This is a genomic window from Planotetraspora phitsanulokensis, assembly GCF_016863295.1.
Taxonomy (GTDB): Bacteria; Actinomycetota; Actinomycetes; order Streptosporangiales; family Streptosporangiaceae; genus Planotetraspora; species Planotetraspora phitsanulokensis.
In genome coordinates, this window is record NZ_BOOP01000004.1 from 283284 (window position 1) to 481100 (window position 197817).

At 70.5% G+C, this 197817-nt stretch carries 169 protein-coding genes and 1 pseudogene (1 of these 170 cut by a window edge); 83 read left to right on the forward strand and 87 right to left on the reverse strand.

Annotated elements, in window-relative coordinates; all coding sequences use genetic code 11:
- The 3 genes in view from Pph01_RS06985 to Pph01_RS06995 are tightly spaced (at most 2 nt apart) and all read right to left on the reverse strand, a layout consistent with a single transcriptional unit that may run on beyond the window.
- A protein-coding gene (locus Pph01_RS06985) for an ABC transporter ATP-binding protein (protein ID WP_204072125.1) crosses the window boundary here: on the reverse strand, positions 1-1503 show its 5' portion. 330 nt of this gene lie to the left of the window's left edge; 1503 of the gene's 1833 nt are visible here — the first part of the coding sequence; its start codon is at positions 1501-1503; the stop codon falls past the left edge of the window.
- A complete protein-coding gene (locus Pph01_RS06990) occupies positions 1500-3257 on the reverse strand; it encodes an ABC transporter ATP-binding protein (RefSeq protein ID WP_204072126.1) in 1758 nt (585 codons plus the stop codon). Before Pph01_RS06990 ends, Pph01_RS06985 begins: the two co-directional genes overlap by 4 nt.
- A 2-nt stretch (positions 3258-3259) precedes the next feature.
- Positions 3260-5227 (reverse strand): elongation factor G, encoded by a 1968-nt coding sequence (locus Pph01_RS06995; RefSeq protein ID WP_204072127.1) that lies wholly within the window; start codon positions 5225-5227, stop codon positions 3260-3262.
- A gap of 310 nt (positions 5228-5537) precedes the next feature.
- Between Pph01_RS06995 and Pph01_RS07000 the strand changes: the two genes are divergently transcribed.
- Together Pph01_RS07000 and Pph01_RS07005 are read left to right on the forward strand one after the other, a co-directional pair.
- Positions 5538-6365, forward strand: coding sequence for a methionyl-tRNA formyltransferase (locus Pph01_RS07000; RefSeq protein WP_204072128.1), 828 nt, complete (start codon positions 5538-5540; stop codon positions 6363-6365).
- A gap of 56 nt (positions 6366-6421) precedes the next feature.
- On the forward strand, positions 6422-7126 hold the full coding sequence (locus Pph01_RS07005) for an HAD hydrolase-like protein (protein WP_204072129.1): 705 nt from the start codon (positions 6422-6424) through the stop codon (positions 7124-7126).
- Here the strand turns inward: Pph01_RS07005 and Pph01_RS07010 are convergent.
- The gene (locus Pph01_RS07010; protein ID WP_204072130.1) at positions 7093-7674 is read right to left on the reverse strand and encodes a nuclear transport factor 2 family protein; all 582 of its coding nucleotides are present in this window, start codon (positions 7672-7674) and stop codon (positions 7093-7095) included. The genes Pph01_RS07005 and Pph01_RS07010 overlap by 34 nt on opposite strands.
- Positions 7675-7829: 155 nt before the next feature.
- Here Pph01_RS07010 and Pph01_RS07015 point away from each other — a divergent pair, with 155 nt between their 5' ends.
- Both Pph01_RS07015 and Pph01_RS07020 read left to right on the forward strand, forming a co-directional pair.
- Complete coding sequence (locus Pph01_RS07015; RefSeq protein WP_204072131.1) at positions 7830-8171, forward strand: hypothetical protein; 342 nt, start codon at positions 7830-7832, stop codon at positions 8169-8171.
- 263 nt (positions 8172-8434) lie between these two features.
- On the forward strand, positions 8435-9046 hold the full coding sequence (locus Pph01_RS07020; RefSeq protein WP_204072132.1) for a DUF6199 family natural product biosynthesis protein: 612 nt from the start codon (positions 8435-8437) through the stop codon (positions 9044-9046).
- A gap of 19 nt (positions 9047-9065) precedes the next feature.
- Here the strand turns inward: Pph01_RS07020 and Pph01_RS07025 are convergent, their stop codons facing one another.
- Complete coding sequence (locus Pph01_RS07025; RefSeq protein ID WP_239116491.1) at positions 9066-9740, reverse strand: maleylpyruvate isomerase N-terminal domain-containing protein; 675 nt, start codon at positions 9738-9740, stop codon at positions 9066-9068.
- Positions 9741-9791: 51 nt separating this feature from the next.
- Positions 9792-11012, reverse strand: a complete 1221-nt coding sequence (locus Pph01_RS07030) for a beta-ketoacyl-[acyl-carrier-protein] synthase family protein (protein ID WP_239116492.1) — start codon at positions 11010-11012, stop codon at positions 9792-9794.
- A 329-nt stretch (positions 11013-11341) separates the two neighbouring features.
- On the opposite strand from Pph01_RS07030, the gene Pph01_RS07035 reads away from it, so the two are divergent.
- Positions 11342-11812, forward strand: a complete 471-nt coding sequence (locus tag Pph01_RS07035) for a hypothetical protein (RefSeq protein ID WP_204072133.1) — start codon at positions 11342-11344, stop codon at positions 11810-11812.
- A gap of 251 nt (positions 11813-12063) precedes the next feature.
- Here Pph01_RS07035 and Pph01_RS07040 read toward each other — a convergent pair whose 3' ends face one another.
- The 5 genes from Pph01_RS07040 to boxC all read right to left on the reverse strand — a co-directional run bounded on the left by Pph01_RS07040 (position 12064) and on the right by boxC (position 18091).
- Entirely contained in the window at positions 12064-12255 is a 192-nt protein-coding gene (locus tag Pph01_RS07040; protein WP_204072134.1) for a hypothetical protein, read from the reverse strand.
- Positions 12256-12414: 159 nt separating this feature from the next.
- A complete protein-coding gene (locus Pph01_RS07045; RefSeq protein ID WP_204072135.1) occupies positions 12415-13284 on the reverse strand; it encodes an amidohydrolase family protein in 870 nt (289 codons plus the stop codon).
- A 43-nt stretch (positions 13285-13327) separates the two neighbouring features.
- Positions 13328-14911 carry a benzoate-CoA ligase family protein gene (locus tag Pph01_RS07050; RefSeq protein ID WP_204072136.1) on the reverse strand — a complete coding sequence of 528 codons (1584 nt, stop codon included), beginning with the start codon at positions 14909-14911 and terminating at the stop codon, positions 13328-13330.
- Between the two features lie 16 nt (positions 14912-14927).
- A complete protein-coding gene (boxB, locus tag Pph01_RS07055; protein ID WP_239116493.1) occupies positions 14928-16355 on the reverse strand; it encodes a benzoyl-CoA 2,3-epoxidase subunit BoxB in 1428 nt (475 codons plus the stop codon).
- Entirely contained in the window at positions 16352-18091 is a 1740-nt protein-coding gene (boxC, locus tag Pph01_RS07060; RefSeq protein ID WP_204072137.1) for a 2,3-epoxybenzoyl-CoA dihydrolase, read from the reverse strand. Before boxC ends, boxB begins: the two co-directional genes overlap by 4 nt.
- 159 nt (positions 18092-18250) lie before the next feature.
- On the opposite strand from boxC, the gene Pph01_RS07065 reads away from it, so the two are divergent.
- Positions 18251-19192, forward strand: coding sequence for a PaaX family transcriptional regulator (locus Pph01_RS07065; protein WP_239116494.1), 942 nt, complete (start codon positions 18251-18253; stop codon positions 19190-19192).
- Positions 19193-19235: 43 nt separating this feature from the next.
- Here the strand turns inward: Pph01_RS07065 and Pph01_RS07070 are convergent, their stop codons facing one another.
- Positions 19236-21464, reverse strand: coding sequence for a discoidin domain-containing protein (locus Pph01_RS07070; protein WP_204072139.1), 2229 nt, complete (start codon positions 21462-21464; stop codon positions 19236-19238).
- Between the two features lie 341 nt (positions 21465-21805).
- Here Pph01_RS07070 and Pph01_RS07075 point away from each other — a divergent pair, with 341 nt between their 5' ends.
- The 7 genes from Pph01_RS07075 (at position 21806) to Pph01_RS07105 (ending at position 29412) form a co-directional block, all read left to right on the forward strand.
- Positions 21806-22816 carry a LacI family DNA-binding transcriptional regulator gene (locus Pph01_RS07075; protein WP_204072140.1) on the forward strand — a complete coding sequence of 337 codons (1011 nt, stop codon included), beginning with the start codon at positions 21806-21808 and terminating at the stop codon, positions 22814-22816.
- A gap of 80 nt (positions 22817-22896) precedes the next feature.
- Positions 22897-24201 carry an alpha-L-fucosidase gene (locus tag Pph01_RS07080; RefSeq protein WP_204072141.1) on the forward strand — a complete coding sequence of 435 codons (1305 nt, stop codon included), beginning with the start codon at positions 22897-22899 and terminating at the stop codon, positions 24199-24201.
- A complete protein-coding gene (locus tag Pph01_RS07085) occupies positions 24198-25490 on the forward strand; it encodes an ABC transporter substrate-binding protein (protein WP_204072142.1) in 1293 nt (430 codons plus the stop codon). The genes Pph01_RS07080 and Pph01_RS07085 overlap by 4 nt, the downstream gene beginning before the upstream one ends.
- A 3-nt stretch (positions 25491-25493) precedes the next feature.
- The gene (locus Pph01_RS07090; RefSeq protein ID WP_204072143.1) at positions 25494-26438 is read left to right on the forward strand and encodes a carbohydrate ABC transporter permease; all 945 of its coding nucleotides are present in this window, start codon (positions 25494-25496) and stop codon (positions 26436-26438) included.
- Positions 26435-27265 carry a carbohydrate ABC transporter permease gene (locus tag Pph01_RS07095; protein WP_204072144.1) on the forward strand — a complete coding sequence of 277 codons (831 nt, stop codon included), beginning with the start codon at positions 26435-26437 and terminating at the stop codon, positions 27263-27265. Before Pph01_RS07090 ends, Pph01_RS07095 begins: the two co-directional genes overlap by 4 nt.
- The gene (locus Pph01_RS07100; RefSeq protein WP_204072145.1) at positions 27262-28587 is read left to right on the forward strand and encodes a glycoside hydrolase family 36 protein; all 1326 of its coding nucleotides are present in this window, start codon (positions 27262-27264) and stop codon (positions 28585-28587) included. The genes Pph01_RS07095 and Pph01_RS07100 overlap by 4 nt, the downstream gene beginning before the upstream one ends.
- Before the next feature lie 195 nt (positions 28588-28782).
- Complete coding sequence (locus tag Pph01_RS07105; protein ID WP_204072146.1) at positions 28783-29412, forward strand: class I SAM-dependent methyltransferase; 630 nt, start codon at positions 28783-28785, stop codon at positions 29410-29412.
- On the opposite strand, the gene Pph01_RS07110 is transcribed toward Pph01_RS07105, so the two are convergent.
- The gene (locus Pph01_RS07110) at positions 29393-29515 is read right to left on the reverse strand and encodes a ribosomal protein bL36 (RefSeq protein ID WP_204072147.1); all 123 of its coding nucleotides are present in this window, start codon (positions 29513-29515) and stop codon (positions 29393-29395) included. The genes Pph01_RS07105 and Pph01_RS07110 overlap by 20 nt on opposite strands.
- A gap of 261 nt (positions 29516-29776) precedes the next feature.
- Here Pph01_RS07110 and Pph01_RS07115 point away from each other — a divergent pair, with 261 nt between their 5' ends.
- Positions 29777-30922 (forward strand): methyltransferase domain-containing protein, encoded by a 1146-nt coding sequence (locus Pph01_RS07115; RefSeq protein ID WP_204072148.1) that lies wholly within the window; start codon positions 29777-29779, stop codon positions 30920-30922.
- 9 nt (positions 30923-30931) lie between these two features.
- On the opposite strand, the gene Pph01_RS07120 is transcribed toward Pph01_RS07115, so the two are convergent.
- Together Pph01_RS07120 and Pph01_RS07125 are read right to left on the reverse strand one after the other, a co-directional pair.
- Complete coding sequence (locus Pph01_RS07120) at positions 30932-31426, reverse strand: quercetin 2,3-dioxygenase (protein ID WP_204072149.1); 495 nt, start codon at positions 31424-31426, stop codon at positions 30932-30934.
- Positions 31416-31826 carry a VOC family protein gene (locus Pph01_RS07125; protein ID WP_204072150.1) on the reverse strand — a complete coding sequence of 137 codons (411 nt, stop codon included), beginning with the start codon at positions 31824-31826 and terminating at the stop codon, positions 31416-31418. The genes Pph01_RS07120 and Pph01_RS07125 overlap by 11 nt, the downstream gene beginning before the upstream one ends.
- 66 nt (positions 31827-31892) lie before the next feature.
- Here Pph01_RS07125 and Pph01_RS07130 point away from each other — a divergent pair, with 66 nt between their 5' ends.
- Positions 31893-32537: a TetR/AcrR family transcriptional regulator gene (locus Pph01_RS07130; protein ID WP_204072151.1), complete on the forward strand. Its 645-nt coding sequence runs from the start codon at positions 31893-31895 to the stop codon at positions 32535-32537.
- Positions 32538-32654: 117 nt separating this feature from the next.
- Here the strand turns inward: Pph01_RS07130 and Pph01_RS07135 are convergent, their stop codons facing one another.
- The 3 genes from Pph01_RS07135 to Pph01_RS07145 form a co-directional block, all read right to left on the reverse strand.
- Entirely contained in the window at positions 32655-33506 is an 852-nt protein-coding gene (locus Pph01_RS07135; protein ID WP_204072152.1) for a carbohydrate ABC transporter permease, read from the reverse strand.
- Between the two features lie 2 nt (positions 33507-33508).
- Positions 33509-34381, reverse strand: a complete 873-nt coding sequence (locus tag Pph01_RS07140) for a carbohydrate ABC transporter permease (RefSeq protein ID WP_204072153.1) — start codon at positions 34379-34381, stop codon at positions 33509-33511.
- A 70-nt stretch (positions 34382-34451) separates the two neighbouring features.
- The gene (locus Pph01_RS07145; protein WP_204072154.1) at positions 34452-35735 is read right to left on the reverse strand and encodes an ABC transporter substrate-binding protein; all 1284 of its coding nucleotides are present in this window, start codon (positions 35733-35735) and stop codon (positions 34452-34454) included.
- Positions 35736-36012: 277 nt separating this feature from the next.
- Between Pph01_RS07145 and Pph01_RS07150 the strand changes: the two genes are divergently transcribed.
- From Pph01_RS07150 to Pph01_RS07170, 5 genes are all read left to right on the forward strand, one after another.
- Positions 36013-37038, forward strand: a complete 1026-nt coding sequence (locus Pph01_RS07150; RefSeq protein WP_204072155.1) for a LacI family DNA-binding transcriptional regulator — start codon at positions 36013-36015, stop codon at positions 37036-37038.
- A gap of 74 nt (positions 37039-37112) precedes the next feature.
- Complete coding sequence (locus tag Pph01_RS07155; protein ID WP_239116495.1) at positions 37113-38351, forward strand: glycoside hydrolase 5 family protein; 1239 nt, start codon at positions 37113-37115, stop codon at positions 38349-38351.
- Between the two features lie 93 nt (positions 38352-38444).
- Positions 38445-40889, forward strand: a complete 2445-nt coding sequence (locus Pph01_RS07160; protein ID WP_204072156.1) for an endo-beta-N-acetylglucosaminidase — start codon at positions 38445-38447, stop codon at positions 40887-40889.
- 68 nt (positions 40890-40957) lie between these two features.
- Entirely contained in the window at positions 40958-45154 is a 4197-nt protein-coding gene (locus Pph01_RS07165; RefSeq protein WP_204072157.1) for a glycoside hydrolase family 38 N-terminal domain-containing protein, read from the forward strand.
- Positions 45151-46032 (forward strand): DUF7158 domain-containing protein, encoded by an 882-nt coding sequence (locus Pph01_RS07170; protein ID WP_204072158.1) that lies wholly within the window; start codon positions 45151-45153, stop codon positions 46030-46032. The genes Pph01_RS07165 and Pph01_RS07170 overlap by 4 nt, the downstream gene beginning before the upstream one ends.
- Positions 46033-46138: 106 nt before the next feature.
- On the opposite strand, the gene Pph01_RS07175 is transcribed toward Pph01_RS07170, so the two are convergent.
- Both Pph01_RS07175 and Pph01_RS07180 read right to left on the reverse strand, forming a co-directional pair.
- The gene (locus Pph01_RS07175) at positions 46139-47050 is read right to left on the reverse strand and encodes a hypothetical protein (RefSeq protein ID WP_204072159.1); all 912 of its coding nucleotides are present in this window, start codon (positions 47048-47050) and stop codon (positions 46139-46141) included.
- Between the two features lie 79 nt (positions 47051-47129).
- Positions 47130-47753 carry a TetR/AcrR family transcriptional regulator gene (locus Pph01_RS07180; protein WP_204072160.1) on the reverse strand — a complete coding sequence of 208 codons (624 nt, stop codon included), beginning with the start codon at positions 47751-47753 and terminating at the stop codon, positions 47130-47132.
- A gap of 100 nt (positions 47754-47853) precedes the next feature.
- Here Pph01_RS07180 and Pph01_RS07185 point away from each other — a divergent pair, with 100 nt between their 5' ends.
- Positions 47854-48609, forward strand: a complete 756-nt coding sequence (locus tag Pph01_RS07185) for an SDR family NAD(P)-dependent oxidoreductase (protein ID WP_204072161.1) — start codon at positions 47854-47856, stop codon at positions 48607-48609.
- Positions 48610-48741: 132 nt separating this feature from the next.
- Here the strand turns inward: Pph01_RS07185 and Pph01_RS07190 are convergent, their stop codons facing one another.
- Positions 48742-49995, reverse strand: a complete 1254-nt coding sequence (locus Pph01_RS07190; protein WP_204072162.1) for an MFS transporter — start codon at positions 49993-49995, stop codon at positions 48742-48744.
- An 86-nt stretch (positions 49996-50081) separates the two neighbouring features.
- On the opposite strand from Pph01_RS07190, the gene Pph01_RS07195 reads away from it, so the two are divergent.
- Positions 50082-51020 (forward strand): GlxA family transcriptional regulator, encoded by a 939-nt coding sequence (locus Pph01_RS07195; protein ID WP_204072163.1) that lies wholly within the window; start codon positions 50082-50084, stop codon positions 51018-51020.
- Between the two features lie 59 nt (positions 51021-51079).
- Here the strand turns inward: Pph01_RS07195 and Pph01_RS07200 are convergent, their stop codons facing one another.
- The 4 genes from Pph01_RS07200 to Pph01_RS07215 all read right to left on the reverse strand — a co-directional run bounded on the left by Pph01_RS07200 (position 51080) and on the right by Pph01_RS07215 (position 53963).
- A complete protein-coding gene (locus Pph01_RS07200) occupies positions 51080-51913 on the reverse strand; it encodes a helix-turn-helix transcriptional regulator (RefSeq protein ID WP_204072164.1) in 834 nt (277 codons plus the stop codon).
- A gap of 65 nt (positions 51914-51978) precedes the next feature.
- Positions 51979-52815 carry an alpha/beta hydrolase gene (locus tag Pph01_RS07205; RefSeq protein ID WP_204072165.1) on the reverse strand — a complete coding sequence of 279 codons (837 nt, stop codon included), beginning with the start codon at positions 52813-52815 and terminating at the stop codon, positions 51979-51981.
- A 148-nt stretch (positions 52816-52963) separates the two neighbouring features.
- Positions 52964-53536, reverse strand: coding sequence for a nucleosidase (locus tag Pph01_RS07210; RefSeq protein WP_204072166.1), 573 nt, complete (start codon positions 53534-53536; stop codon positions 52964-52966).
- Positions 53537-53630: 94 nt separating this feature from the next.
- Positions 53631-53963: a tetratricopeptide repeat protein gene (locus Pph01_RS07215; protein ID WP_204072308.1), complete on the reverse strand. Its 333-nt coding sequence runs from the start codon at positions 53961-53963 to the stop codon at positions 53631-53633.
- A 359-nt stretch (positions 53964-54322) separates the two neighbouring features.
- Between Pph01_RS07215 and Pph01_RS07220 the strand changes: the two genes are divergently transcribed.
- Complete coding sequence (locus Pph01_RS07220; RefSeq protein WP_204072167.1) at positions 54323-55093, forward strand: SDR family NAD(P)-dependent oxidoreductase; 771 nt, start codon at positions 54323-54325, stop codon at positions 55091-55093.
- A 26-nt stretch (positions 55094-55119) separates the two neighbouring features.
- Here Pph01_RS07220 and Pph01_RS07225 read toward each other — a convergent pair whose 3' ends face one another.
- A complete protein-coding gene (locus Pph01_RS07225) occupies positions 55120-55929 on the reverse strand; it encodes an ion transporter (RefSeq protein ID WP_204072168.1) in 810 nt (269 codons plus the stop codon).
- Positions 55930-56054: 125 nt separating this feature from the next.
- Complete coding sequence (locus Pph01_RS07230; RefSeq protein WP_204072169.1) at positions 56055-57140, reverse strand: mandelate racemase/muconate lactonizing enzyme family protein; 1086 nt, start codon at positions 57138-57140, stop codon at positions 56055-56057.
- A gap of 196 nt (positions 57141-57336) precedes the next feature.
- On the opposite strand from Pph01_RS07230, the gene Pph01_RS07235 reads away from it, so the two are divergent.
- The gene (locus Pph01_RS07235; protein WP_204072170.1) at positions 57337-58005 is read left to right on the forward strand and encodes a GntR family transcriptional regulator; all 669 of its coding nucleotides are present in this window, start codon (positions 57337-57339) and stop codon (positions 58003-58005) included.
- A gap of 8 nt (positions 58006-58013) precedes the next feature.
- Here the strand turns inward: Pph01_RS07235 and Pph01_RS07240 are convergent, their stop codons facing one another.
- The 4 genes from Pph01_RS07240 to Pph01_RS43260 all read right to left on the reverse strand — a co-directional run bounded on the left by Pph01_RS07240 (position 58014) and on the right by Pph01_RS43260 (position 59563).
- Positions 58014-58358, reverse strand: a complete 345-nt coding sequence (locus Pph01_RS07240; protein ID WP_204072171.1) for a hypothetical protein — start codon at positions 58356-58358, stop codon at positions 58014-58016.
- A 137-nt stretch (positions 58359-58495) separates the two neighbouring features.
- A complete protein-coding gene (locus Pph01_RS07245) occupies positions 58496-58957 on the reverse strand; it encodes an SRPBCC family protein (RefSeq protein WP_204072172.1) in 462 nt (153 codons plus the stop codon).
- A 215-nt stretch (positions 58958-59172) separates the two neighbouring features.
- Positions 59173-59358: a hypothetical protein gene (locus tag Pph01_RS07250; RefSeq protein WP_204072173.1), complete on the reverse strand. Its 186-nt coding sequence runs from the start codon at positions 59356-59358 to the stop codon at positions 59173-59175.
- Positions 59359-59431: 73 nt separating this feature from the next.
- On the reverse strand, positions 59432-59563 hold the full coding sequence (locus Pph01_RS43260) for a hypothetical protein (RefSeq protein WP_275412802.1): 132 nt from the start codon (positions 59561-59563) through the stop codon (positions 59432-59434).
- Positions 59564-59687: 124 nt separating this feature from the next.
- On the opposite strand from Pph01_RS43260, the gene Pph01_RS07255 reads away from it, so the two are divergent.
- The gene (locus Pph01_RS07255; protein ID WP_239116496.1) at positions 59688-60188 is read left to right on the forward strand and encodes a MarR family winged helix-turn-helix transcriptional regulator; all 501 of its coding nucleotides are present in this window, start codon (positions 59688-59690) and stop codon (positions 60186-60188) included.
- 47 nt (positions 60189-60235) lie between these two features.
- On the opposite strand, the gene Pph01_RS07260 is transcribed toward Pph01_RS07255, so the two are convergent.
- Genes Pph01_RS07260 through Pph01_RS07275 form a run of 4 tightly spaced genes read right to left on the reverse strand, consistent with a single transcriptional unit; the run spans position 60236 to position 65529 of the window.
- On the reverse strand, positions 60236-61123 hold the full coding sequence (locus tag Pph01_RS07260) for a carbohydrate ABC transporter permease (RefSeq protein WP_204072175.1): 888 nt from the start codon (positions 61121-61123) through the stop codon (positions 60236-60238).
- Positions 61123-62079, reverse strand: coding sequence for a carbohydrate ABC transporter permease (locus Pph01_RS07265; RefSeq protein WP_239116497.1), 957 nt, complete (start codon positions 62077-62079; stop codon positions 61123-61125). The genes Pph01_RS07260 and Pph01_RS07265 overlap by 1 nt, the downstream gene beginning before the upstream one ends.
- A 13-nt stretch (positions 62080-62092) precedes the next feature.
- Complete coding sequence (locus Pph01_RS07270; protein WP_204072176.1) at positions 62093-63400, reverse strand: ABC transporter substrate-binding protein; 1308 nt, start codon at positions 63398-63400, stop codon at positions 62093-62095.
- 29 nt (positions 63401-63429) lie between these two features.
- The gene (locus tag Pph01_RS07275; protein ID WP_204072177.1) at positions 63430-65529 is read right to left on the reverse strand and encodes an alpha-galactosidase; all 2100 of its coding nucleotides are present in this window, start codon (positions 65527-65529) and stop codon (positions 63430-63432) included.
- 112 nt (positions 65530-65641) lie between these two features.
- On the opposite strand from Pph01_RS07275, the gene Pph01_RS07280 reads away from it, so the two are divergent.
- From Pph01_RS07280 to Pph01_RS07295, 4 genes are all read left to right on the forward strand, one after another.
- On the forward strand, positions 65642-66808 hold the full coding sequence (locus tag Pph01_RS07280) for an ROK family transcriptional regulator (RefSeq protein WP_204072178.1): 1167 nt from the start codon (positions 65642-65644) through the stop codon (positions 66806-66808).
- A gap of 71 nt (positions 66809-66879) precedes the next feature.
- Positions 66880-68820, forward strand: coding sequence for an alpha-galactosidase D (locus tag Pph01_RS07285; RefSeq protein WP_204072179.1), 1941 nt, complete (start codon positions 66880-66882; stop codon positions 68818-68820).
- Between the two features lie 84 nt (positions 68821-68904).
- Positions 68905-71346, forward strand: coding sequence for a glycosyl hydrolase family 95 catalytic domain-containing protein (locus tag Pph01_RS07290; protein WP_204072180.1), 2442 nt, complete (start codon positions 68905-68907; stop codon positions 71344-71346).
- A complete protein-coding gene (locus tag Pph01_RS07295; protein ID WP_204072181.1) occupies positions 71343-72314 on the forward strand; it encodes an acetylxylan esterase in 972 nt (323 codons plus the stop codon). Before Pph01_RS07290 ends, Pph01_RS07295 begins: the two co-directional genes overlap by 4 nt.
- Here the strand turns inward: Pph01_RS07295 and Pph01_RS07300 are convergent.
- Positions 72311-73126 (reverse strand): GNAT family N-acetyltransferase, encoded by an 816-nt coding sequence (locus Pph01_RS07300; RefSeq protein ID WP_204072182.1) that lies wholly within the window; start codon positions 73124-73126, stop codon positions 72311-72313. The genes Pph01_RS07295 and Pph01_RS07300 overlap by 4 nt on opposite strands.
- Before the next feature lie 218 nt (positions 73127-73344).
- Between Pph01_RS07300 and Pph01_RS07305 the strand changes: the two genes are divergently transcribed.
- A complete protein-coding gene (locus Pph01_RS07305) occupies positions 73345-73947 on the forward strand; it encodes a phosphatase PAP2 family protein (RefSeq protein ID WP_204072183.1) in 603 nt (200 codons plus the stop codon).
- A 43-nt stretch (positions 73948-73990) separates the two neighbouring features.
- Here Pph01_RS07305 and Pph01_RS07310 read toward each other — a convergent pair whose 3' ends face one another.
- The 4 genes from Pph01_RS07310 to Pph01_RS07325 all read right to left on the reverse strand — a co-directional run bounded on the left by Pph01_RS07310 (position 73991) and on the right by Pph01_RS07325 (position 78197).
- Positions 73991-75853 carry an FtsX-like permease family protein gene (locus Pph01_RS07310; protein ID WP_204072184.1) on the reverse strand — a complete coding sequence of 621 codons (1863 nt, stop codon included), beginning with the start codon at positions 75851-75853 and terminating at the stop codon, positions 73991-73993.
- A 5-nt stretch (positions 75854-75858) separates the two neighbouring features.
- Entirely contained in the window at positions 75859-76587 is a 729-nt protein-coding gene (locus Pph01_RS07315; RefSeq protein ID WP_204072310.1) for an ABC transporter ATP-binding protein, read from the reverse strand.
- A 14-nt stretch (positions 76588-76601) separates the two neighbouring features.
- Complete coding sequence (locus tag Pph01_RS07320) at positions 76602-77129, reverse strand: PadR family transcriptional regulator (protein ID WP_204072185.1); 528 nt, start codon at positions 77127-77129, stop codon at positions 76602-76604.
- Positions 77130-77279: 150 nt separating this feature from the next.
- Entirely contained in the window at positions 77280-78197 is a 918-nt protein-coding gene (locus Pph01_RS07325; protein WP_204072186.1) for a helix-turn-helix transcriptional regulator, read from the reverse strand.
- Between the two features lie 130 nt (positions 78198-78327).
- Here Pph01_RS07325 and Pph01_RS07330 point away from each other — a divergent pair, with 130 nt between their 5' ends.
- From Pph01_RS07330 to Pph01_RS07350, 5 genes are all read left to right on the forward strand, one after another.
- Positions 78328-79029 (forward strand): SDR family NAD(P)-dependent oxidoreductase, encoded by a 702-nt coding sequence (locus Pph01_RS07330; protein ID WP_204072187.1) that lies wholly within the window; start codon positions 78328-78330, stop codon positions 79027-79029.
- Positions 79030-79196: 167 nt separating this feature from the next.
- The gene (locus Pph01_RS07335) at positions 79197-79604 is read left to right on the forward strand and encodes a GntR family transcriptional regulator (RefSeq protein ID WP_203954316.1); all 408 of its coding nucleotides are present in this window, start codon (positions 79197-79199) and stop codon (positions 79602-79604) included.
- Positions 79601-80485, forward strand: a complete 885-nt coding sequence (locus Pph01_RS07340; protein ID WP_204072188.1) for an ABC transporter ATP-binding protein — start codon at positions 79601-79603, stop codon at positions 80483-80485. The genes Pph01_RS07335 and Pph01_RS07340 overlap by 4 nt, the downstream gene beginning before the upstream one ends.
- A complete protein-coding gene (locus tag Pph01_RS07345; RefSeq protein WP_204072189.1) occupies positions 80482-81459 on the forward strand; it encodes an ABC-2 membrane transporter-related protein in 978 nt (325 codons plus the stop codon). Before Pph01_RS07340 ends, Pph01_RS07345 begins: the two co-directional genes overlap by 4 nt.
- Positions 81460-81673: 214 nt before the next feature.
- A complete protein-coding gene (locus Pph01_RS07350) occupies positions 81674-82438 on the forward strand; it encodes an alpha/beta hydrolase family protein (RefSeq protein WP_204072190.1) in 765 nt (254 codons plus the stop codon).
- 84 nt (positions 82439-82522) lie between these two features.
- Here the strand turns inward: Pph01_RS07350 and Pph01_RS07355 are convergent, their stop codons facing one another.
- Both Pph01_RS07355 and Pph01_RS07360 read right to left on the reverse strand, forming a co-directional pair.
- Positions 82523-83080 carry a GNAT family N-acetyltransferase gene (locus Pph01_RS07355; RefSeq protein ID WP_204072191.1) on the reverse strand — a complete coding sequence of 186 codons (558 nt, stop codon included), beginning with the start codon at positions 83078-83080 and terminating at the stop codon, positions 82523-82525.
- 16 nt (positions 83081-83096) lie between these two features.
- Positions 83097-84047 (reverse strand): methyltransferase domain-containing protein, encoded by a 951-nt coding sequence (locus tag Pph01_RS07360; RefSeq protein WP_239116498.1) that lies wholly within the window; start codon positions 84045-84047, stop codon positions 83097-83099.
- Positions 84048-84249: 202 nt separating this feature from the next.
- On the opposite strand from Pph01_RS07360, the gene Pph01_RS07365 reads away from it, so the two are divergent.
- The 7 genes from Pph01_RS07365 to Pph01_RS07395 all read left to right on the forward strand — a co-directional run bounded on the left by Pph01_RS07365 (position 84250) and on the right by Pph01_RS07395 (position 90342).
- A complete protein-coding gene (locus Pph01_RS07365) occupies positions 84250-84840 on the forward strand; it encodes a hypothetical protein (RefSeq protein WP_204072192.1) in 591 nt (196 codons plus the stop codon).
- 4 nt (positions 84841-84844) lie between these two features.
- On the forward strand, positions 84845-86713 hold the full coding sequence (locus Pph01_RS07370) for a sensor histidine kinase (RefSeq protein WP_204072193.1): 1869 nt from the start codon (positions 84845-84847) through the stop codon (positions 86711-86713).
- Positions 86710-87330: a response regulator transcription factor gene (locus tag Pph01_RS07375; protein WP_204072194.1), complete on the forward strand. Its 621-nt coding sequence runs from the start codon at positions 86710-86712 to the stop codon at positions 87328-87330. Before Pph01_RS07370 ends, Pph01_RS07375 begins: the two co-directional genes overlap by 4 nt.
- Before the next feature lie 171 nt (positions 87331-87501).
- Positions 87502-88002 carry a methylated-DNA--[protein]-cysteine S-methyltransferase gene (locus Pph01_RS07380; RefSeq protein ID WP_204072195.1) on the forward strand — a complete coding sequence of 167 codons (501 nt, stop codon included), beginning with the start codon at positions 87502-87504 and terminating at the stop codon, positions 88000-88002.
- A gap of 49 nt (positions 88003-88051) precedes the next feature.
- Positions 88052-88546, forward strand: coding sequence for an RNA polymerase sigma factor (locus Pph01_RS07385; protein WP_204072196.1), 495 nt, complete (start codon positions 88052-88054; stop codon positions 88544-88546).
- Positions 88543-89163 carry a methylated-DNA--[protein]-cysteine S-methyltransferase gene (locus Pph01_RS07390; RefSeq protein ID WP_204072197.1) on the forward strand — a complete coding sequence of 207 codons (621 nt, stop codon included), beginning with the start codon at positions 88543-88545 and terminating at the stop codon, positions 89161-89163. The genes Pph01_RS07385 and Pph01_RS07390 overlap by 4 nt, the downstream gene beginning before the upstream one ends.
- Before the next feature lie 141 nt (positions 89164-89304).
- Entirely contained in the window at positions 89305-90342 is a 1038-nt protein-coding gene (locus Pph01_RS07395; RefSeq protein ID WP_204072198.1) for an LLM class oxidoreductase, read from the forward strand.
- 94 nt (positions 90343-90436) lie between these two features.
- Here Pph01_RS07395 and Pph01_RS07400 read toward each other — a convergent pair whose 3' ends face one another.
- From Pph01_RS07400 to Pph01_RS07415, 4 genes are all read right to left on the reverse strand, one after another.
- Positions 90437-91102: a class I SAM-dependent methyltransferase gene (locus Pph01_RS07400; RefSeq protein ID WP_204072199.1), complete on the reverse strand. Its 666-nt coding sequence runs from the start codon at positions 91100-91102 to the stop codon at positions 90437-90439.
- A gap of 106 nt (positions 91103-91208) precedes the next feature.
- Positions 91209-91730, reverse strand: coding sequence for a YetF domain-containing protein (locus Pph01_RS07405; RefSeq protein ID WP_204072200.1), 522 nt, complete (start codon positions 91728-91730; stop codon positions 91209-91211).
- 171 nt (positions 91731-91901) lie between these two features.
- Positions 91902-92876: a zinc-binding alcohol dehydrogenase family protein gene (locus tag Pph01_RS07410; protein WP_204072201.1), complete on the reverse strand. Its 975-nt coding sequence runs from the start codon at positions 92874-92876 to the stop codon at positions 91902-91904.
- Between the two features lie 83 nt (positions 92877-92959).
- Positions 92960-93475 (reverse strand): CGNR zinc finger domain-containing protein, encoded by a 516-nt coding sequence (locus Pph01_RS07415; protein ID WP_239116499.1) that lies wholly within the window; start codon positions 93473-93475, stop codon positions 92960-92962.
- Positions 93476-93563: 88 nt separating this feature from the next.
- Between Pph01_RS07415 and Pph01_RS07420 the strand changes: the two genes are divergently transcribed.
- Positions 93564-94433: an alpha/beta fold hydrolase gene (locus Pph01_RS07420; protein ID WP_204072203.1), complete on the forward strand. Its 870-nt coding sequence runs from the start codon at positions 93564-93566 to the stop codon at positions 94431-94433.
- Here the strand turns inward: Pph01_RS07420 and Pph01_RS07425 are convergent.
- The 10 genes from Pph01_RS07425 to Pph01_RS07470 all read right to left on the reverse strand — a co-directional run bounded on the left by Pph01_RS07425 (position 94396) and on the right by Pph01_RS07470 (position 105424).
- Positions 94396-95091, reverse strand: a complete 696-nt coding sequence (locus Pph01_RS07425) for a DUF998 domain-containing protein (protein WP_204072204.1) — start codon at positions 95089-95091, stop codon at positions 94396-94398. The two genes, Pph01_RS07420 and Pph01_RS07425, sit on opposite strands and share 38 nt — an antisense overlap.
- Positions 95088-95645: an SRPBCC domain-containing protein gene (locus Pph01_RS07430; protein ID WP_204072205.1), complete on the reverse strand. Its 558-nt coding sequence runs from the start codon at positions 95643-95645 to the stop codon at positions 95088-95090. Before Pph01_RS07430 ends, Pph01_RS07425 begins: the two co-directional genes overlap by 4 nt.
- A gap of 2 nt (positions 95646-95647) precedes the next feature.
- The gene (locus Pph01_RS07435) at positions 95648-95962 is read right to left on the reverse strand and encodes an ArsR/SmtB family transcription factor (protein WP_239116500.1); all 315 of its coding nucleotides are present in this window, start codon (positions 95960-95962) and stop codon (positions 95648-95650) included.
- Between the two features lie 471 nt (positions 95963-96433).
- On the reverse strand, positions 96434-97525 hold the full coding sequence (locus Pph01_RS07440; RefSeq protein ID WP_204072207.1) for a Gfo/Idh/MocA family protein: 1092 nt from the start codon (positions 97523-97525) through the stop codon (positions 96434-96436).
- Positions 97522-98382, reverse strand: a complete 861-nt coding sequence (locus Pph01_RS07445) for a sugar phosphate isomerase/epimerase family protein (protein ID WP_204072312.1) — start codon at positions 98380-98382, stop codon at positions 97522-97524. Before Pph01_RS07445 ends, Pph01_RS07440 begins: the two co-directional genes overlap by 4 nt.
- Before the next feature lie 26 nt (positions 98383-98408).
- On the reverse strand, positions 98409-101411 hold the full coding sequence (locus Pph01_RS07450; RefSeq protein ID WP_204072208.1) for a glycoside hydrolase family 2 TIM barrel-domain containing protein: 3003 nt from the start codon (positions 101409-101411) through the stop codon (positions 98409-98411).
- A complete protein-coding gene (locus Pph01_RS07455; RefSeq protein WP_204072209.1) occupies positions 101404-102231 on the reverse strand; it encodes a carbohydrate ABC transporter permease in 828 nt (275 codons plus the stop codon). The genes Pph01_RS07450 and Pph01_RS07455 overlap by 8 nt, the downstream gene beginning before the upstream one ends.
- On the reverse strand, positions 102231-103202 hold the full coding sequence (locus Pph01_RS07460; protein ID WP_204072210.1) for a carbohydrate ABC transporter permease: 972 nt from the start codon (positions 103200-103202) through the stop codon (positions 102231-102233). Before Pph01_RS07460 ends, Pph01_RS07455 begins: the two co-directional genes overlap by 1 nt.
- Before the next feature lies 1 nt (position 103203).
- Complete coding sequence (locus Pph01_RS07465) at positions 103204-104475, reverse strand: ABC transporter substrate-binding protein (RefSeq protein ID WP_204072211.1); 1272 nt, start codon at positions 104473-104475, stop codon at positions 103204-103206.
- 1 nt (position 104476) lies between these two features.
- Complete coding sequence (locus Pph01_RS07470) at positions 104477-105424, reverse strand: carbohydrate kinase family protein (RefSeq protein ID WP_204072212.1); 948 nt, start codon at positions 105422-105424, stop codon at positions 104477-104479.
- Between the two features lie 165 nt (positions 105425-105589).
- On the opposite strand from Pph01_RS07470, the gene Pph01_RS07475 reads away from it, so the two are divergent.
- From Pph01_RS07475 to Pph01_RS07495, 5 genes are all read left to right on the forward strand, one after another.
- Positions 105590-106342, forward strand: coding sequence for a DeoR/GlpR family DNA-binding transcription regulator (locus tag Pph01_RS07475; protein WP_204072213.1), 753 nt, complete (start codon positions 105590-105592; stop codon positions 106340-106342).
- The gene (locus Pph01_RS07480; protein ID WP_204072214.1) at positions 106339-107679 is read left to right on the forward strand and encodes a 6-phospho-beta-glucosidase; all 1341 of its coding nucleotides are present in this window, start codon (positions 106339-106341) and stop codon (positions 107677-107679) included. Before Pph01_RS07475 ends, Pph01_RS07480 begins: the two co-directional genes overlap by 4 nt.
- Positions 107680-107685: 6 nt before the next feature.
- Positions 107686-110787, forward strand: a complete 3102-nt coding sequence (locus tag Pph01_RS07485; protein ID WP_204072215.1) for an alpha-mannosidase — start codon at positions 107686-107688, stop codon at positions 110785-110787.
- 169 nt (positions 110788-110956) lie between these two features.
- A complete protein-coding gene (locus Pph01_RS07490) occupies positions 110957-112129 on the forward strand; it encodes a UDP-N-acetylglucosamine--N-acetylmuramyl-(pentapeptide) pyrophosphoryl-undecaprenol N-acetylglucosamine transferase (protein WP_204072216.1) in 1173 nt (390 codons plus the stop codon).
- Positions 112130-112407: 278 nt separating this feature from the next.
- Positions 112408-113454, forward strand: coding sequence for a TerC family protein (locus Pph01_RS07495; protein ID WP_204072217.1), 1047 nt, complete (start codon positions 112408-112410; stop codon positions 113452-113454).
- A 73-nt stretch (positions 113455-113527) separates the two neighbouring features.
- On the opposite strand, the gene Pph01_RS07500 is transcribed toward Pph01_RS07495, so the two are convergent.
- The 4 genes from Pph01_RS07500 to Pph01_RS07515 form a co-directional block, all read right to left on the reverse strand.
- Positions 113528-114172: a response regulator gene (locus Pph01_RS07500; RefSeq protein ID WP_204072218.1), complete on the reverse strand. Its 645-nt coding sequence runs from the start codon at positions 114170-114172 to the stop codon at positions 113528-113530.
- Positions 114163-115335: a sensor histidine kinase gene (locus tag Pph01_RS07505; RefSeq protein ID WP_204072219.1), complete on the reverse strand. Its 1173-nt coding sequence runs from the start codon at positions 115333-115335 to the stop codon at positions 114163-114165. Before Pph01_RS07505 ends, Pph01_RS07500 begins: the two co-directional genes overlap by 10 nt.
- Before the next feature lie 75 nt (positions 115336-115410).
- Positions 115411-116049 carry a DedA family protein gene (locus tag Pph01_RS07510; protein ID WP_204072220.1) on the reverse strand — a complete coding sequence of 213 codons (639 nt, stop codon included), beginning with the start codon at positions 116047-116049 and terminating at the stop codon, positions 115411-115413.
- A gap of 201 nt (positions 116050-116250) precedes the next feature.
- Complete coding sequence (locus Pph01_RS07515) at positions 116251-116838, reverse strand: helix-turn-helix domain-containing protein (protein WP_204072221.1); 588 nt, start codon at positions 116836-116838, stop codon at positions 116251-116253.
- 99 nt (positions 116839-116937) lie between these two features.
- On the opposite strand from Pph01_RS07515, the gene Pph01_RS07520 reads away from it, so the two are divergent.
- The 3 genes from Pph01_RS07520 to Pph01_RS07530 all read left to right on the forward strand — a co-directional run bounded on the left by Pph01_RS07520 (position 116938) and on the right by Pph01_RS07530 (position 118942).
- Positions 116938-117570 carry a class I SAM-dependent methyltransferase gene (locus Pph01_RS07520; RefSeq protein WP_204072222.1) on the forward strand — a complete coding sequence of 211 codons (633 nt, stop codon included), beginning with the start codon at positions 116938-116940 and terminating at the stop codon, positions 117568-117570.
- Between the two features lie 167 nt (positions 117571-117737).
- A complete protein-coding gene (locus tag Pph01_RS07525) occupies positions 117738-117968 on the forward strand; it encodes a hypothetical protein (RefSeq protein WP_204072223.1) in 231 nt (76 codons plus the stop codon).
- Complete coding sequence (locus tag Pph01_RS07530; RefSeq protein ID WP_204072224.1) at positions 117965-118942, forward strand: LLM class F420-dependent oxidoreductase; 978 nt, start codon at positions 117965-117967, stop codon at positions 118940-118942. The genes Pph01_RS07525 and Pph01_RS07530 overlap by 4 nt, the downstream gene beginning before the upstream one ends.
- Positions 118943-119000: 58 nt before the next feature.
- Here the strand turns inward: Pph01_RS07530 and Pph01_RS07535 are convergent, their stop codons facing one another.
- On the reverse strand, positions 119001-119666 hold the full coding sequence (locus Pph01_RS07535; RefSeq protein WP_204072225.1) for a hypothetical protein: 666 nt from the start codon (positions 119664-119666) through the stop codon (positions 119001-119003).
- Positions 119667-119900: 234 nt separating this feature from the next.
- Positions 119901-121334, reverse strand: coding sequence for an MFS transporter (locus tag Pph01_RS07540; protein WP_204072226.1), 1434 nt, complete (start codon positions 121332-121334; stop codon positions 119901-119903).
- A 283-nt stretch (positions 121335-121617) separates the two neighbouring features.
- Between Pph01_RS07540 and Pph01_RS07545 the strand changes: the two genes are divergently transcribed.
- The 4 genes from Pph01_RS07545 (at position 121618) to Pph01_RS07560 (ending at position 126318) form a co-directional block, all read left to right on the forward strand.
- The gene (locus Pph01_RS07545; protein WP_204072227.1) at positions 121618-122271 is read left to right on the forward strand and encodes a TetR/AcrR family transcriptional regulator; all 654 of its coding nucleotides are present in this window, start codon (positions 121618-121620) and stop codon (positions 122269-122271) included.
- 571 nt (positions 122272-122842) lie between these two features.
- The gene (locus Pph01_RS07550) at positions 122843-123475 is read left to right on the forward strand and encodes an NAD(P)-dependent oxidoreductase (RefSeq protein ID WP_204072228.1); all 633 of its coding nucleotides are present in this window, start codon (positions 122843-122845) and stop codon (positions 123473-123475) included.
- A gap of 185 nt (positions 123476-123660) precedes the next feature.
- Positions 123661-125838, forward strand: a complete 2178-nt coding sequence (locus tag Pph01_RS07555) for an MMPL family transporter (RefSeq protein WP_204072229.1) — start codon at positions 123661-123663, stop codon at positions 125836-125838.
- Positions 125839-125976: 138 nt separating this feature from the next.
- A complete protein-coding gene (locus Pph01_RS07560; RefSeq protein WP_204072230.1) occupies positions 125977-126318 on the forward strand; it encodes a hypothetical protein in 342 nt (113 codons plus the stop codon).
- Positions 126319-126336: 18 nt separating this feature from the next.
- Here the strand turns inward: Pph01_RS07560 and Pph01_RS07565 are convergent, their stop codons facing one another.
- Entirely contained in the window at positions 126337-127254 is a 918-nt protein-coding gene (locus tag Pph01_RS07565; protein WP_204072231.1) for an AraC family transcriptional regulator, read from the reverse strand.
- A gap of 157 nt (positions 127255-127411) precedes the next feature.
- Here Pph01_RS07565 and Pph01_RS07570 point away from each other — a divergent pair, with 157 nt between their 5' ends.
- Positions 127412-128494, forward strand: a complete 1083-nt coding sequence (locus Pph01_RS07570; RefSeq protein ID WP_204072232.1) for an aldo/keto reductase — start codon at positions 127412-127414, stop codon at positions 128492-128494.
- On the opposite strand, the gene Pph01_RS07575 is transcribed toward Pph01_RS07570, so the two are convergent.
- Entirely contained in the window at positions 128488-128994 is a 507-nt protein-coding gene (locus Pph01_RS07575; protein WP_204072233.1) for a winged helix-turn-helix transcriptional regulator, read from the reverse strand. The two genes, Pph01_RS07570 and Pph01_RS07575, sit on opposite strands and share 7 nt — an antisense overlap.
- Positions 128995-129051: 57 nt before the next feature.
- On the opposite strand from Pph01_RS07575, the gene Pph01_RS07580 reads away from it, so the two are divergent.
- Complete coding sequence (locus Pph01_RS07580; protein WP_204072234.1) at positions 129052-130524, forward strand: MFS transporter; 1473 nt, start codon at positions 129052-129054, stop codon at positions 130522-130524.
- Positions 130521-131693 (forward strand): acetyl-CoA C-acyltransferase, encoded by a 1173-nt coding sequence (locus Pph01_RS07585; protein WP_204072235.1) that lies wholly within the window; start codon positions 130521-130523, stop codon positions 131691-131693. Before Pph01_RS07580 ends, Pph01_RS07585 begins: the two co-directional genes overlap by 4 nt.
- A 17-nt stretch (positions 131694-131710) precedes the next feature.
- Here the strand turns inward: Pph01_RS07585 and ggt are convergent, their stop codons facing one another.
- Positions 131711-133588 carry a gamma-glutamyltransferase gene (gene ggt, locus Pph01_RS07590; protein WP_204072236.1) on the reverse strand — a complete coding sequence of 626 codons (1878 nt, stop codon included), beginning with the start codon at positions 133586-133588 and terminating at the stop codon, positions 131711-131713.
- A 76-nt stretch (positions 133589-133664) separates the two neighbouring features.
- Positions 133665-135614: an NAD(P)-binding protein gene (locus Pph01_RS07595; RefSeq protein ID WP_204072237.1), complete on the reverse strand. Its 1950-nt coding sequence runs from the start codon at positions 135612-135614 to the stop codon at positions 133665-133667.
- A gap of 56 nt (positions 135615-135670) precedes the next feature.
- Between Pph01_RS07595 and Pph01_RS07600 the strand changes: the two genes are divergently transcribed.
- The 5 genes from Pph01_RS07600 to Pph01_RS07620 all read left to right on the forward strand — a co-directional run bounded on the left by Pph01_RS07600 (position 135671) and on the right by Pph01_RS07620 (position 142135).
- A complete protein-coding gene (locus Pph01_RS07600) occupies positions 135671-136333 on the forward strand; it encodes a TetR/AcrR family transcriptional regulator (RefSeq protein ID WP_204072238.1) in 663 nt (220 codons plus the stop codon).
- A 347-nt stretch (positions 136334-136680) separates the two neighbouring features.
- Positions 136681-138594, forward strand: coding sequence for an NAD(P)-binding protein (locus tag Pph01_RS07605; RefSeq protein WP_204072239.1), 1914 nt, complete (start codon positions 136681-136683; stop codon positions 138592-138594).
- A 139-nt stretch (positions 138595-138733) separates the two neighbouring features.
- On the forward strand, positions 138734-139426 hold the full coding sequence (locus tag Pph01_RS07610) for a hypothetical protein (protein ID WP_204072240.1): 693 nt from the start codon (positions 138734-138736) through the stop codon (positions 139424-139426).
- Positions 139427-139466: 40 nt separating this feature from the next.
- Positions 139467-141455 carry a sensor histidine kinase gene (locus tag Pph01_RS07615; protein ID WP_204072241.1) on the forward strand — a complete coding sequence of 663 codons (1989 nt, stop codon included), beginning with the start codon at positions 139467-139469 and terminating at the stop codon, positions 141453-141455.
- Entirely contained in the window at positions 141452-142135 is a 684-nt protein-coding gene (locus tag Pph01_RS07620; protein ID WP_204072242.1) for a response regulator, read from the forward strand. Before Pph01_RS07615 ends, Pph01_RS07620 begins: the two co-directional genes overlap by 4 nt.
- 45 nt (positions 142136-142180) lie before the next feature.
- Here the strand turns inward: Pph01_RS07620 and Pph01_RS07625 are convergent, their stop codons facing one another.
- Positions 142181-143698 carry a glycoside hydrolase family 31 protein gene (locus tag Pph01_RS07625; protein ID WP_204072243.1) on the reverse strand — a complete coding sequence of 506 codons (1518 nt, stop codon included), beginning with the start codon at positions 143696-143698 and terminating at the stop codon, positions 142181-142183.
- A 159-nt stretch (positions 143699-143857) separates the two neighbouring features.
- On the opposite strand from Pph01_RS07625, the gene Pph01_RS07630 reads away from it, so the two are divergent.
- Genes Pph01_RS07630 through Pph01_RS07645 form a run of 4 tightly spaced genes read left to right on the forward strand, consistent with a single transcriptional unit; the run spans position 143858 to position 147863 of the window.
- Positions 143858-144691: a DeoR/GlpR family DNA-binding transcription regulator gene (locus tag Pph01_RS07630; RefSeq protein WP_204072244.1), complete on the forward strand. Its 834-nt coding sequence runs from the start codon at positions 143858-143860 to the stop codon at positions 144689-144691.
- Positions 144691-145623, forward strand: coding sequence for a carbohydrate ABC transporter permease (locus tag Pph01_RS07635; protein ID WP_204072245.1), 933 nt, complete (start codon positions 144691-144693; stop codon positions 145621-145623). Before Pph01_RS07630 ends, Pph01_RS07635 begins: the two co-directional genes overlap by 1 nt.
- 8 nt (positions 145624-145631) lie before the next feature.
- Complete coding sequence (locus Pph01_RS07640) at positions 145632-146507, forward strand: carbohydrate ABC transporter permease (RefSeq protein ID WP_204072246.1); 876 nt, start codon at positions 145632-145634, stop codon at positions 146505-146507.
- A 15-nt stretch (positions 146508-146522) separates the two neighbouring features.
- Positions 146523-147863: an ABC transporter substrate-binding protein gene (locus Pph01_RS07645; protein ID WP_204072247.1), complete on the forward strand. Its 1341-nt coding sequence runs from the start codon at positions 146523-146525 to the stop codon at positions 147861-147863.
- A 58-nt stretch (positions 147864-147921) separates the two neighbouring features.
- Here Pph01_RS07645 and Pph01_RS07650 read toward each other — a convergent pair whose 3' ends face one another.
- Positions 147922-148746, reverse strand: a complete 825-nt coding sequence (locus Pph01_RS07650; RefSeq protein WP_204072248.1) for a hypothetical protein — start codon at positions 148744-148746, stop codon at positions 147922-147924.
- 46 nt (positions 148747-148792) lie between these two features.
- Positions 148793-149524, reverse strand: coding sequence for an SDR family NAD(P)-dependent oxidoreductase (locus tag Pph01_RS07655; protein ID WP_204072249.1), 732 nt, complete (start codon positions 149522-149524; stop codon positions 148793-148795).
- 178 nt (positions 149525-149702) lie between these two features.
- Here Pph01_RS07655 and Pph01_RS07660 point away from each other — a divergent pair, with 178 nt between their 5' ends.
- A complete protein-coding gene (locus Pph01_RS07660; RefSeq protein WP_204072250.1) occupies positions 149703-150566 on the forward strand; it encodes an AraC family transcriptional regulator in 864 nt (287 codons plus the stop codon).
- A gap of 39 nt (positions 150567-150605) precedes the next feature.
- On the opposite strand, the gene Pph01_RS07665 is transcribed toward Pph01_RS07660, so the two are convergent.
- Genes Pph01_RS07665 through Pph01_RS07685 form a run of 5 tightly spaced genes read right to left on the reverse strand, consistent with a single transcriptional unit; the run spans position 150606 to position 158384 of the window.
- A complete protein-coding gene (locus Pph01_RS07665; RefSeq protein WP_204072251.1) occupies positions 150606-152747 on the reverse strand; it encodes an alpha-galactosidase in 2142 nt (713 codons plus the stop codon).
- A 7-nt stretch (positions 152748-152754) separates the two neighbouring features.
- On the reverse strand, positions 152755-153618 hold the full coding sequence (locus Pph01_RS07670) for a carbohydrate ABC transporter permease (protein WP_204072252.1): 864 nt from the start codon (positions 153616-153618) through the stop codon (positions 152755-152757).
- On the reverse strand, positions 153611-154540 hold the full coding sequence (locus Pph01_RS07675; protein ID WP_204072253.1) for a carbohydrate ABC transporter permease: 930 nt from the start codon (positions 154538-154540) through the stop codon (positions 153611-153613). The genes Pph01_RS07670 and Pph01_RS07675 overlap by 8 nt, the downstream gene beginning before the upstream one ends.
- The gene (locus tag Pph01_RS07680) at positions 154537-155796 is read right to left on the reverse strand and encodes an ABC transporter substrate-binding protein (protein WP_204072254.1); all 1260 of its coding nucleotides are present in this window, start codon (positions 155794-155796) and stop codon (positions 154537-154539) included. The genes Pph01_RS07675 and Pph01_RS07680 overlap by 4 nt, the downstream gene beginning before the upstream one ends.
- Before the next feature lie 53 nt (positions 155797-155849).
- Complete coding sequence (locus Pph01_RS07685; RefSeq protein WP_204072255.1) at positions 155850-158384, reverse strand: glycoside hydrolase family 97 catalytic domain-containing protein; 2535 nt, start codon at positions 158382-158384, stop codon at positions 155850-155852.
- A gap of 858 nt (positions 158385-159242) precedes the next feature.
- Between Pph01_RS07685 and Pph01_RS07690 the strand changes: the two genes are divergently transcribed.
- Together Pph01_RS07690 and Pph01_RS07695 are read left to right on the forward strand one after the other, a co-directional pair.
- Positions 159243-159587, forward strand: coding sequence for a hypothetical protein (locus Pph01_RS07690; RefSeq protein WP_204072256.1), 345 nt, complete (start codon positions 159243-159245; stop codon positions 159585-159587).
- Positions 159588-160413: 826 nt separating this feature from the next.
- The gene (locus tag Pph01_RS07695) at positions 160414-160815 is read left to right on the forward strand and encodes a hypothetical protein (protein WP_204072257.1); all 402 of its coding nucleotides are present in this window, start codon (positions 160414-160416) and stop codon (positions 160813-160815) included.
- Between the two features lie 124 nt (positions 160816-160939).
- Here the strand turns inward: Pph01_RS07695 and Pph01_RS07700 are convergent, their stop codons facing one another.
- The 8 genes from Pph01_RS07700 to Pph01_RS07735 all read right to left on the reverse strand — a co-directional run bounded on the left by Pph01_RS07700 (position 160940) and on the right by Pph01_RS07735 (position 174064).
- Positions 160940-163210, reverse strand: a complete 2271-nt coding sequence (locus Pph01_RS07700) for a hypothetical protein (RefSeq protein WP_204072258.1) — start codon at positions 163208-163210, stop codon at positions 160940-160942.
- A gap of 109 nt (positions 163211-163319) precedes the next feature.
- A complete protein-coding gene (locus tag Pph01_RS07705; protein ID WP_204072259.1) occupies positions 163320-164990 on the reverse strand; it encodes an MFS transporter in 1671 nt (556 codons plus the stop codon).
- 38 nt (positions 164991-165028) lie between these two features.
- Entirely contained in the window at positions 165029-166012 is a 984-nt protein-coding gene (locus Pph01_RS07710) for a phosphotriesterase family protein (protein WP_204072260.1), read from the reverse strand.
- A complete protein-coding gene (locus tag Pph01_RS07715) occupies positions 166009-167520 on the reverse strand; it encodes a long-chain-fatty-acid--CoA ligase (protein ID WP_204072261.1) in 1512 nt (503 codons plus the stop codon). The genes Pph01_RS07710 and Pph01_RS07715 overlap by 4 nt, the downstream gene beginning before the upstream one ends.
- A 186-nt stretch (positions 167521-167706) precedes the next feature.
- Entirely contained in the window at positions 167707-168687 is a 981-nt protein-coding gene (locus Pph01_RS07720) for a hypothetical protein (RefSeq protein ID WP_239116501.1), read from the reverse strand.
- Positions 168684-171122, reverse strand: a complete 2439-nt coding sequence (locus tag Pph01_RS07725) for an AAA family ATPase (RefSeq protein ID WP_204072262.1) — start codon at positions 171120-171122, stop codon at positions 168684-168686. Before Pph01_RS07725 ends, Pph01_RS07720 begins: the two co-directional genes overlap by 4 nt.
- Positions 171122-172276 (reverse strand): exonuclease SbcCD subunit D, encoded by a 1155-nt coding sequence (locus tag Pph01_RS07730; RefSeq protein WP_204072263.1) that lies wholly within the window; start codon positions 172274-172276, stop codon positions 171122-171124. Before Pph01_RS07730 ends, Pph01_RS07725 begins: the two co-directional genes overlap by 1 nt.
- Positions 172277-172285: 9 nt before the next feature.
- Positions 172286-174064 (reverse strand): ATP-binding protein, encoded by a 1779-nt coding sequence (locus Pph01_RS07735; RefSeq protein WP_204072314.1) that lies wholly within the window; start codon positions 174062-174064, stop codon positions 172286-172288.
- Between the two features lie 260 nt (positions 174065-174324).
- Between Pph01_RS07735 and Pph01_RS07740 the strand changes: the two genes are divergently transcribed.
- On the forward strand, positions 174325-175305 hold the full coding sequence (locus tag Pph01_RS07740) for an acetylxylan esterase (RefSeq protein ID WP_204072264.1): 981 nt from the start codon (positions 174325-174327) through the stop codon (positions 175303-175305).
- A 126-nt stretch (positions 175306-175431) separates the two neighbouring features.
- Here the strand turns inward: Pph01_RS07740 and Pph01_RS07745 are convergent, their stop codons facing one another.
- Positions 175432-178680 (reverse strand): amidase family protein, encoded by a 3249-nt coding sequence (locus Pph01_RS07745; protein WP_204072265.1) that lies wholly within the window; start codon positions 178678-178680, stop codon positions 175432-175434.
- A gap of 212 nt (positions 178681-178892) precedes the next feature.
- Between Pph01_RS07745 and Pph01_RS07750 the strand changes: the two genes are divergently transcribed.
- Both Pph01_RS07750 and Pph01_RS07755 read left to right on the forward strand, forming a co-directional pair.
- Entirely contained in the window at positions 178893-179474 is a 582-nt protein-coding gene (locus Pph01_RS07750) for a TetR/AcrR family transcriptional regulator (RefSeq protein WP_204072266.1), read from the forward strand.
- 262 nt (positions 179475-179736) lie between these two features.
- Positions 179737-180696 (forward strand): SDR family NAD(P)-dependent oxidoreductase, encoded by a 960-nt coding sequence (locus tag Pph01_RS07755; protein WP_204072267.1) that lies wholly within the window; start codon positions 179737-179739, stop codon positions 180694-180696.
- 13 nt (positions 180697-180709) lie between these two features.
- On the opposite strand, the gene Pph01_RS07760 is transcribed toward Pph01_RS07755, so the two are convergent.
- Entirely contained in the window at positions 180710-181822 is a 1113-nt protein-coding gene (locus Pph01_RS07760; protein ID WP_204072268.1) for a hypothetical protein, read from the reverse strand.
- A 251-nt stretch (positions 181823-182073) separates the two neighbouring features.
- Between Pph01_RS07760 and Pph01_RS07765 the strand changes: the two genes are divergently transcribed.
- From Pph01_RS07765 to Pph01_RS43265, 6 genes are read left to right on the forward strand one after another with little or no spacing between them, the layout of a single operon-like run.
- Positions 182074-183420: a purine-cytosine permease family protein gene (locus Pph01_RS07765; protein ID WP_204072269.1), complete on the forward strand. Its 1347-nt coding sequence runs from the start codon at positions 182074-182076 to the stop codon at positions 183418-183420.
- Positions 183421-183431: 11 nt separating this feature from the next.
- Positions 183432-184988 carry a hydantoinase/oxoprolinase N-terminal domain-containing protein gene (locus Pph01_RS07770; protein ID WP_204072270.1) on the forward strand — a complete coding sequence of 519 codons (1557 nt, stop codon included), beginning with the start codon at positions 183432-183434 and terminating at the stop codon, positions 184986-184988.
- Positions 184981-186069 carry an S-methyl thiohydantoin desulfurase family protein gene (locus tag Pph01_RS07775; RefSeq protein WP_239116502.1) on the forward strand — a complete coding sequence of 363 codons (1089 nt, stop codon included), beginning with the start codon at positions 184981-184983 and terminating at the stop codon, positions 186067-186069. Before Pph01_RS07770 ends, Pph01_RS07775 begins: the two co-directional genes overlap by 8 nt.
- Positions 186066-187169 carry an S-methyl thiohydantoin desulfurase family protein gene (locus Pph01_RS07780; protein WP_204072271.1) on the forward strand — a complete coding sequence of 368 codons (1104 nt, stop codon included), beginning with the start codon at positions 186066-186068 and terminating at the stop codon, positions 187167-187169. Before Pph01_RS07775 ends, Pph01_RS07780 begins: the two co-directional genes overlap by 4 nt.
- A gap of 4 nt (positions 187170-187173) precedes the next feature.
- Entirely contained in the window at positions 187174-188337 is a 1164-nt protein-coding gene (locus tag Pph01_RS07785; RefSeq protein WP_204072272.1) for a DUF917 domain-containing protein, read from the forward strand.
- Positions 188334-189884, forward strand: a complete 1551-nt coding sequence (locus tag Pph01_RS43265) for a helix-turn-helix domain-containing protein (RefSeq protein ID WP_204072273.1) — start codon at positions 188334-188336, stop codon at positions 189882-189884. The genes Pph01_RS07785 and Pph01_RS43265 overlap by 4 nt, the downstream gene beginning before the upstream one ends.
- A 63-nt stretch (positions 189885-189947) precedes the next feature.
- Here Pph01_RS43265 and Pph01_RS07795 read toward each other — a convergent pair whose 3' ends face one another.
- Positions 189948-191030, reverse strand: coding sequence for a protein kinase family protein (locus tag Pph01_RS07795; RefSeq protein WP_239116503.1), 1083 nt, complete (start codon positions 191028-191030; stop codon positions 189948-189950).
- 45 nt (positions 191031-191075) lie between these two features.
- Positions 191076-192155, reverse strand: coding sequence for a winged helix DNA-binding domain-containing protein (locus Pph01_RS07800; RefSeq protein ID WP_204072274.1), 1080 nt, complete (start codon positions 192153-192155; stop codon positions 191076-191078).
- A 5-nt stretch (positions 192156-192160) separates the two neighbouring features.
- On the opposite strand from Pph01_RS07800, the pseudogene Pph01_RS43650 reads away from it, so the two are divergent.
- Positions 192161-192610: pseudogene (locus tag Pph01_RS43650) on the forward strand (P-loop nucleotide/nucleoside kinase family protein); the annotation flags it as partial.
- Positions 192611-193038: 428 nt separating this feature from the next.
- Here Pph01_RS43650 and Pph01_RS07810 read toward each other — a convergent pair.
- Positions 193039-193983: an acyl-ACP desaturase gene (locus Pph01_RS07810; protein WP_204072275.1), complete on the reverse strand. Its 945-nt coding sequence runs from the start codon at positions 193981-193983 to the stop codon at positions 193039-193041.
- 222 nt (positions 193984-194205) lie between these two features.
- Here Pph01_RS07810 and Pph01_RS07815 point away from each other — a divergent pair, with 222 nt between their 5' ends.
- The 3 genes from Pph01_RS07815 to Pph01_RS07825 all read left to right on the forward strand — a co-directional run bounded on the left by Pph01_RS07815 (position 194206) and on the right by Pph01_RS07825 (position 196979).
- On the forward strand, positions 194206-195171 hold the full coding sequence (locus tag Pph01_RS07815) for a serine hydrolase domain-containing protein (protein ID WP_204072276.1): 966 nt from the start codon (positions 194206-194208) through the stop codon (positions 195169-195171).
- Positions 195172-195289: 118 nt separating this feature from the next.
- The gene (locus Pph01_RS07820) at positions 195290-195679 is read left to right on the forward strand and encodes an ACT domain-containing protein (protein WP_204072277.1); all 390 of its coding nucleotides are present in this window, start codon (positions 195290-195292) and stop codon (positions 195677-195679) included.
- 55 nt (positions 195680-195734) lie between these two features.
- Positions 195735-196979, forward strand: coding sequence for an aminoglycoside phosphotransferase family protein (locus Pph01_RS07825; RefSeq protein ID WP_204072278.1), 1245 nt, complete (start codon positions 195735-195737; stop codon positions 196977-196979).
- Positions 196980-197817 lie beyond the last annotated feature (838 nt).

Below are 197817 nucleotides of genomic sequence, written 5' to 3' on the forward strand. Positions count from 1 at the left end.
GGCGGTCGCCCGCTGCGCCTGGCCTCCGGACAGCCGGACGCCACGGGGGCCGACGATCGTGTCCAGGCCGTCCGCCATCTCGGCCAGACCCTCCTCGAACGCCGCCGACTCCAGCGCGCGGGCGAGGTCGGCGTCGTCTCCGGACCGGCCGAGGAGCAGGTTCTCCCGGAGCGATTCCGAGAACAGCCGCGGGACCTGGCTCGCGTACGCCGCTCGGCCCGGCACCAGGAACGTCCCCGGGTCGGCGACGAGCCGGCCGTTCCAGAAGACGGCGCCCTCGTCGGCCCGCGCGAGGCCGAGCAGCGCCCGCACCAGAGTCGTCTTGCCCGATCCGACGGCTCCGGTGACGACGGTGAACGACCCCCGGCGGATCAGCAGGTCGATCCCGTGCACGCCGCGGCCGCTCCCGTCGTGGCGGACGCTCAGCCCGCGTGCCTCGACGACCTCGAGCGGGTCGCCGTGGTCCGGCACGGACCCCGGCGGAGAGAGCGGTTCCCGGTGGAACCAGACGCCGCTGTTCCTGGACAGGTGGCCGGCGTCTTCGTGGGGCGCCATCAGCCGCGTGAGCCGCTCCGTCGACACCGCGGCCTGCGGGAGCCGGAAGAGCACCCGGCCGACGATGCGCGGCAACGCCGTGAGCCAGCCGACGTAGCTGGTGAACAGCGCGAGGTCGCCCACCGTGAAGTCGCCCCGGCGCATCGCGGGTGCGGCGAGCAGCAGGACGAGACCGGTGCTGATCTCGACGGTCGCGCTCGTCGAGGTCTCGAGCAGGTCGGACGCGAGCCGGTCCTTCACGGCGGCGTCCCGCCTTTCCCTGTTGTGCTCGCGCAGTCGCTCGAGCACCGCGTCCTCGGCGCCCGCGGTCTTGATCGCCAGTACGCCGGCGAAGGTCTCGCCGATGTACGCCGTGACGGCCGCGCCGAGTCCCCGGGCACGGCTGTGAAGCCGCCGGACCACCTCGCTCATCAGCCGGCTCAGCACGCCCACCACGATCATGGGCACGACCAGCACCAGGGTGATGACGGGATCGACCGTCGCCATGATCGCCAGTGCGGCTCCGCTGAAGAGGAACGTCCCGGCGAGCGGCACGCTTTCGTCGACGAGCTCGACCAGGTCGCTCACGTCGTCCCGGAGGCGCGCGACGGACTCGCCCGGCGAGTGCGGCTGCCGCCCCGCGGCGGGTCCAGGCGCCGTCAGGAGCGAGCGCAGGACGTTGGCCCGCAGGAGGGTCGCCATGGCGTCCCACCAGTAGCCTCCGTACAGGTTCGCGACGTACATGATCAGACCGCGGACGACCTCGACGCCCACGAACGCCGCGCACAACCAGAGGATCTGGTCCAGGCCCGCCACGCGCTGCCCGCCGATCCGATCGAAGATCTGCTGCAGCAACAGCCCGCTCCCGAGCGGAATGACACTGACCGGCAGCCACAGCAGGCCGCCCACGAGATAGCGGCGCAGGTCGTTGCGCACGAGGCGGGCGACCACCAGCGACACGGGCTTCATCGGCTCACTCCCGCCATGTCCAGCATGCGGGCGAACCTGCTCGTCGGGTCCGCCGCGAGGTTCTCGCGGCGGCCGTACTCGACGACCCTTCCGCCGTCGATGACGGCGATCTTGTCAACGCGGGACAGTGAGGAGAGCCGGTGCGCGATGAGCACGCCGGTACGGCCCCTCAGGAGCCGGTCGACGCTCCGCTCGATCCGCCGCTCGGTGGCCGGGTCCAAGCGGCTGGACGCCTCGTCCATCACGACGAGCCCGGGATCGGCGAGGAACGCCCGGGCGAGCGCGAGCAACTGCGCCTCACCGGCCGAGACGCCGGTTCCCGAGACGCCCCCGAGCACGGTGTCGAGTCCGTCGGGCAGGGACGCCAGCCAGTCGCCGAGACCGACGTCGACGAGAACGTCGCGCAGCACGGAATCGTCGGGTGGCGGGCGGAAAAGCGTCAGGTTGTCCCGGACGCCGGCCGCGAAGACCTGCACGTCCTGCGTGACGGCGCAGATCCTGCTGCGGACCGAGGAGGGGTCGGCGTCGCGCAGGTCGACCCCGCCGACCCGAACGGCTCCCTCGGTCGGGTCGTAGAGCCGCAGCACCAGCCGCGCGACACTGGTCTTGCCGCTGCCCGTACGGCCCACCAAGCCGAGCGTCTCCCCCGGCGCCAGGCTGAGGGTCACGTCCGACAACACCTGTTCGCCGTCGTCGGGGTACGCGAAGCCGACACCTTCGAGGGACAGCTCCAGCGGCCCGGTGACCGGCAGCGGCCGGGGGTCCGCGGGCGCGGGCAGCGTGCGCCGCTCGGCGAGCAGGTCGCCGATGCGCGTCACGCCGGCCAGGGCCGCCTGGTACTGCCTCAGCTGGTCGATCAGCCGCTCGAAAGGCGCGCGGACCATCAACGTGTACTGGAACAGCAGCACGGCGGTGCCGACCGTGATGGCCCCGGATCGCTGGGCCCACGCGGCGAGGCCGAGCGCGATCGCCGTGCCGGCCGCGAACGCCACCCATGTGCCGGCGAGGAGGCCGACCCCGATCTGACCGCTCCGGTAGTTCGCCCGGTACCAGGCGGAACTGCCCTGGTAGAGGCGGTACACGGCGTGCTCGCCCGCGCCGTTGGCCCGGATGTCCTCCGCGCCGGCCAGCCGTTCCTCGAGGCCGCCGAACAAGGCCGCGCCGGCCGCGCGCGCCCGGGCCGCGGAGGGTACGGCCAGCCGCTGCGCCCGGGCCATGGCGTAGCCGGTCAGCACGCAGTAGACCAGCAGGAAGCCGCCGATGCGCGGATCGACGGCGGACACGATGACGAGCACGCCTGCGAGCAGCAGGACTCCGGCGACGACGTCCAGCAGGAAGGCGACCACGAACTCGGCGACGGCGACCACGTCCCCGTCGACCCGCTCGATCATCTCGCCGGGCGTGCGCCTGCCGTGGTAGGCCATGTCGAGGCCGAGGGCGTGCCCCGCCAGCGTCTCCCGCAGACGGTTCGTGCCGTCCCAGGCGAGCCGGCTCGCGAGCCAGGCGGTGAGCATCCGGGCGAGCTGCCCGGCGAGCGCGAGCGCGAGGTAGCCCGCGGCGATCAGCACGAGATGACGGGTGCTCGCCCCGCCGATCGCGTCGTCGACGAAGTGGCCGGTGAGGGGAGGCGCGAGCAGCGGCAGCACCGTCGTGGCGACGACGGACACGGCGAGGGCGGCGGCCCCGCGAGGCCCCGGGCGAAGGTGGCGCAGGACGGAACTCCGGGTCGTCGCCCGGTGGGTGGGAATCGTCATGGCTAGACCCGCCGCCTGATGTGCAGCAGGTATTCCTCGCGGCTGAGCGGGTTGTTGTCCGTCCTCCGCCGGACCGGGGCCGGGCCGCGGACCGGTGCGTAGTGGTCGAAGACGGACTCCATCACCCCCTCCCCGTGGGTGAGCCCACGTAGCCGCCGGTGCAGGTCGTGCACCCGGCCGGCCGGGATGTCCCCGTCGAGCGTGCACATCGGGCCCCGCGTCTCCGTCACCCGCGGCACGGCGCGCGACCGGGCCAGGGCGGGAGCGATCGCGCCGACCGTGTCGGCCGGGACCTCGAGGTGGAAGCGGTGGATCGGCTCGCACACGACGGTGCCGGCCTGCTTCAGGGCGCTCATGAGCACCAGCGGGGTCAGCAGGCGGAAGTCCCTGGCGGTGGTCTCCGGGGAGACGTAGCCGGACTGCGTCAGCGTCACCGCGCAGTCGACGACCTGCCATCCGTGCAGTCCCTGGCGCAACGTGTCCCGCACCGTCTTCTCGAGCGCCGTACGGAACTCCTCGACGGCCTTGTACACGTACAGCGGGACCGACTCGAGCTTGACGTCCAGCCCGAACCGCACGCCGGAGCCCGGAGCGGCCGGGTCGACGCGCAGCCCGACGGTGGCGAGGAACGGGTTGGACGCCCTGCCGACGACCTCGACGGACGTGCCGGTGCCCACCGGCCGCTCGACGCAGATCATGGTCGTCTCGCGGAAGTCGACGTCGACGGCGTAGTCGGCCGCCAGCGTCTGCTGGATGACCTCCTTCTGCACCTCTCCGTAGAGGGACAGGAACAGCTCCTGCCTGGTGTCGTCCTGCCGCAGGTTGATCAGCGGATCCTGCTCGGCGAGCTGCGCGAGCGCGGTGTGCAGCGCCTCCTTCTCTCCGGAGCGGCGCGGGACGACGGCCGTCTCCAGAGTGGGCGGCGCGAAATGGTGGTCCAGCGTGGCCGTACTCGGCACGCCGATCGCGTCACCGATCCGGACGTCGGCGAGACCCCACAGCTGCCCGATCTGCCCGGCGGCGACCGACCCGCGGGGCACGGCGGACCCGTGGTCGAAGACGCGGATCGCGGTGACCTTCCGCTCGTCGTCGCGCAGACGCAGCCGGTCGCGTGTCCGGAGGGTTCCGGAGAACATGCGAACGTAGGCGATCTTCTCTCCGGCCGGACCCCGCTCGACCTTGAACACCGTGCCGGAGACGGGACCGCGGGCGTCGCCCTCCCCGGCGGGAAGCAGTTCGGTGAGCCCGGAGATCAGCGCGTCCACCCCGGCGCCCGTGATCGCCGAGCCGAAGAACACCGGGTGCACCAGCGCCCGCCCAGTCTGCGCCACGAGTTCGGCGCGGAGCATGCCGTACGGGACCGGGGCCGCCTCGCCGACGTACGCGGCAAGGATCGCGTCGTCGTTCCCGGCGAGGACGTCGGCCAGCGCCGTGGTGAAGGCGCCGTCGGCCGGGCCGTACTCGGTGAAGCCGGCGTCGCGCGTGCCGAGGCCGTACGCCGACCCCATCGAGACGACGGACGGCGTCAGCGTCTCGGCGATGACGCGCAGGACGTGCGCGTCCCGCGCGCCCCCGCGGTCGATCTTGTTGACGAAGATCAGGGTGGGGATGCGCAGCCGCCGCAGCGTCCGCATCAGCACGCGGGTCTGCGCCTGCACGCCCTCGACGGCGGAGATCACCAGCACGGCGCCGTCGAGCACGTTCAGGACGCGTTCGACCTCGGCGATGAAATCCGGGTGACCCGGCGTGTCGATCAGGTTGACCGTGACGTCCCCGATGACGAAGGAGACCACGGCGGACTTGATCGTGATTCCGCGCTGCCGTTCCAGCGCGAGGGAATCGGTCTGGGTGTTGCCGTCATCGACGCTGCCGATCTCGTCGATGACACCGGCGGCATGCAGCAGCCGCTCGGTGAGGCTGGTCTTACCAGCGTCTACATGCGCCAAAATCCCCAAGTTCAGCGTTCTCACGTAGCGTCATGTCCTTTGGATAGGTGGAGTTCGCCTGCTGAATGGACATGCACGCTGCGCGCATTTCGCCTCCTTGGTTGATCGGCTGTCACGGTGAGTACAACAGACGGCGGTCTTCGGGGACAAACGATTTTGTTCCGCGGCGTGTCCGGCATCGACGCGCAGGTCGCCTCCGGTCGTCGAGGACCACCTCCGCCTCGAACCCGGGCGGCGAGGTGAGGTGCGTCTCAGCGGTTGCGGACGACCCGTCGAGCAGTGAGTGCTGTGACAGACTTTGCGTGTGAATGCACCAAAACTCCGCATTGTTGCGATGCATGCATATTTGCCGGGTTATCGCCTTGTCGCCGACTGGGCGGAACGACACGGCCACGAGATCGTCCTGGTGGTGACGCCGCCGACCGGCGCCAACCAGCGCTACGACAAGAATGCGACGCCGTTCGTCCTCGATCTCCCGCGGGACGCCAACGTCCTCGTCACCGGGCAACTGCGCACGATCGCCGCCCCGGTGATCGACTCCCTGCAACCCGACCTGGTGATTTCCGCCGCGTTCCCCCGCCTGATCCCCGCCGAGATCCTCGGCGTCCCCAAGTACGGAGCGTTCAACCTGCACCCGTCGCCGCTGCCCGCCGGGCGCGGGCCCAACCCGGGACGCCTGATCTACGAAGGCGCCACCACGGTCGGGGCCGCCCTCCACCGGACCGAGCGGGACTTCGACACCGGCGCCGTCCTGAGCCGCCGCGAGCGCCCTCTGCCGGACGACCTCGACGGCCCGGCGCTGGGGCGGCTGTGGACCGAGATGCTGGCCGAATGCCTCGAGGAGGGCGCGGCCCGCGCCGTCGCCGGCGATCCCGGCATCCCGCAGGACCCCTCGAAGGCGTCGGAGGCGCCCTTCTACACCGACGCCGAGCGCCTGATCGACCTCACGGAACCGGTCGCCACGATCCGCCGCAGGGTCGCCGCGCTGAACGTCACCGCACCGCAGGCGCGGATCCGCCTCGACGGCAGTGAGGAGACGGTCGTGAACGCGTACGGCGTCCCCGCCGACCGGCCCTCCTCCCCCGGCACCGTGCTGGAGCGGCATCCGGACGGCTGGACGGTGCAGGCCGGCGACCGGCCGCTCCGTATCCTCACCGCGTAGGCCGGGCCACCGCCCGGCACTCGATGCACGACGACCGAAGGAGCGGACGGCCGCAGATGGCACCTTCCCGGCACTGCCTTTTCGACCTCGACGGCACACTGACGGACCCCGAAACCGGAATCGTCCGGTCCATGCGGCACGGACTTTCCGCGGTGGGGGTGTACGACGTGGACCACGCGACCCTCCGCTCCCTCATCGGCCCCCCGCTGTGGGACGGGTTCACCAGGCTGGGAGTGCGGGACGTCGACGCCGCGGTGGCGGCCTACCGGGAACGGTATGCCGACATCGGGATGTACGAGAACGAGGTCATCCCCGGCATCCCCGCCGTCCTTGAGGCCCTCGTGGCGGACGGCTGGACGTTGGCCGTCGCGACGTCCAAGCCGGCGGTCTTCGCCGAGAAGATCGTGGAACACTTTGGGCTCGGGGGCTTCTTCACCTACGTGGCCGGGGCGACCCTCGACGGGTCCCGGCGGTACAAGGCCGATGTCATCCGCCATGCGCTCGACGTGCTCGGCGCCCCGCCCGAGGCGACCGTCATGGTCGGCGACCGCCGTGAGGACGTCGCGGGCGCCGCGGAGTGCCAGGTGCGGACCGTCGCCGTCCGCTGGGGGTTCGGCCAGCCGGGTGAGTTCACCGCACCGGAGGTCATCTCGGTCGTCGACACACCCGCGGACCTCCTCGCCGTCCTCAGGGAGACGGCCCGCACGCCGTCCGCCCGTGTCGCGGATCAGCCCTCTGCCCAGGCGAACACCGAGCGGTAGAGCTCCTCGACCGCACCGGGTGCGTCGTCGCCGTAGAGATCGTCGGCGACGCCGTACCCGAGCCGGTCGAACAGGTACGCCAGGACGCGGTAGCTGGGGCGGTACGCGGTGAAGGCGGCCGGATCGAGGTCGAGCCGCGTGCCCGGGAGCGCGGGAACGAGCACGTCCCGCTCGTAGACGGCGTCCAGCGACACGATGCCCCAGGAACCGGAGCGGCGCGCGGCCCGGTAGAGGAGCCGTGCGAACGCGGTCAGATCCGCCTGGACCCCGTCGACGTCGGTGCGCGTCTCGATCGCGGCGGGCATCTCGATGACGGCGCGGTCCCCGTGCTGCCGGACCACCGGAGGGCAGAGCCGATGGGTGAACTTGAGACCCCGGCCGCTCATCTCCCGTGATCCGGACACGAATTCCGGTCCGCTGCCCGTGAACCAGCTCAGGCGCACGGTCGAGTCCGGATGGAAGCACGCGTTCATGCGGTCCCACCACCCGCGGTCGCGTGCCTGGCGCTCGTGCAGGACCAGCTGAGTGAGCTCTGCGACGTCGTTCATGGGTCCCCCTCCATCCGGATGCCGTACCCACCGCCCTCCCGGATCAGCCACCGCCGCCGGGCGCCGCAGGGTTTCATTGACATGCGCCGGTGCGCGTCCTCAACGGCGGCCCGGTGCGGCAGACCTGTGTGCCCACCTGTGAAGGGAATCAGCGGATGACCCAGCCCGGAGACTTCGGCGCCACCGGATCGCTGGCCCGAGTGCTGGCGGACGTGACCGCGGAACGCGTGGCGCAGGACGCCATATGGGGTGTGCAGGAGCTTCCCGACGGCACCGGGCCGCAGGGCCTGCCCGAGGCCGACCGGGCCAGGCAGGCGGTGGAGGACGCGGCGGCCCGCGGCCTGCCGACCTGGCGGGACATCCTGTACGAGGAGGTCATGGAGGCGTTCGCCGAGGACGATCCCGAACGACTGCGCGCCGAGCTGATCCAGGTCGCCGCGGTCGCGGTCAAGTGGGTGCAGGCACTGGATCAGCGTGTCCGGCCGGTCAGTCCCTAGGACCCGAACCCGACCCGCTTCAGCCACCAGTCGAGGAGGTCGGCGTCGCCGAGGATCTCGACACCATCCTCCCAGCCGTCTCGATGCGGGGTCGACACTGTAGGCGAACGCGCGAGGTCAAGGCGGAGAACCACGTCGCGGGCGCCGGTCCCCGTACTGATGCACCACCCACGGACCTGCCGGATCAGCCCACCGCTGCCACGCACCGTCCGCCCCTGCCTGCTCCGTGACCGGAACCGGACGGCCGGAGGTAGTGTCCGATCATGCAGCCGAAGATCGTGGCTTATGTCCCCCCTGGCGGCTTTCCGGGGGGGGACTTCGATACCGGGGTGCTGGTAGCAGCAGGAGCAACCCTCGGAGTCGCCATGTTGCTGGCCGCCCTGATCGACCCGAAGAAGAACTGGTGGTCGTTCACCGCGTGGCGCTACCGCAATCCGGACGCCGTTGAGCCGAGCGATGCCGCCTACTCCGCCGCACGGATGAGCTGGGTGGCAAGCGCGCTGGTGGTCTTCGCTCTGACCGGTGGTCTGGCGGCCTTCGTTCACCACCAGGAAGCCGATCAGCGCCGAATCACTCATCCGTCTCCCTCACCGTCGGCCCCGGAAGACACCGGTGCCGACATGCTGAAGGCCAACATCATCACGGAGAAAATCCTGCAGCTGAGTTTCAAGGAGGCCCGGAAACCGCGCACGGTCGCCGGACAGGTGGCCGCCTCAGTCGAGCCCGGCGCCACGGTGACGTTCCCCGCCGATCCCGACTTCGTTTCTCTTACGCTGGCCGACGGGAAGACCTTCTGCCTGAACCTGCCACCTGACGCACCAGCCAGGGCACCCCGCCCGTACGACCCCATCGTGTCGGTGCCGGGCTCCTGCTGAGCCCACCGGCCGAAGGCCGTCAGAGCGCGGAGATCGAGGCGGGCGCCCGCTCCGCGCGGCTGAGCGCGCGCACCACGCCGGTCGCGCCGTGCCGTCGCATCGCGATCCGCGCCAGCAGGTCGACGACGGTCTCGACGGCCTCGCCGGGCAGCGCGGGTGTGGGCACCCCCACGCTGTAGGCCAGGTCGTCGGAGTGGATGACGATCTCCAGCAGCCGGCTCGTCACGAAGTCGTCCAGAGTGAGCGACCAGGGTCCCCAGGTCGGACGCCGTACCGGCCGCGAAGGCGCGGCCGGCAGCGTGGTCCGCAGGTCCCGTACGGCGGCGCCGGCCCGGTCCGCCAGCGCAGCGGGGCCTCCGGTGGCGTCCTTCTCACCGCCCGTTCTGATGTTCACGTTGAACGGGTCGTCGAGGTCGGATCCGATCCAGCTCGCGCGCGCGTAATAGTCGTGGATCGGGATGGTCTCCTCGATGGGGACGGGCTCGCCCAGCACCTTCGGCAGGGCGAAGATCTGCCCCGCCAGATGGCCGGCGAGCCCGTGGACGCTGAGCTTGGGCAGGGCACTCGGCTCCCGCCAGGCGGCGGCCACCTCCGGGGCGGCGAGCAGCTTCGCCGCCGATTCGGCCGCCGTGAGGTAGAGCTCTCTGACGTGCGCCATTCCCATGCCTCCGAGGGATTCCGTGATGTCCGCCATGCAAAGAACGTGACGCTCATGAAGCTCATTCCGGCATGGCCGCCAGAATGATCATCCGGTGAAGGCGAGGGACGCGTTGTGGCCGCCGAAGCCGAAGGAATTGACCATGGCCGCCTTCCACCGGCCCTGACGCGGCTTCCCGATGACGATGTCGAGCTTGATCTCGGGGTCGAGGTCGGCCAGGTTCCGGACCGCCGGGATCGCTCCGTCGCGGACGGCGAGGATCGCGGCCACCGCGCCCATGGCGCCCGCCGCCCCGCACATGTGCCCGGTCATCGACTTGGTGGCGGTGACCGCGGGATGGGTGCCCAGCGCCTCGGTGATCGAGCGGGTCTCCGTCAGGTCGCCGGTCGGGGTCGACGTGGCATGGGCGTTCACATGCCCGATATCGATCGGGTCGAGTCCCGCCGACTCCAGGGCCAGTCGCATGGCGCGCACCTGACCGGCCGCGTCCGCGGCGGTGATGTGGTGGGCGTCGGACGTGGTGCCCGCGCCCGCCAGCGTGGCGTGCACGCGGGCTCCGCGGGCGGCGGCGAAGTCCTCGCGTTCGAGGACCACCAGGGCCGCCCCCTCGCCGAGGACGAATCCGTCGCGCCTGGCGTCGAACGGGCGGGAGGCCTCCTCGGGAGCGTCGTTCCGCCTGGACAAGGCCCTGGCCTGGGCGAACCCGGCGAGGGTGAGCGGGTGCACGCACGCCTCCGCGCCACCCGCGATCACCACGTCCGCGCGGCCCAGGCGGATGAGGTCCAGGCCCATGGCGATCGCCTCCGCCCCGGAGGCGCAGGCGCTCACCGGGGTGTGGGCGCCTCCCCGGGCGCCGAACTCGATGCTGACCACGGCCGCGGGGCCGTTGGGCATCAGCATCGGCACCGTGTACGGCGAGACCTTCCGCGGGCCCGATTCCTCCATGAGGTCGTCCTGGGCGAGCGTGGTCAGCACCCCGCCGACGCCCGTGCCGATCACGACGGCCAGGCGCTCCGGCTCGACCTCGGGGGCCCCGGCGTCCGCCCATGCCTCCCGCGCGGCGACGAGCGCGGCCTGCTGGCACCGGTCCAGCCGCCGGGCGGGCACCCGGCCCAGCACCTCGGCGGGGTCGACCCGCATCCGCCCGGCGATGCGGACGGGCAGGTCCTGCGCCCAGTCCTCCTCCACCAGGGTGATGCCGGAACGCCCGTCCAGCATGCCGCCCCATGTGGAGGCCACGTCCCCGCCCAGCGGCGTGGTGGCGCCGAGCCCGGTGACCGATGCGCCCGCCGTCATTCCGTCTCCCATCGACGACTCCTTCCGTGCCGGGAGACGCCTCCGCGGGTGCTCCCCGTACAACGCTGCCAGTACGCACCAGGCCGGGCAGGTGAGCTGATCAACGAAAAAGTCGCCGGAGATTTGTCGGCGATGTCAAGATCATGCCGATCGACCCGGCCCCGATCCGGCCAACGATCAAATTCCCCCATAAAGGTAAAAACCGCTCATTCGTGATGATCATCACATCATGGGATGAATTGGAATCAGCCCAGGGTGTGCCCGGTTAACACAGGCGTAACACGGAGCACGTGCAACGTCTGGAACCACCGGACCCGCGTGCTCACCAAGGGGGAAAGACCATGAGCAAGATCACTCGGCGCCTCGCGACAGCGGCGGCTACCTTGGCGATCACAGGAGGGGTCGTCTTCGCCACGAGCGGGGCGGCCTCGGCGGCCACGGTCGAAAGCGTCAGCCACGCCACCGTCTCTGCGAGCCATCAGACGGTGCGGCACAACAGCAACACCCAGCGCTGGGACGGCACGCGGTGGTGGTACCGCTACAACGGCCACGGCGACTGGTACAGCTACAGCCACGGTGTGCGCTACCGCTTCGACGGACACAAGTTCTACCGCTGGACCGGCGGCAAGTGGAAGGCCGTCTCGACCTCCTACGCCCGGCAGCACGATCTGAACAAGCGGGACTTCTCCCGCGACTGGCACCACGGCCGCGACGACCACGGCCACGACAACGGGCACAACAGCGGGCACGGCAACGGGCATGACGGCAAGGACGACCACCACGACAACGGCCACTCGGGCCACGGGCACTGACCCATCGGGCCGCCGGCCCGGTGTCACCAACGGGCCGGCCCGTGCCCCCATGCAAGCGGCGCGGCCTGCATGATCACGACAAGCGCCACCGCTGATCAGCGCGCATTCCCTCGAATCCGCGCATGATCACGACAGGAGTTTGCCGCCTGGCGTCCCCCGCTTCGGCAGCCGCCTCGGGGACGATCAAGGGTCGCTCGGGCCGAAGGTCTGATCAAGCTGCTTCACCGCCTCTGGCCTTCCGGCGGGAGCATTTACTCCTTCTTATGGTGCTCGGAGACTGCACAGGCCACCGCGCCAAGCATGGCGATCCAGGCGATCTGAAGGAGGATATTGCCCACACGTTGGGTGCCAAGGTCGAAGGAGAAGAGGCCTCCAAGGATGAGTGCCCCCGTGCCAACGGCCAGGAAGACGTTACGTCCGGTTAGTCCGAAGAGCTTAAGCATGCGGGCGATGTTACGGCCCGACACTCAGTCCGCCGCTGGACAGTGACACCTTCACCCCCGCGGAGCGCATCATGCGGGAAGAGCCTGAGCTACGGGCCGTCTTCACCGTGCACGCAGAGACGGGCGTGCGCACGTCTGAGGGACTGGCCATCTGCATGATCACGCGGAAAGGTCGGGGGGTTTGAGATTGTAGACGCGGATTGCGTTTCCGGCGAGGACGAGGCCCGCGGTCTCCTCGTCGGGGCACAGCGCGGCGATCGCCCGGGCGTTCTTCGCGATCCCGGGGATGCCGGGCCAGTCAGTGCCGAAGATCATCCGGCGGACGAGACGGTCCCAGTTGTGCCTCGCGTAGTACTCCCGCAGCCGGGACGGGGGCAGGCCGGACAACTCGATCCAGACCCGCTCGTTGGACAGGGCCATGAACGCCGCAGCGTCGTACCACCAGCCGCGGCCGCCGTGCGCGAGCGCGATGTTCAACCGCCGGAAGTCACGCAGCACGTCGTCCAGATGGATCGGGTCGGCGAACGAATTGGACGAGCCGGGGAAGATGCTCGTGCCGCAGTGGACGACGAGCGGGATGCCGGCGGACTGGCACAGCTCATAGGCGGGATACAGCGACCGGTCGTTGGCTGCGACGCCCGCGTGCACCGGGTGGATCTTGAGCGCGACGGCCCCCAGCTCGATCTGGCGCTGCAGTTCCTCCTCCACGGGATAGTGGAGATGCGGGTTGACGTTCGCGATCGCCCGCACGCGGCCGGGATTGTGCTCGGTCAGCGGCAGCAGGTCCTCGATCGGCTGAATCCCGGTGACCTTCGGGCTGTACTCCGCCAGCACCAGGGCGATGTCGACCCCTTCTTCCTCGAGGTACGCGTCGAACCGTACGGGGTCGACGGTGCCCTCCGCGTCGTACACGCGCTCCAGCACCGGCGTCCCGCCGAAGTCGTGCGCCCACTGCCGCCACGCCGGCTTCAGGGTGGGCAGCCGGGCGGCGTGCAGGTGGACGTCCACGAGTGGCCGGCCGTCGAGCATCAGCGCACCTCGCACGCGCCGCCCGGGCGCGTTCCTGTGACGTTCACGACAGCGTGACCTCCTCGGCCGGGTCGAGCAGCACCTCGGCGGCCATGGCGCGCAACTCGACGCGGCGGATCTTGCCGGTGGCCGTGGTGGGATAACCGTCGACGAAGATGATCTTGCGTGGGCGTTTGAATGACGGCAGGCCCGCGCGGCAGAACTCGACCAGCTCGCTCTCACCGGCCGAGCGGCCCTCGCTCAGCACGACGTACGCGACGGGCTTCTCCAGGCCGTCGCCGTCACGCGCGGCGACGACGACGGCCTGGGCGACCGCCTCGTGCGCGAGCAGCCGGTTCTCGACCTCGGCGGGCGAGACCCAGATGCCGCTCGCCTTGAGCATGTCCCCGGTACGGCCGAGGCAGGTGTAGTAGCCGTCGGCGTCCCGGACGTAGGTGTCGCCGGTGCGCAGCCATTCGCCCTGGAAGACCTGCCGGGAGGCCGCGTAGCGCGACCAGTATCCGGTGGCGGTGGACTCGCCGCGGACGAACAGTGTCCCCGGGGTGCCCACGGGCGCTTCCCGCCCCTCGTCGTCGAGGATGCGCAGGTCGTAGCCGGGCACCGCGACGCCCGTCGTGCCCGCTCGTACGCCGCCCGCGCGGTTGGACAGGAAGATGTGCAACATCTCGGTCATGCCGATGCCGTCCAGGATGTCGACGCCGAAGTGCGAGGTCCACCGCTGGTAGAGGGCGGCGGGCAGGGCCTCGCCCGCCGAGGCGCACAGCCGGACCCCGCCCAACGCGTCCGGCGGCAGGCCCGCGCGCAACATGTTCGCGAAGAACGTCGGCCCGGCGAAGAACAACGTCGCGCCGTACTCGCGGGCGCGTCCGGCCAGTGTGTCGGGCCGTGAGGGCGCGCCTTCGAGGATCGCGGACGCGCCCACCGCCAGGGGGAAGAGCACCGAGTTCCCCAGCCCGTACGCGAAGAACGCCTTGGCGGCCGACAGGCACCGGTCGCCGGGGCGGATGCCGAGGACCTGGCCGCCGTAGGTCTCGCACACCACGCGGATCGATCCGTGCCGGTGCATCGCGGCCTTCGGCGTCCCCGTGGTGCCGGACGTGTAGAGCCAGAAGGCCGGCGAGTCCGCGCTGGTCGGGTAGACCACGTCGCCGGAACCGTCGTCCGGGAGGTCGCCGAGGAAGTGGACAGGAACGCCGGCCTCGGCCTCACGGACGGAGCCGCCCTCCCGGACGAGCATTCCGGTCAGTTCTGGGGCGTCAGCGGCGGCCGCCACGGCGACCTCGGCGTATTCGGGCGAAAACGCCAGTAACCGCGCCCGCGAGTCGCGGAGCAACTCGGTCAGGCCGTCGGCGTGCGACATCGTGGAGACCGGCACCGGCACGGCGCCGATGCGCATGGCGGCGAGGAACACCACGACGAAGTCGGGCGAGTCCGCCATGAACATCAGCAGCCGCTGCTCGGGCAGCAGGCCGATGGCGCGCAGCCCGGCGGCGGTGCGCCGGACGCGGTCGTGCAGCTGGGCGTAGCTGACGTCTCCCTGCGCACCGGTCAGCGCCAGGCGCTCGCCGTCCCCCCGGTCGATGTGCCGGTCGAGCAGGTACGTGCAGGCGTTGAACAGATCGGTCATTGCACACCGTCCGGCTTCAGGCGAGGTGGACGTAGTCGTAGTCGAACGGCTTGCCGTTGATGCCCTGACGTGGCGGCGCGATCCAGGCCGCGATCTTCCCCCGCTCGTGCACCGGCCGCATCAGCGAACGGACGTGGGTCTTGTCGAGGTCGGTGGGCAGCCAGGCGCCCTTACGCCGCTCCCACTCCTCGACCGGGAGCAGCTCTCCCTCGGGGGTGACCTCGATGCCGGAGAACGCGCCGACCCGCCGGTTGAACGCGGTGTGCGGCAGGTGGAGCCGCTGCGGCAGCCCGGCTTCCTCCAGGATCCTGTTCCACCGGTTGACGCCGTTCTGGCAGTCGCGGATGTACTCGCGGCGCAGGTCGCTGTTCAGCCCGACGAGCGCCGACACCTCGGTCTGGCCGATCCGGCCGTCGACGACCGCGTCCACCATCATCGAGTCGTCGGTCAGGCGGTGGTCGTCCCGGCGGCGCTCCTCCGACCAGCGCCCCTTCAGTCCGGCGGTGAAGTAGTTGGCCACGTTGGTCGAGGTCTCCGACCCGAACAGGTCGAGCGACACCGAGTAGTGGAAGTTCAGGTACTTCTGGATCACGTTCAGCGGGATGCCGCCGAGGCCGCCGACGTCGTCGGTGTCGTGCTCCAGCATGAGCTGCGCGGTCCGCTCGACGACGCGGTCGATGCCGGTCGTCCCGACGAACATGTGGTGCGACTCCTCCTTGAGCATGAACTCGCACGTGCGCGACAGCGGATCGAACGCGCTCTCCTTGAGGGTGCCGAGCTGGTACTTCCCGTCCCGGTCGGTGAAGTAGGTGAACATGAAGAACGACAGCCAGTCCGGGGTCTCCTCGTTGAACGCCCCGAGGATGCGGGGGGACTCCTCGCTGCCGGAGTTGCGGTGCAGCAACTCCTCGGCCTCCTCACGGCCCTCCCGGCCGAAGTACGCGTGCAGCAGGTAGACCATCGCCCACAGGTGACGGCCCTCCTCGACGTTGACCTGGAACAGGTTGCGCATGTCGTAGAGGCTGGGCGCGGTGGCGCCGAGGTTGCGCTGCTGCTCTACGGAGGCCGGTTCGGTGTCCCCCTGGATGACGATCAGGCGCCGCAGGTCGGCGCGGTACTCCCCCGGCACCTTCTGCCACACCGGCTCGCCCCGGTGCTGTCCGAAGGCGACGCGGCGGTCGCGGTCGCGTTCGGCGAGGAAGATGCCCCAGCGGTAGTCCCTCATCGCGACGTGCCCGAAGTGCGCCCAGCCCTCGCGGCCGACGTTCACGGCCGTGCGCAGGTAGACGTCCTCGGTGGGGAGGGTGGGCCCCATCGACTCCCACCAGGTGAGGAAGTTGGGCTGCCAGGACTCGAGGGCGCGCTGCAGCCGGCGGTCCTCGTGCAGGTCGACGTTGTTGGGGATCTTCTCGGAATAGTCGGCGGGGGTCGTCAACGGCGTCACACTCGCTTCTTGTCGAAGTCGGCGCGCTGCCCGGTGCCGAACTTGCGCAGCGCGCCGTCGGGGCCGGAGGCGTTGGGGCGGTAGAAGATCCAGTTCTGCCACGCGGCGAGACGGCCGAAGATCTTGGTCTCGATCGTCTCGGGACCGGCGAAGCGGTAGTTGGCCTCCAGGCCGGTGAGCGCGTCCGGGCTGAAGCTGGCCCGCTCCTCGATCGCCATGCGCACCTCGTCCGCCCAGTCGATGTCGTCGGGGGCGAACGTGACCAGCCCGAGCCGCTCGGCGTCCTCCGCCTCCAGCGCCTCCCCCGCGCTCGCCGTGGCCGCGGCGAGCGCGCCGGCGTCTCCCCAGAACCTCGTGCCGAGGCGGGTCAGGCCGTTGCCCATGGGCAGCGGCCCCAGGTTCATCGGCCCGACGCCGACCGTGGCGGGGTCCGCGTCGGGGTCCGCGCCGGGGTCCGCGTCCTCGAAGACGCCGGACAACTGGTAGGAGCGGTCGGCCGCCAGCGCCGGCTCCAGGAGCGAGCCGGCGAAGCAACTGCCCGGCTCGATCAGCGCGATGAGGCTGCGGCTGGTCACGTCCAGCCGTTTGAGCGTGCGCTTGAGGTACAGCACGATCTCGTTGACCAGCCAGTCGCCCGCGTGGTCGAGCAGCAGGGCATCGTACGCGAGGACCAGCGCGGGGTCGCCCTTCGTGCGGACGACCCAGGTGCCCAGCTCGGTCTCGTTGGTGCGCAGATCGAGGATGAGGTCGTCGAGCTCCCGTGTGACGGCGAGCGTCCAGAAGTCCGCGCCCTGCTCGTGGATCCCGGCGACGGTCCGCGGCGGTTCGGCGTCCGGTCCGAGCACGGTGATCTCCGCGCAGCCGCGCGCTCGGTCGAGGACGGCCGTCACGTGGCGGTAGGAGATCCGGTCGCCGGTCCGCGTCCGGCCCAGCGGGGTGAGCACGACGCCGGGCGCGTCCTCCGGACGGCCCGACGTCCGTGCGAACGCGGCCGCCCGTTCCGCGACCGTCTCGTCCCATCTGGGCCTGGGCACCACTTCGTCGACGAGCCTCCACTGCACGGCCTTCCTGCCGCCCACCCCCTCGGACCTGGTGGAGAAGTAGTCCGCGAGGTCGCGCCGCACGTGGCGCTTGTCGACCACCCGGGTCAGGCCGCCGGTCCCCGGAAGGACGCCGAGCAGCGGCAACTCCGGCAGGGAGACCGCCGACGAGCGGTCGTCGACCAGCATGATGTGCTCGCACGCCAGGGCGAGCTCGTAGCCGCCGCCCGAGGCCGTGCCGTTCAGCGCGGCGAGGTAGGTCTGGCCCGAGTTGGCGCTCGCGTCCTCCATCGCGTTGCGGGTCTCGTTGGTGAACTTGCAGAAGTTCACCTTCCAGGCGTGCGGCGAGGCGGCGAGCATGCGGATGTTCGCGCCCGCGCAGAAGACCTTCTCCTTGCCGCTGGTCACCACGACCGTGCGGACCCCGGGGTGCTCGAACCGCAGCCGCTGCACCGCGTCGTACAGCTCGATGTCCACGCCCAGGTCGTAGGAGTTCAGCTTCAGCTCGTATCCGGGGACGAGGCCGCCCTGCTCGTCGACGTCCATGGTGAGGGTCGCGACCGGCCCCTCGACGGACAGGCGCCAGTGGCGATATCGCGACGGGTGCGTCTGGAAGCCGACCGCCGTCCGCGGACCGGTTTCCCCCTCCGGCCGCACGCCGTCCGGCGCGCTGGACGCCCCTGCCGTGATGGTCATGGATCCTTCTCCCGTCACCATGCCGACCGTCAGCTCATGCTCCACAGGCATCTTGTGATCCGTCAACCACCTGTAGCATTTTGACGGGAACTTCTACACATCTCCAGCAGGCGGTCAGCCGCCCGTAGAATGTCGCGTCGGACGACGGGAGAGGATCGAGTGTCGACACCGGCATCCCTGACCACGGCCGACGCCACGGCTGACGCCACCGTCGGCACAAGCGCCGGCATCACCGCGGACAGCACGGCCACCGCGCCGCCCATTGCGCCGCCCGCGGTGTCGCCCACTGTGTCGCGCAGGCACGCCGCCGGCGCGGAGAGCGCCCGAGGGCTGTTGTTCACCGTGCTCGGCGAGTTCGTCCTGCCTTCGGGCGGATCGGCGTGGACGTCGGCGTTCATCGACGTGCTCGGCCGGCTGGGCGTCGAGGAGAAGGCGAGCAGGCAGGCGCTGATGCGCACCGCGGCCGACGGCTGGCTCACCTCGGAGCGGGTGGGCCGCCGCACACTGTGGACCCTGAGCCCGGACGCGGAGCGGCTGCTCACCGACGGCGCCGAGCGCATCTACGGCTTCCAGGGAATGCAGCGCGAATGGGACGGCGGCTGGCTGCTCGTCCTGGCGCGCGTGCCGGAGAGCGACCGGCCGACGCGGCACCTGCTGCGAACCCGCCTCGGCTGGGCCGGCTTCGGCAGCCCCGCTCCCGGTGTGTGGATCAGCACCCATCGCGACCGCGCGGCCGAGGCGGAACGGGTCCTCGAGGAGGCGGGCGTGCTCGACGAGGCCCAGATCTTCCACGCGGAGCACCGGGCGGGGGAACTGGCGAGGATGGTCAGGCAGGCGTGGGATCTCGACGCCGTCGAGAGGAGCTACGAGCGGTTCCTCGCCGAGTTCGCGCGACGGCCGTCCCGCGATCCGCTGGTGCGGGTGACCGAGCTCGTGCACTCCTGGCGCAGGTTCCCGTCCGACGATCCCGAACTGCCCGGCGAACTGCTGCCCGCACGCTGGAGCGGCGCGCGGGCCGCGAGCCTGTTCCGGCGGCAGCACGCCAGGTGGACCGCCGCGGCGAGCGCCGAGTGGCGCCGCCTCACCGAGGACGCCGGCTGAGAACGGCCCGCCCGGAGGGGAGGACTCCGGGCGGGCCGCCTGGTCAGCTGATCGTGATGCTGTCCAGGTCAGGGGCGTTGGCGGTGTCGTTGTAGAACTTCAGGGTGTTGATGCCGGCGTTCATCGGCACCGTGACGGTCGTCGTGGTGGGCGAGTCCCAGGTGGTGCCTGTGAGCGTCGCCGTAACGGGCGTCCCGCCGTTGACGCTCACCGAGAACGACCGGGTTCCGCTCACCTCTCCGGCGATCGTCAACTGCCTGTCACCGGCGGCCGGCATGTTGACGTTGTAGGTCGCGTAGTTGGCGGTGTTGTTGCCGATGAAGCGCACCTTCGCGCCGCCCGAGCAGCCCGGGCAGGCGTCTGCCCTGGCGGACCCGCTCAGCACGCCGGTCTCCGCCTCGATCGTGACCGGCAGCGTGACACCGCCACCGGCGCCGTCCTCGGCGATCGGCTCCCCATGGCGGACATAGTGGTTGCCGACCCACGCTTCGTCGATGCGGAGCCGCTTGTACCTGGTGGTGTCGGTGGAAGCCGCGTAGGTGCTGAGCACCCGCAGGCGGACGTGACGGGCGGTGGTGTGGGGCAGGTCGACGATCTGCACGCCACGCTGGCTGGGCAGTGTGCCGATCTTGACGGGAGCGCCCCAGTTGACGCCGTCGTCGCTCGCGTACACCTCGTAGTCGCGGATGCGGGCCGACTGCTCGGTCGCCGACCGCGCGTAGCTGACGGAGTCCTCACGCTGGTTGAGCCCGATGTACCGCGCCCGGTCGACGTCACCGAGATCGAAGTCGAGCGAGACCGGCAGCGTCTTGTTGTTGTCCCAGTACGTCAGGTAGTCGCCGTCACCGGCGGCCGTGGCGTCGTGGCCGGCCGCGGACGCGCTCGCCGTGACCGTGACACCGGGGTACGGCTTGGCACGCCCGTTCGACGTGACCTTGAGGACCGTGTCGTACGGATCCCATTCGGAGATTCCGGTGATGGCGAGGGTGCCGTTCGACTGGGAGAACTTCAGCTCGGCGCCGGTGCGCAGGTTGGTGACACTCTTGATCTTGTAGCCGTTGTCGCCCAGCTTCAGGGTGGTGGTCCCGGTGGGCGGCGTCACCACGTGGATGTAGTGGAGGTTCGGGTCCGTCCGGCTGATCGTGGTGACGCCGTGGGCGCCGTCGTTCCAGCCGCCCGGCTCGAGCCCGCCGTACATGTATCCGCCGCCCTCGACCCCGTTCAGCGACTCCCAGATCTGGTCGAGGTAGTCGTCGGCGAAGTTGTTGAAGGCCTCCTGCTTGGGCGGGAAGTGGCCGTTGACCATGGCCTGCTCGTCCATGAGCGCCTTGACCGAAGATCCGACGTTGGTGATCAGCCGGCCCAGCGAAACCCGGTAGTCGACGGACGGGTCGACCCCGTCGTACCACCAGTTGCCGGTCGTGGGGAGCTTGAAGTCGGCCTCGGTGAGCCGCGGCTGCGCCGTGTAGACCGCCTGGGGGTAGTCGTACGACGGCGTCATGCCGGTCTTCTGCTCGTTGCTGACCATGTCCATTTCTGGAGTGTCTTCGTTGTTGTTGCTGAGCGTGTAGTTGGGCCGCAGCTGGTGGATCTGCTCGTACAGGTGGTTCCGCTCCCAGTACGCGTTGTCGTTGTCGATCCAGAACCCGCCGAGGTCGGGGTAGCGCTTCATGACCTCGAAGAAGTTGTCGTAGCTGAACTCGCCGAAGCCGTCACGGGTGGTGATGTCGACGTCGTGCCCCTTGTATGCGGAGTACGCCGCCGAGTCGAGCCAGCTTCCGGACGTGAGGCCCTGCGTGTGCCACTGCGGGTCGTCGGTCATGTACAGGATGACCTTCATGCCCCGCGGCTTGGCCGCGTCGACCAGTTCACCGAGGAAGTCGCGCTTGGTGCTGCAGCTGCCCGGGATGGCGGACGGCCACGGCCGCGCGTAGCCGAGGCGGCTGTGGAACGTGGCGAGCACGATGTACTGCGTGTGCAGCTTCTGCGCCTCGTCGAGCCAGTAGTCGGGGGTCCAGCCGCCGTTGGTGACGTCGGCCTCCCACTGGGCGCAGTCGGTGTGCTGCGGCGCGGTGCGCTCGCCCCAGTGCAGGAACAGTCCCCCGACCGAACTGCGGAGGAACTCCTGACGCGGATTCTGGAGATCCGCGCGGGCGGGACCGACCGTGATCATGTTCAGGACGAGGGCGACCATCGCGGCGACAGCCACCGCGACCGTGCGCCGCCTTCGTCTCGTCATCCGATCGCCGTCGCCGGATAAGGCGTTGACCATGAGGAACTCCTTCGAGCCTGCGATCTCGACTGTCTTGTGTCGCCCCCGTGAGCGCTCACGGGGGCTTTGCCGACGACCTTCACCATCTCCGGGATCCGCGTCGGCGCGTGCGACCCGGCTGGCCGCCGTGAGCGCTCACGGCAAGCTTTTCGGATCGCAAAGATTGGATCTGTGGACTGTGATCCCACACAAACGAGGCGACTGTCAACGGTCAGGCGGGGCGAGAACTCGCGGAGATGACCACGCATACATCGGATGTGTGAGGTCACGCGGCCTTTCAGATCTCATCCCTGTGAGCCGCCCGATACGCCGAAGGCGTCCAGGGAGGTTACAGTCCCAACGTGCCGACCAACAGAAAACCTCGGGTCACCATCGACCAGGTGGCGCAGGCGACCGGAGTCTCCCGCCAGACCGTGTCCCGGGCGATCAACAACAAGTCCGAGATAGATCCCGAGACCCGCCGGCGGGTCCTCGACGCGGCCCAGGCGATGGGCTACCGGCCGAGCCGGTTCGCCCGGGGCCTGGTCCGCCAGGATCTGATCACCGTCGGACTGGTCATCGCCGACGTGCTGAACCCGTTCTTCCCCGAGGTGACGGCGGGCGTGCTGGAGGCCGCAGAACGCCGCGGCTGGCAGGTCGTCGTCTACAACACCGGCTCGGAACGCCGCAAGGAACTGGAAGTCGTCGACATGCTCTTCGACCAGGTGGACGCGGGCGTGGCCTTCCTGCTCCATCACGAGGCGATCGCCAAGGCGACGGCCGGCAACCTCCCGTTCGTGCTGCTGGACAAGGGCGGCAGGGCCCCCGCGGTGCCCGGCGTGCGGATCGACTTCGAGGGCGGGGCACGGCGGGGCCTGGAGTACCTGATCGACCGGGGACACCGCCGGATCGCGATGCTGGACGACGAGGCGTACCTGTCGGCCGAGGCGCAGAACACCCGGCGCGAGCTGTACCTCAAGGTGATGGGCGAGCACGGGATTCCGGTCGACGTCGACTGGATCCAGCCCGCGCACAACTCGATCGACGGCGGCGCGGCGGCGATGGAGCGGCTGCTGTCGGCGCACCGGGACGTCACGGCGGTGTTCGCCTACAACGACCTGATCGCCATCGGCGCCCAGTTGCGGGCCCGCGCGCTCGGCCTGCGCGTGCCGGAGGACTGCGCGTTCCTCGGCTTCGACGGACTGAGCATCGGCGAACTCGTGGAGCCTCCGCTGACCACGCTCCACATCGACAAGCGCCGACTGGGCGAGATCGCCGTCGAACAGGCGGCGCTGCTGCTCGGCGGCATGAGCGAGGACGAGATCCCCGAGGCCGTTATCGAACCGCAACTGGTCGTGCGGGCCTCTGCCTGATCACTCACTCTTGACATTCGCGGTCTGTTGGAAGAATGTCTCTCCGTGAGCGCTCACGTGAGCGGTAACGAGGGAGTGTCGTGATCCGGCGGAATGAGCTCGTCCAGGCCTCCGGCGCCGACCTCGCCGCTCTGGCCCTCAGCCGCCAGGCGTGGCTGAGGGACGACGTGATCGGCCTGTTCCTCCATTGGGGCATGCGCACCTCGCCTCCGTTCACGGACGTCCGGGCCTGGGAGGACCGGGTCACGGCCGACGGGTGGACCGCGGACCACTGGATCGACCGGGCCGTCCAGCTGCACGCCGGCTACGTGGTGCTCGCGTCGTTCCACAGCCGGCTGGGCTACGTCCGCGCGTGGCCGTCGGAGATCCCCGGCAGCCCCGCCACCCGGCGGGACTTCCTGGGGGAGCTCGTCGCGGCGGCCGCATCCCGGGGCCTTAGAGTCCTGCTCTACATGACCGACGACCCCAAGTGGCACGACGAGGACGGCCTCGGGTCCCTCGACTCGGCGGCCTACTCCGCGTACAAGGGCAGGCCCGTGGACCTGACCACCCGCGACGGATTCGGGGAGTTCGCCGCCGACAACTTCGCCGAGGTCATGCGGCGTCATCCGGATCTGGCGGGGTTCTGGATCGACAAGGAGAACGCCCACTGGAGGCGGAGCGGCCTCTACGACCGGATCCGGGCGGAACGGCCCGGCTGGATCCTGGCCTGCAACGATCCGGACATACCGCCCGGGGACACGGCCATGGACGTGGTCGTTCCCGGCCTCGCCGCGGACGGGCCGCTTCCGCGCGTGGCCGAATCCGCCTTCACCGTCGCCGGCGGCTGGTGGTACGACGGCTCGGATCCCGAGGTCGACCACGACCGGGTCGTCAGGCGGATCGTCGCCAACGCCGGCTCCTCCACCAGGTCGCTGCTCGGGTTCGGGTCGCGGCACGGCGGCCGGTTCACGCCGAACCAGGAGGCGTTCTGCGACTTCGCGGCGTCCTACCTGGAGGGCATCTGGGAGTCGCTCGGCGGGACCGAAGGCGGTCGCCGCCCCTCCCCCGCCGACGTACGGCCCGGCCCCGCCACCGAGGTCACCGTGCGCGGGGACGATCCGGACCGGCGCTACATCCATGTGATCGGCCGGCCGGCCGACGACACGGTCCGTGTCCGTGACGACAGCCGGCACGTCATCGAGGTGCGCGACCTGCGCACCGGTCGGAGCATGCCGTTCGAGCAGTCGGACGGCCGTCTCACCATCAGCGGGATCACGACCTGGGACCCGCACGACACCGTGCTCGCGCTCAGAACTGCCCGCTCAACGTCGGGGACCGCTTCGCCGCGTCCAGCGGCGTCAGAAAACACCCCTCATCACTCATCGGAAGGCACATCGTCATGAAGCACAAAGCTTTACTGACGGCTCTCGTCACGACCATGGTGGCCGGCGCGTGCAGCGTCGGCGACCAGCAGGCCCCGCAGTCGAGCGGCGGCACGGCCAAGAAGGAGATCAGCTTCCTGGTCTTCGAGACCCCGAACCTGACGCCCCAGGTGTGGGACGCGGCGATCAAGCGGGTGACCGACAAGTACCCCGACATCTCGGTGAAGAAGCTGGTCGCCCCGAGTGAGGACCGGGTGTCCTACGCCAAGCAGCTCCTCGCCTCCGGCCAGTTCCCCGACGTGATGATCGCGGTCTCCCCCGCCGGGTTCGCCGAGAGCGGCGCCATGGCCGCCTTCACCCCCGACGAGCTGAAGGACTTCGACTTCCCGAACAACGGCGCGGTCCAGGGCAAGATCTACCAGCTGCCCACCAACACCCAGACGATCCCGGTCGTCTACTACAACAAGGACCTGTTCGCCAAGGCGGGGATCAGCGCTCCGCCGAAGACCTACGCCGAGCTGCTCGACGCCGCCGCCAAGCTCAAGGCGAAGGGCATCACGCCGTTCGTGATCGGCGGCGGCAAGGACCCCTTCGCCTCCACGCTCGCCTGGACGGCCACGATCGCCACCGACGTGTACGCCAAGACCCCCGACTGGATGGCCAAGCGGCGGGCCGGGAGCGTGAAGTTCACCGACCCGGACTTCAAGAAGGCCACCGAGAAGTTCGCCGAGCTCGCCAAGCAGGGCTACATCGACAAGAAGGACGTCTCGCGCGACTACGCGGCGACCGAGCAGGCCTTCCTCGACGGCAAGGGCGCGATGTATCCCATGGGCAACTGGTTCGCCGCGGCGGGCGACGACCCCAAGCGCAAGCCCTCATGGGAGATCGGCGCGTTCAACTGGCCGACCGACGACGGCGGCGTGGTCGTGCCCGCCTTCACCGGCGGCGGCCTGTCGGTGAGCGCCACGGCCAAGAACCTGCCCGAGGCCAAGAAGTTCGCGCTGGCGTACACGCTCGACCAGACCAACCTGGACGCCTCCGTCCACAACGACGGGCTCTACCCCGCGATCAAGGGATACACGCCCCCGGCCGACACCGGCGCGGTCTTCAAGCTCGGCTACGACCTCTACCAGGAGGGCGTGAAGAGCAACACCGTCACCCAGGCGTTCAGCTGGGAGGCCGGCGACGACGGCATGCTACCCGGCGTGGTCGACAAGTGGCGGGCGGGCGCCCAGGACCTCATCACCGGCAACAAGACCGTCGACCAGGTGCTGGCCTCCCTCGACGACGAGTGGGCCAAGGCGTCCTGACCGATGGCAGTCGACGTCAGGACGACATCCGTCCCCGCCTCCGCGACCCCCGGGTCGCGGAGGCCCCGCCCGCCGTGGGCGCAACGACTGCGGTCGTTCGCGCTGTTCGGGGCGCCGGGACTGCTCGTCTACACCTGTTTCGTGCTCGCGCCGATCGCGATCAGCTTCGGCTACAGCCTCACCAACCACAACCCGTTCAACCCCCCGACCAGGTTCGTCGGCCTGGAGAACTACCGGCTGCTGTTCACTGACAGCGAGTTCCTCACCTCGCTGCGGGTCACCACGATCCTCACGGTCATCGTGGTGATCGTGCCGAACGTGGCCGGGCTCGGCATCGCCGTCCTGCTCGACCGCAAGGGATGGCTCTACAACGCCCTGCGCACGGTGTTCTTCACCCCGATGGTGCTCAGCTCGGTGGTCGTGAGCATCGTGTGGACGCGCATGCTGGACGACGAGGGCCTGTTCAACCAGGCGCTGCGGGCCCTCGGGGTGGATCAGCCGCCGGGCTGGCTGTCCGATCCCCGGCTCGCGCTGTACTCGATCGCCGTCATCCTGTCCTGGCAGATGCTCGGCTTCTGCGTCGTGGTGTACCTGGCCGGGCTGCAGGGCGTGCCCAACGAGCTGGCCGAGGCCGCGGCCATCGACGGCGCCGGTCCGGTGCGGCGGTTCCGCTCGATCACCTGGCCGCTGCTCGCGCCCTCGCTGACCATCAACACGGTGGTTCTGCTCATCACCGCGTTCAAGATCTTCGACCACATCCAGGTGATCACGCACGGCGGCCCCGGCACCGGGACGACCGCGACCATCGCCTACGACGTCCTGCAGACCGGCCTGGTGGCCAACCGGCAGGGCTACGCGTCCGCGATGGCCATCGTGATGCTCGTGATCATCGCGGTCGCGGCCGGCGTCACGCTCCGGATCCTCAACCGCCGGGAGGTGAACCTGTGAAGGACGCCCGCCTGCCGTGGTTGCGGCCGGTCGTCGCGCTCGTCGTCAGCGCGTTCTTCCTCGTGCCGCTCTACATGATCCTCGTCAACGTGTTCAAGCAGGGCGAGAAGATCACCCAGTCGCCGGCGTCCCTGCCGGCACCGCCCACCCTCGAGAACATCACCGGGCTGCTCACCCGCACGGACAACCTGTTCTGGGCGAGCCTGTCCAACAGCATCCTGGTCACCACGCTGTCGATCATCCTGCTCACGGTCCTGTCGGCGATGCTCGGGCACTTCCTCGCGCGCTCGCGCAGCAGGTGGGCGAGGGTGGCCATGCTCCTGCTGCTGTCCGGCCTGATGATCCCGCCACAGGTCATCCTCATGCCGATCACGCAGGTGCTGAGGGCCCTCGGCCTGATGACCACCCTGCAGGGCCTGGTGTTGTTCAACGTGGGGTACTACATCCCGTTCGGCGTGTTCGTCTTCACCGGGTTCCTGCGCGGAATCCCGATCGAGCTGGAGGAGGCCGCGGCCATCGACGGCGCGAGCCGTTCGCGCATCTTCTGGCGCGTGGTGTTCCCGCTGCTGCGGCCCGCGACCGCGAGCGTCCTGATCTTCCTGGGCGTGTGGATCTGGAACGACTTCATCGATCCGCTGGTCATCCTCGGCCCGTCCCAGGGGACCACGATCACCACCGGCATCTACCGGTCCATCGGCCAGTACCAGGCCGACTTCGGCACGGTCTTCGCGCTGATGTTCCTGGCCACGCTGCCCGTGCTGATCTTCTACCTGTTCTTGCAGAAGCACTTCGTCAAGGGCCTCACGGGAGGAGCCACCAAAGGATGATTTTTCATCCGATCGCCGAGATCCCGGTCGATCCGGCACGCGGGCTGGTGCACGCGCACGGCTGGCAGAGCTGGACGCCGACCACGGCGCTTCCCGTCGGGGGCCGCGGCTTCCAGCCGGTGCAGCAGGTCATGCAGACGATGCGGTACCGGCCGGGTCTCCCCGCCCCCGCCGACGGGTTCCAGGGCGAGGGCCTGCTCGCGGTGGCCCCCGACCCGGACGGCCCGGTACGGCTGTTCGCCGCCAGGGACGGCCTGGCGACGGTCCCCTCGATCCGGGCCCGTCTGGTGGGCGACCAGATGGTGATCACGGCCGACCGGCCGGACGAGGTCGTCGAGAAGACCTTCCCCGGTCCGCTCGACGTCGCGCTCGGCGCGTGGGCCGACGGCTTCGCCGCCGAGGCGGGAACGGGTCCCCTGCGCAGACCGCCCACCGTGTGGTGCTCCTGGTACCACTACTACGAGGACGTCACCGAGGCCGACGTCCTGGAGAACCTCCGGGCGGTGGGCGAACACGACCTGCCGGTCGACGTCGTCCAGATCGACGACGGCTGGGAGGCCGAGATCGGCGACTGGCTGACGCCGTCGGGGCGCTTCTCCTCGATTCCGGAGACGGCCGCGCGCATCCACGCCGAGGGCAGGCGCGCGGGGCTGTGGCTCTCGCCGTTCCTGGTCGGGGCGCGCAGCGAGGTCGCCCGCCGGCATCCCGAATGGCTGGTGGGCGACGCCGGCCACAACTGGAACCAGGACCTGTACGGTCTCGACGTCACGCACCCGGGCGCGGCCGCCTATCTCCGTGAGGTCTTCCAGACCCTGCGCGGATGGGGATTCGACTACTTCAAGCTCGACTTCCTCTACGCCGGCGCGCTGGCCGGGCCCCGGCATTCGGGCGCCTCGCCGATCGCGGCGTACCGCGAGGGGCTGGCGCTCGTCCGCGAGGCGGCCGGGCCGGAGCCGTACCTGCTGGGCAGCGGCGCCCCCATCCTGCCGAGCGCCGGGCTCGTCGACGCCATGCGCGTCTCCCCCGACATCGCCGCGGCGTACGACGCGGGAACGGGGGACCTGTCCGACCCCTCGCAACAGGCCGCCGCGCTCTCGACGACCGGCCGGTCCTGGCAGCACGGCCGCCTGTGGGTGAACGACCCGGACTGCCTGATCGTCCGCCCCGCCGTACAGCGCCGCGAGGAGTGGACCGCGACCGTCGAGCGGTTCGGCGGGCTCCGCGCGACCTCCGACCGGATCGCGGACCTCGACGACTGGGGCCTGGAGACCACCCGTCGCGTGTTGTCCTCGGTGCCTCCCGCGACCCCCTTCACACCGTAGGGGGACCTCGTGGTCGTCTGGCGGTTACCGGCCGGTGCGGGGGCCTGGCCGTCACGACGACCCCGAGACCCCTGACGCCAGTGGGCCCCCGAGGGCGGCACCGGGGGCCCACTGAAAACGATCAGCGGCGTCAGAGCCGTTTGAGTAGCCTTTGCGGGTGATCAGCGCACGTGTGACCCCCGCCGCGGCCCGGCCGTGACCCGCATCCCCTCCACCGCGGGCTACGGAGAGTCGGCCGGCGCGCTGGCCCGGCAGTACGAAAGCGTCGCGTTCGCCGACGTGCACCGTGACGTGCTCCACCTTTTCCCGGCGGTGCCCGCCCGCGTTCTGGACATCGGAGCGGGCTCTGGCCGTGACGCCGCCGCGCTGGCAGGCCTCGGGCACACGGTGGTCGCGGCCGAACCGGTCGCCGAACTCCGCGAACTCGGGCAGCGTCTCCACCCCGCCGCAGGCATCTCATGGGTCGACGACGCGCTCCCCGACCTGGCCGTATTGAGGCGGGCCGCGACGCGTTTCGACCTGATCCTTCTGACCGCAGTCTGGATGCATCTCGACGAGCCGGAGCGGGTGCGCGCGATGGACGGCGTCGCCGCTCTGCTGGCCCCCGGTGGCCGGCTCGTCATGTCGTTGCGGCACGGCCCCGTGCCCGCGGGGCGGCGGATGTTCGAGGTCTCGGCGGAGGAGACGGCCGGCCTCGCGGAACGCCACGGCCTGCGGGTCGTCTATAGCGGCGAGCGCGGCGACGACCCGCTGAACCGCGAGGGGGTGCGCTGGAGCCTCCTGGGCGTGCAGCGCGATCCCGTCGTCAGCCCTGACGCGCCTTGAACCGGGCGTCCTTCCTGTTGATGACGAAGACGCTGCCCCTCCGGCGCACCACCTGCGCTCCGGGCTTCGACTTCAGCGACCTCAAGGACCGGCGGACCTTCATGGCTCCCACCTTTCTGTCACGCACGCCCCCGGGCGTGCCGACGACGCCAACCATCCGGCGGCATGGCGCATTCCCTGGGGGCGACCAGCGGGATATCGGGTTGAGCGGGCCGTTCCCCGCGTCCTACGATCACGAGTTGTGACGTTCACGTTCTTCTTCTACCTCCGCTAGGCGCCGTCGGCGAAGCGAGGGAAGACCCGTCGCCGACGAGGCGGGGTGGCGCAGCGCTGCCCCGGGCCGACGTGGAGAAGAACGATCCTCATGCGCATTGGCGCGTTTCCCCACCATTCCGAATTCCAGCAGCCTCGCCGTGCCGTCACGGGGCCCACCCTGGTGGCGCGGTGCGTCCACGGGCTGGAGGCGACGGTCGCCGCCGAGATCCTCCAGCGCGGGCTCGGCGTCATCACCCACCTCGGGCACCGCGAGGTCCACTTCCGCACAGGCGGTTCGGCGCAGGTCACCGCGCTGCGCACCGCCGACGACGTGTTCCTGCTCGCCGCGCGGTGCGCGGACACCGGTACGGCCAAGCAGAGCGCCGGCGAGCTCGCCCGGCTCGCCGAGGCGGCCGACCTCGGCGCGCTGACGCGGCTGCGTGAGAGCCACGGAGGCTCGGGCGCGGTCACCGGCATCGAGGTGTCGGCGTCGTTCCTCGGCAGGCGGAACTTCAACCGCTACGACGTCGAGGACGCCGTCGGGCGGGCGCTTGCACACCGGCTGGGCACGCGCTACCACTCGCGGCGGGCGGGAACCGCTCCGCCCGCCGGCGCCGGCGGATGGCGCGTGACCCTCGACGGCACCTGGGCCGTGCTCCTGTTGCGGGTCGCGGACCGGCCCCTGCATCGGCGCCCGTACAAGAGGTGTTCCGTCCCGGGAACCCTGCGTCCTCCCCTGGCCGCCGCCATGGCTGGGATGGCCGGAATCCGTCCTGGTGACACGGTTCTCGACCCGTGTTGCGGTGCGGGGACCCTGCTGATCGAGGCCGTGGATCAGCAGCCGGAGGCCCGGTTCGTCGGCGTCGACCTGTCCGCGGAGGCGTTGCGGGCGGCCGAGGGGAACACGGCGGGCCTGCCCGTCTCCTTCGGCCGTGCGGACGCCGGTCGCCTTCCGTTGCCGGACGGCGGCGTCGACCGTGTGCTGAGCAACCCGCCGTGGGGCGGTCAGGTCTCCGCCCGAGGCCTGCTCGCCGCGTCGTCATCCCGCTGGTGGACGGAGCTCCGCCGTGTCCTCGCACCTGACGGGACGGCCGTGGTCCTCCTTCCCGACGCCGGCGGCCTGTCCACGGCGATCCGGCTCGGGTTCTCCCCCGTCCACGTGCAGCGGATCCGGGTGTCGGGCACGCCGGCCTTCCTCGTCCAGTTGACGGCGTCGGTCGGGCACGGCCGCCGGGAAACGGGGTGGCGATCCTGAGAGGAGCGGCTACTCCGCCGGCGCGACGGACATGGGCGGGCCGATGATCTGGTGGCCGTAACGGGTGCCGGCCTCGATCAGCCGGGGGATGTCGGGCGGGGCAGGAGCCGGCAGGCCGGGCCGTTCGGCGGGGCGGCCGATCTCGGCGATGAACCGCTCGAACCCCGACGGAGTGGTCAGCTGCAGGCCGCGGACCGGTCCGCCGGTGACGATGAACGCGTGCGGGATCTTGCGGGGCAGGAACGCGAAGTCGCCGGGGCCCGCGGTCCAGTGGTGGTCGCCGCAGTCGATGGTGATCTCGCCGTCGAGTACGTAGAACGCCTCGTCCTCGTGGTCGTGGATGTGCAGGGGCGGCCCGAATCCGGCGGGCGCGGACCATTCGATGAGGGTGAAGGCGCCTCCGGTCTGGTCCGCGCCGGCCTTCACGCTCATCCGGGTGTCCAGGAACCACAGATCCGGCCCGTCGTCGGGGCCGAGCAGGTAACCGCTGGGGTCAAAACTCATCGGAACCTCCCGAGCCGGCCGGAGCGTAGAGCCGTATCTCGATGCCGTCGGGATCGTGCAGGCCGACGAGCACGTGGCCGACATGCCCGGTCACGATGCCGCCGTGCGGTTCCCCCAGATCGTCCAGCCGCCGCTTCCAGGTGTCCAGGTCGCGGTCGCTCGGCACGCACAGGGCGACCGGGTCGAATCCGGCCAGCGCCGCCGCTCTGGCGGGGTCGTGCCGTATGGCCAGGTCCAGCGTGTATTTCGCGTCGCGCATGGCGATTCCCATGAGCGTGCCCTCTTCGACGAACTCCAAGTGCGTCTGCAGGCCGAGCACCCGCTCGTACCAGTCGCGGCTGCGCACCACATCCGTCACCGGCAGTTTGACGTGGTGGAAGCCCCTGAGCGCCGAGTCCATGACCACCTCCCCTTGAAGCCCACTAGAGTTGACTCTAGTGAATCTGTTTAGAGTAGCCTCTAGCGAATGAGGGACTCCGTCAAGAGCACGACCGGAGGCGGCACCCGCCGGGCCGCCCAGGCGAGGGCGACACGGCGCCGGATCATCGACGGGGCCCGGGAACTGTTCCTGCGGCACGGATACGCGGCGACCACCCTCGATCAGATCGCCGGCGCGGCGGGGGTCGCGGTGCAGACCGTGTACTTCCATTTCGGCAACAAGGCCACGGTCCTCAAGGAGGTCGTCGACGTCCTGTCCGTCGGCGACGACGAGCCGATACCGATGCTGGACCGGCCGTGGGTGCGGCAGGTGCGCGAGGAGCCCGACGGCCGGCGGGCGCTGGCCGTCTGGCTGAGCAACAGCCGCGTCATCTTCGGCCGCGTCGCACCGATCATGAAGGTGGTGCGCGACGCCGCCGGCGCCGACCCCGAGATGGCCGCGCAGTGGGAGACCAACCAGCGGCAGCGCTTCATCGCCCACCGCACCCTCGTGGAGCAACTCAGGGACAAACAGGCCCTCCGGCCGGAACTGACCGTGCAGGAAGCCGCCGACATCGTCTTCACGCTTGTCAGCCACGAGGTCTACTTCCTGCTCACCGTGGAACGCGGATGGACGCCCGACCGGTGGGAGAGCTGGATCAACGAAACCGTCGCCGACGCCGTTCTGCGCTGAGCACGCCCGTACGGTCGCATGACCGTACCTGGGTCTTTCGCGACGCGGGTGCCGTACGGCGACCGGTCCGGGGGGCGAAGGGCGGGCCCGACCGGCACGGTCGCCGTACGGCAGGTCTCAGCCCTTGATCGCGCCCGCGTCGACGCCCTTGAAGAAGAACCGCTGAAGCAACGCGAAGATCACGACGATCGGCAGGAAGGCGATCATGGTCCCCGCGGCGATGAGGCGGGGGTTGGAGCTGAACGTGCCGTTGAGGTACTGCAACCCGACCGTGAGCGTGTACTTGTCCGGATCGGTGAGCACGATCAGCGGCCACAGGAAGTCGTCCCACGCGAAGATGAACGAGAAGATCACCACGACGCTCAGCATGCCCTTGACGTTCGGCAGGCCGATGCGGATCAGGCGCTGCCACGCGGTGGCGCCGTCGATGATCGCGGCGGCGTCGACGTCGGCCGGGATCGAGAGGAACGCCGTGCGCATCAGCAGCACGTTGAGCATCTGGATCGCCCCCGGCAGCGCGACGCCGATCAGCGAGTCGGCGAAGCCGAGCCCGCGCACGATGACGTACTGGGAGATGATCGTGACCTCGCTCGGCAGGATCAGCGTCGCGAGGAAGAGCCCGAGCACCAGCTTCGAGCCCCGGAAGCGCAGCTTGGCCAGCGCGAACCCGGCGAGCGTCGCCCCGATCGCGTTCCCCGCGACGACGAGGATGGCGACGATCAGCGAGTTGCCGGCGTACGACCAGACGGGGATCGTCTTGGCGACCTCGGCGTAGTTCGACAACGTCGGGTGCTGGGGGACGAAGGTGGGCGTCTGCGTGAACACGTCCTCGCTGACGCTCTTGAGCGACGTGGAAAGCTGCCACAGGAACGGGCCCACCGTGATGACCAGCACGACCAGGAGAAGGGTGTATCGGACCACCTTCTCCGCCGGCGAGATCGTGTTGAACCCGCGACCACTCCGGGCCATCGCTACGACTCCTTCCGGTTGAGCCGTGCCAGGAACAACATCGGGCCGACCGTGACGACGAACAGCAGGACGCTGAGCGCGGAGGCGTACCCGAGATGCCCGGTGAGGCCCTGGCCGTACAGCTGGATGAGCATCACGAGCGACATGTCGCGGCCGCCGGGCCCGCCGGTGCCGTTCGACAGGATGTACAGCTCGGAGAAGACCCGAAGCGCGAAGACGGAGATCAGCACCGTGATGAGGAGCATCGTGTTGCGCACGCCGGGCACGGTGACGGAGAAGAACCGGCGCACGGGCCCGGCCCCGTCGACGGCGGCGGCCTCGTGGAGCTCACGGCTCACGTTGCCGAGCGCCGACATGTAAATGATCATGTAGTAGCCGAGGCCCTTCCACACGGTCAGGCTGATCGCGCTGATCAGCAGCAGCCAGCGGTCGGTGAGGAACGGCAACGGGTCGCTCAGGAAGCCGAGCCGCTCCGCCATCCCGTTGATGACTCCCCGGTCGTTGAGCAGCCAGCCCCAGATGAGCGCGACCACGACCGCCGAGGCGATCACGGGGGTGTAGAACGCGATGCGGAAGAACGCGATGCCGCGCAGCTTCTTCTCGACCAGCACCGCGAGCAGGAGCGGCAGCAGCGTCAGCAGCGGAACGCAGACCACCATGTAGACGATGCTGTTGATCAGCGCGTCCACGAGCTGCTGGTCGTCGAGCATGCGGGTGTAGTTGCCGAACCCGATGAACTGCCCGCCGCCGAGCGGCTTGGCGTTGGTGAACGAGAGGATCACCGTGTTGATCGCCGGTACGGCGTTGAAGACCACGAGCCACACCGCCGCGGGGGCGATGAGCAGCCATGGGGTGAACCAGCGCTTGTGTGTCATTTGATCTCCTGCGCGCCGCGTACGGGGACCCCCTGCCGAGGCGGGTCCCCGTACGCGGACGAGCGTGACGTCAGCCGTTGAGAAGCTGGTTGCACTTGGCGACGGCGTCGTCGAGCGCCTTCTGCGACGGCTCCTCACCGTTGATCGCGAGGGCGAACTGCTGGTCGACGAAGTCGGCCATCGCCTGGGTGACCTGGACGGGCTGCAGGATCTTCGCAGTGGAGAGCGAGTTGAACGCGATCACCTTGGCGTCGCCGGAGTTCGTGCCGTCGCTCTTGCTGAAGAACGGGTCGTTCGCCGAGGCCTTGGTGCTCGGGAAGATGTTGACGAGGTGCGCGAAGGCGGCCTGGTTCTCCGCGCTGGTGACCCACCGAGCGAGCGCGATCGCGGCCGGGAGGTTCTTGGTCGACTTGGAGATCGACAGCCCCTGGACGTAGAGCGGCGGGGTGCCGAACGCCTGCGACGGCACGACCTTGGGCGCGAGCGTCGGGTTGCCCTCGGCGGCGAGGCTGGTGATGTAGTTGCCGCCCGCGGTGGTCCACGCCACCGTCTGGGAGTTGAACAGCTGCGTGTTGCCGGCGTACTTGGTGGTCAGCACGTCACGCGGCATCAACTTGTCCTTGAAGGCGTCGCGGTACTTGTCGAGGATCGCGGCGGCCTCGGGGGTGTTGAAGGTGAAACTCTTGCCGTCCGCCGACATGACCGGGACACCGGCGTTGGTGAGGTCGATGAGGGTCGGCTTGCGGCTCATGAGGTAGACCTTGCCGCCGGACTTGTCCTTCACCGTCTTCGCCGCGGTGATGAGCTCGTCGAGAGTGGTCGGCGGCGTCTTCGCGTCGAGCCCGTACTTCGAGAGCAGCTCGGAGTTCCAGTAGTTGACGTCGGTGTTGAGGTACCACGGGTAGCCGTAGACGCCCTCGTACCCGGCGTACTTGTACCCGTCGACGCCTCCGGGGACGTACTCCTCGTTCACCTTCGGGTCGGCCTTGGCCACGTCGAGCAGCAGGCCCTGCTTGACCAGCGGCAGCGCGAAGTCCGGCGGCAGGTTCGTCACGTCGGGCAGGCTGCCGCCCGAGGCCTGGCTCAGCACCTTCTCGGCGTAGCCGTCGCCGGGCTGGTCGAGCCACTCGACCTGGGTCCCGGGGTACTTCTTCTCGAACGAGTCGATGACGCCCTGCACGTAGTCGGTGAACTTGGGCTTGAGCGCCCAGGTCTGCAGGCTGACCTTGCCGGTCACCGCGCCCGAGGCGTTCGCGGTCGGGGTGCTCGACGTGTCGGCCCCTCCAAGCCCGCACCCCGCGAGCGCCGCCAGCCCCGCCGCGGCGGCGACCAGCTTTATCCCATGAATTCGCATCACTTCTCCTGCCATGCGCTGAGCGATCCGGAATTTGTGAGCCGACGCCCCGCGGCCCCGTCCGCTGCGGCCGACTACTAAACCGCTCTAGTGACTGGGGACTATCCCCCCACTAGACTTCGGTGTCAAGAGATGACGCGAACCCGTGACGGACGGGGGAATCGGCGCGACGCGCTCCCGCGCGGAGCCCCGCAGCGGCGTTCACCTGGCGATAATGCACCTGTCGGGGGCTCCTGTTGCAACGTGCCGACCAGCACGAACGAAGAAAGGCACAGACGTGGCGCGACCGACCATCGATGACATCGCCCGCCGCGTCGGGGTCTCCAAGGGTGCGGTGTCGTTCGCGCTCAACGGCCGCCCCGGCGTCAGCGAGGCCACCCGGGCCCGCATCCTGCAGGTCGCCGAGGAGATGAACTGGCGGCCGCACACCGCGGCCCGCGCCCTGGGCGGCGCCCGCGCGGGGGCGGTCGGGCTCGTCATCGCCCGCCCGGCCCGCACCCTCGGGGTCGAGCCGTTCTTCGCCCAGTTGCTGTCCGGCCTGCAGGCCGGGCTGTCGGCGCAGTCCGTCGCGCTGGAACTGCTCGTCGTCGAGGACACCGAGGCCGAGATCGAGGTGTACCGGCGCTGGGCCTCCGAGCATCGGGTCGACGGGTTCATCCTGGTCGACCTCAAGGTCAGGGACACGCGCGTGGAGGTGGTCGAGGGTCTCGGCGTGCCCGCGGTGGTGCTCGGCGGCCCCGGCCGCCACGGCTCGCTGTCCAGCGTGTGGGCCGACGACCGCGAGGCGATGTTGTCGATCGCCGACTACCTCGCCGCGCTGGGCCACCGGCGCATCGCCCACGTCGCCGGCCTTCCCACCTTCCAGCACACCCAGCGCCGCATGCGCGCGCTGCGCGACTCCGCGCGGCGGCTCGGCCTGGCGGAGGTCTCCTCGCTGCCCACCGACTTCAGCGACGCCGAAGGCGCCGCGACCACCCGCATGCTGCTGTCCCGTCCCCGGCGGCCCACGGCGATCGTGTACGACAGCGACCTGATGGCCGTCGCCGGGCTGGGGGTCGCCGGCGAGATGGGGGTGGCGGTCCCCGGCGACCTGTCGATCATCGCCTTCGACGACTCGGTGCTCACGCGGATCGTGCATCCGGCGCTGACCGCGCTCACGCGTGACACGTTCGCGCTCGGCACCGAGGTCGCCGAATCGCTGCTGGCCATCATCGCCGAACCGGGCCTGCGGAGGGACCGCAGGACCCCGACGCCGCGACTGGCGGTGCGGGAGAGCACGGCGCCCCCGGCCTTGGCAGGATAGCTAAAACGGTTTAGGCTGCGGGCGGTCGAAGCGCCTGGCGATCCCTGCCCGGCGCCACCGCAGCCGGAGGACGAGTGACACCGCAACCACCAGGCCCATCCACTCTGCGTTTCGGGGCGAACTACGTGCCCTCGTCGGGCTGGTTCTACAGCTGGCTCGACTTCTCGGCCGACGCCGCCCGGCGCGACTTCGCCGACCTGGCGGGAATCGGGCTCGACCACGTCCGCGTCTTCCCGATCTGGCCGTGGATCCAGCCCAACCGGACGCTGATCCGGCAGCGTGGCATCGACGACCTGCTGGCCCTGATCGACGTGGCCGCCGAGTTCGACCTGGACGTCTCGGTCGACCTGCTCCAGGGCCACCTGTCCAGCTTCGACTTCCTGCCGTCGTGGGTGCTCACCTGGCACCAGCGGAGCCTGTTCACCGACGCGGCCGTGCGCGACGGCATCGCGGAGTACGTCGACCGGCTCACCCGGGCCGTCGCGACCCGCGGCAACGTCTTCGCCGTGACGCTGGGCAACGAGGTCAACAACCTGTGGCCCTCGAACCCCACCACTCTTGAGGCGTCCTCGCAGTGGGCCGCCGAACTGGTCGACGTCGCCCGCACCGCGGCCCCCCACCTGCTCAGCCTGTACTCGCTGTACGACGGCACGTGGTACGACCCCGGGCACCCGTTCGCCCCGGCCGACAACGTCGACCTCGGCGACCTGACGACGGTGCACTCCTGGGTGTTCAACGGCGTCTCCGCGATCGACGGCCCGCTCGGCCCCGCGACCGTCTCCCACGCGGACTACCTCGTGGAGCTGGCGGCGGCGACCGCCCCGGACCCGGCGCGGCCGGTCTGGCTGCAGGAGGTGGGGGCGCCGCGCCCGGACATCGGCGAGCACGACGCGCCGGCCTTCGTCCGGGAGATGCTCGACGCGGTCACCCGCAACCCCGCCCTGTGGGGCGTCACCTGGTGGTGCTCGCACGACCTCGACCGGAGCCTCGCCGACTTCCCCGACCGCGAGTACGACCTGGGCCTGTTCACCGTCGACCACGAGATCAAGCCCGCCACCCGGGAACTCGCCGCGCTCGTCCGCGAGCGGCGCGCCGACCGCGCGGCCCCCGCGTCGCGGCCCGCACTGGTGTGCGACGTCGACCTGCGCGCCCAGCCCGAGCGGCGGGGAGAGGTCGCCCCGGGCAGTGCCTTCCACAGCGAGTGGGTCCGGCTGCGCAAGGCCGGTCCGCTCGCGATCGTCGGCTCCGCGCGTGCGGCCGACTCCGAGTACCTCACCGCTCGCGGGATCGACACCGTCCTCACCCCGGCGTGATCCACGACCAGCGGTAAGGCCCTGGCTCCGCCGTGACCCGGCCGGACCAGGGCGGCAACGCCCCGTCCCCGCCATAGGGAAGGAACCCCCCACATGCGACGACGTCTGTTGGCCGTGCTCTGCGCGGCCCTGACGACAACCGCGCTCGGCACCGCGCTCGGTGCCGGGCCCGCCGATGCCCGCTCCACGTCTCACCACGGGCCCGCGGCGCCCGGCGGCAGCGGCGCCCAGCCGTACGCCTCGTACTGGTACCCGAACACGATCCTCGACTGGAACCCGGCCGCGGATCCCGACGCGAAGTTCAACCGGTCACAGGTGCCCCTCCGGCCGCGGACCACCGACCCGGCGCTGAAGGCCAACGCCAACGCCCGCGCCGGAGAGGGCCGCGTGGCGTCGCTGGTCTCCTTCGCGCCCACCTCGAACAACCCCTCCCAGGGGTCGCTCGACGCCAACTACTACGCGTTCGGCTACTGGCAGTACGTCGACACACTGGTCTTCTGGGGCGGGTCGGCGAGTGAGGGCCTGATCCTCGCGCCGAACGCCACGGTCATCGACGCCGCGCACCGCAACGGCGTCAAGGTCTACGGCACGGTCTTCTTCCCGCCCGGCGTGTACGGCGGGCAGCTGCAGTGGGTCAAGGACTTCACGCAGAAGTCGGGCTCGAACTTCCCCGTCGCCGACAAGCTCGTCGAGGTCGCGAAGTACTACGGGTTCGACGGCTGGTTCATCAACCAGGAGACCGAGGGCGGGGACACCGCGCTGGCGACGTCGATGCGCGACCTGGTCAAGTACGCCAAGGGCAAGAGCCGGTCGGTCGACTTCATGTGGTACGACGCGATGACCGAGAACGGCCAGGTCAACTGGCAGAACGCGCTCACCCCCGCCAACGACGCGTTCCTGTCCGACCCGGCCAAGGTGTCGGACTCGATGTTCCTCAACTTCTGGTGGTCGGCGTCCGGTCTGTCCTCCTCGCGGGACGCCGCCCGGGCGCTCGGCCGCAGCGAGTACGACCTGTACTCCGGCATCGACACCGAGGCGAACGGATACAACACCTTCGTCTCGTGGGACGCGCTGTTCCCGCCGGGACAGCCGCACGTCACCTCGCTCGGCCTCTACCGGCCGGAGTGGACGTGGAAGTCGTCCACCAGCCGCTCCGACTTCTACAAGAGGGACTCGCGCTACTGGGTGGGCGCCAACGCCGACCCCTCGAACACCGCCACCACCTCGTCGTGGAAGGGCCTGGCCACCTACGCCGCCGAGTCGACGCCGATCACGGCCAAGCCGTTCGTCACCGGCTTCAACACCGGCCAGGGCGACTTCTACAACGTCGGCGGCGTGCGCGTGCGCACCGGCGGCTGGAACAACCTCTCCCTGCAGGACGTGCTGCCGACCTACCGCTGGCTGGTGACGTCCGACGGCTCCAGGCTCACCCCGTCGCTCGACTTCGGCGACGCCTACGAGGGCGGCTCGTCGCTTCGGCTGACCGGCAAACTGGACACCGCCAACACGGTCCGGCTCTACGAGACCAAGCTGCCGCTGGCCCGCCGTACCAAGCTGTCGGTCGTGGTGAAGACCCCCGCCGCGGGAGAGACACACCTGAAGGCGGCGGTCGCCTTCGCCGACGCGCCGACGACGTTCACGACGCTCGACCTCGGCCCGACGAGCGGCGCCGGGTGGGAGCGCAAGACGCTCGACCTGTCGAAGTTCGCCGGCCGGACGATCGCGCAGATCGGACTGCAGGCCTCCGCGCCCACGACCGTCGACTCCTACGACGTGCGGGTCGGCCAGATCGCGGTGTACGACGGCCCGGTGGAGCGCCCGGCCCCGCCGACGAAGGCGACCGTGCTCGGCACGGCGGACGTGACGGCGACCCGCAAGTCGCTGCGTCTGTCCTGGAAGCCGTCCGCCCACGGGTCGATTCACCACTACGACGTGTACCGGCGCAACGCCGACGGCACCCGGACCTACCTCGGGGCAACCCCCAATACCGTCTACTTCGTGCCGCGGCTCGACCGGGCGGGCGCGGAGACGTCCACGACCATCGAGGTCGAGGCGGTCTCCACGGAGTACGGCCGGTCCCACGCCGCCAGGACGACGGTGGCGTGGACCGGGACGCCGCCGACCGAGACGAACCTGGCGCTGGACCAGCCGGCGACCGCGTCGAGCATGTGCAACGCCGGTGAGGGCCCGGAGAAGGCCGTCAACGGCAACGTGGCCGACAAGTGGTGCGCGCTGACCGCCGACAAGTGGCTGGAGGTCGACCTCGGATCGGTGCGTTCGCTCAACCGGTTCGTGGTGAAGCACGCCGAGGCGGGAGGCGAGGGGGCGTCGTCGAACACGAGCGACTACACCATCCAGGTCCGCTCCTCGGCCACCGACCCGTGGACCACCGCTGTGACGGTCACCGGCAACACGTCGGCGATCACCACCTCTCCTGTGTCTGTCAGCGCGCGGTACGTTCGCCTGAACGTCACGAAGCCCACACAAGGCAGTGACCCCGCGGCCCGCATCAACGAGTTCGAGGCCTGGGGAGCCTGACCCCCGCAGCACCCGCCGGCCGTCCCCGCTGGGGGCGGCCGGCTCACCGATAGAAAGGACCTACGCACGTGCCGGTCACCATCACCGCCGTGGAATCCACCGACCTGTTCGTGGGCACGGAGGACGCGCCACGACAGGTGCTCCGTGTGACGATCGAGGGACCGCCGGTCCTCGTCACCGTCGCGGGGCCGGGGGTCTCGGGCGAGGCCACCGGCACGGGACCGGTCGAGGTCCCCCTCGAGATCGCCGGCGCGGCGGCCGGGGCCGAGCTGCCCGTGACCGTGACGGCCGGGGAGGCGAGCGCCGAGGCCGTCGTCACCGTGGCCGAGCCCGGCTGGACGATGTTCCTGGTCTCGCACTTCCACTACGACCCGGTCTGGTGGAACACCCAGGCGGCCTACACCTCGCCGTGGGAGCTGCTGTCCGGCGACGCGACCACGCGCCCGCTGTGGGAGCGCAACGGCTTCGCGCTCGTCGACGCGCACCTCGACCTGGCGCTGCGCGACCCGGTCTACAAGTTCGTGCTGGCGGAGATCGACTACCTGAAGCCGTACTTCGACCTGCACCCCGAGCGCCGGGCCGACCTGCGCCTGCTGATGGAGCGCGGCCAGGTCGAGCTGGTCGGCGGCACGTACAACGAGCCGAACACCAACCTCACCGGCGCGGAGACGACCATCCGCAACATCGTCTACGGCGTCGGCTACCAGCGGGACATCCTCGGCGGCGACCCGCAGACCGCCTGGCAGCTCGACGTCTTCGGCCACGACCCGCAGTTCCCCGGTTATCTGGACGCCGCGGGGCTGACGGGCTCGGCGTGGGCGCGCGGGCCGTTCCACCAGTGGGGGCCGATCCAGAAGAACTTCCGCGAGTCGAAGAACGACGCGCGGGTCATGCAGTTCCCGAGCGAGTTCGAGTGGATCTCTCCGTCCGGCCGCGGGGTGCTCACCCACTTCATGCCGCACCACTACTCCGCCGGCTGGTGGATGGACTCCTCCCCCGACCTGGAGTCGGCGGAGCAGGCCGTCTACGAGCTGTACGCCAAGATCAAGCCGGTCGGGGCCACGAAGAACCTGCTGCTGCCGGTGGGCACCGACTACACGCCGCCGAACAAGTGGGTCACCGAGATCCACCGTTCGTGGGCCGCCAAGTACGTGTGGCCGAGGTTCGTCTGCGGCACACCGCGCGACTTCCTCGACGCCGTCCGGGCCGAGCTGGAGGCGACCGGCCGCAGGCCGAGCCCGCAGACCCGGGACATGAACCCGATCTATACCGGCAAGGACGTGTCGTACATCGACACGAAGCAGGCCCAGCGGGCGGGCGAGGTCGCCGCCGTCGACGCCGAGAAGCTCGCCACCCTCGCGGCGCTGGAGGGGCTCGGGGCCTACCCCGGCGCGGCGCTCGACAAGGTGTGGCGCCAGCTCGCCTACGGCGCCCACCACGACGCGATCACCGGCTCGGAGTCCGACCAGGTCTACATCGACCTGTTGTCCGGCTGGCGGGAGGCGCACGACCTCGCCGCGACCGTGCGGGACACCGCCCTCGACGCCCTCGCGGGCCGGATCGACACGACCGGCGACGGCGTCCCCCTCGTCGTCGCGAACACGCTGTCGTTCGATCGCTCGGCCCTGGTCACCGTACGGCTCCCGCAGGACGTCGACGGCGGGCGCGTCGTCGACGACACGGGCGCCGAGGTGGCGTGCGTGATCGACCGGGGCACCCTGCGGTTCTTCGCGGACGCCGTGCCGGCCATGGGCTGGCGCACGTGGCGGCTCCTGCCGGGAGCCTCCTCGGCCGAGCCCGCGTGGACCCCGGTCGACGGCGAGGCCATCGAGAACGCGCGCTACCGCGTGAGCGCCGACTCGGCCAGGGGCGGCGGCCTGAACAGCGTCTACGACAAGGCGTCCGGCCGCGAGCTGGTCCGCGACGGCCACGTCGCCAACGAGCTGCGGGTGTACGAGGAGTACTCGGCGCACCCCGACTTCGGCGAGGGCCCGTGGCACCTGGTGCCGCGCGGGCCGGTCGTCGGCTCCGCCGGCTCCCCCGCGACCGTCCGGGCCGAGACGAGCCCGCTGGGCTCGCGCCTCGTCGTCACCGGCACCGTCGACGGCCTGAACTACCGGCAGACCGTCACGTTGTGGCACGGCGTCGACCGGGTCGACTGCGCCACCCGCGTCGTCGACCACGCCGGCGCCGACCGGCTGCTGCGGGTGCGGTTCCCGGTCGACCTGCCGGGCGCGCTGCCCGTGAGCGAGGTGGCCGACGCCGTCGTCGGACGGGGCTTCGCCCTGCCGGACGTGGACGTCGCCGACGCGCCGTGGACGCTCGACAACCCGGCGAACACCTGGTTCGGGCTCAGCTCGACCGCCCGCGTCTCGCTGACCGACCCCGACGGCACGTCGCTGGGTGAGCGCGCGCTCGGCGTCGCCGAGGTCGTCGTGCCGTCGCTCGCCGACGCCCCCGCCGCGCGGGACCTGGTGGTCGCCCTGGCCAAGGTCGGCGTGACCGCGACGACCGCGAGCGCCGAATGGGCCAGGTACGGCTGGCTCGACGTCGACTCCAACCTGCCGGACTTCCGCGTCCTGATCGGCGGGCCCGAGGCCAACGAGGCCACCCGCGACCTGCTCGAGCGCGCCGGCGCGGACTACGCCGCCACGCTGGCCGCGCACGGCCGCGTCTGGGTCCCCGCGGACAAGCCGCTGCACGAGATGTGGCAGCCCAACGCCGACCTGCGCGACCTGCGGGCGCTGCCCGCCCTCGTGGTCACCGATGTCGCGGCCCTGGCGGACGACCTCGCGGACGCCCGCGTCTCGGCGGTCTCCCCGCGGCCGATCCCGTCGTCGGAGGTGCTCACCGATCACACGGTCGCCCTGCTGACGTTCGGGTTGCCCGGGTTCGCCGTCGACCCGACCGGCGCCCTGCACCTGTCGCTCATGCGCTCGTGCACCGGCTGGCCCTCGGGCGTGTGGATCGACCCGCCCAAGCGCACCGCCCCCGACGGCACGTCCTTCCAGTTGCAGCACTGGACGCACGACTTCTCCTACGCGCTCGTCTCGGGGGACGGCGACTGGCGCGCGGTCACCCTGCCCGCGCAGGGGCAGGAGTTCAACCACCCGCTGTACGCCCGCGTCGCCGGCACCCACGAGGGGTCGCTGCCCGCCACACGGTCGTACGTACGGGTCGAGCCCGCCCGTGAGGTGCTCCTCGGCACGGTGAAGCCCAGCGGCGATCCCATCGCCCGCGGCTCCGCCGACCCGCAGGACCCGGCACGCGGCGTCACGCTGCGCCTCGTCGAGTCGACCGGCATGGGGTCGGCCGCGACACTCGGCGGGGCGCTGGCCTTCACCGGCATGTACGCCGCCGACCTGCTCGAGCGCCGGGGCGAGCCGCTCACGGGGGCCGTCGAGCTCTCCGGGAGCGAGGTCGCGACCGTCGTCGGCGTGCCGGCGTCGGCCCGCCGGGGCGACGGCTCCCTGGGCCCGTCGGCTGAGGCCGCCCAGCCCGTCCACGCGCGGTACTGGCTGCACAACCGCGGTCCCGCCCCGATCGGCTACCTGCCCGTGTCCGTGGCGGTCTCCCCCGGCCTGCTCCGCACGGACGGCGAGCCCGTCGAGGCGTCGGTGGTGATCGCCTCGCAGCTGCGGGACGCTCCGGTGGAGGGCACCGCCGAGCTGATCGCCCCGGACGGGTGGTCGGTGACCCCGGCCCGTCGCCCGTACCGGCTCGAGCCCGACGGTCACGTGCGGTTCCCGGTGACGCTGACGCCGCCCGCGGGAACCGAACCGGGGCTGTACTTCCTCGCCGCCCGCATCGACCACGACGGCCAGAGCATCGAGGACGTCGTGACGATCGCGGTCGGCGACCTTCCCGCGTTCCTGCCCGTGCCGGGCGACATCCCCGAGGACTGGGCGGCGGCGCAGGGGACGACGGCCACGACCGGACGGGACACGGGACTGTCGGTCGACGTCGTCTCCACGACCGTGCGGGTCGCTCCCGGCGGCCACGCGGTGCTCGAAGTGACCCTCGCCAACCGCACCCGGGGCGAGATCCGCGGAGAGCTCCAGGTCGTGTCGCCCTGGGGTACGTGGGACGCGGTCACCGCTCCGGTACGCGGGTTCACCCTCGCCGCGGGCGCGACGGACACGGCGGCGTTCGACGTGACGGTGCCGCGTGACGCCGACCCCGGCGCCTACTGGGCGCTGGCCAAGGTGATGTGGTTCGGCCGTTGCCAGTACGCCCCGACGGTCGAGCTGGTCGTGGCCCCATGAGTCCGGCGCACGCGGCCTCGCCCGTGAGCTCCGGGGACGAGGTGTCCTCCGAGGCCGTGGGCCGCGGTCATGGGTACGCGTCCCCCACGGCCTCGCCCGCCGGGCACGGTCATGGGCACCGCCACGCGCACGCGGCGTCCCCCGCGGACGGCGAACCGTCCGCGCCGGGCGTCGGCCCCGTGCTCGGCTGGCTCGACGGCCGGCCGCTCCCGCGGGCCGATCTCGACCGCCGGCTCGCCGCCCTGCGCGGCGGGCCGCGGTCCTCGGCGCTGCCGGAGCCCGGCAGCGCCGAGGACCGGCAGCTCACGCGCTGGGTCGCCCAGGTCATGCTGACCGAGTTGCTGTGCGAGGCGGAGGCGGCCGAGCGAGGGCTCGACACGGGCGGCGGGGCTCCGCCCGTACGTCTCGACCAGCGCGCCGCCGTCGAGCTCGGCTCGATCACCGCCGCCGCCTTCGAGGGCAGCGGCGCCGTACGAGCCGTTTACGCGGCGGTGACCGCGGACGTGACGGTGCCCGGGGAACAGGCCGCGGCCTACGCGGCTGCGACGGCCCGGCCCCCGGCCGAGCCCGAGTGGCGGCTGTCCACGGCGGACGGCGACTTCGACGCGGCCCCCGGCACGTTGCCGGCACGGCTCGCGGCCGCGCTCGCCGAAACCGAGCCCGGGCAGACCGTGACCGTCGACGGTCTCACCGTCACCCTCCTCGGCACGCGGGAGCCCGGGAACCCGCCCGAGCCCGGCGACCGGCTGCTCGACGCGGCCCGGCGTCTGGCCTTCGTCCGCTGGCTCGACCACGCCCGGGCACACCGGCTCCGCCTGGTGCCCGGGCTGGAGCACCCCGGCGACCCCGCACAGCCCGACAACCACCATCGCCACTGAGACCTGACGGCTCTCCCCGGACATGCCGACCTGTGTCGAGCCAGGCCTTCGCCGGCTCGCACGGGTCGGCGACGGCTTCCCGGGCGCGTACGGGATGAGCCCGGTCTCAGTTCCCGCTCGCGAGCTCGCGCAGCGAGGTCAAGTGAAGCGTGCCGGGTCGCTCCTCCGCCGAGAGCCCGGCCAGCTCGGCGAGCGCGCGGGAGGGGGCCAGGCCGTCCTCGTGCGCGGAGCTCAGGCGCTCCAACCACAGGAGTCCGGCCCGGTACCCGAGCACCCCGTGCTCGCCGTGCACGGGGACGTACTGCACCTCGCCGTCGGCCGAGCGCCTGTAGCCCGCCGCGAAGCCGGGCGTGTGGTGGAACACCCGGTTCCGATACGGAATCTCGAAGCCGGTCCACACGTCGGACGCGGTGCCGTCGTCATCGAAGAAGTTGTCGACACCGGTCTCGGTCGGCTTGCCGAAGTAGGTCGAATCCTCCGGATCGGTCTCCGAACCGAGCACCTCTGAGAGCTCGCGCAGGGCTGCGGACAGCCGCGGGGCGTTCGCCACGTGCAGGGCGGGCTGGGGACGCCCTTTGAGGTCGTACAGCATCCAGGCGTCTGAGAACGTCACCAGTTCCGTGCCGGCGAAGCCGGCGAACGCGGAGGCCCCGAGCCGGAACAGGCCCGCCTGCGGAACCTCTTCCGTCTCGCCCACGAGCATGCCGGCGCAGTCGGCGGAGGCGTCCACGGCACCGATCTCTCCGGGGCGGAGGCCGGTCGCGACCTCGCGGGCAAGCCGATCGGCTTCGCCCAAGCCCTGTGTCCCGGCGGCCGCGAGCTCGCCCCTGAACAGGTGGCTGTTCGACGTGCCCGACTCCGCGACGGTAAGGAGCACCTTCGGCTCACCGATCACGAGCCGGTGCGCTGCCAGGACGGAATACGCGGCCAGCAGATCGCGCAGGCACCGGACGAGGGCGTCCGCGGAATCGTCGTCGCGGCCCCAGGTCCAGCGGGCGACAGGCGTACTTGCGATCACGGCGTTCCCTCCGGCGTGAACCTGCCTTCACCCGGGACGACGACCGTTCCCGTCCGGCATGCGGATGACAGACCGCACGTTAGCCGCTTGCCCGGACACTTCCCGCCGCGCTGGTTTCACGAAGGTGCCGGATGGCCACGTCGAGCGCGGCTTCCAGATGGGTGAGCCGGCCGGTCGAGAGCATGATCATGACACCCCCTTGGATGCCGGCCAGGAGCGCGGCGGCGGCCTCGTCCGCGTCGAGTTCGGGGTCGATCTCGTGCTGCGCCTGCATGGCGCGCACACCCTCGGCGATCTCCGCCTGCCATTGGTCGAGCATCTCGGTGACGACCGCCTGAGCTCCCGGAGTGCTGCGGCCGAGTTGTGCGACCACCGCGCTCAGCGGGCAGTGCCAGCCCTGCCGGCGATAGCGCTCGACCAGCACCTCGCGCCATTCCTCCCAGGCGCGCCAGGACGTCAGGTCCCCCAGCTGTGGCTGCTGGTCGGTCAGGACACGGTCGGCCTCGTACCGCGCCACGGCGAGGAGCAGTTCCTCCCTGCCGCCGGGGAAGTAGTGGAACAGCTGGCTCTTGCTCGTGCCCGTCCTTCTCCGCACGTCGTCCAGCGTGGTGGCGACGACGCCGAGCTCGCGGATCTCCGCGGCGGCCCCCTCGATGATCCGCTGCCGCGTCGCACTGCCCTTGGGGGTCAACTCCCGGACCACACCGCACACCCTCTCGACTGGACTTGCCGGTCCAATTTTATGGTGCGACGTTCGAGCTGTCCATTTCGGATCCATTTCGACTCTTATCGGGGAGCAGCACATGACCGCACGACTGCACGGCCGATCCGCACTGGTGACCGGCTCCACCGACGGCATCGGAGTGGCGATCGCCCAGGCCCTCGCGGCGGAAGGGGCGCACGTCATCGTCACCGGCCGCAACGCGGAAGGGGGAAAGCAGACCGTCGGCTCGATCGAGCAGGCAGGGGGACGGGCCACGTTCGTCGCCGCCGATCTCGGCCGGGGAGCGGCCGCGATCCGTGAGCTCGCCGACGCGGCGAGCGAGGCTGCCGGCGGCAGGCTCGACATCCTGGTGAACAACGCCGCGCTGCTGATCGACCCGGCGCCGACCGCGGAGGTCGAGGAAGAGCTGATCGATCAGGCGCTGAGGGTCAACGTGAAGGCCGCCTTCCTGCTCACCGGCCTCATCGCCCCGGAGATGGCCGCACGCGGCAGCGGGACCGTCATCAACATGGGCTCGATCAACGGCCTGTTCGGCTCGGCCCACTCCGCCCTCTACAGCGCCACCAAGGCGACCATCCACTCGCTGACCAAGTCGTGGGCGGCCGAATACGGGCCGGCCGGGGTCCGGGTCAACACCGTCGCCCCCGGTCCGACCCTCACCGAGAAGATCTCCGGCATTCAGGATCGCCTGGCGTCGATGATCGCGGCGATGCCCTCCCAGCGGGCGAGCACGCCGGCCGAGGTCGCCGCCGCCGTGGTGTTCCTGGCCAGCGACGACGCCTCGAACATCCACGGGGCAACGCTCTCGGTCGACGGCGGGCGCGCGGCGATCTGACCGTGGCCCGCACGGACCACGGCGTCCTGACGCGACCTGCACTGCCCGCACAGACCACGGCGATCTGACCGGCGCCCGTCCGGCGCGCGGCCGGGATCGGCCGCGCCCCGGCACCCCCGCGAGCCGGGTCCGTCACACCCGTCGGAGCCTTCGGATCGGCGGGATGAGCAACAGCGCCGCGCACACCGCGGCGCTGACTCCCGCCGAGAGGAACAGCAGGTCGCGGGGTTCGACGACCGCGGACACCGGGCCCACGAGGGCCTGGCCCACCGCCACTCCGGAGACCGAACCGGCCACCTCGTAGGCGGTGACGCGGTTGAGGACGTCGGGGGCCACCTGGGTCTGCACGCTGGTCGACCACATCACCGACCAGAAGGCCCAGGAGGCTCCGCCGATCAGGTGGCCGGCCATCACCGCGGGGAGCGGAAGCTCCAGAGCGGCCGACAGGGGGATGCACATGAACCCGATCATGGCGACGCCCCCCGCGGCCAGCGGGCGGACGGGCCGGAAGCGGATCGCGACGAAGCCTCCGATCACGGTGCCGGCGCCCAGACCCGCCATCGCCCAGCCGTACGCGGCGTCGCCGAGACGGTCGCCGATCAGCCGGGAGCCCAGCGGGATGTAGGGACCGAAGACGAGCATGCCGAAGAAGACCCAGACCAGGATCACGGACCACATCCAGCTGCGCGAGCGGAACTCCACCCAGCCGCGCCGGAGGTCGAGCAGAACCGTCGAGGGCTCCCCGGCCGCGGCACCGGATGTGGGATCGGGACCGGCACCGGGAGCGGCAGCGAACCTGATCAGCGCCAGGCAGAGGCCGCTCACCAGGAAGGTGCCCGCGTCGAAGGCGTAGACCGTCCCCGCGCCGGTCAGCGCCATCAGCAGCCCCGCCAGGACGGGACCGCCGAGCTGCGTGGCCGCCTCGGCGATCTTGAGGGTGCCGTTGGCGCGTTGCGGGTCCTCCGCGACGAGCGGGACCATGCCCTTGCCGCCGGGCTCGAACATCGCGGCGGCCGTACCGGACAGGAACGAGGCGCACAGCAGCAGCCACATCGGGGGCGCTCCGACGAAGAAGGCGACGGCGAGCACGCCCTGGGTGACGATCCGGACCAGGTCCGCGCCGACCATCATCGTCCGCGCGCCGAGCCTGTCGGCGAAGACCCCGCCGAACAGAACGAACAAGACGAAGGGTGCCGTCCAGACGGCGAGAACGTACCCCACACCCGAGACCCCGTAGATCGCCCCGACCGCCAGAGCCGCCGCGACCGGCAACATCGCGTCGCCCAGCAGCGACACCACCCGGGCGGCGAAGTAGAGCGAGAAATCCCTGGTCCAGAGCGTCTTCCGAGCGATCGACGGCGCTTCGCAGTCGAGGGTCGTGGTCATGCGGCGATCTCCATGACCACTCATCCTGGAGATGCGGCCGGCCCCGCACAGGCGTCCGTTACGACATCATTGAGTACATTCCTGCCATGAAGCACCGAGTGGTCGCCCTTGTCGGCTCGCCGCAGGAGATGTACCCGGTCACCTGCGCGTCGGCCGTGTTCGGTTACCAGGGCCCCGACATCCCCCACCTCTATGACTTCCGGCTCTGCGCCGAACGGCCGGGGCCGATCGCGACCACGATGGGCGCCGACATCCTCGTCACCGACGGACTGGAGGCCCTGGCGGAGGCCGACACCATCCTCATCGCGAACTGGTGCCCCGGACCGGACATCTCCGCCGAACTCGGCGACGCCGTCCTCGCCGCCCACGCCCGGGGCGCGCGCATCGTCGGGATCTGCTCGGGCATCCACATCCCGGCGAGCCTGGGCCTTCTGGACGGCCGCACGGCCGCCGCCCACTGGGAGCTCACCGGCGAACTGGCCCGGCGGTACCCGAAGGTCCGCGCCGACGCCACCGTGCTGTACGTCGATCACGGCGACGTCGCGACCGCGGGCGCCACGGCCACCACCATCGACCTGTGCCTCAACCAGGTCAGGCGCGAACACGGCGCCGCACTGGCGATGCGGATCGGCCGTCAGCTCGCGGCCGCACCACACCGGGAGGGCTGCCAGCGCCAGTTCCCCACGCTGCCGACGGCCGGGCCGCTCCCCGACTCCCTCGCCCCGCTGCTCGACTGGGCCACCGCCAACCTGGACCGCCGGCTGACCCTGGAGGACATGGCCGCCTGGTCGGGGACGTCGCCGCGCACCCTCAGCCGCCACTTCTCGGAGCAACTCGGCATCTCTCCCGGCCGCTGGCTCCTCGACCGGCGCATCGCGGGCGCCCGCGCGCTCCTGGAGGAGACCGACCTCCCGGTCGAGACGATCGCCCAGCGCGTCGGCCTCTCGTCCGCGGTGAACCTGCGCCGCCGGTTCCACAACGCCCTCAGCACCACTCCGGCCGCGTACCGCCGCTCCTTTCGCTGATCATCGACTCCTGCTCGGTCACGTGAGTGGTCACTTCGGCCCCAAGTGAACGGGGCGCATCACCGGAACGCGGGCTCACGTGGCCTCATGGCGCTGACCTTGGCCAGAGCCTCCTCGGAGGGACTGCCCGGCGCCGCTTGAAGCGTGCAGAGACGCTGGCCCGGGGCGCTGTCGACGGAGAACATCTCAATCCGGAGGGTGACCTCTCCGACAAGGCGATGGCGCAGGCGGACGACGTCGTGGCGCCTGAAACGCACGTCGTGACGGGCCCACATCCGTCGGAAGTCCTCGCTGCCCGCCGAGACCTCCTCCACCAACTGGAGCAGAGAGGGATCGTCGTGGTCCGCCCCCATGACGGCGCGCAGATGGGCGACCATCGAACAGGCCTCCTGCTCCCACTCCGGCCAGTACGTGCGGGCCTGCGGGCTGAGGAAGAGCATGCGCATGAAGTTGTCGGTGTGCGTGAACCCTTCGGCGAGAGCGGCGGACAGCCAGTTCCGGGCCAGCACGTCCGTCCGGCGGTTCAGCACGTTCGCCAGTCCGTGGTCCCACTCGTTCATGAGCCGCAGCACATACGGGTCAACCTGGGTGTCCTCGCCATCGATTCCACGGTCACCCGGCCGGGCACGGGCGAGGTGGTGAAGATGCTCGGTCGCCTCGCGGTCGAGGTGGAACACCTGTGCCAGGGCGTCGAGCACCTGCTCCGACGGGCGGCATTGCTTGCCCTGCTCCAGCCTCGTGTAGTAGTCGAGGCTGACACCGGCCAGCAGGGCCACCTCGTCGCGGCGCAGCCCCGGCGTCCGGCGGAGGTCGCCGCCGTCCGGCAATCCCAGCTCGTCGACAGACGTGCTCCGGCGCCGCGCCCGGAGGAAATCACCAAGAGCGTTCCTCATGCGGGCCAGCGTAGGAAACCGCAGGTCAAGGCCGCACAAAGCGTCCGGACGCGGTGGACCGGGCGTCAGCGCACGGAGCAGACGGCGGATCCGATCACGGACGTCACGGCCTCCGGGTGCGAGATCAGCGTCAGATGGGAGCCGCCCTGGAACTCGGTGACCTTCGAGCCGGCCCGTCGGGCCATGGCCCGTTCCGAGGACGGGGTGATGATCCGGTCGCCGGTGCTGATGAAGTACCAGGACGGGATCGTCTTCCACGCCGCGGCCTTCGACGGCGTCGTGAACGCGCTCGTCGAGGCCGCCCGCTGGGTGGCCCACAGGCGTACGGCGGTGCGCCGGGGCAGGTCCGAGGCGAACGACCGGACGAAGACCCTCCTCTTGAGGTAGAGGTCGGCGGCCCCCGCGGGCGCTCCGGGATAGGGCACCTTGTCGTAAAGGGTGGCCGGGTCCTTGTTGAGGTCGGAGTCGGAGCCGCTGAGCTGACCGTTCGTCTCGCCGACGTCGGGGGCCGCGGCGTCGACGTACACCAGGGCCTTGACGTTCGGCACGGCCGCCGCGGCGTTCGTGATCACCGAGCCTCCGTAGGAGTGCCCGACGAGCACGATCGGTCCGGAGACGGTCTTCAGGAAGTCGGCGACGGTCTCGGCGTCCGAATCGAGGTTCCGGAGCGGATTGGCCACGGCCCGCGCGGTGTAGCCCGCCCGCTGCAGAGATCTCACCTCGCCGTTCCAGCTGGAGGCGTCGGCCCACGCGCCGTGGACCAGGACCACCGTGGGCTTCACCGGTCCGGGCGACGGGCAGCCCGGGAGTGGGACCGGTGCCGTCGCCGTGCCGCCCGTCTGGGCGCCTGCCGCCGGTGCCCCCGCCGATGTGGCGGCCACGACGAGCGCCACCAGTGGCACGGCCCTCCTGAGCCGTCGTGACGTTCGCGTGGAACCCGTAACCCGCTCTGGTTCGAGATTCACTCTTCTCCCCTTCCGTTTCCGACGTCTGATCGGTCTGTGGGGAAGCCGGCGGGGGAATCGTGATCCGCGCGCTCGCGGCGCGGGGTCAGAGGATGTTCTTGACCACCCAGTCGTGCAGGGCGCGGGCGGAGTCGGCGACGGACTCGCGCCAGGTCTTCACGGCGCCCTCCCCCGCGTCGTCGCTGACATGCTTGACCAGGCGGACGGGCACGCCCGCCTCGTGGGCCACGGAGGCCAGGGCGTATCCCTCCATGTCGACCAGATCGGCGCGGGCGGCGAGCGCGTCCCGCGCAGTGTCGTCGGCGATGAAGGAGTCGCCTGTCGCGAGGACGGGCCCCTCGGCGGACAGGGTCAGGGGGGCTCCGTAGGTCTCGCCGGTGAGGCTGCGCAGGACGTCCGTGTCGAGGTCGTGCTGGAACACCGTGCTCACCTCGTGGATGCCCGTCCAGCCGGGACGGAGCGCTCCGGCGGTCCCCAGATTGATCACGGCGGACGGGAGGGGGCCTCTGGCGAGCACCCCGGCCAGCGCGGACGCCGCATTGACCTTCCCTATGCCCGTGAGCAGCACCGGGAGGCCGCCGTCCAGGAACTGCGCCTCATGCTGGACGGCGAGGACGAGCAGGGGCCGGTCAGGGGTGATTGTTCCGCTGAGTTCCATACGGGACACATTAGAAGGCCCCCGACCCCCGCCCCTCAGGAGGCCGGGAGCCCCTCGGACGCACCGGCCTCGCGCGAGGACTCCGGAGAGGCTCTCAGCCCCCGATGACCAGGTCCGCGGCGGACACGGACACCTCGATCTCCCGGGTCTCCTCCGTCCCCATGGCCAGGGCGATCTTGCGGTACCGCGTCGCCTCGTCCGCCCGGCCGCGGCGCTCCAGCGTCCGGGCCAGCGCCTCGTACGCCCAGCCGTTCACCGGGTCGAGTTCGACCAGGCTCCGGAAGGCGTCCTCCGCGCGGCCCAACTGGGCGCTGTGGAAATACGCGCGGCCCAGCAGCTCGACGACCGCGCGATTGCCCGGCTCCCCCTCGGCGACGGGCGCGAGGATCCGGCTCGCCTCGGCGTAATCCTTGGCGTCGAAGAACATCTGACCGCGCTGGAACTCCTCGTAGGACACCGCTTCCCTTCCTCTCTGGCGGGCCGCCGCCGCACTCGTACGGCGGGCCCGCTCCCCTCAACCGGCCGGGCCGTCCGCGTCTTCCCGGCCGGAATCCTCGCGAAGAACGCCGGCCACTTCGGTCGCGCCGATCTCCGACCGCTGTCCCCGAATGAGCAGAAGTTCGTCATGGTTTCGCACTATTTCGGCAAGCGGGGTTGGCATGCACGACCTCGCGGGCAACATCGGGCAGGTCGACTCAGACCCGGGCCGGGTCTCCCGGCTCGTCCACTGCCGCACGCCCGGTCCGCCCGGCGGCCGGGGTGCATGACGAATGAGGGACCACGGCCATGGCCATTCCCGTCGTACTCATCACCGGCGCACTGACCGGAATCGGCCGCGCGGCCGCCTTCACCTTCGCGGAGAACGGCGCGAAACTCGTCGTCTCGGGACGGCACGAGGACGCCGGCGAGGCCCTCGTCGCCGAACTGCGTGCACTGGACACGGAGGCGATGTTCGTCCGCGCCGACGTGCGCCACGAAGCGGACGTCGAAGGCCTGGTGGATCAGGCGGTCGAGCGGTTCGGCCGGCTTGACGTCGCCGTCAACAACGCGGGGACGGAGGGCCGGGTCGCCCCGATCGCCGAGCAGACCCCGGAGAGCTACGCGGGCACCTTCGACACCAACGTGCTCGGCACGCTGCTGAGCATGAAGCACGAGTTCCGGGTGATGGCGGCCCAGGGAGGCGGAAGCATCGTCAACCTCACGTCCATCTACGGCGAGATCGGACTGCCCTCGGCCTCGGTCTACGTCGGCAGCAAATACGCCGTCATCGGCCTGACGAAGGTGGCGGCTCTCGAAGGAGCCGCGTCGGGCATCCGCGTCAACGCCGTCGCCCCGGGATACATCGAGACCGCCATGATGCAGCGGACCACGGGCACCGACGAGGTGAGGTCGTCGGTGCTGGAGGTCATCCCCCTGCGCCGTTTCGGCCGCCCCGACGAGATCGCGGCCGCCATCGCCCTGGTCGCGTCCGACGCGTGCCCCTATCTGACCGGACAGGTCATCACGGTGGACGGCGGGCTCACCGCCGGCTGGCCGATCAGGACTGAAGGGATGTAGACCGCCTCATCGGTGTCCTGGAGGCCCTACCGGCTGAGCGCCGCCCCTTCCTGCTCCTGCCGCGAGTCGCGAAGTTCCGCCCGTAAGGCCCTGAGCTCCGCCATGACGCCCTCGAGGGTGTGCTGCTCGGCCTGGCGGTCCGCTTCGGCCTCCCTGGCGTGGTCGTCCTCCATCGCCCGCACGACGACGGCGATGAACAGGTTGAGCACGACGAAGGTGCAGATCAGGATGAAGACGACGAAGAAGATCCAGGCGGCCGGATGGACGGCCATGACCTCGCGGGCGACGTCCGACCACGCCTCCCCGGTCATCACCTGGAACAGGGTGAACAACGAGGTGCCCAGGTCGCCGAAGTAGTGCGGGGTGGTGGCCGCGAACAGCTTGGTGGAGATCACCGCGGCGACGTAGAGGACCAGGCTGAGCAGCACGGCGATCGAGGCCATGCCAGGCACGGCGGCGAGCAGCGCCGAGACGACACGGCGCAGGCTGGGCACCACGGAGATCAGCCGCAGCGCTCTCATGATCCGCAGCGCGCGGAGCACCGACAGCTCACCCGAATGCGGCAGCAGAGAGGTCGCGATGATGACGCTGTCGAAGATGTTCCACGGGTCGCGCAGGAACTCCATCCGGTAGACGTACACCTTGGCCAGGAGTTCGGCCACGAAGACGTACAGGGCCAGATGGTCGACGACCGTGAGCAGGCCGCCGTGGGCGCTCATCAGGGCCGGAGACGTCTCCAGCCCCAGCGTCGCCGCGTTGATCAAGATCACCACGGTGATCACGTGCTGGGTTCGCGGGGCTTCCACTACGGTGCGGACGCGGTCGCGCCAGGCCACGGGGACTCCTGATTCCTGCCCGGGTGCGGATGGTCACGTGTGATCGTAGTGAGTCGCGCGGACTCTTGATCACCGGCCCGGCGGTCCGTACGGCGAGGCCTCCGTCGCCGTCGCGGACCGCGTGCTCATCCCACCCGTCGGTCGTCGATCGCGTCGCGGTCCCACTCGATGCCGAGGCCTGGGGCGGACGGCGCCAGGGCCTGCCCGTCCACCACCTCGATCTCCCCGCGGGTGATCGCCCGCAACTGCGGGATGTGCTCCAGATAGCCGCTGTTCGGCACGGCGCAGCACAGGCTCACGTGCAGCTCCATCAGGAAGTGCGGGCAGACCGGCACGTTGTACGCCTCGGCGAGGTGCGCGACCTTCAGCCAGGGGGTGATCCCGCCGATGCGTGCCACATCGACCTGGACGATGCCCGCCGCCCTCCGGTGCAGGTATTCGCGGAACTGCGCCACCGAGTACAGCGACTCGCCGACCGCGACCGGGATCGAACTCGCCGCGGCCAGCACCTCGTGCCCCGAGACGTCGTCGCCGGGCAGCGGCTCCTCGAACCAGTACGGGTCGGACGGTTCCAGTAGCCTCGCCCGCCGTACGGCCTCGGCCGCCGTGAGCGACTGGTTGGCGTCGAGCATCAGGTCGAAGTGGGGCCCCACGGCCGCGCGCACGGCGGCCAGCCGCTCGGCGTCCTCCACCGGCGACCGGCCGATCTTCAGCTTCGCGCCGCGCCAGCCCGCGGCCTGGCTCGCCTTCGCGCCGGCGATCAGCTCGTCGGTGCCGAGGTGCAGCCAGCCGCCCTCGGTGTCGTACAGCGGGATGCGGTCCTTCGCACCACCCGCGAGGACCCATAACGGCTGACCCGCGTCGCGGCACCGCCAGTCCCACAGCGCCGTGTCCACGGCGGCCAGCGCCAGCGACGTGATCGCGCCCACCGTGGTGGCCCGGGTCGCGGCGAACAGGTCGTGCCAGACCGCCTCCACCCTCCGGGGGTCCGCGCCGAGCAGCCGCGGCAACAGGTAGTCGCGGAGCAGGGCGAGCACGGCCGTGCCGCCGGTGCCGATCGTGTAGGAGTAACCGGTTCCCGCGCCGCCGTCGTCGGTCCTGATCTCGACGAAGACGGTCTCCTGCTTCAGGAACGACTGGACCGCGTCGGTGCGCACGGTCTCGACCTCAAGGTCGACGAGGTACGCCTCGACATGACTGATCGTGGGCAACGAAGCTCCTCGCTGAGACGTGACCGGCTGGGCGCCGAGCGCGTGGTGACCATGGGGGACGAGCGACTTGATCAGTCATTCCGCCGGCCTGACCCCAGTCCTCTCCTGATCACAATCACCCCTTTTGCATCATCGTAGATCCTATAGGATATTTCCGGCTCTCGCATCCATGGGGCCACTGCCGGAAGGGATCCCGATGCCACGCCCAGAACCGATCAGCTTCCGGCGTTCGACGCTGGGCGGGGACGTCTACGAGGCGCTCAAGAGCCTGGTGCTCGAGCACAGGCTGTCCCCCGGTGACCGGATCAACATCGACGCGCTGGCCCGCGAGTTCGCGGTGTCACCCACTCCGATCCGCGAGGCGCTGGCCCGCCTCGAGTCGGACGGCCTCGTGCGCAAGCGCCCCCTCGCCGGCTACACGGTCAGCCCGCTGCTGACCAGGGCCGAGTTCGACGCGATGTTCGAGATGCGGTTGCTGCTGGAGTGCGCCTCCACCCGGTGGGCCGCGGAACGGGCCGACGCCGCGCGCCGGGAGGCCATCTCCGCCGAGGCGGCCACGACGGTCGCGTCCGAGGAGGACGACCCGGACGGCTGGCACGCCGCGTTCACGGCGCTCGACGCCCGCTTCCACGACCTCGTCGCCGAGGCCTCCGGCAACGATCTGCTCCGTGACGGCATCGACCGGCTGCACGCACACCTGCACCTGCACCGGCGCTACTTCCCCTACGCCCAGGCGGGCGCGACCCTCGAGGAGCACCGGCGCATCGCCGCCGCCATCCAGGCTGCGGACCCCGACGGCGCCGAGAGCGCCATGCGGGAGCACCTGACCCGGGCGCGGGAGCGCCACTTGCCGGCGTTCGACTAGGGCCTGTTTCAGAAGTCGGCTAAGGATTGATGTCCGCTGAGGGCTCTGTGCGCTCGGGCGGTGTCAGCAACCCAGATGACCGCATCGCGGGCGATGCGGTCAGGGTCGGTTCCGATGCTGAGTTGGTGTCGTCTGCGGACGGTATCCCGGTATTCGACCTCGTAGGTACCGTCATCGAGGAGAGATACAGACGCGAACCAGGCGGGGTCATCTTCGTCGGGTTCGACGATGACGAAGGTGTTATCGGGCGTGGTCAGCTCGGTGATCATCTCGTAGAGGGCGTCCTCCGACGGTTCCACGATGAGCTCGCCGCCTTCGGTCTCCGCTTTAAGCGGGATGTAGTCGTGTCTCATCGGTTCGTTCGTCCTTCCGACTCTCCCGTTCCCGCCCAAACGGCGACTCCAGGATCCCAGCCCCGAAGTGGACTGCCATCACAGCAGGGATCATCCAGCGGGAGGAGCCGCAACCTGATCCACTTCTGAAACAGGCCCTAGTGCTCAACGTAGGCGGAGAGATTCGTCAGGGAAGAGGCAAGCCCCGCGGCGTGGTCCTCCGCAGAGATGCCGTCCGGGACGTCCTCGGCAACTATGTCGACGCGCGCCCCCGCTTCGACAGCGGTGACCTCCCAGGTCATGGTCATCGTGCCGGTGAAGGCAGGATCATCGGAGACGAAGTCCACCGCCTGCACGACCTGCACGCCGGGGACGATATCGACGAAGCGAGCCTCGACGACGTCGGAATCCGCGGTCGCCTTGCCGGGCGCACCAAACGCGTCGGAATAGGTCAGCACCAACCGGTACGACCCGCCCGGCCGGGCATCGAATCGCTCGAACCTACCGGTCATACCATCTGGAGGAAGCCATGCCATGAGCGCCTCGCGATCGACGAGTGCAGCCCAGACGCGATCGGGTGGCGCAGCGATCACCCGCGACGCTCTGTCCGTACGTGGCATGGCGCGACCTTACATCAGCCAGGGCTTCGCCGTGCACGGCCGCTGCATGACCATGCACCCGCCACGCCCTCGAAGGCGCCAGCGTCGAACAGGGCAAACGCCGCCTGACGCGGAACTAGGCCCGGCCGCGGACCGCGTCCATGGGGAGCCGGCACGCCCGGCCACCGGCCGATGCGGAGGCGGCCGGGACCGCATGTGCGCCGGGGAGACAGGACCTAGACGAGGTCCAGCATCATGAGAACGACGAGGCCGACGAAGTGGGCCACCACGACGAACACGATGAGGAAGATGAACACGAACTTGGCGGGTCCGTGCTCGAAGTCCTTCCCCTCGCGCAGCGGAGGTCGTCGCGCCTGACGATCGGCGATCCGCTCCTCCAGCGACTTCCTTCTCAGCGGCATGACAGACAGTCCCCTATGGTCGGGTGGAAACTCATCCGGCCGACGGCCCCGCGTCGCGAAGCCGGCGGCGGTGTCAGGAGGCGGTGAATCCGCGCTCTACGGGGGTGCGCACGGGCGAGCCGTGCTCGGCCGATGAGCGGACGCCGGAGTCGTCGAGACGCTCCAGGGCTCGGGCGGCGTCGACCAGCACGTTGGAGCGGATCATGACATCTCTCTCCGGCGACGAGGGGCGGCGCCGGTGACGGACACCGGCGCCATATAGTTAGTCCACTAACTATTTGCACACTAATTGTTATAGCATGACAGTCCGCTGCCCACGGAGGTGCCCCTTGAGTGATCTTGGCGACATTCCTGACCCGCTGGCCCTGGAGAATCAGGTGTGCTTCGCCCTGGCCGTCGCGTCGCGCAGTGTGATCGCGGTCTACCGCCCCCTGCTGGAGCCGATGGGGCTGACCCATCCCCAATACCTGGTGATGCTGGCGTTGTGGCAACACGCGCCGTTGTCGGTCAAGGACCTCAGCCGGTTGCTCCAGTTGGAGCCCGCCACGCTCTCGCCGCTGCTCAAGCGCCTGGAGGCCAACGGGTTCGTCCAGCGTCTGCGTGCCAGCGGCGACGAACGTTCTCTCGCGGTGACCCTCACCCCGGCCGGGCGGCGGTTGCGCGACGAGGCCGAGAAAATCCCCCCGGCGATCGTCGGGCGCCTGGGAATGGAACTGAGCGATCTCCAGCACCTGCACCAGATGCTGACGCAGGTGATCGCCGCCGCCAACAAGGCCAACCACGCCGGCCACGCCGACCAGCACGCCCACCAGCCCGCGGGCGGCCACTGAGATCGAAACCGGGTCGCTGCTCAGGTGGCCATGGCCGACGGCCGGCCTCAGCCCTTGCTGGCGCCGAGAGTCAGACCGGCGACGAAGTGCCGTTGCAGGGCCAGATAGACCGCCAGGGTCGGGATGACGGTGATGGTCGCCCCGGCCGCGATCATGTTGTAGTCGAGCAGGAACTGCCCCTGCAGGTTCGTGATCCCGGTGGTGATCGGCAGCCGGTCGCCGCTGTGGATGAACAGCAGCGGCCAGAAGTAGTCGTTGTACAGCCAGACCACCTCCAGCGTGCCCAATGCGGCGAGCGCCGGGCGCGTCAGCGGCATGATGATGCGGCTGTACTGCTGCCAGACGCTCGCGCCGTCCACCCGGGCCGCCTCCGTCAGGCCGGACGGCAGCGCCTTCATGTAGTTGGACAACACGAACGTGCAAAAGCCCATCTGGAAGGCCACCTCGACGGCGATGACCGCGTAGTAGGTGTCCAGCAGGGTGCCGGACGAGCTGATCGAGTACGGCAGCGGCGTGTGCTTGAACATCTCGAACAGCGGGGCCGCGAGCACCTGCGGCGGCAACATGTTGCCCGCGGTGAACAGGATCAGCAGCGTCAGGTTGAACCTCCAGGTGAAGCGGCTCACCGCGAAGGCCATCATCGAGGCGAACCCGAGGGTGAGCACCACCGACGGGACGGTGATGAGCAGCGTGTTGCCGAAGTAGGTCGCCATGCCGCCCTGGCTCCACGCGGCCGTGAAGTTGTCCAGGTTGAGCGGCCCGTGCAGGCTCCAGTACCCGTACTTGTCGGTCACCGCCTTCGGGCGCAGGGCGGCGTAGAGCGTCCACAGCAACGGCACCAGCCACATGACGGCCATGACGACGAGGAACAGGTGGGTGCCGTAGTGCCGGCGGGGCCGGCCGGCCGCCGGCGCGATCGGCGCTGTCGCCGTCATCAGTCAGCCCTCCGGAAGGTGCGGACCAGGTAGTAGACGATGGGGCCCAGCGAAATGACCAGCAGGATCACCGCCAGAGCCGACCCGACACCGATCACCTGGCCCGCGCCGACCAGGTTCTGGATGACCAGGACGCTGAGCAGTTCGAGCCCGTTGGTGCCCTTGTTGATCAGATAGACGATGTCGAAGGCCCGCAGCCCTTCGATGATCGTGATGACGACGATCACGATGTTGATGGGCCGCATCGCCGGGAGGATCACCCGGAAGAACGTCTGCCGGCCGTTGGCGCCGTCGAGCGCGGCGGCCTCCCGGAGGCTCGGGTCGATGCCCTTCAGCCCGGCCAGGTAGAGCACCATGATGTAGCCGGCGTGCCGCCAGGTGGTCGCCACCAGCGCGGCCCACAGGTTGACGTCGGAGTCGCCGAACCAGTCGACGGCGCCCGGCGTCCCCGCGGTGCCGAGCAGGTTGTTGAGCAGGCCCTCGTTGCGGGCGTAGATCAGCTGCCAGATGATCCCGACCATGACCATCGACAACATGACCGGCGTGAAGAAGACGCTCTGGTAGAGCCGGGTGCCGCGGATCTTCTGGTCGAGCAGTACGGCGAGCAGCAGCCCGATCGGGGTGGCGACCAGGGCGAGGAAGACCAGCCAGATGATGTTGTGCGCCAGTGCCGGCCAGAACGGCGGGTACTCCTCCACCGCGTAGGTGTAGTTGCTCAGGCCCGCCGGCCGGATGTCGGCGAGATCGAGCCCGTTCCACTTGGTGAACGACAACCCGACCGACAGGAGCGTGGGGATCCACACGAGCACGGCCTGGATGAGCGTCGGCACGCCCACCATCACGCCGAGCACGAGCCGATCCCGCCCCGACAGCCGCCGCACCCGGCGTGGCCGCGCGGAAGGCGCGGTCACGCCGGCGGACGCGGCGGCCGCCGAGGGCAGGGTCGTCTGCGGCATGACGCTCATCGGCTCACTCGGCCGCGTACAGGGACTTGGCCTGCGCCTCGATGGCGCGGGTGTCGATGGTGCCGTCCTTGATGAAGCCCTGCAGGGCCGGGATCATCACGTTGTTCGCCATCGCGGGCAGGGCGTCGCGGTCGAAGAACTGGCTGATGTACTTGGCGTCGGCGATCGCCGCCGCGCCCTTCTTGTTGAGCTCGCTGAACGACGCGGTGTTCGCGTCCTTCGCGGTCTGCAGGTTGGAGGAGTCCTTGGCGGCGTACGCGTCCTGACCTGCGCCGCTGCCGAAGAAGGCCAGCATGTCCTTGGCCGTCTTGTTGGACCCGGCCCGCTTCGACAGGACGAAGCCGTCGATGGGGGCCTCGATGGCGTCGGTGCCCTCGACCGCGATGGCGGGGAAGGGGAAGAAGTCGAGGTCGGCGAGGATCTCCTTGTCGGTGACGTCCTGCGCGATGAACGCCCCGATCAGGTACATGCCCGCCTTCTTGCTCGTCATGGAGCGGGCGCCCTCCTGCCAGGTCGCGCCGAGCGCGGCCTTGTCCTGGTACGGCAGCAGCGCCTTCCAGTTGTCGAAGACGTCCTTGACCTTCTGCTGGTCCCAGGACTCCTTGTGGGCGCACAGGTCGAGGTGGAACTGGTAGCCGTTCGTGCGCATGTTGATGTAGTCGAACGTGCCCATCGCCGGCCAGCCGTCCTTGTCGGCGAAGGCGATCGGGGTCAGGCCGTCCTTCTTCATCTGCTCGCACAGCGCGCGGAAGGCGTCGAAGGTGCCGGGGATCTCGTAGCCGTGCTCCTGCCACACGCTCTTGCGGTAGTAGAAGCCCCACGGGTAGTTGTAGTTCGGCACGAAGTACTTCTTGCCGTCCTCGCCCTCGGACGCCTTGGTGAGGCCTTCGGAGAAGTTGCCGCCGATCTGCGCCCACACGTCGTCGACCGGCGCGAGCAGCCCCTTGGCCGCGTAGTACCGCATCTTGTAGCCGGCGAACCAGGTGATCACGTCTTCGGGGTTGCTCTGCAGGTACGAGCTGATGTTGTCGACCAGCTGCGCGCGCGGCATCACGTTCGTCTTCACGGTCGCGCCGGACTTGGCCTTGAACGCGTCCACCATCGCCTGGATGGCGCTCCTCGGGACCGGGTCGGACAGCCCCGAGCCGACCGAGGTCGCCTTGACCGCCGGGTCGGACGGGGCGGGGCCGCCGCTGCAGGCCGCGAGCAGCGGCGCCGCGGCGAGCGCGGCGGCCCCGCCGCCGAGCCCCCTCAACAACGTGCGCCGGTCCAGCCTGGACTCGAGGAACGGCGTGGGGTTGTGCGATGCCATGGGATCTCCAATGGTGGTGAGGGGAGTGTTCATGCCTGGTCCACCCTCCGCAGGCGGACGAGGGCGCTGGCGTGGTCGCCCGGCGGCAGGCCGAGGGGCAGGCCCGACTGCAGCAGCACCGCTCCCGGGTAGGTCGCCCCGGTGTCCAGGTCCCGGTAGACGGCGTCCGGCCGTACGGCGGCCAGGCGCAACGGCGCCGGGGAGTGGCCGAACGCCCTGGTGGGGCACCAGGCGAGCACGACGTGCTCGTCCTCGCGGACGTACTCCACGCCGGTCAGCATGCCGTCGCCGCGCAGCCGGTGTTGCGCGCCGTGCTGGACGACGTGCCGGATGCGCTTGTACACGGCCACCAGTTCCGCGCTCTCCTTCAGCTCCTCCTGCGTCCACGTGGTGAGGTCGCCGCCGATGCCGGGGACGCCGGCCATGGCGACGTGGAACCTGAAGCGGAGCGGAGTCCGCCGGGCGGTGGCCACGTTGGGGCTGTCGGTCACCCAGGCGCTCATGACCTGCGCCGGGTAGAGCTGGCTGAATCCGCGCTGGATGCCGATCCGGTCGACCGGGTCGGTGTTGTCCGACGCCCACACCTGGTCGGTGCGGGCCAGGATGCCGAGGTCGGCCCGGCCGCCGCCGCCCGAGCACGCCTCGATGCGCAGGCCCGGGTGGTCGGCCCGCAGCCGGTCCATGATCCGGTAGACCGACCGCGTGTGCTCGATCCACAACCGGTCGGGGTCGCCGTGGCCGGGCCAGCCGGCCTCGGTGAAGGGGCGGTTGGCGTCCCATTTGAGGAAGTCGATCGCGTGCTCGGCCACCAGCCGGTCCAGCCAGGTGTGGGTCCACTCGGCGGCGTCGGGCCGGGCGAGGTTGAGCACCAGTTGGTGGCGCATCTCGGTCCGGCCGCGGTTGGCCATGTGCAGCACCCAGTCCGGGTGGGCCCGGTAGAGGTCGCTGTCGGGGTTGACCATCTCGGGTTCCACCCAGATGCCGAAGCGCATGCCCAGCCGGCGCACCTCGGCCGCGAGCGGGCCCAGCCCCGAGGGGAACCGGTCCGGGTTGGGCGCCCAGTCGCCGAGGCCGGCGCGCTCGCTCCTGCGCCCGCCGAACCAGCCGTCGTCCATGACGAACAGCTCGACGCCGAGGCTCGCGGCCCGTGCGGCGAGCGCCATCTGGCCGGCCTCGTCGACGTCGAATCCGGTCGCCTCCCAGGAGTTGTAGAGGACGGGCCGGGTCTCGTCGGGGTGGGCCAAAACACGTGCGCGGACGTGCGCGTGCCAGGCGCGACTGGCAGCCCCGAACCCGTTCGCCGTGTAGAGGCCGGCGAAGACGGGGGTCTCCAGCGCCTCGCCGGGCGCCAGCGACCAGCTGAGGCCCTCGTGGCCGAACCCGCCCGTCCACGTGGTCCGCCCGACCGGGTCCCGGTGCAGGGAGATCCGCCAGCTTCCGCTCCAGGCGAGCGCGGTGCTCCAGACCTCGCCGCAGTTCTCGCACGCGGTGCCGTCGTCGACCGCGAGCCAGGGGTTGGCGTGGTGGCTCGTCATGCCGCGCCGGCTGGTCAGGACCGTCTCGGCCACGGGGACGTCGGTCCGCCGGACCTGGAACTCGCTGTTCCAGCCGCCGACGAGGTGACTCATCCGGTAGTGCGCCCGGTGCGGCGCCGCCCAGGCGGCCGAGTCGCACCGCAGCACCGTGACCGGCGCCGTTTCGTCGCGGTTCTCGACGTTCGTCCACCGCTCGATCACGTCGCTGTCGTCGTGCACCCGGTAGTTGAGGGTCACGTGCAGGGGGTAGTGCCGATCGCGCAGGTGAATGCGCAGGTGGCCGCCGTCGACGTCGTGACCGGTGTAGCGCCATTCGACGCCACGCGTGCCATCGGCGAACCTGACCAGTAGGCTGGGCGGACCGAAGCGGGCCCCGCCCTCCACCGCCAGCTCGTCGACGCCTGCCACCGACTCGAAACTGCTCGCCGCCGGTGACACGCGCTCAGGCAGCTCGGCCGCCTGGTCGAGCGTCAGCGCGGCACCCCAGTGAACGTGCCGCACGCTGTCGTCCTCGGCGAGCCGGATGGCGTACGCCGAGGTCGGGCCGCGCAACAGCCACAGGCGGTGGTCGGGATGGAACAGCACGGAGGGCATCTGGTCCTCGAAATCGGGGCGGGCAGGCCGGTGAGTGCCGCTGAGCGTAGGCTTCGTCCGGCGCGCAAATCAATACTTGACGAAGGAAATTATTACGCCTACGTTTCGGGCCATGCTTACCGAGACCGGCACGGGCGCTCTCACGGAGACTCCGGCGGCGACGGCCGTGTTCACGGCTGTCCTGACCGAGGGGCCGTTGAGTCGCGTCAGCCTAGCGCGCCGGCTCGGGCTGTCCTCCGCCGCCGTCACCAAGGCGGCGCGGCCGCTCATCGAGATGGGCTACCTGCAGGAACTGGCCGCCACTGAACGGACGGGCCCCGGCGCGGGCCGTCCGGCCAGCCCGCTGGCCGTACAGGCCGACCGCGAGTACTTCGTCGGCGTGAAGATCACCGGCGACGAGCTGATCGGCGTGGTCATCGACCTGTGCGCCGACGTGCGGGCCTCGGCCCACCGGCCGCTGACCGACCCCGGCGTCGACGCCGTCCTGACCGAGCTCGGCCACCTCGTCGACGACCTTCTGGACGGCCCGGGCGGCTACCGGCCCCGCACCCGCAGACTGGGGCTCGCCGTATCCGGCGACGTCGACCGGGCCACCGGCCTGGTCAGGTACTCGCCGTTCCTCCAGTGGCACAACGTTCCGCTGCGCGAGCGGGCCGCGGAGGTCACCGGGCTCACCGTCACGGTGGAGAACGACGTGAAGGCGCTGACCACGGCCGAGCACTGGTTCGGCGAGGGCGTGGGCGCCGAGTCGTTCGCCCTCGTCACCGTGGGCACCGGCATCGGCTGCGGCCTGGTCGTCAACGGCCGGCTCGTCTCCGGCTCACACGGCGTCGCCGGCGAGATCGGCCACATCGGCGTCGACGCCACCGGCCCCGAGTGCCACTGCGGCGGACGGGGCTGCGTCGAGGCCATCGCCGGCACCCCCGCCATCGTCCGGCAGGCCAGGCAGACCTCGGGCCGGCCCGACCTCACCATGGACGACGCCGTCGCCCTCGCCCGCGCCGGCGACGAGCGGATCGGCGCCGTCTTCGCCCGCGGCGGCGAGGCGATCGGGCTCGGCATCGCGGCCGTGGCCAATCTGGTCGGCCCGGCCAGGATCGTCGTCTCCGGCGAAGGCCTCGCGGCCTATGACCTGTTCGAGAGGCACATCCGCACCGGCTTCGAGCGCCAGGCCTTCGGCGCCGCCGTCGAGTGCCCGCTGTCCATCCGCCCGCTGCCCTTCGAGCAATGGGCGCGCGGAGCGGCCGCGGTGAGCATCCAGTCGCTCGTCGCCCCCTGAACGCCCCCTCGCATCCCCCCTCGTCCGGCCGCCTCCCCGGCCGGAATCACCCCCACCCAGGAGGCGTGACTGTGCAGTCGCAATCAGGCATTCCCGGACGCCCCGGCGGCTCCCCCGCCCGGCGCGGACGCGGGATCCGCACCGGCGCCGCGGCCCTGGCCGCCGCGCTGACCGTGACCCTCGGCACGGGCGCGGCCTCGGCGCAGGCCGCCGGGCCGGGCCCGAAGCCCAAGCAGCACGCGGTCGCCGTGACACCTGGCGCCGTCACCGAGGACCCCTCCTCCGCCGAGCGCGCGGCCGCGCAGAAGGCCTCGAGCGCCGCGGCGGCCGACGGCGTCGCGGCCCGCCCGCTCATGGGCTGGAGCAGCTGGAGCCTGCAGTCCACGAACTACCCGGGGGTCAACCCCGGGGGCAACGGCAACTGGCTGACCGAGGCCCACGTGCTCGAGCAGGCCGACGTGCTGGCCGAGAAGCTCAAGCCGTACGGCTACGAGTACGTCAACATCGACGCCGGCTGGTCGAGGACCACCTCCTGGGCGCCCGGGTTCGACGAGTACGGACGCGAGATCGCCTCGCCCGAGCGGTTCCCGCACGGCATGAAGTACGTCGCCGACCAGATCCACGCCAAGGGCCTCAAGGCCGGCATCTACCTCGCCGTCGGCCTGGCCAAGGAGGCGTACGCGGGCGGCACGACGCCGATCTGGAACGCCCCCGGCTGCACCACCGCCGACATCGTGTACCCGGACCTGCGCACCACCAACGGCTGGGACAGCTCCTACAAGATCGACTTTTCGAAGCCCTGTTCACAGAAGTACATCGACTCGCAGGCCCGGCTGATCGCCGACTGGGGTTACGACTTCCTGAAGCTCGACGGCGTCGGCCCCGGCTCGTTCAAGAGCGGTGACAACTACAACAACATCCCGGACGTCGCCGCCTGGCGGGCGGCCATCGACGCCACCGGCCGCCCGATCCGCTTCCTGGTGTCGTGGTCGCTCGACCGCAACCACGCAGCCGACTGGAAGAAGTACGCCAACGGCTGGCGCATCCAGACCGACGTCGAGTGCTACTGCGACACCCTCGTGACGTGGAACAACTCAGTCAAGATCAGGTGGGACGACGTGCCGGCCTGGACCCCGTGGGCGGGACCCGGCGGCTGGAACGACCTCGACTCCCTGGACGTCGGCAACGGCGAGATGGACGGACTGTCCAAGGACGAGCGGCAGAGCTACATGACGTTGTGGGCGATCTCCGCGGCGCCGCTCTACACCGGTGACGACCTCACCACGCTCGACTCCTACGGGCTGTCCCTGCTCACCAACAAGGAGGTCATCGCGGTCGACCAGCAGGGCATCCCGGCCCGGCCGGTGACGCCCACCGGCCCCGGCCAGGTCTGGGGCGTCAAGAACACCGACGGCTCCTACACCGTCGCGCTGTTCAACATGGGCAGCCTGCCCGCCCAGGTGACCGCCGACTGGACCAGCTTCGGCTTCGGCGGCAAGGCCGCGGTGCGCGACCTGTGGCAGCACTCGGACCTGGGCGTCCGTGACGGCTCCATATCCGCCACCCTCCCGGCGCACGGCTCCCGGCTGTTCCGGGTCACGCCGAAGAGCCCGGCTCCCAAGACGGTCTCCTACGAGGCCGAGGCGAGCGGGAACACCCTCGTGAACGGAGCCTCGAACGCGGGCTGCTCCGGCTGCTCCGGCGCCGCGAAGGTCGGCAACCTCTACAACGGCGGCGCACTGCGCATCAACAACGTGACCGTGCCGAAGACGGGCGTCTACCAGGTCAACATCCGCTACGTCACGGGCGACCCGCGCTCGGCCACGGTCTCGGCCAACGGCCAGAACGCGGTCACCCTGGCCTTCCCGCCGAGCGGCGGCTGGGACATCGCCGCCACCGTCACCGTGCCCATGCAGTTGCACGCCGGCGCCAACACCATCGAGATCGACAGCAGCACCCCGGTCTACTCGCCGGACATCGACAAGGTCGAGGTCCCGCTGAACGTCCGGTAGTCACCACATCGGGGAGCCCGGGACGGCGTCGCCGTTCCGGGCCCCGACATCATCGACACCATCGCACTCCCCGGGGGGCACCACATGGAAGAGGAACAGGCGGCCGGCGACGACCTCGTGCTGGCGTGGCCGCGGCCGGCGGCGAACTGGTTCGAGGCGGCGCCCGTCGGCAACGGACGGCTCGGCGCGATGGTGTTCGGCGGCCCCGGCCGCAGCCGGCTCCAGGTCAACGACTCCACGGTCTGGTCGGGGCGGCCGCAGGGCCCGGCCGACGCCCTCGCCGCGGTTCTCGCCTCCGGCGCGGGCCCGGAACGGCTCGCCGAGGTGCGGCAGGCCGTCCGCGACGAGGACCACCGGCGCGCCGAGGACCTGCTGATGTCCTTCGAGGGCGACTACAGCCAGGAGTACCTGCCCTTCTTCGACCTGTGGGCGACGGTGGAGGCCGACGGCGACGCCGCCTACCTGGGGCGCACGCTGAACCTCGACGACGGCGTGGCCGGCGAGGCCTTCGAGCTCGGCGGACGCTCCGTACGCCGGAGGATCTGGGCGAGCCGGCCGGCGCGGGCCGTCTGCGTCGAGGTGACCGTCGAGGGCGGGACGGCGGACATGCGGCTGGAGGCGTCCTCTCCGCTGCGAGAGGTCCACCGCGCCGCCGACGCGTCCGGGCTCACGCTCGGCGTCGAGGTCCCCGTCGACGGCGCGCCGATGCACGAGCCGGACGTGGCGGAGCCCCTGCGGTACGCCGCCTCCGCGGACGGCGGATACGACCCGTTCGCCGCGGCTGCCGTGCGCGTCGCCACCGACGGAGAGGTCTCGGCCTCCGACGGGGTCTGGTCGGTCCGCGGCATGTCCCGGGCGCTGATCGTCATCACCAGCTCGACCAGCGCAGCCGACTACTGGGCGAACCCTGCGGACGAGGTCCGTTCCGCGTCCAGGGAGGACCACCTGGCCCGTGCCGTGCGCGACGCGGAGGCGGCGGTCGCGGCGGGCGCCGCGGAGCTGCTGCGTGCGCACCGGCGCGACCTGCGCGGCCTGCTGAGCCCGGTGCGGCTCACGATCGGCGACCGGCGGGCGGGCACGTTCGACGTCGAGAAGGACATCCTCACCGGCGAGGACGAGGGCCTGGTCGCCACGGTGATGTTCCAGCTCGGCAGGTACCTGCTCGCGTCGTCGTCCCGGCCCGCCGCCGGGCCGCCCGCCAACCTGCAGGGCATCTGGAACGCCGACATGCGTCCCCCGTGGTCGTCGAACTACACCATCAACATCAACACCCAGATGAACTACTGGGGCGCGGAGAGCGCGGGTCTGCCCGAGTGCCACGAGCCGCTGTTCGACCTCATCGAACGGCTCGCGCGGACCGGGGGCCGGGTCAGCAGGGAACTGTACGGCGCACGCGGCTGGGTCACCCATCACAACACCGACATGTGGGGCTGGTCCCTCCCTGTGGGCATGGGGCACGGGAACCCGTCGTGGGCGATCTGGATGATGGGCGGCGTCTGGCTGGCCCATCATCTCTGGGAGCACTTCGAGTTCGGCCAGGACCTTGAGTTCCTCCGCGACAGAGGATGGCCGCTGCTGCGCGGCTCCGCCGAGTTCTGCCTGGACTGGCTGGTCGACGGCCCGGACGGCCGGCTGGACACCATCCCCTCCACCTCGCCGGAGAACCTGTTCGTCTCCCGTCAGGGCACCCCCGAGTCGTTGTCGTACTCCACCGCGATGGACATGGCGCTGATTCGCGCCCTGTTCTCGCACTGCCTCGAGGCGGCGGACGCCCTGGCCCTCGACGACCCGATCCTCGACCGGATCCGTACGGCGACGCCGCGGTTGCGCCCGCCGCAGATCGCACCCGACGGGCGGCTGCGGGAATGGGCCGAGGACCATCCGGAGCAGGACCCGCACCACCGGCACCTGTCGTTCCTCGCGAGCGTCTACCCCCTCGGGCAGATCGATCCCGTACAGACGCCGGACCTCGCGGCGGCGGCCGTGCGGTCGATGGACGCCCGCGGCCCCGGCGCCATGGGGTGGTCCTGGGCCTGGAAGATCGCGTTGCGCGCGCGGCTGGGCGACGCCCGCACCGCACGGGACCTGTTCCTCGAGGCGACCCGCCCGTACAGCGACGACCCGGAGGTGAACCTCCCCGTCGACGGCTCGCTCTGGGGCGGGCTGCTGCCCAACCTGTTCAGCACCCATCCCCCGTTCCAGATCGACGGCAACTACGGGTTCACGGCTGCGCTGCTGGAGATGGTCGTGCAGAGCCACGGCGGGGTCATCGGCATCCTTCCCGCCCTCCCCCGGGAGTGGGACGACGGATCCGTGCGGGGTGTCCGCTGCCGCGGCGGCTGGATCGTCGGCCTCGACTGGCGGCGCGGCGGGCTCACCTCGCTGACCCTTCGCAACGCCCTTCCGGGAACCCGCACCGTGCGCGTCCGCCTCGGCGACGAGACCGTGGAACGGACCCTCGCCGGAGGTGAGGAGGTCCTCCTCGGACCGTCACTGGACATTCGTGAGAAAACACCTGGCCGATGACCGCCGGACCCGAACAGGCCGATCTCTGGGCGTACCGCAGTCCCTACGAGACGCCGGCGGACTTCGACGCGTTCTGGCGCGGCACCCTCGACGCCGCGGCGTCCCACCCCCTCGACCTGACGCTGACCCCGGTCGGCACGAGGCTGCGGACCATCGACGTGTTCGATGTGACCTTCCGCGGATTCGGCGGCGACCCGGTCAGGGCGTGGTTGCGCGTCCCCCGCCACCGAAGCGGTCCGCTGCCCGCCGTCGTGCAGTTCCACGGCTACGCCAGCGGCCGCGGCCACCCGCTGGAGGACCTGCTGTGGCCCTCCGCCGGCTACGCGCACCTGCTGATGGACACGCGAGGCCAGGGCGGGGCGTGGGCGGGCGGGCACACCCCGGATCCGGTCGGCTCGGGCCCGTCGTACCCGGGGTTCATGACCCGTGGCATCACCGCGAAGGAGACGTACTTCTACCGGCGCGTGTTCACCGACGCCGTCCGGGCGGTCGAGGCGGCGCGCGCCGTCGACCTGGTCGATCCGGCGAGGGTCTCGGTCGTCGGCGCGAGCCAGGGCGGCGGGATCGCGCTGGCCGCGGCGGGCCTGGTGCCGGACCTGCGCGCGGTTCATCTCCAGGCGCCGCTGCTGTGCGACATCCGGCAGGGCGTCCGGCAGAGCACCGACGGCCCGTATCTCGAGATCGCCGGATACCTGGGCACGCATCGAGGCGCGGTGGCGGGCGTCTTCGAGACCCTGGCGTACTTCGACGGGATCGCCTTCGCGCAGCGCGCCACCGCGCCGGCGTGGTTCTCGACCGGGCTGCTGGACCAGGTGTGCCCGCCGTCGACCGCCTTCGCGGCCTTCCACGCCTACGCGGGCCGCAAGGAGATCCGGGCCTGGGAGTTCAACGGGCACGAGGCCGGCGGATCCCTCGACCTGGAGATCGCCCTCGACGCGTTCGAATCGCCGACGGCGGGCACCGCCTAACCGAGCTCGATGCTGGTGACGGCGAAGATCCCCGGCAGGTCGACATCGGGCACGGGCCCGGTGTACATCCGGGCCGCCTCGAAGACCGGCTCCAACCCGAGCCGTTCCAGCATCAGAACGGACGCCATGTTGATGTCGGGGACGTCGATGACGACGGGCGACCCCGGCACGGCGGCCGCCAGCGCGTTCATCAGCGCGAGCGCGACGTCCGGGGAGGAGGCGTAGAGCGGCCCGACCCGCGGCGAGGGCCCGGCGGCCCGGATGACGCCGAGACCTTGCAGCCGGCCGTCGCGCACGGCAGCGAGAGCCGTACGGTCGGGCAGGTTGACCCATGAGGCCAGGAACGCGTCGCGCGGCGCGGGGAAGAACCGGCGGTCGTAGGCGGCGAGCAGGTCGAACGGAACCGTCCGCGCGTCGATCAGTGTGACGTCGCCGGGCGCGTCGGCGCTCTCCGGCACGCCCTCGAACCGGAGGTTGTTCCAGGCGCGCCGGAACCCCGACTTCTGATAGTTGTCCTGTTGCTCGACGACCCCGTCGAGCCCGATGTTGCGGCCGGCGAGGTGTTCGACGCCCACCCGCCAGACCTGGATTCCGTAGCCCTGCCCGCGGACCGGCGGGCGGGCGATGTAGAACCCGATGAACCCGAAATCGGTTCCGTACCGGACGGCGGATATCGACGCGACGGCCTGTCCGTCGAGCCTCCCGAAGAAGAAGCCGCGCGGATCGGCGGAGAAGAAGCTCTGGCCGTCCGACCTGCCCGGGTTCCAGCCCTCGTCGGCGGCCCATTCGCCGAGCCGTCTGATGTCGTCCACGCTCGCGGTGGTAATGCGGAAATCCGCCATCGCCGAATCCTTTCCAACAAGGACTTCCCCCACCCGCGGAGCCGCGCGGCGGGCGGGGCCGACCGGCCCCGCCCACTGCCCGACGTCGCGGGGCGGCTTCGCATCACGTTAGGTCAGGCGGCGGTCGGAAAGGTGGGCGTGTCACACCCACGTTTTTCGCGGCGGAACGCCCCGGATAGGGTCCAGGCGTGGTGATCGGGAAAGGCATGGTGAGCGGGAAGGGCGCCGGCGCGGCCGTCACGGCGACGGCCACGCTGGGACTGGGATTGTGGGTGGCGGGCGATCAGCGGCCCGGGCCCTTCGAAGGCGGACTCCAACGCTGGATCATCGAGGAGTTCTCGCGGGACGGCCTGCTGTTGCGCCTGTTCCTTCTGCCGACGGAGCCATATGTCCTGATCCCCCTGATCGCACTGATGACCTTCGTCTGCGCGGCGCGGCGCCGCTGGGACGCGGTCGCCCTCTGCCTTGCCGGAACGCTGCTGCCGGTGGCGCTCAACACCTGGGTGCTCAAACCGCTGTTCGACCGCCCGCTCAACGGCTACCTCGCCTATCCGAGCGGCCACACCGTCAGCCTCGTCGCCACGCTCACCGTGCTGACCGTGCTGGCCAGAGCGGGGACGGCGCGGGCCGTGACCGCCGCGGTCGCCGTCGTCGTGACGGTCACGGCGGGGATCGGCCTCGTCGGCAGCGGCTACCACTACCCCGTCGACGTGATCGGAGGCGCGTGCTTCGCGGTCGCCGCCGTGCTCACGGTGTCGATCCTGCTGGGCCGCCTTCGCGTGGATCGCTGATCGTCCCGGCTCAGGACGAGGTCACCGGCGGCGCCTGCCCGAATCATGCGAGCTCGGCCTGGAGGGTCTCGCTCACGGGACGGCGGCCGCCGAGGCGGGCGGGAACAGCGGTGAGCGCCGCCACCACGAGCACGGTCGCCGACACCACGCCGAGCAGCTGCCAGAGCGGCGGAAGCGTGGCCCTGTCGCCGTCGCCGCCGGTGATCGCGTTGACGGCGTGGAACAGCGCGAAGCCTCCCGGGAAGACGCCCAGGACGGCGCCGACGAGCGCGGGGAGCACCTGCGCCGCCGCCAGCGCCGCACTCACCTCGCCCGGAGTCGCGCCGAGGGCACGCGCGAGGGCGGAGGAGCGCCGGTTGTCGAGCACCGTCGCCCACGTGATGAAGACGGCGTTGACCGCCGCCAGGGAGAACATTATGACCATCACGACAAGGAGCACCTGGCGCAGCCACTCGGCTTGGGCCTGGTCCACTCCCGCGGCGAGTGGGTCGGCGGCGAGGAAGGCGTCGAGTATCAGCGCGACGTAGATCCCGCTGACCGTGACCGCGATGCTGACCACGCTCAGCACGACCCGTCGAGGCCGGCGGGCGGCGACCCGCAGACCGAGAAGCAGCGGGACGGGCAGCCGCGCCGAGATCGCGATGAGCCAGCCGGTGCGGCGGGGCGGGCGTGCCGAGCCGGCCAGCGCGCCGACGGTGCTGGAGCGGGCGGCGCGCACGGCGGGCACGAAGGTCGCGACCACCGCGACCCCGAGTGCCACGGCGGTCACCGAAACGACCGTGGACATGGTCATCGGCGGCGTGCCCGCCCTGCCGATGAGGCCGGCGCCGGCCTCGGCGAGCAAGGGAGCGGTCAGCGAGCCGACCGCCAACCCGGCCGCGGCCGCGACGACGGCCACGAGGACGTACTCCGCGAGCAGCACGGCGGCGACCAGGCTCGGTGTGCCGCCGACCGCCTTGAGGAGTCCGACGCGTCTGGTCTGATCGGCCATCCGGCCGCCGACCAGCACCGAGACACTGGCCACGGCGAGCAGACCGAGCAGCCAGGCTCCGATCAGCAGCAGGATCTGGGCGTCCGCGGCCGATTCGGTGGCCTCTTCGCGGATGTCCACCCAGGACTCCAGGCGTAGAGCGCCCCGGTTCTCCCGAGCGTTCGCGACGGCGAACGCCTGAGCCTCAGCCGGGTCGGCGAGCTTCAGGTTCATCACGTACGACAGGGAGCCCGGATCCGGGGAGAGGCTCCGCGCGTCCGCCTGGGTGAGCCAGACCAGACCTGGATTCTTCAACAAACCCGGAGGAAGCCCGGACAGCTCCTCGGGAGTCGCACCGCTCGCGCAACCGACGGCGACGAGGCACGACGTCTCCGGGTAGGGGGCCACGGCGGCGGTGACCGCCACGCCGACGACCTCGAACGACCGGCCGCCGAGAGTGACCGGATCGCCCACGCGCACATCGAGCGCGTGGGCGAAGGCGGACTCGACCACCACACCGCCGTCGCTGACCCAGGCGCCCTGTGTCACCTCGGGCTGGTCGACCGGCGCGGGCGCGGCGTCGCGCCCCACGACCTGCACATCCGACGTCCGGCCGGATGCCTGAAGTTCAGCCGGCGTGACGGGGTACGGCCCGCTGTGGTCGACGACGCCGGGAGCACCGGCCAGTTCCTCCAGGCCGGACAGCTCGGCGGGCCGGTCGCCGCCAGGGATCAGACCGGCGCCGGCGACCACGTCGGGCCCGTCGGTCGCCGCCCGAGTGCTCTGGTAGGGATCGTTCGCCACGTCACGCAGGACGAGCCCGAGCGTCAACGTCGTGGTGGCCGCCATGATGGCGAGCAGCAGAAGTACGGCCTCGACGCGGCGCCGCCGGAGGTCGCGCACGGCGAGGCGGCCCACGAGCAGGATGCGGCCCATCGCCCTCAGTCCTCCAGTCCGACGAGGGCGCCGAGCCGCCCGGTGGTGCCGCCGGTCAACCTGGTCTCGTCCACCAACACGCCGTCGCGCATCGAGAGCATCCGGTCCGCGGTGGCCGCGATCCGCGCGTCGTGGGTGACGACGACCAGCGTCTGCCCGGACGTGTGGAGGTTCTCGAAGAGGTTGAGGACGTCCAGGGTGGCGGCGCTGTCCAGATTCCCGGTCGGCTCGTCGGCGAGGACGACCGACGGTTCGTTGCTCAGGGCCCGGGCGACCGCGACCCGCTGCCGCTGGCCGCCGGACAGCGCGGAGGGCAGGAAACCCGCCCGGTCCGCGAGCCCGACCTGCTCCAGCAACTCCTCCGCACGCCGTCTGGCGGCCCGCGGCGAGCGCCCGGCCAGCAGGGCCGACAGCTCGACGTTCTCCACGGCGGTGAGCTCCTCCATCAGGTGGAAGGCCTGGAAGACGAAGCCGACATCGGTCCTCCGCATCCGGGCCAGGGCCCTCTCGCCGATGTCGTCGATGCGACGGCCGTTCAGCGACACCTCCCCGCCCGAGGGCCGGTCCAGCCCTCCGAGCAGGTGCAGCAGCGTGGACTTCCCGCAGCCGCTGGGTCCCGTCACCGCCACCGTCTCTCCCGCGCGGACGTCGAGATCGACCCCGTCGACGGCGCGCACCAACCCCTCCCCCTTGCCGTAGTCCTTTCGCAACCCGCGGGCGCGAAGCACGGACATGTCGGCGGCGTCGCTCACGATCCACTCCTTCGGTGGGTCCAGTTCTTCTCACATGCCTCGAGCCAGCGCAGGTCCGCCTGAACCCGGAGCACGACGCCCTCCAACAGCAGCGCCGCGTCCGAACAGCGCGGTTCGGCCATGGCGGCGCGCTGGGCGTCACGCAACAGGCGCAGCAGCTCACGGCGCTGGGTGTCGACGATGGTGAGCGGGTCGGCCAGCCCGGCCGACGCGGCCGCGATCAGCTTGAGATGGAACTCCGCGAGGTCGGGTCTCGGCCAGCCCACCTCGGCGATCCACTCGGCGACTCGCTGCTGGCCGTCGGCGGTGAGCGCGTACACCTTGCGATCCGACCGGTCGGCGCCGCCGTCCGGCCTCTCGACCGCCAACAGGCCGGCCTTCTCCAGTCGGGTCAGCGTGACGTAGACCTGCCCGGCGTTCATCGCGTCACCGAGAGGGCCCAGCGCTTCGCGCAGCCGCGCGCGCAGTTCGTAGCCGTGCGAGGGCTCCTTGGCCAGCATCGCCAGCACCACTTCCTGCTGCATCGCGTCCCCCTCTAACCGTTAGCCCACAACGTCTAACGGTTAGCCCCTACTGTCAAGCCCTGTGCCAAGAGGCGGGGGAACGGGCTCGTCGGCGGCGCCACCACCGCGTCGACGTGATCGGAGGCGCGTGCTTCGGGAGCGCCGCCGTGCTCAGGGCGTGAGTTCTGCCGGCCCGCCATCGCGTGGATCGCTGATCGTCGCCTGCGGCGTCCCGCGGACGACGTCCTCGTCCGCGGCCGCCGCTTCGCGCTCCTCGGTGGCGGCGATCGACCCGAGGAGGGCGAGGGCCTGGGCCGAGTCCGACCCGGGCTCTGCGTGGTAGACGATGAGCTGCTGCCCGTCGGCGCCGGGGATGTCGAGCTTCTCCCGGCGCAGGAGCAGCTCGCCGACCATCGGGTGCAGCATGTGGCTCGTGCCGTCCCGACGGTGCCCGACGTCGGCTCGGGCCCAGAGGGTCCGGAAACGATCGCTGCGGATCGACAGCTCGCCGACCAGCGCCGCCAGGCGTGGATCCTCGGGGTCGGCGCCCGCCGCCGCGCGCAGACCGCCCACCACGCCGGCCGTCGCGCGTTCCCAGTCCAGGTGCAGCTCGCGGTCGCCCGGGTCGAGGAAGACCTGCCGCAGCACGTTGCGGCCGGGTCGGAAGTTGGGCGACAGCGCGCGGGCGAGCGCGTTGGCCGCCAGCACGTCCATGTACCTGCCGTACACGTAGGCCGGCATCGGGAGCTGGTCGATGAGCTGCGCGATCCCGGTGGGGACCCGCTCGGCGCGCGCACGCGGGGAACGGCGGGCCCTCGGCTGGGCCAGCCGGTGCAGGTGGGCGGTCGCGGCCGCGTCGAGCCGCAGCGCCTTGGCCAGCGCGTCGAGTATCTGGGCGGAGGGATGCTGGTCACGCCCCTGCTCCAGACGCAGGTAGTAGTCGGAGCTGATGCCGGCCAGCATCGCCAGCTCCTCGCGGCGGAGACCGGGCACCCGCCGCCGCCCGCCGGCGATCAGGCCGACGTCCTCCGGCCGGACCAGATCGCGTCGGGCGCGCAGGTAGGCGCCCAGCGCGTTGGTCGTATCCACGGGACCGAGGCTAGCCGCCTTCGGCCAGGTGTGACTGTCCCTGCCGCTCCCAGGATGAGCGGGACCTACCCCTCCCGACCTGCGCGGGACCGAGACTCGAGGCCGGAATCACGACTGAAAGAGATCACTCATGACCGTCACCCTCGTCACCGGGGCCAACAAGGGCCTCGGCCGCGAAACCGCCCGCCGTCTCCTCGCGCTCGGGCACACCGTCTACGTCGGCGCCCGCGACGCCGGCCGCGGCCGTGCGGCCGCCGACGAGCTGGGCGCGCGCTTCCTGCCCCTCGACGTCACCGACGACGCCTCCGTGGCCGCGGCGGCGGCCGAGCTCACCCGCGCGGAGGGCCGGCTCGACGTCCTGGTCAACAACGCGGGGATCTTCGAAGGCATGGTGGGGCCGGCGGACGTCTCGATCGGAGCCGCTCGCTCCGTCTTCGACGTGAACGTCTTCGGCGTCGTGCGCGTGACGCAGGCGTTCCTGCCCCTGCTGCGCGCATCCGCGTCCCCCGTGATCGTCAACGTCGGCACCACCCTCGGTTCGTTCGGAGTGGTCACCGACCCCGGGCGCGCCGAGAGCACCTACGCCCTTCCCGTCTACTCGTCGTCCAAGGCGGCGGTGAACATGCTCACCGTGCAGTACGCCAAGGGCCTGCCGGAGATGCGCGTCAACGCCGTCGAACCCGGCCTCACCGCGACCGACCTCCACGGCCTGTCGGGGAAGGGAATCCAGACGGTCGAGCAGGGCGCCGAGGCGATCGTCCGGGCCGCGACCATCGGCCCGGACGGGCCCACCGGCACCTTCTTCGATCGCGCGGGCGGCCTGCCCTGGTGACGCCCTGACACCCGGACACCGACGCCGCTCATCCGATCTCGGTGACCCGGGGCGGCCTCTCCCCCGCGTCCGCTCCGGACCGCGGCCCCCTTGACAGCAAGGGTTCGCGATCGCATCGTTGTCTCATTGTCCTATTGTCATAAGACAATAGAGAGGAGGACATCCGCGTGATCGAGTTCCTGCTTGACGGCCACTCCCAGGTCGCGCCGTACATGCAACTCGTTCAGCAGGTCAAACAGGGCTTGCGGACCGGGCTGATCGAGCCGGGCGACCAGCTGCCCAAGGTCCGCAGCGTGGCCGAGTCGCTGGCGATCAACCCCAACACCGTGCTGAAGGCCTACCGCCATCTGGAGGCGGAAGGCCTGGTGGAGGGCAGGCCCGGCGTCGGCACGTTCGTCCGCCGCACCCTGGCGGGCCCATCCCTCGCCGGACAGGCCGAGTTGCGCCGCGAACTGGTCGGCTGGCTGCGCAGAGCCCGTACGGCGGGGCTGGAACAGGAGGACGTGGTCGCACTGATCCAGACCACGATGCGCGCCACCTTTCAAGACGACGAGAAAAGGGAGGAAATAGCGTGAGCACGGCCCTGGAGGCACACGGCCTCGGCAAGCGGTACAAGCGCAACTGGGCGCTGAAGGACTGCTCGTTACATGTGCCCGCCGGACGCGTGGCCGCACTCGTCGGCCCGAACGGCGCCGGCAAGTCCACCCTGCTGAATCTCGCCGTCGGCCTGCTCCATCCGACCGAGGGCGAACTGCGCGTGCTGGGCCGCAGCCCGTACGGCGACCGCGACCTGCTGGACCGCGTCGGCTTCGTCGCCCAGGACACCCCGCTCTACCCGGACTTCACCGTGGCGGAGCTGATCACGATGGGCGCCCGGCTCAACCGCCGCTGGGACACCCCGCTCGCCCGGGACCGGATGGAGCGGCTCGGACTCCCGCTCGACCGCCGGGTCGAGACGTTGTCCGGCGGTCAGCGCGCCCAGGTCGCGCTGGCCCTGGCGCTGGCCAAGCGACCCGAACTGCTCCTGCTCGACGAACCGGTCGCCAGCCTGGACCCGCTGGCCCGCCGCGAGTTCATGCAGGTGCTGATGGGCGCCGTCGCCGACGGCGAGACCACCGTGCTGCTGTCGTCCCACCTGCTCGGCGACCTGGAGCGGGTCTGCGACTACCTGATCGTGCTCCAGACCGCACACGTGCAACTGCTCGGCGGCGTGGACGAGCTGGTGAGCGAGCACAAGGCGCTGATCGGTCCCCGCCGCCAGCGGGCGGACATCGCGGGTGTGGCGGCCGTCATCCGGGAGAGCCACACCGACAGGCAGACCACCCTGCTGGTCCGGACGAACGGGCCGATCCTCGACCCCGCCTGGACCGCGCACGACGTCACCCTGGAAGACCTCGTCCTGGCCTATCTCGCCCACCCGGCTCCCGGCCGGGCCGTGTTGGGAGTCGCGAAATGATCTGGTTGACCTGGCGGCAGCACCGCAGGCAGGCGCTCTTCGCCGCGTTGGGCCTCGCGGCGCTCGCCGCCCTGCTGATCCCGACCGGGATCTCCATGCGGAACGCCTTCACCGACAGCGGCCTCGCCCGCTGCCTGCGAGAAGTGGGCAAGGCGGAGTTCCTCACGGGGAGCACCGACTGCGACTCCCTCGCCGGCGTCTTCACCACTCGGTACGAATCGGCGACCACGCTGAGCATGTTGCTCGTCTTCCTGCCACTGCTGGCGGGACTGTTCTGGGGCGCCCCGCTGGTCGCCCGGGAGCTGGAGCACGGCACCCACCGCCTGGTCTGGACCCAGGGGGTGAGCCGGATGCGCTGGGCAGGGGTCAAGCTCGGGCTGATCATCGCCGCGACCGCGGTCGTCTCCGCCGGCTACGCGCTGCTGGTGTCGTGGTGGCTCGCACCGCTCAACGACGCGGGACGGGGACGGCTGAGCGAGCTCAGCTTCGACGTCCAGGGCATCGTGCCGGTGGCGTACGCGTTGTTCGCGGTGGCGCTCGGCGTCTTCGCCGGAACCGTCTGGCGGCGGGTGCTCCCGGCGATGGCGGCGGCGCTCGCCGGCTTCCTGGCCCTGCGCTTCGTCGTGCTCCAGCAGGTGCGCGGGCACGTGTTGCCCGCTCTCGAGCGCACCTACCCGGTGATCGGCGGGCAGCGTCCCAACCCGTCGCTCGGCGACTGGACCTTCTCGGTCGGGATCAAGAACGCCGCGGGCGAGGTGATCTCGTCGGGCCAGCAGACCCAGTGCTCTCCCTCCGTGGCCGGCCAGCCGGGAGGACCCTGCGCCTCCATCGATCCGGGCGCCTACAACTTCCAGCTCTACCAGCCCGCCGGCAACTTCTGGCCGCTCCAGTTCATCGAGGCCGGTCTGTTCACGGCCCTGGCCGCACTCCTGCTCTTCCTGGCGATCTGGCGGATCCGCAGCCGCCTCGCCTAGGGCCTGTCTGGAGTTGTGATCACGTGGCGGGAAAAGGGTTGGGCGGGATCGCGGTCGGACTGGTAGCTTCCAGTCGACCGCGACACCGTCCGAGGAGGTGAGACCCATGAACGCCGTATCCATGTGGGGTCTCCCCCTCTCGTCACGGTCGGGCGATTGACGTAGGTGTCGCCGGGAGCGCCTCGACGCAAGGCACTCCCGAAAGGCAACCCCTATGCACTCTCTGCAGTTCACCGCCGAGTCGTCGTCGAACGGCATGATCGAACGCGACTTCACCGCGGGCGACGTCCCCGGAGTTCTCTGGTCGCCGGCTTCCGGCGCCGATCGCGCGCCCCTGGTCCTGATGGGCCACGGCGGCGGCAACCACAAGAAGCATCCGGCGATGGCGGGCCGCGCCCACCTTCTCGTGACCGGCTGCGGCTTCCATGTCGCCGTCATCGACGCGCCCGGGCACGGCGACCGGCCGCGCACCGCGCACGACGAACAGGAGATCGCCGCGCTGTACCGGGCGAGGGCGGCGGGCGAGCCTGAAGGCCCGATCGTCGTCCGCTACAACGCCCACCTGGCGGAGAGCGCCGTGCCCGAGTGGCAGGCGACCCTGGACGCCCTCCAGGAACTTCCGGAGATCGGCACCGACGGGCCGGTCGGCTACTTCGGCATCAACATGGGCACCGCAATCGGAATACCGCTTGTGGCGATCGAACCCAGGATCACGGCCGCGGTCTTCGGCCAGCACTGGCCCGATGTCCTGGCCGAGAAGGCGAAGCAGATCACGATCCCGATCGAGTTCGACATGCAGTGGGACGACGAGCACATCCCGCGCGAGGCCGGTCTCGCGTTGTTCGACGCCTTCGCCTCGAAGGAGAAGACGTTGCACGCCAACGCGGGCAAGCACAAGGAACTGCCCAGGTTCGAGGCCGACAGCGCGGTCCGGTTCTTCGCCCGGCACTTCGGCCGAGCGGTCACATCACCGGCCTGACAGCGGTTGCGGCGTCCGGCTTGCCGGCCGGGCGCCGCAGCCGCCCGGCATCAGCGCCCCTGGGGGGACGTGCCCGGGCAGAGGTCAGGGCCGGGCCGGCTCGTCGAGCATGCGGATCATGTGCAGTTTCGCGATGACCGTTCCGTCGACGAGGACCGCCCGCGGTTCCCGTCCCCAGACCTCGAACCCGCACGAGCGATAGAGACGCTCGGCGGGCAGGTTGCCCTCGGAGACGGTCAGTCCCACCTGAACGAGGCCGTCGACGGCGGCGGCGAGGTCGAGGACCCGTCTCACCAGCACCTTGCCGATGCCCCGGCCGGTGACGTGCGGCGCGACGGCCATGCCGAACAGCGTCGCCTTGTGGCGCTCCTGGCGACGTGCGGACACCGCCAGGCCGGCGACGCCGACGAGGTTCCGGCCACCGTCATAGGCACCCAGCACCGTGTCGTGGGGTCTGCCGGCGGCGGCCAGCCGGTCGATGGTCGCCGACAGCGGCTTGGCGCTCTCCTCGCTGAAGCTCGAGGTGAACGCCGTGGGCGCGCGTCTCAGCGCCTCCAGGCGGAGGGCACGGTACTCCTCGGCGTCCTCGACGGTCAGCCTGCGGACGGTGAGGGACTCGGGCGGGAGCGGGTGTGTGGTCATGTGATCGGCCTGTCGGTCAGTGACGGCGGACACGGGTGCACCGGGTGATGTACGGCATGGTGATCTCGCTCCTGCCCTTGAGGTCGGGATGCGAGTCGAGGAGCTCTTCCACCTCACCCAGCAGTCGCTGCCTGTCGAGGTCGGGAAGGGCGATGACGTAGCTGCGGGACGCGACCATGTCGAGCAGTTCGGCCCGGGTCATGACCTGTGTCCATCGGATCTCCAGTCGTTCGGGGCGGCCGAACGGTTCTCCGACCGACGGCTGGGTGTCGATCGCCTGCCTGGTGTGCTGATGCAGGATGCCGTCGAGGTCGGCGACCCATGGCTCGTCGTTGTCGCGGATGTTCCAGACCAGGGCGAGCGTCCCGCCGGGGACGAGGACGCGCGCCACCTCCGGCACCGCGAGATCGGGGTCGACCCAGTGCCAGGCCTGTGCGACGACGACGGCGTCGACGCTACCGTCCTGGAGCGGGATGTGTTCGGCGGAGCCCTCACGGACGACCGCGGCCGGGACGGAGGCGGACAGCCGGGCGCGCATGCCCTCGGAGGGTTCGACGGCGAACACCTTCAGGCCGGCGTCGACCAGGAGCCGGGTGAACTTTCCTGTACCTGCGCCCAGGTCGAGGACCCGCCTGGCGCTGCGCGGTATCAGCCACTCGATCGACGACAGCGGGTATCCGGGCCGCCCCCGGTGATAGGCCTCCGCCGCGATGCCGAACGAGCCCGCCTGGAGCCGGCGGGACCAGCGGCGGGTCGCACCCTGCCGGGTCATGCCGCATGCCCGGCCGATTTCTTCCCAGCTTGCTCGCCCCTGGCCACGCAGTTCCTCGATGATCGCCGTCCGCCGGGTCTCCATGGCGGAGATCGTCTTGGTCAACCGCCGAAGAGCCGCCAGGTCGCCCTCGACGGCCACATCGTCCGCGGTACGGCCGGCCTGCTCGTCTTCTCCCATCGAGATCACGGGCACGCAACATATGTTGCCTTTTGCATGCTTGTCAACATTTGTTGCGGTTCACCTTGTTCGCCTGCCGACGCTGGTTCCACGACACGATCACTTGGTGCCCGACGCGAGCCGGCGGAAGCTCCCGGGCGATCGGGGAGTTCTGCCCGATGCCTCCCGGGAAGGGCCGCACGCAGCATCGGAGCCAACCGAAACAGGAAGGCCAACGATGCGAAACCTCGTCAACCGGCTCGCCGGCGTCCCCCTGCCGGCCGTCGGTGCGGCGCTCACGCTGGGCGCCGCACTGATGGCGGCTCAGTACGCGATCATCGACCACGTCCACTCGGCCGGCCTGCCGGAGCCGGAGCAGTGGATAGGCCGGGTCACCGTCCAGTGGTACTGGGTGCTCTTCCCCTTCGCCTTCATCGCGTTGTGGGCGCGCAGAAGGGACCGTGAGCGCCGTCTGGGAAGCGTCGGCGCGGTGATGCAGATGGCGGCGCCGCTCGCGCACATCGTGGTCACCGTGGCCGCGACCGTCTGGGGCGGCCTGCTGGGCAGGGGCGACCTGCCGGACGCCTTCATGGTGATCGAAATGCTAACGTACGTCTTCTATCTGGGCGTTTTGGTCAGCGGCGTGGCCTTTCTGCTCGACAAGGGCGCACGCTGGTGGGGTGCCGCCGTGATCGGAGGGCTCGTGCTGGGCTTCGTCGTGGAGTACACCGACGCCGTGATCCTGGCCGTGTTCGGCGTCGCCCTGATCGTGCAGGGCCTGCGGCGCCCCGCCCCGCTGAACGTGCCCGAGACCAGCGGCGCACGCTGATCCCGTGAAAAGGGCCGCCCAGGTCGTGGCGGCGGTGGTCCTCGTGGTCACCGCCGTCGGCACCGTTCTCGTCCTCCGGGCGACCGGGACGGGATGGGCGCTCGCCCAGAACACCTCGCAGGCCGTCGTGCACACGGTGGCGGGAGTGGCGCTGATCCGGTCCCGGGGGGGCGACCGGATCGGCCTGGTCCTGCTGTCCATGGGCACGGCCGTGGGCCTGCAGGTGCTTCTGTGGGGATACGCCGCCGGCCACTGGCCCGGGTGGCAGGCCGCCGAGTGGGTGACGGGCTGGATCTGGGCGTTCTTCTTCGTGCCCCTGTTCACCGTGCTGCCCGCGCTGTTCCCCGACGGCCGTCCGGTCACCCCCCGGTGGTGGCCGGTGGTCTGGGCGGGCGGAGTCGCCACGGTGCTGGTCGCCGTCTTCGGCACGACGGACCTCGTCGGCCTGGTGGTGGCCGTCGTCGCGCTGCTCAGCGTCGGGTCTCTGGTCGTCCGGTGGGTCAGGTCGGGCCCGGTCGCCCGGCGGCAGATCATGTTCCTGCTGTACGCCGCCGGCTACGCGGTCCTGGTCGAGGCCACCGTCGATCTGCTGCCCCACCATGTCCTGCAGACGGCGTTCCTGCTCATCCCGATCGCGCCGACGGTGGCGATCGCGATCGCGATCCTCAGGTACCGGCTGTACGGCATCGACCTCGTCATCCGGCGCACGTTCGTCTACCTGGCCGTCACCGGCCTGGCGTTCTCGGGCTACCTCGTCGCGGTGGCGGTGCTCGGGACGGCGCTCAGCCAGGTCGTCCCCCCGCAGGTGGCGCTGCTCGCCGCCGCTGTCGTCGCGGCCCTGGTCGAGTCGGGACGCCGGCTGTTCCAGCGCAGGATCAGCGCCCTGCTGTACGGCTACCGCGACCGCCCGCTCGACGCGCTCGCGGAGCTGCGCAGGGAGCTGGCCGGGGCGTCCACCGTGAGCGAGATCGCGCGGCGGTCCGCGCCCTTGGTGGCGGCCGCGCTGCGCAGCCCCGGCGTCGCGATAACGCTGCTCACCGACGGCGTGCCGGAGGAGATCGCCCGAGCCGGCGAGCCGGGACCCGATCCGATCAGCATGCCGCTGGTCGCGCAGGACGAGCGGCTCGGCGCCCTGGTGGTCGGCCCCCGGGCAGGGCGGGAGCCGTACGACGAGAAGGACCGGCGGCTCATCGCCGAGCTCGGCCACCACATCGCAGCGGCCCTCGCGGCCGCGCGCCTGTCCGCCGAGCTTGACCGGGCGCGGGAGCTGACGATCCACTCGACGGCCGAGGAGCGGCGCCGGCTCCGGCAGGATCTGCACGATGGTCTCGGTCCGCTGCTGTCGGGGGCCGGGCTCGGTCTCGACGGGGTCCGCCGGGGGTTCGAACCGGGAAGCCGGGAGGGCCGCGACCTGCAGATCATCAGCGATCAGGTACGGCTGGCCGCGCGCGAGGTGCGCCGCATCATCGACGCCATGCGGCCCGGCCCGGTCGCCGACCTCGGTCTGGTGACCGCCGTGCGTGAGCACGTCCAGCGTTGCGCGGCGCTCGACATCGGCTGCACGATGACCGTCTCGGGGATCGTCGACCCGCCGCCCGCCGTGGCCGAGGCCGCCTACCTCGTCGTCCTCGAAGCGGTCACCAACACGCTCCGCCACGCCGACGCGCGAACCTGCGCCGTGCGAATGGAGCAGTCCGGCGGATCGCTGACGGTCGAAGTCCACGACGACGGCCTCGGCATCGGGCCCGGCTACGTCGCGGGCGTCGGCATCTCGTCCATGCGCAGGCGCGTGGCCTCGATCGGAGGCGATTTCACGATCACGACGGATCACGGAACCACGGTCACGGCCGTCTTCCCGCTGGAGTCGCGATGAGGGTCGTGGTGGCCGACGACCATCCGGTGTTCCGCATGGGCCTGTGCCGGCTGCTCGAAAGCGTGCCGGAGGCGGAGGTCGTCGGAGAGGCCTGGGACACCGCGTCCGCCGTCGAGACGGTCGCGGAGACCCTGCCCGACGTCGTGGTGATGGACCTGCACATGCCGGGCGGCGGCGGGGTGGAGGCCACCGAGCAGATCCGGCGGCGCACACCGGACGTCCGCGTGCTCGTCCTGACCATGCACTCCGACGCCGCGCTGGTCAGAAAGGCGCTGCGGGCCGGCGCCCGGGGCTACGTGCTCAAGGACGCGTCCTCCGAGGAGATCCTGCGCGCGCTCGCCGCCGTCCACGCCGACCAGGCGATCCTCGACGCCTCGGTCGCCGATCGCGTGTTCGCCGAGACGGCGGACCCCGGCCCGTTCCCCCAGCTCACCGAGAGGGAGCTGAGTATCCTCGAGCGGATGGCGGCGGGTCTCGACAACGAGGCGATCGCGCTGCGGCTGGGCATCAGCGTCAAGACCGTGCAGAACCACGTGTCGAACGTGCTGCTCAAGCTGGGTGCCCGGCACCGGGGCGAGGCGATCGCCCGCGCCCGCGACGCCGGGATCGGCGGCTGAGCACACGAACCCGTGTCATCGCTTCCCGTCGCCAGGCTGCCGGCCGCATGCGTCCGGCCGCTCTCGGCGGTGGTCGCACGATTCGCGGTCTCACGTTCCGGGGCCGCCGGGCGTCTTCAGGGTGAGAGACGGCCGCGCATGCGGCCCGGACCGTGGAAAGGGCGGAGCACCATGGCCAGGACCCATACCGTCATCGCGTCACCCGTGGGCGACCTGCTGACGGTCGCCGAGGACGGCGCGCTGTGCGGCCTGTACTTCGAGGGGCACCTCCGCGGACCCGGACCCGAGGAGTGGGGAACCCGCGGCGACGCGGACTTCACCGAGGTCCGGCGGCAGCTGGGCGAATACTTCGCCGGGGAGCGGACCCGTTTCGAGCTCCCCCTGGCGCCCCAGGGCAACGAGTTCCAGCAGCGGGTGTGGCACCTGCTGACGGAGATCCCCTTCGGCGAGACCCGCACGTACGGGGACCTGGCGCGGCGGTTGGGCGACGCGTCGCTGGCGCAGGCGGTCGGCTCGGCGAACGCCCGCAATCCCATCTCCGTCATCGTCCCCTGTCACCGGGTGGTGGGCGCGGACGGCGCCCTGACCGGGTACGCCGGAGGGTTGGAGCGCAAGCGTTTCCTCCTCGACCTGGAGGAGCCGGCGGAGCGGAAGGCGGCGAGGCTGTTCTGAGCCGCGGATCTCACGTTCCGGGGCGCTCGGGCGTCTACCAGAGGTGACCATGCGACGACCGTTCGAGCAGATCGTGGCCGAGTACGGGCCCGTGGTGCTGCGCGTGTGCCGGGCCGTCCTCGGACCTCAGGACGCCGAGGACGCCTGGTCGGAGACGTTCGTCTCGGCGCTGAAGGCCTATCCGGACCTGCCTGCCGACGCCAACGTCGAGGCGTGGCTGGTGACGATCGCCCACCGGAAGGCCATCGACGTCACCCGCGCCGCGGCCCGCAGGCCCACGCCGGTGGAGTCCATTCCCGAGCGTCCCGGCCTCACCGGCCGGCCCGACGACTGGGACGGCGACCTGTGGCGGGCGCTCAAGGCACTGCCCGACCGGCAGCGCCAGGCGGTGGCCTACCACTACCTGGCCGGCCTGCCGTACAAGGAGATCGCCGCCCTGTGCGGCGGGAGCACGGATGCCGCGCGCAGGGCGGCGGCCGACGGCATCAGGACCCTGCGCGACACCTATCCCAGACTCACCGATCAGAGCGGAGTGGCTCGATGACGACCGCATCCGACCCGGGGCCCGGCAGCCTGTTCGCGGCGCTTCCCACCCAGGACGCGCCCGCGATGGCCCGGCTCCACGAACGCCTCGTCGATCAGGCTCAGCGCGAGGGGATCCTCGACGTCGCCTACCGGACACTGGAGACGCCCGTCGGGCGGCTCCTGCTGGCCGCGACCGTCCAGGGCCTGGTGAAGGTCGCCTTCGCCGTCCAGGACCACGACACCGTGCTGCAGCGGCTCGCCGACGAGGTCAGCCCTCGCGTCCTGGCCGCGCCGGCCCGCCTCGACGACGTGAGCCGCCAGCTGGAGGAGTACTTCGCAGGACGCCGGACGCGCTTCGACCTTCCGCTGGACTGGCGGCTGTCGAAGGGATTCCGGCGTGAGGTGCTGACGCACCTGCGCGACATCGGCTACGGCCGCACCGAGAGCTACGCCCAGGTCGCCGCCGCCGCGGGCAGCCCCCGCGCGGTCCGCGCGGTGGGCACCGCCTGCGCCACCAACCCGCTCCCCGTCGTCGTGCCCTGCCACCGGGTGGTGCGCTCCGACGGCAGCCCGGGGGGCTACGCCGGCGGCCCCGACGCCAAGCTGGCCCTGCTGGCGCTGGAGAGAGCAGCCTGACGAAAACGAAATCGACAAATAGCATGCATTTCCTGCTATAAAAGTAGACAATCGCAACGCAAGCCCCCTGCCGACGGCCCTCGCGTAACCGCAGGCGGATTCACCGCGATCACGGTCACGCCACCCGTCCGAGGAGAGGGCATGAACCTGCATCTCGCCGTGGCACTGGACGGCGCCGGCCGGCATCCGGCCGCGTGGCGCGCCCACGAGGCCCGTCCCGACCTGCCGTTCGGCGCCGGACACTGGGCGCGCCTGGTGAAGGAGGCCGAGCAGGGCCTGCTCGACTTCGTCACCTTCGACGACGGGCCCGGGGCCGGACCCGGGCGGCCGAACGGACCCGGACGGTCAGCCGGATCCGGGGGGTCGGACGGGTCCGGTCATGTCGGCGGCGGATCGGATCCGACGCTGGTCGCGACCCGGCTCGCGCCGCTGTCCTCGAGGATCGGCCTGGTCCCCGCCACCGCCGCGATCCCCGGCCGGCACGGCCATGTCGCCTCCACGATCGCCACGCTCGACCGCCTCAGCCGCGGGCGGGCCGGGTGGAGCCCGAAGGTCTCAGGGAGTCTCCGAGAGGCGTCCGACGTCGTCGACGCCGTCCGCAGGTCGTGGCACGACTTTCCCGACGGGCCGCCGCCGGTGTTCTCAACGGTCGGCGGCGTGGCGTCGTACGAGTTCGTGGCACAAAGCTGCGACGTCGTCCACGTGACCCCGCAGGATTGGCTGGACGCCACCATGATCGTGGACGACCTGCGGGCCGCGGAGAGGGCCGTCGGCCGCACCGGACACCGTTTGAAGATCTTCGCCGATCTCGCGGTCTTCCTCGACGGCTATCCCGGGGTCGCCGCGGGCAGGAAGGCGCGGCTGGACGACCTCGACGGCGCGGAGTTCACATCGGACGCCCTCGTGTACGCCGGCACTCCCACCGGCCTCGTCGGCCTGATGCTGGACTGGCGCTCGGCGGGCCTGGACGGCTTTCACCTACACCCCGGCGCGCTCCCGCACGACCTGTCCATGATCGTCCGGGGACTGGTGCCGGAACTGCAGGCCAGGGGCGTCTTCCGGCACCGGTACGGCGCCGCGGGCCTGCGCGCCCGCCTCGGCCTGCTCCGCCCGGACGGCCGCGAGGGCGACGTCCTGCGACCGCCGCGTCCTGTCCGTCGGCGCTGGACGATGCCGTGACCCCGCGCGTCCCGTCCGGCGAGGTGGGGCGATGCTCGGCGACCCACGCGTCCTATCCCGGCGAGGCTGGAGGATGCCCGGCGACCGGCGCGTCCTATCCGGCGGCGCGGAACTCGGCCCGCCAGCGACGCTTCGGGGGATCCTCGTCGTCGTGGAACTCGACGATCTCGGCGGGCTCGAGGCCGTGCCCGGTGAAGGACTCGATGTCGTCCCTGGTCAGCGGCCACGGCATCTCCCCGGCGGGCTCGCCGTCGAGCCTGGCCCTGGCGATCACCAGGAGCGTGCCGCCGGGCGCCACGAGTGAGGAGACCCGTGCGATGGCGCTCTCTCGGGACCGCCCCGTCAGCACCTGGAGCGTGTAGATCTCGACGACGAGGTCGAACCCGGCTCGCCACTCGTCCGGCGTCGCCAGCAGGTCGGCTGTGACGTAGCGGACCGGCGACCCGGGGAAGCGGCGGCGTGCTCCCTCGATCGCGCTCGGCGCCACGTCGAAGGCGGTCACCGCGAAGCCCATCCCGGCGAGGTGCTCGGCGTCGTCCCCGAGGCCGCATCCGACGACCAGGGCCGTACGGCCGGCGCCGGACAGGCCGCGTGACCCGGCCCAGGCGACGAGGTGCGGGTTGGGCTCACGGTCCGCCCACGGCACCACGGTCTCCCCCCGGTCGGCCGCGGCGTACAGCGGTTCGAACCAGCCCGTCGGGTCGCCCTGCTCCACGTAGTGCGCGGCCAGCCGCCGGGCATACGCGCGGGTGTCGTTCATGGGAGAGGTCATCTCGATCGTCGCCTTCCATTTCCGCGATGCACGCCATGATTCCATATGTCCACATATCAAGAGCTTTTGTATCAAAATGCGGACATATTAGTGATCATTCGCGCGGAAGGCCGCCGCCCGGTGGCGGCCGTGCGTCCGGATGCGGCAGGACGGACACGGCGCCCTTGGCCTCGAAGATGGCCAGGTGGACTCCGGACGGACCGGCGTGCCCGTGCTGACGCAGGACGGCGTCGAGGTCGCCCTCGGTGAGCCCGCACCGGCGCAGGTTGCGGCGGTTCACCTGACCGTCGCGGATGAGGATCCGCAACGGCGGGTCGACCAGGCGGCTGATCACCGGCAGGAGGCGGAGCCTGGTGACGGCCGCGTGGACCGCGAGCAGGGCGACCAGCGCGGCGGCGCCGGTCAGCCACGAGGCGTCGGTCGCGGTGGCGGTCCGTCCCACCAGGGCGCCGACCGCGACCGCGGCGACCCAGTCGAACGGGGCGAACTCCGCCATGGTCCTGCGCTCGGTGAGCCGGAACGCCACGGCGGCGGTGAAGAACAACGCCACCGCCTTCACCGCGGCATAGGCGGCACGGTGCCAGTCGCCGATCAGGACGTCGCCGAAGCTGTCCAAGCCTGGCTCCCCTCAGCCGGCGTGGCGATCGCGCGGCGAACCGGAAGCGGCGCCGCGCACAGGACCGGGCGAGCGAGCACCTCGGACGCCCCTCCGGACGATACGCCTCCGCAGGCGGAACGCGGCCGTCCGACATGAACCCGTTCTCCGGAACCGTTCCCGCAACGCCGTTCAGGCGACCACGACGACCATCTTGCCGCCGGCTTCGCCGGCCTCCATCACCCGATGCGCCTCGCGTATCTCCTCGAAGCGGAACACGCGCGACGGCTTGGCCTTCAGCCGGCCCGCCGCCACCTGCTCCGCGATCGCCTGGAGCGGCACGTCGGACAGCGGGAAGCCCGGCGTCCCGAACACGAAGCTGGCGAAGAACGTCAGATAGACCCCGCTCGCCATCTGCGACAGCGGGTCGAAGCCGGCGATGGGATCGAGACCTCCCAGCCAGCCGGCCAGGCAGGCACGTCCGCCCCGGCGCAACATCGCCAGCGAGTCGAGGATCGTGCTGTTGCCCACGAGGTCCAGCACCGCGTCGATGCGCTTGGCCTCGGCGATCCGCTGGGAGAGTCCTGGCCCTTCGAGCTCTGCGCGGGCCGCGCCCAGCCCCTCCAGCAGAGCGAAGCGTCCCCGGTCGCGCGTGGTGGCGATGACTTGCACTCCGGCGTCCACCGCGAGGTTGAGCGCGGCCTGGCCGAAGGCGGAGGTCGCGCCCCGGATGACCAGCGTCTGTCCTTGCGTGATCTCCAGGTTGCGGAACAGGCAGGTCCAGGCGGTGGCGTAGGTCTCCGGGACGACGGCGAGCTCGGCCCAGGGCAGATCCGATTCGATGAGCGCCACGTTCGACGCCGGCGCCCGGGTGTATTCCGCGTAGCTGCCGTCGATGGTCCGCCCGAGGCCCCCCATCAGTGCCGCGACCTTGGCGCCGACGGGAAACTCCCCGCCGGGACAGGCCTTCACCAGCCCGACGCACTCGATGCCGCTGACTCTCGCGGCCTCGGCCCACTCCCCTCTGCGCATGTGCATCTCGGCGTGATTGAGGCCGAACGCCTTGACCTCGATGACGACCTGACCGGCCAGAGGCTCGGGCTCGGGCAGTTCCGTGTAGACGAGGCAGTCCGGCCCGCCGAATCTCTCGATGACGATGGCACGCATCTCGGCTCCTCTCGATGGTCAGAGGTCGAGGGCGAGACCGACCGCCGTCCAGGAGGCGGCGGACCACTGCCGGACGCCCCGGATCAGCCGTCCGGCGCCTGACGTGCCCGCTGGTAGTGCCGCCTGGCCTTCATCCTGTTCCCGCAGACGGCCATCGAGCACCAGCGGGCCTGGTTGGTCTTGCTGCGGTCGAACAGGAAGAGACGGCACTCGTCGTTGGCGCACGGCCTGAGCCGCCCCGGCTTCGTCCCTTCCAGAGCGCTCCAGGACAGCACGGCTCTGACCGCCGACGCGCGCTCCGCCGGTGCGTCGAGGCGCCACTCCACCCCGTGCTCCGACACGACCGGACGGTAGGCGACCCCTTCGAGGAACGGCGCAAGGACGGTCGGCGGCCGCTCACCGCGCACGACAGCCTGAATCGCGTCCCGCGCCTGCCGCGCGGCGTCCCAGTCGGCCGGCGAGCCGGACCCTCCTCGTTCCCCGAGCCACACGCGGGCCTCTTCGGCGTCGCTCAGCCGGTCCTGGACGACGCCGTCGACGAACGGTGTGGTGTTGAGCAGATCTAAGAGCGCGTCCTCGTCCGCTCGCGTCGTCGGCACCAGCATCCCTAACCTCTCTTCTCCATTTGACAGGTTACACCTCCACTTGATTTGCTCTAACCGTATAAACCGCTCAAGGGGGTTAGCCATGAACGTTCATCACCGTTACGCCACCGTGGAGGGGCGTCGGATTTTCTACCGCGAGGCCGGACCGGCGGACGCACCGGTGCTCGTCCTGCTGCACGGCTTTCCGACCAGCTCGTTCATGTTCCGCGGCCTCATCCCGGCCCTGGCGGACCGCTACCACGTCATCGCCCCCGACTACCTGGGCTTCGGGCTGTCCGACGCGCCGTCCGCCGACGAGTTCGACTACACCTTCGACGCGCTCGCCGGATTGACCGAGGGCCTGCTGAGCCAGCTGGGGGTCTCCCGCTACGCCGTCTACGTCCAGGACTACGGCGCCCCCGTCGGATGGCGGCTCGCCCTGAACCGGCCTGACGCGATCACGGCGATCATCACCCAGAACGGCAACGCCTACGAGGCGGGCTTCGTCCCGAGCTTCTGGGAGACCGTCTGGGCCTACCACCGGGAGCAGACGCCGGAAACCGAGGCGGCCATCAGCCAGGCCCTCACCCTCGATGCGATCAAGTGGCAGTACCTCACCGGCGTGCCGGACGAGACCGTCGTCAGCCCGGACACCTGGCATCACGACTTCGCTCTGGTCTCGCGGCCCGGCAACGACCGCGTACAACTAGCCCTTTTCCTCGATTACGCGACCAATCCCCCGCTCTACCCGCGCCTGCACGAATACCTCCGGGCGCGGCAGACACCTCTGCTCGCCGTCTGGGGCCAGGGCGACGAGATCTTCGGCCCAGCGGGCGCCCGGGCCTTCGCCGACGATCTGCCCGACGCCCGGATCCACCTCCTCGAGGGCGGTCACTTCCTCCTCGAGAGCGCCCTCGACGAGGTCGCCGCGCTGATCAGGGCATTTCTCGACGAGGTGCTCCCGCGCCGCTGACCCCTGCCTCGCGCATCAGCAGGGCCGCCACCGCGGTGGTCCAGGCGAAGGCGATCACGATCGCGACCGCCAGTCGCACGCTCAGCCCGTCCTGGCCCGGCCAGATGGAAAGGACGAGAGCGGTGCCTGCGGTCATCGCGCTGTAGGCCGCCCACCCCCGCCGTCCGAGCAGGGCGAACCGGCGGACGAACACGAAGCCGGCCGCCACCAGCGCCGTGAAGGCGACGGGGGGTGCGACGGCGTGCACCATGGCGTGCCAGCTCAGGTGATCGGGCATCCCGGAAGGCGCTCCAGGGGGAAAGCCGAGGGCGGGGTCCGTCACGAAGACCCCGCCCGCGACCAGCCCGATGCCGTAGACGCCGACCAGCGGCGGCGCCCACGTCCCGGCAGGCCCCGGGTGAAGCACGCGCCGCAGGCCGACGGCGAAGGCGAGGGAGAGCAGGCCGGCGACGACGAAGTCGGCCATCTGCACCCATCCCAGCGATCCGAGGCTGAGCAGGCTGATCGGATGGCGGCTGAGGTCGAACCCGTCCCGGGTGAGCACCTGTGCCGCCACCACGCCGACGTACACGGGACCTGCGGCGACGCCACAGGCCAGCAATGCGCGGGTCGTCCCGGACGCCTGGCTCCGGGCGGCGGCGTGCGCCTGCGTGGTCATCGGCCGGCCTCCTGGACTCCGTCCGGTGTCACTGCGCCGTTCCCGGCGGCACTGCTCCCGGCGGCACTGTTTCCGGCGGCCTCGAGCAGCGCCCTGAGCTCGCCGAGCTGGGCGCTCCAGCCGCCGCCCGCGCCGGGGATCTCACCCCCGACCTGCGCGGCCACCCGGGGAGCGTCGGTGACATCGTGGATCACGGTCAGCTTCGTGACGCCGGACTCACCCGGCTCGATCTCGTAGGTCAGGCGGGTGACCGGCTCGGCCGACGTCTCCGCGTCCCAGACCGGGTGCCACGTCTGCACGAGCCGTCGCGGCGGATCCACCTCGATGACCGTGCCCTCGACGGCCACGTCCGGCGACCCCATCGCCTTCATCTCGGCGCTGGCGAGCGCCTTGTACGTCCCGCCCGGACGCAGCTCGTACTCCACCGGCGTCCGATATCCGTACCTCTCGGCCCACTCGGGCCTGGTGATCGCCTCCCAGATCGCCTCGGGCGTGGCCCTGATCGACACCTGGTGAACCTGAACAGTGCGCGTGCCGTCCGTCGTACCGGCCATGGCTATTCCTCCAGCTCGGCTTTGAGATCGGCGAGCGCCGACGCGTGACGCTCGGTGTACTTGTCGATCCACCGGTCGTGAATGAGCCGGATCGGCACGGGATTGAGGAAGTGCAGCTTCTCCCGGCCGGACCGGCGCGTCACCACCAGGCCCGCCTCTTCGAGCACACGCAGGTGCTTCATGACACCGAAGCGGCTCATCTCCAGCTCGGACTCCAGCTCGGTGAGCGTACGGCCGTCACGCGCGAAGAGCAGGTCGAGCAGGAAACGCCGGGTCGGGTCCGCGAGCGCCTTGAACACGCGATCGTCATCGGGCACGGCCTCAAAATAGGTGACCATTTGGTCACATGTCAATCCTGCCAGAGGCTCCCCCCGCGTGATCATGCACAGGCTCGCGCACAGGCATCCCGACCTGCCCCAACCTTGAGGGTGATCATGCACGAGTTCGTGATCAATACGCCTGACCAGCACAAACTTCACCCATGATCATGCACGGATTCGTGGATTGCGTACATGACCAGCGCGAACTCAGTCCGTGATCATGCACACAATCCGATGCACATCCCCCGACCTGGACCGACAACATTCGTGATCATGCAAGCGCCGAACGCTCAACCGGGTGCCGGCGAGAACCCATGACTACGGCGACCCCCTGCCGTACATGATCACGTACAGCATTTCCCCTGATCACCACAGCACCGCCCGAACGTATGCATGGTCACGGGCGATGCTGGTGCTGGTCACGTGGGCAATTCGCGAATCCGCGCCTGATCACGAACTCGTGCATGATCACGCCGAAGCGGATTCTCCTTCGGCGGGGAGGCCCTGCTGGTCGAGCAGCCTGGTCACGGCCTGCTGGGCGGTCACGATGTCCTCCAACGCCCCCGGCACTCCCGTGAGAGGCGGTACGCCGGAGGTCGCCATCGCGTGGAAGGCCACGAGTTCCCGTTCGAAGGACGGGGTCACGTCGCTGAAGGCCAGCCGTCCATCGGCGCTCACGTCGGTGAGGCCGGTCGCCGCGCCCAGCAGGTAGGGCGTGGCGAAGACCACCTCGAACGTGCCGGTGGCGTGGTGCACGGCCACGGTCTCCCGGTAGCCGGGATAGTCCTCGAGGAAGTGCCAGTGGATGGCGTAACGCCCACCGGCGCGCAGCGCACCCGACATCTCGACCGAGCGCCCGCCCACTCCCGGCCAGGTCGTCACGTGGTCGACTCCGGCCGGTCCGCCCGCGAGCAGGCGGAGCAGCGACAGGTCGTGGCAGATGCTGTTGAGAATGGTCATGTAGAGCCCGCGCGCCTCGGGCGTGGCCTCGCCGATGGCGGCGCGGACCAGTTCGTCCTCCTGCGCGCGCAACCTGGCGACCACCTCGGCGGGCACGTCGCCGGGCGGCTCGGGAAGCCGGGCGAACGCGAGCTGCGCCTGGTCGCTCGGGTGCAGGACGGTCACCTGGACGGCGCGCACGTCGGCCTGCCGTCCGGCCACCCGCTGGACGGCGGGGTCGTACTGCTTCATGTATCCGACCATCAGCCGGGGCCGGTCGGGATCCTCCAGCGCCGCGATCTCGGCCGCCTCGGCGCGGGTGTAGGCGAGTGGCTTCTCGCACAGTACGGCGTAGCCCCTGCTGAGCGCGTCGACGACCACCCGCCCGTGCGAGCCCGACGTCAGCACGAGCACGGCGTCGAAGCCGCCCGCGTCGAGCATCTCCGTCACGTCGGTGTAGCGCCCTGCCGCGCCGTACCGGTCGGCGAGGCGTCCGGTCAGCGAGGCCGACAGGTCGCACAGGGCGACCACCTCGAACAGGTCGCCCCGCCGCTCCAGCAGAGGCAGGTGCACCGTCTGCGCGATGACGCCGAGCCCGGCCACCGCGACCTTGAGCCTCACAGGCCCACACTCCTCAAGAACTCGCGGTTGGCCCGCTGGTCGGCGAGGATCGCGCCGAGGTCCTGACCTGTCGCGGGCGCGTCCTGCTCGATCACGATCCAGCCCTGGTAGCCGACCTCGCGGAGCACGTCGGCGAACCCGGCGATGTCCACCTCTCCCCGTCCCAGCGCGGGGAAGCAGCCGTTCTTCACCGCCGTGGTCAGGTCGCCGCCCTGAGCGAGGACCGCACGGTCGGCGTCCTTGACGTGGACCTGCGTGACGCGCCCCGACCAGGCCCTGAGCGCGGCGACGGGGTCGCCGCCGGCGAGCCAGAGGTGGCCGGTGTCGAGGCAGATCCCGACGTCGGTGAGCTCGAGGAGCCTTTCGACGTCCTCCGGCGTCTCCACGTCGGTCTCGAGGTGGTAGTGGAAGGTCGGCTCGAGACCGGCCTCGCGGCACACGTCGGCCGCGGCCTGCACGCGGGCGGCGAACTCCGGCCAGGCCTCGCCGGGGATTCCGGGGGCGTCGCCCCCGGGTCGCGCGAACCTCTCCACGTTGCTCGGGCAGGCCAGCGTCGGCCGAGGGGCGAAACGGGGGTCGTCAACGGCGACGCTCGTGAAGAAGCCGAGCGCCGCGCGCAGGCCGGCGAGGTCGGCCTCGAAGCCGGCGGCGTCGCCGTACCTCAGGTCGACCCAGCCGCCCGCCAGTCCGAGCCCCGCGCGCGCGAGGTCGCCGGCTCCCAGGTAGCCGATGGGGCCGGAGTCGACCCCGTCGTATCCGGCCTCGGCCATTCCGGCGAGTAGTTCGCCCGCGCCGATCAGGTCGGTGTCGTGCCGGTAGATCCCGAAGTTCACGGGGGCGCTCGCCACCCGTGTCATCGTGACTTCCAAGAGACTCCTCCGCTTCATGTGAAGGACAGGATCCAGGACCAGGAGTAGGTGCCGGAACCGACCTGGTAGGGCGGCAGGGCGTCGGGCCCGCAGGAGGCCGTGCCCAGGCCCCGGTGGGCGGCGTCGATGTGGACGACGCATCCGCTAAGGGGGACGAGCTGGTCGTGGTGGAGGGCAGCCGCGAGGTCGGCGTCCCGGTGGCGGGTGACGCTCACCTGGCGCGGCTCGTCGAGATGTACGGCCAGCCGTGCCGTGTCACCGGTCAGCGCGAACCGGCGCACCGCGTGCCTGCCGCCGCTCTCCTGCGGCCGGGCGTACGGCGTGAAGAGCCGGTCCACCCTCGCACGGTACGCGCCGATCGGGCCGCCCGCGCAGCGGTCGGGATAGGTCTCCCACGGCCCCTGGCCGAGCCACTCGAAGTCGTCGAACCCGGCGTCCGTCTCCCACACCGAGCCGACGCGGGCCACGTCGGCCAGCGCGTCGGGCAGCACGGCGGTCTCCTCGATCAGGACTCCGCCGGCCGTCGGCGTGAAGACCTGCTCGTGCGCGATCGAGACGCCCCCCGCCGCTATGTAGCGGGCGCGGACGACGACTCGCTCGCCCTGCCGTACGACCTCGAGGGGTTCGCGGGTCAGCGCGTGCAGGCCCTGCTCCTCCCAGCGGGCGGCGAGCCCGCCGATGCGGTCGTTGTCGGTCGGCGCACGCCAGAGGCTGAGCACAGGCGGGCTCGCCAGCAGGGGATGGACGAGCAGCCCTTCCCCGTCGACCTCCACCGAAGAGGGGCCGGCGGTCAGGTCGCCCACACGGGCGGTCAGGTCGCGGCTCTCGTCGCGGAGCCGGACCTGCGGCAGGCACACCGTGGTTCCGGCGGGCGCCCAGGGCAGGTCGTCTCGGGTGGTCACGCGCAGGGTCAGCCACACCTCACCTGACCCGGACACCCCGGCGAGCAGCTCCGGCGGCACCTCGACCACGCCGGAACCGCCCGGCGCGATCGGCGGCAACGCCGCCGGGACGGGCTGGAGCCGGTCGGCAGCCCCCGCTGTGCGACCGGCCGCCGTCAGCTCCCACTCGGCGGTCAGCCAGGAGAGGTCGCGGAAGTGCTGCCGGTTGTGCACCAGCACCCGCACCCCGCCCTCCGGGCCGGCCGCCTCCGCGAGCTCGATCCGCACGGGGGCGGCGAGCTCCCGATGCTCGAACATGACCGGCTTCGGCGTGCGGTCGGGGAAGACCACCCCGTCGAGGCAGAAGTTGCCGTCGTTGGGACGGTCTCCGAAGTCGCCGCCGTACGCCCAGCGGTAGCCGGGCTCGGTCACCCCGGCCGCGTAGCCGCCCTCGGCGGCGGGGCGGCCGTCGGAGACCCGCTGCAGCAGGCCGTGGTCCCAGAACTCCCAGATGAAGCCGCCCTGCAGACCGGGCGTGGACTCGATGGCCGCCCAGTAGTCCGACAACGAGCCGTTGCTGTTGCCCATCGCGTGGGAGTACTCGCACAGGATGAGCGGGCGCGTCTGCCTGCCCGAGCGCGCGTAGCCCACGATGTCGTCGATCGAGGCGTACATCGGGCAGGCGATGTCACTCGCGGCCTTACCGTGCTCGTAGTCGTACCTGACGGCGCCTTCGTACTGCAGCGGCCGCGTCGGGTCGTAGGCGCGCAGCCAGCCGGCCACGGCGTCGTGGTTGACGCCGTAGTCGCTCTCGTTGCCGAGCGACCAGATGACGACGGACGGGTGGTTCTTGTCCCTGCGCACCATCCGCGACACCCGGTCGAGGAAGGCCGGCAGGTAGGCCGGGTCGTCGGCGAGCTCCGTCGCGTAGGCGTGGCTCTCGATGTTCGCCTCGTCGACGACGTAGAGCCCGAGCTCGTCGGCGAGGTCGAGGAGGGCGGGGTCGTTCGGATAGTGGGAGGTGCGCACGGCGTTGAAGCCGAACCGCTTGATCGTCACGAGGTCGGCGCGCATGTCCTCGGCCGACACCACCCTGCCGGTCCGCGGGTGGAAGTCGTGCCTGTTGACCCCTCTGATGTAGACGCGGACGCCGTTCACCAGCAGGTCCCTGCCCACGATTTCGACGGTCCTGAACCCGACCCGGTGCCGCGACTCGTCGGCGACGGTGCCGTCGGGGCGGAACAGGCGCACGGTGAGGCCGTACAGTTCCGGCGTCTCCGCATTCCACGCCCGTACGGCGGGCACGGTCGCGCGCAGCCGGATTCGGCCCAGCCAGCCGGAGACCTGCTCCCGCTCGGCGGCCAGCGCCGCGAACTCCTCGTCGGTCCCAAGCTCGACCTGCGGCTCGGAGGATCCACCGTCCAGCCAGGCGGACACGCGCCAGCCGTCGGGCAGCATGCCGTCCGCCGACCTGACCCGGACCTCCACCGCCAGGTCACCGGCTCCGCCGTCGGCGAGGCCCGCCCTGATGTGGACGTCGTCGAGATGCAGCGGGTCGGTGGCGTAGAGGCGCACGGGGCGGGTCACGCCTCCGTGCCACCACTGGTCCTGGTCCTCGACGAAGGTGGCGTCGGACCATTTGACCACCGTGAGCCCGATGGTGTTGGACTCGCCGGGCCGTACGACGCCGGTCACGTCGAACTCCCCCGCGAGGTGGGAGTCCTTCCCGATGCCGACGTCGATCCCGTTCACCCTGGCGATCAGGACGCTCTCCGCCGCGCCGACGTGCAGGACCACACGACGTCCCGCCCACTCCGCGGGCACGTCGACCTCCCGCTCGTAGACGCCCGTCGGGTTGGCCGACGGGGGGCGCGGCGGAAGGTCCGGCCAGGGCATGTCGAAGTTGGTGTACTGCGGCAGGTCCCCTACGCCGTGGACGTCGTCGAAGTCCTGCATCGTCCAGCAGCCGGGGACCTCGATCTCCGCCCACCGGCCGGACAGGGCGGCGTCCGGATGCGGCAGGAGCTGGAAGCGCCACCGGCCGTCCAGGGTGAGGCCCGCACGCGGCACGGCGTGCGCGGGCAGGCGGCGCCATCCGGTGATCTCGGGGGACGCCCATACGGGCAGGTCAGCCACGCAACGCACCCTTCATGGCGTCGGCGACGAAGCCGCGGGCGAACAACGCGAACACCACGACCAGCGGCGCGATGGCGAGGAGCGCACCGGCCATGACCATGCTGAAGTCCGTGTTGTGCGACGTGTTGAGCTGCGACAGCGCCACCTGGAGGGTCACGTTCGACGGGTCGGTCATGACGATCAGCGGCCAGGCGTAGTCGTTCCATGAGCCGATGAAGGTGAAGATGCCCAGGAACGCCAGGCCTGGGCGGATGATCGGCAACGCGACGTTCCAGTACTGCCGGAAGAACCCCGCGCCGTCGAGACGCGCGGCGGCGATCAGATCGTCCGGCACCGCACCCTGGATGTACTGGCGCATCCAGAAGATGCCGAAGGCGTTGGCCGCGGCGGGGATGATGAGCGCCTTGATGGTGCCCACCCATCCGATGTTGACCATGATCACGAACTGCGGGATCAGCGACAGCTGCGCCGGGAGCATGAACGTGAGCAGCAGGACGCCGAACAACGCCCGGTGCCCGGGGAACCGGTATTTCGCGAAGGTGAAGGCCGCGAGCGAGTCGAAGAACAGGACCAGCACGGTCGTGGAGCACGCCACGATGACCGTGTTGAGCAGCGACCCCGTGAAGTCGATGTTCTCGAAGACCCGGGCGATGTTGGAGAACAACTCGGGCCCGAAGACGAGCTTCGGCGGCGTCCGGTACATGTCCCGCGTCGTGTTGGTCGCCATGACGGCGGTCCAGTAGAACGGGAACAGGGAGATGAGGACGCCCACGAGCATCGCCAGATGCAGGGCGAGTTTCTTCAGCCGTATCGCGGTCACTACGCCGTCCCCTTCTCGCGGCGCGAGACGATGCGCCAGTTGATGGCCGTGAACAGCAGGATCACGAGGAAGACGGCCCAGGCGATCGCGGCGCCGTACCCGTAGTCGTTGTTGCTGAAGGCCTCGCGGTAGAAGTACAGGATCGCGGTGAGGCCCGCCTGCCCCGGCCCGCCGGAGTTGGGGTTGATGGAGGCGTTGCCGCCGAACAGGACCTGCGGCTCGGTGAAGGTCTGCATCCCGTTGATCGTCGATACGACGACGGTGAACAGGATGATCGGCCGGAGCTGCGGAATCGTGATCCGGAAGAACGTCTGGACGGGCCCCGCTCCGTCGATCTTGGCCGCCTCGTACATCTCCGTCGGGATGGCCTGAAGGCCGGCCAGGTAGAGGATCGCGTTGTAGCCCGTCCACTGCCAGGTGATGAGGCTGGCGATGACGAGTTTGATCGTCCACTCGTTACTCAGCCACGGCACCGCGCCGATGTGCAAGGAGCCCAGGATCGCGTTGATCAGGCCCTGGTTGGTGCTGAAGACCGCGCCGAAGACGATGGCGATGGCCACCAGCGAGGTGACGTTCGGGATGAAGTACGCGATCCGATAGACCGAGGTGAAGCGGACCTTGGAGTTGAGCAGTACCGCGAGCACCAGTGCCAGGAACAACATCGGGACCGTGGACATGATCCAGATCACGAAGGTGTTGTACAACGACAGCCAGAACGTGGAGTCCTTCACGAGGAACGCGAAGTTGCGAAGTCCCACGAACTGTATGTCGCCGATGCCGTCCCAGTGCTGGAACGCGAGGTACAGCGAGAACAGCACCGGCACCAGGCCGAACACCAGGAACAGCAGGAAGAACGGCGAGATGGCCAGGTAGTGCGGCCAGTAGGTTCTCAACGCCCCCCGACGGCGCCCCGCCGCGGGGCGCGCCCCGGGGGGAGCCTCGCGGGGAGGCGTCGTGCGGGTGTCGGTCACGTCAGTTCACACCCTGACGCTCGGCGATCTCCTTGGCCTTGCTCACCGCGTCGGCCCAGGCGGTGTCGGGGTTCTTGCCCTTCGCCCAGACGCTCAGCACCTCGTCGAAGTACGGCGCGGACACCGCGGCGTCGGCCGGCGCCTCGTAGCTGACCGGGATCTTCTGCGCGGCGTCTCCGAAGACCTCGACGGTCTTCTGCCCGCCGAAGTACGGGTCCGGAGCGGTCAGCGCGGGCAGCGTGTAGGCGGCCGGGCTGGAGGGGAAGAGCGCGGCGTCGGTGAAGCCGCGGCCCTGGTTCTCCGGGCTGAGCAGCCACGTGACGATCTGGAAGGCCAGCTGGGGGTTGCGGCACTCCTTGGGCAGGGCCAGGAACGAGCCGCCGTAGTTGGAGGGGCCGCCGGGCATGGCGGCCACCCGCCACTTGCCCGTGTCGTCGGGGAGGGCGTTCTTGAGGTCCTGCCCGCGCCATGCGGCGCCGAACAGGGACGGCGACTTGCCCTTGCTGGCGGCTGTGAACTGGTCGCTCTCGCCGGCCTGCGGGGCGGCGATGCCGAGCTGGATGGGCTTGATCGCCAGTTCCCAGGCGTTGCGGACGTGGTCCTGGTCGCCGATGAACTTGCCGCTCTCGTCGATGAAGCGCTTGGTCCCCTGGCCGATGACCATCTGGAAGATCGTGGGGATGTCCATGACCAGGCTGGCGCCGGTGTTCGCCTGCTTCATCTTCACGCCGGCCGCGTAGTAGTCGTCCCAGGTGGACATGGCGGCGGCGACGTCCGCGGGCTCCGTGGGCAGCCCCGCCTTGGCGAAGTCGTCGGGGCGGTAGTACATGGCGGTGGGGCCGATGTCGATCGGGAAGCCGATGAGCTTGCCGTCCTTGGTCGAGCCCTGCTTCCACTTCCAGTCCACGAACTGGGACGCGAGCTTGTCCGCGCCCAGCGTGTTGAGGTCGATGAACCGGTCGGCCTGGACCAGCAGGGACGCGATGTCCTCGCCCTTGACGCCGGTGATGTCGGGGACGAACCGGCGGCCGGTCAGCGTGGTGACGAGCTTCTGCTTGAAGTCGCCGCCGATCACCGAGGGCTTCAGCTTCGTCTGCGTGAAGTGCTTCACCGCGTCGGCGACGACCTTGTCGCTGAGGCCTCCGCCCCAGTACCAGAGCGTCAACTCCTTGGCGTCCGACCCCGAACCGGAGCCGGAGCCGCACGCGGCCAGCGCGGCCGAACCTGCGGAAAGAAGCGCGACCTGAAGAAGCCTTCTCCGGGAGAGTTCCATATCAGGGCCTTTCATCAGGGATGACATCGGAGAGAAATGTGTACGCACGACGCAGCTCCGGATCGGTGACGTCGTGCCACCAGCGGGCGATCCCGGACCAGCCGGGCGCCGCCAGCGACCCGCCGATGCCCTGCACGGACAGCGCGGCCGACAGGTTGGCGAACCGCAGCCGATCGGCGAGCGGCCAGCCGGCGAGCGTGGCGGCGACGAGACTCGCGCCGAACACGTCGCCGGCGCCGGTCGGGTCGATCGCGTCGACGGAGAGGCCCGGGACCCGGGCGGACTCCCCCGTGGTGGCGTCGACGGCCAGCACGCCCTCGACTCCGCAGGTGACGACCGCCAGTGGCACGAGGTCGGCCAGCTTCGCCAGCGCGGCCTCGGGCGTGTCGGTCCGGGTGTAGCTCATCGCCTCGTACGCGTTGGGCATGAAGGCGTGGCATCCGGCGAGCTGATCCAGCATCTCCGGCGACCACTCCTGTGAGGGATCCCAGCCCAGGTCGGCGAAGATCAGGCCGCTGCCGCGGACGGGTCCCGTGCCGAGATGGAGGATCGACGCGCGGGCCGCGGGCGGCTCGCCGAGCTCGCCCTCGGGGCCGCCCGGCGGTTCCGCGCCGTGGGTGACCAGAGCCCGGTCCCCCTGGTAGGCCAGCGAGACGGTCACCGGCGTGCTCCAGTCGGCCAGGCGCCGCGACGGCGTCAGGTCGACGCCCTCGGACTCGAGGGTGTCCCAGCAGTAGCGGCCGTAGGAGTCGTCTCCGAACGCGGCCGCCAGGGAGGTGCGCAGCCCGAGCCGTCCGAGCGTGACGGCGAAGTTGGCGATGCCGCCGGGCCCCGACGCCATGCCCGTGGTCCACGTCTCGGCGCCCAGCTTGGGTGCGCCCTCAAGCCCGGTGAAGACCAGGTCGTAGAAGAGCAGCCCAGACAGGAACACGTCCACGTCTGCGGTCATGCGGCATTACCCACCTTGTGAGAATAATGAACTGATTTGGGCTGGATCGCGCCAACCGAGTACGCAGGATCGTGCACCCATGAGCACTCCTTTAGCAAGAGTCTGACTGAAATTGCTCATATTGACCTATGGATGTGAGCGACTTTGCACGCTAAGGTCGCTGACATGCTCAGGGACCGACGGCACGAGTTGATATTGCGCATCCTCCGATCCGATGGCCCGGCCACCGTCGAGCTGCTCGCGGAACGGCTGGACGCGAGTCACGCCACCATTCGGCGCGACCTCGTGCAGCTCGGCGAGGAGGGACTGCTCAGGCGGGTGCACGGCGGCGCGATGCCGATCGACGACAGGGACGACCCGTTCGTGGACGTCGCCGAGGTCAGGTCGGCGGAGAAGGACGCGATCGCACGGCGCTGCGCGGAGCTCGTCAAGGACGGCGAGACCGTGCTGCTCGACATAGGCACGACCGCGCACCGGGTGGCCCGGCAACTCAAGGGCCGCTCGCTGACCGTGATCACGAGCAGTCTCGCCGTACTGGACGAACTCCATGACGAGGAGGACGTACAGGTCATGCTTCTGGGCGGGATGTTGCGGCGCGACTATCGGTCGCTGGTCGGCTTCCTGACCGAGGACAACCTGCGGCAGGTGCACGCCGACCGGCTGATCCTGGGCACGAGCGGGATACGCCCCGGTGGGCACGTCATGGACACCACCGTGGTGGAGGTCCCGGTCAAACGGGCCATGATCGCCGCGAGTGACCAGGTGGTCCTGGTCGCCGACGTCGGCAAGTTCCCCGGGACGGGCATGGCAAAGGTCTGTGAGCCAGGTGATCTGGACATCGTGGTGACGAACGCGCCCGTGGAGCCGGTGACCGGCACCGCGTTGCGCGAAGCGGGGGTAGAGGTGATCGAGGTATGAGGCTGACCATTCTCGGTGGCGGGGGCTTCCGGGTCCCGCTCGTCTACCGGGCGCTCCTGGCGGACCGGGGGAAGGGCAGGGTGACCCATGTGACCCTGTACGACCTGGACGCCTCCAGGATCGCGACGATAGGCAGGGTGCTCGCCGAGCAGGCGGAGGGCGTCGCCGACGCCCCGGAGGTGCACGTCACCACCGACCTCGACGAGGCCCTGACCGGAGCCGATTTCGTCTTCTCCGCGATCCGCGTCGGCGGGCTCGAGGGCCGTGCCGTGGACGAGCGGATCGCCCTGGAGGAGGGAGTGCTCGGCCAGGAGACGGTGGGGGCCGGCGGCATCGTCTACGGCCTGCGCACGCTCCCCGTGACCGACCACATCGCCCGCAGGGTCGCCGCGATCGCCCCCGACGCCTGGGTCATCAACTTCACCAACCCGGCCGGCACGGTCACCGAGGCGATGTCCCGTCACCTGGGCGACCGCGTCATCGGCATCTGCGACTCGCCGGTCGGACTGGGCCGCCGCGTCGCGTCCGCGCTCGGGGTGGACCCGGCCGCCGTCTGGCTCGACTACGCGGGCCTCAACCACCTGGGCTGGCTGCGCGCCGTACGCGTCGAGGGCCGCGACCTGCTCCCCGGCCTGCTCCAGGACGAGGACGCCCTGACCTCCTTCGAGGAGGGCAAGCTCTTCGGCGCCGAGTGGCTGCGCACGATCGGCGCCATCCCCAACGAGTACCTGCACTACTACTACTTCAACCGCGAGGCGGTCACGGCCGCGCGAGCGGCCCGGCAGACGCGCGGGGCGCTGCTCATCGACCAGCAGCGGCGTTTCTACACGGAGACGACCGGCTCCGCACTGGGCCTGTGGGAGACCACGCGGCTGGAGCGCGAGACCACGTACATGGCCGAGAACCGCGAGGCCGTCGGCGCCGGGGAACGCGAGTCCTGCGACCTGGAGTCCGGCGGCTACGAGCAGGTCGCCCTCGCGCTCATGCGGGCGATCGCCCTCGACGAGCGCACGACGCTCATCCTCAACGTCCGCAACCGCGGCTCCCTCGGCGCACTGGACGGCGACTCCGTGGTCGAGGTGCCCTGCCTCGTGGACGCCAACGGCGCCCGGCCGGTGGCCGTCGACCCGCTCCCCGACCACGCTCAGGGCCTGGTCAGCAGCGTCAAGGCGGTCGAGCGCGCGGTCATCGAGGCGGCCACCACCGGCTCCCGCCAGGCCGCTGTGCGCGCCCTGGCCGTTCACCCGCTCGTCGACTCCGTCAAACTTGCCGGACGGCTCCTGGAACGTTACGAACAGGAGCTCCCTCAGCTCGGCTACCTTCGTGGAAGGAACTGAACACCGATGCACGATGACCGCGAGCTCGTCGAGGCGCGGATCGACCGGGTGCTGCGCCAGCGCATCGCCCCTGCGGTCCACGCCGAGCGCGTTCCGCTGACGCTGGCGGCGTGGCACGTCCCCGACGAGCCCGTGCCCGTGGCGGAGGCGCTGGCCGCGGACTACGAGCCGTTCGAGGCGGGCACCTTGTGGGGCAGGCCCTGGTCCACCACCTGGCTGCGCGCGACCGGCACCGTGCCGGCCGAATGGGCCGGGCGGCGGGTCGAGGCCGTCTTCGACCTGGGCTTCATCGGCGACTGGCCGGGCGGCCAGGCCGAGGCGCTCGTCTACGACCTCGAGGGGCGGCCCATCAAGGGGATCGAGCCGCAGAACCAGTACGTCCCGGTGGCCGGCCCCAGCCAGGGCGGCGAGCAGGTCGGGCTCCTGCTGGAGATGGCGGCCAACCCCGACATCCTGGCCGGCGACTTCCTCCCCACGCCGCTGGGCGACAAGACCACGGCCGGCGACAAGCCGCTCTACCGCTTCGCCTACGCCGACCTGGCCGTCCTCGACGAGAACGTCTGGCACCTGCGACTCGACATCGAGGTGCTCAAGGAGCTCATGGCGGAGCTGCCCGTCGACAACCCGCGCAGGCACCAGATCCTCCGCGCGCTCGAGCGCTGCATGGACGCCATCGACATCCAGGACGTCCCGGGTACGGCGGAGCAGGCCCGGGCCCTCCTCGTGGACGTGCTGTCGTCCCCCGCGCACGCGAGCGCCCACACCGTCTCCGCGACCGGGCACGCGCACATCGACAGCGCGTGGTTGTGGCCGATCAGGGAGACCAAGCGCAAGACCTCCCGGACCTTCTCCAACGTCACGGCGCTGGCCAAGGACTACCCCGAGTTCGTCTTCTCCGGCCCGCAGGCCCAGCAGTACGCGTGGGTCAAGGAGCGCTACCCGGAGATCTTCGAGCGCATGCGCGAGGCGATCAAGGCGGGCCAGTGGGTGCCCGTCGGCGGCATGTGGGTGGAGGCCGACGGCAACCTGCCCGGCGGCGAGGCCCTGGCCCGCCAGCTCGTCCACGGCAAGCGGTTCTTCATGGACGAGTTCGGAGTGGAGACCCGCGGCGTCTGGCTGCCCGACTCCTTCGGCTACACCGCCGCATACCCGCAGCTCGCCCGCCTCGCCGGGAACGACTGGTTCCTCACCCAGAAGATCTCCTGGAACCAGACCAACAAGTTCCCCCACCACACGTTCTGGTGGGAGGGCATCGACGGCACCCGGATCTTCACGCACTTCCCGCCCGCCGACACCTACAACGGCACGTTCAAGGGCGAGGAGCTGGCGCACGCCGTGCGCAACTACGCGGAGAAGGGCGCGGGCGTGCGCTCGCTGCTGCCCTTCGGCCACGGTGACGGCGGTGGCGGCCCCACCCGCGAGATGCTGGAGAAGGCCCGGCGCCTGCGCGACCTCGAGGGCTCCCCGCGTGTCGTGATCGAGGACCCCAACGAGTTCTTCGCCGCCGCCCGCGCCGAGCAGCCCGACGCGGCCGTGTGGTCCGGCGAGCTCTACCTGGAGCTGCACCGCGCCACCTACACCAGCCAGGCGAGGACCAAGGCGGGCAACCGGCGCAGCGAGCACCTGCTGCGCGAGGCGGAGCTGTGGTCGGCGACGGCCGCGGTGCACGCCGGATTCGACTACCCGCACGAGGAGCTCGACCGGCTCTGGAAGATCGTGCTGCTGCACCAGTTCCACGACATCCTGCCGGGCAGCTCGATCGCGTGGGTGCACCGCGAGGCCGAGGCGACCTATGCCCAGGTCCGCGCCGACCTCGAGGCGATCGTCTCGGCGGCGGCCGGGGCTCTGGCCGGGGCCGGGCAGTCCGCGTGGGTGCTCAACACCAGCCCCGAGGCGCGCGCCGAGGTCGTGACCGTCCCCGCCGAGCTCGGAGCCGAAGCCGGCCAGGTCCTCTCCGACGGGTCTGCCGCCGTCTTCGCCGAGGTGCCCGGATCCGGCGCGGTACGGCTCGGCGCCCCGTCGGCGCCGCCCGCCCCCGTCACCGTGACGGGGACGACCATCGACAACGGCGTGGTCCGGGTGGAGATCGACGAGGCGGGGCTGTTCAGCTCGGTCAGGGACCTGGTGGCCGGCCGCGAGGTCCTGGCTCCCGGATCCCGGGGCAACCTGCTGCAGCTCCACACCGACTTCCCGAACCACTGGGACGCCTGGGACATCGACCGCCACTACCGGCGGCAGCACGCCGACCTCACCGGGGTCGACTCGATCACGGTCACCGAGAGCGGGCCGCTCCTCGCCGCCGTCCGGATCGAGCGCTCCTTCGGCGCGTCCCGCATCGTCCAGACGGTCCGGGTGAAGGCGGGCAGCCCGCGGATCGAGATCGAGACCGAGATCGACTGGCACGAGCGCGAGAAGATCCTGAAGGCGGCCTTCCCGCTCGACGTGCACGCCGACCGTTCGGCCGCCGAGATCCAGTACGGCCACATCTTCCGCCCGACCCACACCAACACCAGCTGGGACGCGGCCCGGTTCGAGGTCTCCAACCACCGGTGGATCCACCTCTCCGAGCCCGGGTACGGCGTGGCCGTCGTCAACGACTCCACCTACGGCCACGACGTGGGCCGCACCACCCGGCCGGACGGAGGGACGACCACGACCGCCCGGCTGAGCCTGGTCAGGGCGCCCCGCGTCCCCGACCCGGAGGCCGACCAGGGCAGGCACCGCCTGACGTACGCGCTGGTCCCGGGCGCGTCCGTCGCCGACGCGGTGGCGTCGGGCTACGCCCTCAACATGCCGCTCCGGGTGACCGCGGGCGGGTCGGGCGAGACCCCCGTGCCGCTGGTGACCGCCGAGGGCCGGTCCGTCCGGATCGAGGCGGTCAAGCTCGCCGACGACCGCTCGGGCGACGTGATCGTCCGGGTCTACGAGTCGCTCGGCGGCCGGGGGGTCACCCGGCTGCTCCCGGCCTTCCCCGTCTCGGCGGTGGAGGTGGACGACCTGCTGGAGCGCCCGCTGGCCGGCGAGCAGGTCGCCGTGGACGCCGACGGCGCCGTCCCGCTCAGGCTGCGCCCGTTCCAGGTGCTGACCATGCGCCTGCGCCGCTCCTGAGAAACCGTGTGTGAGCCTGCCGGCCCCGGCCGGCAGGCTCCTCCGCACGGGAGCCGGGGCGACCGGCAGAGCGGCCCGGCTCCCGCTCGCGACGACAACCCGGATCACAGTGCCGCGACGTCGCCCGTATCCTTTGCTGCGTCCATCGCGTCGCCAGAGTCGGAGCCTCATGAACAGCCCGGAGTGGCCCTTCCGCCTGATCGTCACCGGAGGCGGGACGGGCGGCCACACCTACCCGGCCCTCACCGCGATCCGCACGCTGCATGCCCGGCTCGCCGCCGGCGGCCGCGCGCTGCAGGTGTTGTGGGTCGGTACTGCCAACGGACTCGAGGCCCGCGTCGCGGCGAGCGAAGGCATCCCGTTCGCGGAGGTCGCGACCGGGAAGGTGCGCCGCTCCCGCAACCCGCTGAAGCTGGTCTCCCCGGCCAACGTCAAGGACATGGGGCGCGTCCCGCTCGGCGTCGCGCAGGCACGGTCGATCGTCTCCGACTTCGGCCCGGACGTCGTCCTGGCCACCGGCGGCTACGTCGCCGTCCCCGTGGGGCTCGCCGCGAAGATGTGCCGCCGCCCCCTCGTCGTCCACGAGCAGACGGTCCGGCTCGGCCTCGCCAACAGGATGCTCGCCCGTGCCGCGACCCGCGTGGCGGTGTCGTCCGACTCGACTCTGCCGCTGCTGCCCGACTCGGCCCGGCCGGCCGCCGTCGTCACCGGCAACCCGGTGCGTCCCGAGGTGTTGTCGGGCCATCCGGGCAAGGCCATCGACGCTCTCCGCCCGCACGGCTTCGCCTTCGACCACGCCAGGCCCACCGTGTACGTCACCGGCGGAGCCCAGGGGTCGCAGCAGATCAACGAGCTGATCTTGTCCGTGCTCCCGTGGCTGCTGGCCCACGCCAATGTGATCCACCAGTGCGGCCCGGCGAACCTCCTCGATCTCCGGAGGCGCGTCGCCGGGCTCCCGCCGGGACTGGCGGCCCGCTACCACCTCACCGACTACATCGGCCCGGAACTGCCCGACGTCCTGGCCCTGGCCGACGTGGTCGTCTCCCGGTCCGGCGCCGGAACGATCGCCGAACTGACCGCGCTGGGCAAGGCGTCGGTGCTCATCCCGTTGGCGAGCTCCGCCGGCGGGGAGCAGGCGCACAACGCGCGGCACCTGCACGAGTCCGGGGCGTCGATCGCCCTGCTCGGCGAGGTTTCCCCCGCCCGCCTGCAGGAGGCGGTCGCCCCGCTGCTCGGCGACCCTCGCATGCGCGCCGCGATGGCGGCACGGGCGCGGGAGCACGGCCGCCCGGACGCGGCCGAGCGGCTCGTCGACGTCGTCCTGTCCGTCGCCGGCCGCTGACCCTCCGGCCCCTCCGACCAGGCTTTCGGCCCGCCCCGACCGGCCCTTTCGGCGACGCACCGTGGCCGCCACCCGGCGCACCGTGTCCGCCCTGCCTTGACCTTGGCCGCGTGTTACGGGGAAAATGGGCCCGAGACAGTGGAGGGGAGTACTCCTTCGCGGCCCGTCGTCATCACGGACTGTCACGTCCCGGCGCGGTCGGCTCGCACGAGGCGAGCGGAGAAGACCTCCGACAGACGTACCAACGCCCAGTCGGAGGATCACGCATGCCACCACCTATGTCCGTGCCCGCTTGGGTCTGGGCCGCGGCCCTCGCCGGCCTGCTCGCCCTCATCCTGCTCGATCTCCTCGTGGTCGACAGGAAGCCCCACAAGATCACCGTGCGTGAAGCGGCGAAGTGGGTCACGTTCTACATCGGCTGCGCCGTGGCCTTCGGAATCGGCGTCTGGATCTTCGGGGGCAGCGACCAGGCGGCCGCGTTCGCCACCGGATACATCACCGAGTATTCGCTGAGCGTCGACAACCTCTTCATCTTCATGATCATCATGGCGAACTTCGCCGTGCCCGCGATCCACCAGCACCGGGTGCTGCTCATCGGGATCATGATGGCGCTCGTCATGCGCGGCGTGTTCATCGCCGTGGGCGCTCAGGCCGTCCAGAACTTCAGCTGGATCTTCTGGATCTTCGGCGGGATCCTCATCTACACCGCCTGGAAGTTCGCCACCGACAAGCAGGAGTCGGAGGAGTACGACCCCAACGGGGGCCTCGTCCGGCTGGTGCGCAAGCTGTTCCCGGTGACCGACGAGTACCACGGGTCACACCTGACGATCAAGCGGGACGGCCGTCGCTGGGTGACCCCGATGTTCATCGTCATCGTCGCCATCGGCGGGGCGGACCTGGTCTTCGCCGTCGACTCCATCCCGGCCATCTTCGGCATCACCCAGGACGCGTTCCTGGTCTTCGCGGCCAACGCGTTCGCCCTGATGGGGCTCCGGCAGCTCTACTTCCTGCTCGGCGGGCTCGTGGAGAAGCTCGTCTACCTCTCCCACGGCCTGGCGGTCATCCTCGGCTTCATCGGCGCGAAGCTGGTGCTGCACGCCCTGCACGAGAACGAGTTGCCGTTCATCAACGGCGGCGAGCACGTCACCTGGGTGCCTGAGATCAACAACTGGGTCTCCCTCGGCGTCATCGTGTCGGTGCTCGCCGTGACCACGCTGGCCAGCATCCTCAAGTCCCGGCGGGACGAGCGGGAGGGCGGCGGCGGGACGCCCGCCGTCGAGGCCGAGCCGCCCTCCCCCGAGGTGGCCGGCAACGCACCGCACTGACCCACGGCTCCTCCCCCCTCCGCCCGAGCACGGGCGCCTCACCCCCGCCGGGGCGGAGGCGGGAGGACGGCCGTCAGCTGCCGAGATAACGCAGGACGGCGAGCACGCGCAGGCTGTACCCCGAGATGTGCGACAGCTCGAGCTTGTCGAAGATCGCGCTGATGTGCTTTTCCACGGCGCTCTGGGAGACGTGGAGGAGCTCGGCGATGGAGGCGTTCGTGTAGCCCTGCGCCATCGCGTCGAGCACCTCCCGCTCGCGCGGCGTCAGGTGGCTCAGGGGGTCGGTGTGGGTCGTCCTGGCCAGGAGTTGCCGCACCACCTCCGGGTCGAAGGCCGCCCCGCCCGCCCTGACCCGTTCCAGCGCGTCCATGAACTCGCCGACCTGGGCGACCCGGTCCTTCAGCAGGTATCCCACTCCCGCGGTGTCCGCGGTGATCAGCTCCGTGGCGTAGCGCTTCTCGACGTACTGGGAGAGCACGAGCACGGCGACGCCCGGCCGGCGCTGCCGGATCTCCAGCGCGGCCCGCAGCCCCTCGTCGGTGTGCGTCGGAGGCATGCGGACGTCCACGACCACCAGGTCCGGGTTGTGCGCGCCGACGGCGTCGAGAAGGGCCTGGCCGTCGCCCACCGCGGCGACGACCTCGTGGCCCTCCTCTTCGAGCAGCCGGACCAGCCCTTCGCGGAGCAACGTCGAGTCCTCGGCCAGGATCAACCGCATGGGAGCTCCGCCGTGATGGTCGTCGGGCCGTTCGGGGGACTGTCCACCGTGAAGCGCCCGTCGAGCGCGGCGACCCTGCGGGCCAGCCCGGACAGTCCGCCGCCGGACGGGTCGGCGCCGCCGGACCCGTCGTCCCTCACCCGCACGACGATCATCTCGCCCTCCTCTTCGATCTCGACGACGACCTCCCGAGCCCCCGAATGCTTGGCCGCGTTGGCGACGGCCTCCCGTACGACGAAGTAGGCGGCGGTCTCGACCATGCCGGCGGGCCGCCGGGCCAGACCGTACCGGACGGTGACGGGGACGCCCGCGCGTCCCGCGACGGCCGACAGGGCGTCGTGCAGTCCGAGCGAGTCGAGTCCGGTCGGGTAGATCCGCCAGGCCACTTCGCGCAGCTCGCTCAGCGCCTCCTGCGCCTCCTGCTGGGCCTGGCGGAGGAGGTCCTCCAGGTGTTCCTGCGAACGGCCCCGGCGGGCCCGGCCGATCAGGAGAGCGAGGGCCACGAGCCGCTGCTGGACGCCGTCATGGAGGTCCCGCTCGATCCTGCGCCGCTCCTGATCGACCACGGCGACGATGCCGGCCCGGCTTTCCGCCAGTTCGGCGACGCGCCGCTCCAGCGCCTCAGTGGAGCTCGGGCCGAGGAAACGCCGCGCGATCCCCACTTCCAGGGCCGCGACCCCGACGATGCCCATGATGTCGAGGAAGAGCATGACCGCCCCGGCGACCGCGAGGTAGGCCACGATCCAGGGCGTGGGCGGGATGCCGTCCGGGTTCTGCCCTTGCGACCAGCCCACCACGAACGTCACCCCGGTGGCGGCGCCGAGACCCAGCAGGAACAGCACCAGACCGCCCAGCACGCCGACGAGCCACCGGACCGCGAGGTAGGCGATCACCCGGCTCCCGCGGCGTTCGGAGACGACCGGGCCGCCGAACAGGCCGAGGCGCCGCACCTCCAGCTCGGCCAGCCCGCCGGCGGCGAGGAGCACGAACCGCGCGGGCGCGGGACCACGCCGCCGATGGACGCGCGACGCGAGCAGGATGGGCCCGGCCAGGAGGAGGAAGACCATCTCGACCGCGGCGGTCAGCGTTCCCAGGACGAGCGCCGCCAGCACCCGTCCCGCCCGCGCCATCCGCGTGATCAGGCGTTCCGGCTGCTCAGGCATGGGCGATCCGGCGCCTGGCGGCCGTGCCAGGGGCCGTCCGGCGCACGAGGTCCACGGTGTCGGCCGACGGGTCCGTCATCGGGCGTGCCTGCCCGCGCCCGGCCGCTCGCGGAGCCGTACGGCGACGAAGCAGACCACGGCCACGACCACCGCCACGACGACGACCTTGGACAGGACGCCCACGTACTGCTCCACCAGGGACCAGCTCTCGCCGAGCAGATATCCCGCCATCACGAAGATCGTGTTCCAGATGAGGCTTCCGGAGAGGGTGAGGCCGAGGAAGGTGCCCAGCGGCATGCGCTCGACTCCCGCGGGAACCGAGATGAGGCTGCGGAACAGGGGGATCATCCGCCCGAAGAACACCGTCTTCGTGCCGTGCCGGGCGAACCACGCCTCCGCCTTCTCGATGTCGGTCACCTTGACCAGCGGCAGCCTGGCAGCGATGGCCACCGTGCGGTCCCGGCCGAGCAGCGCTCCGACCCAGTAGAGGGCCAGCGCTCCGATGACCGATCCCAGGGTCGTCCAGCACAGGGCGGCGACGAGGCTCATGTCTCCTCTGCTCGCGGTGAAGCCCGCCAGAGGCAGGATCACCTCACTGGGCAGGGGCGGGAAGAGATTCTCCAGGGCGATCGCCAGGCCCGCGCCCGGCGCCCCGAACCCCTCCATCAGTCCGATCGCCCACCCGGTCGCCCCGTCGAGATCAACTGCGTTCATGAGGCGAACCTATGAGGCGCCAGGATGCGGGGACCATGTGGCCGTCCGCCGAACCGGGACGGATGACCGGAGCCCTGGGGGTGTGGAAAGCCACACCCTGACGCGGGCTCCTCCCCTTGTTGCGACGCGTCGGTAGCGACATGTCCGGGTTCTCAGGCCGGATCCGCGACCGACGTCATCACCGAGCGGGCCTCGCGCACGTCAGGAGCCCTTCGGGCGTGCCCGCACGTGCAGCCGCTCCCCCTGCGGGCCGAACAGCATGAGGACCTCCACCGGCCGGGGCCCGGCGTTCGCGAACGCGTGTGGCGTGCGGGTGTCGAACTCGGCGACCTCCCCCGCGGTGAGGACGAGGTCGTGCTCGCCCAGGAACAGCCGCAGCCGGCCCGAGAGCACGTAGAGCCACTCGTAGCCTTCGTGGGTCTTCAGCTCCGGGTCGGCGCACTCCGCCGGTCCCGGGGGGATGATCGCCTTGTAGGCCTGCGGGCCGCCGAAGTGGCGGGTCAGCGGCACGAAGGTCCTGCCGCTCCGGGTGAAGGGACGCATGTGGACGCGGGGGTCCCCGGTCACCGGCGCGCCGACCAGCTCGTCCAGTTGCACGCCGTACGCCTTGGCCAGGGGCAGCAACAGTTCCAGCGTCGGCTTGCGCTGCCCGGACTCCAGGCGGGAGAGCGTGCTGAGCGAGATGCCGGTCGCCTCGCTCAGCTGGGCCAGGGTGGTGTCCCGCTCCCGCCGCAGGGCGCGCAGCCTCGGGCCGACGGCGGTCAGCACGCTCGCGAGATCGTCTGCCATGCCTCTATTTGCCGGTCTGGCAACGAAGTTTGTCAACCACCGTCGTACGGCTGCAGCATGCGTACTCATCGACCACGACACACAGGAGGACGGACGGCGATGACCGAGGACACCATGTCGAGCGAAGAGTTCTGGGATACCCGCTACGGCGGCTCCGGCCGGATCTGGAGCGGGAATCCCAACGTCATCCTGGTCCGTGAGGTCACCGGTCTCGAACCGGGCAGCGCCCTGGACCTGGGATGCGGCGAGGGAGCCGACGCGATCTGGCTCGCCCGGCAGGGCTGGCGCGTGACGGCCACGGACATATCCCTCGTCGCCCTCGACCGTGCCGCCCTGCAGGCGGAGGCCGAGGGGGTCGCCGACCTGGTCGACTGGCGGCACCACGACCTCGGCGTGTCCTTCCCCGACGGGGAGTTCGATCTCGTCTCGGCCCATTTCCTGCATTCGCCCATGGAGATGCCGCGGGAGCAAATCCTGCGGAGCGCCGCCGCGGCCGTCGCGCCCGGCGGCACGCTGCTGATCGTGGGGCACGCGGGGCCCGCCCCCTGGGACCACGACCACGCCCACATGGTGCTGCCGACGCCGGAAGAGGTCCTGGAATCCCTCCGGCTCCCGGACGGCAGGTGGGAGGTCCTGCTCTGCGAGGAACACGAGCGGCTGCAGACCGCCCCCGACGGGACCCTCGCCACGCGGACGGACAACGTGCTCAAGGTCCGGCGCCTGAGCGAATGAGCCCGGCCCCCGCCGAGCAGACCGATGAGCGCCGCGGTTGGTGACCCGGCCACGAACGCGCCGCCGCCCGGAGGAGCATGCGGATGACTCCGCCTGGGCGGGGGCGCGATAGGCGACCGTCGCCGCCATACGCGCGGGCTACCCGGTCCAGATCGACGACGGTGCGCGTGACTGACATCGCGGCGATCTTCTACAGTGGCCTGCGGCAGGGAGGGAGGCGCGTGATGACGCTCGCGGACCGGGCCGCCGCAGGCCGAGACGACCCCCCGTGTGCCGAGCGGCTTCCACGCCTGCCGAGTCCGGGCCGACCGGCTTCGCCCGGCCGGACGACCTCGATGCCGGACACCTGCGTATTCACCCTGTCGCCGAGCCTGGCCGTCCTGGAGCGTGTCGTGTGACGATCCCCCGTCTGTCCGTGTCCCTGGGTTACTGGCAGGACCGCCCTCCGGAGGAGGCGCTGCTCACCGCCGAGATCGCCGACCGCCTCGGGTACGGCGAGCTGTGGATCGGTGAGATGGCGACGTACGACGCGTTCGCCCTGGCCACCCGGGTCGCCGGCGTCACCGGGGAGATCGCGCTGACGCTCGGTCCGCTCCCCGTGTCCGTACGTGACCCGATGACCATCGCCCGCGGCGCGGCCTCGGTGACCGGCCTCACCGGGAGGCGGATCAGCGTCGCCATCGGCACCTCCAGCGACGTCGTCGTCGCCGACTGGCACGGCCGTGACCGGAGCCGGGCGGGAACGGCACTGCGGGAGTCCGCGGTGGCGCTGCGCCAACTACTCGACGGGCACAAGACCACGCTCGAGGGCGAGGTGGTGCGGACCCGCGGGTATCGCCTGCGGCTGCCCGCCCCGCAGTCCGAGCTCACCGTCGCCGCGTTCGGCCCGTCCGCCGTGCGCACCGCGGCGCTCCACGCCGACCGGATGGTGCTGAATCTCATCACGCCGCAGTCCGCGGCGGCGCTCGTCGACCGGATGCGGGACGAGGCCGAGCGCGCGGACCGTACCGTGCCGAGAGTGGCCGCCTGGGTCACCGCGGCCGTCGACCCTTCAGACGCCGCGATCGAACAGATCCGCCGGGCCGTCGTCGGCTATCTCGCCGCTCCCGGCTACGGCGAGATGTTCGACGAGGCGGGCTTCGGCGACCTGGTGCGGTTCGCCAGGACCCGGCCGCACCCGCGCGACCTGCTCGCCGCGATCCCGCAGGAACTGGTCGCGGCGGTCGGGCTCGTCGGAGACCGCGCCACGGTGCGCTCCCGGCTCGCGGAGTACGCGGCCGCGGGCGTCGACGAGGTCGCGGTCGTGGCCGCCAGCGTCCCCGACGACCCGGGCGGGGAGAGGACCCTGACGGCGCTGCGCGCTCTGGCGTGACCCTGTCCGCATCACGGCGTCCGCATGACGCAGGTCCGGGACGCATGGTGTGGGCGTTTCATCCTTCAGGGTCAGATATGAGCGGTCGGACAGCGGCGTCGTCACCGTGCGGTAGGCCGGACATGTGCTGGGTCCGCCCGAAGATGCCGCCGAGCAGGACGTATCCGAGCGCGTACGGTGCGGCACCGACGATCTCGAAGAGCGATGTGATCATCGAATGCGGCCCGAAGCCGAACAGCGCCGCAGTGCCACCGAGCGCGTAGACCACGCCTCCGAATCCCAGCAGCAGACCGGTCCACCGCCGCCCGTACCGGTTGAGCAGAAGGGCGAGCAGCACGTACCCCAGAGGGAAGAGGACGTTGGCCGCCACCACGATGATGCCGCCCTCGATGTCGAGATCCGCGGACGTGTGCACGATGTCGGGCGCGTACTTGGCCGCCACCGGGTTGTGGCCGCCGTCGAAGACGATGAGACCGAACCAGAACATGGTGCCGACCAGAGCGGTGTACAGCGCCACAAGTCCTCGCCGGCCGAACCCGCGCATGCCCAGAGCCAGGACACCGGCCAGGCAGGTCGCCTGCACCAGCAGGCTGATCGCCTCCATGGAATGCGTGAACGCGTACCACTCGGCGTGCGCCGCAATGGCGTGCCCGTCGCGCGCCGGGTGCAGTATGACGGTGAGCAGGAACAGCGGCCCCCCGATCATCGCGGTCAGCTTCACCATCGTCCGTACATGCCGAGTGTCGTCCTCGGCATCGCCTTGACGAAGGCGGCCGCGGGGCGTCGTCGTCCCAGCGGCACCTTGCGCCGAGCGGTGGACAGTCATCGTTGTTCTCCTCATCTGTTCGTTCGGACCGGTGTGCCGTCGATTCGCCTGCGTGCAGGTGGGCTCCGTCTTCACGCACACCGCTCATGGGCGTGGGCGGTCAGGTATGCGGTGCGCTGCTGACGCGTGGCACTAGTGGGTGTGCGGAATCGCACCGGCGGGTGCGACTCCTGCGGGCACGATGATTGCGGCCAGCACGGCGGCGGCCACGGCCGCGACAGCACTGACCGTGAAGGCATGAGTGACGCCGGACGTGCTGATGTCGCCGGTCACGCCGCCGACGGCGACGCTGGACAGGACGGCGACCCCGAGTGCGCCGCCGAGTTCGTGGAAGGTGTTCACGATTCCCGAGCGCGTGCCCGCCTCGTCGGGGGCGACCCCGCTCAGCGCCGCGGTGACCGCCGTGACCAGCGCGGCGCCGACACCGATCGACGCCACGCTGAGACCGGCGACCAGACCGAGCGGGCTGCCCGCAGCGGCCGCCAGCCCGGAACCGAGCGCGGCGACTGCCAACGAGCCGGCGGCGAGCACGCGCCCGTCGAGCTTCGTGACGGCCTGGCTGCCGCCATGGGCCCCGATGATCGTGCCGAGCGCGATCGGCAGGAAGGCCAGACCGGTCTCCGCGGCGCTGTAGCCGTGAAGACGCTGGAGATAGAACGACCCGAGGTAGAACGCGCCGACCAACAGGCCGGTGGCGACCAGCATCAGCATCACCCCGGCCACCACCGGACGACCGGTCAGCACCCGCAACGGCATCAGCGGTGCGAAGGCCACGCGCTCGACCAGCACGAACACCCCGTACAGCAGAACCGCCACGGCCAACGGCACAAGCGTCGACACCGCGAGCCAACCGTGTCCGCCGACGTTGACCAGCCCGTATATGGCGGCGCCGGTGGCGAGGGTGACCGAGAGCGCGCCGGCCGCATCCACCTGGACAGGTCCGGACCGGCGTCTCCACCTGGCGGGAATCACCAGGGGCGTCAGCGCCAGGACGATCAGCCCGGCCGGTACGTTGATGAAGAACACCCACCGCCAGCCCGGGCCAGACGTCAGCAGACCGCCGAGAATCACGCCCAAGGCTGAACCGGCACCGCCGATCGCCGCCCATATGCCCAGCGCCCTTGCCCGGTCCTTGCCGGCAAAGGTCGTGGTGACCATCGACAGCGCTGCCGGTGACATCAACGCCGCGCCGATGCCCTGCGCCGCACGACCGGCCAGCAGTATCGCCGCGTCGGCCGCGAGTCCGCTGACCAACGACGCGACAACGAAGATCGCCAGACCGCTGAGGAGCACCCGGCGAGCACCGAACATGTCGGTAGCGCGGCCGCCGAGCAGCATGAGACCGCCGAAGACCAACGTGTACGTCGTCAGCACCCACGGCATGACCCCCCGGTGCAGCGCCAATTCGACGCCGATGTCGGGCAGCGCCACGTTCACGACGGTCACGTCGAGAACGAGCATGAACTGCGCGACGCTCAACAGCCCCAGCAGCCACCACCGCCGCACGTCAGGCGATTCGGTGTGGTCCTGGTCGTTGGAGGCCGACAACGGTGACGTAGCCGCCATGGCCTGCTCCCTCCTCTGTATCAACGGCCGCCGCATGCGCGATCGGCCTCTGCAGGGCTAACTTGAACATCTCTGTTCGGGTTAAACGCTAGCATTAACTCGTACACCGTTGTTCCATTTACCTCAGGTCATGGCGAAGCAGTACGCGGCCACCGGGAGGGGCCGGGCATTTCTCGCACTCCTTCCACGCCGCCGTCCACGGGACGAGAGGGCGGGTGTCGCGAGGACAACATGAACTAGACTGTTCGAGTTGCTCGGCGACCTTCAGCTCACAGGAGTAGGGATGGCAGCCACACCGCACGGCGCCGGCGGCAGGCCCAGGTCCGCGCAGCGCGCAGCGGCGCCGCTCATAGAGCGGCGGGCCGACGCCCGGCGCAACATCGCGTCCATCCTGGACGCGGCCGTGCTGCTTCTCTCCCGCGACGCCGACGCCAGCGTCGCCGACATCGCCAGGGCAGCCGGTGTCGGCCGGGTCACGCTCTACGGGCACTTCAGCACCCGCGCAGACCTCGTCGACGCTGTGCTGACGCGCACCGTGGAGCAGGCCGACGCCACTCTCGACGCGACCGACACAGCCGGTGACCCACGCCAGGCGCTGACCCGACTCGTCGGCGCCTCATGGCGGATCGTCCACCAGTTCCGGTCCGTGCTTCAGGCCGCCCAGCGCGAACTTCCCCCGGAACGGATCCGCGCGGTCCACGACCGGATCCTGCGGCGCGTCCACACGATCATCGATCGCGGGCGACGCGCCGGCGTCTTCCGCGACGACCTCCCCGAGGAGTGGCTCGTCACAGCCGTGTTCAGCCTGATGCACGCCGCAGCCGAAGACAGCGCCGCGGGCAAGGTGGACACCGGCGATGCGGCGCGGATCATCGCGGCGACGCTGCTCGCAGCCCTCAGCGCGCCCGGTTCGACCGTGCCCACCGTGAATCTATAGCCGCCGAACGCGCGGGCCCGTTCTCACTGCACACCGCCGCCACGGCGCGCACGCGGGCAGGACGGTGTTGTGGACGAGGCCGGCGAGCGTGCTGCCCCGGCCGGGCCGGGGTGATGGTGTTCCTTCGGCACTACTGCGGAGGCGGCGTGATCGCTGGAGTGACGAGGCCGGACTCGTAGGCGAAGACGATGAGTTGCGCGCGGTCGCGGGCGCGGTGCGCCCATGCCGGCGCCCGCCGGTTTCCCCCTGCCGACCTTCTTCGCACATGCCCGGGCCGGCGACGATCACGCTGAGCGGCACGTCGGGAGGGAGACGTAGCTCATTACTACATCCCTGGATGTAGTAATCCGCCTGCCTGCGCGCCCCCCACAGTAGCGGCAATGACATCCCCGGACTGACGACCGCAACCGCTTGCGGCCGACATCGTGACCATGGCACGGACCGCGCAGTTGGAGCGTCGGCCGGTGCCGTTCCCGCAAGTCGATACGACGTGATGGGCGCTTCGGCACCACCTGGGCAACCTGAGCTGACGTGCCGCGATCACAGCACCAACCTTGGAAGAGGGCGCGTTATGAAGATCACGCTCTTCGGGGCGACCGGAGGCACCGGCGGTCAGGTAATCCGGCAGGCCTGCGACGCGGGCCACGAGGTCACCGCGGTGGTGAGGGACCCGGCCCGGCTCACCGAGTCGCATCCCCGCCTGACGGTGCTGCAGGCCGACGTGATGGACCCCGCCGCGATCGGCCCGGCCGTCAACGGGCGTGACGCCGTGGTGTCAGCGCTCGGCTCCCGCGACGGGCGGGCACCGACCACCGTCTGCACCGACAGCATGACCAGCATCACCCAGGCCATGCACGCCGAAGGCGTGCGACGACTCGTCGTGATCAGCGCAGGCACCCTCACCACCGACGGCGACGGACCACTGACCCGCCTGATCCTCAAACCGATGCTGGGCAACCTACTCAAGCACACCATCGCCGACAAGCGCCGGATGGAGGATGTCGTCCGCGCCAGTGATCTGGAGTGGACGATCGTACGTCCGCCGATGCTCACCAACGGGCCCCGTACCGCTGCCTATCGCAGCGCCGTCGACCGCAACGTGCGCGGCGGAATGCGCATCTCGCGTGCCGATCTCGCCGACTGCGTCCTGCGTTGCCTGGCCGACCAAGGCCCGATCAATGCCGCGATCGCGATCGGCGACTGACCGACGTCTGCACGCCGGCCCGGACCTGGTATCCGCACAGACGAGACGGCTCCCACCATGCCATCCATCGACGCCCTATCCAGCAATGTCATCAACACAGGAGACGCGATGCCGCCCATCGTCAACACCCATCAGGCCGAAGCCTGGAACGGATACGGAGGCCACCACCACGCGGCGGTGCGAGCATGAACACCGGCACCGAAGCCCGCAGCCCGGCCATCATCCGCTTCTCTCGCTTCGTACTGCGGCACAAGCTCGCGGTGACACTGTCCTGGCTCGTGCTCTTCCTTGCCGGTGGCGCGGCCTCCGGCCAGCTGTCAGGCCACCTGTCCCACGACTTCTCCTTCCCGAACGCGGCCGGCGACAGGGCCAACCACGCGATCCTGACCGCGTACGGCACCGGAGCCGGCACATACCCGCTGGTTCCCGTGGTCGTCCTCCCCAGCGGAACCACCGCCGACGACCCAGCGGTCAAACAGGCGTTCAACGCGGTGGCCGTCACCATGCGGATGCGGGTGGTGTCCTATCCCTCCACCGGCGACCACCGGTTCGTCGGCGCCGACGGGCGGACCGTCTTCGGACTGGTCTTCACCCCGCCCGCCCGCGGCGCGTCCGCACCCGACTACGGGGGGCAGATCACCCGGGCGATGTCGAGCGTCCTTCCGGCGGGCGCGACGGTGCGCGTGACCGGAATCAGCGAGCTGTCCACTGTGGATGACACCGGCTCGGGCAGCAGCGTTCTGACCGAGACTCTGATCGGCGGGCTCGGTGCACTCATCGTGCTGGCCTTCGTCTTCGGCTCGTTGCTGGCCCTGGTGCCGCTGCTGGTGGCGGCCGTGTCGATCCTCACCACGTTCCTCATCGTGCTCGGGCTGACCCAGGTCTCCGACGTGAGCTTCATCGTCCAGTTTCTGGTCGCACTGATCGGCCTGGGTGTGGCCATCGACTACTCGCTGTTGCTGGTCACCCGATGGCGCGAGGAGCGGACCCACGGCTACTCCGGCGACGAGGCGGTACACCGCGCCATGGCCAGTGCCGGGCGGGCCGTGCTGTTCAGCGGGGTGACCGTGGCCATCGGGCTGATCGCGCTGGTGGTTCTACCCGTACCTTTCATGCGCAGCGTCGGATATGGCGGGATGCTCGTCCCCCTGGTCAGCGTGCTGGTCACCCTCACCCTGCTGCCGGTGCTGCTGGCCACTGTCGGGCACCGAGTGGACTGGCCCCGGGTACGCCGGGAGGAGTCGGCCAGCCGCGCCTGGCGGGCTTGGGCCGGTGGTGTCGTCCGCGCCCGCTGGCTCGCCGCCGCCGGCGCGCTGCTGATCCTCGGCGGCCTGGCCGTCGCAGGTTCGGACATCAAGCTCGGCGACGCCCAGAGCGAAGCGCTTGCTCGCTCGGCCCGGCCGGCCGCCGCGGCAGGACTGGCCGACCTGACCCGGGCCGGAATACCCAGCGGCGTGCTGACCCCCATCGAAGTGCTCATCCCCGCCGGCACGCAGCCACCGTCGACGTTGGACGGCCTGCCCGGCACCTACGCGGCGGTCGCGCCATCGGACCCCGCGTGGCACCAGGCCGCGACGCGGCTGCTGGTCGTGCTGCCGGGCGACGAGGCGAGCAGCGACGCCGGTAAGGCCACCATCACTCGGGTACGCGATGTGCTGCACGGTGTGCCGGGCGCGCAAGTGGGCGGGCTGGGCGTATTGGAGGAGGACGCCGAACAGGTGCTCTACGGACCGTTCCCGCTGCTGCTCGCACTCATCGGACTGATCACCTTCGTCCTGCTGACCCGGGCGTTCCGCTCAGTGTTGCTGGCGCTCAAGGCGGTCGTGCTCAACCTGCTGTCCCTGGCCGCCAGCTATGGAGTGCTGGTCCTCGTATGGCAGAACGGCCACGGCTCACAGGCCATCTGGGGGGTACCGGCCACCGGCGCGATCACCTTCTGGGTACCGCTGATGGGCTTCGCATTCCTCTATGGGCTGTCCATGGACTACGAAGTGTTCATCCTCGCCCGGACGCGGGAGGAGTACGACCGCACCGGGGACACCCGCACAGCGATCGTCGAAGGCCTCGGCCGCACCGGACGGCTGGTCACCAGCGCCGCGCTGATCCTGTTTCTTGCCTTTGTATCGCTGGCCACGGCGCCGGACACCGACATCAAAATCCTGGCGACCGGACTGGGCGCGGGCATTCTGCTCGACGCGACAGTGGTCCGCAGCCTGCTGGTGCCGGCCACGGTATCGCTGTTCGGCCGCTGGAACTGGTGGTTGCCCGGCTGGGCCGCCCGCCTGTTGCGCGTTCCGGCGGTGCCGGTCGACACGGCATCCGTATCCATCGCCGACCCGGCTTCCCGTACCGCTGTCGGCTGAACCTGCCGGCAGCGGGATCGGGCGTTCAGCGGAACGCTCCGAAACCCGGGCCGCGTGATCAACCAACCCGACGAACGTCCATGACCGGTGCACCATCCGGGTCGCCGCCCTTCAGCATGGGCGTCCTATCATCCTGCTGTGTACGACGACGGCCTTGTGACCTGTACTGATGCAGAGCTGATCATCCAGAGGTACTACTTCCCGCTCGGGTCGGCCAAGCGGATCCCGCTCTCCGGCATCCGGGGGGTGGACTGGAGGCCGCTCCCCCACGGAAGCCTGCGGATCTGGGGTTCCGGCGACTTTGTGCACTGGTTCAACCTCGACGCCCGCCGGCCCGGGAAGAGGGCCGCGCTCGTCATCGATCTGGGCCGCAGGATCGTCCCGGTGGTCACACCCGACGAGCCGGGCCGGCTTGTGGCGGAACTCGCCGCCCACGGGATCGCCACCAGCGGGTTCCCACAGGGCCCCGCAGGGACCTGATCGCGGACGCCGTGCCCGTCAGAGCGGGGACGGGGTGGCGCTCAGCACTTCGGCCTGCCGTCGCAACCGTGCGACGTCCTGACCCGGCGGCACGCCGAACAGGCGCCGGTATTCGCGGCTGAACTGCGACGCGCTGTCGTAGCCGACCGCGAACCCGACATCGGCCACGTCCTGCGAGGTGCTGAGCAGGAGTAGGCGCGCCTCCTGCAGGCGGATGCGCTTCTGGTACTGAATGGGCGTCATCGCGGTGACCGCGCGGAAGTGCCGGTGGAACGCCGACGCGCTCATTCCCGACATCCCGGCGAGGTCGTCCACGCGGATCGCCTCCGCGTGGTGGTCGCGGATCCAGCGGACGGCGCGGCCGATGTGGGACAGGCGGCTGTCGGCGAGGCCGATCTGACGGACCGTGGCCCCCTGCTCGCCCGTGACCAACCGCCAGTGGATCTCCCGCTCGATCATCGGCGCCAGCACCGGCGCGTCGGCCGGACGGTCGAGCAGCCTGACCATCCGCACCATCGCGTCGAGGAGGTCGGCCGAGACGTCGCTGACCACCACGCCGCGCGGGGTCGCGGCTCCACGGCCGACCGCACGCGCGTACGCGGCGGGCCCGCCTTCCAGCAGCAGGGACGCGATGACGGCCGGCCGGAGAGTGAGCCCGCAACCGAGGAAGGGCCGTTCCCTGCTCGCCTGGGTGTGGTGGCCGGTCACGGGGAGGCCGACGGAGACCACCAGATACTGGCCCGCGCCGTAGTCGTGGATCCGGTCGCCCAGGGTGAGGCGCTTGGCGCCCTGGGCGACGACGGCGAGCGTGGGCTCGGCGACGGTGGCCGTGGGAGGGGTCGGCTTCTCGACCGCCGACAGCAGCAGGCCGCCGGGGGCGAGGCCGGGCCGTCCGGCATGCCGGCCGATCAGGGAACGCAGTTCGTCCAGGGACACGTCCGATTCAAGCACCGGGGACGGGACCGGGCTTCACGACCCTGCTGAATTCGCCAGGATCGTGCAAGGCACCGGCAGGATCGATCTAACGTCTTCGCAGGTCATGGCGCTTAACTCGAAGGGTCTGCTTTTCACGCCTGAGCACAGGAGCACACACATGGCGCTCGATTCCTTCGTCAGCCTCGGCCGGTCCGGCCTCAAGGTCAGCCCCTTCTGCCTCGGGGCGATGAACTTCGGCGAGGACGGCGGGTTCGGCTGCAGCGTCGAGGAGTCGGAGAAGATCCTTCAGACCTACCTCGATCGGGGCGGGAACTTCGTCGACACCGCCAACTTCTACACCAACGGCCATTCAGAGAAGATCATCGGCGACTACTTCGCCCAGCGTCCGGGGCTGCGCGACCGCGTCGTCCTGGCGACCAAGTTCTTCTGCAATCTGCACCTGGGCGACCCCAACGGCGGCGGCGCGGGCCGCAAGGCGATCCTCGGGCAGATCGAGGATTCGCTCCGCCGTCTGCGCACGGACTACATCGACCTCTACTGGCTGCACAACTACGACTGGTCGACGCCCATGGAGGAGACCCTGCGGACACTGGACGACCTCGTCGCCGCGGGCAAGATCCGGTACGTGGGCTTCTCCGACACCCCCGCCTGGTTCACCGCGAAGGCGCACACGACGGCCCTGCTGCGCGGCTGGACGCCGATCACCGCCCTGCAGATGGAGTACTCCCTGCTGGAGCGCACGATCGAGGGCGAGCTGATCCCGCTGGCGCAGGACGCCGGCATGGGCGTGCTCCCCTGGAGCCCGCTCAAGAGCGGCTACCTGTCCGGGGCGTACACCCGTGGGAACGGCATCCCCGCCGGCACCCGGCGCTCGGCGGTGCTCGGGGCGCCCAGCGAGGCCCAGTTCACGGTGATCGACGCGCTCGCCGCCGTCGCCGAGGAGGTCGGCGCGAGCTCCGCAGCGGTCGCTCTCTCCTGGGTGCGGAACCGCCCCGGCGTCAGCTCCACGATCATCGGGCCCCGCCGGCTCGACCACCTCGAGGCGAACCTCGCCGGGCTGGAGATCCGGCTGACCGACGAGCAGACCGCCCTTCTCGACGAGGTGTCGGCTCCCACGCTGAACTTCCCCGCCGAGCTCAACCGCCAGGTCGCGCCCATGCTCAAGTACTCGGGCGCCACCGTCGACGGCCGCAAGAGCGTCGTCTACCCGCCCCTGCTGGAGAGCACGACCCGCTACTGAGCCGCCTGTGCCTGGCGGGCCGCGACCCAGTCGTCGTTGGAGACGATGGCGAGGTCGTCGAGGCCGAGGTCGTCTCCGGATCGGCCTCGCGGCCGGATCGTGACGGGAGAGCCGGTCACGCGCTCCACGACCGTGAGCGGCCCGCCCTCGGGCTGGAGGTAGGTGTCGCCCCACTGCATCAGGGCGAGGACGGCAGGCAGGAGGTCTTCCCCCATCCGAGTCAGGACGTACTCGTAACGGGTCCGCTTCCCCGGCTCCTGGTAGGGCCGCTTCTCGAGAATGCCCGCGGCGACGAGCTGCTTGAGACGCGCGGCGGCCACGGCGTCGGTGATGCCGACCCGTTCGACGAAGTCGTCGAACCGCGTCGTCCCGTAGTAGGCCTCCCGGATCAGGAGGATGGCCGACCGCGTGCCGATCACGTCCATGGCCTTGCCGATCGAGCAGTCGTCGGTACGCCAGCGCGATCTGTCCGCAAGGAGCCCCTCGAAAGTCATCGCCATAACGCCGATCCTATCCCTGGCTGGCTGATCCCATAGTCAGATGGTTATCATCTGGCTATGGGACCACCAAGTCAGAGGGTGGGGCAGCGTCAGCGTCCCCTTCTCCTCCTCATCGCCGTGTTGTGCGGCGCCCCGTTCATGGCGGCCCTGGACGTCTTCGTCGTCAACCTCGCCTTCCCCGCGATCGGGCGCGACTTCGCCGGAAGCTCCCTAAGCGATCTGAGCTGGGTGCTCAACGGCTACTCGATCGTCTACGCCGCGTTGCTGATCCCACTCGGGCGCTGGGCGGACGCCGTCGGCGCCAAACGGATGTTCCTGCTCGGCCTGACCCTGTTCACGCTGGCGAGCGTGGTCGCCGCCGCCGCCGTCGGCCTCCCGATGCTGATCGCCGCCCGCGTCGCGCAGGCCGTGGGCGCGGCGGCCCTGACCCCCGCCAGCCTCGAGCTGCTGGTGCGGACGGCACCGGCGAGCAGACGCGCGTTGTCGGTGGGTCTGTGGGCCGCGTCCAGCGCGATCGCCTCGGCACTCGGGCCCGTCATCGGCGGCCTGCTCGTGGAGCTGTCGTGGCGATGGGTCTTCCTCATCAACGCCCCGATCGGCGTCGTCCTCGTCATCGTGGCCGCGCGGACGATCCCCGCCGGCGGCCACGCGGCGGGCGGGCGCGTCAACCTGCTCGCCGCCCTGCTGGCCGCCGTGGGGGCAGGTTCGCTCTCGCTCGCGCTGGTCGAAGGCGGCTCCTGGGGATGGGGCTCCGCGCCGACCATCGTGTGCCTGCTCGTGAGCGTCGCGGCGGTCGCCGGACTGACCTGGGACAGCAGGCGCGGCGCGGCTCCCCTCATCCCCGCGACGCTGATGCGGGTGCGCACGTTCGCCTGGGCGAACGCCGCGATGGCGCTGTTCAGCGCCTCGTTCGCCGCGGGGCTGCTCGCCCTGGTCTTCTGGCTTCAGGACGTCTGGGGATACACCGCCGTCGAAGCCGGGCTCGCGATCGCTCCCGGCCCGCTCATGGTGCCGCTGTTCGCCGTCGGCGGGCAGCGTCTGCTCGGCCGCGTTCCCGCCGCATATCCCGCCGCGGCCGGCGGTCTCCTGTGGGCCGCGGGCACCCTCATGATCCTCGTAAGCGTCGGCTCCACATCCGGCTCCACGTCCGGTTACGCCACCGGCGTCCTGCCCGGATGGCTGGTGGCCGGCGTCGGCGTCGGCCTGGCGCTCCCGGCCATCCTCGCGTCGTCCACGGCGGCGCTGTCACCGCACCACGCGTCCACCGGCAGCGGTGTGATCAACATGAGCCGGCAGATCGGGACCGTCGTCGGCGTCAGCGCCTTCGTCGCGATCCTCGGCTCGGGCGCGGACGCCGCATCTCCTGAGGCGTTCCGGACCGCCTGGTGGGTCGTCGCCGCCGTCGGCCTCCTGTCGGCCGTCCCGGCACTCGGGATCTCCACCAGCCGAGCGCCCGTTCCGGCGCCGGCGCAGCCACTGTCGAACACGCACCAGGAGTCGAGCACACCTCAGGAAAGGACGTCCCGATGAGAGACGCCGTCATCGTCGAAGCGGTCCGCACCCCCATCGGCAGGGGCAGAGCCACCGGGAGCCTGCACGGCGTCCACCCCGTCGACCTGCTCGCCCACAGCCTGCGCGCGATCGTCGACCGAACCGGGATCGACCCGGCCCTCGTCGACGACGTCATCGGCGGAGTCGTCACGCAGTCCGGCGAGCAGGCGGCAAACGTCACCCGCCGCGCGGCTCTGGCCGCGGGCTTCCCCGAGTCCGTCCCCGCGACGACCGTCGACCGCCAGTGCGGCAGCAGCCAGCAGGCCGTCCACTTCGCCGCCCAGGGCGTCATCGCGGGCGCGTACGACATCGTCGTCGCCGCCGGCCTCGAATCCATGAGCCGCGTCCCCATGGGCGCGAACCTCGCCGGAACCACCGACCCGTACGGCCGGGCCTTCGCCGCGCGCTACCCCGACGGCCTGGTCGGGCAGGGCGTCGCCGCGGAACTGATCGCCGCGAGATGGAACCTCAGCCGGACCGAGATGGACGAGTTCGCCCTCACCTCGCACGATAGGGCCGCCGAGGCGACCGGGAAAGGCCTGTTCGAGCGTGAACTCGCACCCCTGGCCGGGCTCGACCACGACGAGGGCATCCGCACCGGCAGCGACCTGCGGACCCTCGCCGCCCTCAGGCCCGCCTACTATGACGAGGACGTCGCCCGGCGGTTCCCGCAGATCACCTGGAACGTCACCGCCGCCAACGCGAGTCAGATCAACGACGGCAGCGCGGCGGTGATGATCACCACCAGCGAGATCGCCGCGAGACTCGGGCTCACCCCGCTGGCGCGTCTGCACAGCTTCGCCGTCGCGGGCGACGACCCCCTGTACATGCTGACGGCGGTCGTCCCCGCCACCCGCAAGGTCCTGCGGCGGGCCGGGCTCGGACTCGACGACATCGACCTGTTCGAGGTCAACGAGGCCTTCGCCTCCGTCGTGCTGGCCTGGGCCAGGGAGACGGGCGCCGACCTCGGACGCGTCAACGTCCGAGGCGGCGCCATCGCCCTCGGTCATCCCCTCGGCGCCAGCGGCGCCCGGCTCATGACCACCCTCGTCCACGCCCTCGCCGAAGGCGGCGGACGATACGGCCTGCAGACGATGTGCGAGGCCGGGGGCCTCGCCAACGCCACCGTGGTCGAGAGGCTGACGTAGGTCGCGTCTCCCTGGCGCTACCAGCCGACGGCCTGCCCGTCCTTCCGGAAGTCGGAGCCCGCCCGGTACATGCCGTTGACGGGCGGATCGCCGTCGATCCCGCCGCCCTGCGGCGGCTTTGCGGCCGGATCCGGAGTGAACAGCAGCGCCTGGTAGCCGCCCATGAGGTCGCCGTTGGCGCGGACCGGCTTCTGCCCCCACGCCGCCAGCTGTTCCCCGACCAGGTCGTACAGGCCGGACTCGAGATCGAGCTCGTCGGTGGCCTGGTCGTGGTGGAACCGCGCCGCGTCCCCGGCGGCCTGCACGTTCATCCCGAGATCGACCATGTTGACGATCTCCTGGACCTGGGCCTGCGGTTGTTCGTCGCCGCTCATCGTGCCGAACGCGAGCAACGGCTTGCCGTTCTTCATGACGAAGGCGGGGATGATCGTGTGGAACGGCCTCTTGCGCGGCGCGACCACGTTGGGGCTCGCGGGGTCCAGAGAGAACAGGTTGCCCCTGTCCTGCAGCGGGAAGCCGTACCCGGGGACGGTGATCTGCGACCCGAAGTAGTCGTAGATGCTGTAGATGAACGACACCATGTTCCCCCACCGGTCGCCGACCGTGAGATAGACGGTGTCACCGTGGTGGACGGTCTTGATCTCCGGTGCCCGCGCCTGCGTCAGCGAGATCTTGCCGCACAACGACGCGGCGTACTGCTTGGAGAGCAGCCGGTCCAACGGCACGCGTTCGAAGCGCGGGTCCGCGTTGTGGGCCTCGAGGTCGGAGAAGGCCAGCTTCTTCGCCTCGACGAGAACCTGCCAGAACGTGGCCGAGCGCGGGCCGAGCGCCGCGAGGTCGTAGCCCAGGCGCGGGCCGCACTGCTCGACGATGTTGAGCATTTCGAGGGTGGCGAAGCCCTGCGAGTTCGGCGGCGTCTGGAAGACCTCGTAGCCCTTGTACGTCGTGGAGATCGGCGTGACCCACTCCGAACGGAAATCGGCGAGGTCGGACGGGACCCACTTCGCGCCCAGTCTGTTGACCTTGGCGAGGATGGCGTCCGCGATGGGCCCCTTGTAGAACGCGTCCCGCCCCCGGCTCGCGAGGGTGCGGTAGGCCTTCGCCAGATCCGGGTTGCGCACGTTGCTGTACAGCGGGGGCGCCTTGCCGTCGACGAGGAAGGTCTTCACCGAGTCGGGATCCTGCGCGAGATCCTCCTCCATGTACTCCCAGTCGCGGTGGATCCGCTCGGTGAGTCCGTAACCCTGCTCGGCCGTCGTGATCGCGGGTTTGAGCACCTGGTCGAAGTCCATGGTCCCGAAGCGCCGGAGCAGTTGGTCCCACCCGTCGACCGCCCCTGGGACGGTGATGCTGTGGACTCCGTAGAGGGGCACGCCCGTGTCGGCGTCGTAGCCGAGCTTCTTGAAGTACTCCGGGGTCCAGGAGCGTGGTGCCCACCCGCTCGCGTTCAGGCCGTACAGATGACGGTCCTTGGCGGAGTAGTAGAGCATGAACATGTCTCCGCCGATGCCCGCGCTGTAGGGCTCGACGACGCCGAGCATCGCCGCCGTCGCCACCGCGGCGTCGGCGGCGTTCCCGCCGCGCTTGAGAATGTCGAGCCCCGCCTGCGCCGCGAGCGGCTGGCTCGTCGCCACCATGCCGTGCCGGGCCAGAACCTCGGAACCGGTCTGCTCGGCCCAGTTGCTGGCGCGGTCGCCGCGCACCGCCGTGATGGAGCGGCCCGGGTCGGGTTTGTCGTCGGTCGGCGTGCCGAACGGGGTGTCGGACACCGTGCCGTGGCCGGACTCGCCCATGGCGAGCGAGCCCGGCAGGATCGTCGAGCTGAGCGCGACGGCTGCGGCGGACGCCGTGATCAGCAGCCGCCGCCGGACCGTGTCGCCGCGTCGTCGGGACACGATCATTGGATGAAGCGGATGAAGCGGACGAAGCGGTTTTCTCACCAGAGACCTCCATGCTCGCCTGGGATGCCGGCTACGGTGCGACGCCGTCCACGCCGCGGGAGACCGAGTCGCTCGGCTTTCCCGCCAGGTCGCGGACGGCGCGGTAGGCCATGTCGATCGCCGAGTCCACGTACGCCCGGGGTGCGGAGTCGGAGTTCGCCACCGCGACGCGGCCCCACCGGCGGCGTGCGACGTGGCTGGGAAGTTCGCCGTCGGGCCAGAACGTGTCCCAGGGCAGTCCGTATTCGTAGGCGTAGGCGTGGGACCAGCGGTTCACCGTGATGCCCTCGATGTCGCGGGCCGGGTCGAAGCCGCCGTTCCCGAGGGCGCGTCCGAGCTGGTCGCGGATCGCCCGCTCCATGTCCTGGAACGACGTGGCCAGCAGCTCCCGCCGGCCGGCCTGTCCCTGCTCCCGCGGCGGCAACCCGGGCTTGCACATCGTCTTGGCGAGGTGCAGGATCGCCGGTTCACGCGGGTCGTCCGGGAATCTGTAGTCGCCCATGCTGACCGGGAAGTCCAGGCCCGCGCTCCCCCAGTACATCGTCGGGTACCGGACGCTGGAGATCTTGAGCCGGTCGAACGCCGTCCAGTCGCGGACCTGCACGTTGGTGTAGACGAGCGAGAGCTTGCCCGCGTACTGCAGCGCCGCACGCTGCTCGGCGGAGATCTCCTCGGTCAGGTACGGGATCATCTGGTTGTTGCAGGCCAGCACCACATGGCGGGCGTGGACCGTGCGCAGGTCGCCGGACTGGACGTACGCGATCTCGACCCGCCGGGCGTGGTCGACGTGCCTGACGCGGACGGCCGGCGCGCTGAGGCGGATCCGGACCCGGTTGCCCTTCCGGTCGAGCCGGTCGTAGTGCAGCAGGCTGGTCGTGATGGTCTCCATGCCGCGCCCCGGCAGCGCGTCGGGAATGAGCTTGCGGACCAGCGCGCGTGCGACGCCGCCGTTGCCCTCGGGGAAGTGGTAGATGTAGTCGTCCTCCGAGGTCCACAACTTCTGACCGGTCGGCGCGAGCCGCCGGTCCGGCTGGTCCCAGTCGAGCCCGAGGCCGTCGAAGCCGGCGAACTCGATGGAGGCGTCGAGGGCTCCGACCGCGTCCGCGCCGTAGCCCCAGTTCCCGTTGGGCGTGGTCTGCAGGAACCTGACGGCGTCCGGGTGCGCCCTGACGTGCTCGGTCAGGTACTCCCGATAGGTGATCCGGGCGAGCCGGTCCTTCTTCTCCTTGTCGGTGAGCCCGGCCATCCAGTCTTCGGGCGCGTCGTAGATCTTGCTCAGGTCGCTCTTGGCCCGGTCCGCCATGGGCGCGTTCCTGAGGATCTCGGCGTACTCCGTGCCGGGCCGGTAGGCCACGAAATGGTCGCGTCCCCACGACTCCTTGTCGAAGTACAGGGCCCTGCCGAGCCCGTGCCTGGCGTCGAAGCCGGAGTCGAAGTACTTCTTGAAGCGCTTGACCTCGATCCCGACGTCCTCGATGAGCGAGCGGGCCTCGCGGCTGAAGGTCGAAGGGGACTCCAGCGACTGCGAGCCGCCGTACCCGACGAGTAATCGCCCGTGTGCGCGGAACTCGTTCCTGCGCGCGTGACCGCCGACGTCGTCGAGCGCGTCGAGGATCAGGATGCGGGCGTCCCGGTCGAACTCCCGCTGGTAGAAACGGGCCGCCGACAGTCCGCTGATGCCGCCGCCCACCACCACCAGGTCGTACTCCTCGCCGGTACGGCGCGGCTCGCCCGCGTCCCTCCAGAACGTGCCGTCGCGGAGCCTGTGCGGCACGGTCATGGAGTCGTTCGTGTAGCCCCGCATCCCCTGAAGCGCCGGCGGATACGCGTCCCCCGCCTTCCGTCCGGTGTCGGCCGCGGCGGCGCCTGTGCCGAGACCACCCAGTGCGACCGCCCCCACCGCGACCGCGACTCCGTCGATGAAGTCGCGGCGGCTGATCGGGCGCCGCATGCCCAGTTCGTCGTCGGATCGTTCGGGCATGATCCACCTCATTTCTTTAGCGATGATAGAGAAATGAGGGCCGCGATAATAGACCCATGCCACGGCCCAATCACTCGGAGCGGACACGCGCCCAGATCGTCGAGGCCGCGGTCGCCCTGCTCGACGCGGAGGGGCTCGAGGCGCTGTCCACCCGCAGGCTCGCGGCCGAGCTCGGGGTCCGCGGGCCGACCCTGTACCACTACTTCGCCGACAAGAACTCCCTGCTCGAGGCGGTCAGGGATCGGATCGCGGCGGAGATCTGGACGGGCGTGGAGTCCCGGCTGGCCGACATCGAGTCCGGAGACTGGGAGCGGGTTCTGCGCGGCTACGTCGACGGCGCCCTCAGCGCGATGGCGCGGCACCCCAGGGCCATCGGCCTGATGGCCCTCGGCGCCGCCACCAGGCAGTCGACACTGCGGGGCTACGAGACGATGCTCACGCGCCTGACCGAATGCGGCTGGCCGCTCGGGCTCGCCTGGCAGATCTTCCTCGCCGCCGAGAACCTGATGCTGAGCGCCGCACTCGAAGCGGGTCAGCCCGCTTTCGCGCCGTCATCCGAACAGACGGCGGAACTGCCCCTGCTGCGGGCCCTCGCGGGCGAGCTCGCGGCGGATCCGTCGCTCGACGACGGGTACGAGACGGGGCTCGACGCGCTGATCGCGGGCATCGGCGTCACCCTCGGCGCGTACCGGAACCCGGACGTCCGGTCGCCGCACTGAGCCCTCACGAACCCTTCGCTCCCTTCGCTCCCTTCGCTCCCTTCGCTCCCTTCGCTCCCTTCGCTCCCTAGGCTTCCTCGCGAACCCTTCGCGCACGCGCGCGTACCTCGCGAACCACCTCTTCCTCCGAATCACCCCTCCCTCGCGAACCCTTCGCGCCCGCGCGCGTACCTTGCACCTCAGAAATGGTCAAGGCACGCATCACCCTGGTTATCCGTCGTTCTCAGAGCTTCGAAATACGGATTTCGTCGTCATTTCCGGATATCTCGAAAGATTCATTGACTGGCCCGTTATGTGCTTCTAGCGTCCGCAGCATCCGTCGATCACCACGACATGACGAGGTGCACGTGGCCAGGTTCACCGACGACGAGTTGGGCATGAAGCGGGGAATCACCCGGCGGGACCTTCTGAACGGAATGCTGGTGGGCGGCGGCGCCGCCGCGCTGAGCGCGGCGCTGCCGGGCGGCGCCGCGCACGCGTCCACCGGGCACGGCGGCGGCTCCCCGTATCCGCCGACCAGCAACGGCGTCGTCGGCCAGACGGACGCGGCCCGGACGGTCGGCCACGATGTCACCTTCGGCGGCGCCGACCCCGGACCTGCTCGTGACCTGCGCGAACACTATGACCTGGTGGTCGTGGGCGGCGGCGTGAGCGGCCTGGCCGCCGCGTATTTCTATCGGAAGGCCTTCGGCTCCCGCGCCCGCATCCTGGTTCTCGAAGCCCTCGCGGACTTCGGCGGCCACCAGCACCGCAACGAGTTCCAGGTCCGGGGCCGCACGCTGCTGAGCAACGGCGGCATGGTCAACCTCGACAGCCCCGACACGTGGAACTCCCCCTCACTGAGCCTCATGGACGACCTCGGCATCGACTTCGCGAAACTCGCCGAGGGCGTCGACACCGGCTACTACACCTCGAAGGGGCTCGGCACCGGCTACTTCTTCCCGGAGGAGGGCTTCGGCGCCGACACCCTGGTCACGCGCGGCGCGACCGAGCCGCTCAGCACGCTGATCGCCCGGCTGCCGCTGTCGGAGACCGCGCGCGCGGACATCCTCAAGGTGGAGAACACCACGGAGGACTACTTCCCCGGTCTCAGCGACGCGGAGAAGAAGCAGCGCCTCGCCCGGATCAGCTATGCGGACTACCTGCGCCACCACGTGGGCGTCGGCGAGGAGGCGCTCGTCTTCTACCAGCGCCGCACGCACGGGCTGTGGGGCACCGGCATCGAGGCCGTCCCCGCCGGAGACTGCTGGGGCACCGGCCTGCCCGGCTTCAGGGGGCTCGCGCTCGAGCCGACTCCGTACAACGGCATCGGGCGCACCCCCGCGATGTCCCTCACCACGGCCGACGAGGAGCTCTACTACTTCCCCGACGGCGGCGCCACGGTGTCGAGGCTGCTGGTGTCGCAGCTCGTCCCCGGGGTCTTCTCCGGACGCCAGACGATGGAGAGCGTCATCACGGCCCGGGCCGACTACGGCAGGCTCGACAGGGCCGGCTCCGACGTGCGGATCCGGCTCAACGCCATGGCCACCGACGTGCGCCATCGGCGCGGCACCCGCGGGCCGGTCGACGTCGAATACGTCAGCGGCGGCAAGACGTACCGGGTGAGCGGGTCGCACGTCGTCATGGCCTGCTGGAACAGCGTGGCCTCCTACATCGTCCCCGGGCTCCCGTCCGCCCAGGTCGAGGCCATGCGTTACGGGGTCAAGGTGCCACTGGTCTACGCCAGGGTCGCCCTCCGCGACTGGCGGGCCTGGGAACGGGCCGGCATCTCGCGGATCACGCCGTACGGCACGTTCTGGGACAGCTGCTCCCTCGCCACGACCACCCACCAGGGCGGATACGCGTCGGCCCGCGAATCGGACGAGCCGATCGTCGTCACGCTCTCCAAGACGCCGAACCAACCCGGCCTGCCGATCACCCGGGACCAGCACAGGGCCGGGCGCCGGCTGTTGCTCGAGACGTCCTTCAGCGACTTCGAACGCGAGATCCGCGACCTGATGCAACGCGCTCTCGGACCCAGCGGCTTCCGCGCCTCCAGGGACATCATGGCGATCACCGTGAACCGCTGGTCGCACGGGTACGCGTACGAGTACAACTCCATCGCCGACCCGGTGATCTTCAAGCCGGTCGCCGAGCAGCCGTTCGTCCTCGCTCGCCGGCCGTTCGGGAACATCACCATCGCGAACTCCGACGCCGGGGCCTTCGGCTACACGCACGCCGCCGTCGACGAGGCCTTCCGGGCGGTGAAGGAGCTCACCTGATCGGACCCCCGGACGAACGCTCCCGCCCGGAATCCCCGCCGGGCGGGACACAGGTCTCTGTCTCCGGGATCACCTTCGTTGCCACGATGCTCCTGCGCCGGCTGATCGCCGGCACGAGGACTCATGAAGGGAGTGCGTCGTGGTTTCGTCGAGGTGGCGCGTCGCGGCGGGGATCGCCTGCTTGCTGGTGGGGTCGATCGGGCAGCTCGCCCAGTATCTGGTGACGCCGGTTCTGGGCGGCGACGCCGGCGCCGCCGACCAGGTCCGCGAGGTCGCCGCGCACCTGCCGGAGATGCGGCTGGTGTTGTGGTTGGACCTGGCCGTCCTCCTGGTGGTCCCCGCCGTCCTGTACGTCTCGGCGGTCGCGGGCAGGTCTCGGCTCGCCGCCGCCGGAACGGTGCTGGCGTTCCTGACATCACTCGGCGCGATCGTCCTGGTGGCGACCGACGCTCTCTACTACGAGGCCGCTCTGCAGGCCGACCAGGCCGGGAGCATCGCCCTGGTCTCGGCGTACCAGGCGAACGGGCTGGTCAGCGGCCTGCTCGCGGCCTATCTGCTTGGTCACGCGGTCGGGTTCATCCTGCTGGGCATCGCGCTCGCCCGCACCCGTGCCGTACCGGTGTGGGCGGGGGTGGCGTTGTGCGCGTCGCCTGTTGCGGAGATCGCGGGATACGCCTCCGGGACGTCCGCGCTGGCGGCCGCCGGCTACGCCCTGCTGGTGGTGGCGTTCGGCGCGTGCGCGGTGTCGCTGGCCCGTAAGGGTCTCCCCACGGCGGGTTCGCCCGCGCCGGCGGAGGGGCCGGTCGCGTCGGCTCCCCTCACCGCGTCCTGAAGATGCGCGAACGCGCCGCGCGACGTATGAATGGGTCGCGATGAACCGATCAAGACTGCTCGTAGCAGTCACGCGTACCGCCGTCGCCCTGGCCGGTCTCCTGGCTGTGGCGGCGGTGGCCGTCGCGCTGATCTACCGGCGGGAGGCGATGGACCTGGTGCTCGCGGCCGTCGCCGTGGGCTTCCTGTCCGTGCCGATCGTGGGCGGCGCGGCGGCGCGGGCGGAGCCGCGCAACGCCGTCGGCTGGATCCTGCTGGCCGCCGGGATCGCGATGCCGCTGGTGATCGGGGCGTACCTGTACTCGCAGGCGGCGTTCGTGCGCGGCGTCCCGCTGGCCGGCGCACGGCTGGCGGGCTGGCTCGACGGCTGGCCCTGGGTGTTCGCCCTGGCGGTCGTGCCGACCTTCGGCCTCCTGTTGTTCCCGGACGGCCGCCTGCCCTCCCGCCGCTGGCGCCCGGTGTTGTGGGCCTGCTCCGCGGTCGTCGGAGCGCAACTGGCCTCGACGCTCTTCGGGCCGGGGCTGCTCGACTACCCCGAGCAGGACAACCCGACGGGACTGCCGGGACCCGCCGGCGCCTTCGCGCAGGGCCTGGGCGGCACGATCATCCTGATCGCGCCGCTCGCCACGGCGGCCGCGCTGTCGGTCCATCTACGGAGGCGCAGGGCCGCCCGAACCGCCCACGCCGACGCTCTGGCCCTCGTCACACCGGCCGCCTGGCTGATCGCCGCATCATGGTGGAGTTGCATCGCCATCAGCGTCGCCGGCGACGACAGCATCAACGCCTTGCCGTACGAAGCGGTCGCCATGGTGAGCCTCGCAGTGACCGCGTGGATCGCCATCCGGCGGTACGGGCTGTTCGACGCCCGTCTGGTCATCAGCAGAGCCCTGGTGTACGGCACGCTGACCGCGGCCGTGATCGCCGTGTATCTCGCGGTGGCGACCGGTTGGGCGCGGCTCGCGTCGGACACGGTCAGCCACCCGGTGGCCGTCGCGGTCGCCGTGCTGGTGGCACTGCCCCTGCGCGACCTGCTGCAGCGGGCCGCCAACAGGCTGGTCTACGGCTACCGCGACCGCCCCTACGAGGCACTGGTACGGCTCGGCCACCGGTTGGAGGACGCCGCGGCCTCCGACGAGGTGCTCCCCGCGGTCGCGCGTACCGTGCGCGAGGTGTTGCGCCTCCCCCGCGTGGCCGTCGAGATCGGCGACGAGACCGTCGCGGCCGCGGGCCGTTCAGCGGGAACTCTGCCCGAGGAGTTCCCGCTGGTCTTCGCCGGAGAGACCATCGGAACCCTCATCGCGGAACCACGCGAGGCGGGCGGTCCCTTCACCGCGGAGGAGCGGCGGCTGCTCGCCGGGATCGCCCGCCAGATCGCCGCGGCCGGACACGCCGTCTCGGTCACCGCTGACCTGCTCCGCTCCCGCGAACGGCTCGTCGCGGCGACCGAAGAGGAACGCCGCCGCCTGCGACGCGACCTCCACGACGGCCTGGGCCCCGGGCTGGCGGGCATGGTCCTCGGGCTGCAACGCGCGCGCAGGCATCTCACCACGGACCCCGCCGCCGCGACGAGCCAGCTCGACGAGCTCACGAGCCAGACCCAGCAGGCCGTCGCCGAGGTGCGCCGCCTCGTCTACGGCCTGCGTCCTCCCGCACTGGACGAACTCGGGCTCGTCGGCGCGCTCTACGAACATGCCCGTGTGCTGGGCGGGATCACGGTGGACGGGCCCGACCCGGTTCCGGCCCTGCCCGCCGCCGTGGAGGTGGCGGCCTATCGGATCGCCCTGGAGGCGATGACCAATTCCGCCCGCCACGCCCGCGCCGCCACGTGCACGGTCCTGGTCCACATCGACGGCGCCCTGCACCTGGAGGTCGCCGACGACGGCGCCGGGCTCCCCGTGGAGTACCGGGCCGGAGTCGGCATCTCGTCCATGCGGGAACGCGCGACGGAGCTCGGCGGCGTCTGCACGATCGAGCGCCGCACCCCCACCGGCACCCTGGTCCGTGCCACGATCCCGTTGGAGCCGGAATGACCGCCGACAAGCCGATTCGCGTCGCGATCGCCGACGACCACCCCATGTTCCGCTCCGGGCTGCGCACGCTCGTCGAGGAGAGCCCGCACCTCGAATTCGCCGGGGAGGCCCAGGACGGCGAGGAGGCTCTCGCCGTCTGCGCCCGGACCGAGCCCGACGTCATCCTCATGGACATCCGGATGCCGGGCACCAGCGGTGTCGAGGCCACACGCCGCATCCTGGCCGGACAGCCCGGGATCGGCGTCCTGATGCTCACCATGCTGGAGGACGACACGTCCGTCTTCGCCGCCATGCGTGCCGGCGCCCGCGGCTACATCCTCAAGGGCGCGGCACCGGACGAGATCGTCCGCGCCATCACCTCGGTCGCCGCCGGTGAGGCCATCTTCGGCGCCGCCCTCGCCACGCGCATGGCGCACTTCTTCGCGACACGCCCGCGCGGCGGAGCCCATCCGTTCGCCGCCCTGTCCTCCCGCGAGCGCGACGTGCTCGACCTCATCGCGGCCGGCCACTCCAACGCCGTCATCGCCGCCCGACTGGCGCTCAGCGAGAAGACGATACGCAACAACGTGTCGAGCATCTTCGCCAAGTTGCAGGTGGTGGATCGGCCCACGGCGATCGTCCGGGCGCGAGAGGCGGGACTCGGCACGCCGAACAGCGCACTCGGCGACACCCCTGTGTGATCTCCGGGCGGGGTGCCGCCCCTCGGCGGATCGACGGCGTGACCGTCAGCCCTGGCGGCGGAACCAGGGCAGCCGCGACAGGGGCGCGGTGACGGTCACGACGTCGGGCCCGTGCAGGAGGGTGCCGTCGTCGGCCTGCCACGCGCCCGGCGGGAGCACGACGTCGCGTGAGGTGGCGCCCTTGACCAGGACGGGCGCCACCAGGAGGTCGGGACCGAGCATGAACTGGTCGACGACCCGCTCGTAGCCCTGTCCGGGGAAGCCGAACTCCAGTGACCGCATGATCGGGTCGCCCGTACGGGACGAGTCCTTGGCCAGTGCGAGAATCTCCGGGCCGAACCGTTCGTGCAGGGTGGCGGCGGACCTGCAGTGCTCCAGGTGCTCAGCGGGCAACAACCGCCAGGGCGCGGCGGAGAACTGCATCATCGGGAACAGCGCGGAAGCCTGCGCGTAGCGGACGAACAGCTCGGGATCGAAGTCGGCGCTGCCGAACGACTGGTACTCACCGCCGCCGATCATGTCGGGACAGGTGTAGGCGTGCCCGGTGAGCGCCTGGGCCAGCGCGTTCGGGATGAGGCTTGCCAGCCCGTCGCGGCCGTCCCACGCGTGGTGCTTGTCGCGCTGGCGCTGGGCCAGCGGCAGTCCCGCCGCGAGCCACGCGTCGCGGAACTCGTTGAGGGGGTACGGCAGGCCGAACCGGTTCCAGGCGATCGTGTACGCCTGCGGATCGGGGCATCCGAGGTCGGCGTAGAAGGCCGCCTCACCGCCGTCGAACTTGAATCCGTCCACGCCGACGTCCTGGCGCAGCCTTCTCAGTTCTCCCGAGAGCCATCGGAGCGCGTCGGGCTTGAGCAGGTCGAGCGCCGCGCCGAACCCGTTCCACCACTCGCCGATCGCGGGGCGTCCGCGCCGGTCGCGGATCAGCAGGTCGTCGTCGCGCAGCCTGCGGAAAACCTGCGAGTCGGGCGTGACGTAGGGCACCAGCCACAACATCACCTTGAAGCCCATCTCGTGCAACCGGGCCACCATCGCCGCCGGGTCGGGGAAGCGGCCGCTGTGGAAGGTCCACTGGCCGTACTCCTCGTGCCAGCGGTCGTCGATCATCAGAATGCCGGGCGGGAACCCGTGGTCCAGCACGGCCTGGGCGTAGGAGAGCACGTTGTGCTGGGTCGGCTCGAAGAGGGTCTCGATCCACAGGTTGTACTGCGGCGCGGTGAACAGGAGCGGGTCGGGCATCCGCCCGTCGGGCGGAAACCGTTCCTCGACCAGGTGCCGGTAGACCCCCGGCAGGTCGCCGTGGCCGCCGCCGACGATGATGCCCGCGGACACGTCGGCGCGCAGCAGCAGCTCGCCGGCGGACATCTCGATCGCGAACGGCCGATCGGACCAGATGTAGCGCCCCTTGCTCGACAGGAGCATCGGCATGCCCTGGTTGCCGCCCAGGTCCCGCAGGTCGGCACGGTAACCGTCGGTGAACGGCATCTCGATGCCGTCCGCCACGGCGCCGCCCCACCAGTGCTCGCCGTCCTCGACCGGCAGTCTGACCGTTGCCCCGAGTGTCACGTTCTCCCCTTCACGACGTCCGACGTCGCTCATGGTGAGGAACGCGGACGAGCTTGTCAATGGGAAACCATTCCTTTCCAAACAGAAAGGATCTTGCGTTTCGCAAGCGTTACAAATTGCCGATTGACAAGGTTTGGAAAGTGTTAGCAGCATGGCGCCATGGTTCCCGAGCCTGAGGGCGTCCCTACCGAAGGACGCCGCGAACGCATCGCCGCACTGGTCGCCGACCGCACTTTCGTCCGGATCGGCGATCTGGCCGAGGCGTTCGGCATCTCCAGGGTCACCGTCCGCGCCGATCTCGACTTCCTGGAGAAGCAGGGCAGGCTCAAACGGGTGCGCGGCGGGGCACTCGCCGACGCGCGGCCCGGCGCACTGCCCGCCAGCCGGGCGGGCGGCCTCATCGAGTCCTCCTTCGAGGACGCGATGGACGCCTCCGCCACGGAGAAGACACTCATCGGCCGGGCCGCCGCGCAGCTCATCACCTCGGGCGAGAGCGTGATCCTCGAGGCCGGCACCACGACGATGGCGGTGGCCAGGGCACTCGTCGAGCGCGCCGACCTACGTGATGTGGTGATCTTCACCAACGGCCTGGCGATCGCGCTGGAGCTGGAGCGGGCGATCCCCCGCTTCACCGTGATCGTCACCGGCGGCACCCTGCGCCCGCTGCAACATTCCCTGGTCAACCCCCTGGGGGTGGGCATGCTGGCCCAGATCAACGCCGACACCCTCTTCCTGGGCTGCAACGGAGTCCACCCCAGGACCGGCTTCACCAACCTCAACCTTCCCGAGGCCGAGCTCAAGCAGGCCATGATCCGCTCGGCGGGCCGCCGGATGTTCGTGGCCGACGGCTCCAAGCTGGGCCGCGTCGAACTGGCCCCCATCTGCCCGATCGACGAGGCGGACCTGCTGCTGACCGGCGCCTCCGCCGACGCCCAGGCGGTGGCCGAGTGCCGCGAGGCCGGCCTCGACATCGAGATCTGCGAGGAGGCGTGATGGCCGCCACCATCCTGGAGCGGCCACTCCGACGCCGTACGGCACGGCGGGCGGGGCCGTCGTGGCAGCGTGGTCACGGCAGGATCGCGCTGGTCTTCCTCGCGCCCGCGCTGCTCGGGTTCGCCGCCTTCTACCTGGTGCCGACCGTGCGCGGCCTGTGGTTCAGCTTCACCGACTACAACCTGCTGTCCGACCCGGACGTCGTCGGGCTGGACAACTACGGCGAGATGCTGGGCGACCGGGTGTTCTGGAACGCGCTCAAGGTCACCGGCGTCTACGTCGTCTTCAACGTCGCCACGCAGACCGTTCTCGCCCTGGGCCTCGCCGTACTGATGGAACGGCTGACCAGATCGGTCATGATCAGGGCGATGGTGCTGCTGCCGTGGCTGGTGCCGAACGTCACGATCGCCCTGCTGTGGATGTGGCTGCTCGATGCCAACGTCGGCTTCGTCAACCACGTGATGGAGCAGATCGGGCTGGCCAAACAGGGCTTCCTGTTCAGCCCCGACCAGAGCATCCTCACCGTCGCCTCGATCAACACCTGGCGCCACGTCGGCTACACGGCGTTGCTGCTGTTCGCCGGCATGCAGCTCATCCCCAGGCACCTCTATGAGGCCGGCAGGATCGACGGCGCCGGCGAATGGCGGATGTTCCGTCAGATCACTCTGCCGCTGCTGCGCCCGGTGCTCGCGCTGGTCCTCGTCGTCTCCCTGATCGGCTCGTTCCAGATCTTCGACACCGTGGCGGTGACGACGGAGGGCGGGCCGGTCAACGCGTCCCGGGTCATCTACTACTACATCTACGAGAAGGCCTTCACACAGTTCGAATTCGGCTACGCCTCAGCGATGTCGGTCTTCCTCATCTTGTTCCTCGTCGCGCTGACCCTGCTGCAGATGCGGCTGCTGCGCGCCTCGACCTCAGATCTCGCCTAGGCGGAACCATGCGGAAAAACCCAGCCCGCCTGCTCGCCTGGGCGGGTCTCCTCGCAGCGCTCGCGATCACTCTGTTTCCCTTCTGGTGGATGCTCCGCACGGCGCTGACCGGCAACGCGAACCTGTTCGACGGCAGTTACTCGCTGCTTCCCGACCACCCGACTCCGATCAATTTCGAGCGGGTCCTCGGGCTGGCCTCCCCCGAGGAGGCCAGAGCCGCGGGCGGCACCGCGGCCAGCATGGACTTCTGGCGCTACCTGCAGAACTCGGTGCTGTTCGCCGCGGCCGTCGTCGCCGGGCAGGTCACGTTCAGCGCGATGGCCGCCTACGCCTTCGCCCGACTGCGCTTCCGCGGCCGCGACGTGCTGTTCTACCTGTTCCTCAGCACGATGATGATCCCGCCGATCTTCACCGTCCTGCCCAACTTCGTGCTCATCAAGAGCCTCGGCGGAGTCAACACCTTCTGGGGCCTGGTCGCGCCGTACTTCTTCATGACCCCGTTCGCGGTGTTCTTCCTGCGCCAGTTCTTCCTCAGCGTCCCCGGCGAGATCGAGGAGGCGGCCGGGCTCGACGGCGCGAGCCGCTGGCGCATCTTCTGGCAGGTCGTCGTGCCGATGAACAAGGGCCCGCTGCTCACCCTGGCCATCATCACCGCGGTGCAGACCTGGAACGAGTTCCTGTGGCCGCTGCTGATCGCCAAGCAGGAGAACGTCCGGGTGCTGACCACGGCCATGGCGATCTTCCAGCAGCAGACGCCGAACGCCACCCCCGACTGGGCCGGTCTCATGGCCGGCGCCACCCTCGCCGTCCTGCCCGTCCTCCTGCTGCTCATCCTCTTCGGCCGCCGACTGGTCGATTCGATCCGTTTCACCGGCATCAAGTAACCCCCTGGAGAGACCATGAAGACCTCCCGTCGCACCCTGTTCGCGACCATGCTCACCCTCAGCACTCTCACCGTCGCCGCCTGTGGTGGCGGCGGCTCGGAGACGCCCGCGGCCGACGGGAAGGTCACGCTCACCTACGCGTTGTGGGACGACCGACAGCAGCCCGCCTACCAGCAGTGCGCCGACGCCTTCCAGGCGAAGAACCCCGGCATCTCCATCAAGATCACCCAGTCCGGCTGGGACCAGTACTGGACGGACCTCACCGCCAAGCTGGTCGCGGGCGACGCGCCCGACGTGTTCACCGACCACCTGTCCCGCTATCCCGAACTGGCCGCGAACAACCAGGTCATGGACATCCAGCCGTTCGTCGACAAGGACAAGCTCGATCTGTCGGTCTACCAGAAGGGCCTGGCCGACCTCTGGGTGCGCGACGGCAAGAGGTACGGCCTGCCCAAGGACTGGGACACGATCGCGGTCGTCTACAACACCGAGCAGGTGGCCAAGGCCAGGATCGACCCCAAAGAGTTCGCCACCTGGACGTGGAACCCCACCGACGGCGGCGACTTCGAGAAGGCGGTCGCCAAGCTCACCGTCGACGGCAAGGGCCGCAACGGCCTGGACCCCGATTTCGACAAGAACGACGTCAAGACCTACGGCCTGGCGCTGGAGACGGGAGGCGGCGCCTACGGCCAGGGCCAGTGGAGCCACTTCGCGGCCAGCGACGGCTTCGTCTTCACCGACAAGAACCCCTTCGGCTCCCACTACAACTACGACGACCCCAAGCTGGCCGAGACGATCAACTGGTACGCCGGGCTGATCAAGAAGGGCTACATGCCGCCCTACGACCAGGCCGGCAAGCTCGGCGTCACCCCGATGATGGAGGCGGGCAAGGCCGCCATGGTCACCACGGGCTCCTGGACCATCTCCAGCTGGGGCAAGGACTTCGCGTTCGCGCCGCTGCCCGTCGGCCCGCAGGGACGCAAGACGATGATCAACGGCCTGGCGGACTCGATCTACGCCGGCACCCCGCACAAGGATGAGGCCTGGAAGTGGGTCCGTTTCCTCGGCTCGGCCGAATGCCAGGACCTGATCGCGCAGAACGCGGTGGTCTTCCCCGCGATCACCACCTCGGCCGACAAGGCCCTGGCCGCGCACAAGGCGGCGGGGCGAGACGTCAGCGCCTTCGTCGACGAGGCCAACGACCCGCAGGGCACCTTCCTCTATCCGATCACCGACAACGCCGCGAAGGTCGAGCAGCTCGTCCTGGCCGCCTATGAGAGCGTCATGCTCGGCAAAGCCGACGCCTCCACCGCGCTGCCCGCCGTCAACACCGAGGTCAACAACCTCTTCCAGTGAACCGGACCGTTCCCCGGTAGGCGCTGCCCGGGCCGGAGCGGTCCGGGCGGCGGACGGTTCACCCGCTCAGCCGTCCCGCGGCCAGGACGAGCCGCCACGTCAGCTCGCCGGAGGCGGGGACCACCGCGGCGTCCCCCGGTCCCGCCTCCGCCAGGTCGAAGACCGCGCCGAGCATGGGCTCGACGCCGACGCTGCGGTACGGAGCGTGATCGGGGAATCCGCCGAGGTTGCGCCACAGGGCGACCGAGACCGGAACCCCGTCAGGCGCCTCGACGCGCATGTCGAGCACGTCGGTCCCGTCCGTCACGCGTACGGCGTCGCATCTGAGCACCGCTCCCACCGCGGTGCCGTCATACGGCCCGAACCGGTCGAGCGGCAGTCCGAGCGGCTCAGGCCAGCGGCCCTCGGCGTGGGGGGCGCCGGCGGGCCAGGGACGGCCGAGCATCGGCTCGGCCTCGGGGAACACCCTGACCGGGGTGCCGGAAGGCGCGACGAGCCGGGCGTCCTCCCCGAGGTCGAGCAGGGCGTGGGCGGCCCAGACGAACGCGTGTCCGGGGTCGGCCGACATGCGGTAGGTCGCCACCACCGTCCCGGCCTCGTCGGAGACCTTGCGCAGCAGCTCGAAACCCTCACCTTGTACGGAGCTCTCGGCGGCGGAGCCGTTCCATGGGCGGCTCCACACGTCGCCGTGGTCGGGCAGCCCGCGCACCGTGGGCAGGCACTCCTCCAGGCCGCCCGCGTCGACGAAGGCCGCACCGGGAACGACCGTCGCCCGCTCCGGATCGGGACGCGACCACAGCCACTCGCGGCCGCCGCCGGCGAGGGACGTCCATCTGCCACCCAGCGCCAGATCGAATCGGGGGCGCAACGGGATCGAAAACATCGGCTCTCCCATCAGGGCGCGCACGCGCCTCACCTGAGCGACACGGTCAGGCGGAGTCCTTCACCGCGCTCCATCCGCCGTCCACCAGCAGGCACGCCCCGGTGACGTACGAACTCTCCTCGCAGGCGAGGAAGGTGACCGCGGCCGCCACCTCGTCGGGCCGGCCGAAACGGCCGGCGGCGGTGCCCGCCACGCTGCGCAGGCGGTCCTCCTCGCCGATCCCGTCCCAGACGGGGGTGAGGATCGGCCCGGGAAGCACGGTGTTGACCCGCACGTCGGGGCCGTACTCCACCGCGAGCTGGCGGCCGAGCGACACGAGGCCGCCCTTGGCGGCGGCGTAGGCGGGATGCCCGGGCAGGCCGAACAGCGCGTGGACGGAGGAGCTCAGGACGACGGAGCCCCGGCTCTCCCGCAGGAGCCCGACGCAGGCGTTGACCGCCAGGTACGCCGCCTTGAGGTTGACCGCGATCTGCCGGTCCCAGTCGTCCTCGGCCAGTTCGTGCACGGGCGCCCGGACCACCACGCTGGCGTTGCTGTGGAGCACGTCCAGCCGGCCGAACTCGGCCCGCGCCACCTTCACGATCCGCCGCCAGGTCGCGGCGTCCGACACGTCGCCGGTGACCGCCCGCACGCCCAGCCGGTCGGAGGTCTGCGCGGCGACGTCCACGGCGATCACGTGGGCGCCCTCGGCGAGGAATCGGTCCACGACCGCGGCGCCGATGCCCGAGGCCGCGCCGGTCACCACGGCGACCTTTCCGGACAGCAGTCCGCGTCCCATTGTCTGCACGTTGTCCCCGATGGTGAGTGACGCCCGGGAACGCTCTCCCATGAGCACGGGTGAGGCCGGGCGTCGTCGTCATACGTCGCGACCAAGTCAACACCCGCGGGTGACGACGGGGAATGTCCGATGTTCGCCCTCACCTGGACGATTCGCTGATTTCTGCCATACTGGGCCGATGCCGATGCAGGAGGGCTTCCGCAACCAGCGGCTGACCGTCGTGCCGCGCCGGGTCGTCGCCGAGGCGAGCTCCCGCCCGGTGACCAGGCGCCTCATGGTCACCGACACCGGCTACTATCCGAACGCCGCGGACCACCTGATGAAAAGGCTGGGCGGCATCGAGGAGACCATCCTCATCCTGTGCACGGCCGGCACGGGGTGGGCGAACATCGGGGGGACCCAGCACCGCGTCGGAGCCAACACGGCCTTGGTGATCCCCCACGGCGTCCCGCACGCGTACGGCGCGTCCGCCGACAATCCCTGGACGATCTGGTGGTGCCACTTACGAGGCGCCGACCTGACGGAGCTCATCGAGGAGATCGGGGCGGGCGCGTCCAGACCCGTGATCCCGATCGGCCGCCTCGATCGGGCGATCGCCTTGCTCGACGAGATCGTGACCATACTTGAACGGGATCATTCGCCGGCGAGCCTGATGGGCGCGGCCGGCTCCGCGTGGAAACTTCTCACCCAGATCGTGGTCGACCGCACCATGCCGGTGCCCGGTGACCCCCTGCAGCGCGCGATGGCCTACCTGGCCGAACGGCTGGACAGAACTGTCCGGGTCGCCGACCTGGCGGCTCTGGTCGGCGTCTCCCCCTCTCATCTGAGCGCGTTGTTCCGCCGTGCCACCGGAGGCGGCGTGCTCGCGCACCACACCGCGCTGCGGATGGCGCAGGCACGCAACCTCCTCGACACGACGGACGCGACGGTGGCGAAGATCGCACGGGAGGTGGGCTACCCCGACCCGTTCTACTTCTCCCGCCATTTCAAGCGGATGCACGAGGCCAGCCCCACCGAGTACCGCAACCGCGCGAAGGGCTGAGCCCGGGGAGCGGCCCCTCCCTTCGGCGCGGCCGCACCCTCACATCTCCGGGGCCCTCACGACCCGCAGCAGCACCGACCGGTCGACGTCCAGCGAGGGCGCCTCGATGCCGACGAGCCGCAGCACGCGCCCGGGAAGCGTCACGCCGTCGCGCTGCCACGGCGGGAGCACGACGCCGGCCGCGGGCGCGGACCCGGGGTGAACGGCTTCGACGGTGTAGTCGCGCTCGTCGTCGAGCCCGGGCAGGCGGATCCGTCCCGGCGGCCACGTCGACGGCCGCTCGACGACGCTGAACGCGTAGAGCGCCTCACCGCGGTCGTCCGCCACCACTCCCTCCAGCCGGAACGCCGCGTCGGCGAGGTCGGCGTGGACGACCTCGCCCGAGTGCAGCAGCGCCCGGTGCTCCTTGTGGAAGGCGATCCACCGGGCGAGTGCGGCGCGGGTCTCGTCGTCGGCGGTGAGCAGGTTCACCTCGACGCCCAGGTGCCCCCACAGCGCCTTCTCCGCGCGGTAGTCGAGCGGATGCGTCCGGTGCGTCGTGTGCGACTCCTCGGCTCCGATGTGCGTGCCCTGCATCTCCGGGGGCACCAGCAACCCCGTCCAGCGCTGGATCTCGAGCCTCTCGTGCGGGTCGTTGCAGTCGCTGGGCCAGACCCGGTCGGCGAACTCGAGTACGCCGAGGTCGACGCGTCCGCCGCCGCTGGCGCACGACTCGATCTCCAGTCCGGGGTGGGCGGCCTTGAGCTCCGCCATCAGCCGGTAGGCCTGCTCGACCTGCCTGCGGACCCCCGGCCGGCCGTCGGGCGTGTGGCCGGCGTCGAGCAGGTACCGGTTGTGGTCCCACTTGATGTAGGCGATGCCGAGCGTCCCGATGAGGTCGCTCATCCGCTCGAACAGGTACGCGTACGCGCCGGGGTGCCCGAGGTCCAGCACATGCTGGTGACGGGAGGGGAGGCCGGGGCCGTGCCCGCCGTCGAAGATCCATTCCGGGTGCTCGCGGGCAAGGTCGGAGTCGAGGTTGACCATCTCCGGCTCGAACCAGAGCCCGAAGTCCATGCCGAGTTCGCGCACCCGGGTGACGAGCGGCTCGAGACCGGCGGGCCAGACGTCCGGGTCGACCGTCCAGTCGCCGAGCGAACTGGTGTCGTCGCGGCGGCCCAGGAACCATCCGTCGTCGAGGACGAACCGTTCGGCGCCTGCCTGCGCTCCGCGTTCGGCGAGCGCGGTCAGGGTGTCGAGGTCGTGGTGGAAGTAGACCGCCTCCCACGTGTTCAGCACCACGGGCCGGGGCGAGCTGGGGTGTTGCGGCCGCGACCGCAGGTGCCGGTGGAACCGCGCGGCGAGGTCGTCGAGCCCGACTCCCCAGGAGCCGTACTGCCAGGGGCTCCGGTACGACTCGCCCTGGCCGAGCACCACCTCGGACGGCAGGAGCACCTCCCCCGCCGTGAGGTGCCTCGTGTCCGCCGGCACCCGCTCGGCGGCGAGCACCTGGTTGCCGCTCCACGCGAGATGCGTCCCCCAGACCATGCCCTCGCGGAACCCGAACCCGGCCTCACCGGCGACCACCAGCAGCGTGTGCTCGAGCCCCGGCTTGCCTCCCCGTGAGGCCCTGGCCCACTCCCCCACGTGGAACGGCCGCCGCTGCGGGACCCGCTCGAGCGCCCAGCGGCCGGTGAGGTCGAGGATCTCCGACGCCTCCGGCGGCACGGGCAGCGCCAGCTCGAGGGAGTCGATCCGGTACGGCTCGGCCGTGTCGTTCCTGATGGCGGCCCGCTGGCGGACGAGCCCGCTCGCGGCGAGCACCTGGATCTCGAACTCGGCGGCGAGGCCGTACTCGGGGTCGAGTGCCGTGGTGCGGAGCACTGGCCCGTCGTCCGTGTCGGCGACCTCGTGCTCCGCGTCCCGGAACTTCGGGGCCCAGCGGCGTCCGCCGGTGTCCCCGACCAGGCCCGGACGGCCGAGCCAGCCCTCCGCCAGTTGCGGGAGCACCGGGACGGGCTGCGGATAGGTCACCGCGCTGTCGCCGATGGCGGGAAGCGCCGCCCGCTGCAGGTCCGCCAGGGCGTCGTCCCCGAGCGCGCCGAGATCCGGCCCCCAGTGCAGGATGCGTGGAAGCCGGCCTCCGTCGACGGCGACGACGAGGCTGGTGCCTCCGGAGCGCAGGTGGATCGGTGTGTTCACTTTCCTGTCATCCCTTGAGTCCGCTGCTCGCGATGCCTGCGAAGAACTGCCGCTGCAGTACCAGGAAGACGATCACGAGAGGTATCGAGCACACGAGCGCACCCGCCATGAGGGTCGGGTAGTCCGTACCGAACTGTCCTTGCAGTCCCGCGAGGCCCACCGGCAGCGGCCGGTTCTCCCCCGAGGGCGAGACGATGAGCGGCCACAGCAGGTCGTTCCACGAGTAAAGGCCGGTCAGCACCGCGAGGGCGGCGAGCATCGGCCGCGCCATGGGCAGCATGACGTACCAGAACACCTGGAAGGTGTTGGCGCCGTCGAGCCGGGCCGCCTCCTCGTAGTCGCCCGGCATCGTGAGGAAGGCCTGCCGCATCAGGAACGTGCCGAAGGCCGAGAAGAGGCCGGGGATGGCGAGCGCCGGGAGGGTGTCCAGCAGCTGCAGGTCGCGGATGAGCTGGAACTGCCCGATGAGGAAGAGCTGGCTCGGCACCATCAGCATGACGATGAACAGGCCGAACAGCACCCTGCTGCCGGGGAACGGGATACGCGCGAACGCGTAGCCGGCGAGCGCGGCCACCACGATCTGGCCGGCGACGCGCAGGACCAGCGAACCGGCGGAGACCGCGAACATCGACCAGAACGGCACGGTCGAGAAGAACGTCTCGAACGAGTGCAGGCTGAAATCCGCGGGCAGGATCGTCGGCGGGACCCTGGTCACCTCGGCGGTCGTCTTGAAGACGGTGAGGAGCTGCCAGACGAACGGCACCACCATGAAGACGACCGCGACGACGAGGAGCACGTGGATCGGCCAGGTGGCGCCTGCTCTGCCCCCTCGACGGGGGCCTGACGTGCGGCGGACGGTGGACTCAGCCATAGAAGACCCAGGATCTCTGCAGACGGAACTGGAGTGCCGTCGCAATCATGATCACCATGAGGAGCACGATCGCGATCGCGGCGCCGTAGCCCTGGTCGAACTGGACGAACGCCTTCTCGTAGAACAGGTACACGATCGTCTTGGAGTCGGTGAGGGCCGTGTTGTTCACCCCGCGCAACATGATGAACAGCAGGTCGAACATCTGCAGGGCGGCGATCACACTGAGGATCGTCACGAAGAAGATGCTCGGGCTGAGCAGCGGCACGGTGATGTGGAAGAACTGCCGTACGCGGCCGGCGCCGTCCAGGGAGGACGCCTCGTAGAGGGCCTTCGGGATGGCCTGCAGACCGGCGCCGAGGATGATCAGGTTGATGCCGAGGCCCATCCAGATGCCGACCACGCCGAACGCGTAGATCGTGAACCGCGGATCGGCCACCCAGAACTGGCCGTCGATCCCGAACCACGACAGCACGTAGTTGAGAAGCCCGAAGTCGCCGTTGTAGATGAAGCGCCAGACCATGCCGATGGCGACGGGCAGGGTGACGACCGGCAGGAAGAACAGCACCCGGTAGATCGCGCGGCCTCGGCCGACCTGCTCGATGAGCGCCGCGAGCACGACGGCCAGGGGTATGCCGAGCAGGATGATCAGCGTGTAGAGCGCGGAGTTCTGGAACGCCTTCCAGAAGTCGCCGTCACCGATGAGGGTGGTGTAGTTCTCCAGCCCCACGAAGGTGGCGGGCCCGAACGCCGGCACGTCCTGGAAGCTCTTGAGCAGCGTGGACAGGAACGGCCACACGTAGAGCGCGACCAGGCCGATCGTCGCGGGGGCGATGAACGCGAGCCCCCACCACCCGCTGGGCTTGCTGACGCCTGTGCGGCGGCCGACCGGCCGCCGCACTGGCTTCGTCGCGACGTTCGTCATTGCTTGGCGAGCACCTGGTCGACGGCGTCCTGGTACTCCTTCGCCGCCTGCTCGACGGGCTTCTTGCCGTCCCACGCGGGGGTCAGGAACTGCGGGGCCAGGCCCTGCCACTCGGACGCGTTGCCCGCGACCGGGAGCGGGACGCTGTAGTCGATGGCGTCGATGAACACCTGCAGGTGGAACTCGGGCATCGAGTCGAGCCACGGCTTCTGCGTGCCCTGGTAGGCGGGCAGCACCGTTCCCGTGGCCGCCTGGATCTCGGCCGCCCTGGTCCCGCCGAGGAAGGCGAGGAACTTCTTGAGCTCCTCGGGGTGCTTGCTCCCCGCGTATCCGGCGTTGCCGATGCCGCTGGTGACGGTGGCGCGCTTGACGCCCTGCGGCAGGGGAGCGACGTCGACCTTGTCCTTCAGGTCGGGGTTCTTGTAGAACCGCAGGGCCCAGTACGCGCCGGAGGTGTACATGGCGACCTTCTGGTTTTCGAACATCGAGACCGCCTCGGTGTCCGACAGCTGCTTCAGCGTCGGCGACGCGCCCGCCGCCTGGAGGTCGGTCCAGAACTTCAGACCGGCGATCCCCGCCGGGCTCGCGAAGTCGGACGCGGTGCCCTCCGGGTTGATGATGTTGCCGCCGGCCTGCAGGATCGTGTTGTAGAAGCCGCCCTGCGAGTCGATCGGGGCCGCGATGCCCCACACGCCCTTCTTGGAGTCGGTCAGCTTCTTGGCCGCGTCCTGGACGTCCTGCCAGGTCCACGAGTCATCGGGGTACTTGACGCCCGCGGCGTCGAAGAGCGCCTTGTTGTACCAGAGGCCGTTGGTGTCGAAGTCCTTCGGCAGCGCGAAGATCTTGCCTTCGTAGGTGTAGGAGTCGGACACGGGCTTCGGGTAGACGCTCATGTCGATCTTGTTGGACTTGACGGTGTCCGACAGGTCGAGCAGCTGGCCGCCCTTCGCGTACTCGCGGAAGTGGTCGGCCAGCATCCAGAACGCGTCCGGCGCGGTGCCGCCCGCGGCGCCGACCTGGAGCGTCGACCAGTATTCGGGCCACGGCAGGGTCTGCACCTTGATGGTGATGTTCGGGTTCGTCTTCTCGAACTCGGCCGCGATCTGCTTCATGGCGGGACTTTGGTCCTCGCTCCAGTTCGCGTACGTGAGGGTGACCTTCTCGTTCGTCGGCGTGTCCCCGGATCCGCCCGAGCAGGCGGTGAGGAGGCCGGCCGTCACGGCCATCGCCGTGGCGGCTATCCACTTGCGCTTCATGGTGTTCCTCTGATCTTGTTGCGGGCCGGTCGTGCGGGACCGGCACAGGGGGGTCATCCGCTGACGGATGTGACGTGAACCGCGGTGTCGACCCAGTCGACGTGCACGCCGGTGTCGTCAGGAGTCACGGCCTCGCTGCGCAGGCACAGGGTCCGTACACCTCGGACCTCCAGGGAGAAGGCCGTGACGGGCTTGCCCGCCTCGACGACGGCGGTGAAGATCTCTTGGCCGTCCGCGAGGACGGCGACCCCGGCCCGCCCGGCCGACTCGTCGTCGACGCCCACGGCGCCGGTGAACGTCTCGGCGCGCCCGCCGAGGTGGAAGATCGCCTCGGAGTACGGCGCCGTGCCGAGGCCGCGTTCGAACTCCTGGTCCGCGACGCGCATGGGACGGCCGTCGCCGGGGTTGCCGGCGCCGTTCGACTGGTCGCGTTCGACGGGGCCGTCGTCGTTGACGAACGCGATCATCGGCAGGTCCGGCAAGGCGTGCTCGCCGGGAGTCAGAGAGCGCACGACCCGCGCGTGCGCGACGACGGGGACCACGCCGTCGCCGTCCCGCTCGACCGTGACGACGCCGAGCCGCCCGGGCCGCAGCGAACGGTCGGGGCGTACGGCCCAGCCGGTCTCGCCGACTCGCTCGGCGGACCATCCCGTGGGCAGGCGCAGCCGGGCGTCGGGGTCGGTCGTCAGCGACGCGGTCCCGTCCGCCCCGATCTCGGCGACGGGCGGGTCCGCGACCGGCGCGGGATGACGCGGACGGGGCGCGGCCCGGAACAGGTCCGTGCCGGCGGGCGCCACGATCGCGACGAAGCCGCCGTCCCTGGCGACCGCCACGTCGATCGCGTCGGTCGCGGTGGTGGTCGTCTCCGCGAGTCCGGTCGCGGGCACCTCCCCGGTCGACGGCGCCGCGTCGCCGACGACCCAGACCTGGGCGTCGGGCCCGGCCCCGAGCGCGTCGAGCGGCACCCGGACGGCTCGCGCCTCGCCTGTGGCGATGCCGCCGACGAACCACCGGTCGCCGGAGCGGCGGGTGACGACCGCGTGGCTGTCGGGGTCGCCGGCCAGCAGGACGGTCTCGTCCCAGACCGGGGCCAGCTCCGCGAGGAACCGGGCCGCGAGGGGACGTGAGGCGTAGGCGTCGACGTGGTCGGCGAAGTGGGTGATGCCCGCTTCGAACGCCACCGACAACCCGAGCTCGTGCCCGTCACTCGTCGTCCGGTTCGCGGCGCCGAACGCGACCGGCGTGGCGTCCATCGCCCCGACGACGTTGCGGGTGAACGGCTGGATCACGTTGTGGGACGCGGTGAGCGCCTGGTTCTCGAAGAACACGTAGTATTCGGCACCGCGGATCGCCTCGTACCCGATGACCTGGGGGAACGTGCGTGCCCAGCCGCGCGGGATGACCGATCCGTGGAAGTTCACCATGAGGCCGAGCCGTGCGGTCTCCGCGAGGATCGTGTCGTACCAGCGGTAGCGGTCCTTCGACTCCGACTCCATGAAGTCGACCTTGATCCCGGCGACGCCCCACGAGCGCCACAAGGCCAGCTTCCTGAGGTCCTCCGGGCTGTTGAGGTCGCGCCAGATGGTCCACAGGTGCACCTGGATTCCGCGCCGGCTCGCGTAGGCGACGATCTCCGGTACCCAGGTCTCCTCCCATCCGCAGTCGATGAGCAGGTGTTCCCAGCCGAGGTCGGCGGCGACGTCGACGAAGTGCCGCTGCTTGCCCAGTTGCGCGCCCGAGTAGAAGTCCGACCACCACGACCAGGCCGCGCGCCCCGGCCGTACCCACTCCGCGTCGTCAAGCTCGGGAGAGGCGGCCGGAGCCAGTTCCTCGACGAGCAGTGAGGACACGAGCTCGCGCAGCCCGCCGACGAGGAAGACGCGCCACGGCGTGACGACCCCTCGGGCGACCTCGACGGCGTCGTCGGCGAGGGTGAACCGCAAGGTCCGGCCACCGTCCGCGCCGGGCTCGCCCACTTCGGCGTGCGCGCCGGCGAACCGGCCGTCGATTCCCGATTCGGTGATCAGGAGGTGGGTCGCCGCGTCGAGCCGGGCGAGGTACGGGAAGCCGTACGCGCCGCTCGGCAGCTCAGCGGCGTCCGCGCCGAAGCGGGGCGTCTCGTACCAGGTCTGGTAGTCGAGCACCCAGCTCCTCGACCCGGCGGGAAGCGTGACGGCGGTGCGGTCAGCCGTGACGCGGGCCGTCCCGTCGAGCGCGGGCATCGCGTAGCGGATCGCCACGCCGTCGCGCGCCGTGCGGAGGATGAGCTGCCATTCGACGCCGGAGGCCTCGCGGAAGGTGTGAACGCGCTCGCGGTGCTCGTAGTCATGGTCGCCGGCGGCCTTGCCGGAGCGGAGCCTGATCCGGTCGCGCACCGTACGGTCCGAGACGTGCACGAGTCGCGCGTCGACGCCGAGGTCTGTGCCGTCGACCGCGAACCCGAGCGGGACCTCGTCGAGGACGACCTCGTCGTTCCAGGTGACGGTCAGCCGCACGCCCGTGCCCGCGTCTCGGACCAGGGCGCTCACCGCGCCTGTGCTCACCGCGCCTGTGCTCGCCGCGGGGAGGGGGCGTACCTCGTCGCTCAACAGTGCTCCATCGGATGCCGCAGGGTTGTTCGGGGGGAGATGACCCGCTGTGTACGGGTGACGCTATAGGTGGTCCCGTCCTGGGCGGCATGGGGCTTCATAGTTGCGGGATGGACAATCCGACGATTTCAAAGTGAGCAGCGCCGGAGTGTGCAGACCGGCCCGGACGCTCACATCACGACGTCAAACGATGTCGACCGGCACGGTCACCCTGAACATTCCTTGATCGGGATGGTGTTTACGCCGCAACAAGGGGAGCCCGACGGCCGCCGTCGGCCGACCTCCCGCCGGCCCGGCCGCGACGTGCTTTCAGGCCACCCAGTTCGGCCGCCGGGTGGCGGAGGAGGCCGGCAGCCCCTCGGCGAGCACGGCTCATCCGGACCTCGATCGAGATCACCGTTCTGGTCCTGGGCTGGTCGCTCAGCGGGAGTGTGGGCGTCGGCACAGTGCTCTACGCGGCCGCGGTCGGCCCCATCACCCGATTCTTTCTGCCCTGGTTCGCCTATCGGAGCGAAGCCGAACACACCACGGCGGCACTCTCATGGGAGGCGGATTCGACCACAACGATCAAGGCGTGAGCCCAGATGACGGCACTCCAAAAATCGGGCATATCATGCATTTTCGTACATATCAAAATTAGACATAAGCGGCATTATATGTCAAAGTGATCAAGAACGGCCTAAAGCCGTTAATATCGAGATAAGTATGTTCCAATCTCCCGTAATCACCGTTTATCCGGCGCTCGCCATGGAAAATTAGACAAAGCGGGCAACACCTACAAAGGGTTAGCCTTGCGGACATTTTCCACATCATTGGGAAGCGTCGAAGCGTAGAGAATCAAACCTTCACGGGGGAAAAATGCCCAACTTCAAGAGCCTGGTCGGGGTTCTCGCGATCAGCACCGCGCTGACCGGCGGAGCCGTCGCCCTCGGCACCGCCGTCACCGCCGGCTCCGCGAGCGCCAGCACCGTCATGGGGTGCGGCGGCGGCTGCGGGGGCGGCTGCGGGTGGGGCCGCCGGCACCGCTGCCACAACCGCAACTTCAACCACCAGCGGCAGCACGCCCGTCAGCACCAGAGCCAGAACCAGCACCTGCTGCGCGACTTCACGCTGATCGTGACGCCGTTCCAGACGAGCGACAACCACGCCAACCCGTGGCAGCGGCATGCCACGAACAACAACTCGCTCGCCGGACTGAGCTGACCGATCGAGTTGTGACGCGCCGCACCCGGCCGTCTCCAGGAGGGCCGACCTGACGGCGGACACCGTCTGGCCTTCTCGGATCGCCCGGAAGCCGGCCGCCGACGATCAACGTGCGATCGACACGTCGGCGGCCGGCTTTCGCATCCCCGGCCTCCCGATGACGACGCGACCCCAGCGCCACCGCGACACTCGCCACGGCCCTCCCCCGCGACACTCCGCCTCGCGAATCCACCCAGCCCTCCGGCTGAGCCCGACCCGCCACCTGGCCCTCCTGCCGAGCCCGGCCTCCACCTAGCGCTCCACCTGGCCCTTCGTCCGGCAAGCCCGGCCTTCCGCGCCGCCCCCTCCCGCGAGCACGGCTCGGAGTTTCCCTCACCGCACCGTCTTCGCGCCGGTTCGCCCCCGGGCGCATCCCTCCCCGCCCGTACGGCCGCGCCGCGATCCTTAGACTCCCGGGCCTCCGGCCGGCGGCAGGGCTTCGTCCCCAGTCGTTTCCGTACGACATCCAGACCTTCGGCGGCGACGAGGATTCGCCACCCCGAAGACACAATTCACAAAAGAACCAAATCCGACACATCATCCCCATTCCGACATTCAAATGGGACATAATCTGCATTTCACTACAAATAGCTCTCTAGCGGTTTAACCCAGTCAATAAAGAGATAAGCAGCGTGCAAAAGCCGCCGAACGCCGTTTGCCACTCAGGCGACGAGGAAAACAAGACAATGCAGGAATGATCCGCCATGGATCACCAGATAAGCATTTTCCATTTGATTTGGAAAATGTAAGCGCATAGGGGCACAAGTCCTTTCAAGGGGGAAATGAAATGCCCAGCTTCAAGAGCCTCGTCGGAGTTCTGGCCATCAGTACCGCCCTCACCGGCGGAGCCGTCGCCCTTGGTACCGCTGTCACCACCGGTGCCGCCAACGCCACCACCGTCATGGGCTGCGGCGGCGGCTGCGGCGGCGGCGGCTGGGGCCGTGGCCACCGGAACCGTAACAACAACTGGAACCACAACCGCGTGCGTCAGCACGAGCGTCAGCACCAGTTCCAGCGTCAGCACCTGCTGCGCGACTTCACCCTGCTGGTGACGCCGTTCCAGAAGAGCGACAACGACGTCATAACGCAGCAGAAGCAGCACGACGATTCCGAGGCGAAGGCGGAGGCGGAGAGCCCGAGGATGGTCGTCACCAAGACGCCCATGGCCGCGGTCGCCCCGACCGTGTGACACCGTGATCGAGGCCTCCCCGGTAGCCGCCGGGGAGGCCTTGATCCTGGTTCCGCGGATTACTCACGGGCGATCACCCGTCCCGCGAGCCGCAAACGCCGACGAGAATCGCCTCAAAACACAATCAGCCTGTCGGCAGTTCCCACGTGTCGAGATGCCATTCCCGCCGTACTGAAGAGATCGCCCGCCAGGCGAGCCCGGTGTCGACCGCGAAGGCACGGCGGGCCGCCGCCAGCGTGTCGAATTCGGCCGTTTCCCTGATTCGCTCGGCCGTCAACTCCTCCGTGAAAACCTCCTCCAACGTGGCGCAGAAGTACGCGTACGCCACGAAGTCGAGCGCCGGGCCGTCCGAGGCCTCGACCAGCGACGTCTTCAGGATCTCCGTCGCCGATGTCTCCGCGTTCGCGTCCCGCGCGACGCCGTGCAGCAGGTCGAGCAGCCCGGGCGCGACCGGATGCGCGGCGGCCGACGCCATGATCGCCTGAGCCTTGTGCTGGAGCTCCTCACGGATGATCACGCCACAGATGGAGGTCAGCAGGGCGGTGTCCGGCATCGCACGGCCTGCCCGGACCACCCGCCGCGCGGCGCGGATGAGATCGCGGGGCAACCCGCCGGAAAGGCAGTGGCAGAAGGCGACATACGGTTCGGTGAGGCCGACGACGCGCCGGTACAAAACGCGCAGCGACTCCTCATAGGCGAGCGGGCCCACCTGGATGACCTCGTCGAAGGAGCTGTCGAAGGCGTCCCGGAAGGGAAGCCCACGGCGCTCGAAGGCGTTCATCGCGTCGTCCGACACGGAGATCATGAAGTAGACGCGGCTGAGCCCGAAGATCCCCTTGATGTCGTTCAGGAAGCGCTCCGCCTCCTGGCCGGAACCGATCTTGTCCAGTTCGTCGATCCCGATGAACAGACGCCTGCGGGGTCGGAGGAACTCGGCCACGTCATGGGCGTACGCCCGGAACGCCGCGACCGTCTCGGGGTAGCTGAGCGGCTGCTCGGCCCGGGACCGCCCTCGAGTGTGCTGCGCGTCCAGGCCGACGGGCAGTTTCAGCGTGCCCGACCAGCCCGACGTGTGAGTCTGCAGGTACCGGATCTGTGCCAGATGGCGTCGCGCTCGCCGCGCCAGTTCGGCCTCCGGCCGCGTGCTCTCCCGGTGACGCAGGCGGAGACGACGGACCGCGACCAGCGTGTGAACCGCGCCCACCGCGAGCACGGCTGCGGCGATCCACTCCGCGCTCAGTCCCGAGTTCCCGATGGCCTCGGCGACGGCGGTCACCCTGGCGCGGCCGATCAGCTCGGAGAAGAAGGCCTCGAACCCGTCGAGCACATCGAGAAAGAAGCCGGGCCGCAGATAGACCACCGCCGCGAGCCCGCAGTACACGATCGCCCGTGACACGTGGGCGATGACACGGCCCACGCGCGCCCGCCGCCGGGCGTCCGACCTGTCCGGGAGCCGGAGATAGTCCAGGGTCCGCCGGCAGAAGGTGGCGAACAGGTGAAGCACGAAGTCCCGCGGCGCGTACTCCACGGGAGCCGACACCAGGCAGCGAAGATCGCCCCGGTCGCCCGCGTCCTGCGGGTCCTCGCAGAAGCGCCGGATGAGCGTCGACTTCCCCGCGCCCCTGGGTCCGGCGACTCCGATGCTCGCTCCGGAAAGGCGGCCGAGCAGTTCGTCGAGCTCGCGCGCCACGGAGGTCGGCACGTGGTAGGTGCTGTCGAAGGCCTCGCTGAGGCCGGGGCTCGCGTGCACGGTGAAGGCATGGGTGAAACGGTCGTGGCGGAGCGCGTTGATGCGTAACCGGATCTGAGCCGCCAGTTCGTGTTCTTTCAGTGCCGCGAGGAGCATGTTGCGCCAGGGCGACAAGGCCCTGCGGTGCAACGCGATGTTGACGGCGAGCGACAGCACCAGCCCGATCGCGACTTCCACGCGATGGAGGGCCTTACTGCTCCGGAGAAGGCGTGCCAGGAGGAAGACGAGGCCGCTCGCAAGGGTGAGCACCGAGCCCACCCACGTCAGCGGGCCCAAACCGCTCCAGATGCCGCTGAGCAGACCGGCGCCGGTGGTGACGAGGCCGATCGCGCCGCCGACGAGCGCCCTTCTCTCCCACTCCAGGTGCAGGTGGCTTTCCGCCAGCCGGTCGCGGACCGCGTCCGCCGGGTCCCGCAGGCGGGAGACGATCTGGTCGAGGGACGCGCGGTAGTCGGCGTACTCCTGGGGAGTGGCGGCCAGCACGGCCGCCATGTCACGCACCATCTCGACGCGCACGCGGAACGGCGTCACCCAGACGTTGTCGAACGCGTCGCGGATCTCCGGATGCCGCAGCGCCTCGTTGATCGCCGCCATGTACTCGTCGCACAGGATCGCGTCGTCGTACATGGGGTGGCCGGTGTCCACGAGGAGATCATGGAGGTGAGGACTTCGCCGGTCAAGACCCCGACGGCCCGGCCTGGGCGCACTCCCCCGCTTCCGCCGGCCGGGTCGCCCCGGCCGGCGGAAGGGGCGGTCACGTCTCAGATCGGAGCGCGGCCAGCTCGCGCGCGACGGCGCGCTCGTGCTCTTCGGCGTCCTGACGGGCCCGCCTGGGGCTCCAGCGCCCGGTCATGACGAAGATGAACGGCAGAAAGACGATCTGGCCGGCGAGGCACACCCACCACCAGGTCTGCCACTGGCCCGGCCCCTCGGCCGCAGCCTTCTGAACCTCGGGTCCGTGCTCCCGCAGAATCGCGAGCTGCGGCCCCGCCTTCTGTACGACGCCGAGGTCGGCGGCGCCCACCTCCTGAGCCGCCCGGGCCGCCAGGTCGGGCGGCACCGCGTCCGCCGGATGTTCGGCCAGCTCCGCGAATATCTGCGGATGGGCGTTCACGATGGCGAGCGCCGGGCCCGCCTGCGCCTGCGCGGCCGCCACCTCGGCTCCGTGCTCCACGAGCGGAGTCACGGAGGTGACCACGATCGGCACGAAGGCCGCCGAGACGGCGACGACCACACGCAGGATCCATCCCCAGACGGCGAGCCCGGTCGCGGTCGCGGCGGGGTTGTGCTTCTCGACGGTCTCGGTGAAGCTCGCCATCCAGGGGGCGTAGGTCAGGCCGCCGAGGACGCCGATCCCGACGAACAGCGCGGCGAAGGTGGCGTATTCGGTGTCGGGGTGGGTGGCGAGCATGGCGAAGATCGCGGTCATGACCGCCGAACCGATGCCGCCGATGAGCATCAGCGGCTTGCGGACGCCGAGCCGGTCGGACAGCAGCCCTGCCAGGACGAGCGCGACGGCGTTGGCCGCCCAGTACCAGTTCGCGAGCCCGTTGGCGCGCTGCTCGCTGTACCCGAACGTCGAGGAGAAGTAGATGACGAAGTTGCCGACGGCCGCGTAGTACAGCAGCAGGTAGACGCTGATGGCGAAGGCGGAGCCGACCACGTCCAGCCGGAGCATCTGCCGCCAGTGCCCGGAGGACTGCCGGCCCGGGTCGATGCCCCGCGCGCGGGCCTCGATGAGGGCGCGGTCGCGCATGCTGACCATGACCTGGTCGCGCAGCCGCGGCGACAGCTCCCGCAGGCCGAACAGCGCGACGACGAACACCACCAGGGCGCTGATCCCGGAGTAGCGGAGCTCGTCCTGCCAGGTCGAGGAGCCGAGGGTCGCGCTGGTGACGCTGGTGACCACGAGGCTTCCGATGACCGGGCCCATCGTCCAGTAGCCCATCGCGGTGGCACGGCCGAGCTGCGGGGAGAAGTCGCGGATCAGCGCGGGGGTCGCGACCAGGACGATGCCCTCGATGAAGCTGAGCACGGCGAACAGCACCAGGTAGACGGTCTTGTCCGGCGAGCTCGGCAGGACCAGGACCAGCACTCCCGCGACCAGCAGGCCGTACACGACGAGGTTGGCGCGTCCCCAGCGGTCGGCGAGCCCGGCGAGCAGCGACGAGAACGCGCCGATGGCGTTGCCGACGACCGACAGCCAGATGAAGTAGCCGAAGGTCATGTCGAAGTGAGTGATGATCGACGTCGCGACGGCGTACTGGATGTAGAGCAGGTAGTACAGGACGATCGTGGTCACGACCACGATGGCGAGATAGGCGTATCGTCGGCGGGTCTCGGGGTAGTGCGCCAGGTCGCGGTGCCAGAGCCGCCCCGCGAAACCTGGTGTGGCGGCGTCGTCGGTGGATGTCGAAACAGTCACATTGGACTCCCTGGGTTGTCTCCCCCGAGAACCGGAACTCAGGACGCTTCGAAGAACCTGCGCGGCACGTCAACGAGCATCGCGTCGATCTGCTCGTCGGCCACGCCCTTGTCACGCAGGTACGGCAGGACCTCCTCGCCGAGGTGCAGGTAGTGCCACTGGGACAGGAACGGCATCACGTTCGGGTCGATCCAGTCGATGTAGCAGGACGCGTCCTGCGACAGCACCATGCGGTCGGCGTAACCGCGGCGGCACATCTCGACCACGGTGTCCGCGCGCGCCTCGAGGGTGGTGTCGGTGTAGATGCCGAACCGGTCCATGCCCAGGACGAACCCTGAGTCGGCGAGTTCGGCGAGGTGATCGCAGTCGGTGGTGTCGCCACTGTGCCCGAGAACGATCCGGGACGGTTCGACGCCCTCCTGGTCGCACATCACCTTCTTGACCAGGAACCCGGTCCGGGATCCCGGATGGGTGTGGACGGTGATCGGCGTACCGGTGGCCTGGTGTGCGCGGGCCACGGCGCGCATCACCCGCTCGACGCCCGGCGTCAGGCCCTCGTGGTCGATCGCGCACTTGAGCATCCCAGCCTTCACGCCGGTGCCGGCGATGCCGTCGGTGAGGTCGGCGACGAACATGTCGACCATCGGGTCCGGGACCTCGGTGCCCAGCATCTCGCTGAGGGCGGGACCGCGGTAGGTGAAGAAGAACGGGACGCTGTCGTAGGTGTAGAGCCCGGTCGCCACGACGATGTTGAGCTCGGGCACCTGCTCGGCGATCCGCTGGACGCGGGGGATGTACCGACCGAGCCCGATCACCGTCGGGTCGACGATCGTCCTGACGCCCTGTACGGCGAGGGCACGCAGCCTGGTGACCGCGTCGGCGATCCGCTCGTCCTCGTCGCCCCATTCGCCGGGATGGTTCACCTGGACGTCGGCCGTGAGGACGAAGATGTGCTCGTGCATGTAGGTCCGGCCGAGCTCAGCGGTGTCCACGGCGCCCTGGACGGTGTTGACGAGGCTCATGCGCGCAGCTCCTTCTTGAGGATCTTGCCGGTCGGACCGATGGGCAGGGCGTCGAGGAAACGGATCTCGCGTGGGTACTTGTAGGCGGCCAGGTGCTCCCGGCAGAAGGCGACGACCTCCTGCTCGGTGACGACCGCGCCCGGATGGAGCGTCACGCAGGCGACGACCTCCTCGCCGAGCCGCGGGTCCGGACGGCCGATGACCGCCGCCCCGGCGATCGCCGGGTGGGTGTAGAGGATCTCCTCGACCTCGCGGGGGTAGACGTTGTAGCCGCCGCGGATGATCAGATCCTTCTTGCGGTCCACGACGAACAGGTAACCGTCGTCGTCGGCGTAGGCCAGGTCGCCGGTGTGGAACCAGCCGTCGCGGAAGACCTGGGCGGTGTCCTCCGGCCGGTTCCAGTAGCCCTTCATGACGTTGTGACCGCGCACGACGATCTCGCCGACGTGGCCGGGACCGGGTGGGAGCGGCCGATCCTCGTCATCCACGATCATCGTCTGGACCCCCCAGATCGGCTTGCCGATCGAGCCCACCTTGCGCTGCTCGGCGCTGATGTTGAACGTGGTGGTGCTGGCCGTCTCGGACAGGCCGTACCCCTCCAGGATGACGACGCCGGGGAACTTCTCCTCGAACGCCCGGAGGATCTCGCCGGGGATCGCCGCCCCGCCCGAGACCCCCACGCGCAGGGACGTCAGGTCCCGGTCCGAGGTATCGGCCTGCAGAAGGGCGAAGTACATGGTCGGCACGCCGGAGAAGATCGTGCAGCGGTGCCGTTCGAGGGCCTCGACGACGGCGCCGACCTCGAAGCGCGGCACGAGCGCGACCGTCCCGCCGAACCGCACGGCCACGTTGAGCACGCTGGACAGCCCGAAGACGTGGAACAGCGGCAGCGCCGCCAGGCCGATGTCGTCGTCGCGGAACCCGAACAGCTCTCCGCCGACGGTGCAGTTCATGTAGAGCTGGAAGTGGGTGAGCTCGGCGCCCTTGGGCCGCCCGGTCGTCCCGCTCGTGTAGAGCAGGACGGCCGTGTCGTCGGCGTCGGTCGTCTCGATCTCACCCGTGTCGGCCGCGCCGTACAGGTCGGCGAACGGAAGGGTCCCCTCGGGATGCCCGTCGTCGCCGGGTGGGCCGACCACGTAGGTCGGGATGGTGCCGGCGGCCTTGGCCGCCTGCTCCGCGATCGAAGCGAACGTGATGAGCAGCCGGGTGCCCGAATCCTCCAGGTGGTACGCGATCTCCGAGGCGTGCAGCAACGGGTTCAGCGGGACCATGATCAGGCCCGCCTTGAGGATCGCGAAGTAGCTGAACAGGAACTCGGGAAGGTTGGGCAGATGGACGGCCACCCGGTCGCCCGGTCGCAGCCCGAGACCGCGCAGGCTCGCGGCGACCCGCCCGGACATCTCGTCGACCTGGTCGTAGGTGAAGCTCAGCTCTCCGATGTGGCAGAGGGTCTTGCCGGGGCGGGCCTGGCGCGATTCACGGAGGATCGTGGCGAGGTTGAAGCTCATGGCGCTCCCGCTCCGTTCGTACCGACCGTCCGGTATGTCGCGCAACGTACTGCTGAGATCATCCGGTGTCAATGGACCTTCACAGGCGCGAGATACGGGCGGTGCGCACCGCGCGGGGACGCCCACGTCAGGGGGACCACGATCGTGGACGGCCCTCAACCGCCTGGCCGGGCCCTCAGCCTCAGGTCAACGGCCGGCGGCGGCGCGCAGGGATCGGTAGAGCAGACGGGGGTCGCCGAGCCGGTGTCGCAGCAGCTTCTCGAGTCCGCCGATGGGCACGAGGTTCTGGGGCGCACGTGGGTCCTTGTAATCCACGCCCGCGAGGGACGGCAGGGCGAGCGTGATCGCGTCGGCGAGTTCCACCACCTCGTCCGGTCGCATGTCCGCGCCGGCCTCGCACCGCACGATCCCCGCCCAGGGCGCGGCGGACCGGACCGGCAGGGCCAGATACCAGGCGTGACGGCGCCAGCTGGTGCCCATCAGGAAGACCGGCGTGCGTTGTCCGGGGCCGAGCGCGGAGACGACACCGGCCTGAGGGGCCGGGAGGTAGGCCGTGTGGTGCGTCTTGATGTAACCCACGGTCCGCGGCAGGTGCGTGCGACCGCGGAGCGGTCCGTCGACGATCAGCAGGTCGCCGTCGCCGGCGTCATCGTCGCGGCAGCGGACCGAGAGATCCACTTCAAGCTGTGTGAGCCGCTGCTGGAGGGCGAGGGACAGCCCCTCCATCGAGTCGTCGGCTGCGGTCTCCACTCGATACGTGCCGGCGCTCGCCTTGATGTCCGACGCGTACGGCGAGGCGGTGAACAAAGATCGGCGGACCTCGACCGCGGCGAGCTCCGCGGGTGCGCCCTCGCCGGGTGTGCACCGGACGATCCCGGCGGCGTAGGAGGCGGCGATGCCCGGCGAGGGCGGGGCGGCGCCGGCGTCGTTGCTCCAGACACGGGCGTCGATGCGGCGGACGCCGTCGGCTATCAACATCACGCCGGGCGGCGCGGTGTCAGGGGCGGGACTCACGGGACGCCAGTCGGCGGCCAGGAGTTCGACGTCCAGGTCGAGCTCCGCGCTGGTCGGGCCCAGTTCGGCGAGCGCGTCGGCCGCCAGAGCCGCCGAGTACCCGGGATCCCACGCGTCGACGGTGAACCCGGCCTGTCCGATCGCGATGCTCACTGCGCCGCCTTCGTCAAATGTGATCCCTTGGCGTCCCGGGTGATCTCGAAGCGGACCGGCACCCGGTCGGCCAGTGCGGGCACGTGAGTGACCACCCCGACCATCCGGTTCCCGCTTGTGGCCAGGCGTTCCAGCGTGGTGGCGACCGTGTCCAGCGTGGCGGGGTCGAGGGTGCCGAACCCCTCGTCGAGGAAGATCGAGTCGAGGCTGCGGGCGGCCGCGGCCGACAGTCCGGCCACCTGGCTGGACAGGGCCAGCGCGAGAGCGAGTGCGGCCTGGAAGGTCTCCCCGCCGGACAGCGTTCGAGCGCTGCGCCGCATGCCCGCCTCGCCGTAGTCGATGACCTCGATGTCGCTCTTCGAGCTGACGGTCAACTCGTACTGCCCGTCGGTCAGGTCGCGCAGGGTGTCGGAGGCCGTGGCGACCAGCAGTCCGAGCGCCTCGGAGCACAACCATCGCTCGAAGGCGTCGGCACGCAGCCGGAGCGCGAGCTCGTGGGCGACCCTCGCCTCCTGTTCCTTCGCCGCCGCGAACTCGGCCAGCTGCCTGGCACGTTCGCGGTTCTCCCTGACCCGGTCCAGCCGCGCTCCCGCCTGGGTGACGGCGGCGGTCACCTGCTCGCCGATCGCGCTGGGTGTGACCTCGCCGGGAACGGCGACCTCGTGCTCGGCCAGTCGCCGGAGGAGCGCGGCCCGTTCCCCGTCCAGCAGCCGGCCCCCGTCGGCGATGTCCCCGTCCTGTACGGCCAAGGCGGCCTGCTCCCGGATGACGACCTGACCACGCCAGTCGAGCAGTTCGGCCCACGCCCGTCCGAGATCCTTCCGATCCAGGGGCGGCGCGCCGAAAGCCACGACGGTGTCGCGGGCGGCGTCCAGGTCACGCCATGCGAGATCGGCCTTGTTCCGCAGTTCTCCGGCACGCCGCTCGGCTTCGGCTGATTTCGCCCGGAGCTCCCGTGTTCTCTTCCTGCACTCGGCGGCCCGGAGCTCGGCCTTCTGGCAGGCGATCAGGCGCGCCTCGAGGTCGGCTCGGTCTCCCGTGGCCTGGGGGGACTTCGCCAGCCGTTCACGGCAGATCTGCACCTGCTTCGCCAGGTGGTGGGCGTCGTTCTCGGCCTGACGGTGCCGGGCGGAGACCTGGCTCGCATGCTTCTTGAGAGCCTGAACCTCACGCTCCGCCGTATGGAGATCGGAGAGGGCGGCATGGTGGGGGATCTCAATGATGGGGCGCAGACACGTGGGACACGGCTCGCCGACGACCAACTTCTCGGCGAGCGCCGCGGCGACGTGGGCGTCACGCAGCGCGTCCTGCGCACGCTCCGCCTCCGCCAGCGCCGCGTCGGCCTGCTCGGCCTCGCCGGCGATCCGTTCCAGCGCGGCCCCCGCCTCCGCGGCCTCCGCTTCGGCCTGTGCGAGATCGTCTCTCGCCCGTTCCTGTTCTTCAAGGGTGGCCAGCGCGGCTACGAGGACCGCTTTGTCTCCCAGAGCGGTCAGCTCGTCGTCGGCACGCTGTTCCTCGGCCTCCAGCCGCCCGATCTCGATGCCGAGCGCGGCCATCCTCTCCTCTGCCTCACGCTGCTCCCCCGCCAGGGTCGGGACATCGTCAGGCATGCCGAGATCGGTGAGAGCGGCCAGCTTCTCCGCGATCGCGTCCCGGTCGCGAATCTGCTTCTGAAGGGATTCTTCATGGGCGCGCAGCGTGTCGAGGTCGCCCTGGATACGGTCCCGCAGGGCACGCAGTGCGTCGAGCCGCTCGGCGGCGGCACGCTCGTCGTCCTCACCGGCGCCGCTGAGACCGGAGAGCTCGTTGCGGGCGAACTCCGCGGCCTGCTTGGCCAGGTCCTCCTCACGCCCGGCACGCTTCTGGATGCGCTCGTAGACCTCAGCGTCGAGCAACTGCACCAGCAGGTCCTGCCGCTCGCGCGGCCGGGCGTGCAGGAATTCCGCGAACTTGCCCTGCGGAAGCACCACGCACTGGGTGAAGAACTTGTACTCCAGGCCCGTGATCTTCTGAACCTCGTCGCTGACCGCCTCGCCTTCGGCGACCGGGCGTACGACCGCGTCCAGCATCTCTGTGAGCCCGGCGGTCGAAGGCACGCCGGGGTCGAGCTCGTCGAGCCTGGCCTCCTTGGTGTGCACCGTGCCCCTGGCGTCGCGCCGGAGAGACCGAACCACTACGTGGCGGCGTCCGGAGGACTCGAAGACCAGCGCGACCTTGCCGTACGTCGCCGAGGGCGCGAGCGCGTGGGAGATGACGTTCTCCTTGCCCCAGCGCGGGACCGTGCCGTACAGGGCGAAGCAGATCGCGTCGATGATCGTGCTCTTGCCCGCTCCCGTGGGCCCGACCAGCGCGAAGTAGTCCACGTCGGCGAAGTCGACCGTGACCGCCTCACGGAAGCTGCCGAAGTTGTCCAGGTGCAGCCGCAGGGGGCGCATCAGCTCGTCACCTCGTCGTAGAGCCGGTCGAACAGTGCGGCGACCTCGCCATCGTCCCTGCCCGTGTCGGTCAGGTAGTCGCGGAACAACTCGCGTGGACTACGCGGGGACCCGCCGTCCGTGTTTCCCCTGCGCTGCGGGCTCGTCGGCCGGAAGCGCTCGTCGATGTCGACGTCCAGGGCGTTCGGCAGGATCTCCCGCACCGCTTCGGCGAGCCCGGGCCTGGGCTTCTCCTCGACGACGACGCGCAGCCACGCCTCACCGAGCTCGTCCGCCATGGCCTCGAGCTTTTCCAGCGAGCCTCTCACCGTGGCCAGTGAGCGGGCCGAATCGACGGCGACCTCCCGCACCACAGCCGGACGGCCGGCTTCCACGGTGACCAGCAGCGCTCCGGGGCTGTTCCGCTCCTCCCCGAAGTCGACCGCGAGGGGGGAGCCGCTGTACCAGATCGGGCACGCCCCGGGGATCTGCTGACGCCGGTGGAGATGTCCCAGGGCGACGTACTGCGTCGACGCGGGGAAGGCGGTGGCCTCGAAGTAATAAGAGAAGATCGACTGCGCCTCGCGCTCGCCGCCGCCGAGCTTCCCGCCGGGCAGGGTGCCGTGCGTGGTGACCAGGTTGACGGTGTCGGCGGAGAAGCCCTTGGTGAGGGCGCCGATCAACATTCCGACCCGTTCTGCGTAGTCACGATTGTGTTCCGCGGCGGTGCCCGAGAGCACCTCGGCCGCGCGGACCACGTAACGGTGTGACAGGAACGGCAGGACGGCCAACTGCACCGGCTCGCCGGAGCGTGCCGTGAAGGAGAGGGTTCCACCCTGGTCGGGCCGCCGGAAGGTGCCGACGACGTGGACGCCCAGCGCCCCGAGCACCGGCCGGTAGACATCGAACAGATGAGGGTTGTCATGATTCCCGGCGAGCACGATCACATCGCGTCCCTCTTCGCGCAACGCCATGAGCGTGGGCATCACCAGGGACTGCGCCTCCGGCGTGGGCGCGGAGGTGTCGAAGACGTCCCCGGCGACGATGACCGCGTCCACGTCCTCCTCGCGAGCCGACTCGACCAGTTCCCGCAGCACGGCGCGGTGTTCGTCGATCCGGGGTCGGCCCTTGAGCACCTTGCCGACATGCCAGTCGGCGGTGTGCAGGATTTTCATCCGGCTCCTTCAGAAAGGGGGAATGTCGTCGTCGGCCCCGGGCAGCCCGGCGAAGGGGTCGTCGACCGTACGACGGGCGACGCCGGTCGGGGCAGGACCCGCCTCGGACGGCCGCGTCGCCCATGCGGGGAACGGGAAGGTGACCGCGAGGGGCACCGGGATCTCGGGCTGGGCGACGAACATCGTGCCCGGCTTGGCGATGGTGGCACGCTCCCGGGAGATCGCCGGCAGCCAGCCGTACTCGGGACGCGACGCTTCGGCGGGGTCGAGCCGGCCGGCCACGCGGACGGCGCAGTTCGCGACGATGCGCCGCTCCACCTCCGAGGCCGTCTGCTGGGCGCCGATGAGGATCACCCCCAGGGAGCGGCCACGTTCGGCCACGTCGAGCAGGATCTCCTTGATCGGTGAGTCGCCCTCGCGCGGCGCGTACTTGTTCAGCTCGTCGAGCACGACGAACAGCAGCGGCCGAGCAGTGCCGCTGCTCTCCTTGCGGGCGAACTCGCCGCGCAGGACCACGCCGACGACGAACCTTTGCGCCCTCTCGGGCAGGTTGTGTAGATCGACGATCGAGACCTGCGCATCCGAGGTGCTGATCGAGTGCGGCCGGCCGGGAGGGAGGTCCCCGCGGACGATCGGCGACAGCGCGCGTACGGCACCGCGGAGACGGCGCAGGAACGCGTTCACCGTCCCAAGGGGCACCTGCGCGCCCGCCCAGGTGGCACGCGTTCCGTCGTCGGTGAGCTGGTCGGCGATGTGATCGACCAGGTCGGCGAAGGTGCGGCAGGTGACACCGCCCCCTCCTGGGGGCGTGATCGTGACCGCTCCCCCGTCGCCCGCGGGAGCCGCCCACGCCTGCAGGCGGGCTGCGACCGCGCCCACGAGGAGGGAGTACTGAGCACGTTCGTCATCGGCGTCGGCGAAGACGAACCGGAGCAGTTCCTCCTCGCAGAACTCGGTCAACGTCCAGAAGAAGGCGCTTATCCCCTGCGTCCTGGCGGACACGTGAGGGACGCCGTTGGGATCGCCGGGACGCGGCGGCGCGAACACGTGAACACTGTGGAACGGCCGGGCGGGCAGACCGAGCCGTCCGTACATGCGCGTGGCGGCCTCGTCGAGCCGGGCGTTGGGATGGTCGAGGAACAACAGGTCCTCGCCCTTGACAGAGAAGATCAGCGCCTTGGTGTTGGCCGCCTCGGCGTCCAGGACACCGGAATTGAAGATCGAATAGATGAGGAACGTGGCGAAGGAGGTCTTCGTCGCCACGCCCGAGACCCCCGAGATCGACACGTGCGCGCCGCGCGTGCCGTCGAGGAAGTCGAAGTTGACGTACATCGGCTGCCCGTCGCGCCCGAGCCCCATCGGAATGCGCCGGTCCATGACGTCGAAGTAGAGAGCCTGGTCCCGATCGGCCGCCTGAGCCCGGTAGACGACCGCTCCCGGCGAAGGCGGAACGAAGATCTCCGGTTCGACCCGCGTGACCCGGACCTCCGCACACTCCACTACGGCGGCCGGCAGCGTCCCGTCGGCGATGAGGAACACGTCCGAGTCGTAGCTGGCGCCTTCGTGCCGCGCCTCCACCGTCGTGACGACCCCCGCCATCAGCACCGGGCCGTGGCCGGGCACGTCTCGCCGAGTGATGACGACCTCGTCGAGTTGCACGGCCTGTCCCGGCTCGATGCCGATCCAGAACGACAGCGGTGACGCCGCCTGTGTCCCGAGCACCCGCCCGACCGCCTCCCCCGAGGACGCCGCCCCGTTCACCGACGTGAGGATCGGCGCTCCGTCCATTACCACCAGGCCCTCCAACCTGGGCGTTCACATCGCCCCCAAACGGAGCGTAGCGGCCCGAAAAACACCCCTTGCCTCCTTTCGCAAACTGGAGCGCCCCGATGCCTGGTCGACCGAGATCCAGATGGGGTTCTGGCCACCTGTCTATCGGGTCGCCCATGGGCCATGGCGCGGTGCAGCCACGTCCGCGTTCCGGGGATGGCGTTCGGAGTAACCGATGAGGTGAAATGTCCGGACACGTCTAAGGCTTGGAGATCGTTATGCCGCTGTTCGACCTGCCCCTTGAAGAGCTCCGTCACTACCTCCCGGAGCGTGACGAGCCCGCGGACTTCGACGCCTTCTGGTCCCGGACCCTCACCGAGGCCGCGGAGCACGACCTGGCCCCCGTGTTCACGCCGTACGACCTCCCCCTCACCTCCGTCGACGTGTACGACACCGCGTTCACCGGTTGGGGCGGCGACCGGGTGAACGCCTGGTTCCTGGTTCCGCGGGGAGCACATGGGCCGCTGCCGTGCGTGGTGAAGTACATCGGTTACAGCGGGGGGCGCGGCTTCGCCCACGATCACCTGCTCTGGCCGTCGGCCGGTTACGCCACGCTCGTGGTCGACACCCGGGGCCAGGGTGCGGCGCATCTGCATAACCCGGGCAGCACCGCCGACCCGCACGCGGGCGGCGCCCCGCACGCGCCGGGCATGATGACCAGGGGGATCCTCGACCCCGACACCTACTACTACCGGCGGGTCTTCACCGACGCGGTGCGTGCCGTCGACGTGGCGGTGGGACACCCCGCGGTCGACCCCGAGGCGATCGTGGTCACCGGCGTCAGCCAGGGCGGCGGCATCGCCCAGGCCGTCGCCGCGCTCCGGCCGGACGTGCGGGCCGCGCTCATCGACGTGCCGTTCCTCACCCACTTCCGCAGGGCCGTGGAGATCACGAGCCGCGACCCCTACCAGGAACTCGTCCGCTTCCTCGCCTCCCAGCGCGGAACGCCCGAGCAGGTCTTCCGCACGCTGTCGTACTTCGACGGCCTCAACTTCGCCGCCCGGGGCCGGGTGCCCGCGCTGTACTCGGTGGCGCTGATGGACGACATCTGCCCGCCGTCCACGGTTTTCGGCGGCTACAACCACTGGCAGGGGCCCAAGGAGATCACCGTCTGGCCGTGGAACAACCACGAGGGCGGAGGCCCCTTCCAGGTCGAGGAGCAAGTGCGTCACCTGCACAAACTCCTCGCCGACCGCTGAGTTCTCGGAGCGCTGTCCTGGGCGGCACACTCATGGGAAAACGCCGACTTTCCCGCCCCGGATGGCCTGCGGCCACAACGCGAGGGGCCCGCGCCGTCGACCGGCGCGGGCCCTTGGCGTTGACGGTCAGTGGCGGGGACGGGATTCGAGGAGGCGGTCACCGGGGTTGCACAACTCCCCGGTGAAGAACGTGCTGCCGGGCACGCACCGCCACATGCTCGGGTTGGTGAAGCTGGGGGCGAGGCGGACATTCGTCGCCTGCTCCAGGGCGTAGCCGTCGGCGAGGAGGGTCGCCTCGCTGAAGGCCGTGCCGACGAGCGTGACGCCGATCGGGTTGTGGCCCGCCGAACTGGCGGTCGCACCGTACCCGGCGGGCAGCGTCAGCGCCGGGTAGCCCGCGCGGTCGGCGTAACCGACGAGCGCGTGGCCGGTCGGCACCATGACGGCGTCGAAGTCGTCCGACGTGTCACCGGGCGTTCCGTTGGTGAGGATGCCGTCGATCAGCGCCCGGGTCGACGCCTTGCCCGTCTCCAGATCGGCCTTGTACGCCGCGCCGGTGGCGGGGTCGGACAGGTCGACGGCCTGGGCCGCGAGAAGCCGGCCCTGCTGGTACTTCAGTCCTTCCACCGAATTGGCGTCGTTGTAGTCGATGATGCCCTGCAGCGACCTGGCTCCATGGCCGCGCCGGCTGCCCGACAGGTAGTCGTTCAGATCGCGCTTGAACTCGCTCGGCACGACACTCGCCGGGTCGGGGCTCGGCGTGCCGATCGTCACCTGGGTCGTCACGGCCCCGAGCGCCTGCAGGGCCGTCACCGTCGCGGGGTACGGCGCGGCCGTGCTCGCCACGACGGCGATCTTCTTCCCCTGGAGGGCGGTCGCGGACAGACCGGCGGTGTAGTCCTTCACGGGCGCCCCCGACGTCGCCGGGTCGGCCCGGTCGGGTCCGGCGATCGCCGTGAGCGCGCTCGCGGCGTCGTACACCGTGCGGGTGATCGGTCCAGGCGCGTCCTGCGACCGGGCCACCGGCAGGACTCCGGTGCGGCTGACCAGACCCACCGTCGTCTTCAGGCCGACGACGCCCGCCGCGTCGGCGGGGGCCAGCAGCTGGGCCGAGTCGGTGGACGTCTCCATTCCGACGGTGAACGCCGCCAGCCCGGAGGCCGTCGCCGCCGCCGAACCACCGGACGAACCGGCCGGGGTCTTGTCGGTGTCGGACGGCAGGAGCACCTGACCGGCGAGTGAGGAGTACCCCTTCGGCATGTTCGCGTCGAAGACGCCGTTCAGTTCGGAGATGTTCGTCTTGCCGAGGATGATCGCCCCGGCGGCCTTGAGTTTGGCGACGACCGTCGAGTCGCGGCCGGGTTGGTGGTCCTGCAGAGCGATCGAGCCGCCTGTTGTCGCAAGCGAGTCCACGTCGAACCCGTCGTCGAGCAGAACGGGAAGGCCGAACAGCGGGCCGTGCTTCTTCTTGTCCTTCTTGTCCTTGTCGCGCTCCCGGTCGAGCGCGCGGGCCTCCTTCAGAGCGTCCGGGTTGACGGCGCGGACCGCCTGGGTGGCCGGTCCCTCGGCGTTGGTCAGCGCGATCCGGTAGAGGTAGGCCTTGACCAGCTCTTCCGAGGTCAGCGAGCCGGCGGCGAGCCGGGTGCTCAGGCTCCGCGCCGACTCGGTCTCCAGGGAGAACGGCAGCGGCCGGGGCGCGTGGCCGAGCATGCGCATGATCGTGTCGTAGTCGGGGTTGCAGTGCCCGCGCCCGGCGAACGGCTCGGCCGGGACCGTCTTCGCGCAGCGGTACATGCTCGGGTTGACCGAACCGGCCGTCTGCCGCAGCTTCGTGGCCTGCTCGATGACGTAGCCGGTGCCGATCAGGTCGTACTCGTCGTACGCGCCGCCGTGGATCTGCACGTTGAGCGCGCGGCGCGTCGTGTTCGAGTAGCCCATGGGGATCGTCATCGAGGGATACCCGGCCTGCGGCGCGTTCGGGACGCTGCCGAGGATCGCGATGACGGGGTCGGCGGGCTGAGCCGGGTCGGAGTTCGGGTAGGTCATCATGTCGTCGATGGCCTTGTGCCAGGCGGCCTTGCGGACGGGCAGGTTCGCCCGGTAGGCGATCTCGTTGGCCCCGCCCGAGGCGATGTCGGCGTTCAGAGCGTTGACGTGGTTGTTGTTGCCGAACTTCAGGGCCTGCTGCGCGTTGGCCTGGTTGTCGGCCACCTCGTCGGCCAGCGACTTGATCGGTGCCTGCGGGCCGAGCCGCTTGTAGTACTCGTCGATGGTCTTGTGTTGCTCATAACCACTGGGCAGGCTCGGCAGCGTGCCGACACTGGTCGTCGGCCGTGGCACCATGACCGCGCCCGCCGCGGTCAGCGCGTCGTACGCGATCTTGAGTGGGCTGCCGTCGGCGAGCGTGCCGTTGTAGCCGATCTTCTTGCCCCTGACGAAGCCGAGATCGAGGGCCTTCATGTAGTCCGGCAGCTTCGCGGGCAGAGCCGGGATGACGCCGGTGCTGAGGTAGTCGGGTCCGAAGATCGCACGGTACTCGGCGTCGCCGTCCGGGTCGGGCCCGGCGATCGAGGCGAGCGTCATCGCGGCGTCCGAGACGCTGCGGACCATCGGCCCCGCCGTGTCCTGCGACGCACTGATCGGCGCGATGCCGTACCCCGGCACGAGGCCGACGGTCGGCCGCAGCCCGACGAGGCTCTGTGTGCTCGACGGGCTGATGATCGAGCCCGACGTCTCCGTGCCGATGCCGAGCGTGGCCATCGCGGCGGCCATGGCCGCGCCGGTTCCGGACGAGGAGCCGCTGGGGTTCTGGTCGGCGTCGATGCCGTTGAGAACCTGCCCGGTGAGGTTGCTGAAACCAGAGGGCTGGCTGCCGAAGCTGTTCGCGAACTCAGACAGGCCGACCTTGCCGAGGATGACGACTCCGCGCTCGCGCAGCTTCTTGGTGATCCCCGCGTCCGTCGCCGGGTACGAGTCGCGCAGCGAGTAGTTGCCGGCCGAGGTGTACATGCCGGTCACGTCGACGAGGTCCTTCAGCAGGACGGGCAGCCCGTGCGCGGGCCCGAGGACCCGCCCTTTCGCCCGCTGCCGGTCGGCCAGCGCCGCTTCCTTCAGCGCGTCGGAGTTGAGCTGCGTCACGGCGTTCAGCCCGGGTCCGCGCTTGTTCAGCGCCTCGATCCGGTCGAGGTAGGCCTGGGTGAGCTCGACGGAGGTGAGCTGCCCCTTCGCCATCATGGCCTCGGCCTGGGCTCCGGTGAGTTTCTCGAGGTCGAGTACGGGGGGCCTGCGGGTCTTGGCTGCGGCGGTCGCCGGCGCGAGCGGGATGGCGAGGGACAGGGTGAGAAGAGCGGCCAGAGTGAAGCGGAGTTTGCGCACCACATGCTCCTTGAGGGGTGATGCTCGCGACCGTATAGATGATCAGTTACGGCCGGATTTCCGGCATGTTCCCGTCCGGCTAGCGAGGATCATGTGTCCGAATCCTGATACCTGCCCGCATGAATCACCCCGTGGAGGCCCGGTGGGAGGCGGCTCGACGTCTACGACTGACGGATTAGACAAACTCCTGCTCGTTGTCTAATCTGTCAGTCGTGAGCAGTTCGGAGATCGAGCAGGACGACCCCAAGCGCGGCGCCGTCCTCACGGCCGCCCTCGGCCTGTTCAGCAGGTACGGGTTCCAGAAGACGTCGATGGAGGAGGTCGCCAAGGCGGCGGGCATCTCCCGGCCGGGACTGTACCTCCTGTTCCCGAACAAGGAGCAGCTGTACCGCGCCACGATGCAGGGCGTCATGGAACGAGCGCAGCAGGCCATGGAGGCCTGTTTCGCCGACGAGACGCTGAGCTTCGAGGATCGGATCGTCGCGGCGCTGGACGCGCTGATGGGCCAGTACGTCGAGACCCAGGTGGCCAGGGACCTCAGCGAACTGCTGGAGAACAGCGGGCCGCAGCTGGGCTCGATGTTCCACGACTACCAGGAGAAGGCCAGGGCGACCATCAGCGCACAGGTCGCGTCGCTCGCCCCGCCCGGCGTGCTCACCGCCGAGCTGGGCGCGGACGACGTCATGGACGTCCTCTTCTCCGCCGCTCTGACCTGGAAGCAGACCTCGGCCGACCGCGCCGAGTTCCGCGACCGGGTCAGACGCGCCGTCCAGCTGATCAGCCGCGCTGGTTGATCAGCCGCGCCGGCTGACCTCGCCATCACACGCCCGCACCCCCACGCGGGCCGACCATACCTTCACTCCCCTGCGCCTTCGCGCGGGCCGACCACACCCTCGCACCCCCGCCACTCCCCCACGCCTTCGCGTAGGGCGAGCACGCTGGCACGCCCTCAGCGCCCGCCCGGCCGCGCGCTCGAACTCGCGCGCCCCGGCGCCGCCTGCCCCCGCACGCCTTTCGCAGCACCTTCACCCACACATCGACCGATGGAGTACAGCCATGCCCACAATCACCACTCCGTTCGACGCGAAGTCGACCGCCGACGAGGTGATCGCCGGGGTCGACCTGTCCGGCAAGCGCGCCGTCGTCACCGGCGGGACGTCCGGGATCGGCCTGGAGACCGCCCGCGCACTGGCCGCCGCCGGCGCGCAGGTGACGCTGACCACCCGCGACACCGAAGCCGGCGAGCGCGCAGCCGCTGACATCCGCGCCACGACGGGCCGCGACGACGTCCACGTCGCCGCCCTCAATCTGCTGGAACGTTCCACCATCGACGCGTTCGTCGCCGGCTGGAGCGGCCCCCTGCACATCCTGGTCAACAACGCCGGCGTGATGGCCCTGCCCGAGCGGACCACGACCAGGGAAGGCTGGGAGACGCAGTTCGCCACCAATCACCTCGGCCACGCCGCTCTGACGCTCGGCCTGCACCGGGCGCTCGCCGCCGCTCGGGGCGCCCGGGTCGTCACCGTCAGCTCCTCCGCCCATCTGATGTCCCCCGTCGTCTTCGACGACATCCACTTCATCTCCCGGCCCTACGAAGCCTGGTCGGCCTACGGCCAGTCGAAGACGGCGACCATCCTGTTCACCGTCGCCATGGCGGAGAAGTGGGCCGCAGACGGCATCACCGCCAACGCGCTCCACCCCGGCGGCATCATGACCAACCTCCAGCGCCACCTGGACGACGCCCAGTTGCGCTACGTGGGCGCGATGGACGAGCAGGGCCTCCGCCTCGAGCTGCCTCCGGGCTGGAAGACCCCGCAGCAGGGCGCGGCCACCTCCGTCCTGCTGGCCGCCTCGCCGCTCGTCCAGGGAGTGACCGGACGCTACTTCGAGGACTGCAACGAGGCCGTCGTCGTCACCGGTCCGGGTGACGGCCTGCGCGGAGTCGCACCGTACGCACTCGACGCGGACGACGCCGGCCGCCTCTGGGACGAGACGGTCCGGCTCCTCCAGCGCTGACCACGCCGACGTTTCATGGGCCGGGAAAGGGCGCGTCCCGGCCCTCGGTCACCGCACGCATGTTGCGGTCGAGGTCGGCCATCTCCAGGTCGACCGCGTAGACCACGAAGTCCTCCGTGATCGGCAGGATGGCGCTCCAGTCCACGGCGCCGAGGGAACGCGCGACCTCGCAGAGGAGCTCCCCGCCCCTGTCGGAACGGGACAGAGTGAGCTCCTGGGCCAGAAGGCGGGCGGTGCCGGCGACCGCGCGGACGTCCACCGGCGTCTCGTGGGCCATGTCCGCGGGCGACCACACATCCTCCGGGTCCGAGTCCCCGGCGAGCCGGACCCGGTCACGCTCGAGACCGACGTTCACCAGCACGTCCGCCGGGTCAAGCGGATCCTCGTACACGAGGGCCACGCAGTACGCGGGCTCGTCGACCGCCAGAGCGCGGACGGAGCGGGGGATCTGCGTCAGCAGTTCCTCCCGGACCGTCCGCCAGGCGGACTCGACCGTGAACCCGGCCGGCGGGCGTTCGTACTTCACCTGTGCGGGCCCGCCGGGCGCGGAGATCTCCAGCCGGGACAGGCCTTCTCCGTCGTAGGCGGCGCCGATCACCGTCCACGGCTCCGGCCGGAGCGGCGCGCCGCGCCGCCGGGCCGCGTGGTGGACGGCGACGCGGGTCACCCGATCGCCGTCGTAGTCGTACGTCTCGTATCCGCCGCCCGCGACCGCCGCGATCAGCGCCTGGCCGATCCTGCCCGCCTCGAATCGGTATTCGTGCAGATAGATCGGCTTACCGTCGGCGACATGGAAACGTGCCTCCTCGACGATGCCGGTCAGGTGCGTACGGAAGGTCTCGTAGTACAACGTGCCGTCGAGGAAGCCGCTGTACTCGAGCAGGACCACCAGGCGGTCGTCGGCGTCGAACCCGATCTGAACGTGGTCCCGGCTCACGGGCGGGCGCTCGGCGAGACGACGTCCCGGCCTCCACAGGCTCCGCTCGTAGTACAGCGGGCGGAGGTCGAACGCGTCGTCGTCGTACCACTCCCACCGGACCGCCTCGGCGTACGCGGCCGCCCGCCGCTGCCCGTACTCCTCGGCGAGGCGTGCGAACCGTTCGTCGAGGCCGGAGAGATCGATCACGTGCCCGATGGTACGGCGGAGCCTGCACAGGACTGCGCGCAACGAACCCGACATTTCGTGCTGTAGAAATGAAGGTCGACGAACCGAGGTTCGGCGCGGCTCCACGACCCCCCGGCCTTCTGTGCACAGTGCACATGCACCGGCTGCGGGTTGTGCCGATCGCACCGTGACGAGGGCTGAGCCTGTTCCTACGCTCAGGGCACCACCCGCCCTGGCCTGGCGAAAGCGCTTCGCCCCCCTCGGAGGCAATCATGGCTTCTTCACTCGGCACCGACGACTACGCGATATCCCGCGTGCCCGCCCGTGCCCGGTACTCCTGGGTATCGGTCGCGGTCCAGCGGTTCGGCCAGATATCCGCCCTCAGCCAGTTCCTCCTCGGCGCGACCCTCGGTTTCGGGATGAGCTTCTGGAACGCGTTCTGGGCGATCACCCTCGGCGCGGTGATCCTCGAACTGGTGGCCATCGCGCTCGGCGTCATCGGCATGCGGGAGGGGCTGACGACCTCCATGCTCGCCCGGTGGTGCGGCTTCGGCCAGGCCGGATCCGCGCTGATCGGCCTGGCCATCGGGATCAGCCTGGTCGGCTGGTTCGGCATCCAGTCCGGGGTCTCGGCCGAAGGCCTGCACGAACTGCTTCCGGGACTGCCCGCGTGGGCGTGGTCCCTGCTGTTCGGGCTCGCGGTGACGGCCATCGTCGTCAAGGGCTTCCACTCGATGGCGTGGACCGCCTACCTCACCGTTCCCGCGTTCGTCCTGCTGGTCGCCTGGTCGGTGGGGAGCGAACTGTCCCAACGCTCGCTGTCCGAACTCGCGTCGGCCGCCCCCGCCGGTCCGTCGTTGTCCCTGCTGCAGGGGACCACGCTGGTCGCCGGCGGGTTCATCGTGGGCGCGGTGATCACCCCGGACATGACCCGGTTCAACCGGTCGGTCGGGGACGTGGTCAAGCAGACCCTGCTGGGGATCACCCTCGGCGAGTACGTGATCGGGCTGATCGGCGTGCTGCTGGCACACGCGATCAAGTCGGCGGACATCATCACGATCGTCACGTCCACCGTGGGCTGGGTCGGGGTCCTGGTCATCGTCGTCGGAACACTGAAGATCAACGACTGGAACCTGTACTCCTCCGGGCTCGGCCTGGTCAACTTCGTCGGCACGGTCTTCGGCCGGCAGGTCAACCGCGCCGCGGTGACCCTGCTCATCGGCGTGGTCGGCAGCGTGCTGGCCGCGGCGGGCATCCTCAACAGCTTCACCGACTTCCTGACGGTCCTCGGCGTGGCCTTTCCCCCGATCGCCGGCATCATGATCGCCGAATACTTCGTGGTGCGCACCTGGCGCCGTGACCTGGACGTCGCGAAGGCCGCGGACGGCGTGCCGCCCCAGGCGCCCCGCTGGGTGCCGGCGACCCTCGTGATCTGGCTCGTCGCGAGCCTGGTCGGGAAGTTCGTGACCTGGGGCCTGCCCAGCATCAACTCACTGATCGTCGCGTTCGTGCTGTACGCCGTGGTGGGCCGGCTCGGCCTGATCCGGGGATACGGCGTCGCGCACACCGAGACGGCGGACGACCGGCAGGCCGCCGCGTCCGCGCCCTCGGCCGCCTGAAAGGACCTGCAATGCGGATCGGAATCGACGTCGGCGGCACCAACACCGACGCCGTGCTCATGGACGGCCAAAGCGTCCTCGCCGCGGTCAAGACCGCGACCACGCGTGATGTGACCAGCGGGATCAACACCGCGCTCGCCGAGCTGAAGCGGCAGCGGGCCTTCGACCCGCTCACGGTGAACGCGGTGATGATCGGCACGACGCACTTCATCAACGCGCTGGTCGAGGCCGACCGCCTGGCCCCGACCGCCGCGCTGCGGCTGGGGCTGCCCGCCACGGCGTCGCTGCCGCCCATGGTCGACTGGCCCGAGCGGCTGGTCGACGCGATCGCGGGCCGGCCGTACCTGTGCCACGGCGGGCACGAGTTCGACGGGCGCCACATCTCCGAGCTGCGCGAGGACGAGATCCTGCGGGTGGCGGAGGAACTGGACCGGCACGGGATCCGCAGCGTGGCCATCTCGAGCGTGTTCTCCCCGGTCAACGCCGAGTTCGAGCAGCGCGCCGCGGACATCCTCACCGGGCAGCTGCCCGCGATCGCCGTCTCGCTGTCGTCGGAGATCGGCCGGATGGGGCTGCTCGAGCGTGAGAACGCCACCATCATCAACGCCTCGCTGCGCGAGCTCGCCGGCCAGATCGTGGACGGCCTCGCCCAGTCCCTCGAGGGCGCGGGCATCAGCGCCCCGCTCTACCTCAGCCAGAACGACGGCACCTTGATGGACGTCGACTTCGCCCGCCGCTACCCGGTCGCCACGTTCGCCTCCGGCCCGACCAACTCGATGCGCGGCGCCGCCTTCCTGTCGGGCGTGGAGTCGTGCGCGGTGGTCGACGTCGGCGGCACCACGAGCGACATCGGCGTGCTGCAGCACGGCTTCCCGCGCGAGGCCACCACCGAGGTGAGCGTCGCCGGGATCCGCACCAACTTCCGGATGCCCGACGTGCTCAGCCTCGGCATCGGCGGAGGCAGCCGGATCCGCCACGAGGGGGCGGTGACGGTCGGGCCCGACTCGGTCGGCTACCGCCTCTCCGAGGAGGCCCTGGTGTTCGGCGGGGCCACGCTCACCGCGACCGACGTCGCGGTCGCCGCGGGCCGGGCCGCGATCGGCGACCCCAGCCTCGTGAAGGAGCTGGACCGGTCACTGGTGCAGGCGGCGCTGCACCGGATCGCCCGCGACATCGGCGACGCCATCGAGCGCATCCGCACCTCCCCCGAGCCGCTTCCCGTGGTCGCGGTCGGCGGCGGGTCGATCCTGCTCCCGGACGAGATCGGCGACTCCGGGCCGGTGCACCGGCCCGAGCACTTCGCCGTCGCCAACGCCATCGGCGCCGCCATCGCCCAGATCGGCGGAGAGGTCGACCGGATCTTCCCGGTGGAGCCCGGCCAACGGCAGTCGGTGCTGGACGACGCCAAGCAGGAGGCGGTCGACAAGGCGGTCGCCTCCGGGGCCAAGCCGGGCAGCGTCCGGGTCGTCGAGGTCGACGAGGTGCCCCTGGCGTACCTGCCGGGGAACGCCACCCGGATCCGCGTCAAGGCGGTCGGCGACCTGCAGCTGGAGGCGGATCGTGGCTGAGCGGCTCATCACGGGACCGGACCTGGACGACCTCGCGGTCGGCGCGGCCATCCTCGGCACCGGCGGCGGCGGGGACCCCCACATCGGCCGGCTGCTCGCGCACGCGGCCGTCCGCGCCGACGGCCCGGCCCGGCTCGTCCCGCTGGAGAACGTCCCGGACGACGCCGTCGCCGTGGTGGTCGCCATGATGGGCGCTCCCACGGTGATGCTGGAGAAGGTTCCCTCCACCGAGCAGGCGGCGCTCGCCGTACAGACCCTCACCTCCTACCTCGGCAAGTCCCCCACGCACCTGGTGTGCGCGGAGGCCGGCGGCGTCAACGCCCTCGTGCCGGTCGTCGCCGCCGCCCAGCTGGGGCTCCCCCTGATCGACGCCGACGGGATGGGCCGGGCGTTCCCCGAGCTGCAGATGGTGATGCCCACGTTGTACGGCATCGGCGCCACCCCGATGTCGATCGCCGATGAGAAGGGCAACCGCGGCATCTTCGACACGGTGGACAACCACTGGGCGGAGCGCCTCGCCCGGTCCGCCACGATCGACATGGGCTGCTCCGCGATGATCAGCCTGTTCCCGATGACCGGTGCGCAGGCCCGCGAGGCGCTCGTCCCCGGAACCCTGTCCCTCTGCGGCGAACTGGGCCGGTTGGTGCGTGAGGCCCGGGCCGCGCACTGCGACCCGGTCGCGGCCGTCGTCGAGCGCCTGGGCGGAGCCGAGCTGTTCACCGGCAAGGTCGTGGACGTCAGCCGGCGCACCGAGGGCGGATTCGCCCGCGGTGAGGCGACGCTGGAAGGGCTGAACGACAGGGCGGGTGAGCGGTTCCTGCTGCGGTTCCAGAACGAGCACCTCGTCGCCGTCCGCGACGGCGCCGTGGTGGCCACCGTCCCCGACCTGATCTGCGTGCTCGACGCCGAGGCCGGCACCGCCATCACGACCGAGACGCTCCGGTACGGCCAGCGGGTGCGGGTCATCGCGGCGCCGTGCGATCCCCGCTGGCACTCCCCCGAAGGGCTGGAGCTCGTCGGGCCCCGGTACTTCGGCTACGACCACGACACCGTCCGCGTCGGCTCTGGAGCACTCACGTGAGCTACACCCTCGACGTTCGCGATCTCGCCGACCTGGCCCGCGGGGCCGCGTTGCTCGGCACCGGCGGCGGAGGCGATCCGTACATCGGCAGACTCCTCGTGGAGCAGGCGCTGCGTGACGGCCCGGGGACGATCACCGTGCTCGACCCCGCCGAGCTGGGCGACGACGACCTGGTCATCCCGACGGCGCAGATGGGCGCCCCGACCGTGATGGTGGAGAAGATCCCCCGGGGCGACGAGGCGGTCGCGGCCCTGCGGGCCTTGGAAGTGCACCTGGGACGGCGGGCCGACGCGACCATGCCGATCGAGTGCGGCGGGATCAACTCGATGATCCCGCTGCTGGTCGCCGCCCGGACCGGCCTGCCCGTCGTGGACGCGGACGGGATGGGCCGGGCGTTCCCCGAGCTGCAGATGGAGACCTTCTCCGTGTACGGCGTGCCGGGGTCGCCCCTGGCCATCGGCGGCGAGAACGGCGAGACCGTCGTCATCGACACGGGCGCCGACAACAAGCGCCTGGAGTGGCTCGCCCGCGGCATCGCGATCCGGCTCGGCGGGGTCGCTCACATCGCCGAGTACGCGATGTCCGGCGCGGACGTCAAACGCACGGCTGTCCCGAACACGCTCACCCTCGGGCTGCGGATCGGGCGGGCCCTGCGCACCGCGCGCGAGGAACACCGTGACCCGGTCGAGGCGCTCGCCGAGACGATGTCCGGCACCCTTTACGACAAGGTCCGGGTGCTGTTCCGCGGCAAGGTCGTGGACGTCGAGCGGCGCACGGTGGCCGGGTTCGCCCGGGGCAGCGCCACGCTCGCCGCCTTCGAGGGCGGCGGCAGGCTCGAGCTGACCTTCCAGAACGAGAACCTGGTCGCGCGGGCCGACGGCGAGGTCCGGTGTGTGGTCCCCGATCTGATCTGCGTGCTCGAGGCCGACTCGGGCGAGCCGATCACGACCGAGGGGCTGCGGTACGGCCAGCGGGCCGTCGTCGTGGGGATCAGCGCCCCGGACCTGATGCGCAGCCCGGAGGCGCTCGCGGTGTTCGGCCCGGGCGCGTTCGGTCTCGAGGTGGGGTTCCGGCCGGTGGAGGATCTCGTGTCACTCTGAGTGCATGCCAATCCGCTACCTCGGTGGGCCGGACGTCGACCACCTCGCCCGGGGTACCACGCTGCTCGGGTCGGGCGGCGGCGGGCAGACGGACACGGCGGCCCGGCTGCTCCGGCGGAGCCTGGCGGGCGACCGGATCGAGTTGCTGAGCTGCGACGTCGTCCCCGGCGGCCACGTCCTCCCGGTGGGGATCGTCGGCGCGGTGTCGGCGTTCACCGAGAGGCTGCCGTCCGGCGGGGAATGGGCGCCCGTACTGGAGACGATCGTGAACCGGACGGGGATCGACCCCGCCGGGCTGATCGCCATCGAGGCCGGCGGGGTCAACGGCATCGTCGTGTTCGTCGCCGCGGCCGAGCTCGGCCTCCCGGTGATCGACGCGGATCTGCAGGGCCGGGCGCTGCCGCGGCTCGACCAGATGTCCGTGGCGGCGCTCGGCGAACCGCTCACGCCCCTGGCCATCGGCGACTCCGGCGGCCGGCTGCTCATGCTGGACTCGCTGTCCCCTCAGGCGGCGGAGCGGATCGTCAGGTCCGCGCTCACCGAGTTCGGCGGATGGGCGGCGATTGCGCTGCGCCCGCTGCCGGTGGCGCTGCTGGACCGGCTGACCATCCTCGGGACGCTCAGCCGGGCCCTGCGCCTGGGCGCCCGGCACGCGTCCTGGGCACAGACCGCCGATCCACACCAGGCCGCGGCGTCCCTTGGGGGCCGGGTCCTCGTCATCGGGCGCGTCATCGAGGTGGTCCGGCACCGGGCCGCGGCGGGGTTCGGCCGCGGATCCGTGATCATCCGCGCCGGCCGGGACGGTACCCTCGTGCGCCTGGAGATGGAGAACGAGTACCTGCTCGCCCTCGTCGACGGCCGGCCCGTGGCGTCCACCCCCGACATCCTGTGCGTGCTCGACAGGAACAGCGGCCTGCCCATCTCCTGCGACACCGTGCGCGGCGGCGCCGAGGTCGTCGCGTTACACCTTCCCGGCCCGTCGTTCTGGTGGCGGCCGGAGGCCGTGGACGCCGTCGCGCCCCGGGCCTTCGGGCTGGACGTCGACCCGGTCCCGCTGCGGGAGACACCTCGGGAAACACCGCAGGAGACAGCGCGGGAAACATCGCAGGAGAGACCGCAGGGGACTGCGCAGGAGAGTCTGCGGGAGACATCGCGGGAGGCGCCGTGACGGACGCCCCGCCGACCCTGCGCGAGTTGATCGGACACCCGCACCTCGCTGCCACGCCGCTGTCCGGAGACGACGACCTCGATCGGCACGTCACCGGCATCACGCTGATCGACCCGGCCGGAACGGGGGTGGTCCAGCCGGGCGAGATCGCCCTGTGCCCGTCGATTCCCGCGGGTTACCTGAGCAGTTGGCGCCTGGACGCCACGATCCGCCGCCTGTACGACCAGCAGGCCGCCGCGCTCGCCGTCCCCTTCTCGGGCCCCGACGGCGAGACGCCTCTGGACGGAAGCCGCCGGCTCGCGCGGCATCTGCACCTGCCGATCCTGGGCGTCACCACGCCGCCGCTGCTCTGGGCGGGCACGGCCGCCGCGTTCGTGCACTCCCCCGCCGTGGACGCGGCCGATCATCTGCGCCGCGCCCACCGTGCGCTGACCCACCGTCTGCTGGGCCCCCAGGACGTCGCCCGGGCCCTCAGCGGAGTCCTGGACCGGCCGGTCGCCGTCTTCGGCCCCGATGGCACGCCGATCACCCGCGTTTCCTTCGAGCTGCCGCCCGGCTTCGATCCGCATGCCCCGGTGGCTCAGATCCTCGCCGCGGACGGCGACACCACGGTGGCCGTGCCCGTGCCCGGAACGCCGAGCGGGACCGCGGACTTGTGGATGGCGGCCGCGCTCGGGCAGGCGCCTGCCGCCTGGACGCGCACGGTTCGCGACGTCCTCCAGCTCGGGACGCTCGCCGTCCAGCGCTGGCAGGCCACCCGGCGCGTCGTGCTGGAACGCGACGCCCGGCTGCGCGCCGGGCTGTTCGGCGATCTCCTCGAGGGCCGGCTGGACAGCGGAGGCTCCGCGCACGAGCGGGCGGCCGAACTGGGCTGGCGCCTGGACGGCTGGCATGTGGCCTTCCACATCGCGGCGCTGGGGCAGGTCGACCTCCTGGGGCACACCGACGCCGTCGCGTCCGCCGTGGCCGCGGAGCGAATCGACGTGACGGTGGTGGAACGCGGCGACGGCTGGTCGGCCTGGACGACCAGCAGAACCGAACCGGACGAGGACGCCAGCCGCGACCTGCTCGCCGCCCTCCAGCGGGTCCGGCACCGGCTGGCCACCCGGTTCGACTGTGCGATCGGCGTGGGACGCGGCCATCCCGACACCGGCGGACTGACCCGGAGCCTCGCCGAGGCGTGGGATGCGGCCAGGCTCGCCCGCGGGCGCCCCCAGACCGGCCGCCTGGTGCACATCGACCGCCTCGGGCTGGCCCAGTTGCTGGTCGCCTGGGCGAGCACCGAGACCTTCGCTCCCACCGCGACCCGGCTGCTCGCCCCGCTGGAGTCGCAGCCGGGTGAGCTCGTCGCCACGCTCTCCACCTATCTGGACGCCGGAGGGTCGGCGGCCGACACCGCGGCGGTCCTCGGCGTGCACCGCAACACCGTCGCGGCGCGGCTCCACCGGATCGAGGAGCTTCTCACCGTCGACCTGAACAACTCCGACGACCGCCTGGCCCTCCATCTGGCCTGCCGGGTCACCCTGGACCGGAACACCGGCTACTGACCAGTGGGGTCAGGGGCCCCGAACTCACCAGTGGTCAGGGCCCCCGGCTCAAAGGCCCCCGGCTCAACGGTGGCCGGTGAACAGGCCATGGGCCGCACCGACCCGGTTGATCTCCTCCAGCGGGTACGGGGTCCGCCTGCTCTCTTCCTGGAGCTTGAGGTAGAAGTCCGCCATCACTGCGGCGAGCGGGCTGTAGCGGGTCAGGATCGCCGCGGCCCGGTCCGGGAGTCCTGTGGGCCGCTCGCCCTCGGCACACGCGCGCACCAGCGCGTCGCGTTCCTTCCTTTCGTACCCGTACAACGCGGTGACCAGCCAGTGGACCAGATGGGTCGTCGCGTAGCAACGGTCGTAGGTCCGATGCTGGTCAAAGAAGTCGATCTCATCTCGCGACAGATCGAACCGGGAGGACAGGGCCAGGCCGTAGTCGGCGAAGTAGAGGCGCCGCCCGTCGGTCAGGATGTTCTCGAAGTGCGCGTCGAAGTGCAGGAGCCCGCGGGCGTTCATGAACGAGACGCCCGCCTCCAGGCCCCGCTCCACCAGTGAACAGGCCTGGTCCGCGGCCTGTTCGCCGGCGCGCATCCGCGCTCCCAGCCACTCGTGCAGGCTCTGCGGGATGTACTCGAGGAACAGCACGAGACTGGCCGAGACCTGCCGGAGGGCCTCGATCCTGTGCCGGACGTGAGATCCGCCTCCCCAGTACGCGACCGCTCGTTCTACATCGGCCAGCTCCTCGGGAGGGGGCGGCGGGCTGTCCGGCAGGACACGCCAGTTGTACATCAGGGGGAACCCCTCGAACTGTCCCTCGAGCACCCAGTTCGTGGTCATGATGTGCACGGCGAGTTCCCGCCAGGCGCCGAAGCCCGGCCCGCCGATGCCGTACTGGCAGAAGGTGGGCAGCCCGAACACGTTCGCGGTGGACCGGGTGTTCTCCGGCAGCCTCTCCAGATCGGTGAGTGGCACCCGCTTCACGAAGACCCTGCTCCCGTCGACCTCCAGCAGCGCCGACGTACCGCCGATGCCGGAACCGAGCGGGATGGCTGTGTCGACCCACTCGCGTAGCTCGCGGTCACCGCGCAGAGCCAGGGACGTGGAGACGGCGCTGTAAGCGGTGAGACGCCCCCTTCGCGACATGTCAGTCAGCTCCACCACCGCCTCCTGCCGACCTGGCGGCCGGCTCAGTGTTCCTGTGGGTCACCGTGGATCACCGTGCGGCCGCAGGGCGGCCACGCGGCTCGTCTCGCGGGCCAGCGCGGCGGCGGGCACGTCTTCGAACAGCTCGTGGACGATCTCGCCTCCCTTGGCCTCCCACACCCCGGCGACCCGCCCCTGGAAGACGACGACGGGAGAGATCCAGCCGGCGGCGCGACTGACCTTGGCCCTGGCCGCCCGCGGCAGCAACGGCTCGAGGTCGCGCGGCGCACCCATGATGTATTGGTCGAAACCCGGGAGAAGGTGGACCGAGTCGGACGGTCGGGCGGAGGCCAGCGCATCGGCGTGCTCGGTGAGCGCGAGCATCGGACGCCCCTCGACCTCGACCTCGGTGACGTCGTCGCCGAGATCGCGGAACCAGCCGCGCAGCACGGCCTTGCGGGACTTGCCGCGGAACAGCCAGGCGTCGAACATCTCGGGCGTCGCCGGCCCGTGAGCACCGAGGAAGGACCGCACGAGCAGGGTGCCCGCCTCCTCCGCGGCAAGCGGCACGATGCCCGGCGCCATGAAGGTGACCCGGCCGTCGCGCGGCGGGCCGTAGCAGAGCTCCCCGAGGAAGCTCAGCGGCTTGAGCAACATCCCCCAGCCGGAGGTCAGCGCCTCCTTCAGATGGGCGTCGCCGGTGGACTCGATCACCGCCTCGACCAGCTCGTCGCGCGTCAGTGCCCGCTCCCCCAGCACGTGCGGAACCGTCTCGATGATCGCGTCGATCTCGGCGGCGGTGACACCGTGTCCGCGCTGCCACACCCCCGTCTCCCAGAACCGCAGCGACCGGAGGGCGCCGCAATAGATCGGCAACTCGTCGGTGGGCACCAGGTGCAGGGTGCCGCGCATGAGCCAGGTCTTGCGGAGCGTGCCGTCTCGCCAGAGGGCGGTCTCGACCTCGCCGGGCCGCGGATCGGCCTGCCGTACGGCTGTCGCCAACTCCGCCGACGAGGCCACCTGGCTCTGCACGCCGCAGAGCCTGCGCACGACGGACACTGCGTCGGAGCCGGTGCCGCCGGCGAACTGACGCTCCAGCCGCCAGGCGAGCACCTGCGGCCAGGTCAGGGAAACGCTCACGTCCCATGACTACACGAGGCGGACGACATTCGGGCGGACGAGCGATCGCGGAAGAGGCGAACACGCGGCCACCGGACTTCCCCGCAGGCCCGCGGGAGTGCGAGAGTGCGGCGGTGACGTCACCCACGCTGATTGTGGTGAGCGGTCCCCCGGGCAGCGGGAAGACCACGCTCGCGCACGAGATCGCCCGGTCGATCGGCTGCCCGGCGGTCTGCCGCGACGAGATCAAGCAGGGGATGGCGTACTCCACCCCCGGGTTCGAGCCGAGCACCGGCGACCCGCTGAACCGGCGGACGCTCACGGTGTTCTTCGACGTCCTGGCGACGTTGTTGCGTGCCGGCGTGACCGCGGTGGCGGAGGCGGCCTTCCAGGACAAGCTGTGGCGGCCGAACCTGACGCCTCTCGCCGAGCTCGCGGCGATCCGGGTCGTCCGCTGCACGGTCGGCACCGGCGTCGCACATGAGCGGATCGCCCGTCGCGCCGCGCAGGACGCGCACCGGGCGGCGCACGCCGACCAGGATCTGCTTCGGGCGATCGCCGGCGGTGAGCGCCCGATCGAATCGTGGGTCCCCATCGCTCTGACTGTCCCGACGCTGGCCGTGGACACGACGGACGGCTACGAGCCGCGCATCGAGGACATTCGTGTCCTTCGCCACGCGGCCCGGGACCGATGCGGAACGCGCCCACCTGGTGCGTCGCCGCACCGGCCTCGGGCATCCCGGCTCCGGTGCGTGATCGCGTCCGGTTCCGTCCGAGTTCGGTGTCGTAGTAGATCAGGCCGTGGTGGGGGTCTCGGGTTTCGGGTTTCGGGGTTTCGGGTTTCGGGGTTTCGGGTGAGAGGCCTGGCGCGGGAGCACCGGCGTGCCCTCAGGCCCCGTGTCGGCTACGTCGTCGCTTCGGCCCTCGCCCGCCGCGCGTCCCGTCGCTCCTCGAAGCGGGTCGCGGCCACCTCGAGCTTGGCGAGGAAGGCCGACAACTCCTCGCGAGCCTGCTCACCCTCGGCGTCGAGACCTTCGATGTCGAAGGTCTTCCACTGCCGCAGCACCGGCGCCAGGACCTCGTCGCAGTGCTGGCGGAGGTCGTAGATGCCCGCCATGGCGATCGTCACGGACTTGCGGGCGAAGCCCTCGAGGCCCTGGCCCGGCATCTGGAACGAGGTCACCACATCGGTGACGGCGCGCATGGTCTGCGACGGGGACAACTCGAACGCGGCGGCGAGGAGATTCCGGTAGAAGAGCATGTGGAGGTTCTCGTCAGCGGCGACCCGCGCGAGCAACCTCTCGCAGATCGGGTCCCCCGACGCCTTCCCGGTGTTCCGGTGGGCGACGCGGGTGGCCAGTTCCTGGAACGAGACGTAGGCCAACTGCCGGAGCACGCCGTCGTACTCCGTGGCGAAGCCGTTCTGCATGTGGGTCATCCTGGCCCGCTCCAGCGCGACCGGGTCGACCGCCCGGGAGACGGTCAGGTAGTCGCGGATGGCGATCCCGTGCCGGCCCTCCTCCGCCGTCCACCGGTGCACCCAGGTGCCCCACGCGCCGTCCCTGCCGAACGTCGTGGCGATCTCGTGGTGGTAGCTCGGGAGGTTGTCCTCGGTCAGGAGGTTGACGATGAGCGAGACACGAGCGGGTTCGGGAATCGCGGAGTCCTCCGGCGACCACGCCTCGCCCTCCAGGACCCCGTCGAACGTCCGGCCCTCACTCCATGGGATGAACTCGTGGGGGAACCACTCCTTGGCCACCGCGAGGTGCCGGTCCAGCTCTCGGCCGACCACGGGTTCGAGCTCGACGAGAAGCTCCGTCTGGGTGAGGGGGCGAGACGTGCTCAGCATGCATGGCCTCCGGATCGACAAACCTACGGTTGAGTAACCTACGCTAGCGTAGGTTACCGCGCAGCGTGCCGATCCGACACCCGCCCTCCGTCCACATCCACCCGTCGGCGCGCCAAGGAATCGTCGAGAAGACGAACGGGCATCCCGCAGGAGTTCCATCGTGTCCCCGCGATCTTCCGGCCGGGTTGGCCCTGACAGAGTGGCAGGGCGTAGAAGAGGACCATGAGCAGTCACCCCCTCGCGAACCTCCTCGCCCGGGCCGTCGAACGTAACCGAGTCCCCGACCTGCACGCCGTCGTCGCCCTCCATCACGGACAGGTGGTCCTCGAGCACTACGGCGAAGGCGCGGACTTCAAACTGGGCGAGCCCCTCGGCCACGTGCGCTTCACACCGGACACGCTCCACGACATCCGCTCGGTCACCAAAAGCGTCGTCGGCCTTCTGTACGGCATCGCTCTCGCCGACGGCCGGGTGCCGGAACCGCACGAGCCGCTGCTGCGCCACTTCGCCGAGTATCAGGACCTCGCGGAGGACCCCCGGCTCGCCGCGTTGACGGTCGAGCACGCGCTCACGATGACGCTCGGGCTGGAGTGGGACGAGAACGTCCCGTACACGAGTGCGGCCAACAGCGAGATCGCGATGGAGCTCGCCCCCGACCGCTGTCGCTACGTCCTGAGCCGGCGGATCATGGACGAGCCCGGAACCCGATGGTCCTACTGCGGCGGCGCCTCGGCGCTTGCGGCGCGGCTCATCGAGAAGGGCACCGGACTGGCACTGGAGGACTACGCGCGCACCAGGCTCTTCGAGCCGCTCGGGATCACGCGCTGGGAGTGGTCGACCGGCACGGACGGGGTGGCTCTGGCCGCCTCCGGGCTGCGGCTGCCCCCTCATGGCCTCCTGGCGATCGGGCGGCTCGTACTCGAAGGGGGTCGCGACATCGTGCCCGCGTCCTGGCTGGCCACGGTGCTGCGCCCGCACGTGCGGATCGACGAGGGCTTCCACTACGGCTACCAGTGGTACGTGGGCGACACGTGGATCGCCGGGTTCGGCAACGGCGGCCAGCGGATCCACGTGTCACCGGCCCTGGACATCGTCGTCGCCGTCACGGCCGGACAGTACGACAGGCCGGATCAGCCGACCGCCTCGGTCGTGCTCGACGAGGTGATCCTGCCGGCGCTGACCCAGTGAGAGTCCTCGGAGCGGCGCCCTGACAGAACGGCCTTCGCAGCTCCTTGAACGATGATCGTCGGCCGTACGGCGAGACCGCGCGGCCCGCGCCGGACGGCGTCTGTGGTACACACCGTTCATGAGTTCACCCGCTGCCCAGCGTCTGGGCGTCGTGCCGTCCGTGTTCGCCGTCCAGCACCTGCCGCAGGCCACGTTCCCCGAAGACGACGACTGGATCGCGCTCGTCCGCGCCCCTGAGGGTCTCACCGTCGTACGCGAGACCTGGCCGACGGGCTCCGGCGATAGGTGGATCGGCCTGTACGGAGAGGCGCAGGGGCTGAACGTCTCGGGCACGCTGGCGGCGGTCGTGGGGCCGCTGGCCGACGCGGCGATCACCGTGTTCGTCGCCTCGACGTTCCACGCCGACCTGGTCCTGGTGCCCGAGCCGCGGATCGAGGAGGCCGTCGCCGTGCTGGAGCAGGCGGGCCATCGAGTGGACACCAAACATCTGCGACGGGCCGACGTCTGACGGCTCCCCCGAATATTCGGTCGCTCACTCGGCGGCGGCCGTTCACACTGGCGGGATGGGACGGACAGTCAGCGCCTGGGTGACCGCGGGCGAGGAGTGGCTCGGCGTCCTCGGGCCGTTCCCGGTGAGCGTCCCCTGGTGGTCGCAGGTCGAGTCGGTCGTCGCGCACATGCGTCAGGTGCTGGACGTACCGGTCCTGGTGCTGAGGTTGCTGCACGTCGACGGCGGAGAAGGCGGCCGCGACGGTCACGTGACGTATCATGTCGAAGCGATGGAACGACCCGCGCCGGGGCTGCTGACCCCGTCGCCCGTCGATCACGCCGTACTCACGAGGCCGGAGGATCTGCGTTCTCCATGGGCCGTGATCGAGGGGGTCCGGGAGTTCCTCGGCTGGGCCTCGGACGCGCTGGGCGCGGCGGGACGGCCGGTCACGGGGCCGGTCGAGCAGCACAAGACGTGGAATCTGGCCGGGCTGTTCCGCCTGCCGACCGCGCAGGGCCCGGTCTGGCTGAAGACCACACCGCACTTCGCCGCGGACGAGGCCGACGTGATCGCCGCCTTCGCCCGCGTGGATCCAGGGCTGGTCCCGGCCGTCATAGCCGCCGGCGAGCGGCGGGTCCTGCTGGAACACCTGCCGGGCGAGGACTGCTGGCAGGCCTCCCCCGAGAAGATCATCAGCGTGGTGGACCGTCTCGTCGCCGCACAGGCCGCGCTGGCCGATCCGACGGCCGATCCGGCGGACGATCCGGCGGACGATCCGGCGGACGGGCTCCCTGCCGGGTTGCGTGACCGGCGCACGCGCGTCATCGCCGAACTGGTCCGCGAACTCCTCGACGGCGAGGTCGGCCGTGAACTGACCGCTGAAGAGTTGCGCACCGCGCGTGGTCTGGTCGAGCGGTGGCCGCTGCTGGACGAGTGCGGCCTGCCCGACACGATCGTGCACGGCGACTTCCACCCGGGCAACTGGCGCAGCGACGGCGGCCCGCCGGTCGTCATGGACTTCGCCGACGCGCATCTTGGCAACCCGGTGCTGGACGGCCTGCGGGTCCTCGACTTCCTGCCCGCGGAGAAGCAGCGCGTGGCGACCCGCGCATGGATCGACGCCTGGGCCTTCCGGGTCCCCGGCTGCGATCCCGCCCGCGCGCTGGCCGTCGGCGAACCGCTGGCCTACCTGACGTACGCGGTGCGCTATCAGGAGTTCCTGGACAGTATCGAACCCTCCGAGAGGATCTACCACCTCCGCGATCCCGCCACGGTCATCCGTGAGGCCCTTCGCTGCGCACCCGGAGAGATCAGCTGACCGGCCCCGCAGAAGAAAGAGCGTCCGGCAGTGGATCAGATGACAACGGTGCCGACCGTTGACAACAGTGCCGACCGTGCCGCACGAGCTCTTCGGGCGTACGCGGCGAGGTCGAGCAGTTACACGGGTGGGCCACCCTTGCTGCACCCCGTCCGGTGCCTCAGGCGGCGGCTCGGTCTGTACATCGCTCATAGCGAACGTATAGAAATTCTGTTCGAAATCTGTAGCGGCTCGATTACGGAGTGTGAGATTATTCGTACAGGATTTCGATTCGATGGGGCGGGAGGTGGAGGGCGTGGCCGATCCGTGTGGGCGACGTTCTTCACGTTCCGTGCCCGATTCGGGAGTCGAGGAGATGCCGTGTGGTCCGGCGTGGTGGGCGGAGGTGACGGCCCGGGCTCAGGCATGGTCGTCCGATGGCAGTTCGGCGTTGAGTCGCCCGCCGGTGGAAGACCTGTGGCCGGAAACGGCGGCAGCGCGTCGCACTGAGCCTGCACCACATCGCGTCGAGCGGGCGTCGGATCCGCACCCGGATGCAAGGCAGTCAGGAGTCAGGCGGCCGGGTCCTCTAGTCACCGGCCCGCAGCGGGCCGGTTCGGGCGTTCCGGGGCCGGGCGGTGCCGGGCCGGGTGGTACCGGGTCGACTGATGGTGGGCGGGCGGTTCCGGGGGCGGGTTCTTCGAGCCCGGTCGATGATGCGGGACCGAAGTCTTCCGATTCCGACGCTGGGGGGTCGGCGTCGTCGTGTGTGGATGGATCGGCTGCGCTGGTTGCCGCGATCGGGGAGATGGCCGGGCTGCTTGCGTCGGCGCCGTTGCCGGATTCGGCCAGCGTGTGT

Coding starts and splice junctions, on each gene's coding strand:
- Pph01_RS07425 (WP_204072204.1), bottom strand. CDS start 95,091: ATGACCACGCAGGCGCACGCCGCCGCCCGGAGCCAGGCGTCCGGGACG.
- Pph01_RS07350 (WP_204072190.1), top strand. CDS start 81,674: ATGCACTCTCTGCAGTTCACCGCCGAGTCGTCGTCGAACGGCATGATC.
- Pph01_RS07675 (WP_204072253.1), bottom strand. CDS start 154,540: ATGACGAACGTCGCGACGAAGCCAGTGCGGCGGCCGGTCGGCCGCCGC.
- Pph01_RS07585 (WP_204072235.1), top strand. CDS start 130,521: ATGAGAGACGCCGTCATCGTCGAAGCGGTCCGCACCCCCATCGGCAGG.
- Pph01_RS07395 (WP_204072198.1), top strand. CDS start 89,305: ATGAACCTGCATCTCGCCGTGGCACTGGACGGCGCCGGCCGGCATCCG.
- Pph01_RS07520 (WP_204072222.1), top strand. CDS start 116,938: ATGACCGAGGACACCATGTCGAGCGAAGAGTTCTGGGATACCCGCTAC.
- Pph01_RS07235 (WP_204072170.1), top strand. CDS start 57,337: ATGCCACGCCCAGAACCGATCAGCTTCCGGCGTTCGACGCTGGGCGGG.
- Pph01_RS07090 (WP_204072143.1), top strand. CDS start 25,494: ATGGCAGTCGACGTCAGGACGACATCCGTCCCCGCCTCCGCGACCCCC.
- Pph01_RS07740 (WP_204072264.1), top strand. CDS start 174,325: ATGCCGCTGTTCGACCTGCCCCTTGAAGAGCTCCGTCACTACCTCCCG.
- Pph01_RS07355 (WP_204072191.1), bottom strand. CDS start 83,080: ATGACCACACACCCGCTCCCGCCCGAGTCCCTCACCGTCCGCAGGCTG.
- Pph01_RS07650 (WP_204072248.1), bottom strand. CDS start 148,746: ATGTTTTCGATCCCGTTGCGCCCCCGATTCGATCTGGCGCTGGGTGGC.
- Pph01_RS07680 (WP_204072254.1), bottom strand. CDS start 155,796: ATGAAGCGCAAGTGGATAGCCGCCACGGCGATGGCCGTGACGGCCGGC.
- Pph01_RS07600 (WP_204072238.1), top strand. CDS start 135,671: ATGCCACGGCCCAATCACTCGGAGCGGACACGCGCCCAGATCGTCGAG.
- Pph01_RS07260 (WP_204072175.1), bottom strand. CDS start 61,123: ATGACGGCGACAGCGCCGATCGCGCCGGCGGCCGGCCGGCCCCGCCGG.
- Pph01_RS07365 (WP_204072192.1), top strand. CDS start 84,250: ATGCGAAACCTCGTCAACCGGCTCGCCGGCGTCCCCCTGCCGGCCGTC.
- Pph01_RS07020 (WP_204072132.1), top strand. CDS start 8,435: ATGCAGCCGAAGATCGTGGCTTATGTCCCCCCTGGCGGCTTTCCGGGG.
- Pph01_RS07010 (WP_204072130.1), bottom strand. CDS start 7,674: ATGAACGACGTCGCAGAGCTCACTCAGCTGGTCCTGCACGAGCGCCAG.
- Pph01_RS07125 (WP_204072150.1), bottom strand. CDS start 31,826: ATGGACTCGGCGCTCAGGGGCTTCCACCACGTCAAACTGCCGGTGACG.
- Pph01_RS07630 (WP_204072244.1), top strand. CDS start 143,858: ATGGTTCCCGAGCCTGAGGGCGTCCCTACCGAAGGACGCCGCGAACGC.
- Pph01_RS07100 (WP_204072145.1), top strand. CDS start 27,262: ATGATTTTTCATCCGATCGCCGAGATCCCGGTCGATCCGGCACGCGGG.
- Pph01_RS07280 (WP_204072178.1), top strand. CDS start 65,642: ATGCTTACCGAGACCGGCACGGGCGCTCTCACGGAGACTCCGGCGGCG.
- Pph01_RS07695 (WP_204072257.1), top strand. CDS start 160,414: ATGCCCAGCTTCAAGAGCCTCGTCGGAGTTCTGGCCATCAGTACCGCC.
- Pph01_RS07160 (WP_204072156.1), top strand. CDS start 38,445: ATGCGACGACGTCTGTTGGCCGTGCTCTGCGCGGCCCTGACGACAACC.
- Pph01_RS07515 (WP_204072221.1), bottom strand. CDS start 116,838: ATGGCAGACGATCTCGCGAGCGTGCTGACCGCCGTCGGCCCGAGGCTG.
- Pph01_RS07725 (WP_204072262.1), bottom strand. CDS start 171,122: ATGCGCCCCCTGCGGCTGCACCTGGACAACTTCGGCAGCTTCCGTGAG.
- Pph01_RS07535 (WP_204072225.1), bottom strand. CDS start 119,666: ATGGTGAAGCTGACCGCGATGATCGGGGGGCCGCTGTTCCTGCTCACC.
- Pph01_RS07755 (WP_204072267.1), top strand. CDS start 179,737: ATGCCCACAATCACCACTCCGTTCGACGCGAAGTCGACCGCCGACGAG.
- Pph01_RS07070 (WP_204072139.1), bottom strand. CDS start 21,464: ATGGTCAACGCCTTATCCGGCGACGGCGATCGGATGACGAGACGAAGG.
- Pph01_RS07480 (WP_204072214.1), top strand. CDS start 106,339: ATGAGGCTGACCATTCTCGGTGGCGGGGGCTTCCGGGTCCCGCTCGTC.
- Pph01_RS07040 (WP_204072134.1), bottom strand. CDS start 12,255: ATGCTTAAGCTCTTCGGACTAACCGGACGTAACGTCTTCCTGGCCGTT.
- Pph01_RS07730 (WP_204072263.1), bottom strand. CDS start 172,276: ATGAAAATCCTGCACACCGCCGACTGGCATGTCGGCAAGGTGCTCAAG.
- Pph01_RS07465 (WP_204072211.1), bottom strand. CDS start 104,475: ATGGAACTCTCCCGGAGAAGGCTTCTTCAGGTCGCGCTTCTTTCCGCA.
- Pph01_RS07765 (WP_204072269.1), top strand. CDS start 182,074: ATGGCTTCTTCACTCGGCACCGACGACTACGCGATATCCCGCGTGCCC.
- Pph01_RS07375 (WP_204072194.1), top strand. CDS start 86,710: ATGAGGGTCGTGGTGGCCGACGACCATCCGGTGTTCCGCATGGGCCTG.
- Pph01_RS07410 (WP_204072201.1), bottom strand. CDS start 92,876: ATGCGTGCCATCGTCATCGAGAGATTCGGCGGGCCGGACTGCCTCGTC.
- Pph01_RS07595 (WP_204072237.1), bottom strand. CDS start 135,614: ATGCCCGAACGATCCGACGACGAACTGGGCATGCGGCGCCCGATCAGC.
- Pph01_RS07200 (WP_204072164.1), bottom strand. CDS start 51,913: ATGAGGAACGCTCTTGGTGATTTCCTCCGGGCGCGGCGCCGGAGCACG.
- Pph01_RS07220 (WP_204072167.1), top strand. CDS start 54,323: ATGGCCATTCCCGTCGTACTCATCACCGGCGCACTGACCGGAATCGGC.
- Pph01_RS07385 (WP_204072196.1), top strand. CDS start 88,052: ATGCGACGACCGTTCGAGCAGATCGTGGCCGAGTACGGGCCCGTGGTG.
- Pph01_RS07320 (WP_204072185.1), bottom strand. CDS start 77,129: ATGCAGCAGGAAGTGGTGCTGGCGATGCTGGCCAAGGAGCCCTCGCAC.
- Pph01_RS07190 (WP_204072162.1), bottom strand. CDS start 49,995: ATGACCACGACCCTCGACTGCGAAGCGCCGTCGATCGCTCGGAAGACG.
- Pph01_RS07035 (WP_204072133.1), top strand. CDS start 11,342: ATGAGCAAGATCACTCGGCGCCTCGCGACAGCGGCGGCTACCTTGGCG.
- Pph01_RS07770 (WP_204072270.1), top strand. CDS start 183,432: ATGCGGATCGGAATCGACGTCGGCGGCACCAACACCGACGCCGTGCTC.
- Pph01_RS07140 (WP_204072153.1), bottom strand. CDS start 34,381: ATGACACACAAGCGCTGGTTCACCCCATGGCTGCTCATCGCCCCCGCG.
- Pph01_RS07445 (WP_204072312.1), bottom strand. CDS start 98,382: ATGACACGGGTGGCGAGCGCCCCCGTGAACTTCGGGATCTACCGGCAC.
- Pph01_RS07245 (WP_204072172.1), bottom strand. CDS start 58,957: ATGCCACGTACGGACAGAGCGTCGCGGGTGATCGCTGCGCCACCCGAT.
- Pph01_RS07690 (WP_204072256.1), top strand. CDS start 159,243: ATGCCCAACTTCAAGAGCCTGGTCGGGGTTCTCGCGATCAGCACCGCG.
- Pph01_RS07500 (WP_204072218.1), bottom strand. CDS start 114,172: ATGCGGTTGATCCTGGCCGAGGACTCGACGTTGCTCCGCGAAGGGCTG.
- Pph01_RS07735 (WP_204072314.1), bottom strand. CDS start 174,064: ATGGACGGAGCGCCGATCCTCACGTCGGTGAACGGGGCGGCGTCCTCG.
- Pph01_RS07265 (WP_239116497.1), bottom strand. CDS start 62,079: ATGCCGCAGACGACCCTGCCCTCGGCGGCCGCCGCGTCCGCCGGCGTG.
- Pph01_RS07505 (WP_204072219.1), bottom strand. CDS start 115,335: ATGCCTGAGCAGCCGGAACGCCTGATCACGCGGATGGCGCGGGCGGGA.
- Pph01_RS07550 (WP_204072228.1), top strand. CDS start 122,843: ATGAAGATCACGCTCTTCGGGGCGACCGGAGGCACCGGCGGTCAGGTA.
- Pph01_RS07315 (WP_204072310.1), bottom strand. CDS start 76,587: ATGTCCGTGCTTCGCGCCCGCGGGTTGCGAAAGGACTACGGCAAGGGG.
- Pph01_RS07115 (WP_204072148.1), top strand. CDS start 29,777: ATGCGCATTGGCGCGTTTCCCCACCATTCCGAATTCCAGCAGCCTCGC.
- Pph01_RS07390 (WP_204072197.1), top strand. CDS start 88,543: ATGACGACCGCATCCGACCCGGGGCCCGGCAGCCTGTTCGCGGCGCTT.
- Pph01_RS07120 (WP_204072149.1), bottom strand. CDS start 31,426: ATGAGTTTTGACCCCAGCGGTTACCTGCTCGGCCCCGACGACGGGCCG.
- Pph01_RS07290 (WP_204072180.1), top strand. CDS start 68,905: ATGGAAGAGGAACAGGCGGCCGGCGACGACCTCGTGCTGGCGTGGCCG.
- boxC (WP_204072137.1), bottom strand. CDS start 18,091: ATGACCATCACGGCAGGGGCGTCCAGCGCGCCGGACGGCGTGCGGCCG.
- Pph01_RS07000 (WP_204072128.1), top strand. CDS start 5,538: ATGCATGCATATTTGCCGGGTTATCGCCTTGTCGCCGACTGGGCGGAA.
- Pph01_RS07485 (WP_204072215.1), top strand. CDS start 107,686: ATGCACGATGACCGCGAGCTCGTCGAGGCGCGGATCGACCGGGTGCTG.
- Pph01_RS07295 (WP_204072181.1), top strand. CDS start 71,343: ATGACCGCCGGACCCGAACAGGCCGATCTCTGGGCGTACCGCAGTCCC.
- Pph01_RS07475 (WP_204072213.1), top strand. CDS start 105,590: ATGCTCAGGGACCGACGGCACGAGTTGATATTGCGCATCCTCCGATCC.
- Pph01_RS07640 (WP_204072246.1), top strand. CDS start 145,632: ATGCGGAAAAACCCAGCCCGCCTGCTCGCCTGGGCGGGTCTCCTCGCA.
- Pph01_RS07615 (WP_204072241.1), top strand. CDS start 139,467: ATGAACCGATCAAGACTGCTCGTAGCAGTCACGCGTACCGCCGTCGCC.
- Pph01_RS07310 (WP_204072184.1), bottom strand. CDS start 75,853: ATGGGCCGCATCCTGCTCGTGGGCCGCCTCGCCGTGCGCGACCTCCGG.
- Pph01_RS07710 (WP_204072260.1), bottom strand. CDS start 166,012: ATGAGCCTCGTCAACACCGTCCAGGGCGCCGTGGACACCGCTGAGCTC.
- Pph01_RS07510 (WP_204072220.1), bottom strand. CDS start 116,049: ATGAACGCAGTTGATCTCGACGGGGCGACCGGGTGGGCGATCGGACTG.
- Pph01_RS07825 (WP_204072278.1), top strand. CDS start 195,735: ATGGGACGGACAGTCAGCGCCTGGGTGACCGCGGGCGAGGAGTGGCTC.
- Pph01_RS07145 (WP_204072154.1), bottom strand. CDS start 35,735: ATGCGAATTCATGGGATAAAGCTGGTCGCCGCCGCGGCGGGGCTGGCG.
- Pph01_RS07655 (WP_204072249.1), bottom strand. CDS start 149,524: ATGGGACGCGGACTGCTGTCCGGAAAGGTCGCCGTGGTGACCGGCGCG.
- Pph01_RS07135 (WP_204072152.1), bottom strand. CDS start 33,506: ATGGCCCGGAGTGGTCGCGGGTTCAACACGATCTCGCCGGCGGAGAAG.
- Pph01_RS07275 (WP_204072177.1), bottom strand. CDS start 65,529: ATGCCCTCCGTGCTGTTCCATCCCGACCACCGCCTGTGGCTGTTGCGC.
- Pph01_RS07715 (WP_204072261.1), bottom strand. CDS start 167,520: ATGAGCTTCAACCTCGCCACGATCCTCCGTGAATCGCGCCAGGCCCGC.
- Pph01_RS07210 (WP_204072166.1), bottom strand. CDS start 53,536: ATGGAACTCAGCGGAACAATCACCCCTGACCGGCCCCTGCTCGTCCTC.
- Pph01_RS07555 (WP_204072229.1), top strand. CDS start 123,661: ATGAACACCGGCACCGAAGCCCGCAGCCCGGCCATCATCCGCTTCTCT.
- Pph01_RS07785 (WP_204072272.1), top strand. CDS start 187,174: ATGCCAATCCGCTACCTCGGTGGGCCGGACGTCGACCACCTCGCCCGG.
- Pph01_RS07005 (WP_204072129.1), top strand. CDS start 6,422: ATGGCACCTTCCCGGCACTGCCTTTTCGACCTCGACGGCACACTGACG.
- Pph01_RS07345 (WP_204072189.1), top strand. CDS start 80,482: ATGATCTGGTTGACCTGGCGGCAGCACCGCAGGCAGGCGCTCTTCGCC.
- Pph01_RS07540 (WP_204072226.1), bottom strand. CDS start 121,334: ATGGCGGCTACGTCACCGTTGTCGGCCTCCAACGACCAGGACCACACC.
- Pph01_RS07635 (WP_204072245.1), top strand. CDS start 144,691: ATGGCCGCCACCATCCTGGAGCGGCCACTCCGACGCCGTACGGCACGG.
- Pph01_RS07430 (WP_204072205.1), bottom strand. CDS start 95,645: ATGGCCGGTACGACGGACGGCACGCGCACTGTTCAGGTTCACCAGGTG.
- Pph01_RS07250 (WP_204072173.1), bottom strand. CDS start 59,358: ATGCCGCTGAGAAGGAAGTCGCTGGAGGAGCGGATCGCCGATCGTCAG.
- Pph01_RS07570 (WP_204072232.1), top strand. CDS start 127,412: ATGGCGCTCGATTCCTTCGTCAGCCTCGGCCGGTCCGGCCTCAAGGTC.
- Pph01_RS07130 (WP_204072151.1), top strand. CDS start 31,893: ATGAGGGACTCCGTCAAGAGCACGACCGGAGGCGGCACCCGCCGGGCC.
- Pph01_RS07820 (WP_204072277.1), top strand. CDS start 195,290: ATGAGTTCACCCGCTGCCCAGCGTCTGGGCGTCGTGCCGTCCGTGTTC.
- Pph01_RS07400 (WP_204072199.1), bottom strand. CDS start 91,102: ATGAACGACACCCGCGCGTATGCCCGGCGGCTGGCCGCGCACTACGTG.
- Pph01_RS07015 (WP_204072131.1), top strand. CDS start 7,830: ATGACCCAGCCCGGAGACTTCGGCGCCACCGGATCGCTGGCCCGAGTG.
- Pph01_RS07045 (WP_204072135.1), bottom strand. CDS start 13,284: ATGCTCGACGGCCGGCCACTCGTGGACGTCCACCTGCACGCCGCCCGG.
- Pph01_RS07195 (WP_204072163.1), top strand. CDS start 50,082: ATGAAGCACCGAGTGGTCGCCCTTGTCGGCTCGCCGCAGGAGATGTAC.
- Pph01_RS07670 (WP_204072252.1), bottom strand. CDS start 153,618: ATGGCTGAGTCCACCGTCCGCCGCACGTCAGGCCCCCGTCGAGGGGGC.
- Pph01_RS06990 (WP_204072126.1), bottom strand. CDS start 3,257: ATGACGATTCCCACCCACCGGGCGACGACCCGGAGTTCCGTCCTGCGC.
- Pph01_RS07470 (WP_204072212.1), bottom strand. CDS start 105,424: ATGACCGCAGACGTGGACGTGTTCCTGTCTGGGCTGCTCTTCTACGAC.
- Pph01_RS07545 (WP_204072227.1), top strand. CDS start 121,618: ATGGCAGCCACACCGCACGGCGCCGGCGGCAGGCCCAGGTCCGCGCAG.
- Pph01_RS07330 (WP_204072187.1), top strand. CDS start 78,328: ATGACCGTCACCCTCGTCACCGGGGCCAACAAGGGCCTCGGCCGCGAA.
- Pph01_RS07645 (WP_204072247.1), top strand. CDS start 146,523: ATGAAGACCTCCCGTCGCACCCTGTTCGCGACCATGCTCACCCTCAGC.
- Pph01_RS07050 (WP_204072136.1), bottom strand. CDS start 14,911: ATGACCGATCTGTTCAACGCCTGCACGTACCTGCTCGACCGGCACATC.
- Pph01_RS07815 (WP_204072276.1), top strand. CDS start 194,206: ATGAGCAGTCACCCCCTCGCGAACCTCCTCGCCCGGGCCGTCGAACGT.
- Pph01_RS07240 (WP_204072171.1), bottom strand. CDS start 58,358: ATGAGACACGACTACATCCCGCTTAAAGCGGAGACCGAAGGCGGCGAG.
- Pph01_RS07620 (WP_204072242.1), top strand. CDS start 141,452: ATGACCGCCGACAAGCCGATTCGCGTCGCGATCGCCGACGACCACCCC.
- Pph01_RS07030 (WP_239116492.1), bottom strand. CDS start 11,012: ATGGGAGACGGAATGACGGCGGGCGCATCGGTCACCGGGCTCGGCGCC.
- Pph01_RS07025 (WP_239116491.1), bottom strand. CDS start 9,740: ATGGCGGACATCACGGAATCCCTCGGAGGCATGGGAATGGCGCACGTC.
- Pph01_RS07810 (WP_204072275.1), bottom strand. CDS start 193,983: ATGCTGAGCACGTCTCGCCCCCTCACCCAGACGGAGCTTCTCGTCGAG.
- Pph01_RS07185 (WP_204072161.1), top strand. CDS start 47,854: ATGACCGCACGACTGCACGGCCGATCCGCACTGGTGACCGGCTCCACC.
- Pph01_RS07580 (WP_204072234.1), top strand. CDS start 129,052: ATGGGACCACCAAGTCAGAGGGTGGGGCAGCGTCAGCGTCCCCTTCTC.
- Pph01_RS07575 (WP_204072233.1), bottom strand. CDS start 128,994: ATGGCGATGACTTTCGAGGGGCTCCTTGCGGACAGATCGCGCTGGCGT.
- Pph01_RS07085 (WP_204072142.1), top strand. CDS start 24,198: ATGAAGCACAAAGCTTTACTGACGGCTCTCGTCACGACCATGGTGGCC.
- Pph01_RS43260 (WP_275412802.1), bottom strand. CDS start 59,563: ATGATCCGCTCCAACGTGCTGGTCGACGCCGCCCGAGCCCTGGAGCGT.
- Pph01_RS07270 (WP_204072176.1), bottom strand. CDS start 63,400: ATGGCATCGCACAACCCCACGCCGTTCCTCGAGTCCAGGCTGGACCGG.
- Pph01_RS07420 (WP_204072203.1), top strand. CDS start 93,564: ATGAACGTTCATCACCGTTACGCCACCGTGGAGGGGCGTCGGATTTTC.
- Pph01_RS07170 (WP_204072158.1), top strand. CDS start 45,151: ATGAGTCCGGCGCACGCGGCCTCGCCCGTGAGCTCCGGGGACGAGGTG.
- Pph01_RS07380 (WP_204072195.1), top strand. CDS start 87,502: ATGGCCAGGACCCATACCGTCATCGCGTCACCCGTGGGCGACCTGCTG.
- Pph01_RS07110 (WP_204072147.1), bottom strand. CDS start 29,515: ATGAAGGTCCGCCGGTCCTTGAGGTCGCTGAAGTCGAAGCCCGGAGCG.
- Pph01_RS07490 (WP_204072216.1), top strand. CDS start 110,957: ATGAACAGCCCGGAGTGGCCCTTCCGCCTGATCGTCACCGGAGGCGGG.
- Pph01_RS07660 (WP_204072250.1), top strand. CDS start 149,703: ATGCCGATGCAGGAGGGCTTCCGCAACCAGCGGCTGACCGTCGTGCCG.
- Pph01_RS07215 (WP_204072308.1), bottom strand. CDS start 53,963: ATGTTCTTCGACGCCAAGGATTACGCCGAGGCGAGCCGGATCCTCGCG.
- Pph01_RS07495 (WP_204072217.1), top strand. CDS start 112,408: ATGTCCGTGCCCGCTTGGGTCTGGGCCGCGGCCCTCGCCGGCCTGCTC.